Raw genomic sequence first — 225,304 nt, forward strand, 5'->3', positions numbered from 1 at the left:
GCGCCCCGCGGCTTCGTAGCTGGCCGCCCATGCGTGGTAACGCTCCCAGATCGCCAGCCGGCGGGCGGTGATCTGGTCGGCCTCCTCCATCTGGGCACAAAGGAACGCCGCGGTGATCTCGCCGGGAAGGAAGGAGGAGCCGACGTCCACCCAAGTGTACTTGTCCACCTGTCCGCGGAAGAAGCGACTGCGGTTGGTGCCCTTTTCCCGCAGGATCTCCGAACGCTCCGCGTAATGCTCGTCGCGGCACAGCAGCGCCCCGCCTTCGCCGGAAATGATGTTCTTCGTCTCGTGGAAGCTCAGCGCGCCGAGATCGCCGATGGTGCCGAGCGGGCGTCCCCTGTAGCTGGACATGATCGCCTGCGCTGCATCCTCGACTATGGCCAGTCCATGGCGGGCGGCAATGTCCAGCAGGGTATCCATCTCGCAGGCCACGCCGGCGTAATGGACCACGCAGATGGCGCGGGTGCGCGGGGTGATTGCCGCCTCCACCAGGCGCTCATCCAGGTTCAGAGTGTCCTCGCGCACATCCACGAACACCGGTACGGCTCCCCGCAACACGAAGGCGTTGGCAGTGGAGACGAACGTGTAGGAGGGCATGATGACTTCGTCGCCAGGCTGCAGGTCGAGCAGTAGCGCAGACATTTCCAGGGCAGCCGTACAGCTGTGGGTGAGCAGTGCGCGCCGGGCCCCGGTGCGCTGCTCCAGCCATGCATGGCTTCGCTTGGTGAACTGGCCGTCACCGGACAGATGGCCGTTGGCATGCGCCTGGGCGATCAGCCAGAGTTCGCGGCCCGTCATGAACGGTTTGTTGAAGGGAATCATGTCCAGGTCCTGTCATCCCTTGCTGAGGATGCTGAGTCCGACGACCACAACCACCAATCCGACGATCTTGGGGCGGGTGAGTGCTTCACCGAACAGGGGGATGGCGAGCAGGCCCACGAGCAGGAAGTTGATCGCCATGAACGGGTAGGCCTTGCTCAGCGGCAGGCGCGAGATGGCCATCATCCAGCAAAGCGAGGCAAGGAATGCCGCGACGAAGGCTGAAATGACCCAGGGGCGAAGCAGCAGGAGCAGGAGGGTGGGCCAGCTTTCCATGAAGCGGAACGGGGCCGCCGCCGGCGTGGTGACCTGCCACTTGAGGATCAGTTGGCCGTAGGTGGTGAACAGGATGGTGGCGGCCACCATCAACCATGGGAACAGGGAGGACATACGCTATCGACCGGGCTGGAAGTTCTTGGGCACGTTGACATGGTACGTGTCGTAGGCGCGGTCGATGGCCAGGCCGGCGCGGGCCCATGCCCGCTGCACGCGGTAGTTCCATACCTGGGTCGAGACTGAGAGCTCGGTCATCCCACTCCGCGCATAGTGCGCGAGCAGGAAGTCGAGCAGTTCCGAGTAGAGTCCGCGTCCCTGCCAGTCGGGATCAACGGCGTTGAGCACGATCTCGACGGTTGATCCTGTCGCGTCGATGCGGCAGGTTGCGAAGCCGCGCACCTCGTCGTTCTCGCAGCGCACCCAGGTTTCTTTTTGCGGAGCGGGGCTGGTGGCGTACGTGAGCGCCCACTCCACGTAGCCTTCCAGAATGGCGGCCGGCTGAAACCAGGGGTTCGCATGGTAGTGGTTGCGGTAGCCTGCGAAGCTCCTTCGCACGAGGTGCGCCAGCGCCTCCTCGTCACCGGGGCCGGATCGGCGGACTGCAGGCACGATGGTGCTTCCGACGCCGGCGCGGGCGGCGAGCGCGGCCTGGTAGTAGACCAGCGTATCGGCATGGAGCGGGACCAGTCCTGCCCCCGCAAGTGCCGCAAGCTGCCCGGTGTCCCCCGCCGCGCAGCGGAAGATGGCCACGTCTGGGCGCAGTGCCAGGATGTCGTCGAGGATGCTGTCTGGCGTTGCGTTCGGGCCGATGGTGCCGCGAGCGATGTCGAGTCCGAAACGTTTCGATTCGACCGGCGAAGGATGCAGGATGCGCGCGTTTCCCATGGGTCAGGAGGCCGCCAGGGTGTCTTCGGCGACGATGAAGTTGGGTCGGTGCTTGGCCTGCCCGTGCAGCTTGCCGACGTACAGTCCAACCACGCCTACGCTGGACACGATCGCCCCTCCCACCAGCCAGATCGACGCGATGATGCTGGTAAAGCCGGCCACGGCGATGTCGCCGATCGAATAGCGGTAGATGCTCAACGCCACGACGCACAGCGAAAGGAAGGCAAAGGCCAATCCGGTCTTGACCACCAGCCGTAGCGGCTTGTCGGAGAACGACAGCGCGATGTTCATCGCCAGCCGCACCAGCTGCCGCAGACTGTAGCCACTGCTTCCCTCGGTGCGCCTGGCATGCGTCACAGGAACCAGGGTGGTGCGAAAGCCTGTCCAACGCACCAGCAAGGGGAAGAAGCGGTCCGACTCCGGCATGGCGTTGACCGCATCGATCACCTTGCGTGAGTAGGCGCCGAAGTTCGCGGTGCTCGGGTCATGGGCGCTGTCGGTCAGCCAGCCGAGCAGCCGGTAGAATGTGCGCGATCCGGCCTTCTTGAATGCCGAGTCCTGGCGGTCGGCCCGGCTGGCCAGTGCGATATCGACGCCGTCACGCAGGGCCTCGAGCAGCTTGGGGATTTCTTCGGGAACGTCCTGCAGGTCGCAGTCCATGACCACGACCCGCCTTCCATTCGCGTGCGCCAGCCCCGCGCTGATGGCAGCGTGCTGGCCGAAGTTCCTCGACAGTCTCAGCCCCCGCACTGCTGGATACCGGTCGGCCAGTTCGAGGATGCGTCCCCACGCGCCATCAGGACTGCCGTCGTCTACCAGGATCACCTCGTGCGATGCGGCGATGGACGCGACAGCAGCCGCGACCCGTTCGACCAGATCCTCCAGACAGCCCTTGCATCCATAGACCGGCGAGATGATCGACAGGTCGGGCGTACTCGAGGTGTTCGGCATGTTCCTCCCTGGATGTGCTGATGCTGGGTCCGACGCTGGCGGGCTTGGGCGCACGCGGACTGGATGCACTCAGCCCAGCGCCGCTTCCAGCTCCGGCAGGATCTGGAACAGATCCCCCACGAGGCCGATGTCCGCGATCTCGAAGATCGGCGCGTCGCCGTCCTTGTTGATGGCGACGATCGTGCCGGCGTCCTTGATGCCGGTGAGGTGCTGGATGGCGCCGCTGATGCCGACGGCCACGTACAGCTCCGGGGCGATGATCTTGCCGGTCTGGCCGACCTGCAGTTCGTTCGGCACGTAGCCGGCGTCGACCGCCGCGCGCGAGGCGCCCACCGCCGCGCCCAGCCTGTCGGCCAGCGCGTAGATGACCTTGAAGTTCTCCTCGCTGCCGACGCCGCGGCCGCCGGAGACCACGCGCTTGGCGCTCTGCAGGTCCGGGCGGTCGGACTTGCCGGCGGCCAGGCCCTTGAAGCGGGTGTGCGCGGGCAGCGCGGCATCGACGCTGGTGGCTTCGACCGCGGCGCTGCCGCCCTGCGCGGCTTCCGGCCAGGAGGCGGTGCGCACAGTGGCGACCACGACCTGGTCGGCCGGTGCCTCGACGGTGATGATGGCGTTGCCGGCGTAGATCGGGCGCTTGAAGGTGTGGCTGCCTTCCACCGCCATCAGGTCGGAGACCTGGTTCACGCCCAGCAGCGCGGCGACGCAGGGCATCAGGTCCTTGCCGAAAGTGGTGGACGGGCCGAACACATGGCTGTAGCCCCGGGCCAGCGCGGCCACCTGCGGGGCCAGCACCTGCGCGATGGCATCGGCGTTGGCGGCGTTGGCGACGGTCAGCACCTTGCGCACACCCGCGATCTGCGCGGCCTGCGCGGCGACGCCGGCCGGGTCGGCGGCCAGCACCACGACGTCGATGGCGGCGGGCGAGAGCGCCTGCGCAGCGGACACGGTCTTGGCGGTGGCGGCGTTGAGCTTGCCGCCCAGGTGTTCGGCAACGATCAGGACGTTGGACATCACAGGAGCCCCTTCTGCTTGAGCGCGGCGACCAGTTCGGCCGCATCCTTCACCATCACCCCGCGGCTGCGCTTGGCCGGCGCGGCGTAGTGGGTGGTCTTGAACGAGTCGTTGGCATCGACGCCGAGGTCGGCGAAGGCGATGGTCTCCAGCGGCTTGCTCTTGGCCTTCATGATGTCGGGCAGCTTGATGAAGCGCGGCTCGTTGAGGCGCAGGTCGGTGGTGACCACCGCCGGCAGGTCGACTTCCAGCGTTTCCAGGCCGGCATCGACCTCGCGCACCACGGTGGCCTTGCCCGCTTCGACGTCGAGCTTGGATGCGAAGGTGGCCTGCGGACGGCCCCACAGCGTGGCCAGCATCTGCCCGGTCTGGCTGGCGTCGTCATCGATGGCCTGCTTGCCGAGGATGACCAGGTCCGGCTGCTCCTTCTCGACCAGCTTCAGCAGGGCGCGGGCGGCGGTCAGCGGCTGCACCGGCTGGTCTGCGACCACGTGGATGGCGCGGTTGGCGCCCATCGCAAGGCCGTTGCGCAGGTGCGGCTGGGCATCGGCGGGCGCGATGGTGGCGACCACCACTTCGGTGGCGATGCCCTTGTCGCGCAGGCGCAGGGCTTCTTCCAGCGCGATGTCGTCGAACGGGTTGGGCGACAGCTTGACGCCGTCGGTGACCACGCCGGAACCGTCCGGCTTGACCTGGATGCGGACGTTGTAGTCCACCACGCGCTTGTAGCCGACGAGGATCTTCATCGTGTGGATGTCCTTGCGGAATCGAGAAAGGGGCCTTTCGGGCCGACCGCCTATTTTAGCGGACGCCCGCCGGGGCTGCCTGCGCAGCCGGCGATTGCCCGAAAGTACGCTGGGTGTTCTCGCACGAATCGCTAGAATGGCTGCTCTACCCGCATTGGAGAACGGCCCGTGGCGTCCGCCAAGAGCAAGCTGTACGACAGTGCCGCCGCCGCCCTGGACGGGCTGGTGGCGGATGGCCAGACCCTCGCCGTCGGCGGCTTCGGTCTGTGCGGCATCCCCGAGGCGCTGATCGCGGCGCTGCGCGATTCCGGGGTGAAGAACCTGACCGCGATTTCCAACAACGCGGGCGTGGACGGGTTCGGCCTTGGCCAGCTGCTGGGCACGCGGCAGATCCGCAAGATGATTTCCTCCTACGTCGGCGAGAACAAGGAGTTCGAGCGCCAGTTCCTGGCCGGCGAGCTGGAGTTGGAATTCAACCCGCAGGGCACACTGGCCGAACGCCTGCGCGCGGGCGGTGCGGGGATCCCGGCGTTCTTCACCGCCACCGGCTACGGCACGGTGGTGGCCGAAGGCAAGGAAACCCGCGAATTCGACGGTCGCATGTACGTGATGGAAACCGCGCTGAAGGCGGACGTGTCGCTGGTCAAGGCATGGAAGGCCGACAAGGCCGGCAACCTGGTGTTCCGCAAGACCGCGCGCAACTTCAACCCGGCCTGCGCGATGGCCGGCAAGGTCTGCGTGGCCGAGGTGGAGGAGCTGGTGGAGATCGGCGATATCGACCCCGACCACGTGCACCTGCCCGGCATCTACGTGCAGCGCATCGTCGTCAACCCGACGCCGGAGAAGCGCATCGAGCAGCGCACCATTCGCCAGCCGGAGAACAACTGAGATGGCTTGGACCCGTGAACAGATGGCGCAGCGCGCCGCCCGCGAACTCACCGACGGCGCCTACGTCAACCTCGGCATCGGCCTGCCCACGCTGGTGGCCAACTACATCCCCGACGGGGTGAACGTGTGGCTGCAGAGCGAAAATGGCCTCCTCGGCATCGGTCCGTTCCCGACCGAAGCCGAGCTCGACGCCGACCTGATCAATGCCGGCAAGCAGACCGTCACCGCGGTGCCGGGCGCCAGCTTCTTCGGCAGCCATGATTCCTTCGCGATGATCCGCGGCGGCCACATCAACCTGGCGATCCTCGGCGCGATGGAAGTGACCGACAAGGGCGACCTGGCCAACTGGATGGTGCCCGGCAAGATGGTCAAGGGCATGGGCGGCGCGATGGACCTGGTGGCCGGCGTGCAGCGGGTGGTGGTGCTGATGGAGCACGTCACCAAGGCCGGCACGCCGAAGATCATCCCCGAGTGCACCCTGCCGCTGACCGGCGTGGGCGTGGTCAACCGCATCATCACCGAGCTGGGGGTATTCGACGTGACCCCGGAGGGGCTGAAGCTGGTCGAGCTGGCCGAGGGCGTGAGTCGCGAGGAAGCTGTCGAAAAGACGGGCGTGGCGCTGCACTGAGCCGCGCTTGGCGCCTAAGAAAAAGCCGCCCTTTGGGGCGGCTTTTTCATGGGGCTCACATGTTCTGGTAGTTCGGCCCGCCGCCGCCCTGCGGGGCGACCCAGACGATGTTCTGGGTCGGATCCTTGATGTCGCAGGTCTTGCAGTGCACGCAGTTGGCGGCGTTGATCTGCAGGCGCTCACTGCCGGCCTCGCCGACGAATTCGTACACGCCCGCCGGGCAGTAGCGCGCCTCGGGGCCGGCGAATTCATTGAGGTTCACGGTCACCGGGATGGCCGGGTTCTTCAGGGTCAGGTGCGCCGGCTGGTTCTCGTCGTGGTGGGTGCTGGACAGGAACACCGAGCTGAGGCGGTCGAAGGTCAGCACGCCATCGGGCTTCTGATAGTCGATCTTCGGCTGGCTCGCCGCCGGCTGCAGGCAGGCGTGGTCGGGCTGCTGGCGGTGGATAGTCCACGGCGGGTTGCGGATGCCCAGCTTCGGCAGCAGCCACTGCTCGATGCCCGTCATCAGGGTGGCGAAGCCGCGGCCCTTCTTGAACCACTGTTTGAAGTTCTTCGACTGCCGTAGTTCGGCGTGCAGCCAGCTGTTCTCGAAGGCGGCCGGGTAGGCGGTGAGCTCGTCGCGCTGACGGCCTTCAGCCAAGGCCGCGAGAGCGGCTTCGGCGGCGAGCATGCCGGTCTTGATCGCGGCGTGGCTGCCCTTGATGCGGCTGGCGTTGAGGAAGCCGGCCTCGCAGCCGACCAGTGCGCCGCCGGGGAAGATCGTCTTCGGCAGGCTGAGCAGGCCGCCGGCGGTCAGCGCACGCGCGCCGTAGCCGATGCGCTTGCCGCCTTCCAGGTGCTTGCGGATCGACGGGTGGGTCTTGAAGCGCTGGAATTCACCGAACGGGCTCAGCCACGGGTTCTTGTAGTCCAACCCGATCACGAAGCCGACCGCGATCCTGCCGTCCTCGGCGTGGTACAGGAACGAGCCGCCGTAGGTGTCGCTCGCCAGCGGCCAGCCGGCGGTGTGCACGACCAGGCCAGGCTGGTGCTTCGCCGGATCGGCCTGCCACAGTTCCTTGATGCCGATCGCGTAGCTCTGCGGGTCCTTGCCTTCGTCCAGTTTGTACTTCGCAATCAGCTGGCGGCCCAGCTGGCCACGCGCACCCTCGGCGAAGATGGTGTATTTCGCATGCAGCTCCATGCCCGGCTGGTACTGGTCGGTGGGCTGGCCGTCCTTGCCGATGCCCATGTCGCCGGTGGCCACGCCCCTGACCGCGCCGGCTTCGTCGTAGAGCACTTCGGCGGCTGCGAAGCCGGGGAAGATCTCCACGCCCAGCGCTTCGGCCTGCTGCGCCAGCCAGCGCGCCAGCGCGCCGAGGCTGACCACGTAGTTGCCGTGGTTGTGGAAGCACTCCGGCAACAGCCAGTGCGGGGTGGCGCGCGCGGAGGTTTCGTCGAGGAACAGGAACTCGTCGCGGGTCACCGCCTGCTTCAGCGGCGCACCGCGCTCCTTCCAGTCCGGGAACAGCTCGGTCAGCGCCTTGGGGTCGACGATGGCGCCGGACAGGATGTGCGCGCCCGGTTCAGAGCCCTTCTCGAGCACGCAGACCGAGACTTCGCTGCCGGCTGCGCTGGCCAGCTGCTTGAGCCGGATCGCGGTGGCCAGGCCGGCCGGGCCGGCGCCCACCACCACGATGTCGTATTCCATCGACTCGCGTTCGACGGCGTCCTGGGCGGCTGAATTCATGCGGCTCTCCTCTGGCAGACCGCCGATTGTCCGGGCTTTGTCTGGAGCCGGCAATCTAGCGGCGGGATGCCGCGGCGGTCAGCGCGCGGGTGCAGATGGATGCGGCTGGCCGGCGTGCGCCTGCCCGGCCTGCAGGCTCCAGCCGGCGACGTCGTGGCTCAGCCCGGCCAGTGCCTGTGAGAAGGCGTCGGCGACCTCCGCCACCGCCACCCCCGTCGCAGGCTGTGACTGGCGGAAGTTGCGGCTGCCCGCCACGCTCTGGTCGCGCAGGTGCAACAGGGTGGCGTTGACTTCGACCACTGCGGCGGGCAGCGCGCTGCCGGCGTACTCGGCGCGGAACGCGCGCACCTCCAGCAGCAGCCGGTAGTCGGCACTGAGGCCGCTGCCCTGGCGCGCCACCAGCGGCAGCTTGCCGCTGTCCTCCAGCGTACGCAGCACCGCGTCCTGCACCATCTCCGCGGGGGTGCGCGCCCACAGCGCGCCGCGGTAGACCTGCAGTTCGCCCGGTACCGGGCTGACCACGATCCGCGGGCCGTCTTCCATCTGCGCTTCGCCGGAGCGCGCCAGCGCCAGTGACCAGTCCACGGCAGGCCAGGACGGGTCGACGCGCCGCGCCGGCTCGGGGGCGTAGATGGTCGGGGTTTCGCGGGGGCCGCCGATCAGGCTGCTGCAGCCTGCCAGCAGCAGGCTGGTGGCGAGCAGGGCGGGGCGGAGGCATCGCTGCAGGCGGGTCATTTGGGGTCGAACTCCTTGGGGGCGTCGCGGCCCAGGATGTAGCGGGCGGGGTTGCCTTCCAATCGCCCGCTCAGCGCGCGCAGGTCGCGCATCAGCGCGCGCAGCTCCACCAGGGTGGGGCCCAGCTGGGCGAGGCCGTCGGTGGTGAAGCTCTGCAGGGCCGGCCGGTTCTCCGCGATCATGGCATTGGCGTTGCCGGCGGTCGCATCCAGCTTCGTCACCACCGCATCAAGCTTGTCCAGCAACGCCGGCAGGCGCTGCACCAGGTTGCGGTCCACGCCCTGGATCGCACCATCGGCATGGGCCAGGGCCGTCTTCATCGCCGCCGTGGCATCGCGTGCATTGACGATCAGCTCGCCGATCTCCTCGCGGCGGCCTGCGATGCTGCCGCTTGCCTGTTCGAGGTTTTCCAGCGTCTGCGAGATGCGGCGGATGTTGTCCTCGCTCAACACTTGGTCCAGCCGCGCCACCAGCCGGTTGGCGGTGTCGGCGATGTTCTGCAGCGCCGACGGCTCGGTGCGGATCACCGGCAGGTGTCCGTCCGACGAGGGTTGCAGGGCCGGCGCGTTGGGGCTGCCGCCGGTGAGCTGGATGAACGGCACGCCGGTGATGCCCTGCTGCGAGAGCTTGGCGCGGGTGTCGGTCTTGACCGGGGTGTTGGCCTTCAGCTTCAGGCGTGCGATGACCCGTCGCGCATCGTTGTCGTCCAGGTTCAGGCTTTCCACCGTGCCTACCGCCAGCCCGTTGTACTGCACGCTGCCGCCTTCGGTGAGGCCGGTCACGGGCTCGGTGAACACCACCATGTATTCGCGCCAGTTGCGCGCCGCCGAAAAGTTGCTGGCCCACAACGCGAACAGCAGCAGGAGCACCGTGGTCACCAGCGTGAAGGTGCCGATCAGCACGTAGTTGGCGCGCGTCTCCATCAGGTGAGCTCCATCAGTCGTTGCCTTCCACCGAAGCGCGCGCGGCACGCGCCCGGGGGCCGTTGAAGTAGGCCTGCACCCACGGATGGTCGAGCCGTTCCAGCTCGGCCACCGGCGCGGTCGCCAGGACCTTGCGGTCGGCCAGCACCGCCACCCGGTCACAGATAGCGTATAGCGTGTCGAGATCGTGCGTGATCAGGAACACGGTCAGGCCCAGCGCCCGCCGCAGGGTCAGGATGAGTTCGTCGAACGCCGCCGCGCCGATCGGGTCGAGGCCGGCGGTGGGTTCGTCGAGGAACAGCACCGGCGGGTCCAGCGCCAGCGCACGCGCCAGCGCCGCGCGCTTGCGCATGCCGCCGGACAGCTGCGATGGCAGCTTGTCTATGGCATCCGCCGGCAGCCCCGCCAGCTTGATCTTCAGCAGCGCAAGTTCATAGCGCAGCGATTCCGGCAGCTCCGGGTAGTACTCCTTCAGCGGCACCTGCACGTTCTCGCCGACGGTCAACGACGAGAACAGGGCGCCATCCTGGAACAGCACGCCGGTGCTGCGCTCGATATGCCGACGCACCATCGGATCGGTGGATGTCGCGTCCATGCCCAGCACCTCGATGCGCCCGGCGTCCGCCCTGCGCAACCCCAGCACCGAGCGCATCAGCACCGACTTGCCCGAGCCGGACCCGCCGACCACGCCGAGGATCTCGCCGCGCCGCAGGTCGAGGTCGACGCCGTCGTGCACGATCTGCTCGCCGAAGCGGTTGACCACCCCGCGCATGCGCACCACCGGTGCTTCCTCCCGGGGGCTGCCGTCGCTGGTGCGGGGTGCGGTGGCGTCGACCATGCTCAATAGTCCATCTGCATGAACCACAGCGCGGCAAAGGCGTCGATCACGATCACCATCGAGATCGCCTGCACCACGCTGGAGGTGGTGCGCTCGCCCAGCGACTGCGCGGTGCCCTTGACCTGCAGGCCCTCCAGGCAGCCGATCAGGCCGATCACCAGCGCGAACAGCGGCGCCTTGGTCATGCCGACCACGAAGTGCCGCAGCTGCATGGTTTCGTGCGCGCGCGCGAGGTAGGCGACGACGGGGATGTCGAGGTTGAACGCACCCACCGCCATGCCGCCCAGCATGCCGGCCAGCATCGCGATGAAGGTCAGCAGCGGCAGCATCGCCAGCAGCGCCAGCACGCGCGGGATCACCAGCAGGTCGACCGGGTCGAGGCCGAGCACGCGGATCGCGTCCACCTCCTCGCGGTTCACCATCATGCCGATCTGCGCGGTGAACGCGCTGGCGGTGCGGCCGGCCAGCAGGATCGCGGTGAGCAGCACCCCGAATTCACGCAGGAACGCGGCGTTGACCAGTTCGACCACGAAGATCGTCGCGCCGAAGTCGGCCAGCACCATCGCGCCGAGGAAGGCGATCACCGCGCCCACCATGAACGACAGCAACGCCACCAGCGGCACCGCGTCCAGGCCGATCTGTTCCATGTGGTGGACGGTGGCGGTCAACCGCAGCCGCGCCGGCTCCTTGAACAGGCGCAGCAGCTTGGCCTGCACCTCGCCGAAGAAGCCGATCAGGATGACCACCTCGTGGGCGTTTTCCACCACCGCATGGCCCAGCCGCTCCATCGCCGCCTTGACGCCGAGTTCGCGCTTGCGCGCGGGGCGGTCGTCGTGGACGTTCTCGATCGCATCCACCAGCGGCTGCTGGTCGGTGCGGAAGCGCAGCGTCGAATAGTCCAGCCCGCGGCGGTCGGCAAAGCGCAGCAGCTGCAGCACGCCGAGCGTGTCCAGCCGTTCGCAACCGCGCGCGTCCACGCCGACCACCTGTTCCGGTGCAGCCGCGAGCGCGGTCGCGATCGCGCCGGCATGGCGCAGCGTCCAGCGGCCGCGCAGGCGCAGGACGCCCGGATCTCCATCCTGGTCGATGCCGGCGGCAGGCGTGGCGCTGTCGGTTACCGGTTCCATGCCGGGCAAGCTTACGCAATGCCGTGTCGACGTGTGCATGCGCCATCGCCCATGCGATGCTTAGGGGCCTCCTCCGCCCGTCCGCCATGACCGAAGCGACCTACACCGAACGCATTGCCTTCGTGGTGGACCTGGCCCGGCACCTGCACGCCTATGGCACCACCTCGCAGCGCATGGAGGCGGCGATCGAGTCGGTGGCGCGCAAGCTGGCGCTGGAATGCCAGCCGTGGTGCAACCCGACCGGGATCATCCTGTCCTTCAGCGACCCGGCGCGGCCGGCCGGCGAGTCGGACACCACCCGCATCATCCGCCCGGGGCTCGGCGATACCAACCTGCGCAAGCTGTGCGAGGCCGACCGCATCGCCGAGGACGTGATCAACGGCCGCATGGGGATCGGCGCCGGCCGCGCGGCGCTGCGCGAGCTGGATCGTCCCGGTGGCTGGCGCGGCCAGGTGATGGTGGCGTTGGGCTTCGCGCTGGCCTCGGCCGCGGTGGCCGGGCTGCTGCGGCTGCCGTGGTTGGATATCGCCACGGCTGGCGTGATCGGGCTGCTGATTGGAGGTCTGGCGCTGGCGGCGCAGTCGCGGCCGCGCCTGCACGAGAGTTTCGAGGCGCTGGCCGGCCTGCTGGCGGGGACGGTGGCCATCCTGGTCAGCAGTTTCATTGGGCCGCTCAATCTAAATACCGTCATCATCGCGGCGGTCATCGTGCTCCTGCCCGGCATGATGCTGGCGCTGTCCACCAACGAACTGACCAGTCGGCACCTGGTCTCGGGTACCGCGCGCTTCGCCGGCGCGCTGATGATCATCGTCAGCTTGACCATTGGCATTGCGATCGCGTTTGGACTGGCCGGGGTGGCCGGGATCGAACCGCAGGTGCGGGCGTCGCGCCCGCAGTCGGAATGGGTGGTCTGGTCCGCGGTGGCGCTGGCCGCGTATGCATTCGCGGTTCTGTTCCAGGCCGGGCGCCGCGATTATCCGCTGGTGATGGGGTCGGTGATCGCGGGTTATCTGATCTCGCGCTTTTCCGGCGAGTGGCTGGGGCCGATTGCCGGGGTATTCCTGGCCGCGCTGGCGGCGACCGCCGCGGGCAACGCCTATGCGCGCTGGTTCAACCGGCCTGGTGCGTTGGTGCGCCTGCCCGGCATCATCATCCTGGTGCCCGGCAGCATTTCCTTGCGTGGGGTGATCTCACTGGTGCAGTCGCAGGATATCGGCGCGGGCGAGGCCGCGGCGATGGCCGCACTCAATACCCTGATGGCGCTGCTGGCGGGGCTGGTATTCGGCAACCTGCTGATGCCCACGCGGCGCAGCCTTTGAGCGCGAGCTGATCCACTGAATCCGGAAACAAAAACGCCGGCGGGTGCCGGCGTTTTCGATTCCACGGTGGCGCGCGCTTACTTGATCAGCAGATCTTCCAGCTTGCGGCCGTTGGCGATTTCCGCCGCCACCCAGCGCGGCTGGCGGCCGCGGCCGGTCCAGGTGTCCTTGTCATTGGCCGGGTTGCGGTACTTCGGCGCCACCTTGCCGGTGCTGCGGCCCTTGGTGGCCTTGCGGGCCTTCTTCGCCGCCGGCGCCGCGGCGGTGCTGCCACCGGTCTTGCCGTACAGCTCTTCGAACGTCCAGCCGGATGCCTTCAGCACCTTGGCGACCGCCGCCTTGGTCTGCGCCGCGGGCTTGCGCTTGGCCAGCACCTTGCGGCGGCTGTTGGCGCGCTTGATCAGCGCGGCCAGCTCCTGGGGGTTCAGGGTTTCGATATTCAGGCTCATGGGCTCTGTTCTTTTATTGAATGGAGGGAGTTATCCAATCCTTGGACACCCGGATAATAGCGCCGTGCGGATTTGCCGCCAATATTTCCGTGTAATCGCTGGGCGGCCGCGGTTATCCCCCTCAGGCGCCGCCAATCCGCGCCAGCAGTGCCGCCCTGTCCAGGTTTTCCGCCTCCGCCGCGCTGCGGGCGCGATATTCGAAGGTACCGGCTTCCAGGCCGCGACCGGACACCACCACCCGGTGCGGGATGCCGATCAGCTCGATATCCGCGAACATCGCGCCCGGGCGCAGGCCGCGGTCGTCCAGCACGGTATCGATGCCGGCGGCATTCAATTCCGCGTGCAGGGTCTCCGCGGCTTCGGCCACCGCCGGATCGTTCTTCGGATTGATCACGCAGACCGCCACCTGCCACGGCGCCATCGCCTGCGGCCAACGGATGCCGGCGTCGTCGTGGTTCTGCTCGATCGCCGCGGCGACAATGCGCGACACGCCGATGCCGTAGCAGCCCATCGCCGGGTTCACCGCCTTGCCGCTGGCATCCAGCACGGTGCATTTCATCGCTTCGGAATATTTGCGGCCGAGCGCGAACACATGCCCGACCTCGATGCCGCGGGCCATCCGCAGGGCGCCGCTGCCGTCCGGCGACGGGTCGCCCTCGACCACGTTGCGGATATCGGCGGTTTCGGGTTCCGGCAGGTCGCGGCCCCAGTTCACCCCGGCGATATGGAAGCCGGGCCTGTTGGCGCCGACCACGAAGTCCGCCAGCGCGGCCACGCTGCGGTCGGCGACCACGCGGATGGTTTTTTTCGCATGGAGCGGGCCGAGGAATCCGGGCTCGCTGCCCAGGTATTCCAGGATTTCCGCTTCGGTGGCCAGCCGGTAATCCGCCAGCCCCGGCAGTTTCGCCAGCTTGATCTCATTGACCACGTGGTCGCCGCGCACCAGCGCCAGCACGAACTGCGGTCCACCATCGCCATCGACGGCCATGATCGCCACCGATTTCACCGTGCGCGCCAGCGCGATCCCCATCAGTGCGGCGACCTCCTCGCAGGTTTTCTGGACCGGCGTTTCGATATCGCGCAGGGTTTCCGAGGCGGCCGGGCGCGGGCCGGGTGCAACCGCTTCGGCCAGTTCGACGTTGGCCGCGTAATCGGAGGTTTCCGAGAACGCCAGCGCGTCCTCGCCGGAATCGGCCAGCACGTGGAATTCGTGCGAGGCGCTGCCGCCGATCGCGCCGGTATCCGCCGCCACCGCGCGGAACTTCAGCCCCAACCGGGTGAAGATGCGCGTGTAGGTGTCGTACATGGTGCGGTACTGGGCGTGCAGCGATTCATCGTCGGCGTGGAAGGAATAGGCGTCCTTCATGATGAATTCGCGCGCGCGCATCACCCCGAAACGCGGGCGGATTTCGTCGCGGAACTTGCTGGTGATCTGGTAGAAGTTGACCGGCAGCTGCTTGTAGCTGGCGATTTCCTGGCGGAAGAAATCGGTCACCGCCTCTTCGGCGGTGGGGGTGAAGCAGTATTCCTGCTCCTTGCGGTCGCGGATCTTCAGCAGCTGCGGCCCGAATTTCGCCCAGCGTCCGGTTTCCTCCCACAGCTCGCGCGGCTGCACCGACGGCATCGCCATTTCGATCGCGCCGGCGCGATTCATCTCCTCGCGCACCACCGTTTCTACCTTGCGCAGCACCCGCAGCCCCAGCGGCGACCAGGTGTACAGGCCGGCGGCGAGCTTGCGGATCATGCCGGCCTTGAGCATCAGCTTGTGGCTGACGATCTCGGCGTCGGCGGGGGTTTCCTTTTCGGTGCGGAGGTGGAATTGCGACAGGCGCATGGCATTCGGGCGTGGGGAAAACCCGCATTCTGCCATGCGCCGCCGGCGTGCCCCGCGGCGCCGCGCCTATTTCGCGCCGTCCACCGCCATGCCGTCCTGCGGGGTGCGGCTGATCCTCTCGTAGCGGCGGCCCTTGGGCGGCTCCTCGGTGACCTGCAGGTTGCCGGCATCGTCGCGCCAGCGGTACAGCGCATTGGCGCGGTCGGCCTGGATGGCGGCAGCCTCCGCGGCGGCCTGACGCTCGCGCTCACGGCGCGGCATCTCGGTGGTGAACCACCACCATGCCGCGGCCGCCAGCGCGACCGCGGCCAGCAGCATGCCCAGCTGTCTCACGGCTTGGCCTGCATGCAGAACGCCTTGACCGCGGCCTGGTTCAGTTCCAGCTGGGCCTTGTGCTCGTCCGCGGTCATGTTGCGGTCCGGCTTGCCGTCGCCATTGGTGTCGATGCCGATCGGTCCGCCGGCCTGCAGGCGGGCGACGTTGCCACGGGCCTTGGTGCACTGCTCGCTTTCCGGCTGCTTGGCGGCGCCCTCCGCCGGCTTGCCGTCATTGACCTCGATTTCTCGGGTCTGGTGGATCTGCTTGGGGGCCACGTCAGTGTAATGGGTCACGCCATTGGCGTCCTTCCACTGGTAGACGCGCTGCTGCGCCATTGCCGGTGCCGCGGCCACGGTCAGCGCCAACGCGATGGCGAGGGGGCGGATGGGATTCATGCGGGCGCTCCGGGGGAATGTGCGCCGATTGCAGCACCGCGCCGCCGCCGCCGCAAGCCCGTAAACTGGCGGAATGGACGAATCCGGAACCCCCGCCCCGCGCCCGCGCGCCCGCGGCATCTATCTGCTCCCCAATCTGTTCACCACCGGCGGCCTTTTTGGTGGCTTCTTCGCCATCATCGCGGCTTCGCAGGGGCGATTCGAGGCGGCCTGCGTGGCCATCTTCGTGGCCGGGGTGCTGGACGGCCTGGACGGGCGGGTGGCGCGGCTGACCAATACCCAGAGCGAGTTCGGCGTGCAGTACGACTCGCTGGCCGACCTGATCAGCTTCGGCATGGCCCCGGCGATGCTGATGTACCACTGGGCGCTGGTGTCGATGAAGCTCGACAGCGTGACCCTGGGCAAGATCGGCTGGCTGGCGGCGTTCCTCTACGCGGCCTGCGCGGCGCTGCGCCTGGCCCGCTTCAACAGCCAGGTGGGCACCGTGGACAAGCGCTGGTTCATCGGCCTGGCCAGCCCGGCGGCAGCGGGACTGATGGCCAGCTTCGTCTGGGTCTGCCAGGAATTCGGCTGGTCCGGCGAGGAGCTGCGCTATGCCGCGCTGGCGCTGACCGTGGTGGCCGGCCTGTTGATGGTCAGCCGGATCCGCTACAGCAGCTTCAAGGGCAGCGGCAGCGGGCCGAAGGCCGACCGGGTGCCGTTCTTCGCGCTGGTGGTGGCGCTGGCCATCCTGATCGCGCTGTGGATCGCCCCGGCGGTGACGTTGCTGACCGCCAGCACGCTGTATGCGCTGTCCGGGCCGCTGATGTGGCTGCGCCGTCGCCACCCGGCGGGGCAGGACGCCTGAGCGTGAGCTGGGACGGGTTCCAGCGCGCGGTGCTGGCCGAGCTCGGCCATGTGCTGTATCGCCTGCCCGATGCGCCGGTCCCGGTCGCCGGGGCCGGCGATGCACCGGCGGTGGATGCGCCGATGCTGGCCCGGCTGGCGCGTGCGGCCGGCATGGCGCCCGACGCCCTGCTGGCCCGCACCGACATCGCCGCGCAGAGCGCGCGCCTGCGCGGCGATGCCGCCGCCAAGCGCGCGCTGTGGCCGCGCCTGCGCGCATTGCGGCGCGATCCCTCGGCGTGAACGCGATGCAGCAGGGCTACGCGACGGAAACGACGGCAAGCCTGCGGCCGATGCGCGAGGCCGACCTCGAGGCGGTGATGCTGATCGAGGAGCGCGCCTACCCCTATCCGTGGAGTCGCGGCATCTTCCGCGACTGCCTGCACGCCGGCTATTCGATGTGGCTGCTGGAGCGGCAGGGCGTGATCGTCGGCTACGGCGTGCTCAGCATCGCCGCTGGGGAGGCGCACGTGCTCAACCTGTGCACCGCGCCCGGCAACGAAGGCCAGGGCCTGGGCGCGCGGATGCTGCAGACGCTGCTGAAGATCGCCCGCGGCCACGGTGCGCAGCGGGTGTTCCTGGAAGTACGGCCGTCCAATCCGCGCGCGATCGCGCTGTACGAGCGCAGCGGCTTCAACGAGATCGGCCGGCGGCCGCGCTATTACCCGGCGCGCGACGGCCGCGAGGATGCCATCGTGATGGCGATGGAACTGCTCGACTGAGCGCCTCGCCAGCCGTCGCGGTAGCGTGCCCGGCGAACCAATAGAATGGCGGCATGGACATCTTCAAGAGCTTCACCCTCGAGGCCGCGCACCGGCTGCCCAATGTCCCGAACGGGCACAAGTGCGCGCGCCTGCACGGGCATTCGTTCCGGATCGAGTTGCATGTGTCCGGCGATCCCGACCCGCACATCGGCTGGGTGATGGATTTCGCCGACCTGAAGGCGGCATTCGCCCCGCTGTACGAACAGCTCGACCACCACTACCTCAACGACATCGAAGGCCTGGAGAACCCCACCAGCGAGCGCCTGGCGGAGTGGATCTGGGCGCGGATGAAGCCCCGGGTGCCGCTGCTGTCGGAAGTGGTGGTGCACGAGACCTGCACCTCCGGCTGCCGCTACCGGGGTTGAACGCCAGCGCCTCCTGCCGAATTGTCAATTGACAATCATTCGCAATTGATATTGAATCGCGTCATTGGTCCAACCGGTGGCGCGCGATGTACGTCTGTATCTGCAACGGGGTGACGGATCGGCAGATCCGCGAAGCAGCCGATGCCGGCTGCGACAGCGTGTCCGAAATGACCATGCGCACCGGTGCCGGCGCCAGTTGCGGCTCCTGCCTCGGCCTGGTGGCCGAGCTGATCGACGAAGCGCGCGCCCGTCGCGCGCTGCCGCTGCCGGTGCTGGCCCGCGCGGCCTGAGTGCCGCGGCGGCCGCTAGGCCGCATTGCAACCGCAACCGGTTTCCACGTTTTGCCGGGTCGCCACGGCAGGCGCTACATTGGCGCTTTCCACGCAGCAGGAGCGGCCATGAAGGGCGACGCCAAGGTCATCGGATTTCTGAACAAGGCGCTCTACAACGAGCTGACCGCGATCAACCAGTACTTCCTGCACGCCAAGATGCTGAAGAACTGGGGCCTGAAGGCGCTTGCCGAGCACGAACACCACGAATCCATCGACGAGATGAAGCATGCCGATGCGCTGTCCGAGCGCATCCTGTTCCTCGACGGCCTGCCGAACTTCCAGGCGCTGGGGAAGATCCGGATCGGCGAGACGCCGGTGGAGATCCTGCGCTGCGACCTCGCGCTGGAGCTGGAGGCCGTGCCGCTGCTGCGCGAGGCGATCGCCTATTGCGAAAGCGTTGCCGATTACGTCAGCCGCAAGCTGTTCGCCGACATCCTGGATTCCGAGGAAGAGCACATCGACTGGATCGAGACCCAGCTTTCGCTGGTCGAGCGCCTGGGCGAACAGAACTATCTGGCGCAGCAGCTCGACCGCAGCTGAGGCGCTGGCTGGCGCGTCGCGCCGGCATCAGCGCGGCAGCGTGGCCTGCAGCGCGGCGCGTACCTGCGCGAACTCGCCGACGATGCGCGCCACCGCGCTGCCGGGATTGGCCAGGGTACCGTCGCGGGCGCCGTGCTCGAGATCGCGCGCGGCCTCGGACAGGGTGGTGGCACCAACGTTGGCGCTGGAGGACTTCAGGGTGTGTGCAGCCACGCGCAGGGCGATCGGGTCGTTGCTGGCCACCGCCCGCTCCAGCTGGGCGATCAGGCGCGGCGCGTCCTCCAGGTAGACGGTGACAATGCGGTCCACCTCCGGGCCCAGCACCTCGCGCAGCTCGCCCAGCACGCCGCCATCCAGCACCGGCGGCGAACGCTCGGCCATCTGCGCCGCCGGCGGCAGGGTGTCCGGCACCGCAAGGTTGGAACTCTTCCAGCGGGTCACGCACTGCTCCAGCTCGGCGCGGGTGACCGGCTTGGCAAGATAGTCGTCCATGCCGGCGTCCAGGCACTTCTGGCGGTCGCCGGCCATCGCGTTGGCGGTCATCGCCACGATCGGCAGGCGCCGCTCGAGACCCCGTTCCTGCTCGATCTCGCGCCAGCGGCGGGTGGCGGCATAGCCGTCCAGCACCGGCATCTGGCAGTCCATCAGGACCAGGTCGTAATCGCCGTCGTCCAGCTTCTCCAGCGCGGCTTGGCCGTTGCCGGCGGCATCGCAGTCCACCCCCAGTACCTGCAGCAGCCGCTGCGCCACCATCAGGTTGACCGGGTTGTCCTCCACCAGCAGCACCCGGGTCTTGCGCTGCGGCATGGCGCGGGGCGCCCGCGGTGCCGGTTCCGGATGCGGATCATGGTGGGACCACGACACCCCCGAGGCGGACAGCGCCGCGCGCAGGTCGACGTCCTCGACGTTGCGCGGGATGATCGTGGCCGACATCGGCAGATCCAGCGAGGTGACCTCGTCGCCCCGCAGGTAGACCAGGCGGGCGTCGCCGAACTGGGAGCGGCGCTCCATGTTGCGGGCCAGCGACAGCGCGGTGCTGCGGATGCTGGACAGGTCGGCCAGCACCACCGAGTAGGACCAAGGTTCACCCTGGGCGCGCGCCTGGCGCAGGCGTTCCAGCGCATCGTGGGTGTTCTCCACCGTGGTGACGCGCAGGCCCCAGTTGGGCAGCAGCATGGTCAGGCGCATGCGCAGCCGCTGGTCGGTGGTGATCAGCAGGATCCGGCCGCCGTGCAGGTCCTCCTGCTGGGTGGGCATGTCGCCGGCCACCTTCAGCAGCGGAACCTCGAACCAGAAGGTCGAGCCCATGCCGGCCTGCGATTCCACCCCGATCCGCCCGCCCATCAGTGCGACGATCCGCTGCGAGATCACCAGCCCGAGGCCGGTGCCGCCATAGATGCGGGTGGTCGAGGCGTCGGCCTGGCTGAACGGCTGGAACAGCCGCTCGCGGGTGGCTGCATCGATGCCGATGCCGGTGTCCTGCACCTCGAAGCGCAGCTGGTGCTGGGCGGGGGTCTCGCCGGTCCGGCGCACATTGACGGTGACGCTGCCGCGCTCGGTGAACTTGATCGCGTTGCTGATCAGGTTGCTGAGGATCTGCCGCAGCCGTACCGGGTCGCCGCGCACCGGCAGGCGCACCGACGGGTCGATGAACAGGGTCAAGTGCAGGCCCTTGGCTTCGGCCGGGCGCTCCATCAGGGTGATGACGCTGTGCAGCAACTCGCGCAGGTTGAAGCCGGTGGTTTCCAGCTCCAGCCGGTCCGCTTCCAGCTTCGAGTAGTCGAGGATGTCGTCGACGATGCGCAGCAACTGCTGCGCCGAGGCGGTTGCGGTCTTCAGGATCTCCTGCTGGTCCAGCGCCAGCCGCGAACTGGAGAGCAGGTCCAGCATCGGGATGATGCCGTTGAGCGGCGTGCGGATCTCGTGGCTCATGGTGGCGAGGAACTCGCCCTTGGCCATCACTGCCGATTCCGCCGCCTGCTTGGCGCGGGTCAGTTCGGCTTCCAGCTGGGTATGGCGGTCGATCTCGCGCTGCAGGGCGTTGATCTCCTCGTCGCTGCGGCGGCCCTGCTGCGCCTGCTGCACCAGCTGCTGCTCGCGCCTGCGGACCGCGAAGGCCAAGGTGGTGGTGGCGAACAGTGCCAGCAGGGCCAGCACCAGCGCGATGATCTGCCAAGGGCCTTCCACCCCGAAGCGTTCGATGACCAGCGCCAGCGACGCGCCGCCGGCCGCGCCCAGGGCCAGCCAGCGGGCGGTCAGCAGGCTCAGGCCACGGACGTCGTCGCTGTTCACAAGGTCGCGCTCCTGAAGTCGAAGTCCAGCGCCTGCTCCGGGCGCTGCACCAGGTTGCCCTGGATGAAGTCGATGCCGCCCACCCATAGCGCGGCCGCCGCCTGCGGGTCTTCCACCGCCTGTCCGATCACCTGCAGGCCAAGCCTGTGCGCGCGCTCGATCACGTCGCGCATCTCGTCGTGCAGTTCGGGTGGCAGCGGCTGACGGGCGAAGTCGGCGGACAGGCGCAGGTAGCCCAGCGGCAATTCCTGCAGCAGCTGGTTAGCATCTTCGCCGCGGCGGAACTGGCTGAGGCAGAACTGCACGCCGGCCGGGACCAGCTGCTCGCAGAACTGGTGCAGCAGCACCACGTGCACCACGGCGTCGTCCAGGCGCAGGTCGATGACCAGCGACGACGGATCGACGTTGTGGCGCTCCAGCGCCTGCAGCAGCCAGCCGACATAGCTGTCCTGCGCCAGCGTGCTGGGTGACTGCGAGACGAACAGGCGCATCGGCCGGCTTTCCGCGCGCCGCTTCTGCAGCAGCGCCAGGGCGTGTTCCATCACCCAGCGGTCGACCTGCGGCATCAGTCCGGCGGACTGCGCGGCGGACAGGAATTCGCCTGCCCTGCGCACGTTGCCGTCGGGGCCGCGCATGCGCACCAGTACCTGGAACTGCGCGTCGTCGCCGCCGGCCACCGCCACCACGGGCTGGAATGCGAGGTAGAGAGTGTCGTCGCCGGAGACCAGTGCTGCGCGCAGCTCGTCGGCCACGTCGCTGGAGACCGCGGTATCCGGCGGCACGTAGGCGGCCAGGCCGATCGGCGAACCCTGGGCTTCGCGCGCCGCGTCCTCGCAGGCCGAGAGCACCGCGCCGGCATCGGTGAAACCGTGCTCGAAGGTGGTGTAGCCGATGGTGCAGCGCAGCCGGAGGGTGTCGCCGTCGGTCTGGAAGTCGTGGTAGCCCACGCCGTCGCGCAGGTTGCGCGCATAGGCGTCGAGCGCGCCGCGCTCGAGCCCGCGCACCACGACCAGGAAGGCGTTGTCGCTCAGGCGCGCGGTGATGTGGTCCTGGGCGAGGCTGCCGAGGTAGCGGCCAGCGTCATTGATGAGGTTCTCGAACGCCGCATAGCCGTAATGCTTGCGCAGCGCCGTAGCATTGCCCATCTCCACCAGCAGCGCGCCACCGGGGGTGCGCTGGGCCAGCTGGGCGGCCAGCGCCTTCATCAGGGCCGGGCGGGTATACAGGCCGGTGACCGGGTGGCGGTCGCTGTCCACCGTGGCCATGCGGCTGCTGGCCAGCGCGCGCGCGCGCTTGACTCGGCTCTGCACTGCCGCGATCAGGTGGCGCGGGCGCACCGGCTTGAGCAGGTAGTCATCGCCGCCGTGCTCCAGCACTTCGACCTGGCGCTCCGGATCCTGGTCGCCGGTCAGGAACACCACCGGGGTGTGCTCGAAGCGCGGGTGTTCGCGGATCTGCGCGGTCAGAGTGGTGCCACTGGAACCGGGGATGTGCAGGTCCATCAGCACCAGGTCGGGATCGAAGCGCTCCATCGCCTCCATCATCCGCTCGGGCATCGCCACGACTTCCGCCTGCATGCCGGCACCGCGCAGGATCGCCTCGGCGAAGATCGCCTGGCTGCGGTCGTCCTCGACGATCAGCACGCGGAACGGTGCCGCGTCCGCGCCGGCCTCGCCGTGCGCGGCGCTCATGCGGGGATCCCGGCGTCCGCGGAGCGGACCGGCAGGGGGGCGCGCGATCGGGGAAGGGCCGGCGCGGCGTCCGTGGCAAACAACTTCATGGATCTCCTCTTGAACATGCGTGGCAGCGTGAAACACGCCGCAGTGTGACATCTGACGTAAAACGGTACTACGGACGGCCGGAGCGCGGTGCGAACGTGGCATTGCGCAGCCGCGCCATCCCCCGCAGCACCTTCCGGCACAGCCACCAGACCAGCAGGGCCAGTCCGATGCTGAGGGTCACGGCCAGGCCCAGTGCCAGCCACGGATAGCTGAAGGCCAGCGCCAGCGCACCGATCACCAGCGCGTCTTCGGAGACCGATGCAATCCAGTTGCTGAAGGGCTCCGGCGAGCCGTTCAGCACGGCGCGCGTTCCCGCCTTCAGCACGTGGCTGGCCAGGGCGACGCCGGCGCCGGTGGCCAGCATCCCGGCGCCCAGCTCGCCATCCGGCGACAGGGTCGCCGCGGCCAGGAACGCGCCGGCGGGAATCCGCATCAGGGTCTGCAGCAGGTCCCAAGTGGAATCCACGCCGGGAATCTTGTCGGCCAGGAATTCGGCGACGGCCAGCGTGCCGGCGGTCCCCAGCACCCAGGGCGACTGCGTGACTTCCAGTGCCGGCGGCAGGTCCAGCCAGCCGAACAGGCCGGCAAGGCCGACCCCGAACACGGTCAGGTACGCGCGGATGCCGGCCAGCCAGGCCAGCAGTACCCCGATCGCGAATACGTGTGCCGTCTCCATGCTTGCGGATATCCGGGGCAGGCTTGCGATGGGGGCAGTCTATACGCGGCGCCGGCTTGACGCAGGCGCGGCGCGGATGCGATACCACGACGATGCCGACACCCGAGCCCCTGCAGCGCTTGCCCGGCGCCGGCCATCCGCGCGCGGCGCTGGCAGCACTGGTGGCAGTGGCGCTGTTGCTGGGGCTGTGGGGAACGTGGCGCGCGTTCGCGCCCAGCCCGGCCAACGCGGGTGAACAGCTGCGCCAGCAGGCGCGCCGCATCGAGGCGCTGGAGCAGCGCAACGCCACCCTGGCGCGTTCCGACCAGATCACCCGCCAGGCCAATGCCGACCTGCAGGCCACCTTGGCCGAGCGCGACGAGGAAATCGCCGGCCTGCGCGCCGACGTCGCCTTCTACGAACGCTTCGTGGGCGCGACCGGGCAGCGCCGTGGACTGTCGGTGCACGAGTTGAAGCTGGCGCCGCAGCGCGACCCGCAGCTATGGCATTTCGTCGCCACCCTGACCCAGAACCTCAACCGCGGCGCGGTCAGCAGCGGCCGGCTGCAACTGGCGCTGGAAGTGACCGATGGCGGCAGCATGCGGCGGCTGGACTGGAACGTGCTGCGCCAGCAGGCCGGCGCGCCCGGCATCGAGTATTCGTTCCGTTATTTCCAGCAGGTCGAGGGCGACATCGTGCTGCCGCGGGGGATCCGCCCGGTGCGGGTGGTGGTGCGGCTGCTGCCGGCCTCGGGCGCGGCGGTGGAGCAATCGTTCACTTGGAGCGCCGCCACCACGTCCGCCGGAGGTTGAATCGGCGGCCGGCGCCCCCCATGCTGGGCGCATGGAAATCGCCGTACTCGACCAGGCCGCGCCGCCCTCGCCCTCGGCGCCGCTGCGCTTCACTGCCGCCGCCGCCGCCAAGGTGCGCGAGCTGGTGGCGGAAGAGGGCAATGCCTCGCTCAGCCTGCGCGCCTACATCCAGGGCGGCGGCTGTTCCGGCTTCCAGTACGGCTTCGAGTTCGATGAGGGCCGCAACGAGGACGACATCGCCATCGTCACCGACGGCGCCACGCTGCTGGTCGATCCGCTCAGCCTGCAATACCTGGCGGGCGCCGAGGTGGACTACAGCGAATCGCTGGCCGGTGCCCAGTTCGTGATCCGCAATCCCAACGCCAAGACCACCTGCGGCTGCGGCAGCAGCTTCACCGTGTGAGCGCCGCGGGGATGCGGTCCGCATCGCCGTTCGCGTTCGTCGATGGCGCGCTGGACCGCGCCGACCATCTGCGTGACGACCCGGCCGCGCTCGCGGCCGCATGGCCACGGTGCGGGGTCATCGCGTTGGACGAGGCCGGCCTTGCGCTGGTCGATGCGGACGCGCGGCTGCTCCCGCTGGATGGCGCGGCGTTGCCGGATGGATTGGGCGACGCGGTATTCCTCGGGCTGCGCGAAGGGCGGGCCTGGTTTTCGTTGGCCGCTGCCGCGCATGGCATCGACGCACCCGCACGGATCGACCTGCGCCGCGCCGCCACCCAGTGGCCGGCGTGGCAGGCCACCCTGTTCGCGCAGGCGCGGGCGGTGCAGCACTGGCACCAGCGGCATCGCTTCTGCGCGGCCTGCGGCGGCGTGCTGCGCTTCCGTCGCGCGGGCTGGCTGGGCCACTGCGACGGCTGCGGCAGCGAACACTACCCGCGCACCGACCAGGCGGTGATCGCCGCCATCACCGATGGCGAGCGCCTGCTGCTGGGCCGCCAGGCCAGCTGGCCGGCGCGGCGCTGGTCGGTGGTGGCCGGTTTCGTCGAGCCCGGCGAAACGCTGGAGCAGACGGTGGCGCGCGAGGTGATGGAGGAAACCGGTGTGCGCGTGCAGGTCGACACCGCGCGCTATCTGGCTTCGCAGCCGTGGCCGTTCCCCGGCTCGCTGATGCTGGGTTTCATCGCCCGCGCCGAACCCGATACGCCGCGGGCCAGCGAGGAACTGGAAGACGCACGCTGGTTCAGCGCCGACGAGGTGCGTGCCGGGCTCGAGCGCGACTGGCGCGATGCCGACGGCGAAGGCGAGGGGATCGTGCTGTCCTCGCCGGTGTCCATTTCGCGCCATGTCATCCGCTGCTGGCTGGACGAGCACGACGCGGCGCACGCCCCGCGCTGACGCCGCCGCGGCATTCGTCCACCGCACGCCACCACACGCTCTACACTGCCGCCATGACCGCCACCCTGCTCGCCGTCGTCATCGCGCTTGCCGTCGGGCACCTGGCCCCGGCGCTTGCGGCCGGGCTGCGGCGGTTCGGCTGGTTCCGCAGCTGGCTGCAGTGGCTGAACGCGCAGTTCCCGGCCGGCAGCTTCTGGCGCGGCCCCTATGGGATCGCGCTGGCGCTGCTGGTGCCGTTGCTGCCGATGGCGCTGCTGCAGTTCGGATTGCATCACCCGTTGTGGGGCCTGCCGGGGCTGCTGCTGGGCATCGCGGTGCTGTTCTGGTGTTGGGGCCCGCGTGACCTGGACGTGGATGTGCAGGCAATCCTGGATGCCTCCGATCCGGCCGGCCGCCGTGCCGCGGCGACGCCGCTGTGGCCACCGGGCGTATCGCCGCGGCTGGATGGTGGCTCGCTGGTCGAGGCGGTGTTCACCAATGCGCTGCGGCGCTGGTTCGCGGTGCTGTTCTGGTTCTGCCTGCTGGGCCCGTTCGGCGCGCTGCTCTATCGGCTGAGCGCGCAGGCTGCGACCCAGGACGCCGACACGATGCCGGCCGGCACGCTGGACGGCGCGCGCCTTTGGCTGGCGCTGCTGGAATGGCCGGCGCTGCAGCTGATGACGCTGGCGCTGGCGCTGGTCGGAAACTTCGACAGCGTGGCTTCTGCCTGGCGCGAGCCGGGCGCGTTCGGCCTGCAGGGACGGCTGCTGGCCAGCGCGGCGCGTGCCAGCGTGCGCTGCGAGATCGCCGAGGAAGTCGCCGATTTCACCGACGCCGGCATTCCCGCCTCCACCGCGCTGGTGGAGGCCTTCGGCGAGCTGCCGGAACTGCGCGATGCGATGAGCCTGGTCTGGCGCGTGCTGGTGCTGTGGCTGGCGGTGCTGGCGCTGGTGGTGGTGGCGGGCTGGGCGGGGTAGCCCTTACGCCGCGTCGCCGCGCAGGGCGCGCACCTGCGCCTCCAGCAGCGCAGCGGTGGCGCTGCCGCCGTCAACCGGCGCGCCAGCCATCACCTCGACATGGGCACGCAGCCGCCGCGGGATGCGCATGCGATGCATGCTGCCGTCGCGCCGGCTCCACATGCTGCCCCACATGTTCTTCAGCGCCAGCGGCACCACCGGCACCACCTGCCCGCGCGCGGCGGCGCGTTCGAGGATCTTCTCCATGCCGGACTTGAACGGCGCGATGTTGCCGTCTTTCGTCAGTGCGCCTTCGGGGAAGATGCAGACCAGTTCGCCTTCAGCCAGCGCCGCGTCCACCGCGTCGAACGCGCGCTGCATCACCTCCGGGTTTTCGCGCGCGCCGGCGATCGGGATCGCCTTGGCGGTGCGGAAGATCCAGCGCATCACCGGGATGTTGAAGATCCGGTAATACATCACGAAGCGCGCCGGCCGCGGGATGCAGGCCGACAGGATCAGCGCGTCCATGTAGCTGACGTGGTTGCACACCAGCAGCGCCGCGCCCTCGTCCGGCACCTGCTTTTCGATGCCGTGCAGCTTCAGCCGGTACAGCGTGCGCACCATCACCCAGCTGAGGAAGCGCATGAAGAACTCGGGGACGATGCTGAAGATCCAGATCGCCACCAGCGTGTTGGCGATCGCCAGCGCCAGGAACACCTGCGGGATGTTCCAGCCGAGGTAGCGCTGCAGCGCCAGCCCGATCAGCGCGGCGGCGACGATGAACATCGCGTTCTGGATGTTCATGCCGGAGATCACCCGCGCCAGTTCGTTGCGCGGCGTGCGGCTCTGGATCAGCGCGAACAGCGGTACCACGAAGAAGCCGGTGAACAGGCCGATGCCGGTCAGGTCCAGCATGATCCGCCAGCTGCCCGGCGCGTCGATGAACTGCTTCAGCGACAGCCCGTGCGCCAGCGCCTGCCCGGGCCGGGCGAAGTACAGATCGAGCAGGAAGGCGCTGACGCCGAACGCGCCCAGCGGCACCAGGCCGATTTCCACGGTGCGCCCGGACAGCTTCTCGCACGACATCGAACCGATGCCCACGCCCACCGAGAACAGCGCCAGCGCGAAGATGTAGAGGTTCTGGGTGCCGCCGAGGTTGGCCTGCGCGTAGACCGGCAGCTGCGCGGTCAGCACGGTGCCGACGAACCAGAACCAGCTCACCCCCAGCACCGCGTTGCGCACCGCCAGCTGCCGGCGGGTCAGCCGCCAGATGCGCCAGGACTCGCGCAGGATGTTCCAGCTGATCTTCAGCGAGGGATCACCGGCATCGACCGCGGGAATCCGTCGCGCCACCAGGTTGCCGGCAATCGCCATCAGGATCACCGACACCGCCGCCACCTGCGGCCCGCGCTCGCCGGCCAGCTGGAAGATCAGCCCGCCGAAGATCATCCCGATCAGGATCGACAGCGAGGTGCCCATCTCTACCAGCCCGTTGCCGCCGGTGAGCTCCTCCGGCTTCAGCACCGAAGGCAGGATCGAATACTTCACCGGCCCGAACAGCGTGGACTGCACCCCGGTACCGAACAGCGCCACCAGCAGGATCGGCATGCTCTGCAGCAGGAAGCCCAGCGCCGCCAGCGACATCACCACGATCTCCATGGTGGTGGTGATGACGATCAGCTTCTGCTTCTCCAGCCGCTCCGCGATCTGCCCGGCGGTGGCTGAGAAAAGGAAATAGGGCAGGATGAAAATGGCCGGCGCCAGGTTCGCGTACAGCCCCATCTGGCTGCTTCCCACCGCCATGTAGGCCAGCAGGCCGATGATCGCCTGCCGGTACACGTTGTCGTTGAACGCGCCCAGCGACTGCACCACGAAATAGGGCAGGAAGCGGCGCTGCCGCAGCAGGTCGAATTGCGAATGGGCCATCGGCATCCCCCGGACGATGGCCGGAGGATAACGGAAGCCGGTGTCAGTACCCGCCGAAGCTGCCCGCCGCGCCGGGGAACACCACCGGGCTTTCGCTGCCGTCCTTCGCCACCGCCGCCACGCCGAAGAAGTAGTTGTCGATCACCACGTTCTGCAGGGTGGCGGTTTCGACATCGCCCACCCAGCGGCTGCGCGTCCACTGCGGCTCGGTGGTCAGCCGCCAGTAGACCCGATAGCCGGCCAGGTTGGCGGCCTGCGCCGGAGAAGGGCGCTTCCACTTCAGGGTCGTGTCGGCGCTGACCGCGCCTTCGATGCGTACCTCTGCCGGTGGCGGCGGCGCGGCGGCCATGCCGGCCAAGGCCACCACGTTCAATGCGGTGAGCTTGGCCGCATACGCGAAGTCCACGCCGTCGATGGTGTCGCCGTACACGCGGCGCTGCCCTTGCGGGTCGGTCTCGGTGCGCAGGTCCTGGTGCTGGCGGTCGTAGTGCTCGTGGGTTTCCATCACCCGCACCGCCGGATAGCCCAGGTCGTTGAACGGGCGGTGGTGGCCGCCGCGGCCGAAGCGGTCCAGCCGGTTGACCATCATCACTTCGAGATTGGGCACGTGCGCCGCCATCCGCGCGATGTAACGGGCCAGGTTGCGGCTGGGCGAATCCAGCTCGCCGCCGGTGAAGCGGCGCGCGCGCGCTTCCTCCGCGGTTTCGGTGACGCGCGTGCCTTCGGAGAACACCCGCGCGGTGACGTTGTCGTGGATGCCGTCGATGCCGCGGCTGTTGCCGATCATGTCGTTGTTCAGCACCGCCTCCACCCGCCAGTTCTGACGCTTGGCCTCTTCTGCAAGGAACTTGCCGCCGAACAGGCCCTGCTCCTCGCCGGCCAACGCCGCGTACACGATGGAACCGGCGAAGCGCTGCCTGCTGAGCACCCGCGCCGCTTCCAGCGTACCGGCCACGCCGCTGGCGTTGTCGTTGGCGCCGGGCGCATCGGAGGTGGCGTCCATCACGTCGCTGACCCGCGAATCGATGTCGCCACTCATGATCACGTAGCGGTCCGGATCCACGCTGCCGCGCTGGATCGCGATCACGCTGACCACTTCCACGGGGCCGGGAATGCGCGGCTCGCCCTGCACCGTGCCGCTGACGTAGCGCACTTCCAGGCAGCCGCCGCAGGCCTTGGAGATGCGGGTGAATTCATCGAACACCCAGCGCCGCGCCGCGCCGATCCCGCGCGTGGCCGACACCGTGTCCGACAGCGTGTGGCGCGTGCCGAAGCCCACCAGCGTGCGCACGTCGCGTTCGATGTTGGTGGCCGACGGCGCACGGCCCAGCGCGTCCAGCAGCGGCGGGTCGGCCGGCGGCGGCGCGGTCTGCGCGAACGCGCTGGCGGTGGTCAGGCAGAACAGCAGCGGGAGCAGCTTGCGCATGGCGGGCCTGCGGAATGGCGATGCCGAAGCGTAGCGGTTTGTGCGGCCGACGGCAGCGGGTGGCTTATGCTGCACGCAAGCAGAGAAGGTCAATGCCATTGCGTCTCGACGGGATCCATGCGCGCGGCACGAATGCCGGCATGCGCACAGTGCCACGACTCGCGCTACTCGGCGTGCTGCTCCTGGCAGGCTGCGCGGAGCGTCCTGCGTCTGCCGACGCGTCGCCGTCTCGGCCGCAGCAGGCCGGGCAACCACTGGATCCGTTGGCAACCGCTGCGCGCATGGCCACCATCCGCGGCGCGGCAGTCATGGGTGACCAGGATGCCGTCCGCCGGCAGATGGACGCGATGACCCACGACCTGCAGCGCGCGATGCGACTGCCTGATCCGGCCCGGCGCATTCCTGCCGAACCGGCGCGGCAACTGGCGGCGGCGGTGGCCGGCGTCAGCTCCGCGGCTTGGGTGGATCCCGTCAATCTGCTGGCGATGGTGGATGGTGCGCGATATCGCGACCACGCCACCATCGACCGCATCTGTCTGGCGCTGGAGCCGCTGGGCGACACGTTGTGGGTGACAGTTCACCTGCAGGACCGTCAGGCCGCCGGCGGCGAAGATCTGGACATCGTCAGCCGCAACTGTCAGTTGCCCCCGGGCCAGAGCGCGCTCGGGCAGCGGCAGCGGCACATGAACATGGTGGATCCGGCCGTGCGCACGGCGCACCTGGCCACGACGGCGAAGATGCGCGATGCGCAAGCGCGAAAGCAGGAAGATGACCGTGCCAACGAGGCAGCGCTGCGCAACATCCCGGAAATGTAGCCGGTGCCCTGCTTAGGACACCGCATCTGGGCGCGGCCGCAAGGCCGGCGTCCCGAGGGCGGTGCGTTCTTCGCATCTCCAGTCAGTTCATATCAAAGTTATGAGATTTTTGTAAACCCCATAACATTGCTATAGATTGTCTCGCATGAACCCCATCACCAATCCCTACGCGCCCGGTGCCGGGACGCCGCCGCCGGAGCTGGCGGGGCGGGACGAGTTGTTGCGGGCGGTGGATATCGCGGCCCAGCGCATCCGCGCCGGGCGCACCGCCAAGAGCGTGCTGATGATCGGCCTGCGTGGGGTGGGCAAGACGGTGTTGCTGGACCGGATGCGCGATGCCGCCGAGGCTGCGGGCATCCACACCCTGCGGATGGAGGCGCCGGAGGGGCGTTCGCTGCCGGCGATCCTCGCGCCGCAGCTGCGGCAGGCGCTGCTGCGGCTATCACGCTCGGAGCAGGCGCAGGCGTTGGGGCGGCGTGCGCTGCGGGCGCTGGCGGGGTTCGCCAAGTCGCTGAAGGTGAAGTACGCCGACATCGAGGTGGGCATCGACTTCGATCCCGAGCCGGGGCTGGCCGACAACGGCGACCTGGAGCACGACCTGCAGGCGCTGCTGGAAGTGGCCGGGCGTGCGGCGCAGGCCGGTGGCACCGCGCTGTTGCTGTTCATCGACGAGCTGCAGTACGTGGAGGAGGAGCAGCTGGCCTCGCTGATCACCGCGCTGCACCGCTGCGCGCAGCAGCAGGTACCGGTGATGCTGGTCGGCGCGGGGCTGCCGCAACTGCCGGGGCAGATGGGGCGGGCCAAGTCCTATGCCGAGCGGCTGTTCGATTTCCCCTTCATTGGGCCGCTGGATGCGCAGGCCGCGCACCGCGCGCTGGAGGTGCCCGCGGCGGAACAGGGGGTTGCCTTCGCCGACGGTGCCATCGCGCACATCGTCGACGCCACCGAGGGCTATCCCTACTTCCTGCAGGAATGGGGCAAGCATGCCTGGGACGTGGCGGCGGCTTCGCCGATCACCTTGGCCGACGTGCAGGCGGCATCCATCACCGCTACCGCGGCGCTGGACGAAAGTTTCTTCCGGGTGCGCTTCGACCGGCTCACTCCCAATGAGAAACGCTATCTGCGGGCAATGGCCGAGCTGGGGCCGGGCCCGCACCGTTCCGGCGACATCGCCGCGTTGCTGGCACGCAAGGTCACCTCGCTGGCGCCCACCCGCAACCAGCTCATTGCCAAGGGCATGATCTGGAGTCCCAGCCACGGCGACACCGCGTTCACCGTGCCGATGTTCGACCGCTTCATGCGCCGGATCATGCCGGCCGACGACTGGCGCGACGCCTGACCATGACGCCCGCGGCAACCGCCGCGGCGCGAACGCCCACCCTTCGGGAGACCTGCCATGAAAACCCGCACCCACGTGGCCCACGATGATGGCCAGCGCCGGCTGGCGGTGCTGATCGATGCCGACAATGCGCAGGCCTCGGTGATCGAGGGCCTGCTGGCGGAGGTGGCGAAGTACGGGCTGGCCAGCGTCAAACGCATCTACGGCGACTTCACCACCCAGCAGCAGGCGCAGTGGAAGAAGGTGCTGCTGAAGCATTCGATCAGCCCGGTGCAGCAGTTCGCCTACACCAGCGGCAAGAACGCCACCGACAGCGCGCTGATCATCGACGCGATGGACCTGATGTACACCGGCCGCTTCGACGGCATGTGCCTGGTCTCCAGCGACAGCGACTTCACCCGGCTGGCCCAGCGCCTGCGCGAGGAAGGGCTGACCGTCTACGGGTTTGGCGAGCACAAGACGCCGGACCCGTTCGTGCAGGCCTGCGACAAGTTCACCTACACCGAGGTGCTGCGCGCCGAAGCGCCGGAGCCGGCAGGGCCCGCTGCGCCGGTAAAGCCCGCGCGCAAGCAGCCGGCGAAGAAGCAGGCTGCGGTCAAGACGTCGGCACCCGCGCAGGAAACCGCGGTGCCCCCTGCGCCGCCGTCACCGCCGGCGAAAGCCGCGCCGCTGCCGCTGCCGCTGGGCCTGCTGCGGCAGGCGATCGAGGAAGCCTCCGACGAGGAGGGCTGGGCGCACCTCGGGGCGATGGGCGCCTACCTCAACAAGATCAAGCCGAACTTCGACCCGCGCCTGTACGGACAGAAGAAACTCAGTGACCTGCTGCGCAAGCAACCCAAGCACTTCAGCGTGGTGGAGCGGGAAACTCCTGCCGGGGTGAAGGCGCTGTTCGTGAAGGCGCTGGCGGGCTGAACGCCCGCCGCGCAGGCAAAAGAAACACCGGGAGGACGTGCCAGCCGAATGCGCGCCATCCCGGTGCCGGGGGAGAAAGGCACGCGCCGCCGCCGGCGGGGGAGCGGGGAGGTGGCGGCGACGCGCGAAGGCTTAGAAGCGCACCTGCAGGCGCAGGTTCACCGGGTACGAAGTGCGCTTGCCGGCGTCGTTGATCGAGCCCAGGCCGAGGCCTGCGAGCGCGCTGTCGTCGTCGGAAATGTCGCCGTGGTAGCGGGCGCCCACTTCCAGGCCCAGCGAAGCCTTCTCGGACATCGACCACAGCAGGCCGAGGTCGGCGCCGCCGCTCATCTGCCAGCCGCCGTCGAAGAACGGCACGTCGGTGAGGGTGATGGCGGCATCGGGAATGGTGAAGGTGGCGTTGATGCCATCGACCTTGGTGGTGCCGATGCGGCCGGCCACGTACGGACGCACCTTGCCGGTGCCGAAGAAGTGGCGGTAGCCGCCTTCCAGCGACATCGCCTTGTAACCCTCGAAGCGGCCATATACCGGCAGCGTGGTGTTGAGCGCCGGCACGAATGCGCCACCAACCTCGGTGCTGCCGGCGCTGGTGCGGGTGGAGAGCAGCTGGCCGAACACTTCGCCGCTGGCCATCGGCCACGCCATCTCCACGCCAAAGTTGGTGGCCTTGCCGTAGATCCTGTCGTAGGAACGCGCGCCGATGCGCAGCTCGGCGGACACGCCGGCCAGCGCGGGGTTCAGCGGGCCGAGGTCGGCGATCGGGGCGATGGCGCCCTTGTGCACGTCGCCGCTGACGGAGACGTCGCCGCCGCCGATCAGGGTGAAGCTGGGGCCGCTCTGGGCCAGGGCGGTGGCGGGCAGGCCGAGGGCGACAGCGAGGAGGGCAACAGACAGGCGGTTCATTCGGGGGACTCCTGTGGGTGAAAGGCCAGCGGGTGGCCAGTGCGACCCGATACGCGGCGTTGGCCGGTCTGGATGCAGCCGCGCGCGTTCGCCGACGGGTGGCTGCTGCAAGGCAGCGTTCCGCGGATGTGCTTGATGGGATGCGCACGTGGCGCGGATAGTGGGCGATTGCCTGCGGGAGATCCCCATGTCGCGACTGTTTGCGCCCATCTCGTTCGGTGCGCTCACCCTGGCCAACCGCATCGTGGTGGCGCCGATGTGCCAGTACGCCAGCACCGACGGCCTGGCCAACGACTGGCATGTGCAGCACTGGGGCACGCTGGCGCAGTCGGGTGCGGGTCTGCTGCTGACCGAAGCAACCGCGGTGGTGCCCGAGGGTCGCATCAGCTGGGCCGATCTCGGCCTCTATGACGACGCATGCGAAGCGGCGTTTGCGCAGGCGCTGGCGAGCGTGCGGCGCTGGTCGTCGATGCCGGTGGGCGTGCAGCTGGCGCATGCGGGGCGCAAGGCCTCCACCCATCGCCCGTGGGAGCAGGGCGGTACGGCCATCGCGCCAGGGACGGCGCACGGCTGGCAGACGGTTGCGCCTACCGCGCTGCCCTATGTGGAGACGGATCCATTGCCAGAGGCGCTGGACGCCGCCGGCATCGCCCGTGTGGTGCAGGCGTTCGCGCAGGCGGCGCGCCGCGCAACCCGGCTGGGGCTGGACGCCATCGAAATCCATGCCGCGCACGGCTACCTGCTGCACCAGTTCCTGTCGCCGCTCAGCAACCACCGCGACGATGCCTATGGCGGCCCGCTGGAACACCGCATGCGGCTGGTGCTGGAAGTGTTCGACGCGATCCGCGCCGAGGTGCCGGTGACGATGACGGTGGGCGTGCGCATCTCCGCCACCGACTGGGTGGACGGCGGCTGGGACCTGGCCCAGAGCACGGCGCTGGCGCGGGCGCTGGACGCGCGCGGCTGCGACTATCTGCACGTCTCCAGCGGCGGCCTGCATCCGGCCCAGCGCATCGCCGCCGGGCCGGGCTACCAGCTGCCGTTCGCGGAGGCGCTCCGTTGCGAGGTCGCCATGCCGGTGATCGGCGTGGGCCTGGTCACCACCGCGGAGCAGGCCGAGGCTGCGCTGGTGCAGGGCCGCGCCGACGCCATCGCCATCGGGCGGGCGCTACTCTACGACCCGCGCTGGCCGTGGCACGCGGCCGCCGCGCTGGGCGCGACCGTTGCCACTTCGCCGCGCTTCCTGCGCGCCGTGCCGCACGGCCTGCCGCCGCTGCTGGTGCCTGCCACCGGCACGGCCGACTGATTTCCCGGACCCGGAGGTCCCGCCATGCCCACGTCCCCGCTGATGCCCGCCGCGTTCCTTGGCCACGGCAGCCCCATGAACGCGCTGGAGCGAAACCGCTTCAGCGAGGCCTGGCGCACGTTCGGCGCGACGGTGCCGAAGCCGCGCGCAATCCTCGCCATCTCCGCGCACTGGCACGTGGATGCGCTGGCGGTGACCGCGATGCCGAATCCGCGCACCATCCATGACTTCTACGGCTTCCCGCAGGCGCTGTTCGACGTGCAGTACCCGGCGCCGGGGTTGCCGGCGCTGGCGGAGGAAATCGCCGACGTGGTGTCGCCGGACTATGTGGTTGGCGCCGACCGCGAAGCCTGGGGAATCGACCACGGCACCTGGTCGGTGCTGGTGCACGCCTTCCCCGACGCGGACGTGCCGGTGGTGCAGCTGTCCCTCGATGCGCGCAAGCCGCTGGACTGGCACCTGGCGCTGGGCGCCAAGCTGGCGGCGCTGCGCCGGCACGGCGTGCTGATCGTGGGCAGCGGCAACGTGGTGCACAACCTGCGCGCGATCGACTGGAAGCAGCCGGACGCCGGCTTCGACTGGGCGCAGCGCTTCGACACCGATGCCAGGCAGCTGATGGCCGAACGCCCGCACGACATCGCCACGCTGGCGTCGCATCCGGACTATCGGCTGGCGGTGCCCACCGACGAACATTTCCTGCCGCTGCTCTACCTCGCGGGCCTGTCCGCCGCGGCGGGCCGCCCCGCCGACGTGCTGGTGGACGGCTACAGCTACGGCTCGCTGTCGATGACCGCGTTCACCCTGGATGCGGACTGCCCGCAGGGGAGCGGCGACGCTGGTGGCGCGGCGCCGCTGGACACCAGCGTCGCGCCGGAAAACGCCAACGTCTGACGGGGCGGCTCAGCCCGCCGCCGCGCCGAGCGTCTCACGCACGGTGGCGTGGAACTGCCGGCGCATGCTCAGCCAGCCGGCCAGCATCGCCGCCGCGGTGCCGGCCAGCGCGCCGATCACCAGCGTGCTGGCGTTCCAGGTCGGCGGCAGGTCGAGCACGCGCTGCGCGAACAGGCTGCCGATGCTGGCCGCGGCTACCGCGGCGATGCCGCCGGAGATCGCGCCGATCGCGCCGAATTCCACCAGCTGCGCCAGCCGCAACTGCGCGCTGCTGGCGCCCAGCGTGCGCAGCACGCCCAGTTCGGTGATGCGCTCGCGGCGGGTGGCCGCCACCGCCGCCACGAACACCAGGCAGCCCGACAGGAACGCGAACCAGAACACCACCTGGATCACCAGCGCGGCCTGGTCGCCGATGCGCCGGATCTCGCCGGTGACGGCGTCGATGTCGATCACGTTGGCGTTCGGGATCTCGCGTGACAGCGCCGTTGCCAGCGTCGTGTCGCCAACGGGCACCCGCACCGAGGTGATCCAGGTGGCAGGCAGGTCGCGGGCCAGGTCCGGCGAGGCCAGCACGAAGAAGTTGGGGGTGAAGCTCTCCCAGCGCACGTCGCGCAGGCTGGTGATGCGGCCCTCGATGCGCTGGCCGGCGATGTCGAACGCCAGCGTATCGCCCAGCTGCCAGCGCAGCTGCTGGGCGAACTTGGTTTCCACCGAAAACTCGTTGCGCGCGCTGGCCGGGTTCCAGAACTTTCCGGCGTTGAGCTTGTTGCCGGTGGGCAACGCGTCGGCGGTGGACAGGTTGAATTCGCGGTCCATCAGCCGCTCGCCGCGGCCCTGAGGCGCAGGGCGGCCGCGCTCGCCGGCACTGGGCCCGACGTAGCGGGCGCGGATCATCGGCGACAGTCCCACCGAGGGATAGTCCAGCCGCGCGAGCACCGCGCTGAAGGTGGAGCGCTGGTCCGGCTGCACGTTGATGACGAAGCGGTTGGGCGCATCGCCGCGCACCGTGGCCTGCCACTGCTCCCACACGTCGGTGCGCACCAGCAGGAGCAGCAGCAGCGCCATCAGGCTGGTGCCCAGCGCCACCACCTGCGCGATGGTCAGCCGCCGCCGCCGCGAAAGATTGAGCAGGGCGTAGCGCACGATGCCGCTGCCGGCGCGCCCAGCGCGCGCCACCAGCGCCGCCAGTGCCCAGCCGGCGACGCCCAGCACGGCGGCGGTGACCAGCAGGCCGCCCAGCAGGATGGCGCCGGTGGTGGCGTTGCCGGCGGCCTGCCAGAACAGCGCCAGCAGGCCGCCCAGCGCCAGCGAGAACAGCAGCAGCGCCGGCGGCGAGGGCGTGCGCAGGTCGCTGCGCAGCACCGCCAGCGCGCTGACCCGGCGCAGCGCCAGCAGCGGCGGCAGGGCGAAGGTGGCGAGGATCCACAGCCCCACCAGCGCACCCTTGAGCAGCGGCCAGGCGGTGGCCGGCGGCAGCGCGGTGCCCAGCTCGCGCGCGATCCACACGCCCGCCAGCTGTTGCAGCACCGTCGCCGCCAGCAGCGCCAACGCGATCGCCACGCTGCCCAGGATCGCCAGCTGGCCGATGTACAGGCCGACGATGGCGCGCTGGCCGGCGCCGAGCGCGCGCAAGGTGGCGGCAATCGCGCGATGGCGCTCGGCGTGCTGGCGCGCGGCCATGCCGATCGCCACCGCCGCCAGCGCCGCGGTCAGCAACAGTGAGACCGACAGGAAGCGCTGCGCGCGCTCCAGCGCGTTGCGCAGCTGCGGGCTGAGGTCGTCGCCGGTTTCCACCCGCGCACCGGGGCTGCGGTCGGCCTCGCGCGCCTTCACCCACGACGCGATGGCCGCCGGCGGGCCGGCCACCGCCACCCGCCACGAGGCGCGGGCGCCGGGGCCGAGCAGGCCGCCGGCCTCCACCTCGGCCAGCGGCAGGATCGCGCGCGGGCCCAGCTCCACGCCGCCGATCGGACGATCCGGTTCTTCCATCACGATGCCGGCCAGCCGCAGCGGCCGGCCGCCGACTTCGACCGTCGCGCCCGGCCTGGCCTGCAGCCGCGATGCGCCGCTTTCGCTCAGCCACAGCGTGCCCGCCGCCGGTCGCGGCAGCCGCTGCAGACCGCGCTCGGTGCGCACGGTGTACGGGCCCAGCAGCGGCGCATCGCCGGCCAGCGCCTTCAGCGTGCCCAGCTGCGGCGCGCCGCCCTGCGGGCCGACCATGCTGGCCAGTTCCACGCTGCGATAGCTGCGCAGGCCGAGCCGGCGCGCATCGCGCAGTGCGGCGTCCACCGCGCGGTTGTCGCTGCTGAAGGCGGCATCGCCGCCGACCAGCCGGCGGCTCTGCGCGCCGAGCGCATCGGTGGTGCGCTGGGCGATGCTGCCCACGCCCGCCAGCGCCAGTACCGCCACGAACAGCGCCGCCAGCAGCACCCCGAATTCGCCGTTGCGCCAGCCCGACCAGGCCTGGCGCGCGGCCATCCGCGCCAGCCGGCTCACGGCAGCAGCCGCCCGGCGTCCAGCCGCAGCTGGCGGTCGCAGCGCGCGGCCAGGCGTTCATCGTGCGTCACCACCACCACCGTGGTGGCGCGGGCGTCGTCCATGCCGAACAGCAGGTCCTCGATCGCCAATCCCGTCTTGCGGTCCAGGTTGCCGGTGGGTTCGTCCGCGAACAGGATCCGCGGCCGGGTGGCGAAGGCGCGGGCGATAGCCACCCGCTGCTGTTCGCCCCCGGACAGCTGGCGCGGCAGGTGGTGCAGGCGCTGGCCCAGGCCCACCTTCTCCAGCAGCGCCCGCGCGGTCGCGCCGCCGCTCTCGCCGCGCAGTTCCAGCGGCAGCGCCACGTTGTCCAGCGCGCTCATCGCCGGCATCAGCTGGAAGTTCTGGAACACGAAGCCGACCGCGCGGGCGCGCAGCGCGGCGCGGGTGTCCTCGCTGGTGGCGTGGATGGGCGCACCGTCCAGCCACACCTCGCCGCGGCTGGGCAGGTCCAGCCCGGCCAGCAGCGACAGCAGGGTGGTCTTGCCGGAGCCGGACTCGCCGACGATGGCGACCCGCTCGCCGGCGCCGATGTCCAGGCTGATCGCGTCGAGGATGGTCAGCGCGCCATCCGGCAGCGCCACGGTCTTGCCGACGCCGCGCGCACGCAGGCTGCCCGGTGCGGGCGTGCTAGCGTTTGCGGCAACCGGAACAGGAGTGGGCGCGATGGTGTCGGCGGTGCGGACGTGGGTGCTGGGGGTATGCGTCATGCTGGCGATGCTAGCCGCATCCGCGGCCGAGGCGCGAGAGCGGAAAGTCCTGGTCATGGGCGACTCATTGTCGGCCGCCTACGGGTTGCGCCCGGAGCAGGGCTGGGTGGCGCTGGCCGATGCGAAATCGGCGCGCTACGCCTTCCACAACGCCAGCATCTCCGGCGAAACCAGCGCCGGCGGGCGCAGTCGCATCGACGCCGAGCTGGCCCGGGTACGCCCGGACATCGTGATCATCGAGCTGGGCGCCAACGACGGCCTGCGCGGGCTGCCGCTGGTGCAGATGGGTGCCAATCTCGGCTGGATGATCGGCCGCGCGCGCCGTGGCGGTGCGCAGGTGCTGCTGGTGGGCCTGCAGCTGCCGCCCAACTTCGGCCGCTATGCGGACGACTTCCAGCGCAGCTACCTGCTGATCAGCCAGCGCCTGGGCACCGGGCTGATCCCGCATTTCTTGGCCCCGCTGGGCACCGAGCGCAAATGGTTCCAGGCCGACAACCTGCACCCGGTGGCCGCCGCGCAGCCAATGTTGGCGGACCAGGTGCTGGCAGCACTGGATGCGCTGCCGGCGCGCTGAAATCTCAGCCCTGCTCGCGTGCGATCGCCCGCCAGCCGATGTCGCTGCGGTGGAACTCATGCGTCCACGAAATCGCCTCGACGCCGGCATAGGCAGTGCGCTGCGCCTCGGACACGCTGGCGCCCAGCGCGGTCACGCACAGCACGCGGCCGCCGGCGCTTACCACGTTGCCGGCGGCGTCCAGCGCGGTGCCGGCGTGGAAGACCTTGGCGCTGGCGGGCACTGCGTCGAGCCCCGAGATCACCTCGCCGCTGACCGGCGTGTCCGGGTACGGCTTCGAGGCCATCACCACGCCGAGTGACGGGCGCGGATCCCACCGCGCTTCGACGCCATCGAGTTTGCCGTCGATGGCGGCCTCCACCAGATCGACAAGATCCGACTGCAGGCGCAGCAGCACCGGCTGGGTTTCCGGATCGCCGAAGCGGACGTTGAATTCGATCACCTTGGGCGCGCCGCTGGGGTCGATCATCAGCCCGGCGTAGAGGAAGCCGGTGAACGGGATGCCATCCTTGATCATGCCCTGCACGGTGGGGTTCACCACTTCGCGCATCACCCGCGCATGCACCTCGGGCGTGACCACCGGCGCGGGCGAGTACGCGCCCATGCCGCCGGTGTTGGGGCCGGTGTCGCCGTCGCCCACGCGTTTGTGGTCCTGCGAGGTGGCCATCGGCAGCGCGGTATGGCCGTCCACCATCGAGATGAAGCTGGCCTCCTCGCCGTCGAGGAATTCCTCGATCACCACGCGCGCGCCGGCATCGCCGAACGCGTTGCCGCTGAGCATGTCGCGCACCGCCGCTTCGGCCTCGTCCAGCGTCATCGCCACGATCACGCCCTTGCCGGCGGCAAGGCCATCGGCCTTGATCACGATGGGCGCGCCCTTGCGGTGCACGTAGGCCAGCGCGGCCCCCACGTCGGAATGCACTTCGTAGAAGGCGGTGGGAATGGCGTGGCGGGCGAGGAAATCCTTGGCGAAGGCCTTGCTGCCCTCCAGCTGCGCGGCGGCGGCGGTGGGTCCGAAGATGCGCAGGCCGGCAGCGCGGAAGCGATCCACCACGCCCGCCACCAGCGGCACTTCCGGCCCGACCACGGTCAGCGCCACGGCTTCGTGCTGCGCCAGTGCCAGCAGGCCGTCGAGGTCGGTCACTTTGACCGCGACGTTGCGGCACTTCGCCTCGGTCGCGGTGCCGGCGTTGCCCGGCGCGACGATGACTTCGGTGACGCGCGTGGACTGCGCCAGCTTCCAAGCCAGCGCGTGCTCACGACCGCCGGAACCGATGACGAGGACCTTCATGCGTATTTACCTGTCAGATGTCGGAGGAACAGGGGCACCGGGTTTGCGCAGCAGACCTAGGCATTGATGCCTGCGCCGCAGGCATCAGTGCCGGAAATGACGCACGCCGGTGAACACCATGGCGATCCCGTGTTCGTCCGCTGCCGCGATCACTTCCGCGTCGCGCATCGAACCGCCCGGCTGGATCACCGCCTTGATGCCGGCTTCGGCGGCGGCGTCGATGCCGTCGCGGAACGGGAAGAAGGCATCCGACGCCATCACCGAGCCGGGCACGACCAGCCCCGCGTCGGTCGCCTTGATGCCGGCGATGCGCGCCGAATACACGCGACTCATCTGGCCGGCGCCGACGCCAATCGTGCGGCTGTCCTTCGCGTAGACGATCGCGTTGGACTTGACGAACTTCGCCACCTTCCACGCGAACAGCAGATCATTGAACTGCGCGTCGGTCGGCGGCAGCTGCGACACCACCTTCAGCTCGTCGCGGGTGACCACGCGGTCGTCGGCGGTCTGCATCAGCAGGCCGGAGTTGACCCGCTTGGTGTCGATGAAGTGCTTCGACGGCGCGGCCAGCGGAATGCGCAGTACGCGCACGTTGGCCTTTTTCTTCGCGTAAGACAGCGCCTCTTCGTCGTAGTCCGGGGCGATCAGCACCTCGACGAACTGGCGGTCGAGGATCGTGCGGCAGGTCGCGCCATCGAGCTTCGTGTTGAAGGCGAGGATGCCGCCGAAGGCGGAAGTCGGATCGGTGGCATAGGCCGCTTCGTACGCCTCAAAGCAACCACTGCCAATGGCCACGCCGCAGGGGTTGGCGTGCTTGACGATCACGCAGGCCGGCGCATCGAACTGGCGCACGCATTCCCACGCCGCGTCGCTGTCGGCGATGTTGTTGTAGCTGAGCTCCTTGCCCTGCAGCTGGGTGAAGGTGGCCAACGAGCCGGGTGCCGGCCACAGATCGCGGTAGAACGCGGCCTGCTGGTGCGGGTTCTCGCCGTAGCGCAGGTCCATCACCTTGACGAAGTTGCCGTTGGCCTGCGCCGGGAACTGCGCGGGCGCGCCGTCGTCGCCCAGCGACGACAGGTAGCTGCTGATGCAGGCGTCGTAGACGGCGACGTCGTTGAACGCCGCCACTGCCAGCTGCCAGCGGGTCTTCGCCGACAGTGCGCCGGCGTTGGCACCGAGTTCCTCGACCAGACCGGCGTACTGCGCCGGCGCGGTGGCTACGGCAACGCGGGCGAAGTTCTTGGCCGCGCTGCGCAGCATCGCCGGGCCGCCGATGTCGATGTTCTCGATGATGTCCTCGAAGCTGCTGCCCGGATTGGCCGACACCCGCGCGAACGGGTACAGGTTGAGCACCAGCAGGTCGATCGCGCCGATGCCGTGCTCGGCCATCACCGCATCATCGGTGCCGGCACGGCCCAGCAGGCCCCCGTGCACCTTCGGGTGCAGGGTCTTGACGCGGCCGTCCATCATTTCCGGAAAGCCGGTCACCTCGCTGACGTCCTTCACCGCCAGGCCGGCCTCGCGCAGCGCCCTGGCGGTGCCACCGGTGGACAGCAGTTCGACGCCGTGGGCGGAAAGCGCCGTGGCGAATTCGATCAGGCCGGTCTTGTCGGAAACGGAGAGCAGGGCGCGGCGGACGGTCACCGGCGCGCCGGAAAGGAAGTCGGCGGACATGCGTGGAAGGGGGCGGTGGGGAAGCGCGGATTATACGGCGCCGCCCCGTTCCGCCCGCAGCCCCGCTCAGCCCATGCCGTAGTCGCGCAGCTTCTTGCGCAGGGTGGCGCGATGGATGCCGAGCATCGTGGCGGCGCGGCTCTGGTTGCCTTCGCAGTGGCGCAGCACTTCGGCAAACAGCGGGATTTCCAGCTCGCGCAGGGCGATGCTGTACAGATCGTCGATGTCGCAGCCGTCCAGATCGCGCAGGTAGCGGCGCACGGAGTCGGCAACATGCTCTCGCAACGGCGCGCGCGGCGCGGCGTCCTGGCGGTGTTCGGAAAGCGTCAACGGAGGATCCCTCGGGCAGACCGCCGGCATCGAACGCGCGCGGGACGGCAAAGTGAGTCTAGCGCGGTGCTTGTGTGGGCGTCAGTGCCCGCGCCCATTCATCGCTGGCAAGTTTGACCGACTTCGCGCTTCGCTCATTCGAAGCGGAAGTCGAAGCCGACCACGCCTGCCGCCGGTTCTGCGATGTCGAAGGCGATCTGGCTGGCCTGCCCGGGCGCGATCCGCGCGCTGCGCGCATTGCCAGCGGGCAGGTAGTCGTGCGGCTGGAAGCGGCGCGTACCGAGGGTGCGGCCGTTGAGGTCGGACAGGGTCAGGCGCAGCGCCGGCCATGGCTGTGGCCAGTGCGCATCGTTGCGGAAACTGGCCTGCACGCGCAGCACGCCGGGACGATCCGGCGGTGCGATCACGTCGCGCGAGAGCAGGGTGAACGCGGCGGGCTCGCGCCAGGCCGGCAGGGTGCAGCCCAGCGCGCCGCAGGCCGCTTCCAGCAGCGGCCGCAGTTGCGCGCTGGCGGCTAGGCGGTCGCGCTGCAGCCAGCCGAGCTGCGCCAGCAGCACCAGCACCAGGACTGCTGCCGCCAGCCACTCGCCACGCTGGCGGTTGGCCGTGGCGGAACCGGCGAGGACGAAGCTGGGTGCGCGACTCATCCCTGCACCGGGCTGGCGTTGCGCACGCCGTCGATGCGCACCCAGTCTTCCTCACGCGACACCTGCAGGGCATCGAACCACGGCGCGAAGCGCAGCAGCAGCTCGCCCTCCTGCCCGGCGAGGATGCCGGACATGGCGATGCGGCCGCCGGTCGCGGTCCGCGCAGCCAGCGCCTCGGCCAGCGCGTCAAGCGCCGAGGCGAGAATGTTGGCCACCACCACCGGGTAGGTGGCGACGGGCTCGTCCTGCGGCAGGTGCACGTCGATGGTCACGCCGTTGCGCTGCGCGTTGTCGTGGGTGGCGGTGATCGCCTGCGGGTCGTTGTCCACCCCGACCGCGCGCGCGGCGCCCAGCTTCAGCGCGGCCAGCGCGAGGATGCCGCTGCCGCAGCCGAAGTCGAGCACCGCCTTGCCCTGCAGTTCGCCGCCGGCGGCCAGCCCGTCCAGCCAGCGCAGGCACAGCGCGGTGGTGGGATGGGTGCCGGAGCCGAACGCCAGGCCGGGATCGAGCCGCACGATGGCCGCGTCCGGCGCCTGCGCCTCTTCCGGCAGCGGATGATCCCAGGGCACGATCCAGCAGCGCGCGCCGAACCGCATCGGCTGGAACATGTCCAGCCAGGCGCGTTCCCAGTCCTGGTCCTCGACCTTGTCGAAGCGTGCGCGGGTCCAGTCCAGCCCCGGATCGAACGCGTCCAGCGCGGCCAGCAGCACCAGTGCATCGGTTTCATCCGGGAACAGCGCGGTCAGCGTCATCTCGTCCCACAGCGGAATCTCGCCGACGCCGGGCTCGAAGATCGCCTGTTCGTCGGCTGCATCCAGGTGCGCATCCTGCAGGGTGACCGCGAGTGCCCCCACGTCTTCCAGCGCGCGTTCCACGCGCGGCTGCCGGGCTTCGGTGCAGGGAAGGGTCAACTGCAGGTAGGGCATGGTGGGGACGGCGCGTGGCGGTCCCGCCATTCTCGCAGGTTCACTGCGGGCTGCGCGGGCGCTTCAGCCACCCAGCAGGCCCTTCAGCAGGCCCTTCATGTTGGGGCGCTTCTGCGGCGGCGTCTTGCCGCCGTCGCCTTCGTCCTGCTCCTGCGGCATGCCCATTTCGCCGAAGTCCAGGCCCAGCATCGCGGTGGCGGTGGACTTGGCGCGCAGCCGCACGCTCCATTCCGGGTTCCACGGCTGTTTCGGATCGGCCGGCTTGGGCGGGTAGGTGATCCAGTGCTCGGGCCCGTAGGCGGTCATCATCAGCATGGCCGGCACCATCCCGGCTTCGCCGCCGGCGGCACTGGCGAAGATGCCCTTGGGCACCACGCAGCTGGTGGCCGAGGCCGGCAGCAGGATCTTCTGCTTCAGCCATTTGTCGATGGCGCCGCCGGTCAGGTAGGCGTGCAGTTCGCTGCCAGCGCCGGCCACGTCGGCGCTGCTCCACACGGTCAGGGTGTAGGACCGTTCGCTGGCCATTTCCATGCGCATGCCGGTAATGAAGTAGGCGCGCGCGCGGGTCACCGACGGCCATGCCAGCGAGACCGCGTCGGCCGCGTCGCCCTGCGCGCGCAGCCCCAGTTTCGGCATGAAGTCGGCGGCTTCGTCCACGTTGAACGACATCGAAGCAGGGATGCCGCTGCCGGTGATCTGGTGGCCTCCGGCCAGCCTTGCGCCGGCCGGCACCTGCCGGCCATGCTGCCGATTCGGCCAGTAGACGAAGCCGGGCTTGAGGTCGATGTCGCGGTCCGGCACATACAGGCCCTTGGACAGGCTGCCGCTGGATTCCACGCTGATCCCGGCCATGCCCGCGGCGCCCTTCTTCGGATTGATCAGGCCGCCCTTGACCCGGATGCTGGCGAGCTTCGGCTGGCCGGGCCGCACCGCCGCGCCGCAGCCCCAGTACTCGCGGATCGTCAGCTCCACGTCGGGCACGGTGCCCGCCTCAAGCGTGGATTTGTCCTGCCGGACAGGCTCCGGCGGCAGCAGGGTGAGCGATCTGCCCAGGTTCAGCCCCGACGGCACCTGGTCCTGCGCCTCCACCCCGGGCTTCAGTGCGTTATGCAGCGCGATGTCCAGGTACTGGCCGGTCATGCCGGCCGCGCGGGTGGAAGGGTAGGTCGGCTTGAAGGCCTCGTTGCCGCCCATGCGCTTGGCCATGAAGCCGCCAAGGCCCCCCATCATCGCGCCCATGTCCGGCATGCCCGCCATGTTGTGGGTGGCGACGTCGATGTAGAGGTTGGTGGGGGGCGCCTTGCCCTGCTGGCTGGCGGCGGGCAGCGCCAGCAGCGTGGCGGCAAGGGTGATCAGCGGGGTGGCGCGGCGCATGACGGGCTCCGGAAGCGGCGGTGGCTTCCGGATACAGCGGAAAAAGCCGGCGCAAGCGGACATCGCCCGCACGCGCCGGCCCCGTGCCGGGCTGATCAGAGCAGCGAGAGTGCCTTTTCCTTGCGCTCGGCCAGCCGCTTTTCCAGGTAATGGATGTTCTGGCCGCCCTGCGAGAAACCGCCGTCGGCCAGGATCCGCTGCTGCAGCGGGATGTTGGTCTTGATCCCGTCCACCACCATTTCGCTCAGCGCCACCCGCATCCGCGCGATCGCCTGCGCGCGGTCGGCGCCGTGGACGATGAGCTTGCCGATCATCGAGTCGTAGTTCGGCGGGACGCGGTAGCCCTCGTAGATGTGCGAATCCACCCGCACGCCCGGGCCGCCCGGGGCGTGGAAGTGCTGGATCAGGCCGGGGCAGGGGAAGAACGTGTCCGGATCCTCGGCATTGATGCGGCATTCGATGGCGTGGCCGGTCAGCACCACGTCGGATTGCTTGATCGAGAGCCGGTGGCCGGCGGCGATCAGCAGCTGCTCACGCACCAGGTCGATGCCGGTCACCAGTTCGGTCACCGGATGCTCAACCTGCACGCGGGTGTTCATCTCGATGAAGTAGAAGCGGCCGTTCTCGAACAGGAACTCGAAGGTGCCGGCGCCGCGGTAGCCGATGCGCAGGCAGGCTTCCACGCAGACCTTGCCGATCTCCGCGCGCTGCTCCGGGGTGATGCCGGGCGCCGGCGCTTCCTCCACCACCTTCTGGTGGCGGCGCTGCATCGAGCAGTCGCGTTCGCCCAGGTGGATGGCGCTGCCCTGGCCATCGGCGAGCACCTGGATTTCCACGTGGCGCGGGTTCTCCAGGAACTTCTCCATGTAGACCATGTCGTTGCCGAACGCGGCCTTGGCTTCCTGCTTGGTGGTGGCGATGGCGTTGACCAGCGCGGCTTCGGTATGGACCACGCGCATCCCGCGACCGCCGCCGCCGCCGGCCGCCTTGACGATCACCGGATAGCCGATCTCCGCCGCGATCTTGACGTTGGTGGCCGGATCGTCGCCCAGCGGGCCGCCGCTGCCGGGCACGCAGGGCACGCCCGCGGCCTTCATCGCGCGGATCGCCTCCACCTTGTCGCCCATCAGGCGGATGGTGTCGGCCTTCGGACCGATGAAGATGAAGCCGGACTGCTCCACCCGCTCGGCGAAGTCGGCGTTCTCGGACAGGAAGCCGTAGCCGGGATGGATGGCCTGCGCGTCGGTGACCTCGGCCGCGGCGATGATCGCCGGCATGTTGAGATAGCTCTCCGCCGACGGCGCCGGGCCGATGCACACGGACTCATCCGCCATGGCCACGTGCTTGAGATTGCGGTCGACGGTGGAGTGCACCGCGACCGTGCGGATGCCCAGCGCGTGGCAGGCGCGCAGGATGCGCAGCGCGATTTCGCCGCGGTTGGCGATGACGACTTTTTCGAGCATGGTCGCTTATCCGATCACGAACAGCGGCTGGTCGAATTCCACCGGCTGGCCGCTCTCGCACTTGATCGCCAGCACGGTGCCGGAGACCTCGGCCTCGATCGGGTTGAACATTTTCATCGCCTCGATGATGCCGAGGGTGTCGCCGGCCTTGACCGCCTGGCCGATCGACACGAAGGCCGGCTTGTCCGGGGCCGGACTGGCGTAGAACGTGCCCACCATCGGCGCGCGCATCACGTGGCCGGCCGGCAGTTCCGGGTCGGCGGGCTTGGGGCTGCCGCCGGTGGCGGCCTGCACCGGCGAATGCATCGGCATCGCCGCCACGGGTGCGGCGACGTGCTGCACCATCGGCGCCGGGGCGGCCATCTGGGTGCCCTTCGGCACGCGCGCCAGGCGCACGGACTCCTCGCCTTCCTTGATCTCGATTTCGGCGAGGTTCGACTCTTCCAGCAGGTCGATGAGTTTCTTGATCTTGCGCAGATCCATGACGGGTCCTCTTGCTTGGGTCCGGCGGCGTTGATGGCGCCGCGCCGGGGATGGAATGGGGAAAGACGGTGTCGCCGGGCTCAGCGGGCCAGCCGCTGCAGCGCGGCGTCCAGGGCGTAGCGGTACGAGTCCGCGCCGAAGCCGCAGATCACGCCCACCGCCTTGTCGCTGAAATAGCTGTGCTGGCGGAACGGCTCGCGGGCGTGCGGGTTGGAGAGATGGATCTCGATGAAGGGGATGGCCACCGCGGCCAGCGCGTCGCGCAGCGCGACCGAGGTGTGGGTGAAGGCGGCGGGGTTGATCAGGATGAAGGCGGTGCCATCCAGGCGGGCGGCCTGCACCCGGTCCACCAGCGCATGCTCGGCATTGGACTGGAAGCTGTGCAGCACATGTCCGGCCGCCTGCGCGCGCGCCGCCAGGTCGGCATCGATGTCGGCCAGCGTGGTGTGACCGTACACCTCCGGCTCGCGGCTGCCGAGTAGGTTGAGGTTGGGGCCGTGCAGGAGCAGCAGGGTTGCCATCGATTGGGTCGGGTGCCCCGGAAAACAGGCGCGCAGTGTCCCGCGAAAGGTGGATGCTGTCCAGTTCGGCGAACTTTTGCCGGATAACGGGGTTTTAATCGGATGTTGGAGCGGCGGCTCTAAATGGTAGCGAGCCGCTTCGCCGCAAGCGCCGTGTTCTTGGCGGCGGACGACGGGCTCCGCGGACACATTGCCACGGAACCCGTAGTCAACGCGTGGATGCCGCGCCCGTCCACGCGGCGATGTCGGCGGCGTCCGTGAATGGCCCGATCCGGGTCTTCAACAGGCGCCCGTCGGCCAACACCAGCACCGAATAGGGCAGCACGCCAGCCGGATTGCCCAGTCGCACGCCGGCGTCGGCGGGGCCGGCGGCATCCACCAGCACCGGATAGGTGATGCCGTGCTGGCGCAGGAACGCCGCCACCGCGGCGGCATCGTCCAGGGCGATGCCGACCACCTGCACGCCGGTGGCGCCCTGCGCGTCGGCGAATGCCTGCAGGTCCGGCATTTCCTTCAGGCAAGGCGCGCACCACGTCGCCCACAGGTTGACCAGGGTGGTACGCCCGGCCCAAGCGGCGGGAATGGCGACCTGTTTGCCATCGGGATCCGGCAGGGTCATGGCCGGCACGATGCCGCCCTTTTCCGCGATGGTGACTCCCGCCGGCGCCGCCGGCGCACGTGCCTTCAGCGAGGCGTCGAGGACCTGTTGCCCGACCTCGGTGCCGGCCAGCCGGTAGGCGATGGTGGGTTCGAACAGCAGGCTGGCGCCGGCGCCTGCGATCGCCGCCAGCAGCGCCACCACCAGCACCGCGCGGTTGGACGGCATCAGCGCGCGGCCTCGCGCAGCGCGTCTTCCGCCATGCCGGGGGTCAGCAGGGTGGGCAGGATGCGGCCATCGCCCCCCCCGCGCGGATACACCACGTAGAGGGGCACGCCGACTGCGCGGTGGCGCTGCAGGTAGGCGGTGATGGCCGGGTCGACGTCGGTGTAGTCGCCGACCATGTAGACGGCGTTGGCGGCTTCGAGTGCGCCGCGGAAGCGTTCGCGGGCGAACACGGTCTTCTCGTTGGCCTTGCAGGTCACGCACCAGTCGGCGGTCATGTTGACGAACACCGGTCGGCCCTGCGCGCGCAGGTCGGCCAGCGCCTGTTCCGACCAGGCCACGCTGGCGATGCCGGCTGGCGCGGTGGCGGCGGTCGATTGCGGCCGCGGCAAGGCGTGCAGTTTCGCCAGCGGCCAGCCGACCGCCAGCAGCGCCAGCAAGGCCAGCGCCTGCCAGCCGCGCGGCCCGCCACTGCGCGCGCGCATCCATGCCCACGCGGCCAGCGCCAACAGGATGGCCGCGGCCAGCCACAGCCCGGTCGCGTCGGCCCCGCGCAGTTTGGCCAGCACCCACACCAGCCAAGCCGCGGTGGCGTACAGCGGGAAGGCCAACAGCTGCTTGAGGGTCTCCATCCACGCGCCCGGCTTCGGCAGCAGACGGGCGAAGGCCGGCACGAAGCCGATCAGCAGGAACGGCAGCGCCAGCCCCAGCCCCAGCATCAGGAACACCAGCAGCGCGCCGGCGGTCGGGCCGGTGAAGGCATAGGCCAGCGCCGCGCCCATGAACGGTGCGGTGCAGGGGGTGGCCAGCACGACCGCCAGCACGCCGGTGAAGAAGTCGGCGCGGATGCCGTCGCCCCGCAGTAGCGCCCCGGTGCGCTGGCCCAGCCCGACATTGGCCTGCCACAGCCCGGACAGCGACAGCCCCAGTGCGAACATCACCAGTGCCAGCCCGGCCAGCACCAGCGGCTGCTGCAGCTGGAAGCCCCAGCCCAGCGCCAGCCCGGCATGGCGCAGCGCCAGCACCAGCGCGCCCAGCGCCAGCATCGAGGCTAGCACGCCCGCGGTATAGGCCAGCGCGTGCCGGCGCGCCTCGCCGCGGCCGGCGCCGCTCTGCGCCAGCGACAGCGCCTTCAGCGACAGCACCGGCAGTACGCAGGGCATCAGGTTGAGGATCAGGCCGCCGCCCAGCGCCAGCAGCAGCGCCGCCAGCAGGCCGGGGGTCCGGCGCTGCGGCGGGGTTTCGCGCGCGGGCTGGGATGTGCCTCCGGCGGCGGTGGCACCGCTGGCGGCTTCCATGGCAGCCGTGGTGGCTGCGGCAGAATTTGCCGTGTCCGCAGCCGGAAGCGGCGTGTCGGCCGGCGTCGTTCCCTGCGCAGGCAACGGTGCGGCAGGGCCGCTGTTGCCGGACACAGTGTTATCGGGGACGGCTGCCGGCTTCCCCGCGGGCAGCGAGAACGCCAGCCGCCGGGTCATCGGCGGATAGCAGATGCCGTTGTCCTGGCAGCCCTGCAGGCCAAGCACCAGAGTGCCGCTGGCGGCGAGGGCGGTGGTGCGCGCCACCGGCAGGGCGATCTCGACCTGGTCGAAATACACCGCCACGTCGCCGAAGTGCTCGTCGCGGTAGGGCGTGGCCGCCGGCAGCTTCGCCGCCGCCGGCAGCTGCACCGACAGGCCGGCGGCGCCTTCCAGCTTTACCGACAGCTTGTCGCGGTACAGGTAGTAGCCCCGCGCGGGGGTCAGCCGCAGCAGCAGGGTGTTGCCGTCCAGCGCGATCAGGTCACTGCCGAAGGCCTGTGCAGCGGGCAGCGGCGCGGCGTCCCCCGCGGCGCCGCGGTTGCCGAGGCCGAACAACCCGCCGCCGGCCTTTCGGCCCGGCAGGAAGCCGCCATCCGCCTCGGCCTGCGGCAGCGTCACGCTCAGCGTGCGGGTCTGCGGCGGATAGCAGACGCCGGCATCGGCGCAGCCCTGGTACTTCACCGTCAGCGCCACGCCGGTGGCTGTCGCGGCCGGGACGCCGGTCACCACCCCCACCAGCTGCGTCCGGTAGGTCTCGACGTCGCCGAAGAACTCGTCGTGGTGCTTCCTGCCATCCGGCAGGGCCAAGCGCGGCTCCGCCAATCCGGCGCCCACCTTCACCGAGGTGCGATGCCGGTACAGGTAATAGCCGTCGGCGATCTTCCAGCGCACCTCGATGCGGTCGCGCGCGGTGGCTTGCGCCGACAGCACGAACACCTCATCCACCGGCGGCAGCTCGAAGTCGGCGGCGATGGCCGGGGAGGCGGCGAGCAGGCCCGCGAGCAGGGCCTGCGCGGCCAGCCAGCGGCGCAGGCGGAGGGTCAATCCGATCATCGGGTCATTCTACTGGACGGGTCGATTCGACCACCCATTGCAGGTACGCGGGCAGGCCGGCGACGGATTCGACCGCCAGCAACTCCGGCAGTTCATACGGATGCAGCTGCGGCAGCCGCGCCTGCAGCGCCGGGTAGCGTTGCCGGGTGGTCTTGACCAGCAGCAGTACTTCGGCGTCGCGCTGGACCTGCCCCTGCCAGCGGTACACCGACTGCAGGCCGGGCAGGAGGTTCACGCAGGCGGCCAGCCGTTCCTCCACCAGGGCCTCGGCGATGCGACCGGCGGTGGCGGGGTCGGGGCAAGTGCACAGGCAGAGCAGGACGTCCATGCCGACAGGGTAGCCCGCCGGGCGATCTGGCATGGCCCCCCTTGAAAGCCGCCCGCGGCGCCCCATCTCCCTGCCATCCCGGCCCCGGGATGTTTTTGTCCCTGGCGTTGGCAGTTGTCACGTCCGACTGCTAAAATTTCCGGGTTTTCCCCGTTCAATCAATCATTTGCAGAGGTTGCACATGTCCAGCATCAAGCCGCTGTACGACCGCGTGGTCATCAAGCGCATGGAAGAAGAGAAGCTGTCCGCGGGCGGCATCGTCATCCCCGACAGCGCCACCGAGAAGCCGATCAAGGGCGAAGTGATCGCCGTGGGCACCGGCAAGGTGCTGGACAACGGTCAGGTCCGCGCGCCGCAGGTGAAGGTGGGCGACAAGGTGCTGTTCGGCAAGTACAGCGGCACGGAAGTGAAGCTGGACGGTGCCGAGCTGCTGGTGGTCAAGGAAGACGATCTGTTCGCGATCCTCGGCTGATCGCGCGTCGCTTCCCACCCTCATCCCACTGAATACTTACTGAGGTAATCGCAATGGCTGCCAAGGATATCCGTTTCGGCGAAGACGCCCGCGTGCGCATGGTGCGCGGCGTGAACGTGCTCGCCAATGCCGTCAAGGCCACGCTGGGCCCGAAGGGCCGCAACGTCGTGCTGCAGAAGAGCTTCGGCGCGCCCACCATCACCAAGGACGGCGTCTCCGTCGCCAAGGAAATCGAACTGTCCGACGCGTTCGAGAACATGGGCGCGCAGATGGTCAAGGAAGTCGCGTCCAAGACCTCCGACAACGCCGGTGACGGCACCACCACCGCCACCGTGCTGGCGCAGGCGTTCATCCGCGAGGGCATGAAGGCGGTCGCCGCCGGCATGAACCCGATGGACCTGAAGCGCGGCATCGACAAGGCCGTGACCGCCGCCGTGGCCGAGCTGAAGACCATCAGCAAGCCGTCCTCGACCAACAAGGAAATCGCCCAGGTCGGCACGATCTCCGCGAACAGCGACGCCAACATCGGCGACCTGATCGCGCAGGCGATGGACAAGGTCGGCAAGGAAGGCGTGATCACCGTCGAAGACGGCTCGGGCCTGGAGAACGAGCTGGACGTGGTCGAGGGCATGCAGTTCGACCGCGGCTACCTGAGCCCGTACTTCGTCAACAACCAGCAGTCGATGCAGGCCGAGCTGGACGACCCGTTCATCCTGCTGCACGACAAGAAGATCGCCAACGTGCGCGACCTGCTGCCGGTGCTGGAAGGCGTGGCCAAGGCCGGCAAGCCGCTGCTGATCGTGGCGGAAGAGGTCGAAGGCGAGGCGCTGGCGACGCTGGTGGTCAATACCATCCGCGGCATCGTCAAGGTCTGCGCGGTCAAGGCGCCGGGCTTCGGTGACCGCCGCAAGGCGATGCTGGAAGACATGGCCATCCTGACCGGCGGCACCGTGATCTCCGAGGAAGTGGGCCTGTCGCTGGAGAAGGCCACGATCAAGGACCTCGGCCGCGCCAAGAAGGTGCAGGTCTCGAAGGAGAACACCACCATCATCGACGGCGCCGGCGAAGGCGCAGGCATCGAGGCGCGCATCAAGCAGATCAAGGCGCAGATCGAGGAGACCTCCTCGGACTACGATCGCGAGAAGCTGCAGGAGCGCGTGGCCAAGCTGGCCGGCGGCGTGGCCGTCATCAAGGTCGGTGCCGCCACCGAAGTCGAGATGAAGGAAAAGAAGGCGCGCGTCGAAGACGCCCTGCACGCCACCCGCGCTGCGGTCGAGGAAGGCATCGTCCCGGGCGGCGGCGTCGCCCTGATCCGTGCCAAGGCCGCGATCAAGGACCTGAAGGGTGCCAACGAAGACCAGAACCACGGCATCCAGATCGCCCTGCGCGCGATGGAAGCCCCGCTGCGCGAGATCGTCACCAATGCCGGCGACGAGCCGAGCGTGGTGCTTAACCGCGTCGCCGAAGGCAAGGGCGCGTTCGGCTACAACGCCGCCAACGGCGAGTTCGGCGACATGATCGAGTTCGGCATCCTGGACCCGACCAAGGTCACCCGCACCGCGCTGCAGAACGCGGCCTCCATCGCCGGCCTGATGATCACCACCGAAGCCATGGTGGCCGAGCTGCCGAAGAAGGACGAGCCGGCGATGCCGGGCGGCGGCATGGGCGGCATGGGCGGCATGGATTTCTGATCCGCGCTACCGCGACAACGTGACACCGGAAGGCCCGCTTCGGCGGGCCTTTCGTTTTTCTAGCACCCCGTGGATGATCGGGTTTCTTCCCGTCAGCGACGATGCGCATGCCAATCCAGCAACACGACGAGGTCCTCATCATCGGCGGCGGCCACAACGGGCTGGTCTGCGCCGCCTATCTCGCCGGCGCAGGCCTGAAGGTGCGGGTGCTGGAGCGCCGCCAGCTGGTTGGCGGCGCGGCGGTCACCGAGGAGTTCCATCCCGGTTTCCGCAACTCCGTGGCCAGCTACACGGTCAGCCTGCTGAACCCGGCGGTGATCCGCGACCTGCGGCTGGCCGAGCACGGGCTGCGCGTGGTCGAGCGGCCCTACGCCAACTTCCTGCCGCTGCCGGACGGGCGCAGCTTCCGCCTCGGCGGCGAGCACACGAACGCCGAGGTGGCGAAGTGGTCGGTGCGCGATGCGCAGCGGCTGCCCGAGTACTACGCGATGCTCGACCGCATCGTGGTGGTGTTGCGCGAGCTGATGCGGCGTACGCCGCCGAACGTGAGCGACCGCTTCGTGCTGGCCGACTGGCTGAACTCGATGGCGGTGGGCAGGCAGCTGAAATCGCTGGACATGCGCGGCCGCCGCGACCTGCTCGACCTGTTCACCAAGTCGGCCGGCGAGCTGCTGGACGACTGGTTCGAGGGCGAGCCGCTGAAGGCCGCGCTGGGCTGGGATTCGGTGGTCGGCAATTTCGCCAGTCCGTACACGCCGGGCAGCGCCTACGTGCTGCTGCATCACGTGTTCGGCGAGGTGAACGGCAAGGCGGGTGCTTGGGGCCACGCCATCGGCGGGATGGGCGCGATCACCCAGGCCATGCGCAGGGAGTGCGAGGCGCGCGGCGTGGCCATCGAAACCGATGCCGAGGTGGCGCAGCTGCTGGTGGAAGGTGGCAAGGCGGTCGGCGTCGCATTGGCGGACGGCCGTGAGCTGCGCGCCGCGACCATCGCCAGCAACCTCAATCCGAAGCTGCTGTACACCAAGCTGGTCGAACCCGGCCAGCTCGACGATGACACCGCCCAGCGCATCCGCCGCTACCGCTGCGGTTCCGGCACCTTCCGCATGAACGTGGCGCTGTCCGAGCTGCCGGACTTCACCGCGATGCCGGGCACCCGGCTGCAGCCGCACCACCAGAGCGGCATCCTGATCGGACCGTCGCTGCAGTATTTCGAGCAGGCGTATTTCGATGCCAAGTCGCGCGCTTACAACCCCGGCTGGGCGCGCAAGCCTGTCGTCGAGGTGGTGATTTCCTCGACCCTGGATGACACCCTGGCGCCGGCCGGCCAGCACGTGGCCAGCCTGTTCTGCCAGCAGGTGAACCCGGCCATCGCCGACGAGGACGGCGGCTGGGACGCGCACCGCGACACGGTGGCGAAGCTGATGATCGACACCGTCAACGACTACGCACCGAACTTCGCCCGCAGCGTGCTGGGCTATGAGGCGCTGAGCCCGCTCGACCTGGAGCGGCGCATCGGCCTGGTCGGCGGCGACATCTTCCACGGTGCGCTTGGCCTCGACCAGATGTTCAGCGCGCGCCCGCTGCTGGGACAGGGCAATTACCGCGGTGCGTTCGAAAATCTCTACCTGTGCGGCTCCGGCACCCATCCCGGTGGTGGCGTGACCGGCCTGCCGGGGCGCAACGCCGCGCGTGAAATCCTCAAGGATCTGGGCCGTTCGCCGCGTCCCGATTGATGGGATATTCGTGAACCGATGGGTCCTTTTTTGCAGTGCAGCGTGCAAACACCCTCACGAATCCTTCACGATCGGCCCGCGTCCCGACGTGGGGGAGGGAGCAGGCCCGCAGAGACTCCGGTCGAAGCGGGCTTTTTTATGCCTGCGGTCTGGCCCGGGAGCGGTTCGATCCGGGATCTGCCGGGACACCAGCCATGTTGCGTTGCTGTGGATTGCTGCTCTCGTTTGCACTGGCCGCCTGTTCGGGCGTGAGCCGGGACTTCACCCAGTCCTTCGTGGACGCCAACCGCGGGCTGGATGACGACGCCCGCGTCGCCGCGTATTCCCCCGAGATGAAGCTGCTGGCGGTGGGCCGCGAATCCGGCAGGTTGGAACTGTGGGACGTGCGCCGGCCGGATGCACGCATCGCCCGGCAGGCGCATGCGCTGCGCGTGCAGGGGATCGCGTTCGGCCCGCAGGACGGCATCGTCATCAGCAGTTCCGGGTTCGGGAACATCGACGCGGGTGAGATCGTCGAGCGCGAGAACGGGCCGAAAATCTGGAGCGCGCGCACCGGCGAGTTGCTGCATGCCTTCGGCGGCGCCGACTGGTTGCCGGGCGCGGTGTCCGCCACGCCGCTGCGCGGGCTGTACCTGCTGGCCAGCTACGACGAGCTGCGCATCTACGACCATGCACGACGCATGTTGGTGGGCACACCCCTTCGCCTGCAGCCGGACGGCGGGATCACCGCGCTCGACTGGGACCAGGCGTCCGGGTTGATAGCCGCCGGCACCGACAAGGGCCTGATCGCGCTGCTGCGGCTGCACCGGGAGCCGCAGGGCGGCGCCCGGCTGGAAATCGCCGGTACGCACGCGCCACACGGGCACGGTCCACGTCGCGGCGTGTTGGCGGTGAAGCTGCTCGATGACGGCCGCAAGCTGGTGAGCGTGCAGCATTCGCCGGCGCTTTCCGAGGCGATGGGCGACAACGTGCCGCCGCTGTACAGCGGTCACCAGCACGAAACCGTGCGTTGGGATGTCGCCACCTGGCGGCGCGAGCATGCGTATTCCAGTTCACTGCTCGGCGTGCACCAGGCAATACACACCCGCGGCGAGGACTGGCTGGTGCTGGCTGGCGTGGCCGGCGGCAGCGCTCGGATCGCCGGCAAGATCGAGCTGGTGGACCTGCGCAGCGGGGTGTCGTGGCTGTATCGCGCCAACACCACGCATCCCACCGCGGTACTGCTGCCACCTGCCCGCGAGGGGCTGGTGCTGCAGAGCGGCCGGGCCACGCGCATCCGCTACCTGGACCAGAAGGACGACGTGCCGTGGGTCCCGCCGCAGTAGCGGGTCGGCGTGCTCAGTCTGCCGGCACGGTGCGCGGCAGCGCCCACTCGCGCAGCGCCTGTACCTGTTCGGCCATCAGCACCGACAGCGGGCGGGTCTCGCGGATCGCCTGCATCAGCGCATGCGTGTCCAGCCCGGCCTGGGTGGCGTGTGCGGCATACAGCGCGCTAACGATGACCTGTTCGATTTCGGCGCCGGAATACCCCTCGGCCGCCGCGGCCAGCGCCGACAGGTCGATGTGTTCGCGGGCCAGCTGGCGCCGGTCCAGGTGCAGGGCGAAGATCTCCGCGCGGGTGGCGGCATCGGGCAGGTCGACGAAGAAGATCTCGTCGAAACGGCCCTTGCGCAGCAGTTCCGCCGGCAGCTGCTGCACCTGGTTGGCGGTGGCGACCAGGAACACGCGCGCCTTGCGCTCGGCCATCCAGGTCAGGAGGTAGCCCAGCACCCGCCGCGACAGCCCGCCATCGCCGTCGCCGCCGTCGGTCGCCAGGGCCTTCTCGATCTCGTCGATCCACAGCACGCAGGGCGCGAGCTGTTCGGTGGACGCGAGCGCGGTGCGCAGGTTCTTCTCGGTTTCGCCGTGGAACTTGTCGTACAGGGTGCCGAAGTCCAGCCGCACCAGCGGTACGCCGAAGCCGCCGGCCACCGCCTTGGCCAGCAGCGACTTGCCGCAGCCCTGCACGCCCAGCAGCAGCACGCCGCGCGGCGGCGGCAGCCCGGCCGGGGGCGGGTCCTGCACGAAGGCGGCGCGCCGTTGTTCCACCCAGCGCTTCAGGCGCGCTGCGCCGCCCACGTCGGAAAAACGCGCGGTGTCGTATTCGTAGTGCAGGTGGCCGCTCTTGTTGAGCAGCTCGAACTTCAGCCGCGCCAGCTCCGGCAGGTCGTCGGCGCCCAGCGCGCCGTCGCGCCAGATCAGGTGGCGGGCGATCCGGCGCGCGTCGGTCAGGGTCAGGCCGTGCAGGTTGCGCACGATCTGCCGGACCGCATCGGCATCGGCCTCCACCCGGCGTCCGCCGTTCTGCGCGGCGTAGTCGCGGGCTTCGTCCTTGACCAGCTTGAGCAGGGCGTTGGCGTCCGGCAGGCGCAGCGAGAACCTCGCGGCGAACGGTTCCAGCGCCTCCGGCAGCTCGATCCTGGTGCCCACCAGCACGATCACGTGCGGCTGGCTGCCGCGGCGCTGTATGAGGTCGCGCAGCGCGCGCTGGTAGCTGGCGTAGCCGAGGTAGGGGGTGGCGTCCATCAGCAGGTAGACGCCGCGCTGGCTGGCCTCGCGCATTGCGTTGAGGGTGGCGCTGAGATCGGGTGCCAAGCCGCTTTCGTCCTCGCCGTCCATGTCCACCCGGCGCAGGCCTTCGGTCACGCTCCAGCGATACAGCGCGCGCCAGACGTGCATCAGTGACTGCCGGAACAGTTCCATCACCCGCGCTTCGTCGGGTGTTTCGATCACCAGCAGGGGGGTCTCCGCGCGGATCAGCGCGGCCAGGTCCAGCAGTTCGCTCATGGGCGGGCACGATAGCGGTGCGTCGGCGATGCCACAATCGGCGCATGGACGATGTGTTTTCCGCCGAGATGCAGACCCTGTCCGCGCGTGCCCTGCAGCGCCTGCGCGCGGCCGGTTGCGCGATTACCGACGAAGCGGCGCTGGCGCGCCTGGCGGTGGCCAGCGACTTCGCCATCGATGCGCTCGTCCGCCAGCCGGAACTGCTGGACCGGCTGCAGACCGATGCGGCGGCCCCGCTGCCTGCGCCGATGCTGGAGGCGGGCAACCAGGGCGAATGGGCGCGCCTGCTGCGCCGCTACCGGCAGGCGGAATCGACCCGGCTGGTGTGGCGCGACGTGGTCGAGTGCGCCGATGTCGAGGCGGTCCTCGCCGGCAGCAGTGCGCTGGCGGAAACCTGCCTGCGGCTGGCGCTGGACGCGCTGGAGGCGGATTTCGCCCGGCGCTTCGGCAGCGTGCGCGATGCCGAAGGCGCACCGCAGCGGCTGGTGGTGTTCGGCCTTGGCAAGCTGGGCGGGCGCGAGCTGAACTTCAGTTCCGACATCGACCTGGTCTACGCCTACGAACACGAGGGCGAATCCGATGGCGCGCGCAGCCTGCATGCGCAGGACTACTTCGCGCGGCTGGGCCAGCAGCTGGCGAAACTGCTGGACGAGGTGACCGCGGATGGCTTCTGCCATCGCGTCGACCTGCGTCTGCGCCCGTTCGGCAACGCCGGGCGGGTGGCGCTGTCGTTCGCGGCGATGGAGCTGTATTTCCAGCGCGAGGGCCGCGACTGGGAGCGTTACGCCTGGCAGAAGGCGCGCTGCGTGGCCGGCGACATCGCCGCCGGCGAGCGCTTCCTCGATGCGCTGCGGCCGTTCGTCTATCGCCGCTATCTGGACTACGGTGCGCTGGACGGGCTGCGCGCGATGAAAGCGATGATCGCCGCGGAAGTGGCGCGCAAGGACATGGCCGGCGACATCAAGCGCGGGCCGGGCGGCATCCGCGAGATCGAGTTCCTGGCGCAGGCGCTGCAGCTGATCCGCGGTGGCCGCGAGCCGGCGCTGCGCCGCCGACACCTGCTGGCGACGCTGCAGGCGCTGGCGCAGGCGGGGCACATGGAAACCGACGCGGCATCGGCACTGGCGGTGGCATACCGTTTCCTGCGCCGGCTCGAGAACCGCCTGCAGATGCTGGCCGATGCGCAGACCTATGCGCTGCCCGAGGACGGGCTGGCGCGCGCGCGCCTCGCCGCCGGGCTGGGTTATGCGGACTGGCAGGCGCTGGATGTCGCGCTGGCGGCGCAGCGGGCGAAGGTGGCGGAGGAGTTCGGCGCGTTGCTGGCGCCGCGCCGTCGCCGCATCTCCGGTGGCGACGAACTCGCCAGTTACTGGCGGGCGCTGCCCGAGCACGGCGAAGCCGCGCAGCTGGAGGCGGTCGGCTTCGAGCATGCCGCCGAGCTGCACGCCAGCCTCTGCGATTTCGCCCGCACGCCAGGCGTGCGCGACCTCTCCGACGCCGCGCGCGCGCGCCTGGATCGGGTGCTGCCGGCGCTGCTGCAGCACGCCGCCGCTTCCGATACGCCCGATGCGGTGTTGCGCCGGGTGCTGCCGCTGCTGCACACCATCCTGCGCCGTGCCAGCTACCTGGCGCTGCTGGACGAGCAGCCGGCGGCACTGGCGCGGCTGGCCAGCGCGCTGGCGCGCAGCGCCCTGCTGGGTGAGCGCCTGGCCGCCTATCCGCTGCTGCTGGACGAACTGCTGGACGTGCGCGTGGGTGGCGAACTGCCGGATCGCGCGACCATGCAGGCCCAGTGCGCGGCGGCGCTGCGCGACAACGACATGGAGGCGTCGCTGGATGCGCTCAACGAAGTGCGGCAGGCGCTGAGCTTCCGCTTCGCGCTGGCGCTGCTGGATGGCCGCATCGATGCGCAGAATTGCGCCCGCCACCTGGCGTGGCTGGCCGATGCGGTGGTCGCCTGCGTGCTGCAGCTGGCCGACGACGAACTGCGCGGCGCGCACGGCCGCGTCGACGGCGGCCGCTTCGCCGTGCTCGGCTACGGCACGCTGGGCGGCGAAGAGCTGGGTTTCGGCTCCGACCTCGATCTGGTGTTCCTGTTCGATGCGCCCGCGGACGCCACGTCCAACAGCGCGCGGCCGCTGGATGCGCCGCGCTGGTACGCGCGGCTGGGGCAGAAGATCGTCTCGCTGCTGGGCGTGCGCACCGGCGCCGGCCGGTTGTTCGACGTCGACGTGCGGCTGCGTCCCGACGGTGCCAAGGGGTTGCTGGTATCGAGCTTGGCCAGTTTCACCGACTACCAGCGCAACCGCGCGTGGACATGGGAACATCAGGCGCTGGTGCGCGCCCGTGCGATCGCCGGCGACGCCGCGCTGGCGGGGGCCTTCGACGCCCTGCGCGCGCAGGTGCTGGCGCAGCCGCGCGATGGCGGCAAGCTGGCCGAGGATGTTTCCGCGATGCGCCGCAAGATGCGCGCCGAACTGGACCGCAGTGATGCTGTCATGCTCGATCTCAAGCAGGGCGACGGCGCGCTGGTCGATCTGGAGTTCCTGCTGCAGTTCCTGGTGCTGCGCGATGCGGGTGCGAGCCCCGGATTGCTGGCGCCGCGGGCCACCAGCGCCCTGCTGGAAGCCGCGCTGCAGGGGGGCAGTCTGGACGCGGCTACCCACGCCGCGCTGCGCGAGGCGCATGCCGCGCTGCTGGACACCGGCCTGCGCTGCACCCTCGACCGCCGTCCCCGCCGCGCGGCGCGCGACGAACGCATCGAGCGCGCCTGCGCTGCGATCGTGGCGGCGGTGCAGGCGCAGGGGCTGGCGTTCGACGCGGCGTAAACCGAATCCATCCCCCAGATTCGTGGGAGCGCACTGAAAGGGCATGACCGCTCTCGCGGGATCGGAATCGTGCAAGGCGCGTCGCGCCCCTGCGGTGCGCCTACATGCCCAGACGCTGGCGGATCTCCCGCGCGACGCGCGCGGTTTCCCGCAGCGGCTCGGCGGCGAACGGTGCCAGCGCATCGTCCAGCGCGCGCGCGCGCGCGCTTCCGATGAGTGCATCGAGGAAGGCCCGCGGGCGCCCCTGCAAAGCCTGCGGCGACCACACGTACAGCGGCGCGCGGGTGGCCGCGGCTTCGCTGAGCATGTTCACCGAGTCCGGCGTGCAGACGATGCGGTCGGCGCAGGCCAGCAGCCCGGCGTAGGGATTGGCGCCGTCGCCGGTGTCGCGCCAGCGCAGGCCGGGCAGGTGCGGATCCACGCCCGCCAGCGCGTGGCGCCAGGCCACGGGCGTGCGCCGCGAGGCGACAGCGCTGAAGCTGCCGCCTTCGGCCCGTGCCTGCGCGGCCAGCCGCTGCAGCAGCGCCGCGAAGTCGGCATCGTCCAGCGGCGCGTGGCGGGTCGGGCCGCCCACCAGCAGCACGCTGTGCGGGGTGGGCAGGGTGGCCAGCGACGGGAATGCGGCGATCGCGCACAGCAGGTAGTCGTCGTCGACCGGGTGCAGGCTGCCGAGCGTGGCGATGACATTGGCCCCTTGGAGGCCGTCGTGCGCGGGGGCCACCACGATGTCCCAGTGCCGGCTGGCGATGCGCGGATCGAGGATCTGCACCGCCTTCGCGCCGCGTGCGCGCAGCAGGCGGGTGGCCAACGCCGCCTGCCGGCCGCAGCCGATGGCAACGGTGGGCGGCGCACTGCAGGCCGTCCGGAACACCGGGCCGAGCGCGGCTTCCGCACCGGGCAGCCGTCGCGGGGCCAGCCAGCGCCACGGCGCGCGCGGTTGCAGCGTGACCTCACTCGGGCGGCTGTCCAGCGCATGAGCCAGCGCCAAGGCCTGGCGCGCGTTGCCGGCGCGGCCGTCGTGGATCGCCAGGGTTGCCGATGGGAGAGGCGCGGCGGAGCGTCGTTGCATGGTTGGCATCTATTCGTTCCGAATATGCTGCATTACATGCGCCCGTGGAACCATACACTGTGCGCCATCGCCCTCACGATACAGAGATTGCCATGTCCCAGCCGCTTCCCGGTGCCGCGCTCGACCAGCTGTTCCGCACCGCCCGCACCTACAACGCCTTCACCGGCGAGGTCTCGGACGAGACCCTGCACCAGCTCTATGAACTGCTGAAGTTCGGCCCCACCGAGGCCAACACCACGCCGGCGCGGATCGTGTTCGTGAAGTCGGCCGAGGCCAAGGCCAAGCTGGGCCCGGCGCTGTCCGAAGGCAATTTCAAGAAGACCATGGAGGCGCCGGTGGTGGCCATCGTCGGCTACGACATGCGCTTCTTCGACAAGCTGCCGGTGCTGTTCCCGCACACCGATGCCAAGCCGTGGTTCGAGCACCGCGACGAAGCCGACCTGGCGTGGGTGGCGATGCGCAGCAGCGCGCTGCAGACCGCCTACCTGATCCTGGCGGCGCGCTCGCTGGGCCTGGACTGCGGCCCGATGACCGGCTTCGACAATGCCAAGGTCGACGAAGCCTTCTTCGCCGGCACGCCGATCCGCTCCAACATCCTGGTCAACCTCGGCCACGGCGACCCCGCCAGCATCTTCCCGCGTTCCCCGCGCCTGGGCTTCGACGAAGCCTGCCGCATCGCCTGATCCGTCATCCGTCTCTTCTTCCCGCCCATTCCGGAGTCATCGCATGAACACCACCATCCGCAACCTGTTGTTGCCGCTCGCCATCGCCGCCGCCGTCGCTGCCTGCAGCAAGCCGGCCGAGCCCGCCGCCACCGCCGCAGCGCCGGCCGATGCCGCGGTCGCGGCGCCCGCCGAAGCCGCAACCGTCGCCGAGGCGATCACCGCGGTGTCCGGCACCTACCAGCTCGACCCCACCCACACCGACGTGCTGGCGCAGTGGACCCATTTCGGCTTCTCCCAGCCGAGCGCGCATTTCGGCATCAGCGACGGCACCCTGGTCTATGACGCCGCCGACGTGACCAAGTCCAGCGTCCAGGTCACCATGCCGATCACCGGCATCGACAGCTTCGTCGACAAGCTGGACGAGCACCTGGCCAGCGGCGACTTCTTCGACGCCGGCAAGTTCCCGAATGCAACCTTCAAGAGCACCAGCGTGGCGGCCGCCGGCACCAACAAGCTGACCGTCACCGGCGACCTGACCATCAAGGACATCACCAAGTCGGTGACCCTGGACGTGACCCTCAACGGCGCCGGTGAACACCCGATGCTGAAGAAGCAGGCGATCGGCTTCTCCGCCACCGCCACCATCAAGCGCACCGACTTCGGCGTGGGCGCCTACGCGCCGAACGTCAGCGACGACGTGCAGCTGCGCATCACCACCGAAGGCACGCTGGCCGACGCGCCGGCCGCCGACGCCGCGCCGGCGCAGGGCTGATGCCATGATCGTCGAACGCCCTGCCGGCGCCCGCGGCGAAGTGGACATGGGGTGGCTGCACAGCCACCACACGTTCTCGTTCGGGCATTACTACGACCCGGCGTGGATGGGCTTCGGCGTCCTGCGCGTGATCAACGACGACACCGTCGCCGCCGGCGGCGGGTTCGCCCCGCATCGCCACGCCAACATGGAAATCATCAGCGTGGTCCTGGACGGCGCGCTGGCGCACAAGGACAGCGCCGGCAACGCCGGCGTGATCCGCGCTGGCGACGTGCAGTGGATGAGCGCCGGCCACGGCATCGAGCACAGCGAATACAACGGCTCGGATGCCGCGCCGGTGCACTTCCTGCAGATCTGGATCCAGCCGGCGCGGCTCAACCACGCGCCGGCCTACGACCAGAAGCACTTCGCGCCGGACGCGCGGCGCGGACGCTGGGTGTTGCTGGCCTCGCCGGATGGCGCCGACGGCAGCATCGGCATTCGCCAGGACGCCAGCCTGCGCGCCACCCGCCTGCTGCCGGGCGACGCGCTGGAAGCGGCGCTGGATCCGGCGCGCCGCTACTGGCTGCATGTGGCCATCGGCGAGGTTGCGGTGGGCGAGCGCGTGCTCGCCGCCGGCGATGCGCTGGGACTGTCCGAAGAGGGTGGTGCGCTGGCACTGCGCGGTCTTGCTGAAACCAGCGACGTGCTGCTGTTCGATCTCCCCGCATGACCGTGCCCGCCATCCCCGCGACAGCGGGGATGGCGGATGCGCGCTAAACTGGCCGGGTTCCCGCAACCCGTTGCATTCGCCATGGCACAGCCCGCTTCGCCCGCCCCCGCGTCCGCCCGCGCCCAGCAGACCTACGAGGTGCATCGCGCCGAGTTGCCGCTGAGCTGCCCGCTGCCGTCGATGGCGGTGTGGAACGAGCATCCGCGGGTGTACCTGTCGATTGTCGAGGATGGCGGGCGCAGCCAGTGCCCGTACTGCGGCAGCGTCTACGTCCTCGTCGACTGAGCCCGCGGCGCCCGCGATGCGCCGCCTGACCGTGGTGCAGCTGCTGCCGGCGCTGGAAGCCGGCGGCGTCGAACGTTCCACCCTGGAAATCGCCGATGCGCTGGTGCGCGCTGGGCATCGCGCCGTGGTCGTGTCCGCCGGCGGCCGGCTGCTGCCGCAGCTGCAGGCGCTGGGCGCCGAGCACGTGCTGCTGCCGATCGGGCGCAAATCGCCGCTGGTCCTCCGTCATCTGCCGGCGTTGCGGCGGGTGCTGCGTGGTGCCGACATCGTGCATGCGCGCTCGCGGTTGCCGGCCTGGCTGGGCTGGATGGCGCTGCGTGGAATCCATGCCGGTCGGCCGCATTTCGTCACCACCGCACACGGACTCAATTCGCCGTCGCGCTACAGCGCGATCATGACCCGCGGCGAGCGCGTGGTCTGCGTGTCGCGCACGGTGCGGGACTACCTGCTGCGCCATTACCCCAAGGTCGATCCGGCGCGGCTGGTGGTGGTTCCGCGCGGCATCGACCCGGCCGCGTTCCCGCCCGCGCCGCTACCGGACCGCGCCGCGCGTGCGCAGGTCGCGGCGCTGCATCCGCAGCTTGGGGGGGATGGGCCGATGCTGCTGCTGCCGGGCCGCGGTACGCGCCTGAAGGGCCATGCCGACGCTATCGGCCTGCTGGCGGCGCTGCGCGCAGAAGGCGCGGATGCACGGCTGTGGATGCCCGGCGCGCTCCAGGCCGGCCGCGAGGACTACGTCACGGAACTGTCGGGGCTGGCGCGCGCCGCTGGCGTGGAGGCGATGCTGGCGATGACCGCGCCGACCGCGGCCATCGCGCAGGCCTACGCGGCCTGCGACCTGGTGCTGCAGCTGTCGCGCAAACCGGAGGCGTTCGGGCGCACGGTGGTCGAAGCGCTGGCGGTGGGCCGGCCGGTGTTGGGCTGGGCGCATGGTGGCGTTGGTGAGCTGCTGGCCGAACTGCAGCCGGCGGGCGCGGTCGCGCCCTTCGACGCCGGCCAGCTTGCCGCGCGCGCGTGCGCGCTGCTGGCTGCACCACCATCGCCGCCAGCGGCGATGCCCTATACCCTGCAGGCGATGCAGGAGGCGACCTTGACGCTGTACCGGACGATGGTGGACGCATGAACGCACAGACGATGCAGCCCGGCGGCCTGGCCGAATGGCGCTGGGCGCCTGCCTGGGTCCTGACCTTCGTGGCCCTGTGGCCGGCGCGCGGGATTGCCGAGGCGGTGCTGGTGCTGGGCGCGCTGGCCGGCCTGGTGCGGCTGGTCGGCAGCCGCTTCCGCGGCGGCGGTGCGCTGCTTAGCGGGCCGGCGTGGGCGCTGACGTCGGTGCTGTTCGCCGCCTATTGGCTGCCCGAACTCATCGCCGCGATCGACGCACGCGATCGCCTACACGCCTTCAGCGAGGTGCTGACCGACCTGCGTTACCTGCCGTTCCTGTGGGTCGCCGCGGCGGCCGTCGCCAGCGAGGCAGGCCGCCGCCGCACCTTCGGTGGCCTGGCGGTCATCGCGCTGGCATGGACGCTGGACGCGCTGGTCGAGGCGGGCACCGGCACCAGCCCGCTGTTCTGGCTGCTGGACCAGGCCAAGCATGCGGTCAGTGGCCACGGCATGTGCACCGCCGGCGAAGCGGAGGCGGCGGACCGCCTGGCGGGCGTGCTGGGGCCCTGCAACCTCAAGCTGGGCATCGTGCTGGCCAGCCTGTCGCCGTTCGCGCTGGCGGCAGCGCGGCAGCGGCTGGGCCAGCTGGGCTGGCTGGCCGCGGCGTCGGCGATCGGGCTGGTGGTGATCCTGGCAGGCTCGCGGGCCTCATGGCTGACCTACGGGCTGGTGCTGCTGTGGACCGGCTGGCGCGCGCTCGGCTGGCGCAAGCTGATGGCGGTGTTCGTGGCCGGTGCGCTGATGCTGGTGGCGGCCAATGCGCTGTCGCCGCAGGTGCGCGAGCGTGTGCAGCGCACCACGCTGGCGCTGACCGCGCAGCCGGATGGCGTGGACGCTGCGCTGTCCGGGCGCGGCCGGATCTGGTCGGCGGCACTGTGCATGGTGCGCGAGCATCCGCTCAATGGCGTCGGTCCGCGCGCCTTCCGCGATGAGTTCCCCGCCTGCGACCCGCAACCGGGCAAACCGGCGGCCTGGGGCACCGGCGCCGCCTTCCATGCTCACCAGATCGTGCTGGAAGTGCTCAGCGAAACCGGCATCATCGGCCTGTTGTTGTGGCTGGCCGGCGCCGCGCTGGGCTGGCGCGCCTGGTGCTATGCCGATGCCGGTGCGCGCGAACGCGCGCGTCCGGCGATGCTGGCGCTGGCGGTCAGCGTGTTTCCGCTCAATACCCATCTGGCCGCGTATTCGACCTTCTGGGGCAGCGTGCTGCTGCTGCTGGCGGCCCTGTACGCCGGCAGCCTGTGGGGCCGCGAGGCGCCGGCGGTGCCGCCTCAGTCGTAGCGCGAGCGCCCGTCCGGCTGGCGCTTGAAGCGCCGGTGCAGCCACAGGTACTGGCTGGGCGCCTGCCGCACCATCGCCTCGATCGCCGCATTGACCGCGGCGGTGTCGGCCACCGCATCGTCGGTGGGGAACGGCGACAGCGGCTGGCCCACCTGCAGCACGTAGTCCGCGCCCTCGCGGCGGTGGAAGAACGGCACCACCGCGCAGCCGGTCATGCGTGCGAACTGGTGGGTGGCGGTGATGGTGGCGGCGGGAATGCCGAAGAACGGCGCGAACACGGTGTCCTTGCCGCGCATGTCCTGGTCGGGCGCGTACCAGAGCACGCCGCCGCGCTTGAGGTGGCGGATGGCCGCGCGGGTATCGCCGTTGCCGAACATCGCGCTGGCATAGCGCAGGCGGCCGCGCAGCACCGCCCATTCCATCACCGGACTGCGGTGCTTGCGGTACATGCCGGCCAGCGGCACGTGGTCGCACAGCAGGCGGCCGCACAATTCCAGGGTCATGAAGTGCCCGGACACCAGCAGCACGCCGCGGCCTTCGGCCTGCAGGCGCTGGAGGATCTCCAAGCCCTCGATGCGGGCGCTGGCGCGCATCGGCGCGACCTCGCCCCACCAGGCGCGGGCGAATTCGAACAGGCCGATGCCGACGTCGCGGAAGTTGGCGCGCAGCAGCGCTTCGCGCGCGGGGCCATCCAGTTCCGGCAGGCATAGCGCGAGGTTGGTGCGCGCGGCCTCGCGCCGGTCCGGCAGCAGGCGCAGTGCCAGCCAGCCGACCGCGGCGCCCATGGCGCGCTGCAGTCCCCAGGGCAGGCGCGCCAGCGCCATGCACAGGCCAACGCCCAGCCAGACCGGCCAGTGGCGCGGGGCGAACGACGGGCGGTCGGGTGGAGTCGAAGTCATGCGGGGATTCTAGTGCGTGATGCGTTGCCGCGGCCTGCGCGCATGGCCGCGGATGCGGCGGCTTCGCTATCCTGTACGGCATGCAGGCCGATCTCACCGAACGCGTGCTGCGCGGCCTGTATTCGGCCGCGCTGTACCTGCTTGTGCCGATCACGCTGTACCACCTGGTCTGGCGCGGCTTCCGCCAACGTGCCTACCTGCAGCGCTGGGACGAGCGCTACGCCAGTTATCCCGAAACAGTGCCCGCGGCGCCGCTGTGGCTGCACGCGGTGTCGGTGGGCGAGGTCAACGCCGCGGCGCCGCTGGTGAACCGGCTGCGCGCGCTGCGCCCCGACCTGCAGCTGGTGGTCACCACCATCACCCCCACCGGCTCCGAACGGGTGCGCGCGCTGTGGGGCGATGCGGTCACCCACGTGTACCTGCCGTATGACCTGCCCGGCGCGGTGGGGCGCTTCCTCGACCGCTTCCAGCCGGTGATGGCGCTGATCGTGGAAACCGAACTGTGGCCGAACCTGTTGTTCGGCTGCCGCGACCGCGGTATTCCCACCTACATCCTCAACGCGCGGTTGTCGGCGCGCTCGCTGCGCGGCTACCGCGTGCTCGGGCCGCTGATCCGGCGCGCGCTGGGCAGCGTGCACCGGGTGGCCGCGCAGTCCGAGGATGATGCGCGCCGGTTCCTCGAGCTGGGCGCGCTGCCCGAGCGCATGCAGGTCACCGGTAACCTGAAGTTCGACATGGCGGCGGTGGACAGCGGTGCCTTCGTCGATGAATTCCAGGCAGCGCTGGGTGTGGCGCGGCCAGTATGGATCGCCGCCAGCACCCACGAGGACGAGGAGGCCCCGGTGCTCAGCGCCCATCGTGCGCTGCGCGGGAGCCATCCCGACGCGCTGCTGCTGTGGGCACCGCGACATCCGGAACGCTTCCGCGCCGCAGTGCAGGGCGCGCGTGATGCCGGCTTCGCGGTGGCTTCGCGCAGCGAGGAGGGCTGGCCGGGGGCGGAAACCGGGGTGTTCGTGATCGACACCCTCGGGGAACTGCTGCGCTTCTATGCCTGCGCCCAGGTGGCCTTCGTCGGCGGCAGCCTGCAGGCGATCGGCGGGCACAACCTGCTGGAGCCTGCGGCCACCGGCACCGCCATCCTCACCGGCCCGCACCTGCACAATTTCGCCGACATCGCGCGGCGCCTGCGCGAGGCGGGCGCGATGCGGATCGTCGCCGATGCGCCGGCGCTGGCCGCTTCGCTGCGCACGCTGTTCGACGATGCCGGCGCACGCCGGCAGCTGGCCGCCAACGCGGCGCGGCTGCTGGAAGACGGGCGCGGCGCGCTGGCGCGCACGCTGGCGATGATCGAGCCAGCGTTGCCGGCGGCCGGCCCCGCAAACGGAAAGAGCGGGGCAAGCCCCGCTCTCTGATCCGCCGCCGTTGTGTCAGGCCGGACTCAGCGCGCCGCCAGGGTCTGGTCGAGGGCCTTGTCGGTGGTCAGCAGGCGGTTGATGTCCTCGACGTCGGAGACGTCCAGCGTGCCGGCCGACTGTTCCAGCAGCAGCCGGCTCTGCAGGAAGTTGTACTTGGCCTGGGCATAGGCCTGCTGCGCGGAGAACAGGGTGCGCTGGTTGTTCAGCACGTCCAGCACGGTGCGCGTGCCGACTTCCAGGCCGACCTGCGAGGCGTCGTAGGCGCTCTGCGCGGACACCAGCGCCAGCCGGCGCGCTTCCACTTCGCTGATGCCCGCCACCACCGCCTGGTAGGCGCCGCGGGTGCTGCGCTCGATCGCGCGGCGGCTCTGCTCCACCGCGTCGGCGGCGCCGTCGCGCTGGGCCAGCGCGGTGCGCACGCCGGACTGGGTGGCGCCGCCGGCGAAGATCGGGATGTTCAGGGTCACGCCGACGCTGGTATTGGCCTTGTTCTCACCAATGAAGGCCGGGTTGTCGTACAGGCCGGGGATCGCCTTGCCATAGGTCGCCTGCAGGCCGAGCGTGGGGTAGTGGCCGGCGCGCGCGGTCTTGACGCCGGCCTGGGCCACTTCCAGGTTGGCTTCCTGCGCCTTCAGCGAGGGGTTGTTGGACAACGCGTCGCCGACGAAAGCCTCGACGCCCTTCTCCGCGGGCAGCGCCGGCTTGAAGTCATCCGGCAGGCCCTTGAGGTTGGCGACCGGGGCGCCAGTGATTTCCACCAGCGCCTGGTAGGCATCGCGCACCGCGTTGCGGGCGAGGATGGTGCTGGCGCGCGCGCCGTCGTACTGGGCGCGGGCTTCGTGCACGTCGGTGATCGGCGCCAGGCCCACTTCCAGGCGCTTGCTGGCGAAATCGAACTGTTTCTTCAGCGCGGCTTCCGCGGCTTCCGCGGCGGCCAGCGTTTCCAGCTGGACCAGCACGTTGAAGTAGGCGGCGGAGGTGCGGGTGATCAGGTTCTGGCCCGCGGCTTCCAGGTTGTAGCCGCCGGCGCGGTCCTGCGCCTTGGCGCCCTGCAGGGCGGTGTAGTTGCCGAAGTTGAACAGCGACTGGTTGAGGCTGAGGCCCCAGCTGCCATTGCTGGAATCGCCGTTGCCGCGATCGACCCGGTTGCTGCTCACGGAGCCGCCGATGCCCGGCAGCAGGTTGGCGCGGGCCTGCACCGGCCGCTCGGCGGCGACGGCGCGGGTGGATTCCGCGGCGGCGTACTGGGGGTCGCTGCTGCGCGCGTTCTGGTAGCTCTGCAGCAGGTCGTCTGCCTGCGCCGCAGCCGGCAGCAGGACGAGGGCAAGGGCGAGGGCGAGCGGGCGACGCGACATGGAGGGATCCTTGGCGGATTACAGGGTGAACGCAGGCACCGGTTCGGCGCCTGCAAGGTAGGGGAGGTCGGTTTCAAACAACGATTCGACGCGGCTGCCGTTGACCGTGCGGTGCACCAGCGCCGCATCCATCGCCGGCGAGCGGCCGTGCACCACGAACATGCGGCCGCCCGGGTTGAGCCATTCGACGAAACGCGCCGGGATGCTGGCCACCGCTGCGCCGACGCAGATCACGTCGAAGCTGCGGCCCGGGTTCCAGTCGAAGGCGTCGGCGGCGCGCACCGTGGCGTTGCCGAAGCCCTGCGCCGCCAGCCGCGCCTGCGCGGCCTCGGCGAGGTCTGGATGGCGCTCGATGGCGACCACTTCGCGCGCCAGCCGGGCCAGGCAGGCGGTCAGGTAGCCGCTGCCGGCGCCGATCTCCAGCACGCTCTCGGTCGCGGTGGGCAGCAGTGCCTGCAGGATCCGGCCTTCCAGCACCGGCTTCAGCATGGTTTCACCGTGGCCAACAGGAAGAGCGGTGTCGGCATACGCCAGCCCGCGCAGCGATTCGGCGACGAAGGCCTCGCGCGGCATCCGCGCCAGCGTGTCGAGCACGCGGACATCCAGCACGTCCCAGGGACGGATCTGCTGTTCCACCATGTTTTCACGGGCGCGGGCGAAGTCGATGCTCATGCGGGGATAAATCCGTTGCGGGGAACCGGGCATTGTAGTACCGCCAGCCCCGGTCTGGCGGGCAGTCTGGCCGTACCGGTACACCAGCACGCAGTGCCGGAAGTCACCGCCACCAAGGGCAGGGCGGGGCTTCGTTCAGCCTGCCGGTCAGCGTTTCGCATAGGCGCGCAGGAACAGCTCCACCACGCCGGCGACGTGCTCCTGCGGGGTGTCGTGGCGGCCGCTGCAGCAGTAGCCGAACACCGCCTGCGCGTGTGGCTCGCCCTTGAGCAGGGTGAAGAACTGGCTGGCGGCGCGGGCGGGATCCTCGATCTCCAGCTCGCCTGCGGCGATGCGCCGCTCCAGCAGCGCGGTGAAGCTGTTCTGCACGCGTTGCGGTCCGGCTTCCCAGAACACCGCCGGCATGTGGCTGCCGGTGATCTGCGGCGAGCACAGGATGCGATGCCCGGCGATCGCCTCGGGGGTCATGATCATCGCGAAGAACGCCTCGCCGATATCGATCAGGCGCTCGCGCAGCGGCACCCCGGGGTGCGGTTCGAACAGCCGGGTGGGCATTCCCTGTTCGCAGTGCGCGCGCACCGCCTCCGCGAACAGCCGGTCCTTGTCGCCGAAATGGCTGTAGACGGTGAGCTTGGATACTCCGGCCTCGGCCGCGATCTGGTCCATGCTGACGCCGTCGAACCCCTGCAGCACGAACAGGCGCTTGGCGGCGTCCAGGATCGCCGCGCGCTTGGCCAGATCTTTCGGTCGGCCGGGACCAGCGGGCTTGCACTGGGGGGTGTTGCGGATCATGCCGTGGATAGTGGACTGCGGAGTTTGGCAACTATACCATACCCGCCAGTTCAATATAGAGCGCAAGCCGACGGAGCGGGCATGGAGCTGGACAGGAAGAGGCTGCGCGGCAGGTGGACGCTGCGTTCGCTGGCCACGGGCGCGCTGGTGGCGCTCACCTTGGGCGCCTGCGGGCGCGACCCGCAACCCGCCGAGGCGGTGCGCACGGTGCTGGTGGTGCAGCCGGGCGCCGTAGCCGGGATGTCCGCGGAGGCGTTTGCCGGCGAAGTGCACGCACGCCAGGAAAGTGCGCTGGCGTTCCGCGTCGGCGGCAATCTTGTGCGGCGCCTGGTCGATGCCGGCGAGGAAGTGAAACAGGGTCAGTTGCTGGCAGAACTGGATCCCGGTGATGCGCGGCTGCAGGCCAGCGCGGCGCAGGCCGACATGGCGCGGCTGGGCGGGGACCTGGAGCGTTACCGCAAGCTGGTGTCGCAGAAGCTGATCAGCCAGTCGGCCTTCGATGCGCAGCAGGCGGCCTACCGCGCGGCCCGCGCCAAGTACGAGTTGATGCGCAACCAGGACGACTACACCCGCCTGCGGGCGCCGCGCGACGGCGTTATCGCCAGTCGCCAGGCGGAGGCGGGGCAGGTGGTGGCCGCCGGGCAGCCGATCTTCCTGCTGGCCGCCGACGGCGGCCGCGAGGTCGCCATCGGCCTGCCGGAAGCGAGCATCCGCGACTTCCACACCGGCCAGCCGGCGGTGGTGGAGCTGTGGAGTGCGCCCGGCAGGCGCCTGCCCGGGCATATCCGCGAGATCGCCGCGGCGGCCGATCCGCAGACCCGCACCTACGCCGCGCGCGTCGCCCTGGACGGGGCGATGGCGGCCGACGCCGGGCTCGGCCAGAGCGCGCGGGTGTTCATCAACGGTGCCGCGGGAAGCGGGCTGCGCCTGCCGCTGGCGGCGGTGCAGCGCGGCGACGGCGGCGCCACCGCGGTGTGGGTGGTGCAGGACGGCAAGGCCCGTCAGCGCGCGGTGCGGCTGGGAGGCTACGGCGAGGACAGCGTGCCGGTGCTGGAGGGCGTCGGCCTGGGTGACTGGGTGGTGGCCGCAGGCGGCCACCTGCTGCGCGAGGGCGAGTCGGTGAAACCGGTCGACCGGCGCAATCGCCCGGTCGCGGCCGGGACGCGCTGAGCCATGGGCGGCTTCAACCTGTCGGCATGGGCGCTGCGAAACCGCGCGCTGGTGCTGTTCCTGATGATCGTGCTGGCGCTGGTCGGCGCCTGGTCGTACCGCCAGCTGGGCCAGTCGGAAGATCCGCCCTTCACCTTCAAGGCGATGGTGGTGCGCACGGTGTGGCCGGGCGCGACCGCCGAACAGGTGGCCAAGCAGGTCACCGAGCGCGTCGAGAAAGCGGTGATGGGCACCGGCAAGTACGAGTTCGTGCGTTCGTACTCGCGGCCGGGCGAATCCCAGGTCATCGTGATGGCGCGCGACTCGATGAAGTCGAAGGACGTGCCCGAGCTCTGGTACCAGGTGCGCAAGAAGGTCGGTGATATACGCGCGACGTTGCCGGCCGAGGCGATCGGCCCGTTCTTCAACGACGAGTTCGGCGACACCTTCGGCAACATCTACGCGCTGACCGCGCCGGGCTTCGACTACGCGCTGATGAAGGACTACGCCGACCGCATCCAGCTGGAGCTGCAGCGGGTGCCGGACGTCGGCAAGGTCGAGCTGATCGGGCTGCAGGACGAGAAGATCTGGATCGAACTGTCGAACACCAAGCTGGCCACCCTGGGCATCCCGCTGGCGGCTGTGAAGCAGGCGCTGGACGAGCAGAACGCGATGGCCCAGGCCGGTTTCTTCGAGACCGGCAGCGACCGCATCCGCCTGCGCGTGGACGGGCAGTTCGACTCGGTCGAACAGATCCGCGCGTTCCCGATCCGCGCCGGCGACCGCACCCTGCGGCTGGGCGACATCGCCAGCGTCAAGCGCGGCTTCGCCGATCCGGCGGCGCCGAAGATGCGCTTCATGGGGCAGGACGCGCTGGGCATCGCGGTGGCGATGCGCGACGGTGGCGACATCATCCGCCTGGGGAAGACGCTGGAGGCCGAGTTCCAGCGCCTGCAGAAGACCCTGCCGGTGGGCATGCGGCTGGGCAAGGTGTCCGACCAGCCGCAGAGCGTGCACGAGGCGATCGGCGAGTTCGTGCGCGTGCTGGCCGAGGCGGTCGCCATCGTGCTCCTGGTCAGCTTCTTCTCGCTGGGTCTGCGCACCGGCATGGTGGTGGCGGTCAGCATCCCGCTGGTGCTGGCGATGACCTTCGCCGCCATGCACGTGTTCGGCATCGGCCTGCACAAGATCTCGCTGGGCGCGCTGGTGCTGGCGCTGGGCCTGCTGGTGGACGACGCGATCATCGCGGTGGAGATGATGGCGATCAAGATGGAGCAGGGCTACTCGCGGCTGAAGGCGGCGAGCTTCGCGTGGGAATCAACCGCGTTCCCGATGCTGACCGGCACGCTGGTGACCGCGGCCGGCTTCCTGCCGATCGCCACCGCGGCGTCGAGCACCGGTGAATACACCCGCTCGCTGTTCCAGGTGGTGGCGATCGCGCTGTGCGTGTCGTGGGTCGCGGCGGTGCTGTTCATTCCGTGGCTGGGCGACAAGATGCTGCCGGACCTGCACGATGCGCACCTGCGTCCGACCTTGATGCAGCGCCTGCGCCAGCGTTTCCGGGGCGCGCGATTCGAACCCGCCGCTGCCGCACACACGCACGATCCTTACGACAGCGCTTTCTACCGTCGCCTGCGTGGCTGGCTGGAATTCTGCCTGCGCCGGCGGTGGCTGGTGATCGGCGCCACCGCGGCGGCGTTCGTGGTCTCGCTCGCGCTGTTCCGCTTTGTCCCGCAGCAGTTCTTCCCGGACTCGGTGCGTCCGGAGCTGATGGTGGATCTGGAGCTTGCCGAAGGCAGCTCGCTGCGGTCCACCGATGCGCAGGCGCGCAAACTCGAGGCGCTGCTGAAGTCGCGCGAAGGCATCGAGAACTACGTCGCCTATGTCGGTACCGGTTCGCCGCGCTTCTACCTGCCGCTGGACCAGCAGCTGCCGGCTGCCAACTTCAGCCAGTTCGTGGTGCTGGCGAGGGATCTGGAAGCGCGCGAAGCGACCCGCAGCTGGCTGATCGCCGAGGTCGCGCCGCAGTTCCCCGAGCTGCAACTGCGCGTCACCCGGCTGGAGAACGGCCCGCCGGTGGGCTACCCGGTGCAGTTCCGCGTCTCCGGCGAGGACATCGGCCAGGTGCAGGCGATCGCGCGCAAGGTGGCCGACAGGGTGCGTGCCGATCCTGACGTGGCCAACGTCAATCTCGACTGGGGCGAACCCAGCAAGGTGGTGCGGCTGCGCATCGACCAGGACCGCGCCCGCGCGCTGGGCGTGAGCAGCGCGCAGCTAGCGCATTTCCTGTCCGGTTCGCTGTCGGGGCTGTCGGTCAGCACCTACCGCGAGGACAACGAGCTGATCGAAATCCTGTTGCGCGGCACTGGCGAAGAACGCACGCGCCCCGACCTGCTGGGCAGCCTGGCCGTGCCCACGCCCGGCGGCAGCGTGCCGCTGGCGCAGATCGCCACGCTGGAGTACGGCTTCGAGGACGGCATCATCTGGCATCGCAACCGGCTGCCGACGGTGACCGTGCGCGCCGACATCCGCACCGACGCGCTGACCCCGCCCACGGTAGTGGCGCGGATCCTGCCGACGCTCGCCGATGTCCGTGCGTCGTTGCCGGAAGGCTACCTGCTGGAAACCGGCGGCACGGTGGAGGATTCCGCGCGCGGGCAGAACTCGATCAAGGCCGGTCTGCCGCTGTTCCTGCTGGTGGTCACCGCGCTGCTGATGCTGCAGCTGCGCAGCTTCCCGCGCACCGCGCTGGTGCTGCTGACCGCGCCGCTGGGGCTGATCGGGGTGGTGCTGGCGCTGCTGCTGTTCCGGGTGCCGTTCGGATTCGTGGCGATGCTGGGCACGATTGCGCTGGCCGGCATGATCATGCGCAACTCGGTCATCCTGGTGGACCAGATCCAGCAGGACATCGATGCCGGCCACGACCGCTGGCACGCGATCATCGACGCCACCGTGCGCCGCTTCCGCCCGATCGTGCTGACCGCGCTGGCGGCGATCCTGGCGATGATCCCGCTTTCGCGCAGCGCCTTCTACGGTTCGATGGCGGTGGCGATCATGGGTGGGTTGACGGTGGCGACCCTGCTCACCCTGTTCTTCCTGCCGGCGCTGTACGCGGCCTGGTTCAAGGTGCGCCGGGACGAAGCACGGGCCTGACGCCAGTCAACGTGGTGGCCGCGATGCTAGATTGACAACGGGCAGGCGCAGGCCTGCCCGTTGCCGCAACAGGGGGACGCTTGTCGATCGGAAATGCCGGAAGCAGCGGCAGGAACACGCCGCGCGCGTGGATGCAGCGGCTGTTGCTGGCGCTGCTGTGGCTGCTGGTGCTGCCGGCGGCCTGGGCGGCGCCGGGCACGCGTCACTACACGGTCAGCGGCTGGACCATGGAAGACGGCCTGCCGCACCCGCTCGTGCACGTGGTGGCGCAGGACCGCGAAGGTTTCCTGTGGGCCGGTACCTGGGAGGGTGCGGTGCGCTTCAACGGCCGCAACTTCAGCCTGTTCGACCGCCAGAACGTCCGTGGCATGGAGCTGGCAGGCGTCTACAGCATCCTGCCCGAGGCCGACGGCGGGGTGCTGTTCGGCACCGCCCGCAATGGCATCGTCCGCTATTACCAGGGTGCCTGGCAGCGCGTGGGTGGCGAGGCGACGCGCACGCTGGCGGTATCTGTGTTGCGGCGTGGCAGCGACGGCGCGCTGTGGTTCGCCTCCGGTCGGCGCCTGATGAGACTGGACGGGCTCGGCCTGCACGACGCCGGCAGTCTGGCGGGGCTGCCGGCTGGCGAGGTGCTGGCGCTGGTGGAGGACCAGAACGGCGCGCTGCTGGTGGCCGGCGAAGCCGGGCTGTACCGCATCGCGCACGGCCGCGCACAGCGCTGGGGCGCGGACTGGGTGGCGCCCGGTGCGGCAACCGCACTCCTCGCCGATGGCCGTGGCGGCTGGCTGGCCGCGCATGATGGCGGCGTGCGCTGGCGGCATGCCGATGGCCGGGTCGAACGCATCGATGTGGGCCGCCGGGTCAGCGCGATGGTGCTGGACGAACGCGGGGTGCTGTGGATGAACCTGTCCGACGGCCAGCTGCTGCGCCGCGACGCCGACGGCAGCCAGTGGCCGATGGGGATTCCCGGCACGGTCAACAAGGCATTGCTGCTGGACCGTGAAGGCCTGGTCTGGGTGGGCAGCAGTGATGGCCTGTACCGGGTCGCCGATGGCCAGGCCAGCGGACTGACCCGGCGGGACGGGTTGGGCAGCGACTACGTCCGCACCGTGCTGCAGGACGACGCAGGCGCCTACTGGATCGGCCATGCCGACGGCCTGTCGCGCTTCTCGCAAGGGCGGATGCAGACCATCCGGCTGGGCGAGGGTGCCGGGGCGCATGACACCTCGGTGCTGTCGCTCGCCCGGCACCAGGGCCTGCTGTGGGTGGGTACCTACGATCTGGGCGTGCTCCAGCTGGACCTGCAGGGGCGGGTGCTGCAGCGCCTGCGTCTGGGCAGCGGCACCCAGCCGGTGGTCCGCGCACTGCTGCCGGAGCCCGACGGCAGCCTCTGGATCGGCGGCAACCACGGGCTGGTCCACTGGCGCGACGGCCGGGCGCATCCCTATCTGGGGGGCGCGGGCCAGCCGGACCTCGTCGTGCAGGCGCTGTACCGTGACCCCGACGGCCCGCTCTGGATCGGTACCAACAACGGCATGGCCATGCTCGATGCAGGCGGCCGGCTGCATCGCTGGGAGCCCGACCGTGACGTGCCCGCGCAGTATTTCTTCGACTTCCTGCGCGATGCCGGCGGCGATCTGTGGATCGCCAGCGACCGCGGTCTGCTGCGCATGCGCAACGGCCGCTTCACGGTCTACGACCACCAGCGGGGACTACCCCGCGACAAACTTTTCCGGATCATCGACGACGGCACCGGCAGCCTGTGGCTGTCCAGCAACATGGGCCTCTTCCGGGTGGCACGGCGCGAACTGGACGAGATCGACGCCGGCACCCGCCTGCAGCTGGCCGTGCACGTCCTCGACCGCAGTGACGGCATGCCCAGCAACCAGGGCAACGGCGCCAGCCAGCCTGCCGGCTGGTTGACGCGGGAAGGCCTGCTGCTGTTCCCGACCTCGGGGGGTCTGGCGGTGATCGAACCCGGTGCGGTGGCGGGCGGCCGCGCCGGCGCGCCGCCGGTGGCGTTCGAGCGGGTGACCGTGGATGGGCAGGCGCAGCCGATGCGGCCGCTGCTCACCCTTCGCCCGGGGGTCAACCGGCTGGCGGTCGGCTACGCGGGGATGAGCTTCCGCGCGCTGGACAAGCTGCGCTACCGCTATCGCCTGCATGGCTACGACCAGGACTGGGTGGGCGCCACGGCCGGCGACGAGGCGGTCTACACGCGGCTTCCGCCGGGCGACTACCAGCTGGAAGTACAGGCGATGGCGATGCCGGTGGACTGGTCGCGCAGTGATCGCATCGGCAGCGCGCACATGCGGATCGAGGTCGTGCCCGCGCTGTGGCAGCGGCCGTGGGTGCGCATGCTGCTGGCGCTGGGCGTGGCGGTGGTGGTGGCGCTGCTGGGCTGGTGGCGCACCGCCAGCCTGCGGCGCCGCCAGCGCCGGCTCAACCGGATCATCGCTGAGCGCACCGAGGAGCTCAGCGAGAAGAACCGCCAGCTGGAGGTTGCCGGTTATCGGCTGCAGCATCTGGCCACCCACGACGGGCTGACCGGGTTGCCCAATCGCCGCGCCGGCGACGCCCAGCTGGTCGGCACGGTGGCGCAGGCACGGGCAGAAGCCAGGCCGCTCAGCGTTGCCCTGATCGACATCGACCACTTCAAGCAGATCAACGATCGGCATGGCCACGCGGCGGGCGATGCCGTGCTGCAGGCGGTGGGGGCCGCCCTGGCGGAATTCGTGGCGGAGTGGGGCCTGTTCGCCGCGCGTTTCGGCGGCGAAGAATTCCTGGTGTGCATGGAGGAACTGCCGCTGGCGGAGGGCGCAACGCGGATGCGCGAACTGCTGGAGCGTATCCGGGCGCTGCCGGTGACCACCGAGGAGGGCGCGGAGCTGCACTGCACGTTCAGCGCCGGCGTGGCCGAACTGGTGCCCGGACAGACCCCGCATGCGCTGTTGGCGCTGGCCGATGACCGCCTGCTGCAGGCCAAGCAGCAGGGTCGCAACCGCATCGTCGCCGGCTAGGCGTTCGCCGCCCGGTCGCGGCCGCCATCCAGCAGGGCGATGAAGGCCTGCGTAGCGCGCGATGGCGTGCGCCCGGCATGGGTCACGCAGCCCAGCTGGCGCGACAGCTTCAGGCCGCTGACCGGCAGGACGCGCAGGCTGCGGTCCAGCATGGTCCGCGGCAGCACGCCCCAGGCCAACCCCACCGAGGCGAGCATCTTCAGTGTCTCCATGTAGTTGCTGGTCATCCGCAGCCGCAGCGGCAGGCCGCGGCGGCCGAAGGCGTCTGCGACGATGCGATGGGTGAAGGTGTGCGTTTCCGGCAGCACCGCCGGATGCGCTGACAGTTCAGCGAGCGTGGGGCGGGCGCGGCGCGCCAGCGGGTGGTTGGGCGCGGCGACGAAACACAGCGGATCCTCCCACAGCGGTGCAGCCCGCAGCGGCGACGTGGCGGGCCCGAGGGTGGTGAGGGCCACGTCGATCCGGCCCAGCAGCACCTCGTTCCAGGCCTGCTCGGAATCGAGGAAGCGGATATCCAGATCCACCTGCGGATACCTGGCCACGAACCGGCGCAGCAGCGGCGGCAGGCGGTGCAGGCCGATGTGGTGGCTGGTGGCCAAGCGCAGGGCGCCGCCCACGCCCTCGCCCACCTCGCGCAGCGCGCGGCGCGCTTCACCGGCTTCGTCCAGCAGCCGCTGCGCGCGCGGCAACAGCGTTCGGCCGGCCTCGGTCAGCACCACCTGCCGGCCCAACCGGTCGAACAGGCGCGTTTCCAGCGTGGCTTCCAGCTGGGCGATGCGCTTGCTGACCGCGGGCTGGGTCAGGTGCAGCCGCTCCGCTGCGAGGGAAAAGCCCCCGTGTTCGGCCACCGCGACGAAAGCGGCAAGCCCGGGCAGGTCCATATGCATTCCTTGATGGAATCGAATGGATGAAAAATATCCATTTGAGTCATCCAATGGAAGCCGGCAGTCTGGGCCGTGCGCCGCACCGGAGACCGGACCATGCCCGGCAAGACCCTCTACGACAAACTGTGGGAGATGCACGAGGTCAGCCGTCGCGACGACGGTTCCTCGCTGCTTTACATCGACCGCCACATCCTCCACGAGGTGACCTCGCCGCAGGCGTTCGAGGGCCTGCGGCTGGCGGGTCGCAAGCCGTGGCGGGCGGACGCCAACCTCGCCACGCCCGACCACAACGTGCCGACCACGCGGACCGAGCGCGCCGGCGGGCTGGCCGCGATCGCCGACGAGACCTCGCGCATCCAGGTGCGCACGCTGGACGAGAACTGCGCGGACTTCGGCATCCTCGAGTTCCCGATGGACGACCCGCGCCAGGGCATCGTCCACGTGGTCGGTCCGGAGCAGGGCGCCACGCTGCCGGGCATGACCGTGGTCTGCGGCGATTCGCACACCTCCACGCACGGCGCGTTCGGCGCGCTGGCGCATGGCATCGGCACCTCGGAGGTCGAGCACGTGCTGGCCACGCAATGCCTGGTCGCGCAGAAGATGAAGAACATGCGCGTGCGCGTCGAAGGCGAACTGCCGCCGGGCGTGACCGCCAAGGACATCGTGCTGGCCGTCATCGGCCGCATCGGCACCGCCGGCGGCACCGGCCATGCGCTGGAATTCTCCGGCAGCGCGATCCGCGCGCTGTCGATGGAAGGCCGCATGACCGTCTGCAACATGGCGATCGAGGCGGGCGCGCGGGTCGGCATGGTGGCTGTGGACGACACCACCATCGACTACGTGCGCGGCCGTCCGTTCGCGCCGGCTGGCGAGCAGTGGGATGCGGCGGTGGCGCTGTGGCGCACGCTGGTCTCCGACGCCGATGCGCATTTCGACGTCGACATCGAACTGCGCGCGGAAGACATCCGCCCGCAGGTGAGCTGGGGCACTTCGCCGGAAATGGTACTGGCGGTGGACGGCAACGTGCCCGATCCCGCGCGCGAGGCCGACCCGGTGAAAAAGGATTCCATTACGCGCGCCCTCAAGTACATGGGCCTGCGCGCCAACCAGCCGATCACCGACATCCGGCTGGATCGCGTCTTCATCGGCTCCTGCACCAATGCGCGCATCGAGGACCTGCGCGCGGCGGCGGCGGTGGCGAAGGGCCGCAAGGTGGCGGCGACGGTGAAGCAGGCGCTGGTGGTGTCGGGCTCCGGGCTGGTCAAGGCGCAGGCCGAGCGCGAAGGGCTGGATCGCATCTTCCTCGACGCCGGCTTCGAGTGGCGCGAGCCCGGCTGTTCGATGTGCCTGGCCATGAATCCGGATCGGCTGGAAAGCGGCGAACACTGCGCGTCCACCTCCAACCGCAATTTCGAGGGCCGGCAGGGCGCCGGCGGCCGCACCCATCTGGTCAGCCCGGCGATGGCCGCCGCCGCCGCGATTGCCGGCCACTTCATCGACGTGCGGGAGCTGCAATGAATCCCTTCACCAAGCACACGGGCGTGGCGGTGCCGCTGGATCGCGCCAACGTCGACACGGACCAGATCATCCCCAAGCAGTTCCTGAAGTCGATCCGCCGCAGCGGCTTCGGCCCCAACCTGTTCGACGAGTGGCGCTACCTCGACGTCGGCCAGCCGGGACAGGACTGTTCGACGCGGCCGCTGAATCCGGACTTCGTGTTCAACCAGCCGCGCTATGCGGGCGCCAGCGTGCTGCTGGCGCGCGCCAACTTCGGCTGCGGCTCCAGCCGCGAGCACGCACCGTGGGCGCTGGCCGAATACGGCATCCGCGCGATCATCGCGCCGAGCTTCGCCGACATCTTCTTCAACAACAGCTTCAAGAACGGGCTGCTGCCGATCGTGCTGCAGGACGAGGAAGTGGATGCGCTGTTCGCGCAGTGCGACGCCGCGGAAGGCTATGCGTTGGCCATCGACCTGCAGGCGCAGACGGTGACGCGGCCCGATGGGACGCGGCACCACTTCGCCGTCGACGCCTTCCGCAAGCACTGCCTGCTGCACGGGCTGGACGACATCGGCCTGACCCTGCAGCACGCCGACGCCATCCGCGCCTTCGAGGCGCGCCATCGCGCGGCGCAGCCGTGGGTGTTCGCGCGCGGCTGAGCGCGGTCACTCGGGCGCATCCGCGTGCGGATTGGGGTGCGGCGAATGGGGTCGGAGCGGACCTTTCGCTTCGCTGAAAAGACACCCGACCCCATCTTCAAGCAGGTTCGCCTCAGTCGCGCAGCTCCATCACATGGCAGGGCAGCTCCAGCTGTTCCAGCACCGCGGCGGTAACGGCGCGCGTGCCGACCGCGCGGCTGCGGTCGCTGGCCAGGTCGGCGGTGAATACGCCCGCTTCCAGCGCGCGTGAAACCGCCAGCTCCACGCACTGCGCCTCGCCCTCCAGCCCCAGCGCATGGCGCAGCAGCATCGCCGCGCTGAGGATAGCGGCGTAGGGATTGGCAACGCCCTTGCCGGCGATGTCCGGCGCACTGCCGTGGATCGGCTCGTATAGCCCAATTTGACGGCTCGGCTGCGCCGATTCATCGGGCCCGCTGCTGCCTTCGCCCAGGGAAGCCGACGGCAGCAGGCCCAGCGAGCCGGCCAGCATCGAGGCTTCGTCGGTGAGGATGTCGCCGAACATGTTCTCGGTCACGATCACGTCGAATGATCGCGGCCGCGCCAGCAGGTGCATTGCCATGGAATCCACCAGCTGGTGTTCCAGCTGCACGTCCGGGAACTCCTCGCGCACGACGCGCGTCGCCACCTCGCGCCACAGCCGCGAGGTTTCCAGCACGTTGGCCTTGTCCACTGAAGTCAGCCTGCCGCTGCGCGCGCGCGCCAGCCGGGCGGCGTGGCGCACCACGCGCTCGATCTCGGCGACGCTGTAGCGGCACAGGTCGGATGCGTCGCTGTCACTGCGGACCTTGTCGCCGAAATAGATGCCGCCGGTCAGCTCGCGCACCACGATCAGGTCCACGCCCTGCAGTAGGTGGGGCTTGATCGGCGAGGCGCCCAGCGTGGCCGCGTGCGGCTTGACCGGGCGCAGGTTGGCGTACAGGCCCAGCGCCTTGCGGATCGCCAGCAACCCCTGTTCCGGGCGCACCTTGGCGCTGGGGTCGGACCACTTCGGTCCGCCGACCGCGCCCAGCAGGATGGCGTCGGCGGATCGGGCCGCCGCCAGCGTGGCATCCGGCAGCGCGCTGCCGCTGGCGTCGATGGCGGCGCCGCCAATCAGGTGTTCGCTGAAGTCGAAGTCGTGGCCATAGCGCGCGGCCACCGCGCGCAGGACGGCAACGGCGGCGGCGGTGACTTCGGGGCCGATGCCGTCACCCGGCAGTACGACGATGTTGGCGTGCATGTGTGCGGTTCCTTGGAGGGAGTAGGGTCAGGCGGGGATCGCCACGGGTTGCGTGGCCTGCGTGCGCAGCACGCGGTTGGCGACGTCCAGCCAGGCGATCGCGCTGGCTTCCAGCACGTCGCGGCTGGTGCCCTGGCCGGTGAGCGTCTCGCCGTCGATGCGCGTGCTCAGGTTGGCTTCGCCGCGGGCGTCGCGGCCGATGCCCATGCTGTGCACTTCGTAGCTCTCCAGTGCGAAGTCGACGCCCGTGGCCTGCGCCAGCGCGGCGAACAATGCTGCGATGGGGCCGTCGCCCCGTGCGTCCTGGCGCACCTGGTGACCTTCGGGATCCGACAGCTCCACCCGTGCGCGGGTGTGCTGGCCCTCGTCGGTCAGGTGCATGGCGGCCACCCGCCATCCGGGTCCGAAGCGTTCGCCTTCGACCAGCCGCAGCAGGTCGGCATCACCGATCACGTGCTGGGTCTGGGTCAGCGCCTTGGCGTCGGCGATCACCCGGTCCAGCTGCACATCGTCCAGAACATGGCCCAGCGCGCGCAGGCGGTCGGCCACCGCTGCGCGCCCGCTGTGGCGGCCCAGCACCAGCTGTGAATCCGGCCAGCCCACGTCCTGCGGACGCATGATCTCGTAGGTATCGCGGTTCTTCAGCATGCCGTGCTGGTGGATGCCGGACTCGTGCGCGAACGCGTTCAGGCCGACGACGGCCTTGTTGCGCTGGACCTGGATGCCGGTGATCCGCGACAGCAGGCGCGAGGTGTCCAGCAGCTTGGGAGTGTCGATGCGGGTGTCCACGCCGTACCAGCCGCCGCGCACCTTCATCGCCATCACCAGTTCTTCCAGCGCGGCGTTGCCGGCACGCTCGCCGATGCCGTTGATGGTGCATTCCACCTGCCGCGCGCCGCCCTCGATGGCGGCCAGCGAGTTGGCCACGGCCAGGCCCAGGTCGTTGTGGCAGTGTGCGCTGAACACGACGCCGTTGGCGCCCTTCACGTTGGTGCGCAGGAAACGGAACAGCTCGCGGATTTCCTCCGGCGTGGCGTAACCCACGGTGTCCGGCACGTTGACGGTGCGCGCGCCGGCGGCGATCGCCGCTTCGAACACCTCGACCAGGAAGTCGCGCTCGGTGCGGAAGGCGTCCTCCGCGGAAAACTCCACGTCATCGACGTGCCGGAGCGCCAGCTCGACGCCCATCACCGCGCGTTCGATCACCTGCTGCTTCGACATCGACAGCTTGTGTTCGCGGTGCAGCGGGCTGGTGGAAATGAACACGTGGATGCGCGGTGCGGCGGCGGCATCCAGCGCGCGTGCGCAGGCTTCGATGTCGCCGGCGTGGCAGCGTGCCAGCCCGGCGATGGCGGCGCCGCGCACATTGCGTGCGATGGCCTGCACGGCGCCGAAGTCGGCCGGCGAGCTGTTGGGGAAGCCGGCCTCGATCACGTCCACGCCGAGATCGGCCAGCGCGTGCGCAAAGGCGATCTTCTGCGGGCTGCTCATGGTGAAACCCGGTGACTGTTCGCCGTCGCGCAGGGTGGTGTCGAAGATGACGACACGATCGGGCGATGCGTGTTCCGGGGCGTTGGCGCTTGCGTTCATGCGTAGCTGGTCTCGGGTGCGGGTGTTGTGCGCGCGGCGCGCGGCACGGGAATGGCGACGGACGGGAGCGGGCCGGCAGCACGCGCGGGCGTGGAGGCTGCCGGCGGCGTAAGTCGCTCCTGCCTGCGTTGCCGCGGTTTGCGCGGCGGGCGCGGTCGCACGTCCTGCAGCAGCCCCGCCAGCACCGATGCATCGAGATTGCCGCCGGAGACCACCGCGCACTTGCGCCTGGCCGCGACGCGCTTGCCCGCGGCCAGCGCCAGCGCGCCCGCGCCCTCGGCGATCAGGTGTTCCTCCAGCGCCAGGCGCACCAGCGTCTCGCGCAGCTCGGCCTCGCGCACGATGACCACGTCGTCCAGCAGCTCCGCCAGCACGCGGCGGGTCAGCGCACCCGGGATCTTCACCTTCACGCCGTCGGCCAACGTGGCCACCGGCTCGATGATCCGGTTGTCGCCGCGCAGCGCGCGCGCCATCGCATCGACGCCTTCCACCTGCGCGCCGATCACCCGCACGCCCTGAGTTTTCAGCGCCAGCGCAACGCCAGCTGCCAGCCCGCCGCCTCCGATCGGCACGATCACCACGTCCGGCGACAGCGCGCTGGCGATTTCCAGGCCCACGGTGCCCTGCCCGGCGATCACGTCGGGGTCGTCGAAGGCGGACAGCAGCCGGTAGCCATGCTGCGCGGCCAGCTCGGCGGCGAAGGCCCTGGCTTCGTCGTAACTGTCGCCGTGCAGGCGCACCGTGGCGCCCCAGTGGGCGACGCCGGCGATCTTGGTGGCCGGCGCGGATTTGGGCATCACCGTGATCGCCTGCATGCCCAGACGGTAGGCGGCCCAGGCCAGGCCCTGCGCGTGGTTGCCGGCGGAGGCGGCGATGGTGGGCCTAATGTCTCCGCGCTCGCGCGCCGCCAGCAGCGCGTTCATGGCGCCGCGGACCTTGTACGAGCCGGTGCGCTGCAGGTTTTCCAGCTTCAGCCAGCAGCCGGAGCGCTCGGCGTAGTGCAGCGGCGTCGGCCCGAGGTATCGGCGCAGCCGCGCCTGCGCGGCCAGCACGTCGCTGGCGGTGGGTGCGCGAGGCGTGGCCGCATCCGTGTTCATGCTTCGCGTACGTCCACCGCCAGGCAGTCGTACAGCCCGGCCAGCTGGTGCCGCAGGCTTTCCGGTTCGCGGCTGCCTTCCACGGTCATGCGCAGGTGCCAGCGGTCGCCGTCGTCCTGGGTTTCGCCATCGACGCTGACGGGCTGGAAGCCTCGTCGCTCGGTGGTGCCCAGCACGCGCGCCAGCGCGCCCTCGGCGCGGCGCAGGGTGAGATCAAGCTGGTAGCGCATGGGGCGTCTCCGTGGCGGTTCGGGTGGGCGCGACGAACGCGTCGTCGACGGCGGGATCGAGCATCTGCGCGTTGTTGCGGTTGGGTGGCACCAGCGGCCAGACGTTGGCGGCGGTGTCGATGGCCACGTGCAGCAAGGCCGGGCCTTCGGCATCCAGCAGCGCCTGCAGCGCGGCATCGACGCCATCGGCGCGGTCCACGTGCAGGGCAGTGATGCCGAAGGCGGCGGCGACCGCGGCGAAGTCCGGGTTGTCGGACAGGTCGATCTCGGAATAGCGCCGGTCGAAGAACAGCTCCTGCCACTGCCGGACCATGCCCAGCGCCTGGTTGTCCAGCAGCACGATCTTCACCGGCGAGCGGTAGCGCTTCAGCGTCGCCAGTTCCTGGATGTTCATCATGATCGAGCCGTCGCCGCTCACGCAGACCACGCGCGCATCGGGATTGGCCTCCTGCGCCCCCAGCGCCGCCGGCAGGCCGAAGCCCATCGCGCCGAGGCCGCCGGAGGTCAGGTGCTTGCGCGGATGGTCCAGGCGCCAGTGCTGCGCCACCCACATCTGGTGCTGGCCGACGTCGCAGGCCACGGTGGCATCCGGCGCCAGCTCCGACAGCCGCTTCAGCAGCGCGGGCGCGTACACGCCGCTGCCCGGCGCGTCATAGCGCGGAGCGAACTGCTGCGCGCGTTGCTTGCACTGCGCGCGCCAGGCCTTGCGCGCGGCGCCGTGGCGGCCGTGCAGGTGGGCCGCGCAGGGGAGGGTCAGCTTGGTCAGCGTGGTGACGATGTCGCCGCGCACGCCAGCATCGGCGTGGCGCAGCTTGTCTATCTCGCAGGCGTCGATGTCCATGTGCACCACGCGTGCATGCGGCGCGAATTCGGCCAGCTTGCCGGTGGCGCGATCGTCGAAGCGCGCGCCCACCACCACCAGCAGGTCGGCTTCCTGCACCGCCAGGTTGGCGGCGCGGCTGCCGTGCATGCCCAGCATGCCGAGGTTGAGCGGGTGCTGGGTCGGCAGTGCGCCGAGGCCCTTCAGGGTCAGCACGGCCGGGATCTGGGTCGCATCGACGAAGGTGCGGAACGCCTGCACGGCATCGCCCAGCACGATCCCGCCGCCGCCGTACAGTACCGGCCGCTGCGCCTGCGCGATCAGCGCCAGCGCTTCGTGCAGGGAGGCGTCCTTGGGCGCTTCCGGTACGTCGGTACCCGACGACACATGCGGCGGCAGGTGCGCGGCATCGGCGACCTGCACGTCCTTCGGCAGGTCGATCAGCACCGGGCCGGGGCGACCGCTGCGCGCCAGCCGGAACGCTTCGCCCACCATCGCCGGCAGGTCCTCGACGCAGCGGGCGATGAAGCTGTGCTTCACCATCGGCATCGTCATCCCGAACACGTCCAGCTCCTGGAACGCGTCCGTGCCCATCAGGTGGGTGGGCACCTGGCCAGTGATGACCACCATCGGCACCGAATCCAGCATCGCATCCGCGATCCCGGTGACCAGGTTGGAGGCGCCGGGGCCGGAGGTGGCCACGCATACGCCGACGCGCCCGCTGGCCCGCGCATACCCGTTCGCCGCGAACGCCGCACCCTGCTCGTGGCGGGGCAGCACGTGGCGCAGCTGCGGGGTGTCGTGCAGGGCATCGTAGAACGGCATGATCGCGCCGCCCGGATAGCCGAACAGCGTGTCCACGCCTTCGGCCACCAGCGCCTGCGCCAGCCAGCGGGCGCCGTTCATCACGCGGCCTCGGCTTGCTTGGCGGGCGCCTGCGGCGCGTTGGCCAGCCACGGCATGTTGGCCCGCAGCTTCCTGCCGGTGGCCTCGATCGGATGCTCCAGGTCGGCCTGCTTCAGCGCCTTGTAGTTGGCATTGCCGGCGGCGTATTCGGCGATCCACTGGCGGGCGAAGGTGCCGTCCTGGATTTCCGCCAGCACCTTCTTCATCTGCGCGCGGGTATTGGCGTCCACCACGTAGTCGCCGCGGGTCAGCGCGCCGTACTGCGCGGTCTCGCTGATGAACTCGTGCATGCGGGTGATGCCGCCTTCGTAGAACAGGTCGACGATCAGCTTCAGTTCGTGCAGGCATTCGTAGTAGGCGACCTCGGGCTGGTAGCCGGCTTCGACCAGCGTTTCCCAACCCGCCTGCACCAGCCGCGTGGCGCCGCCGCACAGCACGGCCTGCTCGCCGAACAGATCGGTTTCGGTTTCCTCCTTGAAGGTGGTCTTGATGGCGTTCTGGCGCGCGCCGCCGATGCCGGCGCAGTAGGTCATCGCCAGTTGCTCGGCCTGGCCGCTGCGGTCCTGGTGGACCGCATACACGGACGGCACGCCGCGGCCGATCTCGTATTCGCGGCGCACCAGCGCGCCCGGACCCTTGGGTGCGACCAGCACCACGTCGAGGTCGTCGCGCGGGGTGATCTGGCCGTAGTGGACGTTGAAGCCGTGCGCGAACAGCAGGCATGCGCCCTGGTCCATGTTCGGCTCGATCACTTCGCCGTACAGCTGCGGCTGCACCATGTCAGGGGTGAGCACGGCGACGATCTGCGCGCCCTTCACCGCCTCGGCGGGAGTCTTGACGATGAAGCCGTCGGCCTTCGCCTTGAATTCGGTCGGGCCGCCGGGGCGCAGGCCGATGGTCACGTCGAAGCCGGAGTCGCGCAGGTTGAGCGCATGCGCGCGGCCCTGGCTGCCGTAGCCGATGATGGCGATGCGGGGTTTGCTGCTGGTCATTGCGAAGGTTCCTGTTGGGAGGTTTTTTCGGGGGCCAAAACGAAAAACCCCGCACCTTGCGGTGCGGGGTTTTGCGATTCGGGCGTTGATTTGTTGCTTTTCTTACACGCCGGATCGTCCCGCACCTGTGGGCGAGGTAATAAGTACGAGGACGAGGATGGACGCCGCCTGCGAGGCGGTCGTCGGAGTCGGCAGTGGCATGTGGCGCTGCAACATGGCTTCAGGTAAACATGATTCCGCAACGCCTGTCAACTGTCCCGCACATGCCGTTTTCGCATGAGGGAAAGTTGCAAACGAAACCGCGCAAATGCAGCAGGATCAAGGCCTGCAGCGATGCCCGCACCCCGCCACGGATCCCCACGATGCCCGACTACCGCTCCAGGACTTCCACCCACGGCCGCAACATGGCCGGTGCCCGCGCGCTGTGGCGCGCCACTGGCATGACCGATGCCGACTTCCACAAGCCGATCGTTGCCATCGCCAATTCCTTCACCCAGTTCGTGCCCGGCCACGTGCACCTGAAGGATCTCGGTCAACTGGTCGCGCGCGAAGTCGAGCTCGCAGGCGGCGTCGCCAAGGAGTTCAACACGATCGCCGTGGACGACGGCATCGCGATGGGGCACGACGGCATGCTGTATTCGCTGCCGTCGCGCGAGGTCATCGCCGATTCGGTGGAATACATGGTCAACGCGCACTGCGCCGACGCGCTGGTGTGCATCAGCAACTGCGACAAGATCACCCCCGGCATGCTGATGGCGGCGCTGCGCCTGAACATCCCCACGGTGTTCGTGTCCGGCGGGCCGATGGAGGCGGGCAAGACGAAGCTGGCGGAGCACAAGCTCGACCTGGTCGATGCGATGGTGATGGCGGCGGACCCCGGCGTCAGCGACGAGCAGGTGGCGGCGGTGGAGCGCAGCGCCTGCCCGACCTGCGGTTCGTGCAGCGGCATGTTCACCGCCAATTCGATGAACTGCCTGACCGAGGCGCTGGGCCTGTCGCTGCCGGGCAACGGCACCGTGCTGGCGACGCACGCCGACCGTGAAGCGCTGTTCAAGCGCGCTGGCCGTCTCATTGTCGAGTTGTGCCACCGCTGGTACGGCGGCGAGGACGCCAGCGCGCTGCCGCGCGGCATCGCCACCTTCGAGGCGTTCGAGAACGCGATGGCGCTGGACATCGCGATGGGCGGCTCCACCAACACCATCCTGCACCTGCTCGCAGCGGCGCAGGAAGCCGAAGTGCCTTTCGATCTGCGCGACATCGACCGGCTGTCGCGGCGCATCCCGCAGCTGTGCAAGGTGGCGCCGAACTCACCGAAGTACCACGTCGAGGACGTGCATCGCGCTGGCGGGATCATGGCGATCCTTGGTGAACTCGCACGCGGCGGACTGCTGCACACGGGCGTGCTGACCGTGCATGCGACATCGCTGGGCGAGGCGATCGCGCAGTGGGACATCGCCACGGTCGATGACGAAGATGTGCGCACGTTCTACCGCGCCGGTCCGGCAGGCATCCCCACCCAGGTCGCCTTCAGCCAGTCCACCCGCTGGCCGACACTGGACCTGGATCGCGCCGACGGCTGCATCCGCGATGTGGCGCATGCGTATTCGCAGGAAGGTGGCCTCGCCGTGCTGTACGGCAACATCGCGGTCGATGGCTGCGTGGTGAAGACCGCCGGCGTGGACGAGTCCATCCACGTGTTCGAAGGCCGCGCGCGCGTCTACGAGAGTCAGGACGCGGCCGTGGCCGGCATTCTCGGCGACGAGGTGCAGGCCGGCGACGTGGTGGTGATCCGCTACGAAGGCCCGAAGGGCGGGCCGGGAATGCAGGAGATGCTGTATCCGACCAGCTATCTCAAATCGAAAGGCCTCGGAAAAGCCTGCGCGCTGCTCACCGACGGGCGTTTCTCCGGTGGCACCTCGGGCCTCTCGATCGGCCACGTCTCGCCGGAAGCGGCGGCGGGTGGGGCGATCGCGCTGGTGCAGGATGGCGATCGCATCCGCATCGATATTCCCGCCCGCGGCATCGAACTGCTTGTTCCGGACGAGGAGCTCGGCGCCCGCCGCGCCTTGCAGGCCGCGCGGGGCTGGAAGCCTTCGTTGCCGCGTGCGCGCAAGGTCAGCGTGGCGCTGAAGGCCTATGCCCTGCTCGCCACCAGTGCCGACAAGGGCGCGGTGCGCGACAGGACGCTGCTGGACGGCGCCTGACGCCTGCGGTCAGAGCACCTTCGGCGGCTGCCCGCCGACGATCACCACGTCGGCCGGGCGGCGCGCGAACAGGCCCACCGCGACCACGCCGGGGATCTGGTTGAGCTCGCGCTCCATCGCCACCGGATCAGTGATGGCCAGGTTGTGCACGTCGAGGATGACGTTGCCGTTGTCGGTGGTGACGCCGTCGCGCCAGACCGGCTGGCCGCCGGTCATCCGCACGATCTCGCGCGCCACCAGGCTGCGCGCCATCGGGATCACTTCCACCGGCAGCGGGAACCGGCCCAGCACGTCCACCTGCTTGCTCGGGTCGACGATGCAGACGAACTTCGCGCTGGCTTCGGCGATGATCTTCTCGCGGGTAAGCGCGGCGCCGCCGCCCTTGATCAGGTGCTTGCGCGGGTCGCATTCGTCGGCGCCGTCGACATACAGCGACAGGGGCCCGGCGGCGTTGAGGTCGATCACCTCGATGCCGTGCGACTTCAACCGCGCGGTGCTCTGTTCGGAGCTGGACACCGTGCCCTTGATGCGGTCCTTCCACGCCGCCAGCGCGTCGATGAAGTAGGCGACGGTGGAGCCGGTGCCGACGCCGACGATCATGCCGTCCTCGACGTATTCGATGGCTTTTTCGGCGGCGAGTTTCTTGGCTTCGGACATGGCGGTTCCTGCAGGATGAGGGCGGCGGCGGGCGCGTGCGATGGCGCTATTCGAGGGAAAGCAGCAGCTTCCACTGCGCGGCGGTCACCGGAAACACCGACAGCCGGCTGCCCTTGGCGGTCAGCGCGAAGCCTTCGCCCAGTACGTCGGCGTGCTGCTTGATTTCTTCCAGCGGGATCAGCCGCTTGAGCTTGCGCTCGAAGGCGACGTCGACCAGGAACCAGCGCGGCGTTTCCGGGGAGGCCTTGGGGTCGTGGTAGTGCGACTTCGGATCGAACTGGGTGCTGTCCGGATAGGCGGCGCTGGCGACGGTGGCGAGGCCGGCGATGCCTGGGACCTTGCAGTTGCTGTGGTAGATCATCACGCCGTCGCCCACGCGCATGCCGTCGCGCATGAAGTTGCGCGCCTGGTAGTTGCGCACGCCGTTCCACGGCTCGGTGCCGACCCGCGCGAGGTCGTCGATGGAGAACGCATCGGGCTCCGACTTCATCATCCAATAGCGCTTGCGCGTGCTCATGCGGCGGCTCCTATCCGGCAGGGTGGGCGAGCAAGGTGTCGTCTTCGCAGCAGACCGCATCCAGGCGCACGTCCCAGGCCTCGCGCGGCAGCGCGTCCACGCGCTGCGCCGCGAACGCCGCGCCAACCAGCCAAGGCGGAGCAGGGCGGTCGTGGCGGAAGGCGAGGCTGCGGTCGTACCAGCCGCCGCCCATGCCCAGCCGGTGGCAGTCGGCATCGAAGCCGACCAGCGGCATGACCAGCACCGCCATGTCCTCCGCGCGCAGCGCGCCGGCAGCGGTCACGTCCGGTTCGGGGATGCCGTAGCGGTTGGTGACCAGCGGGTCGCCCGCGCGCCAGGGCGCGAAGCGCAGCGTGCCGTCCTCGTGCAGCAGGGGGAGGCAGTAGACGAGTGGGGCGGGCAGGCGCAGCTGCACGGCGTGCAGGCCGATCTCGCCATCCATCGCCCAGTAGCCGGCGACGTAGCCGGAGGTGGGCAGGAAGGGAAGCGCCAGCACCCGTCCGGCCAGTGCCTCGGCGGCGGCGATGCGCTGCTGCGGGGGAAGGCTGCGCCGGCGCTCTCGCAGTGTCTTGCGCAGCATGGCACGGTCGATGGGCGGGCTCACGCGGGGACGGCCGGCTGCGGAAGGGAGACGTGGGGAAAATGTCTCCGCTGTGGCGATGCATGCGAAACGACCTTGAACCCGGGGTTCAAGTGGGAACGCTCGGCGGCCATCGGGCTTTCCGCTCGGGGCGGACTTGCACTCCCGGTTACCGTTGCGTCCCCGTGGTCGTCATTAAGGGACAAGGCGAATGTTGCGCACGCCGTCGCTCACAGCAGAGGACGTAGCCAGTATAGCGTTTCGACCGCGCCGGTGAGTTGCCACGCGCCTGCGTGCGGCGACTGGTTCAGCTTTGCGCCAGCAGCGCGTCCAGCCGCCGGTTGGCCTCGTCGATCAGGCGCAGCGCATCACCGTCGGCCGTGGCGGCCGGCGTCTTCGCGGTGTGCTGCTGCAGCTCGTGGGCGAGGTTCAGCGCAGTCAGCACCGCCAGGCGGTCGGGGCCGACCATCCTGTTGCCGCCCCGCAGTTCGCGCATGCGTGCGTCCAGCATCCGGGCCGCCGAGGCCAGCCCGGCGCGCTCCTCGTCGCTGACGCCCACGGTGTATTCACGGTCGAGGATGCGGACGGTGACCGGCTCGCTCATGTGTGCTGCTCCAGCGACTTCAGCCGCCCGATCATTGCTTCCACCCGGCTGCGCGCCTGCTCCTGCTTGGTCAGCAGCTGGGCGCGTTCCGCCGACATCTGCTCGACCTGCTGGCGCAGGCTGCGGTTTTCCTCCTGCAGGCGCTGCATGCGCGCGCCGAGCAGGTCGATCCGCGCCAGCAGTTTGTGCAGTTCGCCTTGCGGGTCGCGTCCGTCCATCCGCGCACCTTAGGCAGGCGTCGTGCCGGGGTCAAGCCGCACGCCTGCGCGCGCCTGTGCGCGCAACAGGAAGTCCAGGCAGGCGTCCTGCGCCAGCGGTCGCGAGATCCAGTACCCCTGCGCGATGTCGCACGCGCTCTGTTCCAGGAACGCGAGCTGGCCCGCGGTTTCCACGCCTTCCGCCACCACCTGCAGGCCCAGCGTGCGGGCCATCGCGATGATGGTGGCGGTGATGGTGGCATCCTCGTGGTCGTCGGGCGTGGCCAGGCCGTCGATGAAGGCCTTGTCGATCTTCAGGGTGTTGATCGGCAGGCGATGCAGGTAGGCCAGCGATGAATAGCCGGTGCCGAAGTCATCCACGGCGATGGACACGCCGAGGCGTCGGAAGGCGTGCAGGCGCTCGCTGGCGACCTCGGCATTGCCCATCAGAACGCTTTCGGTGAGTTCCAGTTCCAGCGCGGATGCAGCCAGGCCACTGTCGTGCAGCGCGGCTTCGACCGCGCGCACCAGGCCGCTGCGCAGCAGCTGCAGCGCGGACACGTTGACCGATACCTTCAGTCGATTGTCCACACCGGCGCGATGCCATGCCGCCAGCGTGCTGCATGCCTCGCGGAGCACCCACTCGCCGATCTGCACGATGGTGCCGCTCTCCTCCGCCAGCGGAATGAACTCGTCGGGCGCGACACTGCCGTATTCGGGACTGTCCCAGCGCAGCAGCGCCTCGACTGCGCCGAAGCGGCCTTCGGTCAGCACCAGTTCCGGCTGGTAGACCAGCGACAATTCGCCGCGTTCGATCGCCCTGCGCAGCGCGCCGATCAGGTTGGCGCGGCGGCGAATGTCCCCGTCCATCGCGTCGGCATAGCGCAGGAACGCCCGCTTGCCGGTGCCTTTCGCCTTGTACATGGCGGTGTCGGCGTGCTTCAGCAGGTCGGTGGGGACCTGCGCATGGTCGGGGAACAGGCTGATCCCGATCGACGGCGAGATGGTGAATTCGTAGCGGTCGTCGAGCCGCAGCGGCGTGTCGAACGCGGTGATGATGCGCTGCGCGCAGTGGTCGGCCTCGGAAGGGTGGGCCAGGCCTTCCAGCACGACGGCGAATTCGTCGCCGCTGATGCGGGCGACGGTGCGCTCCGCGCCCGCCACTTCCTGCAGCCGCTGGGCGGCAGCGCGCAGCACGCGGTCGCCGGTGGCATGGCCCAGCGAATCGTTGACGTCCTTGAAGTTGTCCAAATCGAGGAACAGCAGTGCCAGCCGGTTGCCTTGCCGGCGTGCCTGCACGATGGCGCGCGACAGGCGTTCGGCCAGCAGGGTGCGGTTCGGCAGGTTGGTCAGCGGATCGTAGTTGGCGAGGTAACGCAACTCGTGCTCGATGCGGCGCCGTTCGGTGATGTCGCTTGCCACCAGCACGAACAGCTGCCGCTGGGTGGTGGGTTCGCGCAGCGGACTGCACTGCATCGCGCACAGGAAATCGCTGCCGTCTTTTCGGCGCTGCCACATCTCGCCACTCCAGCCGTCCTGGGCGTGGATGGCACGTCGAGCGTCCTGGTAGAACGCCGGTTCGTGGCGATCGCCGTCCAGCAGGCTGGTGTCGCGGCCCAGGACCTCTGCTTCCGAATAGCCGGTCATGCGGCTGAACGCGGGATTGACCGCCACGAAGCGGAAATCGGCGTCCAGCACCGCCACCGACTCGGCCATGCTGCGCATCACCTCCGCGGCGACCTGGCGCTGGTTCTCCATTTCGCGCAGCGAATCGATGTTGCGCGCGGTGCCGGCGATCCGCGAGACCCGGCCGTCGGGGCCGTGGCCGACGGCGCGGCCGCGTACCCGCATCCACTGCCACTCTCCGTCCTCACCCCGCATCCGGTGTTCCGACAGGAACACTGGCACTTCCCCCCGCAGGTAGGCCCGCAGCTGGCGCAGCACGCCCCGGCGATCGGCGTCGTGGAACCTGGGGTTGCGTTCGATGCTGGCCTGCATGGCCAGCCGGTGGTCGCCTTCCGGGGCCACCCGGGTGACCTCCAGTTCGCGGCTGCGCAGGTCGTATTGCCAGAACACTTCGTTGGAGGCCCACAGCGACAGCCGCCACTGCTGCGCACGTTCGTCCTGTTCGCGCTGGTGGGCGCGCTGTTCGCGTTCGCGGCGCCGGTGGCTGGCCAGCGCCAGCCACGCCAGCAACAGGACCAGCAGCGACAGCAGCAGGGCCAGCGACGTCCCCGCCGACAAACCACCCTCCATCGCGAAGGCAGGCAGGGGCAGCAGCAGCGCGCCGCAGGCAAGGCCCAGTTTTGCCGGAACGACGCGATCCCCCATCGGCGAAGTGTAGGCATGCGCGCGTGGCGGCAACAAGCGGCGCACGATTGCTAAACTCCCGGCATCCCCCGCATTTTGAGAATCCCGCGTGAGCGAAACCGAGTTGCCGGTGTGGACCGAGGTGGCAGCCGCGGCCGACCGCCTGGCCCTGGCCAGCAGTCCCGCGGAGTTGCATGGCGCCCTGTGCGGCTGGCTGGCGGCCGGGGGCGCGGATGCGGCGGGCTGGCCCGCGCTGGTGATGGCTGACCCGGGCCTGCCGGCGCCGCAGCCGGGTGATGCGCTGGACCGCCTGCGCGGCGCCAGTGCCGCACAGCTGGGGGATCCGGAATTCGGTTTCCAGCTGCTGCTGCCCGAGGGCGGGAAGCCCATCGACCGCGCCGGGGCGTTGTTCGCCTGGTGTCGCGCCTTCCTCGGCGGGTTCGGGCTGGCCCTGGACGGCAAGCCGATGTCGGAAGAGGGGCAGGAAGCACTGCGCGACCTCGCCAATCTCGGCGCTGCCCAGATCGACGAGGCCGACGACGGCAGCGACGAGGAAGCCCTGGCCGAGATCGAGGAATACCTGCGGATGGCGGTGCTGCTGCTGCATGCCGACTGCGCGCTGGGGATGCAGCACCGCCAGCGCCTGCACTGACGGCCATGCAGCCGCTCACCGCCCACTGGCGCAAGGCGCTGGCGCGCCGCCGCCGGCAGCTGATGCAGGCGGCGGGCGACGGCGCGATCCTGGTGCTGCCGGCCGCGCCGGAGCGCATCCGCAGCCGCGACACCCATTTCCCCTATCGGCAGGATTCCGATTTCTGGTACCTGACCGGCTGTGACGAGCCCGACGCGGTACTGGTGCTGGTGCCGGGCCGCAAGCACGGCGAGGCGATCCTGTTCTGCCGCGAGCGCGATCCCGAGCGCGAGGGGTGGGATGGCCCGCGGCTGGGCCCGGAAGGCGCAGTGGAACTGCTGGGCCTGGACGACGCGTATCCGGTGTCGGACATCGACGACATCCTGCCCGGCCTGCTGGAAGGCCGCCGCCGCGTGCACTACCACCTGGGCCGCGATGCCGACTTCGACCTCAAGCTGATCGGTTGGATCAACCGCGTGCGCGCGCAGGCCCGGCAGGGCGCGCAGCCGCCGCAGGAATTCCTCGAGCTCGGCCACCTGCTGGACGAGATGCGGCTGTTCAAGTCCGCTGACGAAATCGGGCTGATGCAGAAGGCCGCCGATATCAGCGTGGAGGCGCACCGCGCGGCGATGCGCGCCGTCCGCGCCGGCATCCACGAATACGAGTTGCAGGCCGAACTGGAATACGTGTTCCGCCGGCATGGCGCGCAGCCGGCTTACGCCAGCATCGTGGGCGCAGGGGTCAACGCCTGCGTGCTGCACTACCGCGCCAACAGCGCCAAGGTCCGCGCCGGCGAGCTGGTGCTGGTGGATGCCGGCGCGGAACATCGCGGCTATGCCGCCGACATCACCCGCACCTTCCCGGTGGACGGGCGCTTCAACCGCCAGCAGCGTGCGTTGCATGACCTGGTTTGCCGCGCGCAGGCCGCGGCGCTGGTGCAGGCGCGCCCCGGCGTGCCCTACGAGGCCGGCCATGACGCTGCGGTGGCAACGCTGGCAGAAGGCCTGCTGTCGCTGGGCCTGCTGCACGGCCGGCTGGAAACGGTGCTGGCCAATGGCGACTACAAGCGCTTCTACCGCCACAAGACCGGGCACTGGCTGGGACTGGACGTGCACGATGTCGGCGAATACCGCCTGGATGGCGCATCGCGGCTGCTGGAGCCGGGCATGGTGTTCACTATCGAGCCGGGACTGTACATCCCGCAGGACGATGCGACCGTGGCGCCGAAGTGGCGCGGCATCGGCATCCGCATCGAGGACGACGTGCTGATCACCGGCGATGGCCATCGCGTGCTCACCGGCGCGCTGGAACGCAGCGCCGACGAGGTGGAAGCGTTGATGTCGATGTAAAGCCGGCGCTGCCGGGCCGGCGGGGGCGGACTCCGCCCGGTTTCGCATCCAGCTGCGATCCGCGGTCGCGCGCGTTCCGTGCGCACTCGATTGCGTGCCCGCCAGGCCGGCGGCGCAATGGGTTCCTCCGATGGAACGTCAGCCTTCGGCGAACGCCTCACGGGTGAGATTCAGCGGCTCGCCCCCGGTGCAGACCACGTCGTCCTCGATGCGGATGCCGCCGAAGGGCTTGAACATCTCCACCCGTTCCCAGTCCACCGCATCGCCCAGGCCCTTCTGCTTCAGTTCGTCCAGCAGCATGTCGATGAAATAGATGCCCGGCTCGATGGTCACCACCATGCCGGGTTCCAGCGTGCGGGTGAGGCGCAGGTAGGGGTGGCCATCCGGCTTGGCGATGGTGCCGCCGGCGTCGGACGCCGCGAACCCTGCCACGTCGTGTACCTGCAGGCCGATGCCATGGCCGATGCCGTGCGGGAAGAACGCGCTGCTGACGCCGCTGGCAAGCGCGTCTTCGGGCGTGGTCCGGAGCACGCCGAACTCGCGCAGCACGCCGGCCAGCCGCAGGTGGGCATCAAGGTGGATGCGGGCGTAGTGGGTGCCGGCGCGCACCTGGTCGCACAGCGCCAGCTGCGCGGCATCGACGGCGCGGATCATCGCCGCGAACTCATCGTCGGCCGCGGAGTAGGTGCGGGTGATGTCGCTGGCATATCCGCCGAAGCTGGCGCCGGCGTCGATCAGGAAGCTGCGCACCGGCTTCGGCGGCAGCCGGTCGCGGCTGGTGTAGTGCAGCACCGCGCCGTGTTGGTTCAGCGCGACGATATTGCCGTAGGGCAGGTCGTTGGCGTCCTGCCCGGCGGCCTGGCAATAGGCCAGGTGGATGCCGAACTCGCTGCTGCCGGCGCGGAAGGCGCGTTCGGCGGCGCGGTGCGCGCGCACGCCGATGCGGCTGGCCCGGCGCATCATCTCGATTTCGTACGGCGTCTTGAACGCGCGGTGGTATTCGAGGTACTGCACCACCGGCTCCGGGTTGTTCGGCACGTAGCCGCCCAGCGCGCTCTGCGGCTCGCCGACGATGGCACAGCGGAACGCCGGCGGCAGCAGGCGCATCGCTTCGTCCGCGGTCCGGATCACCTCGATGTCGAAATGCTCCACCCAGTAGTCGCTGGGCATCTCCGGCACCACGTGCCAGTAATCATGCGGCTGCAGGAAGATCAGTTTCGGCCGCTGTCCCGGCGTGATCACCAGCCAGCTGCCCGGTGCCTGCGTCAGCGGCAGCCAGGCCTTGAACTGGGGGTTCACCGCATAGGGGTAGTCGCGGTCGTCGAAGGCCTGGTAGTGCAGCGTGCCGCTGGGGATGAGCAGATGGTCGAAGCCGCCCCGGCGCAGCGCCTCGGTGGCGCGTGCCTGCAGGGTGGCGAGGTGCTGCGGATACAGGGACGAAAGGAGTGCGTTCGACATGGCGGATGCGCGGCGGTGGGGGAGGCCCGATTGTCGCGCATCCGCGGCAGGGGTGCAGGTCAGTCGTCCGCCTGTGCCGCCCATGCGCGCAACCGGACCGTGGCGTCCGGCGAGAGCCCCAGGAAGCGCAGCCCGATCCACGACTGCCCGGGTGCGCCGGCCTTGTCCTGCCAGAGCACGTGCGCACCGACTTCCAGCGGTTGCGCCGCACCGATCCCGTCCGGCAGATGGAAGCGGAACTGGAACAGCGCATCGTCCGGCAGGCTGCGGTTGGCCATCATCAGCATGCCGCCGGCCGAGAGATTGCCCAGGTAGCCCACCGGTTCCTCGAGGATGACATCGACCACCTCGACCCGGCCGGGCACCGCGCGGCGCGGCTGGCGACGGCGGGGATCATGGCTCATGGCCGGGCTCCTTTGCGGTGTTGGCCTGTTCCGGCGCGATCCGCTGCAGGCTGCTGATGGTGGCGTCCCAGGCTGCGGTGGCCGGTGCGGCATGCCGCTCCAGCAGGCGCAGGCGGCCGGCCGCCAGCTTGCGGGCGAGGGTGTCGAGGTTGTCGTTGCCTGCACGCAGGCCGCGCCGGTTGACCAGCAAGGCCTGGTCGGTGTGCTCGCTGATCCAGGCCAGCCGGCGCCGCTGCGGACCGTCCTGGCCGTCGTCGTCGATTTCCACCCACAACGGCAGCGGCAGCGAGCGCAGCTGCTCGTAGGCGGCCTGCTCCTCCGCGGTCCGTGGCGGCAAGGATGGGGTGCTGTCCACGCCGGCGGTGCTGTCCTCGCCCAGCCGCCCGCGTGCGCGGAGCTGCAACAGCAGCTCGGTGCGCGAGGCCTGGTCGTCGTCATCGCCCTGGCCGTGGGCCAGCTGCGCGGCGATCGCGGCGGCGTCCTCGGCGTGGTAGCCGACCTGCTCCAGGGCGGCGCGGATCTGTTCCAGCAGTGCCGGATCACCGGGTTGGGCGGGCGTTTTGGCGCCGGCGTCGACGATCCCGGCGGTGACGTCGAGCAGCTGCCGCCAGGCATCCGACTGTTCGCCGCTGCGCAGGTGGGTCAGCGACAGCACGTCGGTCCAGGTCTGCTCCAGCAGTGTGGCGTGGAAGCGTGGCAAGTTGCGGCCTTCGAGCAGGCGGTGGATTTCCTGGTCGGCGCGTTGCCGCGCCAGTTCCAGCTTCTCGCGCCCGCGCGCGGCCTCTACCTGCCGGCGCTCCGCCATCTCCGCCTTGCGGTCCAGCGCCTGCAGCCCTGATTGCAGGGTGCGGTTGGCCTCGGCGAAGGACTCGGTGGTGCCGCTGGCGTCCTGCTGCACGTGCGAGGCGGCACGTTGCAGCAGGCCCAGCCACTGCGCGTCGAGGTCGTCCTCGGCCAGCCACTGCGCGCCGGACAGCGAGATGGCGTCGACCAGCTGGCGGGCAGGGTGGGCGGCGTCGGTGAAGAATCCCTGGTCGCGCAGCGCCAGCTGGGTCAGCGGCAGCCGCAGCCGCTCCAGCATCGCTTCGCCGGGGCTGGTCCTGCGCAGTTCGCGCTGCAGCTGGGTCATGAACAGGCCCAGCAGGTCGAAGGCGTCGCTGTCGACGTCGGAGAGGGCGACGCCGTGGCCATGCGCCTGGCGCGACTGCGCCAGCAGGATGCGCCGGTAGTCGGCCAGCGTGTCCGCCTTGTCCGTGCTGGCGCGCATCCGCTGCAGCGTGGCGAGGACTTCGTCGTGCGGCACGGCGTCGAGGGTGCGTTCGTCGCGCTTGCCGGGGCGCAGCTTGCTGAGCAGGCTGCGCCGCTGCTGGAGCAACGCCTGCAGGGCGGAGAAACCTGCGTCCATCGCCGTCGGCGCTGCGTCGGCGGGTGCGGTCCAGCCGGGCGGACCGCCGCCAGGCGGCGCATGCGCCGCCTCGGCGGCGGCTGCATCGAATGCCGGTGAGGTGGAGGCGCGTACCCGCATCGGCACGAAACTGAGGTGCGGCAGGATGCCGTCTTCGACCAAGCGGTTGTTGCAGCTGTCCAGAATTGCCGGGTAGAGGTCCGTGAGGGCTCTTTCAAACTGCTGGAACAGCTGCATCCGCGCGTAGCGGGAGAGCTTGAGCCGGTCGGCGGACTCGGCGGTCGCGGCGCACAGGGCGCGCGGCGCCAGCGGCAGGGTGTCGGCATCGAACGCGGGGGCGCCGGCCAGCACGCCAAAGCGCTGGCCAAGCAGCTGCAGACCCAGACTGTTGCGCGCCTCGATGCGGCTGGCGATGGTGTCGAGCACGAATTCGTCGCTGACCCCGTCCTCCTCCAGCAGGCTCAGGGTCAGGACCTGGGGCGCATCGGTTTCCTGCTCCTCGTGGCGGCGCGCGCTTTGCAGGCCGGCCAGCGAGGCTTCGACATGGTCGAGGAATCCGCGGACGAAGACCGCCGCGCCGCCCCCGAGACTGCGCATGGAGGAAATCCGGGCCTGCTCCAGCACGGGGTCGCTGCCCGCCGCGGTGCGGGCGAGCGCGAGTTCGGTTTCATGCAGAATGCGCGGCAGCAGCTGTTCCATCGTGGGCCGCAGGTCGGCCAGCAGATGTTCCAGCGCCTGGCGCACGCGCCTGGGGAGGCGGGCGGTCGCCAGCGAGGGTGACGCGTTGCTTGTGGGTGCGGTCGAGGACACGGCGCGTCGGCGCCCCCCTTGGCGCTTTGGCAATCCGGCCATGTTATGCGGCAAGCGTCACAGTCTCAATCACGCTGTCCAAGCGCGTGCGGCTGTCCGTGCAGGTTTTTCCCGGCTCAGTCGAGGAACAGCCCGATCACGTCATTGGCGAAGCGGCGACCCAACTCGGTCGGGCGCAGCCAGGCCGGGTCCGGCTCCAGCCAGCCGCGGATGCGCGCCAAGGCCACCCGGTCCGCGATGGCGGCGGCCGGCAGCCCCGTGCGCGCTTCGAACATCGCCATCGGTACGCCTTCGTTGAGTCGCAGGGCGTTGAGCATGAAGTCGAACGGCAGCCGCTGCGCGGTCAGGTATTCGTCGCCACCGATTGCCGCGGCAGTGCCGGCCTTGGCCAGGTAGTCGGTGGGATGCTTGAGTTTCCAGCGCCGCAGCACCTGCTGGGTGGCGCCGAGGGTCAGCTTGCCGTGGGCTCCGGCGCCGATGCCGAGGTAGTCACCGAAGCGCCAGTAGTTGAGGTTGTGCCGGCACTGGCGGCCGTCGCGTGCGTAGGCGCTGATCTCGTACTGGGCGAAACCGGCGTCGGCCAGCCGCGCCTGGCAGGCCTCCTGCATGTCCCAGGCGGAATCCTCGTCGGGGATGCCGGCCGGCACCCGCGCGGCGAACACGGTGTTCGGCTCCAGCGTGAGCTGGTAGTGGCTGATGTGCGTCGGCGCCAGCGCGACCGCGCGCTCGACGTCGTCCAGCGCCATCGCCAGCGTCTGCTGCGGCAGCGCGTACATCAGGTCGAGGTTGAGGTTGTCGAAGCCTGCATCCTGCGCCGACTTCACCGCGCGCTCGGCGTCGCCGCTGCTGTGGATGCGGCCGAGCCGCTGCAGGCAGCCGTCGTCGAAGCTCTGCACGCCGAAGCTCAGGCGATTGACCCCGGCGGCGCGGTATCCGGGGAACGGGCCATGCTCCACCGTGCCGGGGTTGGTCTCGAGGGTGATCTCCACGTCGGGGGCAAAGCGCAGCCGCGCGCTGGCCTGCTGCAGGAAGCGGTCGATCGCCTCCGGCGGGAACAGCGAGGGCGTGCCACCACCGAAGAACACGCTGTGGACGATGCGGCCCCAGGCCAGCGGCAGGTCGAAGTCGAGGTCGGCCAGCAGCGCGTCGATGTAGGCATCCAGCGGCAGCGCGCCCTTCGCCGCATGCGAATTGAAGTCGCAGTACGGGCATTTGCGCACGCACCACGGCAGGTGCACATACAGCGAGAGGGGCGGCGGAGTGAGCATGTTGGGCATATTGTAGGAGCGCACCGCAGGGGCGCGATGCGCTTTGCATGATCCTGCAAAAGCATCCGCGCCCCTGCGTTGCGCTCTACGCAAGCAGCGTCCGTAGCCTTGCCAGCGCGACGCCGCGATGGCTGTCGCGGTTCTTCACGTCGGTCGGCAGCTCCGCCGCGCTGCAGCCGTGCGCCGGCGAAAAGAACACCGGGTCGTAGCCGAAGCCGCCGCTGCCGCAGCGCGCGTGCAGGATGCGGCCTTCCCACCTGCCTTCGGCGACCAGCGGCATCGGGTCGTCTGCGTGCTGCACCAGTGCGAGCACGCAGACGAAGCGCGCGCTGCGATCCGCGTCGGCAACGCCGTCGAGTTCACGCAGCAGCCTGTCGATGTTCGCCTCGCTGTCGCCGTGGCAACCGGCATAGCGGGCGGAATACAGGCCGGGAGCGCCATGCAGCGCATCGACGCACAGTCCGGAATCGTCGCCCAGCGCCGCAAGGCCGGTGGCGCGGGCAGCATGGCGGGCCTTGAGGATGGCGTTCTCGATGAAGGACAGGCCGGTTTCCTCGGCATCGCCCACGCCGAATTCGGACTGTGCATGCAGGTCGAAGCCCCCGCCGAGCAGCGCGCGCAGCTCGGCCAGCTTGCCGGTGTTGCCGCTGGCGAGAACGAGCTTCATCGGGTGGCCTGGCTCACGCCAGCCCCAGCGCCGCCCGCTGCGCGGCGAACAGTTCGGCGCAGCCCTTCTCGGCCAATGCCAGCAGCGCGTCCAGCTCGTCGCGACGGAACGCATGGCCTTCGGCGGTGCCCTGCAGCTCGATGAAGCCGCCGCCGTCGTTCATCACCACGTTCATGTCGGTGTCGCAGCCGCTGTCCTCGGTGTAGTCGAGGTCCAGCACCGGCACGCCCTGGTAGATGCCGGCCGACACTGCCGCCACTGCACCCACCAGCGGCGTGCGGCCGCTGGCCGGCAGCTTGATGTCGCGTCGGTCGATCAGGCCCTGCACCGCATCCGCCAGTGCCACGTACGCGCCGGTGATGGCGGCGGTACGGGTGCCACCGTCGGCCTGCAGCACGTCGCAGTCGAGGGTGATGGTGCGCTCGCCCAGCAGCGCGCGGTCCACGCAGGCGCGCAGGCTGCGGCCGATCAGGCGCTGGATCTCCAGCGTGCGCCCGCCCTGCTTGCCGCGGGCGGCCTCGCGGTCGCTGCGGGTGTGGGTGGCGCGCGGCAGCATGCCGTATTCGGCGGTGACCCAGCCTTCGCCCTTGCCGCGCAGGAACGCCGGCACCTTGTTCTCCACGCTCGCGGTGCACAGCACGCGGGTGTCGCCGAAGCTCACCAGCACCGAGCCTTCGGCATGGCGGGTGAAGCCGCGCTGGATGGAAACGACGCGCAGCTGGTCCGCGCTGCGGCCGCTGGGACGGGCAAAGGCCATGGTGAAAACCGGAAATCGATGGGGCGCTAGATTACCATTCGCACTTTGCAGGCCTTGGATTCCGCATGATCCGTAGCATGACCGCCTTCGCCGCCGGCGAGCGTAGCACCGAATGGGGCGTGCTTTCCGGCGAACTGCGCGCGGTGAACCACCGTTTCCTGGAACTGGGCCTGCGCCTGCCCGACGAGCTGCGGGCGTTCGAGGCCGTGCTGCGTGAGCGCGTGTCCGCGCGCGTGTCGCGCGGCAAGCTCGATCTGGTGCTGCGCCTGCGCACGACCGTCGCCGGTGATGCGCTGCAGGTGGACGAGGCGCTGGTGGGCAGGCTTGCGGCGCTGGCGCAGCGGCTGGACGCCGGCTTCCCCAACCTGCAGGTGCAGTTCACCGAGCTGCTGCAGTTCCCCGGCGTGCTGCAATCGCGCGGACTCGACGCCGACGCGCTGCAGCGCGAGGCGCTGGCGGTGCTGGACGCGGTGCTGGACGACTTCGTCGCCGCGCGCGAGCGCGAGGGCGGCAAGATGGCGCAGGTGATCGGCGAGCGCGCCGAGGCCATCGCCGGGATCGCCGCCGAGGTGCGCACGCTGGTGCCGCAGATCCGTGCCGGCCAGCGCGCCAAGCTGGAGGCGCGGCTGGCCGATCTGTCGCAGCCGGCGGACCCCGGGCGGCTGGAGCAGGAGCTGGTGATCTGGCTGCAGAAGCTCGACGTGGACGAGGAGCTTGATCGCCTCGACAGCCACCTGGTCGAGCTGCGCCGCATCCTCAAGGGCGGCAAGGAGCCGGTGGGCCGACGCCTCGATTTCCTGCTGCAGGAATTCAACCGCGAGGCGAACACGCTGGGCAGCAAGTCGGTCGATGCGCGCACCAGCAACGCCGCGGTCGAGCTGAAGGTGCTGATCGACCAGATCCGCGAGCAGATCCAGAACATCGAGTAACGGCCCATGCGCGGAACCCTCTACATCGTCGCTGCGCCCTCGGGCGCCGGCAAATCCAGCATCGTCAATGCGGTGCTGCAGCGGGATGCCAACATCCGTCTGTCGATTTCGTTCACCTCGCGGGCGCCGCGTCCCGGCGAGCGCCACGCCGAGCACTACAACTTCGTCACCGCCGCGGAGTTCGAGGCGATGGTCGAGGCCGGCGACTTCTTCGAATACGCGCGCGTCCATGGCGACTGGAAGGGCACCGCCCGGCAGTCGGTGGAGCCGCAGCTGGCGGCCGGCCACGACGTGCTGCTGGAAATCGACTGGCAGGGCGCCCGCCAGGTCCGTGCCAAGGTGCCGGATGCGGTCAGCGTGTTCATCCTGCCGCCGTCGCGCGCCGCGCTGGAAGAACGCATGCGCAAGCGCGGCCAGGACAGCGAGGAAGTAATCGGCCGCCGGCTGGCCGCCGCCCGCGAGGAAATGAGCCATTACGGCGAGTTCGACTACGTGATCGTCAACGAGGTCTTCGACCTCGCGGTGGCCGAGATGTGCAGCATCTTCACCGCCAGCCGGCTGCGCAAGGACGCCCAGGTGGCGCGGCACGCCCGGCTGATCACCTCTCTGCTGGTGGATCCGTAGAGCCCTTCGCGATCCGATCCTTGCGCCTGCGGACGGTCGGAAATGGCCCTATGTGATTGATTTTCAAGACCGTGGCTTGCGGTCCTGGGTCCGTCCGTCTACACTCCCCGGTTCTTTCGATCCCTTGCGCGGCCCATCGCCGCAGGACAGACATGGCCCGTATTACCGTCGAAGACTGCCTGCAGGTGGTCGATAACCGCTTCGAACTCGTGATGATGGCCTCCAAGCGCGCGCGCCAGCTGGCTGGCGGCGTGGAGTCCAAGCTGGACAACAGCGAAGCCAACGACAAGCCCACCGTGCTGGCGCTGCGCGAGATCGCCGCCCGTGCCATCGATACCGACTTCATCGATGCGGTGGAAAAGGCCGAGCGCGAGCGCAAGGAGCGCGAGGCGCTGGAGTGGGCCGCCGCCGAAGTGGTGGCCGGCGACGACGACATGAAGGGCGACGACTGAGCGCAGTCCGCGCCTTCGCCCACGGAAGCGGCCCTGCGGGGCCGCTTCTGCGTTGTGGAGAACCGTTTGCGGGCATGGCGCGGCAAGGTTAGGCTCGACCCATGACACCCGGCGATCCCGCGCTTGCCCTGCACGACCCCGCGCCCGACGCGGCGGCGGTGCCGGACTACGTGCAGGCGCTGGAGCGCGCCGCCTATTACCTCGACGACGCGCAGCGCGCACAGCTGCGCCGCGCCTGGGCGATCGGTGCGGCCGCCCACGCCGGGCAGACCCGCAAGTCGGGCGAGCCCTACATCACCCATCCGGTGGCGGTGTCGCAGGTGCTGGCCGAGCTGGGGCTGGACCTGGAGACGCTGGTCGCGGCGATCCTGCACGACACCATCGAAGACACCCCGCTGACCCGGGCCGACGTCGCCGCGCAGTTCGGCGAGACCGTGGCCGAGCTGGTCGATGGCGTCACCAAGCTGGAGAAGGTGCGCTTCGCCGACAAGCAGGAAGCGGCGGCGGAAAGCTTCCGCAAGATGCTGCTGGCGATGTCGCGCGACCTGCGCGTGATCATGATCAAGCTGGCCGACCGCCTGCACAACATGCGCACGCTGGGAGCGAAGTCCCCGGACGCGCGTCGCCGCATCGCGGTGGAGACGCTGGAGATCTACGCGCCGATCGCGCAGCGCCTGGGCATGAACCTGGTCAAGGCGGAACTGCAGGACCTCGGTTTCAAGGCGCTGCATCCGTGGCGGCACGCGGTGATCGCCAAGCGCATCCGCAGCCAGCCGCTGGTGCGGCGCGAGGCGCTGGTGCAGATCGAGGCGCGGCTGGCGCAGCGGTTGGCGCTGGAAAAACTCGAGCACCGCCTGGTGGGCAGGGTGAAGACGCCGTGGAGCGTCTATACCAAGATGCGCGCGCAGAGCCGCAGCTTCGCCCAGGTGATGGACGTGTTCGGTTTCCGGGTGGTGGTGGACACGGTGGCTGACTGCTACCACGCGCTCGGCGTGGTGCATGCGGTGTACAAGCCGCTGGACGGCCGCTTCCGCGACTTCATCGCCATCCCCAAGGCGAACGGCTACCAGTCGCTGCACACGGTGCTGTTCGGGCCGTACGGCTCGCCCATCGAGGTGCAGATCCGCACCCGCGAGATGGACCTGATCGCCGAGCGCGGCGTGGCCGCGCACTGGGCCTACAAGATCGGCGTCGACGGTGGCGGCAACAGCGCGCAGAGCCGGGCGGCCGCGTGGATCGCCAACCTGGTGGAGACCCAGCGCGGCACCGGTTCGTCGCTGGAATTCCTGGAGAACGTCAAGGTCGACCTGTTCCCCGACGAGGTCTACCTGTTCACGCCGAAGGGCGACATCCTCTCGCTGCCGCGCAATTCCACCGCGCTCGACTTCGCCTACGCTGTGCATACCGATGTGGGCAACCATGCGGTGACCGCGCGCGTGGACCGCCGGCTGGCACCGCTGCGTACCAAGCTGGTCAGTGGGCAGTCGGTGGAGATCATCACCGCGAAGTCGGCGGTGCCGACCACCCAGTGGCTGGAGTTCGTGGCCACCAGCAAGGCGCGCACCGCGATCCGCCAGCAGCTCAAGCAGCTGGAGCACGAGGACGCGGTGCAGCTGGGCCATTACATGCTGGACCGCGCGTTGGGCGCGCAGGGCACCGCGCTGGACCGCATCCCGATGCCGCGGCTGGAGGCCTACCTGGCCGACAACCGCTACACGCGGCTGGAGGCGATGCTGGCCGATATCGCGTTGGGCAACCGCATGCCCTCGCAGGTGGCGCTGGCACTGGCGCAGCAGCAGAGCGCCGCGGCCCAGCCGGGCGCCGCCGCGCCGCAGGAGCGCATCCTCATCACCGGCGGCGAGCGCGGGGTGATCAGCTTTGCGCAGTGCTGCCTGCCGATCCCGCGCGACGAGATCATGGGCTACCACAGCGCCGGCAAGGGCATCGTGGTGCACCGGATGGAGTGCCCGAACCTCGCCGAGCTGCGCAAGTCGCCGGAGCGCTGGGTGGCGATCGGCTGGGACCGCGAGGTGTCCGGCGATTTCAGCTCGGCGATCCGCATCGAGGTGGAGAACCGCCCGGGCGTGCTGGCGCAGGTGGCGGCGGCGATCGCCAATGCCGACTCCAACATCGACCGGGTGGAGTACCTGGAGCGCGACAGCAACATCGCCGTGCTGCGTTTCGGCATCGACGTCACCGACGGACGCCACCTGGCCGAAGTCATCCGCGGCGTGCGCCGGCTGCAGGTGGTGCAGGACGTGCAGCGCTGCTGAAGCGGCGCCGCGTGGAGCCGGGGTGGGCTGCGCTGCGCAGCGCCCTACAATGACGGGACCCACCCATTCCACGGAGTCCCCATGTCCCGCACCCCGATCCATTCCGACGCCGCACCCGCAGCCATCGGCCCGTACTCGCAGGCGATCCGCGCCGGCAACACCGTCTACCTGTCGGGGCAGACGCCGCTGGTGCCGGCCACCGGGCAGATGGCCGAAGGCGACATCGAGGCGCAGGCGCGGCAGGCATTCGACAACCTGAAGGCGGTCTGCGAAGCGGCCGGCGGCTCGTTCGACAACATCGTGCGGCTGGGCCTGTACCTGACCGACCTGGGCGATTTCGCCCGCGTCAACGCGGTGATGGCGGAATATTTCAGCCAGCCCTATCCGGCGCGTTCCACCATCCAGGCGTCCGCGCTGCCGCGCGGCGCCGCGTTCGAAGTCGATGGCGTGATGGTGATCTGAAGCCGGCAGCGTTCCGGCCGACACCATGCCCGCCGCAGCATCGCCCGCGCTTGCCGACACCCCTCTTTCCGTCCTGACCGGCGTCGGCCCGGCGCTGCGGGAGAAGCTGGCTGCGCGCGGGCTTTCCACCCTGCAGGACCTGTGGCTGCACCTGCCGCGCAGCTACGAGGACCGCACCGCTGTCACCCCCATCAGGCTGCTGCAGCCGGGCGTGGCGGCGCAGGTGGAGGGACGGGTGGAAGCGGTCGAGCGCGGGTTCCGCTACCGCCCGATGCTGCGGGTGGCCCTGTCCGACGAAGGCCGCGGCACGCTGGTGCTGCGGTTCTTCCATTTCCGCGCGGCGCAGGTGGCGCAGTTTGCGGTGGGCGCGCGCGTGCGCGCCTACGGCACCCCGCGGCCCGGCCAGTTCGGGCTGGAGATCGTGCATCCCAGCTATCAGGTGCTGGGTGGCGAAGTGGCGCTGGGCGAAACGCTGGATCCGGTCTATCCGGCCATCGAGGGCATCGGCCCGGCCAGCGTGCGCAAGCTGGTGCTGCAGGCCCTGCAGCGACTTCCGGACGAGTCCGCGCTGGAACTGCTGCCGCCAGCACTGCGGCGCGCGCTGCACCTGCCGTCGCTGCGCGAGGCCATCCTCACCCTGCACATGCCCCCGCGCGATGCCGACGTCGCCGCGCTGCAAAGCGGCCTGCATCCGGCCCAGCGGCGGCTGGCGCTGGAGGAACTGCTGGCCCACCAGCTGGGCCTGCGCCGGCAGCGGCTGGCGCTGCAGGCCGAGGGCACGCGCGCGCTGCGCGGCGATGAAAAACTGGTGGCTGAATTGAAGAAGTCGCTGCCGTTCGCGCTCACGTCGGCACAGGCGCGGGTCTATGCGCAGCTGCGCGAGGACCTGCGCCAGCCGCGCCCGATGCTGCGGCTGGTGCAGGGCGACGTGGCTTTGGGAGTGTTAGCCTGTCGCTCTGTTCACAGTAAGGGTCGGCGATGGCGCGGCCGAAGAAATTGCTGTCCTCGGGGGCAAACCCGGAGTCGACCCTCACCCTTAACGCTCAAGGTAGCACTTCCTCGTCCGACCATCCGCTCCTCCTCGAGCTAGCCGCTGCATTCTTACTGGCGCTCCACGACAGCTTGGCTGTCGGATGGCAGGGCGGCCGCTCCCGGAGAGCGACGACATTTACAACGCCGGCGGGGCAGTTTGACGTGCGGCTGTTCAACGGACGGGTCGGCGACTGGCGAGCGCCCCGACGCGTGAGTTTCCAGCAAGTCCTCTTGGAGCGATGGGGCGCGCTCGCGGATCTATTTAATGCGCTTCTTGCCGGCGACCCCACCGACCTACGCCTGTTCTCCGATCACGTCTCGGCATTTCTCGGCGACCAGTACGACGTTCGACGGACCAACACGGTCGTCGCCCGCGTCGAAGCAAAGCTGGTTGTGCTCGGCATTCGTACCGACCCTGAGAAGGACGCCCACAGGCACGCCGACGCGATCCGCACGTGGGTGCAGATGAACGGTCTTCCCAAGGCAGTGGTCGACCTGGCCCACGGCAGGCCGCGTGTCGACGTCCCTGCTCTCGTGCAGCACGCGGGCGAGTACGACGCGCACCTGGGCGCTGTTCTTGCTCCGCTGTTGCAGGAGACGCTCGATGAAGTGGCGGTGCGCTCGCCTTGGTCCGAAAGCGCGAAGCGCTTTGTGCCGACGACCCACCGACCACACGGCCGCGAAACATTCCCGGGCGTTCTGTTCGACTTCCAACGCTTCGGAGTCGAGCGGGGCGGTCTACTCGACGCCGTCATAGACCAGATCCAGCTGCCGGGCGACCACCTAACGACGGGGGCGCTACGGAACTGGATCTTGTGGCTCACGTGCGAGAACAGGGACGACTCCCAGCGAGCGCAGGCGGTCGAGATACTCTCGAAAGTATCCGGACATACACCCGCGGAGGCGCGCACGCTCAGTGAGCTGCTTGCCGGTGTTACCGCGCTCCGCGCGATGACCGACAAGACTCGCTACGGGTACATCACGAGCTTTCGCCACCTACTGACCCGCACGTATCTCGCCATCGGCGCAGAGGCTCCCCGCTTCCCGCGTGGCGCCATGAAAGCGCTCGTGACGACAACGCGTGGGATGCTCAGCGACGCGCCTGATCCAGGCGCAATCAACCCCGAATTCCGCTCGACGATCGTGAACGTCGCCCAGGGGCCGCCGCAGCGGGCTCGGCAAAGTGCGATCGGTCACGTGGAAGACCGACTTCTGCGCGTGAAGGCAGCTTGCGACCAGGACATCGAAGGATTCCTGAAGTGGAGGGCGTGGACTGAAGCCGCCGAAGCGCTTCCCCTCGACGAACAAGCGCTGGGTTACGTCGACCGCCTCATCGCCCATGGCGCACGCGAAGATTCGAGCCTCCAGCGCTGGCTGGTCATGGCGGACCTTCAAACCATCGTTGCAGTAGGTCTGGCAGCCATGAGGAAGAATGGCTACCACACGCGAGAAGGTTACGGCGTGCGGGTCGCGACCAACCGCTCCATCAATCTCGGACTCGCGGCAGAACGGTTACAGATGGCGTTCCCTGAGCTGGAGCGGTGGTCCAGCAAAAGATCGGGTCAGGGCAGGTTCTCAACCTTCCGCAACCTGCTCAGCCACTGGTATGTCCCACGATGGGTGCAGTTTGCTATCGAGCTGCGGATTCAAGCGGAAACTGCATTCAACCGTCATACCGTCAGGAGCCTGACCGCGTCTGGCATAAGTATCAGCAACGCCACGATCGAGCTGCAGGCGCTGAAGGGTAAGACGGAAGAGCTTCAAACAGCCGAGATCGATGGCTCGGACCGAACGCTCCGTGCTGCACTCGAGCTGATGAGGGGACACAGCAAGAATGTCGTCGAGCACTGGCAGGCCGATGAAAAGCGTGTCTTCGTTGCGCTGGTGAGCAGCAACGACACGGTTTCGTTCGGTCTTTGGCCATGCCACCACATACATGAGCGCTTCATCGAGTTCCACAAGCTCTTCAAGTTCACCCGAGAGCAGTTGCGAAACCAGAATGCAGGGCTCGCTTATCTCAAGCGCCAAGATGTCCATGAGGTCCAGGGTCGACTTGGCCATGCGAGCCTCAAGACCACCTCGGGCTACGTTCGTCAGCACATAATCTCGGTCCTGAATCGCGCGAACATCGCTGAGTTCGTGCGTCGATTGGGCGCGAGCATCGTCTGGGCCATCGAGGGTTCTGAGGCTGTGGGAAGTCGCGGCATGCTGGAGGCCGATGTAAGCGCACGGCTTCTCTTCCCGCTAGGTGTTCAAAAGCAGGTCACTGCAGCGCCCGAGTGTGATGCGTGGATTGCGGATCCTGAGTGGAAACTGCAAATCGACGAGGTTCGCATACGTCATCTCGTTGCCCAGCGCGCCTATTACGCGCGGAACTGGCAGAAGCTCAGGGCGTCTTCGCCGGAGGCGTACGAAAAGGTGCATCGGCCGCGTATCGAGTTCGTCGCGGCTCTCTGGGAGATCGTGGCCGATTCGGAGTTTGCCCAACTGCTTCAGGAGCCAGCATGAACCCCGCAGTCGCACTGAGCGAAGCGCACGCAGTCAACGCCTCCCAGGTCGAGGCTCCGGCCGGGCACTGGCCTGAACATCAGATCTCCCACCCTGCCATTCTCAGTCGCTGGGAAGATCCGTTCCTCCTGATCAGAGCGGAGTCAGGAGTCGTCCGTCGCTTTGACCTGGCAGAGGTTCCGTTGCCTCGGAATTGCGACGTGGGCGGTCCAATTACAAAGCCATGCAAGCTTGGCGACTTTCCGCACTGGATGGACGTCTGTAAAGCCTACGCTGCGCTGGCCCTTCACGACACGTCGGCCTACACAGCCGTTGATATCGTCAGCAACGCATTGGGCAATGTTTATCGATTCTTTGCCTGGTGCATCAGGCGCCGGGTGCTGCATCTGAACGTTCTGACGGAGAGCGATCTCAAGGCGTTTGCACAGGAGCTCCAGCCCAATGGCTGGTTCAGTGCCCTTCCGATCGAGCCGTGGATTCGGGCTGCACTCGACGAAGCGAAGGCTGATGAGTATCTACGCTCGCGCCTTATCTCGCATAGGCGCAATAACTCCTTTGTCAGCTTCAACACGGAGGGGCTGTCGCGCGAGATCGGTTGTGTCGTCACACAACCTGAGTACCCCTCCTGGATGGGGGAGCACCTACAGGAACTCTCGCCTGATGCCTCGATTCGGTTTCAGGTGCAGCGGGCAAGGAAGGATCGTGCATGGTCCGCGTCCTCTTTCAAGAACTGCTTTGTAGCCGTTCGCCGCCTGAGTCGCATCGCCGCGCCGTTGGATCGCCTTACTTTCGACCCGTTTCCCAACACGCGGGCAGCCGCCATCGCGTCGGGCGGCCGTCCGGACGGGCGGACGCCCAACTTACCCATCGAGGAGGCAGGTCGACTGCTGGGCACCTCCCTGAGTTGGATCTACGAGAAGTCGCCGGGGGTCGAGGAACTTCTCCGTATCTGGACGGATGCGAAAGCCTCGGCCGAGGCCGCAGGCCTGAATGGCAAGTCCATTCCGGCGGCATGCCTGCGCGTCGTCAACAAGGCCTATCCCGAGATTGCCGCCCGATTCGACTTGCCACGCGGGAAGATCGGCCTCGCGAGCATCTCGGCAGACGGGCTATCGATCGCTGACTTTCTACAACGCATTCAGACATCGGCCGTCGTACTGATCGGCATCAACCAGGCTCGTCGAAAGAACGAGGTCACCGGAGAGGACGACCGCCCTTGGGGCGTCTACGCAGGCTGCGTGTCCAGGTCCGACCCGTTCGTCGAAGCCTACGAGATCGACATGTACATCGAGAAGACGTGGCGGGACTGGCGAAAGATGCCAGCGAACCGTATTACGGCTGATGTAGTGAGCGTACTCGAGCGGCTACGGGTGGCGATGCCCGGTCCTGCCATGCGGGTAAGCGACGACGTCAGTGAGAGGCGAAGGAACAAGCTCTTCGTTTTTCCCACGCAGGCGCATGACCGAAACGCTGAGCTGGCGGAATACCGGTTTAGCAAACACAGCGACACACTCTTTAAAGAGGCAAAGGTCGATCCAAAGTGGCGGCGCACGCATCAGTTCAGACGGCTTTTCGCATTGTTGTATATGTACCGACACGATCACCCGTCGCTGCAGGCGCTGTCAGAGATGCTCTGCCATCTGGACATCGAGTGCACTCGGACATACGTCACGGACGCCAGTATGGTCGCCGAGGCCGAGCGAATCGCAGTGCTGTATCGCTGTCAAGACGAGGCCCCGCTCGAGGAGCTGGCCGAAGCGCGGCGGGAGTATGCAGAAGAGCAGATCCGGGCCATGCTCACCTCGGCCGAAGCAGGCGGAACGTTGACGCGTCGTGTGCGCAGGTGGGTCAAAGCCCTGGTGTCGAAAGTGGAATTCGACGCGGATGACCTTGAACGTGCGCTAGCGGCGGTCCGGACGAAGATGGACAAGCGCGGCTACAGTCCGGAGTCATATCCGCACGGCATCTGCTGGGCAAGCCATCGCCACGCGTCGCGCGCGAGCTGCGGCCGTGGCGGGGATCTGGCCCGGGAGCACGCGGGCATCGACGTTTGCTCGAAGTGCCCATTTCATAGTACGTCGGTCGCATTCCTTGAGAACGTTGAGCGAGATCTTAGGCAGCTGCGTGAAGCCGAGGACGTGGCTGCATGTTCGGCGGAGGCGGCGACCGTCAGGCAGGAGATCGTGGCCTTGGAAGGACTTCTGGCCATGGAGCGCCGCTTGATGGAGCGCGAGTGGCGGCAAGACCCCGATAGAGCCGTTTTGGAGGAGCCCGCGTGACGACGACTCCGAACCACGTTTCCAACGCCAACAAGGTCGCAGCGAAGGCCGCGATCGTTGCAAAACGCGAGCAGTTGGAGCACTGGTCGCGGACGGGGCTGCCATTCAAAGGGGGCGCGACGCCTACCGTTGGTGAGCCCTACGAATTCGATTGGTATCCCCAGAGCCTGCGGGACTTCTGCCGGTGGGATGGTTCACAGAACAGCCCCGAGATCGGGCCGTTTCGAGCCACGGCGTTTCAAACGCTCTGCTCGTATCCCGAGGAGAAGGCGACGGTAACGTCCCTGCTGGCGGCGCTCGAGAAACTGCGGTCGGCAACGATCAAGCGTCTTGATCCTAAAGCCGCGCTACGGGATGCAGAGGGACAGGTGCTGATCGAGCGGCAGTTACGCGCGGGGGCATTACTCGGGTATCGCGCGGCCCGCCAGCAGGTGCGTGTCCTGGCCGCGTCCTTGGCCGATGAGCAGCGCGCGCATCGGGAATCCATAGCGCACCTGTCGGAGCAGCTAGAGAAGGCCCATCGGGACGTGGCGGCGTTGTCGGCGGAAGTCGCTGCGCTGACGGCGACCATTCGCAAAGTGAAGCCCATCCGGGCAGTCGGTTGAAAGGACGTCGCAATTGACCTGGATGCTCGACCAGTCCGATACCCCTGTGGGGGGCCATGATCCGAGGGATCTTGCTGCTCGACTGAGCGCGGGCGTGGATCGGAGCCGGGCCCTGAAGCGCTTGGGCGCCGTCGGAGTGTCAGAGCTTTGGCAGGCAGCCCTCTATCTTCCGACCCGTTTTCTCGATGCACGTCAGCCCATAGAACGGTTTTTCGGACTGGGTCCTTCCACGGGCGATGTCGTCTGTGTCGGCCGTTACGCGGGCGACTTCCGTACCCGGTGGACCCCCCGCCGCGGCCGCGCGACGGCGCCGCAGGCCCAGGGCTCACTGGTCGATGGCGTCGGGATGAAAGTGCGCTTCTCCGTGTTCGGCGACGCGCGGAGCCTGCAAAAGGCGCTGGAAGAGGCAGGCGTCGAGCCGGTGGCCTTCGCAGGCACGCTCACCGCCGTGGGCGACCTTCTTTTTTTGAACAATCCGGTCTTGCTGGACGCTAGCGCACTCGGCCACGTGCTTCCCGTATACCCAGGCAAGACGCGCGTGCTGTCGGTCGCCATGGCCCGAAAGCTGGTGACTGCGCTGCTCCCTGACGCGATTCCTGCCGCGGCGGCACATCTGCGGGCGTCCGTGAGCGGTGTCATTGACCCCTTAGACCTCCGGCGCCTCCTCCGTCGCCCGCGCGGAACCTTGGAAGACCTGTTGTGGGAAGCGCACCTGCCGGCGGCGCCCGAGATCGGGGAGGCGGCGCAGCAGAGCCTGGAAAGGCTCTCGGCGATCCTCACGATCGGCGAGCTGCGTGAGCTCCAGGGTGAACACCCACCCGCTCGCCAAGCGTTTGATATCGGGGGATGGCAGGATCTGTTGGGCCGGGTGCCGTTCCGACTCACCGACGAGCAACGCGCAGCCGCAGCCCAGCTCGTGGACCGTTTCCGAGGGCCGACGACGTCGGCGACCTTGATCAATGCCGACGTCGGCATGGGCAAGTCGATCGTGTACCAGCTGGCGTCCGCGGCTGCAGTACGCGCGGGCGCCCGGGCCGCTGTGATGCTTCCCAACGAGCGTCTAGCGTCGCAAGCGCATCAAGAGATCGTGCGCCTGTTTCCGGAGCTCGGTGCCGTATTAGTGACAGGCAAGAGCAGGAAAAACGCCAAGTCGAGCAACTGGCTTGTAGGAACGACGGCCATGTTGTTCCGGGACGTGGGGCCACTGGACATCTGCGTCGTCGACGAACAGCACCGGTTCTCCGTGGACCAGCGCAGGGCACTCGCGGCAAACGGCACGCACGTGGTCGAGATCAGCGCGACTCCGATCCCGCGAACACAAGCGCTCTTGCTATACGGAAAGCTGGATGTCATTCGGCTGACGCATCGTCACAGTCCACAAGACATCCACACGCGCGTGGTCGAGCGCGGCGGTACTGACCAGATGATCGACGAGATTCGGAGCGTCATCGCTCGCGGATCCCGGGTGCTGATCGTATGTCCGCGTCGCGAGGAGAGCGAGGAGGATGACGGCGAGGCGCTTCCGTCGGTCGCGCGTGTCGCTGGAAAATGGGAGCGTCTCTTTCCCGGGATCGTCCGGTCGCTGCACGGCGAATCCGAGCCGGAGACGGTGCAGGTCGCCTTCGACGATATCGCGAGCGGTGCGGCTCAGATCCTCGTCGCGACGACAGTGGTCGAGGTCGGGCTGAACATCCCGGATCTGCGTGCAGTGATCATCGTGCATGCCGAGCGGTTCGGCATTTCCCAGCTCCATCAGCTGCGAGGGCGCCTGGCCCGTGAAGGCGGGCATGGCGTCTGCTATCTCTACCTTCCTCGACGCGCGGGCATGGATGCCATGGCCCGACTGAACGCCGTGGCGGCAACGAACGACGGCTTCGAGCTCGCGGAGTTTGATATGCGTGCTCGGGGCATCGGGGATGTCTCGCAGGCAGGCCAAAGGCAGCACGGGGGCACCGGGAGCATTTTGTTGACCCGGCCGGTCCCGATGGACGTCTTCGTCGAGGTACTCGCCGAGGTCAGCCGTTGAGCACGGCCCTCGCGCTCGTTGAGTGGACCGATGACGGGCGCGGTGGGGTGCCCGTGTTCTACGACCGCCGCCGGCGGCTGGTGGATGCGCTCCACGACTTCGTCGAGTCCATCGCGGCAGCCAAGCGTGACGTCGCCTCTCCGACCGGGTATCGCTCGGCTGTCGATCCGGTCACATACGCGCTTCTGGGCTGGCTTCGCTTCCTGGACGCCAAAGGGCTCGACCTGTGGGCGGCCACCGACGCTCTTCTGGTCGAGCACCGGGACAACGAAGTAAAGGCCGTCATGCAGTCTCCGCGCGCGAAGCAGGAGAAGCGCCTGGCCATGCGGACCGTCAATGATCGTTTGCGCTGGATCTATCGCTTCTATGCATGGTGTCGACGGGATGCGCTGCTGGGCGTGGCCGTTTTGGGCCTGAAGGGGCCGGTCACCTCGACCCTCTGCGAGCCCGCGGCGCGCACGAGTCAAGGAAAGCCCAAGCGCGATCCCGCAACCGACTATCCGAAGTGTTTCAAGCGAGTATCAGGCCGGGGAAGTGGTAAGCAACATTTTGCTACCAGCGAGGAGAAGCGAAGGCTCATCGAGGCGCTGACGACCAGTGACGACGCATTCGTGCGCGAGAGGAACCGACTGTGGATCGAGCTGACTGACCGCGTCGGTTGGCGCGCTGTAACGCTCACAGGCTTGGAGGTAGACGACTTTTCGCCGGATCGATCGACCGAGCTGGACGATGGCAGTCGCCTGGTATCGCCCAAAGTACAAAAGTTCGGCTACGGCGACAGCTTCGAGGTTCCCGCGACGCTTTTCGCACGCGTGACGCGGTTTATTGCCGCGCGCGAGGCTCGTATGAAGCAGAACGGGTGGTCGGAAGCGGTATCGCAGCGAAGGCTCTTCACCAGTGCCACATCAGGGCGGCCGTTGGGCGACCAGACCATCGTGCAGGCGTTCGGCAAGGCGTATCGCGCGATTGGTGTACCTGCGCGTCAGGGGGCCGGCCACCACAGTCTGCGGCGAAAATTCGGCGATGGGGCGGCCGTGCAGGAGCTCCAGTCCCGCAAGGAGCTCGGCCTCTCGACAGCTGCGGAAGACGTGATGCACGCGACCGCGCGGAAGCTCGGACAGCGCAGCATTGCGTCGCAGACGCCTTACCAGCGCGCCGTTCGGTCAGGCACGCGCGAGTCGACGGTTGCGAAGCTCAGCCAGACGGTCGAGGAGCAGAATTCCGTCATTGCCGATCAAGACGAGGAAATTCGCCGCTTGCGGCTTGAGGTGGAGCGAGCAAAGGCTGGGCTCCAGACTTAGGGGGTCGGCGAGACGCCTCGCGACCGGTCTCGGGGATCAGTCAGCGCCGGCGCTACTCAGCAGGCGTCATCGGTGTGAACGCGCGAGCGATCAGAAGACTTTCGGGCTCGTACGGAAGCGTCCAGAAGGCTGCTCCCAGCCGTGTCAGCTTGGACGCGAACAAACGGCTGGCAGCACTTTCAGGGGTCGGCTGAAACGGTACGAAGGCGCAGTTCGACCAGTCGCCGTTGGCGAGGCGCTGGGCGCGCTTGCGCAACTCCGTGTAGATCCCTTCGCGAATCACGCCCGTCTCCGTGCTGCGAAGTTGCTGCGCCAAGGACGCGCCGTAGCGGGTGGCGGCCCAGCAGCAGTAGCGCCACTGTGCGATGGGAAGAACCTGCCGGCTATCCCGGACGACAAATGCCAGGTCGGATGCCCACGAGGTCTCGAAATGATGGCGGGCCAGTTGGGATTCGAAGAACCGCTCGGCTTCGGAGGCAGCGAGTTCGTGCCATAGGCGGATGCGCGACGCGAGTCCGTAATTGTCGTGGGGGACCTCTTCGAGAAAGTCCTCAAGCGCTTGCAAAAGGCCAGGCCGCAGGTAGTCCTTCCAGGCATACCGCCACTGGATCTGCTCGATCGGCGTCTCTTCCGCGGTCGGGTCCAGCTCCCATCGGGCGTCTGGCCACGGCGCTTCGATGATCCCCTGCTCGCGTAGGGCATGGAGCATTGCAAGGGAGTGGCGACGGGTGGGCGCTACCGGGATGCGCTTGTGCTGGGCCATCAGCAGCGCAGCAAGCGCCAGGCAACCTTGGATCCCCAAGTCGTCCAGGGTAGGCGCTGGTACGGGGGCCATGAACGGGCCTCCGCCCTCGCTGGTAAGCATCCTAAGTTTACCATAGTATCGCTGGCGGCCGGTCTTTCTCACCCTATTGGCATGGCCAAGTTGAGCAAGACTGTCAAAAGGGTGCAGCCATCGACCACGTTCTCGAAACGCCTCAGGCAGGCACGGGAGCGCGCGGGGCTGACACAAACCGAGCTCGGCCTTCGGGTCGGGATGGACCCGTCAGCCGCCAGTCCGCGAATGAACCAGTACGAGAAGGGCATCCACGAGCCCCCGCACGCGATGGTCAAGCGTCTCGCGGAGGAGCTTGGCGTGCCGGCAGCCTTCTTGTTCGTAGACGACGATCGGCTCGCGGATCTGCTGCTCTTATGGACCGAGCTCGGGGACGAGGGTCACGAGAAGCTTCTGCGGTACGCCAAGCGGCAGGTAAAGGCGCAGGAGTAGGCGTGTGCCACTGCATGAGGTGAGTCGACCGGGCGCTGGCAGGACGACGTCAATGCTGGGTCACGATCCGGGCTTGACCCTGTAGTAGCTCCAGACTCTAGTATCGGTCGCCTGTCCCCGGGAGCTTCAGCATGGCCGAGACATACGACGTCATCATCATTGGCGGTGGACCAGGCGGCTATCCGGCCGCGATTCGTGGCGCGCAGCTGGGTCTCAAAGTCGCTTGCATCGAACGTCGCCGGCGCCTGGGTGGGACATGCCTCAACATTGGCTGCATTCCGTCCAAGGCCCTGCTCGAGTCATCCGAGCGCTTCCACGCGGCCTCGAGCGAATTCGCGGTGCACGGGGTCGAGTTCGATGGGTTGCGGGTCAACCTGCCCCGGTTGCTGGCTCACAAGGATGATGTCGTCGCCGGCCTGGGCAACGGCATCGACTTCCTCTTCAAGAAGCACGGCGTAACGCGCCTGCAGGGTAGCGGCCGGATCGCAGCGCCAGGGCGCGTCGAAGTCACGGACGATGCCGGGCACACTCAAGAGTTTTCAGGCCGCTGGATCATCATCGCGACCGGATCGGACAGCACGCCGCTGCGCGGCGTCGAGGTCGATGAGGATCGGATCGTATCGTCGACAGGCGCGCTTTCGTTCCCGGAGGTGCCCGCGCACCTCGTGGTCATCGGTGCGGGCTACGTCGGCCTCGAACTCGGCTCGGTGTGGCGTCGACTGGGTGCCCGAGTCACCGTGGTCGAATACCTTGACCGCATCACACCAGGAATGGACGTCGAAGCAGCGACGGTGCTGCACAAGGCGCTGAAGTCGCAGGGCTTCGAGTTCCGCCTCTCCCAGAAAGTCGTCGGCGCGGCAGTGAACGGTGACGGTGTTGAGCTCTTGATCGAACCGGCCAACGGCGGTGCTCAGGATCGGATCCACGCTGATCGGGTGCTGGTCTCCATCGGGCGTCGGCCCTTCACCGAGGGACTAAACCTGGAACAGCTCGGCGTGGAGCGCGACGCGAAGGGCTTCATCAAGGTCGACGACCACTGGCGCACGAATGTCGAAGGGATCTACGCGATCGGCGATGTCATCGGTGGCGCGATGCTCGCGCACAAGGCGAGCGAAGAGGGTGTTGCGTTGATCGAGCAGCTGGCGGGACTGCCGGGGCATGTGAACTACGGGACGATCCCGGCCGTGATCTACACGGCACCCGAGGTGGGCTCGGTCGGTCAGACGGAGGAGCAGCTCAAGGCTGCAGGCATCCCATACAAGGTGGGGCGATTCCCCTTCAGCGCCAGCGCGCGTGCACGTGCCAAGGCGCAGACCGATGGGCTCGCCAAGGTGCTGGCGCACGCGGAGACGGACCGCATTCTTGGCGTACACATCGTGGGCCCGGAGGCGGGCTCGCTCATCCATGAGGCCGTCGTCGCGATGGAGTTCAGCGGATCGGCGGACGACGTGGCGCGCAGCTGCCACGCCCATCCCACGCTCCCGGAGGCCCTGAAGGAAGCTGCGATGGCGGTGAACGGCTGGGCCCTGCACATCTAACGCGAGGGTTCGCTCCTTCCTTGCCGCGTGTCTGATCGCCGCAGAAGGTCCGCGGCAGGATGGTCTACGCCCCAGTTACGGGCGCAGGGGCGCCAGTACCGCGCGGAGCCGGCGCGGGAATATCGAAGACGAGCACGGTCATGATCAGTTCGCGATTGCTATCGGCCGGGTGGTGCATCACGAACCGGTACCCGGACTCGTGGGTCCAGGCAGGCGTCCGCTTGTAGTTCGCGTGGGCCTCGGTGGTCTTCTTGACCTCCTCCAGCACTTTCGTCGTATCCCTGTTTCGATTGAAGACGACGATTGCGGCCTTGGTATCACGCCAGGCGGAGTAGCCGAGCAGCTGGTCGATCGTCGCGGCGTAGCCTTTGGCGCCTTTCCAGAACTTGCACTCGGCAATGAAGATGTTCCTGTCCTGCTCCCGGATCAGGATGTCGGTCTTGCCCTGGTTGTTGAACGTCTCTCCCGTCGCGGAACCCTGGTAGTGGCCGTTCAGCTGTACGAGGTAGTGGTCGCGAAGGGACTCCTCGTCCATCCGCGCGAAGGTCGCGGGGCTGCGCTCCATGACGGTCGTCATGTTCTGGATCACGTCGAGGATGTGGTCGTAATGCTCCATCGCCAGGACAGGCTCCGGCTTGAATGGCGCAGTCGAGGCCGCCGGCAGTGTAGGCACTGCCTTCCTGCGCACGGCAGGAACGACATAGGTCTCCGGTGCGCCTGCGCGCTCACGCAACGGGATGCCGAGTCCAGCGACCAAGCCCTGCTGGTGGAGGACTTGCTCGCGTCGTCGCCGGATCGCTTGGTCGGCAATCGCACCCAGAGAGCCGTTATAGGCCTCCAGGTCATTCCTGATCCATGCGAGGTGTCGCTCCACTTCGTCGATCTCGCGATCGATCAAAGCACGGACCGCCTCGGGCCCTCCCTGCTGGCCAGGCGTAAACGCCAAGGTCAGCGTCTGCGCTCCGGCGACCCCTCGAGGCGGCGACATCGTGAAGGTGCTCGCCCGCGACATGAAGAGGTCCCGGTCGCCAACGAACGGAATGTGCACGTAAAGCCGCTGGACCGTTGCAGTGAACCGGTGACCGTAGTCCTCCCTCGTCTCGGTTTCCTCTTTCGACTCGACGCTCCATTGGTCCCGGTAAAGCGCAGGAGGCTCCATGTGGTACTTCTCGACGAAGAAGCGGGCAAGGTCGTCAGGTGATGTGTTCAAAAGCCGGTTGGGGTCGAGGGCGCGCACTTCGCTATCGATCGCATGGCGGCGTGCATCAAGCGATGCGCGAAGGTCGAGATTGCTGAAAAGCAGATTGCTGCGGTCTGACAGGCCCATTCATGGCTTCCTTCTCGGTCGACCCCAAGGTCACTCAACGTGACGAGCCCATCGGACATCACTTCCGCGGCTGCGTCTCGAGCTGCCTGCATTGTTGCACCGGAGCGAGCCGTGCCCCAGCGACGGGTCTAGGCTGCAGGCAGGCGTCGCAGATTTTGGGACGGCTGCAAGGAGGATGCGATAAGGAATCAACTCAGGGGTGTAGGTATGGACAGAAGTGCGTGGATGTTGGTGAGAGCGTGTCTACCCGGTGCAGTGCTGTTTGCCGGAGCGCTCGTGTCGGCCGCACTACTCGCCGGCTTGAATCGAGGGCCATTGGCTGCAGGCTTGTTCGACATGCTCCGGTGGGTGCCGATCGCAATGGCCGGAGTGGGCTTTCTGCTCATAGGCGCCGCAAGTTATCGGCTATGGCGCTGGGAGCGCGGGATGGGCCCGTCGTGCGTAACGTGCGGTGGCCCGTTGGGACACGAGCGCGAGGGGCGCGCCAATCGCGGCGGCGCATTTCGGCGGTGCTATGCCTGCGGCAAAGCCGTGAACCACCGGTACTACGCCCATCAGTAGCGGAAACCGTTGGAGATCGGGTATCGCCGTTCGCGCCCAAATGCGCGTCGACTGACCTTGGGTCCAGGGGCTGCCTGCTGCCGCTTCCACTCCGCGATGCGAACCAGTCGCAGGATGTTGTCGACCAGCTGCTCGCCGAAGCCGGCAGCGACGATCTCGGCGCGCGACTGTTCCTGATCGATGTGCCTGAAGAGCAGTGCGTCAAGGACATCGTAGGGCGGTAATGAGTCCTGGTCCTTCTGATCGGGCCGCAGCTCCGCGGAGGGAGCGCGCTGGATGACGCCCTGGGGGATCGCGAGGGATCCTTGGGTGTTTCGCCAGTGCGCGAGGCGGTAGACCTCGGTCTTGTAGACGTCCTTGAGCGGTGCATAGCCGCCGACCATGTCGCCGTAGATCGTGGCGTATCCGACCGCGTACTCGCTCTTGTTGCCTGTCGTCAGCACCAATCCGCCGAGCTTGTTGGACAGCGCCATCAGCATTGCTCCGCGGATGCGCGCCTGCAGGTTCTCCTCAGTGGTATCGATAGCCGCGCCTTTGAACACCGGCGCGAGCGTATCCAGATATGTCTGGAAAGGCGTCTCGATCGGCAGCGTCAGCATCGGCACGCCCAGCGCTTCGCATTGCGCGGAGGCCAGATCGTTCGAGAGCTCCGCCGTGTAGCGTGAGGGCATGCGCACCGCGGTGACGTTGCTGCCGCCCAGTGCGTCGGCGGCGATCGCGAGCATCAGTGACGAGTCGATCCCACCTGAGAGGCCCAGGATCACCTTGTCGAACCCATTCTTCTTGCAGTAGTCGCGAGTGCCGATGACCAGCGCCTGGTACATCAGGCCGTCCTCGCTTTCATCCGCGCTGCGCGGCCAGGCGATCGGCGTGAAGGTCTGCAGCTCCGGGTCGAAGTCCGTGATCAGCAGGTGTTCCTCAAACGCAATGGCAGCCGGGGCGACCGCACCGCGGGCGTCTGCCAGCAGCGACGCCCCATCGAAAACCGTGGAGTCCTGCCCGCCCACGACATTGACGTAGGCGATGGCAGTCCCGTTGTCCCGCGCACGCTCGGCAAGGAGCGCATCGCGCTCGGCATGCTTGTGGCGTTCGAAAGGCGAGGCGTTCGGCACGAGCACCAGGCGCGCACCCGCCGCGGCGGTCTCGGCCATCGGCTCCAGGCCCCACAGGTCCTGGCAGATCAACAGGCCAACTGGAACCGGGCCGACCTGGAAGACGCAAACGCCCCCGTCCGGATCGGTCTCGAAGTAACGGCGTTCGTCGAAAACAGCGTGATTGGGCAGGTCCCGCTTGCGATAGATCGTTTCGATGCGCCCTTCGCGAATGACGCTTGCAGCGTTGTAGACCACGCTGCCCGCGGCTTCGGGCCAGCCGACGACCGCGACGATACCCTGCGTCGAATGCGCAATCGCCCGCACGGCCGAGTCGCACTCCGCGAGGAACTGGGGGCGAAACAGCAGGTCCTCCGGCGAATAGCCGCTGACGCAGAGTTCGGGGAAAACGATCAGGTCAGCCCCGTGCGCGTCGCGCGCCTGCTCGATGAGCGTCTGGATCCGCCTGACGTTGCCGGCGATATCTCCGACCGGGAAGTCGTACTGGGCCAGGGCGATGCGCATCACGCCGCCTCGCCCGGGGCAGGAGAGTGCTTGAGGGCGTCGAGGATGGCGCACTGGGCCCGAACGCCGCCACCGCAGCTGCGGATGGTGCGCTCCAGCTCGCGCGCCACGCGCTGCAGGTCGCGAATGCGTTCCTGGACGTCGATCAGGTGCTGCTGCGCGAGGCGGGTGACGTCCTCGCACGCCAGATCGCCGTTCTGGTCCAGCCGCATCAGGCTTCGGATCTCGTCCAGGCTGAAGCCCAGATCCCGACCCCGGGTAATGAAGCGCAGACGTTCCACGTCCTGCTCCGAATACGACCGGTACCCGCTGCCCGTCCGGGTTGGCGACGGCATGAGGCCGATCCGCTCGTAGTACCGGATCGTTTCCAGGTGGCAGCCGCTTGCCTGGGAGGCTTCGCTGATCTTCACGCTCGGATCCCTTGACTCTGTAGTCGCTACGGACTCTACGATGCCAGCTCCGTCGAAGCGTGAAAAGTCGATGTTCCCGATTGCCCAGCGCTGCGTACTGTCCGTCCTCCTTGCCGTGGTGGGGCTGGCGTCCGCTTGTTCGGTACGCGCGGCCGACCCGGCGGCCGAGGCGCGGCAGGCATGGCAGCTGCTCGACTACATCGCGGTCGACTACCCCGCGGCGATCCAGAACGGTGAGGTGGTCGACGCGGGCGAATACGCGGAGATGCAGGAGTTCACCGCATCCGTCAGCGCGAAGCTGGCCGCATTACCGTCGGGCGCGGGGCACGCGGCGCGCCTTGCGAAGGCCAAGCAACTGCAAGGGCTGGTGGCCGAGCGCGCTGACGCAGAGCAGATCGCCCGCAGCGCAGGGGCCTTGGCGTCCGAGCTCCTGACCGTCTACAAGATCGAGGCCGCGCCCGCCGCGGTCCCGGATCTGGCGCGGGGCGCGGCCCTGTACGCCCAGCAGTGCACCGCGTGCCATGGCGCGACCGGCCGAGGCGGTGGTCCCGCTGCCGCCGGCATGGATCCGCCCCCGATCGCCTTCACCGACGCCGACCGTGCAAAGCACCGCAGCCCGCTGTCGCTCTACCAGGTCATTTCGCAAGGACTGCCGGGCACCGCGATGATGAGCTACGCCCATCTGTCAAACGATGATCGATGGGCCTTGGCCTATTACACCGGCGGACTGGCGTACGACGCGGCGGCCCGGGAACAGGGTGCGGCGGTCTGGGCAGACAACGAGCAGGTGCGTCGCGTATTTCCCGACCTGGCTGCGTTATCGGGCGCTACCGAAGCCGACATCTCGAAAACGCTGGGAGCGGACAGGGCGCGCGCGATCACCGCCTATCTGCGTGGTGAGCCGAGTGCCGTGGCCGCCTCCTCGCCAGTCAACAGCAATGCATCTCTAGCGCTGGCCCGTCAGCGCCTGCAGCAGAGCGTTGCCGCCTACCGGTCGGGTGACCGGGGGCAGGCGTCGGCACTGGCTTTGTCCGCGTATCTCGACGGTATCGAGCCTGTCGAGCCGCAGCTCGGATCGCGGAACCGCAAGCTTCTCCGACAGATCGAGTCCGCCATGGCGACCCTTCGCGCCAGGATCGGCGAGGGCGCACCGACCTCCGCCGTCGAAGCTCAGGCCGCAGCGGTCGGACAGCTGCTGGACCGCAGCGAGTCGGCGCTTGCCGACCGGAGCAATAGCACCACCACAGCGTTCCTGGGCAGCTTCACCATCCTCTTGCGCGAAGGGGTCGAAGCCCTGCTGATCGTCATCGGCATGATCGCCTTCCTGCGCAAGGCCGAGCGCAGGGATGTGCTGCCGTACGTGCATGCCGGATGGATCGGTGCGCTGTTGGCGGGCGGCGTAACGTGGGCCATCGCGACGTATGCAGTGAGCATTAGTGGCGCGGAGCGGGAGGTCACCGAAGGGCTGTCGGCACTGTTCGCGGCGATCGTCCTGCTCAGCGTCGGCATCTGGATGCACCAGAAGAGCACGGCCGGCCGCTGGCAGCAGTACCTGCAGGAAAAGATGTCCGCGGCGCTCACGCGTCGTTCCGCGACCTTCCTGTTCGTGCTGTCGTTCGTCGCGGTGTACCGAGAGGTCTTCGAGACCATCCTGTTCTACGCCGCGATGTGGAACGAACAGGACAGCTCCGCGATCCTCGCCGGGCTGGGCTTGGGCCTGGTCGTCCTGGCCGTCATCGCATTCGCGCTGCTGCGACTGGGAACGCGATTGCCGATCGGCCAGTTCTTCCGCTTCAGCTCGATCCTGATCGCCGTCCTTGCCGTGGTGCTTGTGGGCAAGGGGGTGGCGGCGCTGCAGGAAGCCGGCTGGATCAGCCAGGCCTTGGCTGCCGTGCCACAGATCGAGTGGCTGGGCCTTTACCCGACGTGGCAGTCGATCCTCGCCCAGCTCGCCGTCGCGGCGATCGCCATCTTCGGTTTCGTCGCCAATGCGCGTGGCGCAAAGGCCATGCCTTCCGCGCACGAGCCTCCGAGAGGTAATGCATGATTGCGGTACTTCGCCCCTGGGTATGGATGCCTAGCGGCAATACCGGTGGTGCACGAGTCGGTGCGCTGCGCTCGATGCCAGTTGCCGATGAAATCCGTCCCTTTCTGGAACCCCACCGATGAGTGACTGCGGCTGCCACCACGAAGCGAAAAATGCTCAGGAACGCAAGATCCTGATGATTGCGCTTGCCCTCAACGCTACGATGGCCGTCGTCGGCGGTATTGCAGGCTGGATTGGCCAGTCCACAGGCCTGCTCGCCGATGCGCTCGACATGCTTTCGGACGCCACGGCCTATGCGATCGGCTTGGTCGCCATTGGCCGCACCGCGAGCTTCAAGGCCAATGCGGCCACGCTCAGCGGCATCGCCCTGCTGCTGCTCGGCCTGGGCGTCCTGTTCGAGGTGGGACGTCGCGTGGTCTACGGCGCCGAGCCGGCCAGCGGGTGGATGATCGGCACGGCCGCCGTGTCGCTCATCGTGAACATGTCGGTCCTTCGGATGCTCGCTCCGCTCAAGTCCGGCGAGGTGCATCTCCGGGCCACATGGATATTCACGCGCGCGGACATCGTCGCAAACGTGGGTGTGATCGTGGCGGGCATGCTCGTGTTTTGGCTGCGTTCACCTATTCCTGACTACGTCATCGGCACCCTGATCGGGCTCTACGTCGTCAAGGAAGCCGTGTCGATCCTGGTGGAAGCGCGCCGCGCGCGTCGCGGCGGCCCGACGCCCAACGGGTCGAGCTAGGTGCTTGGTAGAGCCTGCCATCGCCGAGCGGTTGCTCCAGACCCGGCGGTCGGCACCCACCCTTTTGAAATAGTGTACAGCTTGATGATCGCCTAACTTATCCACCGTGCTGAGCTGGAATGGCCCCCGCTGGAGAAACACGCTGCGCGTGCTCGCGTTGGCGCTGCTCGTGCTCAGCATGGTGGCCCGGCCTGTGCTAGCTGCGATCGGAGAGGCGCACGAACTGGCGCATGATCCTAGCGGTCGGCATGTTCATGTCGCCGAAGCGGGCGGGACGGCCGCGGACGCGGCACCGGAAGAACGCTCAGTCGGGCACGCCCTGCTCCATTTCGCGCACTGTTGCGCCCAGCTGTCGGTGGCCATGGCGGATGGGCTGTTCATCCCCGCCGTAATGCCGCGCAGTTCGCTCGCGGTGCGCCCCGAGGTGGCGCCACCCGGTTCGGGCGCCCGCGTCTCGCCGTTCCGACCTCCCATCGCGGGCTGACGAACGCGCCGATTAATGCGGCGCAGCGCTGTTCGTCTCATCTTCCCTGGAGTTTTCCCATGCGATCGCGATTCGCGGCTACGGCCGCGTGCGTCGCAGCGATGCTGTTCACCCATTCTGCATCCGCTGCCGACCGTTTGACCCTTGACGACGCGTTTGCGCGCGTCGGGCAGGCACACCCTGATTTGCGACTGGCCGGCGGCCAGCGCAACGTATTGAATGCGGAACTCGACCGGGCGAGCTTCAGGCCGCCGCTCGTGGTCGGCGCATCGGCCGAGAACGTGCTCGGGACCGGCGAGGCGAGCGGCCTGTCGGGCGCGGAGCTGACCCTCACTCTCGCATCCGTCCTTGAACGCGGCGGCAAGCTCGACGCCCGCCGCGCGCTGGTGCAGTCGCGGATCGACTCGCTGGCGATCCAGCGGGAGGCCAAGCGGCTCGACCTCCTGGCGGAAGTGGCGAGGCGCTACCTCGCCGTCGTTTCGGCGCAAAAGCAGCGCGAAATCGCCGACCTTGACATCGCGCAGCGCCGCCGAACCGTCGCAGGTGCCCGGGAGCGGCTGAATGCCGGCGCCTCACCCGAATCGGTCGTACTTACCGCCGAGGCCATGCTCGCCCGCGCCGAGCTGGAACGGGCCCGCGCCGTGCAGCGCGAGGCCGGCGCGCGGCAGCATCTGGCCGCCCTGTGGGGCGAGCGCGACCCGAATTTTCAAGTGGTCGCGACCAATCCCATGGCGCTGCCGAAGGTGTCGGGCTTCGACGAGTTGACGACATGGCTCGCCCGCACGCCCGAGATCGCCCAATTCGCCGGCGAACAGCGCATCCGCGAAGCGCGGCTGCAGCTGGCTCGCACGCAGGCGACCCCGGACATTGACTGGCAGGTCGGCGTGCGCCGGCTCCAGGCGACGGACGACTTCGGCTTCGTGGCCAGCGCCTCCATGCCTCTGGGGGCACGCACCCGCGCGCAGCCCGAAATCCGGGTGGCGGAGGCCGAGCTCGCGCTGCTCGAGATCGAGCGCGAGAGCCGCAACATCTCACTGTATTCGACGCTCGCCGACGCGCATGCGCGCTACCTGTCCGCGCAGCTCGAGGTGCGCCGGCTGGCCAGCGACGTCATCCCCAAGCTCGGTCGCGCCGAGGCGGCTGCCGAGCGGGCATACCGCGCGGGCGCCATCAGCTATCTCGAATGGGCGCAGTTGCAGTCCGAACGCACCAATGCCCGCAAGCAACAACTCGAAGCCGCGCTGGAAGCCCAGCGCGCCCTGATCGAAATCCAGCGCCTGACCGGCCAGCCCTTCGTGGCGGCCCCCGCAGAGCGCGTATCCGGAGAGACCCCATGAGGCGCCCCGTTCTGATCCTGTCCGCACTGGCCTATGCCCTGCTTCTGGCCGGCTGCGGCGACAAGTCGACCCCCGCGGAAAACAGGGGAGGCGCAGAGGCCAGCGAGCATGCCGAGGGCGAGGAGCATGCGGAGGGCGAGGCCGGCCACGCGGAGGGCGAGGGCGAGGAAGGCGGCGGCCACGCGGATGAAGTGCCGTCGACCACCATGCCCGCGCAGCGCGCCGCCGCCAATGGCGTCCGGTCCGAGCGGGTCGGGCAGGGGACGATCGCCGACCAGCACGAGGTGCAGGGCCTGCTGACGCCGGTCGAGGGCAGCATCGCGAAGGTGCAGGCCCGTTTCCCGGGGCCGATCCGAGCGCTGCGCGCGAACGTCGGCGATACGGTGCGTGCCGGGCAGCCGCTGGCCACGATCGAGAGCAACCTGAGCCTGACCACCTACACGGTGAGCGCGCCGATCTCGGGCGTCGTCCTCGCGCGCGACGCATCGGTGGGCGCTGTCGCCACCGAAGGCTTCGCCCTGTATGAGATCGCCAATCTCGGCGACCTGTGGGTCGACCTGCATGTCTTCGGCCGGGATGCGCAACACATCGGCCCCGGCAACGCCGTCGTCATCACGCGCATGAGCGATGGCGAGACCGCCGAGACCCGCATCGAACGCATCCTGCCCAGCACGGCCACCGCCAGCCAGAGCACGGTCGCCCGGGCACGGATCAGGAATTCGGACGGCATGTGGCGCCCGGGTTCGGCGGTACGTGCTCGCATCACGGTGGACGAACAGGCCACGGCCATGACGATCCCGCTGGCGGCCGTGCAGAAGGCCGGCGAGGAAGACGTGGTCTATGTCGTGGCGGGCGAGAAATACACGCAGCGGGTCGTGCGGCTGGGCAAACGCGACGCACGCCGCGTCGAGGTGCTTTCGGGCCTCAAGCCGGGCGAGGTCGTCGTGACCGAGCAGAGCTTCCTCATCAAGGCGGACATCGAGAAGTCGACCGCCGAACATGACCACTGAGGCGGCCGCGACCATGCTCGAGAAAATCATTCGATTCGCGATCGCGCATCGGTGGCTGATGCTGGTTCTCACCCTGGCGCTCGTGGGCGTCGGCGTGTGGAGCTTCACCAAGCTGCCGATCGATGCGACCCCCGACATCACCAACGTCCAGGTCCAAATCAACACGGAGGCACCGGGCTATTCGCCGCTCGAGGCCGAGCAGCGCGTCACCTTCCCGATCGAGACGGCGGTCGCCGGGCTCCCGGGCCTGGACTACACCCGCTCGATTTCGCGCTACGGGCTCTCGCAGGTGACCGTCGTGTTCAAGGATGGGACCGACATCTTCTTCGCGCGCCAGCAGGTGTCCGAGCGCCTGCAGCAGGCCCGGTCGCAACTGCCGCCCGGGCTGGAACCGATGATGGGCCCGATTGCCACCGGCATGGGCGAGATCTTCATGTACACGGTGAAAGCCGAGCCCGGCGCCCGCAAGAAGGATGGCTCACCCTATACGGCGACTGATCTTCGCACCCTGCAGGACTGGGTGATCCGCCCGCAGCTTCGCAACGTGCCGGGCGTGACCGAGGTCAACACCATCGGCGGCTACGAGCGGCAGATCCACATCACGCCGGATCCTGCCGTGCTGGTGTCGCTGGACTTCACGCTCGAGGACATCGTCACCGCGTTGGCCGCCAACAACCAGAACGTCGGCGCCGGGTACATCGAACGCAACGGTCAGCAGTTGCTCGTCCGTGTCCCTGGCCAAGTCGATGACCTCGAGGCGATCCGCAACATCGTGCTGGACCGGCGCGAGGGCGTACCGATCCGCGTGCGCGACGTCGCGGCCGTCGGCGAAGGCAAGGAGCTGCGCACCGGTGCGGCGACCGAGAACGGCGAGGAGGTCGTCGTCGGCACCGTAGTGATGCTCGTGGGGGCCAACAGCCGGGACGTCTCGCAGGCCGCGGGCGCGAAGCTCGCGGCTGCCAATGCCAGCCTCCCCAAGGGGGTGCGCGCCGAGCCCGTGTACGACCGGACCTCGCTCGTCGATCGCACGATCAAGACCGTCGCCAAGAACCTGGTCGAGGGCGCGCTGCTGGTGATCGTGGTGCTGTTCCTGCTGCTCGGCAACATCCGGGCTGCGCTCATCACCGCGGCGGTCATTCCTCTGGCGATGCTGTTCACCCTGACCGGTATGGTGCGTGGCGGAGTATCGGGCAACCTCATGAGCCTGGGCGCGCTCGACTTCGGCCTGATCGTCGACGGCGCGGTCATCATCATCGAGAACTGCCTCAAGCGCTTCGGCGAACTCCAGCAGCGCCTGGGCCGGACCATGACCGACGAGGAGCGCTTCGATGCGACGGCATCGGCCACCGCCGAGGTGATCCGCCCCAGCCTGTTCGGCGTGGGCATCATCACGGCCGTGTATTTCCCGATCTTCGCCCTCTCCGGAATCGAGGGGAAGATGTTCCATCCCATGGCCATCACGGTCGTCCTTGCACTGACCGGCGCGATCCTCCTCTCCCTCACCTTCGTGCCGGCGGCGATCGCGCTGTTCCTGGGCGGCCGCGTGGCGGAACACGAGAACAAGGTGATGGCCTGGTTCTCGCGGCGCTACGCGCCGCTGCTGTCCTGGACCCTGCGGCACCGGTGGCCGGTGATCGGCTCGGCGCTCGGGCTGGTCGTCCTGACCGGCCTGCTCACCACGCGCCTGGGCTCGGAGTTCATTCCCAATCTGGACGAGGGGGACCTGACGGTCCAGGCGCTGCGCATTCCGGGCACGAGCCTGACGCAGTCGCTCGAGATGCAGGAAAAGCTGGAGAAGGCCTTGGCGAAGGTGCCGGAGGTCAAGCGTGTATTCGGCAAGATCGGCACGGCCGAAGTGGCCAGCGACCCGATGCCTCCCTCGATCGCCGATACCTTCGTGATGCTCAAGGATCGCGACGACTGGCCTGATCCGGGCAAGCCCAAGGACCAGCTTGTCGCCGAGATCCAGGAGCTGCTGGAGACCATACCGGGCAACAACTACGAGGTGACGCAACCCATCCAGATGCGCACGAACGAGCTCATCTCGGGCGTTCGCGCGGACGTCGCAATCAAGATCTACGGCGACAACCTCGACCAGCTCGTGCGCACGGCCGCGCAGGTGCAACAGGTGATGAGCCAGGTCGAGGGGGCGTCCGACGTCAAGACGGAGCAGGTGACCGGGCTGCCGCTGCTCACGGTCGAGCCGGACCGGCAGGCGCTGGCCAACTACGGCCTCAACCCGTCCGACGTGCAGGACACCGTCGCCACCGCGATCGGCGGCGAGGAGGCGGGCCAGCTGTTCGAGGGCGACCGCCGGTTCGACCTGGTGGTTCGTCTGCCGGAGGAGATGCGCCAGGATCCGGCCGCCCTGGGCGATCTGCCCATCGCGCTCGGGGGTGGCGGCAGTCAGGCCGACGAATCGGGACGAGAGGCCACATGGCGCGGCGGCGAAGCGCGCACCGTCCCGTTGCGCGAGGTCGCGCGCGTGGAGTCGCAGCTCGGGCCGAACCAGATCAATCGCGAGAACGGCAAGCGGCGGATCGTGGTGACCGCGAACGTGCGGGGCCGCGACCTGGGTAGCTTCGTCCAGGACCTGCAATCGGCGGTCAACGCCAAGGTCCGACTGCCGGAAGGCTACTGGATCGACTACGGCGGCACGTTCGAACAGCTGGTCTCCGCAAGCCGCCGTCTGGCGGTCGTCGTGCCCGTTACGCTGGTCGTGATCTTCGGCCTGCTGTTCATGGCCTTCGGTTCGGCGAAGGATGCGTCGATCGTGTTCAGCGGCGTACCACTGGCCCTGACCGGCGGCGTGATCGCGCTCTGGCTACGCGGCATTCCGCTGTCGATCTCTGCCGGCGTCGGCTTCATCGCGCTTTCGGGTGTCGCGGTGCTCAACGGCTTGGTGATGATCGCCTTCATCAAGAACCTCCGCGAACAGGGCATTGCGCTCGACAAAGCCGTCTTCGAGGGCGCCCTCGGACGCCTGCGCCCGGTGCTCATGACTGCACTGGTCGCCTCGCTCGGGTTCGTGCCCATGGCCTTGAACGTGGGCGCGGGGTCCGAGGTCCAGCGGCCACTCGCGACCGTGGTCATCGGCGGAATCGTGTCGTCGACCCTGCTGACGCTGCTCGTGCTGCCCGTGCTGTACCGGTGGCTCCACAAGGACAGCGACGAGCCGCTGGAGCCGCCGCACCCCGAGTTGACCCATCGTGCCGCCTGACGCCCCCCTCGCGACGAAGCGGCGTTTCCGGCCGGGGCCCCGCGGGGTTCCGGTGGGTGGGGTGATTGCAGCGGCCGCGGTCGTTTTCACCGCCACGTCGATGCCGCTCGTCTGGCCCGCGATATCGGTGCAGGAGGCCTTCGATCAAGGCATCGGGGTCGGCACGTTCGCCGCGCCGACACTGGCCGGCTTTGCGTTCAACACGATCCTGCTGGCGATCGTCGCCGGCCGTCTTTCTCCACGGCACACCGAGGTGCGGGAAGCGGCATTCCGTCGCGCGTTCGGCGTCCTCAGTCTGGTCCGAATGCGCGCGGAAACGCGTCAGGCCTCGTTAGCCCTGGCCGATGGATGCGCTCGTCTGGTGCCGAGATCTTCGAATTGCACCGGTGGCGACCGTGTCAGGCGCGCGGCGATCCACCCGCCCGTTTGCGGGTCTCCAGTTGTGCGCGGTCGTTTCGCGTTTCCCTTTCGACCCACCGGCCACCGCGTCGAGAACCGAGGACATCGCCCATGACCGACCCGCTTCGCATCGACATTCCCCTCGTCCTCCCCGAGGTGACCGACGCAGCCGATCGCTGTGTCGGCCGGCTGCTCGCCGACCTGCAGGCGCGAGAGGGCGTTTCTAAGGCGCACGTCGTTGCGGCGACCGAGTTCACGCCCCCGCAGCTGTGCGTGCATTACGACCCGGCGGTGCTGACGCTGCCGCGGATCCGTCAGCTGGTGAGCGCGGCGGGTGCACAGGTGGCGGCGCAGTTCGGGCATGCGACCTGGCAGGTTGGCATGCCGCACGCCCGACGGGCGCGCACCCTCACCGAGCACCTGCGGTCGATCCCGGGGGTGTTGGATGGTGCGGTCGGCGCGAGCGGCGTGGCGCGCGTGGAATTCGATCGAACCGTCAGTTCGGAGCAGGCCATTCGCGGTGAGCTCGAGCGCTTGGCGGGTGACAGTGCTACGACGGGTGCGATGGCAGCGAGTCGGGGTGCCGCGGCCGCCGCGCCCGCGCACGGCACGCACGGCACGCCGAACGGGCACTCCGATCATCCGGCGCACGATGAACGCGACGCGCACGACACGACCAATACGCACGACAAGGGCGACGCGCACGGCCATTCCAACGGCGACGGCGGCTTCTGGTCGGGAACGGAGTTGCGCTTTGCGCTAGCGTGCGGCGCGCTGCTCCTGATCGGCTTCCTGCTCGAGCGTTTCGCGGCGGTGCCGTCGTGGGTCCCGCTCGCCGCCTACGTCGGTGCCTATGCGTTCGGCGGCTGGTTCACGGCGCGCGAGGCGATCGACAACCTGCGCATGAAGCGGTTCGAGATCGACACGCTCATGCTCGTGGCGGCAGCGGGCGCAGCCGCGCTCGGCGAGTGGGCGGAGGGCGCCCTCCTGCTGTTTCTCTTCAGCTTCGGGCATGCCCTCGAGCATTACGCCATGGGGCGCGCGAAGCGGGCGATCGAGGCGCTGGCCGAACTCGCGCCGCGGACCGCGACCGTGCGGCGTGGCGGGGCCCTGGTCGACATCCCCGTGGAGGAGCTCGCGCTCGGCGACGTCGTGGTCGTCAAGCCCAATTCGCGCCTGGCGGCCGACGGCTTCGTCGTCGCCGGCGACAGCAGCATCGACCAGGCGCCGGTGACCGGCGAGAGCATCCCCGTCGACAAGCGCGCGGTGACCAACCCGGCGGCGGCCCGCGCGAATCCGGACGGCATCGACGCCGTGCACCGTGTCTTCGCCGGCACGATCAACGGAAGTGGCGTCATCGACATCGAGGTCACCCGCAAATCGAGCGACAGCGTGCTCTCGAAGGTGGTCCGCATGGTCAGCGAGGCGGAGACGGAGAAGTCGCCGACGCAACGCTTCACGGACCGCTTCGAGCGGATCTTCGTGCCAGCGGTGCTCGTGCTGGCGGTGCTGCTGTTGTTCGCCTGGGTGATGGTGGACGAGCCGTTCCGGGATAGCTTCTATCGCGCGATGGCCGTGCTGGTGGCGGCCAGCCCGTGCGCGCTGGCGATCGCGACGCCGAGCGCCGTGCTGTCCGGCATCGCTCGCGCGGCACGCGGCGGCGTGCTGGTGAAGGGCGGGGGACCGTTGGAGAACCTCGGCTCGCTGTCGGCCATCGCCTTCGACAAGACCGGCACGCTGACCGAGGGCAAGCCCCGGATCACCGATGTGGTCCCGGTTCGCGGCGTGGACCCCGCCGAGCTCCTCCGCGTGGCGGTAGCGGTCGAGAGCCTCAGCGATCACCCGCTGGCTCGCGCGATCGCGACCGACGGGCGCGCGCGCCTCGGCGGCGCCGACGTGCCCCCGGCCACCGACCTCGAAAACCTCATTGGCCGCGGCGTCAAAGCGCAACTCGCGGGCGAAACGGTCTACATCGGCAAGGCCGAGATGTTCGGCACGGATGGGATCGCGCCGCTGTCGGACGAGATGGCCGCCGCGATTGCCGCGCTTCGGGAGCAGGGGCGCACCAGCATGGTCGTGCGTCGCGGCCGCGACGACCTCGGCGCGATCGGCCTCATGGATACGCCCCGCGAAGCAGCCAGGGCGGCGCTCGCTCGGCTCAAGGCGATGGGCATCCGGCGGATGATCATGATCTCCGGCGACCATCAGAAGGTGGCCGAGGCCATCGCCCGGGAGGTCGGGCTGGATGAGGCCTGGGGCGATCTGATGCCACAGGACAAGGTCGAGGCGATCAAGAAGCTGAGGGCCGAACAGAAGGTGGCTATGGTCGGCGACGGCGTCAACGATGCGCCCGCCATGGCTAGCGCGACCGTGGGCGTGGTGATGGGCGCCGCCGGGTCCGACGTGGCGATGGAGACCGCCGACGTCGCACTGATGGCCGATGACCTGTCGAACCTGCCGTTCGCGGTCGGGCTCAGCCGGAAGACCCGCGCGATCATCCTGCAGAACGTGTACGTGAGCCTCGGCATCGTCGCCGTTCTCGTTCCCGCCACGATCTTCGGATTGGGCATCGGGCCCGCGGTAGCGGTGCACGAGGGCTCCACGCTGCTGGTCGTGTTCAATGCGCTGCGGTTGCTTGCCTATCGGGAGGCCGCTCGATGAGCCGGCGAGGCGGATACGTGCCGCACTCGGCCCTTCGAATGGCGTCGGGCCGGCGAGCCTGCCCGCACGGCTGCCCGATGAACCGGGCGGTGCCATGAACATGCCCACCGACCTCACGGCCGTAACCTCCCCCTGAAGGTGGACACCTGAGAAGTAGAGCTTTCTGGCATCTTTCCGTCAGGAGGTTCCATGAAGAAGTCGAAGTTCAGCGAGACCCAGATCGTCGCCATCCTCAAGCAGGGCGACATCGGCGTTCCGATCAAGGATCTGTGTCGACAGGCCGGGATCAGCACCGCCACCTACTACCAATGGAAGTCGAAGTACGGCGGCATGGAGGCGTCGGACCTGAGGCGGGTCAAGGATCTGGAAGCCGAGAACGCCAAGCTCAAGCGGATGTACGCAGAGCAGGCACTGGACATTGCCGCGATGAAGGAGTTGATCGCAAAAAAACTGTAGGGCCGGCGCAGAAGCGCGAGGCGGTGCGGTTCCTGGTGGAGACGCAGGGCCGCCCGCTCCGCCGGTCCTGCGACTGTGTCGGCCTGTCGCGCTCGGCCTGGTATGCGCCGCCGTTGGACTGGACGGTGCGGGATGCCGAACTGATTGCCGCACTGGCGAAGCTGGTGGAGGAACGCCCCAGTCGTGGGTTCGGGAAGTGCTGCCAGCGCTTGGCGAAGAGCCATCCGCACTGGAACGACAAGCGGATCTACCGGGTGTACTGCGCCATGAAGCTCAACTTGCGCCGTGCCGCCAGCCGTCGCCTGCCCAAGCGCGAGTGCGTACCGCTGTACGTGCCCGAGCACCCCGACATCGTGTGGTCCGCCGACTTCATGCTCGATGCGCTGGCCTGTGGCCGCAGCTTCCGCACCTTCAACATCATCGACGACTTCAATCGGGAGATCGTGCATATCGAAGTCGACACCTCGATCACTTCGCAGCGGTTGGTGCGGATCTTCGAGCAGATCCGCCAGGAACGGCCGCTCCCGCAGGTGCTGCGTACCGACAACGGACCGGAGTTCCTGGGGGAAGCCTTCACCGCATGGGCCAAGGCCAACGGCATGGCGATCCAGTACATCCAGCCCGGCAAACCCAACCAGAACGCCTACATCGAGCGCTTCAACCGCACCTACCGCGAGGATGTGCTCGACCGCTACCTGTTCGCCCGACTGGACGATGTCCGCGAAGCCACGTGGCGCTTCCTCATCGACTACAACGAGCACCGGGAGCACGACGCACTCAACGGCATGACGCCCATCGAGTACCGCAACCAACCCGCCAGACGTTCTACTTTTGAAATGTCCGCTTGACGGGGGAGGTTACGACTACTACTGGCCGTCGTTCAACCTGGGCGACGTGGCCATCGTGGTCGGCGCGGTGGGGCTCGTCCTTTCAGAGGGCGTGTCCGCGCGACGCAGGCGGTCACCCGGCGCGCGGCGCGCGGGTCGGTGACGATGCGAGCGAGCGCGGTGGTGCGCGAGGGCGACGCGTGAGCAGCCCCGCGCGCCGACGCATCGCGACCGCATGGCGGCACGGCGGCGCCAGAAGCGGCAGGTACGCGCAGACGCCGCGCCGCGCTGGGGTACGCCATCGCTCACGAGCCATCTAAGCGCTTGATACAGAACGATAAAACAGCGTTTGTGCACTGTTTTTACACGTATCTCGGCTGACCCCCGGCCGTAGGACTTGTCCTATTGACGCTCCCGTCCAGAGACCACGCTGCTCGTTCAAAAAAATCGGGTATCCGGATTTTAGTGTGGGAAGACCGCACTAGCCCTTCTTGTCTGACAGCTCTCGTTCGGTAGGTTTCTGGTATCGCAAGGCTTACGCGCTTTTAGCCTTCAGTGTGGGCTTTGTCTGGCGCATGTCGGTGCAAGGAAACAATCAGTGGCAGGTCACCTTGCCCCCGGCTCGAACTGGGGTTTGAGGCGCAGTGGAACGGAAAACCGGGTTAAGCCACGCGCCTAGCTCCCGTGCAGAGAATCGATCAGCGGGCACGACACAGTGCCTCGCTGCGCATGGCACTCGTTGACCAACCGTGACAGCACCGCTTCGATTCGCGTCAGGTCCGCCATCTTGGTGCGCACGTCGGTGAGCTGGAGCGCAGCCAGCTCGGCGGCTTCGCTGCAGTGAGTGCCGTCCTCAAGCTGTAGGAGTTGGCCGACTTCGTCCAGGTTGAACCCCAGCCGCTGGGCGGATTTCACGAAACGCACCCGCGCCACGTCCGCCGATCCGTAGCGGCGAATACTGCCGACGGGCCGACCTGGTTCTGGCAATAACCCCTTGCGCTGATAGAACCGGATGGTCTCCACGTTGACCCCAGCGGCCTTGGCGAAAGCCCCGATGGTCAGTGTTTGCGGATCGTTCACCATCGCGCTTGACTCCGTACTTGACTACGGAAGTAACCTTAGCGCATCACGCAACGTCTCGGAAGGAGATCCCTCACATGGCAGACCCCAGCAACGGCCGCGGTGCACTGGCCGCCGGTGGCCTCGCCGCCATCCTCGCCTCGACCTGCTGCCTCGGTCCGCTGGTGCTGATCACGCTGGGTTTCTCCGGCGCCTGGATCGGCAACTTGACCGCGCTGGAACCGTACCGGCCGATCTTCATTGGCGTGGCGCTCGTGGCGCTGTTCTTCGCGTGGCGTCGCATCTTCCGGCCGGCTCGCGCCTGCGCGCCGGACGACGCATGCGCCGTGCCCCAGGTGCGGACGGCCTACAAGGTGATCTTCTGGATCGTCACCGCCCTGGTGCTGATCGCGCTCGTGTTCCCCTACCTCATGCCCCTGTTCTACTGAAAGGAGATTGCCATGAAGAAACTCGTCGCATTGCTCGCTCTGACCGTTGCCCTCAGCGCTCCCGCCTGGGCCGCCACCAAAACCGTCACGCTGTCGGTGCCGAGCATGACCTGCGCCACCTGTCCGATCACGGTCAAGAAGGCGCTGACCAAGGTCGAAGGCGTCATCGAGGCCAAGGTGACCTGGGAGCCCAAGGAGGCGGTGGTAACCTACGACGATGCCAAGACCACTCCGGCCGCGTTGACCAAAGCCACCGAGAACGCCGGCTACCCGTCTACCGTCAAGAAGTGAGCACACGCTCATGACCGAGGCGATCACGCTGCACATCGATGGCATGACCTGCGGGTCGTGCGCCGAGCACGTCAAGCAGACCTTGGAAAAGGTGCCCGGCGTGCGTTCGGCCTCAGTGTCCTACCCACAGCGCCGGGCCGAGATTGAGGCCAGCGTAGGTACCGCCGCGGACGTGACCTCGCTGGTCGCGGCGGTATCCGCACTCGGTTACCGAGCGCAGCTTGCCGATGCGCCGGGGCAACCCAGCGACCTGCTGAACAATGCACAAGAGCGGCTGGGCGGCGAACCAAAGCGCGAGGACGATGAGGCTGCACTGCACGTGGCCGTGATCGGCAGCGGCGGCGCGGCGATGGCGGCGGCGTTGAAGGCCGTCGAGCAAGGGGCGCGTGTGACGCTGATCGAGCGCAGCACTCTCGGCGGCACCTGCGTCAACGTCGGATGTGTGCCGTCCAAGATCATGATCCGCGCTGCCCACATTGCGCATCTGCGTCGCGAGAGTCCGTTCGATGACGGCATTGCCGCCGCCTCGCCGAAGATTCTGCGTAAGCGCTTGCTGGCTCAGCAGCAGGGGCGCGTCGATGAACTGCGCCACGCCAAGTACGAAGGCATCCTGACGAGCACCCCGACCATCACCGTGCTGCGCGGCGATGCCCGATTCAAGGATGCGCACACGCTGACCGTGGCAACCGCTGACGACGGGATGCGCGAGGTGAGTTTCGACCGCTGCCTCATCGCCACCGGGGCCAGTCCGGCGATTCCACCGATCCCGGGCTTGAAAGACACGCCCTTCTGGACGTCGACCGAAGCGCTGGCCAGCGACACGATCCCCGATCGGCTGGCCGTGATCGGCTCGTCGGTGGTGGCCGTCGAACTCGCGCAGGCCTTTGCCCGGCTGGGCAGCAAGGTGACCATGCTGGCGCGCAGCACACTGTTCTTTCGCGAAGACCCCGCCATTGGCGAGGCCATCACGGCCGTGTTCCGCGCCGAAGGCATCGAAGTGCTGGACCACACCCAGGCCAGCCAGGTCGCCTATGAGGATGGGGAATTCGTGCTCACCACCGAACGCGGCGAACTGCATGCCGACCGGCTGTTGTTCGCCACCGGCCGCACCCCAAACACCCGCACGCTCAACCTCGACGCGGCCGGTGTGGTGGTCAATGCGCAAGGCGCCATCACCATCGACCACGCGATGCGCACTACCGTGCCGCACATCTATGCCGCCGGCGACTGCACTGACCAGCCGCAGTTCGTCTACGTCGCGGCGGCGGCCGGCACCCGCGCTGCAATCAACATGACGGGTGGCAACGCGACGCTGGATCTGACGGCGATGCCGGCGGTGGTGTTCACCGACCCGCAGGTCGCCACCGTGGGCTACAGCGAAGCCGAAGCGCACCACGACGGTATCGAGACCGACAGCCGCACGCTGACGCTCGACAACGTGCCCCGGGCGCTGGTCAACTTCGACACGCGCGGTTTCATCAAGCTGGTTTCGGAGGCCGGTTCGGGACGACTGATCGGCGTGCAAGCGGTAGCCCCGGAAGCAGGCGAGCTGATCCAAACCGCAGTACTGGCGATTCGCAACCGCATGACGGTGCGAGAGTTGGCCGACCAGTTATTCCCCTACCTGACGATGGTCGAGGGGCTGAAACTCGCGGCACAAACCTTCACCAAGGACGTAAAGCAACTGTCCTGTTGCGCGGGGTAGTGGCTGGGCCTCTTACCTATGCTTCATCGGCTGAATCACAAATTCAGGCTGAAGCGCCGCCTCTTGCACAATGGGCTGAGGACTATTCGAAATACCCCTCTTCGAGTAGCCGCGCCAGCGTCGGGAGATAGGGGCCGTACTCGACCACGCGCGTGATCTTCTTCTTGCGCGTTGCCGCCGTGGTCATCCGCTGGAACACGAAGTCCGTGGTCATTGGGTCGTCGTCATCGACCAACACGGTTTCGATAACCGAGCCATCCTTGCGCGCCTTCTTGTCGTAGAGCATGCGCGCCCGAAGCACCTCGAAGCTGTAACCCCTGCCCATGCGGTTCATGTCTTTGGCCACTCGGTTGACTGATTCAGTATAGGCATTGGTAATCGGCTGCTCGAAGTAGGCGAAGATTTCGTCGTGCCAGTTGTGCACGGCGGTGGTCAGGTCCTTGAACGTGGCCGCCAATTCGGTCGGAATATTGGCCTGCCACTTCGCGCAGGCGGCTTCTGCTGCTGGGCGGGTCTTCTGATCCCAGATCGACAGAAATCCTTCCTTGAGCGCGTGGGCTTCGCTTAGGAGCGGGAACTGTTGGAACCATTCCCGCATCCGGTCCATATCTCTCCCTGTCAGGTCGTGCTGCCGCTTGAGCAGCAGGAACCGCTCGTCCTTGAGTTTGAGGCGCTGCCGGGTGGACAAATCCTTGCGAATGCGCTTGCGCAGCTTCTCCAGCGCGTCGTTCGCCATGCGCTGGATATGGAATCGATCGACCACGATCCGGGCCTGTGGCAGCGTGGCGCGCACCACCTGCCGATAAACGTGGTACATGTCCATCGCCACCCACTCGACCGAGTCCTTGTCCCGCAGGTCGCGGAAATAGGGCATCAACTCGGCTTTGGCCCGGCTGGGGCGGATATCGAACACGGTCTTGCGCTCGACGTTGGTGATCATGGCCCGGTACTGGCCGATGATCTTGAGCTCGTCGATACCCAGCACCCGCGGCGTCCGGAACTGGGTCTTGGCCTCGACCTCCTCGATGAAATCGTCGAAGACGTGGCGGACCGTCTTTTCGTCCACGGCTACTTCCCGGGCAAGGGCCGCAAAGGTCTTGGAGAAGGACTGGTCGCGGATATAACGCACCAGACGCGCCGTGGCTTGGCGTTTTCCATCAAGGTCCGCCACAGGCTCAAACAAGGTCTTGGTGCAGCTTGTACAGCGATAGCGACGGCGCTGGATGAAGATCACGACGGGTTTGCCGTGCGTCGGTGTGTCCTGAAACGACTGTTCCTGTGAGCCGTGACCGACGTCCCCCCGCCTTCAGTAGCAAGGCGGTTTAGAGTCCGGGATCAATCGTAGCGGATGCCAGCTGGCTGGCGTAGTCGCTCGGGGTCAGTCCGCCGAGCACCTTCTTGGGTCGCTCCTCGTTGTACTCGCGGCGCCAGGTTTCGATGACGGTTCGGGCATGCAGCAGGCTGGTGAACCAGTGTTCGTTGAGGCACTCGTCGCGCAGGCGGCCGTTGAGGCTCTCGACATAGGCGTTCTGGTTGGGCTTGCCCGGCTCGATCAGGCGCATGGCAACACCGCGGGCATGCGCCCATTCGAGCATCGCCTTGCCGCAGAACTCCTTGCCGTTGTCGGTGCGGATGACCCGCGGCAGGCCACGTTGCACCGCCAAGCGGTCCAGGATGCGAGCGACGCCATGTCCGGAAATGGCCCGCTCGACCTCGATCGCCACTAGCTCGTGCGTCGCGTCATCCACGATCACGAGCGCCTTGAGTACCCGGCCATCCGCGGTCCGGTCGAACACGAAGTCCATCGACCAGACCTCGTTGGCACGGCTCGGACGCAGCAGCGGCTGCCGGTCGGCGACCGGCACCTTCTTCCGCTTCCGGCGCCGCACCTGCAGCTTCGCTTCCTGGTACAGCCGCTCCACGCGCTTGTAGTTCACGAGAACTCCCGCCTGCCTGAGCTTGAGGTAGATCATCCCGACGCCGTAGCGCTTGTATCGCTGGGCCAGTGCGAGGATCTGCTCGCGGAGATCGACGTTGCGATCGGGCGCCGGCTGGTAGCGATACGCGCTGGCACTCATGCGCAGCACCGCCAAGGCTCGCCGCTCGCTCAGCCCCCTGGTCATCATGTAGCGCACCTGCCCGCGTCGAGCCGGCGCGCTCACCACTTTTTTCGCAGGACGTCCTTGATGACCTCGTTCTCGAGCACCTGCTCTGCCAGGAGCTTCTTCAGCCGCCCGTTCTCGGTCTCCAGCTCCTTCAAGCGCTTTGCATCGGGCACGCTCATGCCCCCGAACTTGCTCCGCCACAGGTAGTACGACGCCTCGCTGAAGCCGTGCTTGCGGCACAGCTCCTTGACCGGCAGCCCGGCCTCGGCCTCACGCAGGAAGCCGATGATCTGCTCTTCGGAAAAGCGCTTCTTCACGTCCAATCTCCTTACTCTGGGGAATTGGACTCCAGATCGCCGCGCTACTCAAAACCGGGGGGACGTCGCCGGCGGACAATCGAAAGGCGTGCGACGAAATACACACCGAAAGCGAGCAATCGGGAAACAGCTAGGGAAAAAGAGGGTCTGCACAGGGTTCAGTCTCTCTTCCTCTACCTTAAACAAAAAGGGCGTAGAAGGGCTTGCTAACATAGGCAGCGGCAAGACCGTGGTCGCGGCGATGGCGGCGCTGCTCGCCGTCGCCGACGGGCGGCAGGCAGCACTGATGGCGCCGACCGAACTGCTGGCCGAGCAGCACCTCAACAACCTGCGCGCCTGGCTGGAGCCGCTGGGCCTGCGCGTGTGCTGGCTGGCCGGCAAGGTCACCGGCAAAGCGCGGACGCAGGCGCTGCAGGACGTTGCCTCGGGCGCGGCGCAGGTCGTGGTCGGCACCCATGCGCTGATGCAGGAAGGCGTGGACTTCCACGACCTTGCACTGGCCATCGTCGACGAGCAGCACCGTTTCGGCGTGCACCAGCGGCTGGCCCTGCGCGACAAGGGCAAGGGCAGCGTGCCGCACCAGCTGGTGATGACCGCGACGCCCATCCCGCGCACGCTGGCGATGAGCGCCTACGCCGACCTCGATGTGTCGGCCATCGATGAGCTGCCGCCCGGCCGGACCCCGGTGACCACCATCGCGCTGGCCGCGGAACGTCGCCCGGAACTGGTCGAGCGCATCCGCGTGGCCTGTGCGGAGGGTCGGCAGGCCTATTGGGTGTGCACGATCATCGACGAGTCCGAGGAAGTGGTGGCGCAGGCCGCGCAATCCACCTTCGAGGCGCTGCAGGCGGCGCTGCCCGGCGTGCGCGTGGCGCTGGTGCACGGGCGCATGAAGGCGGCGGAGAAGCAGGCCACCATGCGCGCGTTCAAGCAGGGCGAAGTGGGCCTGCTGGTGGCGACCACCGTGATTGAAGTGGGCGTGGACGTGCCCAACGCCTCGCTGATGGTGATCGAGAATGCCGAACGGCTGGGCCTGGCCCAGCTGCACCAGCTGCGCGGACGGGTCGGGCGCGGCAGTGCCGCGTCGAGCTGCGTGCTGCTGTACCAGTCGCCGCTGTCGGCGATGGCGCGCGAGCGGCTGGATACGCTGCGCCAGACCAATGACGGCTTCGCCATCGCAGAGAAGGACCTGCAGCTACGCGGTCCCGGCGAGCTGCTGGGCACCCGCCAGACCGGGCTCGCCGCGTTCCGCATGGCCGACCTCACGCGCGATGCAGACCTGCTTCCGAAGGTGCATGCACTCGCGGACCGTCTGCTGGCGGAAGCGCCGCAGCTGGCGGACCGCATCGTCGATCGCTGGATCGGTGGCGCCGCGCGCTTTGCCGCGGCCTAGCGGCAGCGGCGGCTGTCAGACCTCGCAGGCGGGGTCGGCGCCGCAATAGATGCCGTGCAGGGTCTCGATCACGCGCAGTGCCGGGCCATCCGCCAGCGCGTACAGGATCGTCTGCCCTTCACGCCGCGTGTTCACCAGCCCGTCGTTGCGCAGTACTGCCAGGTGCTGCGACAGCGCCGACTGGCTGAGGTCCACCTTGGCATTGAGTTCGCCCACCGAGCGCTCGCCACCAAACAGCAGGCACAGCAGCATCAACCGCTTGTCGTTGGCCAGCGCGCGCAGCAGTCGCGCGGCATCGCCGGCATGGGCGCGCATGGCTTCCGGGTCCATGCTGGCAGCCGCGGACGGAGGTGTGGGGGGGAGGTTGGACATGTAGCGGGGAAATGGGGGCTGTGGCTTGAATTTATATCAGTTGACACTAATATAAGCAACAGCTAATTTAGCTCTGCCGATTCGGCAGACCGGGGGTGGAAGATGGCCAGGATTGTGGTGATGGGCGCCGGGCTTGGTGGCATGAGCGCGGCCTACGAACTTCGCGAAACGCTGGGCAAGGGGCACGAGATCGTGCTGGTGGGCAACGGCGACAGCTTCGGCTTCACGCCGTCCAACCCCTGGCTGGCGGTGGGCTGGCGCAAGCGCGACGAGATCAGCCTGGACGTGGCCGAACACGTCGGTCGCCACGGCATCCACTTCGACGGCAGTGGCGTGGCGCAGATCGATGCCGCCGGCGATGCCGTGATCACCGGCAAGGGCGAGCGCATCGGCTACGACTATCTGCTGGTCTGCACCGGCCCGAAGCTGGCCTTCGAGGAAGTGCCCGGCACCGGCCCGGACGCCGGCTTCACCCAGTCGGTCTGCACCACCCCCCACGCCGCGCATGCGTGGGAGGCTTACCAGGCATTCCTGCAGAACCCCGGCCCGGTCGTGATCGGCGCGGTGCAGGGCGCCAGCTGCTTCGGCCCGGCCTACGAGTTCGCGATGATCGTCGATGCCGACCTGCGCAAGCGCAAGCTGCGCGACAAGGTGCCGATGACCTTCGTGAGCAGCGAGCCGTACATCGGCCACATGGGCCTGGGCGGCGTGGGCGATTCCAAGGGCCTGATGGAATCGGAGATGCGCCAGCGCCACATCAAGTGGGTGGTGAACAGCAAGGTGGCCGAGGTGCGCGACGGCGAGATGACCGTGGTGCCGCATGACGAAAAAGGCCAGCCGCTGGAGCCGCAGGTGCTGCCGTTCGCGTTCTCCATGCTGCTGCCGGCGTTCAAGGGCGTCGAGGCGGTGGCCGCGGTGGAGGGCCTGTGCAATCCGCGCGGCTTCGTAATCGTGGACAAGCACCAGCGCAGCCCGAAGTTCCCGAAAATCTTCTCGGCCGGCGTGTGCGTGGCGATCCCGCCGGTGGAAGCGACCCCGATTCCCACCGGCGCGCCCAAGACCGGCTTCATGATCGAGTCGATGGTCACCACCATCGTGCGCAACATCCAGGCCGAACTGAAGGGCGAGACGGCGGACTTCGAAGGCACCTGGAACGCGGTCTGCCTGGCCGACATGGGCGATACCGGCGCGGCCTTCGTGGCGCTGCCGCAGATCCCGCCGCGCAATGTCACCTGGACCAAGATCGGCAAGTGGGTGCACCTGGCCAAGATCGGCTTCGAGAAGTACTTCCTCTACAAGATGCGCCACGGCACCAGCGAACCGATCTACGAGAAATACATCCTCGGCCTGCTCGGCATCGAGCGGCTGAAGGACGTCAAGCGTTCCAACTGAATCCAGACCCCCAAGGAGAAATGACATGACCCTCGATCGAGCCGTACAGGTATTCGCCGGCGTGATGGTGCTGATCAGCGTGCTGCTGACCCAGTTCGTCCACCCCAACTTCTTCTGGCTGACCGTGTTCATCGGCGCCAACCTGTTCCAGTCCGCGTTCACCGGCTTCTGTCCCGCCGCGATGGTGATGAAGAAGCTCGGTATCGGCCGCGGCGACGGCGCGTCCTGCAGCCGTTGCTGACGCCGTTGCCTCGGAGGAGAAGATGATGCGCAAGCTGCGGCCCCTGTTGTTGCTCACTCTTCTGGCCCTGGCGGCCTGCGGCGGCAATGCTCCCGTCGCCACGCCGGCCCTGCCCAAGGACCTGCCCACGTTCACCGTGGCCGAAGGTAGCGCCTTGCCCGGCCAGGGCTGGGATGGCGTGGTCGAGGCGGTGCGCCGCGCCGATCTCGCCGCGCAGACGACGGGCCGGGTGTCGGCCATTGCGGTGGACGTGAATGATCGCGTCCGTGCCGGCGAGGTGCTGCTGCGCATCACCGCGGTGGAACAGGACGCCGCCGCCAACGCCGCGCGCGCTCAGCTGCGCGCCGCGGAGGCATCCGCGGCCGAAGCGGAGCAGAACTACCGGCGCTTTGCCGCGTTGGCCGAGGCGCAGTACGTGTCGAAGGCGCAGATCGACCAGGCGCGGGCGGCGCGCGACTCCGCGGTGGCGGCACGCAACGCCGCCGCGGCGATGCTGGCGCAGGCCGCGCAGCAGTCGCAGTACACGGTGGTGCGTGCACCGTTCGATGGCGTGGTGGCGAGGCGTGACGTCGAGCCCGGCGAGACCGTCGCCCCCGGCATGCCGCTGCTGGCGGTGTACGCGCCGGACGTGTTGCGCGTGGAAGTCGCCATCCCCCAGACCCGCGCCGAGGCGATCCGCAGGGATCCGCGCGCGCAGGTGCTGCTGGGCGATGGCCGCAGGTTCGCGCCTTCGGAGGTGGTCGTGTTCCCGGCGGCCGATCCGGCCAGCCACAGCGTCAACGTGCGCGTTAACCTGCCGGCGCTGGAGCCGCAGCCGGCACCGGGCACCACCGCCAAGGTGGTGTTCAGCGCCGATGCGCAGGGCAAGGCCGGCACGCCGGCGGCAGGCGTGCGTATTCCCGCCGCCAGCATCGCCCAGCGCGGCGAACTGGCGGGCGTGTACGTGGTGCAGGACGGCCGCCTGCTGCTGCGCCAGCTGCGGCTGGGCGCGCGCAGCGGCGATACGGTGGAGGTGATCGCCGGGTTGAAGGCGGGCGAGGTGGTGGCCAGCGATCCGGTGGCTGCGACCCAAGCGATTGCTGCGCAGCGCAAGGCGGCGGAGGCGAACCGTGACTGACGGGCAGCGCCTGGGCATTTCCGGTCGGCTGGCAGCGGCGTTCCAACGCAATCCGCTGACCCCCATCCTGGCGATCATGGGCCTGCTGCTGGGCTTGCTGGCGGTGGCGATCACGCCGCGCGAGGAAGAGCCGCAGATCGACGTGACGATGGCCAACGTCATCGTCCCGTTCGATGGCGCCGGCGCGCGCGACGTCGAGCAATGGGTGGCCACGCCGCTGGAACAGAAGCTTTCGGAGATCGAGGGCGTCAAGCACGTGTATTCGATCAGCCGTCCCGGCATGGCGGTGCTGACGGTCGAATTCGAAGTCGGCGTGCAGCGCCAGCCGGCGCTGGTGCGCCTGTACAACCAGGTGTTCTCGAACGCCGATTTCCTGCCGCAGCGCGCCGGCGTCGGCCAGCCCATCGTCAAGCCCAAGGGCATCGACGACGTGCCGGTTATGGCGCTGACCCTGTGGAGCGATGATCCGCATATGGACGCCACCGCGCTGGGCGAAGTGGCGCATACGCTGGAAGCCGACCTCAAGCGCATCCCCGGCACCCGTGATGTCTATACGATCGGTGCGCCCGACCGCAGCGTGCTGGTAACGCTGGACGCGGCCAGGCTGGCCGCCTACGGGATGGGTGCGAACGATCTGGCGCAGGCGCTGCAAGCCGCCAACGTGGTGCACCAGGCTGGCGAGCGCGTGGACGCCGCCCAAGGCGCGGTGCCGGTGACGGCGGGGAGCTACCTGGCCAGCGCCGAGGACGTGGCCGGGCTGGTGGTCGGCAGCCAAGGCGGCAAGCCGCTGCTGCTGTCCGACGTTGCCACCATCGAGGCGCGCGGCGATCTCGCTCGCCAATACGTCTGGCACGGCGCACCCGCGGGGCGCGCCGGGCCGAAGGCCGGCAGCGCGCCGGCGGTCACCATTGCCATCGCCAAGAAGCCGGGCAGCAATGCCAGCGACATCACCACGGCGATTGCCCAGCGCATCGAACAGCTCAAGGGTGAGCTGATCCCGCAGGGCGTGCAGGCCAGCGTGACCCGCGACTACGGCGCCAGCGCCAGCGACAAGGCGCAGAAGCTGATCCAGAAACTGGTGTTCGCCACCGGCAGCGTGGTGCTGCTGGTGCTGTTCGCGCTCGGTTGGCGCGAAGCCATCGTGGTCGGCGCGGCGGTGGTGCTGACCCTGGCGGTCACGCTGTTCGCCTCGAAGGTGATGGGCTTCACCCTCAACCGTGTTTCGCTGTTCGCGCTGATCTTCTCGATCGGCATCCTGGTCGACGACGCCATCGTGGTGGTGGAGAACATCCACCGGCACATGGCGCGCGGCGGCAAGACCCTGTTCGAGGCGATCCCGCCGGCGGTGGACGAAGTGGGCGGGCCGACCATCCTGGCCACCTTCACCGTGATCGCCGCGCTGATGCCGATGGCGTTCGTGTCCGGGCTGATGGGGCCGTACATGCGGCCGATCCCGATCAACGCCTCGGTGGGCATGCTGCTGTCGCTGGCCATCGCGCTGGTCGTGACGCCGTGGCTGTCGCTGAAGCTGCTGTCCCGTCACGGGCATGCGGCCGAAGGCGACCGTGCGCACGAGGGTGCTTCCGACAAGAGCGGGCAGGCCAGCTGGTTGCATCGGCTGTTCGAGCGGGTGATGTCGCCATTCCTGCGCGGCGACGCCGCGGCGCGCAAGCGCGGCCTGCTGTTCGCCGGCATGGTGGGGCTGGTGCTGCTGTCCGCGTCACTTGCGGTGTTCAAGCTGGTGGTGCTGAAGATGCTGCCGCTGGACAACAAGTCCGAGGTGCAGGTGGTGGTGGACATGCCGGAGGGCAGCACGCTGGAGCAGACCAACGCGCTGCTGGCCGAGCTGGCGGCGAAGCTGGACACCGTGCCGGAGGTGCTGGACTACCAGGCCTACGCCGGCACCGCGGCGCCGATCAATTTCAACGGCTTGGTGCGGCAGTACTTCCTGCGCAGCGGCAGCAATGTCGGCGACCTGCAGGTCAACCTGGTGGACAAGCACGCACGCGACCGCCAGAGCCACGAGATCGCGCTGACGATGCGGCCGATGCTGGCCAAGGTCGGGGCGAAATACGGCGCCTCGGTGAAGGTGGTGGAAGTGCCGCCGGGCCCGCCGGTGCTCTCGCCGCTGGTGGCCGAGGTGTACGGGCCGGACTATGCCGGCCAGCGCAAGGTCGCGCTGGCGCTGGCGAAGGAGCGCTTCGCGGCCACCGACGGCATCGTCGACGTCGACACCAGCGTGGAGGCGGCCTCCCCGCGCGAGCGGATCGTGGTGGACCGCGAGCGCGCTGCGCGCCTCGGCGTGCCGCAGTCGGCCATCGCCGACGCCATCGCCATGGGCGTGTCCGGGCTGGACGCCACCTATGTGCACGACGGCGCCTCGAAGTATCCGCGCCCGGTGCGGCTGCGCCTGTCGGCGCAGGACCAGGCGTCGCTGGCCTCGCTGTTGGCGCTGAAGGTGCGCGGCGGCCAAGGCCAGCTGGTGCCGCTGTCCGAGCTGGTGCGCGTGGAGAAAGCGACGTGGGACGGCGCCATCCACCACAAGGACGGCCTGCCGGTGGTCTACGTGACCGCGGACGAGGCCGGCGAACTGGACAGTCCGTTGTACGGCATGTTCGGCATCGTCGGTCAGCTGGGCGACCACAAGGTCGCGGGGCAGCAGCTTGCGCAGACCTTCATCACCCAGCCGGCGGACACCAGCGGCTACGCGGTGAAGTGGGACGGAGAGTGGCAGATCACCTTTGAAACCTTCCGCGACATGGGCATCGCCTACGCCGCCGGCATGGTGCTGATCTACCTGCTGGTGGTGGCGCAGTTCCGCAGCTACCTGGTGCCGCTGGTGATCATGGCGCCGATCCCGCTGACCGTGATCGGGGTGATGCCCGGCCACGCCCTGCTGGGCAAGCAGTTCACCGCTACCAGCATGATCGGCATGATCGCGCTGGCTGGCATCATCGTCCGCAATTCCATCCTGCTGGTGGACTTCATCAACCAGGAAACCGAGCGTGGCGTGCCGCTGGTGGACGCGGTGATCGATGCCTGCGCGGTGCGCGCCAAGCCCATCGTGCTGACCGGCGTGGCGGCGATGCTGGGCGCGTTCTTCATCCTGGACGATCCGATCTTCAACGGCCTGGCGATTTCGCTGATCTTCGGCATCCTGGTCAGCACCGTCCTCACGCTGGTGGTGATCCCGTTGCTGTACTACGTGCTGAAGCGCAGGACGGCCGACGCCGGCCATGCCTGAGCAAATGAATGGAGCAACACGATGAGTGAAGACGACGGCATCCGGCTGCTGCTGGAACAGGAAGGACCCTACGCGTTCCGGATCAGTTTCGAGGGCGCCGGGCTGGACGCACTGCACACCGATGAAAGCGCGCCACTGGGCGCGGGCGCGGGTCCGAACCCCTCACACCTGCTGCTGGCGGGAGTGGCCAACTGCCTATCGGCCAGCCTGCTGTTCGCGCTGCGCAAGTTCAAGAACACGCCCGGCCCGATCCGCACCGAAATCGTGGCGCACAAGGCGCGCAACGAGGCCGGCCGCTGGCGCATCCCGCGCGCCGAGGTGGCAATCCGGCTGTCCGATGCCGCCGCCGGGCTGGAACGCTTCGACCGCGTGCTGGCGCAGTTCGAGGAGTTCTGCATCGTCACCCAGAGCGTGCGCGAAGGCATGCAGGTGAACGTGCGCATCATCGATGCCGATGGCGCCGAGTATGTGCCCGGGGGCGCGGGGGAGGCCGCATGAGCGCGCCGTCCACCATCGTCGCCTGTCCGTCCTGCAACGGCCTGAACCGCGTGCCCGATGCGCGGCTGGCGGAAGCGCCGAAATGCGGGAAGTGCGGCGCGGCGCTGTTCGCGGCGCATCCGCTGGCGCTGGACGTTGCCGGCTTCCATGCCCACGTCGAGCGCGCCGAGCTGCCGGTACTGGTCGACTTCTGGGCGCCGTGGTGCGGCCCGTGCCGGATGATGGCGCCGCAGTTCGAGGCCGCCGCCATGCAATTGGAACCGGCGCTGCGGCTGGCCAAGGTGGATACCGAGGCGCAGCCCGCGCTGGGCAGCCGCTTCGGCATCCGCAGCATTCCCACCCTGGTGCTGTTCCGCCAGGGCCGCGAGCTGGCGCGCCAGGCCGGTGCGATGGGCGCGGCTGATATCGTGCGCTGGACGCGCCAGTACCTTTGATTGCAGGAGTGTTTCCGTGAGCCAGTCCTATCCCGAGCTGATCGACGACCTCAATGCCGCCATCGGCAAGCTGCGCGAGGGTGCCCCGGATCCGATGCGGGGCTTCTCCGCATTGGCCCGCGAAGCGCTCAAGCCCGGCGCGCTGGACGTGAAGACCAAGGAGCTGATCGCGATCGGGATTGCCATCGCCACGCGTTGCGACGGCTGCATCGGCTTCCACGCCAAGGCCGCGATCAAGGCCGGCGCGACCCGCGAAGAAATCCTCGAAACCCTGTCGATGGCGATCTACATGGGCGCCGGCCCGTCGATGATCTACGCGGCGGAAGCGCTGCGCGCCTTCGACGAACTTGCCCCTTCGCAGGAGGCGCAGGCATGAGCATGCTGCGGCGAATCGTGTGGCCTGCACTGCTGCTGGCGGTTGCGCTGGCGACCGGCTGCGCGCATGCGCCGCCAGCGGCGACCTCGGTGGCGCTGCTGCAGCCGCTGCCGGGGCTGTACACCGCGGGCCAGCCGGCAGCCAGCGACTGGGCGGCAATCAAGGCGCGCGGCGTGCGTACCGTGGTCAACCTGCGCGCACCGGGCGAGCTCAAGGACCGCGACGAGGCTGCCGAAGTCCGCGCGGCCGGCCTGCGCTATGTCGAAATCCCGGTCAGCGGCGCCGAAGGCATCAATCCGGCCAATGCGCGCGCCCTGCATGCGGCGCTCGCGCCGGCCCACGGTGGCGGCGGGGTGCTGGTGCATTGCGCCAGCGGCAACCGCGCCGGTGCGCTGCTGGCGCTGGAACAGCGCGATTTCGACGGTGTAGCTGCGGAACGCGCGCTGGAGATCGGCAAGTCTGGCGGCGTCACCGGGCTGGAAGGCAAGCTCCGGCAGGCGCTGGGGATCGCGGAGTAATGGGCGCACGCATCACCGTCGTCGGCGCTGGCTTCGCCGGCCTGACCGCCCTGCGGACGCTGCGCAGGCACGCACCCGATGCTTCGCTGACGCTGGTTGCGCCGCGTGCCGAGCTGCATTACCTGCCGGGCACGATCTGGATCCCGTCGGGCCTGCGCAGCCGTGCCGACCTGGTGGTTCCACTGGACGACTTCCTGCGCCGTGAACGCATCAGCTTCCATCGTGCGCGCGCCACCGGGCTGTCGGCGGACGCGCGCGTGCTGCACACCGAAGCCGGCGACGTCGCCAACGACGGCCTCGTCATCGCCAGCGGCGCGCGCTTCCTGCGCAAGCTGCCCGGCATCGAACACGCCATCATTCCCTGCGAGGGCGTGGACGCAGGCGAGGCGATCCGCGACCGGCTGATCGCCCTCGACGGCGGCACCCTCTGCTTCGGCTTCGGCAGCAACCCGAACGAACCCGTCGCCATGCGCGGCGGCCCGATGTTCGAGTTCACGTTCGGCATCGAGACCCTGCTGCGCAAGCAGCGCCGGCGCGACCGTTTCCGGCTGGTGTTCTTCAGCCCGTCGGAAAAGCCGGGCCAGCGGCTGGGCGACAAGGCCGTCGGCTTGATCCTGGGCGAGATGCGCAAGCGCGGCATCGACACCGTGCTGGGCGAGAAGCCGCAGCGCTTCGAGGTCGACGCGGTGCAGCTGGAGCGCACCCGCATCGACAGCGCCATGACCCTGTTCATGCCGGGGCTGACCGGGCAGGCGTGGCTGGACGACACCGCCCTGCCACGATCCCCCGGCGGTTTCGTGCAGGGCGACGCGCAGTGCCGCGTACCGGGTTTCGCCTGCACTTTCGTGGCTGGCGACGGCGGCAGTTTCCCGGGGCCGGACTGGCTGCCCAAGCAGGCGCACCAGGCCGACCTGCAGGCGGAGGTGGCCGCTCGCAACCTGCTGCGTGCCCTGCGCGGCGAGCCGGCGGAGGAAGCCTTCACCGCCGAACTGGTATGCATCGTCGATACGCTGGATCGCGGTCTGCTGGTGACCCGCAAGGCCGGCGGCGGCCGCGCGCTGCCGCCGCTGCGCATGATGCACTGGGCCAAGTCCGCGTTCGAGAAGCGCTACCTGCGGCGCTATCGCTGACCGATCGCCGCTTGCGGTCATAATGCGGTGATGAGCCATGACCGCATTCCCCTGCTGATTGATACCGACCCCGGCGTGGACGACGCGCTGGCCCTGCTGATGGCCTTCGACGACGTGCAGTCCGAAAGCGGGCGCCATCAGGTGGTCGGCCTGACCATCGCCGCCGGCAACGTCGGCCTGGCCCATACCGTCGCCAACGCGCTGAAGCTGTGCGAGGTCTGCGGCGTGGACGTGCCCGTGTTTGCCGGCACCGATGCGCCGCTGGTGTTCCCGGCCCGCGACGCCGCCTATGTGCATGGCCGGGACGGCTTCGGTGATACCGGCTACGCGCCGGCCGCCCGTGCTGCCGAAGCCGAGCACGCCGCGCTGGCCATCCTGCGGCTCTCGCATGCACACGCCGGCAAGCTGCTGCTGGTGGCGCTGGGTCCGCTGACCAACTTGGCGCTGGCGTTGAAGCTGGATCCCAGCCTGCCGTCCCGGGTGGCGCGCTGCGTGGTGATGGGCGCCGCGGTGACCGCGCACGGCAACATCACGCCGGCCGCCGAATTCAACATCGCGTTCGATCCGGAAGCGGCGCATATCGTGTTTTCGGCCTTCCCGAGGGTCGAGCTGGCCGACTGGGAAGCGGTGCTGGCGCACGGCTTCCGCCACGACGACGCCGAGCGCTGGTTGGCGGCGGACTCGCCGCGGGCGCGCTTCTATGCCGGCATTTCCGCCCACACCCGCGCCTGGGCCAGGGCCGGGCGCGGCGAGCGCTGGCATGCCGCCGATGCGCTGGCGATGGCACTGGCGCTGCAGCCGGAGGGCGCGCAGGAATTGCTGGAGCGCCCGCTGGCGGTGGAGACCGCCGGCCAGCATGCGCGCGGTGCCACCATCGTGGACTGGAACCGGCAGACCGGCGCGGCCGACAACGTGGCCATCCTCATGCGCTACGACCAGGGGCGGTTCGAGGCGATGATCGAGCGCGCGCTGGCCGCTTCCTGAGCCACGCCGGGGTGCCGGATCCGGGCCGGTTGCACGGGGAGGGCGGGCGTCGCTATAATGCGCGGCTCTTTCTCCCGTTCCACTTCCCAGAGTTTCCATCATGAAAGCCGGCATCCATCCCGAATACCGCGACGTCGTCTTCCAGGACGTGACCTCGGACTTCAAGATCCTGACCCGCTCGACCCTCTCCAGCAAGGAGACGGTGAAGTGGGAAGACGGCAACGAGTATCCGCTGATCAAGGTGGAAGTCTCGTCGTCCTCGCACCCCTTCTACACCGGCCAGAACAAGGTGATCGACACCAGCGGCCGCGTCGACCGGTTCCGCAAGCGCTACCAGAAGTAAGCGCCCGCGCGAGTGCGTGCATCAGCGGCCGCCCCCAGGGCGGCCGTTTCGTTTTTGTTGATCCCGGTCAGGCGGCTGCGACTTTCGTCCGGGGTGCCGGCCTGGCCGCATATGCGATAATTCCGCTTTCCCATGCGCTGGCGCATGGCCCCGAGCGGCCGCGTGCCGGGCACCCCCAACGGAGTTGCGTCGTGTCCGAACTTGACCAGATCACCCTGACCGCAGGCGACAAATCGGTCGCCATGCCCGTGCTGAAGCCGACCCTGGGCCAGCCTTGCGTGGACATCGCGAAGCTGCCCAAGGAAACCGGCTGCTTCACATACGATCCGGGCTTCGGCGCCACCGCCAGCTGCAAGTCGGCCATCACCTACATCGACGGCGACGCCGGCGTGCTGCTGTACCGCGGCTACCCGATCGAGCAGCTGGCCGAGCACTCCACCTTCACCGAGGTGGCGTACCTGCTGATGCATGGCGAGCTGCCGAACGCGCAGCAGCTGGATGCCTTCGAGCACGAGGTCACCCACCACACGATGATGCACGAGGCGTTCCGTACGTTCCTGTACGGCTTCCGCCACGATGCGCATCCGATGGCGATGCTGACCGGCATGCTGGGCTCGCTGGCCAGCTTCTACCACAACGACCTCGACCTCGAGGACCCGGAGCAGCGTCGCCTGGCCGCGATCCGCCTGATCGCCAAGGTGCCGACCATCGCCGCGGCCTGCTACCGCTATTCGATCGGCTGGCCGATCCGCTACCCGCGCAACAACCTCGACTTCACCACCCGCTTCCTGCACATGATGAAGGAAGTGCCGAGCGAGCCGCTGGAGCTGAACCCGGTGGCCGCCAAGGCGATGGACCTGCTGTTCATCCTGCACGCCGACCACGAGCAGAACGCGTCGACTTCGACCGTCCGCCTGGTGGGTTCCACCGGTGCCAACCCGTACGTCAGCGTCGCCGCCGGCGTGGCCGCGCTGTGGGGTCCGGCGCACGGCGGCGCCAACGAGGCCGTGCTGAAGATGCTGGCCGAGATCGGCAAGCCGGAGAACGTGAAGTCCGCGGTCGACAAGGCCAAGGACAAGGAATCCGGCTTCCGCCTGATGGGCTTCGGCCACCGCGTCTACAAGAACTACGACCCGCGCGCGGCGCTGGTGCGCAAGATGACCCACGACGTGCTGGGTGCGCTCAACGTCAACGACCCGTTGCTGGAAGTGGCGGTGCGGCTGGAAGAGGCGGCGCTGAAGGACGACTACTTCGTGCAGCGCAAGCTCTACCCGAACGTCGACTTCTACAGCGGCATCATCTACAAGGCGCTGGGCATCCCGGTGGAGATGTTCACGGTGATGTTCGCTATCGCCCGCACCGCCGGCTGGGTCAGCCACTGGCTGGAGCAGCAGGAGGATCCGGAGAACCGCATCGGCCGTCCGCGCCAGATCTATACCGGTTCGGTCCAGCGCGACTACGTGGACATGGGCAAGCGCTGAGCCAGCGCCGCATGTCACGACGGAAGACGCCCCGCGAGGGGCGTTTTCTTTTGCACGGGGTTGCCGGGATCGGGCGGGCGGAAGCCGTGGTTACCGACCGGGGGGTCGGCCCTCGTGCCCGCGGATTTCCTCCTCGGCCAGCAGCGTGCGCAGCTGCGCCGCCGAGGCGCGCCGCATCGGCCGCTCGTCGACGCCAGACAGCGGCGCCTGCCGCAGGCCGTCCAGTGGCAACACGGTGGCCTCGAACGCCAGCTCCTCCGCGTTGAACAGCCAGCCCGGTGCGTCCAGCTCGCGTTCCCGGTCGAGCCGCAGGCGCCGGCTGCGCGGCTGCGCGGGGATGCCGTGCTCGACGAGCCAGCGCGGCACCGCGTCGGGGTCGTCGCTGTGCAGGTGCAGGTCGACCGGGGAACGTGCGTCGGCAGTACCTTCCAGTACCGGCCCGACCAGGCGCGGCTGGAAGCCGGCGAAGAACTCCAGTGCGCGCAGCGCGGCCTCGCGGCGACGGTGCACTTCCGCCGGCTGCCGGTCGCCCAGAAACAGGCGCTGGTACTGGCGCAGCGCCTCCTCGATCTCGTGGTTGCGCGGCAGCGAGGCATCGTCAAGGATCCCCAGCCGCTGCGCGGCCTTGCGCTTGGCCATCTGGAAATCGCGGATCCCGCCTTCGGCCATCAACCGGGCTGCTTCATGGGCCAGGCGCTGGCGGCGCTCGCGGGTGCGGCTCTGCGCGTGCAGGTGCGCATGGACGTGCTGGCGGCTGTCCGGCATCGCGGATCCTCACGGCGACCTGACCCGACTCTACCGGAGCCGGCGGTGCCCCGCGCGTGACGAAGGTTGGCCGCCTCAGAAGATGTCGAAGGACTCTTCGGCGGGCTGCTCCTCGAGCTCCGGCTCGGCCAGCGATTCCTCTTCCATCCGCTGCAGGTCTTCGGCCTTGACCCATTCCACGATGCCGCCGTCGCCGCCGGGCAGCAGCCGGCCACCGGGGCTGACGCTGACCTTGACCATGCCGGCGGGCGGATCGGGCAGCCGCTCGGGCTGGTCCTTCAGGGCCGCCTGCATGTAGTTGATCCAGATCGGCAGCGCGGCCTTGCCACCGTATTCGCGGTAGCCCAGCGAGCGGAAGTCGTCGCGACCCACCCAGACGGTGGTGACGAAGGGGCCGCCGAAGCCGGAGAACCAGGCATCGCGATGGTCGTTGGTGGACCCGGTCTTGCCGCCCACGTCCTCGCGGTTCAGCACCCGCGCGGCGGTGGCGGTGCCGCGCTTGACCACGTCGCGCATCATCGATTGCAGCTGCCAGGCCACGCGCGGATCGATCGCGCGCGGGGCAACCAGGATGTCAGGATCGACCGGCTGCGGCGCGGCGGAAGGCTGCGTCGCTGGCTTGCTGGTGGTTGCCGCAGGAGCGGCGGCGCCGGCCGGGCCCAGGTCGAAGCCGTCCACCCGTGCGCTGGCTGGTGCGGCAACGGCCTGGCCGGGCGCGGTCGCGACCGCGCACGACGGGCAGGCGACCGGCGCGGCCTCCTTGAAGATCTCCTTGCCGTCGCGGTCACGCACGCTGTCGATCACCCAGGGAGTGACCAGGAAGCCGCCGTTGGCGAACGCGCCGTAGCCGCGCGCCACCGACAGTGGCGTCAGCGAGGCGGTGCCCAGCGACATCGACAGGTTGGGCGGCAGGCTGGCTTCATCGAAGCCGAAGTGGCTGATGTAGCGGCGCGCGTACTCCACGCCGATCGTGTCCAGCAGCCGCACCGACACCAGGTTGCGCGACTGCACCAACGCCTCGCGGACCCGCATCGGGCCGGCGAAGTTGCCGCTGTCGTTCTGCGGCCGCCATTCCTTGCCGCGGCGGTCCTTGAACACCACTGGCGCGTCCAGCACGATCGAGGCCGGGTTGAAACCGCGCTCGAACGCCGCTGCGTAGAGGAACGGCTTGAAGCTGGAGCCGGGCTGGCGGCGTGCCTGGGTGGCGCGGTTGAACTTGTTGCCGGCGAAGCTGTAACCGCCCACCAAGGCGCGCAGGGCGCCGTTGTCGGCGTCCAGCGACACCAGCGCCACCTGTGCCCGCGGGATCTGGTCGATTTCCCAGCGCGGCGGCGCCTCGGGCTTGTCGGCGGGGGCGGGCAGCCGGCGCACGCGCACCACGTCGCCGCGCTTGGCCAGCGCCGCGGCCGGCTTGCCGGTCCAGGAGATGGCGCTGCCGGCGAGTGTCAGTTCGCTGCCGTCGCGCAGTACCACGGACAGGTGGCCACCGGCGGTGTCGACCACCACCGCGGGCAATAGCTCGTTCTGGGCCGGGATCGCACGCAGCAGGCGGCCGATTGCGGCCGCGTCCGCGCCGTCCGGGATCTGCACGGTCTGTTCCGGCTTGCGCCAGCCATGGCGATGGTCGTAAACGCGCAGTCCATCCACCACCGCGCGGTCGGCGGCGGCCTGCAGCACCGGGTCGATGGTGGTGGTGACGTGGTAACCCTTGTTCAGCACGTCGCCGCCGAAACGCTCCACCATCTGCTGGCGCACCATCTCGGCGACATAGGGCGCGTACACCTCGATCTCGCGCTCATGCGGCTTGGCGTGCATGGGCGCCCGGCGCGCGGCGTCGGCGTCGGCGCGACTGACGAAGCCCAGCTCGGCCATGCGCGGGAGAATGTAATTGTCGCGGCGGATGCGGGCGCGCTCGGGGTTGCTGATCGGGTTGCCGCTGGACGGGAACTTGGGGATGCCGGCCAGGGTGGCGGCCTCGTCCAGGCTGAGCTGGTCCAGGGTCTTGCCGTAGTAGAACTCGGCGGCCGCCGCCACGCCGTAGGCGCGGTTGCCGAAGAAGCTCTTGTTGAGGTACAGCTCGAAGATCTCGTCCTTGTCCAGCTCCCGCTCCATCTTCATCGCCAGCAGCATCTCGGCGAACTTGCGGCGGAAGCTGTATTCGGAGCTCAGGAAGAACTGCTTGGCCACCTGCTGGGTGATGGTGGAACCGCCGGCCACCCGCTCCTGGCCGCCGGTCTTGGCCAGCAGCCAGAGCGCGCGCAGCACGCCCTTCACGTCGATGCCGTGGTGGTCGTAGAAATTGGCGTCCTCGGCGGCCAGGAAGGCCTGCTTGACCCGCGGCGGGACCTTCCCGATCTCCACCGGGTAGCGCCGCATTTCACCGAACAGCCCGATCAGGCGGCCGTCGCGGGCATAGACGTACATCGGCTCCTGCAGCTCGATCGAGCGCAGGCTCTGCACGTCCGGCAGCCGTGCGCTGACCGCGTAGACCATGATGCCGAGCGCCACGCCGCCGGCCAGGCAGGCGGCGGCCGCGCCGAGCAGGATCCAGCGCAACAGGCGGGGGATGCGGGGCATGGGCGCAGATTCCGATTGCAGCAAACGGGGCTGCGGAGTATAGAGTAGGCGCCGGCAACGACCGGCCCACGGGGGTGGCCGGTTTCCCTTCGCGCATGCGTAAATGGAGACCGGACAGGGCGAAATGGGGCGTGCGCGGCCGGTGCGTCGGTGGAAACCGGTTGCCTTGTCGTGAAAAGTCCGTTATTCATGTAGCACAGCACCTGTTGCGCGTAAGCGCCTGTGGCAAGGGGAGATACCGTGGGTCTGGGGACGAAAGCGCAACCGCCGTTGATCGGCGTGGACATCAGTTCGACCGCGGTCAAGCTGTTGCAGCTTGCGCGCACCGGCGACCGTTACCGCGTGGAGCACTACGCGGTGGAGCCGCTGCCGCCGAATGCCGTGGTCGAGAAGAATCTGGTCGAGGTCGAGGCCGTGGGCGAGGCGATCCGCCGCGCCGTGGCGCGCTCGGGCACCCGGGTCAAGAACGCCGCCGCTGCGGTGTCCGGCTCCTCGGTGATCACCAAAGTGATCCCGATGCCCGCTGCGCTCAGCGAGGACGAGCTGGAATCGCAGATCGAGCTCGAAGCGGTCAACTACATCCCGTACCCGGTCGAGGAAGTGAATCTCGATTTCGAGGTGCTGGGGCCGATGCCCGGCAATGCCGAGATGGTGCAGGTGCTGTTGGCGGCCTCGCGCTCCGAGAACGTCGAGATCCGCGCCTCGGCGCTGGAACTGGGCGGTTTGGCCGCCAAGGTCATCGACGTCGAGGCCTTCTGCATCGAGAACGCCTTCGCGCTGATGGCACCTACGCTGAACGTGCCGCGTGATGGGCTGGTGGCGCTGGTCGACGTCGGTGCCACCATGACCACGCTCAACGTCCTGCGCGGTGGCCGCAGCATCTACACCCGCGAGAACGTGTTCGGCGGCAAGCAGCTGACCGATGAGGTCATGCGCCGCTACAGCCTGAGCTACGAGGAAGCTGGCCTGGCCAAGCGCCAGGGCGGGCTGCCGGAAAGCTACGAGATCGAGGTGCTCGATCCGTTCAAGGAAGCCATGGTCCAGCAGGTCAGCCGCCTGCTGCAGTTCTTCTACGCCGGCAGCGAGTTCAACCGCGTCGACCAGGTGGTGCTGGCGGGTGGCTGCGCCTCCATCCCCGGCATCGCCGCGATGGTGGAAGAGCAGCTCGGCATCCCGAGCGTGATGGCCAACCCCCTGGCGCAGATGACGCTGGGCCCGCGCGTGCAGGCGCATGCCCTGGCGCAGGACGCACCGGCGTTGATGATCGCCTGCGGCCTGGCACTGAGGAGTTTCGACTGATGGCACGGATCAACCTCCTCCCGTGGCGCGAGGAGCGCCGCAAGGCCCGGCAGAAGGAGTTCGCCGGCATGCTCGGGCTGGCGGTCCTCGCCGGCATCCTGCTGTCGTTCCTGATCGTCAGCTTCTATAGCGGCCGCATCTCCAGCCAGACCGCCCGCAACGAATACCTGCGCGGGGAGATCAGCAAGGTCGATGGCCAGATCAAGGAGATCGAGGCGCTCGACAAGAAGCAGGCGAAGCTGCTGGCACGCAAGGAAGTGATCGAGCAACTGCAGGCCAACCGGGCGCAGATGGTGCACCTGTTCGATTCGCTGGTCCGCACCATCCCCGACGGGGTGGCGCTGACCGCGATCAAGCAGGAAGGTGACATCCTCACCCTGAGCGGTCGTTCGCAGTCGAATGCGCGGGTTTCCACGTACATGCGCAACCTCGAGAGCTCGGGCTGGATGACCAACCCCGACCTCAACGTGATCGAGGCCAAGGAAGGCAATGCCGGCCTGCCCTACGAGTTCAACCTCAAGGTCAAGCTCGCCAACCCGAACGCGGCCAAGGACAGCGAGACCGCGCCGGTCGTGCCGGCGGCGTCTGCGCCTGCTGCTGGAGGAGCCGCGTCGTGAACAACAAGAAGAAGGTCAATCTTCGCGAACTGGAACTCAACAACATCGGCAACTGGCCGCGCGAAGCGCAGCTCGGTTTCTGCGGCCTGATCGTGCTACTGCTGGTGGTGTTGGCGTGGTTCCTGGTGGTCAGTGGCAAGCGTGACGAGCTCAAGGGCCTCGAGGCCCAGGAAACCGAGCTGCGTACCGAGTTCGAAACCAAGCAGGGGCGCGCCGCCAACCTGGAGCCGCTCAAGCAGCAGCTGGCGCAGATGGAGCAGCAGTTGCAGCAGATGCTGCGGCAGCTGCCCAGCAAGACCGAAATGCCCGACCTGATCGTGGACATCTCGCAGACCGCACTGGCCACCGGCATCCAGAATGACCTGTTCCAGCCTGGTCCGGAGGCGAAGCAGGAGTTCTACGCCGAGAAGCCGATCATGCTGCGGATGGTGGGCAGCTACCACCAGTTCGGCGCCTTTGTCAGCGGCGTGGCGTCGCTGCCGCGCGTGGTCATCATGACCATGCACGACATCTCGCTGCAGCCCAAGAAGACCAAGGACAACCCGAACGCCCGCATCAGTGCCAACAGCGCCCTGGAGCTGGCCGGTACGGTCAAGACCTACCGCTACCTGGACGAGGACGAAGCGGCGCAATCCGAGCCGGCCGCTGACGCCGCCAAGAAGGAGGGCAAGTGACCATGCGCCTGACATCGCTTCGTCGCGTCTCCCGCCTTGCATTGGTGTTGTTGCTGTGCGGACTGCTGGCCGCATGTGGCAGTGGCCGCGGCGACCTGGAGAAATGGGTGGCCGAGGTGAAGGCCAAGCCGGCCCCGGCGTTGCCGCCGCTGCCGGTCATGCAGCAGTTCGAGACCTTTGAATACACCGCGCAGAACATGCGCGATCCGTTCGACCAGGCCTTCAGCGGAGACGGTGCCGGTAGCGGCCCGCGGCCGGATCCGGGCCGGCGCAAGCAGACGCTGGAAATGTTCGCCCTCGACAGCCTGAAGATGGTGGGCTCGCTGGGAGGCGGCAAGAACCTGGTGGCGCTGGTGATGGCCCCGGACAAGGTGACCTACCGGGTAAGCCCGGGGGCCTACCTGGGGCAAAGCGACGGCCGGGTGACCGGCGTCTACGAAGACCGGATCGAACTGGTCGAACTGGTTCCGGATGGCGCAGGCGGCTGGCTGGAACGTCCCGCCAAGCTGGCGCTCGAAGACAATTGATTTGGGGAATAGACCGATGACCGTCACCAACGCCAAGCAAACGCAGATCGTCCGGCGTCCCTTGCCCCTCCGGGCACTTGCGGCCGGCCTCGCGGCAGGCCTTTACGCAGCCGGCGCGGCCGCTTCGCCCGCCAGCCCCGTGCTGGTGGGGATGGGCCAGTCCGCGACCGGCGCCATGGCGGATCCCGCCAAGCGCACCGCGGAAGCAGTCACTGTCTCCGCGATCGATTTCAAGCGCGGCGACGGGGGAGCAGGCAAGCTGATCCTGCGCTTCTCCGGCGACGGCGCTGCGCCCGACCTGCGCAACATGGGCTCCAGCGTGGTCGTCGATATCGGCAATGCGCAGCTGCCGGCGGCACTGCAGCGCCCGATCAACGTGACCGATTTCGCCACCCCGGTGCAGCGGATCGATGCGCGTGCGACCAGCAATGGCGCCCAGCTGGTGCTGGGGACCACGGGCACGTTCGAGTCCATGGCCTACCAGCGCGGAAATGAATACATCGTGGAAATCCTGCCGCGTGCGGCCGCACCTGCGGTGGCGAAGGCGGAGAGCCGGATGCCCGCCGTCGGAGCCACCGCCAGCGGCGCTGCCGGCAGCGCCAGTGCAGTGCGCTATGGCGGCAAGCCGGTCACGTTCAACTTCCAGGACGTGCCGGTGCGCACCGTCCTGCAGTTGATCGCCGACGAGTCCAACCTCAACATCGTCGCCGCAGACACCGTGCAGGGCAACGTCACCCTGCGCCTGGTCAACGTGCCCTGGGACCAGGCGCTGGACCTGGTGCTGCAGGCCAAGTCGCTGGACAAGCGCCGCAGCGGCAACGTGGTGTGGGTGGCCCCGCAGAAGGAAATCGCAGATTTCGAGCAGGCCAAGGAAGACGCCCGCATCAACCTGGAGGAACGCGCCGAGAAGGTGACCGAGTACATCCCGGTCAACTACGCCAATGCCGAGGACATCGCCCGCCTGCTGACCGAAGAAAGCAAGGGCAACCAGCAGGGTGGTGGTTCGCAGGGTGGCCAAAGCGCCCAGGACCGTGGCTTCCTGTCCGGCCGTGGCAGCATCAGCTTCGACAAGCGCACCAATACCCTGCTGGTGATCGACATCCCGCAGCGGGTGGCCAACATCAAGGACCTGGTCCAGCAGCTCGACAAGCCGGTCGACCAGGTGGTGATCGAGGCCCGCATCGTGATCGCCAACGAGAACGTGGCGCGCGAGCTTGGGGCCAAGTTCGGCATCAGCGGGAACAAAGACAATGTGTCGTATGGCGGCGATCTGAGCGACACATTGACTAATCGCCAATCCGTGACCAGCACGGACAATGCCAACAACAAGCTCTACACGGACGCATTGAGGAGCTATCTGACCGGCGGTAGCGGTCGATCGCCCGCCGATCCCGATGCCCCGCAGGCGCCCGGCTCCGGTCGATGGAGTACCAATACGCCGACTTACGGCGTCAACACCATCACTCGCAGCCTGATGAGCAACCTGCCGGCCGCCATGACCGGGATGAACGCCGGTTCGCTGGCGCTGTCGATCCTCAATGCGGGCTATCTGCTCGACATCGAGCTGTCGGCGATCCAGACCCAGGGTCGTGGCGAAGTGATTTCCAACCCGCGCATCGTCACCAGCAACCAGAAGGAAGCGGTGATCCGGCAGGGCAAGGAGATCGGCTACCTCACCGTGACCGGCGCCGGCGGCCAGCTCACCCCGACCGTCGCGTTCAAGGAAGCGCTTCTGGAGCTGAAGGTCACGCCGACCATCACCAACGACGGCCGCGTGTTCCTCAACCTGGCGGTGAAGAAGGACGAGCTGGACGGCTTCGTGGACATGGGCACCTTCGGCGAGGTGCCGCAGATCGCCAAGCGCGAAGTCAATACCGCGGTGCTGGTCGAGGACGGCCAGACGGTGGTGATCGGCGGCGTCTACGAGTTCAGCGATACCTCCGAGATTTCAAAGGTGCCGTTCCTGGGTGACATTCCGCTGCTCGGCAACCTGTTCCGCAACAAGAACCGGAGCAAGAGCAAGGCCGAGCTGCTGGTGTTCGTGACGCCGAAGGTCATGCGCGTCGCCCAGCACTGACGGGCGCCGACGGTAGTCATTGGAACGGGAGCCGAAAGGCTCCCGTTCCGTTTCCGGTGCCGGCAGTTTCGAGTGGCGCCCGTACGCCGGTTCGCCAGCACGCGCCGCGCATGCGAACCTTTGCCGTTGCGACAGGTCGAAGCTGCCTGCGATCGAGGGAAAGACATGGACAACGCCACACCCGAAGGCTCACGCCTGCACGCCGTCTTCCGCGGCCTGCGAGACGCGCTTGCGGAGGAAATCGTCGGCCAATCCGCGCTGATCGAACGCCTGCTCATCGCCCTGCTGGCGGATGGCCACCTGCTGGTGGAGGGCGCGCCGGGGCTGGCCAAGACCACCGCGATCCGCGCGCTGGCATCGCGGCTGGAGGCGGACTTCGCGCGCGTGCAGTTCACTCCCGACCTGTTGCCGGCCGACCTGACCGGCACCGAGGTGTGGCGGCCGCAGGATGGACGTTTCGAATTCCAGCCCGGGCCGATCTTCCATTCCATCCTGCTGGCCGACGAGATCAACCGCGCGCCGGCCAAGGTGCAGTCGGCGCTGCTGGAGGCGATGGGCGAGCGGCAGGTGACGGTGGGCCGGGCGACCTATCCGCTGCCATCGCTGTTCCTGGTGATGGCCACGCAGAACCCGATCGAGCAGGAGGGCACGTTCCCGTTGCCGGAAGCGCAGCTGGACCGGTTCCTGATGCATGTGCGGATCGGCTATCCGCAGGCCGATGCCGAAACCGAGATCCTGCGGCTGGCGCGGGACCGCGCCCGCGATGCGCTGCGTCCTGCCACCGCGCCGGCATCGCGCATCGCGCAGGCCGACGTGTTTGCCGCCCGTCGCGCCGTGCTCGACCTGCACATGGCGCCGCCGCTGGAGCGCTATCTGGTCGAGCTGGTATTGGCATCGCGCGACCCCGCCCGCTACGACGCCGCGCTGGGCAGGCGCATTGCTTGGGGCGCAAGTCCGCGCGGGTCGATCGCGCTGGAGCGCTGCGCGCGGGCCCGGGCGTGGCTGGACGGACGCGACTACGTCACCCCCGATGACGTGCGTGCGGTCGCACCCGACGTGCTGCGCCACCGCGTGCTGCCCAGCTTCGAGGCCACCGCCGAGGGCTGGGATGGCGAGCGGCTGGTGGGCGAGCTGCTGCGGCTGGTGCCGCTGCCGTAAGCGGGCCCGGAATCGGCACCTGCATGGCCCAGACACCGCTATCCGGAGAACAACCGACCATCGGGTCATCGGTGGGCGACGGCGTGGTGCCCAGCCTCGCCGAGCTGGTGGCGCTGCGCGCGCTGGCGCAGGGCCGGCGGCCTCCCCGGCGCGGCCAGCACGGCATACAGGGGCACGCGCTGTCCAACCTGCGCGGGCGTGGGATGGAATACGCGGAGTCGCGTGAATACGCGGCCGGCGACGACGCCCGCCACATCGACTGGCGGCTGACCGCGCGCAGCGGCAAGGCCCATACCAAGCTGTTCCAGGCCGAACGCGAGCGGCTCACGCTGGTGGTGGCGGATACCGCGCCGGCGTTGTACTTCGGCACGCGGGTGCGCTTCAAGTCGGTGCAGGCGGCACGCGTCGGTGCGCTTGCCGCATGGCTGGCCGCGCGCGATGGCGACCGCATCGCCGCGTTGCGCGGCGCATCGCAGGAAGCGCCGGTGGCGCCGGCTTCCGGCCAGCGCGGCGCACTGCGCGTGCTGGATGCGCTGGTGCGCTGGTATGCGCGGCCGCCGGAGGACGATGCCGGGCTGGCGAAAGCGCTCGAGCACGCGCGTCGCCTGCTGCGGCCGGGTTCGCGGGTGATCATGCTGGCCGACCCGGCCAGCGTGCTGGCGGTGCCTACTCCGCTGTGGGCGGGCGTCGGCCAGCATCACGACGCCGTGGTGCTGTTGCTCACCGACCCGCTGGAACGGCGTCCGCCGGTGGCGCGCCTGCCGTTTTCGCTGGGCGGCGAACGCCTGGAGCTGGCGTTGGATGCGGCCGCGGTCCGGCAGCGCTGGCAACAGGCCTTCGACGCGCCGATGCAGGCCGCGCAGGCGCTGCTGCAACGCCAGCGCATCCGCGCCCAGCCGCTGTCCAGCGATGATCCCGCCGATGCGTGGCTGGCGCTGCTGGATGGCCCGGCGAGGAGGACGGGGTGAAGCTGCAATCCGCGCCGACGCTGCAGCTGAAGGACGTGCATCCGGGCATCGCGCCGGACTGGTGGCCGCCTGCGCCTGGCTGGTGGCTGTTGCTCGGCATCGTGCTGTTGCTCGCGCTCTGGCTGGGGCGTTGGTGGCTGCGCCGGCAGCGTCATCGCCGTGAACTCGCCCGCTATTTCGATGAGGCGGTGGCGCGGGCGGCATCGCCGCCGGCGCAGGTCGCGGCGATGTCCGAGTTGCTGCGACGCGCAGCGAGGCGCATCGATCCACAGGCGGATCGCCTGCAGGGCGATGCGTGGCTGGCCTTTCTCGACGCCGGGCTGAAGCCGCCTGCATTCCTGCATGGGCCGGGCGCGCTGCTGGTGGATGGCGCGTTCCGGCCCGCCGTCGATCCGGCTGCGGTGGAAGCGCTGCGCGTGGTCGCACGTCGGCGTTACCTGCGGTGGATGCATCGCGCATGACGGCGCTGCGCGAACTGGTGGGGATCGACGGCTTCGCCTGGCCGTGGCTGCTGCTGGCAGTGGTAGTGCCGTGGCTGCTGCAGCTGCTGCCGCCATTGCGCACCGGTGACGGCGAGGCCGCGCTGCGGGTGCCGTGGCGGCGCCTGCGTGAAGTGGCCGAAGGCGGCGATGGCCGGCCGCAGGCGCGCGGGTTCCCGTGGCTGCGGTGGCTGGCCTGGTGCCTGCTGTGCGTGGCAGCCGCGCGCCCGCAGCAGCTGGGCCCGCCGGTGGCGCCGCCGCAGGCCGGCCGCGAACTGATGCTGGCGGTGGACCTGTCGGCCAGCATGGGCGAGGAGGACATGGAGCTGGGTGGCCGCATCGTCGATCGCCTCACCGCCGCGAAGGCGGTACTGGCCGATTTCCTTGATCGCCGCGCCGGCGACCGCGTCGGCCTGATCGTGTTCGGCGACCTAGCCTATGCGCTGACCCCGCTGACGCCGGACCGCGAGAGCGTGCGCCAGCAGCTCGATGGCACCGTGGTCGGCTTGGCCGGTCGGGCCACCGCATTGGGCGATGCGATCGCACTGGCCACCAAGCGTTTGCGGCAGCGCGATGCGGACGCGTCGACGCGCGATCGCGTGCTGATCCTGTTGACCGACGGGGTCAATACCGCCGGCTTGCTGGAACCCGAGCGCGCCGCGCAGATCGCCCGCGACGCCGATGTGCGCATCCATGCCATCGCGTTCGGCGGCGCCGGCGCCGCGGTGTCAGTGTTCGGCTTCCAGCTGCCGCTGGGCGGTGGCGATGAAGTCGACGAAGCCGGTCTGGCAAAGATCGCCCAACTGACCGGCGGCCGCTTCTTTCGCGCCCGCGCGGTGGACGAGCTGGCCGGCATCTATGCCGAGATCGACCGGCTGGAGCCGGTACAGCGGGCCGGTCAGGTAGTGCGACCGCGCATCGAACGCTATCCGCTGCCGCTGGGGTTGGCGTTGGGCCTTGGCGCGCTGGTGCTGCTGGCGCGGAGGCGCGCTGCATGAGCGGGATCTGGACTGCGTTGGCGCAACTGCATTTCCTGCGGCCGTGGTGGCTGCTGGCGCTGCTGCTGGTGCCGCTGCTGGCCTGGCGGCTGCGCGCCCGGGCGCGCCAACGCTCCGGATGGCGTCAGGCGGTGGATGCGCACCTGCTGCCTCACCTGCTGGAACCGGGTGCACCTGCGACGGGCCGCGCGTGGGCGCGGCGGTTGGCCGTGCTGGGGCTGGTGCTGGCACTGCTGGCGTTGGCCGGGCCCAGCTTCCGCAAGCAGGCGCAGCCGCTGTGGCAAAGCCGGCAGCCGCTGGTGGTGGCGCTGGATCTTTCCCGCGCCGCGCTTGCCCGCGACCTGCCGCCGACCCGCCTGGCGCAGGCGCGCGCCAAGCTGGCCAGCCTGCTGCGCGAGCGCGCTGGCGGGCAGGTCGCGCTGGTGGTGTTCGCCGACGACGCCTATACCGTCGCGCCACTCACCGATGATGCCGGCAACGTTGCCCTGTTCCTCGACGCGCTGGCGCCGGACGTGATGCCGGCCGACGGTCAGCGCATCGATCGCGCCATCGCCTGGTCGCAGCGCCTGCTGCAGCAGGCCGGCTTCCCGCGTGGCGACATCCTGCTGCTGACCGATCACGCGGATGCTGCCACCATCGCGGCGGCGGCCAAGGCCGCTGCAGCCGGCTATCGGGTGTCGGCGCTTGGACTGGGCACGGCGCAGGGCGGCGTGTTCGAGACCCCGGGCGGGCTGGCGCAGGCGCGGCTGGATGCGCCGTCGCTGCGCGCGCTGGCGACCAGCGGTGGTGGCGGCTACCGCGCGCTGGCGGCGGACGATTCGGACCTGCGCGCGCTGGGCGTGCTGGAGCCGCGGCAGGCGGATGGCGCCGCGGCGCGCGGCGCCGCTGTGGCGCAATGGCAGGACGATGGCGCATGGCTGCTGCCGTTGGCGCTGATCTGCTTCCTGCCGCTGTTCCGCCGCGGCAGCGTGCTGGTACTGCTGCTGGCCGGTGCACTGTGGCTGCAACCACCGCCGGCACGCGCGCAGGACGCGGATGTCCGCACCGGCACGCTCTGGCAGCGCGCCGACCAGCTTGCGCACGCACGGCTGCAGGCGGGGATCGCCGCCTACAAGGCCAAGGATTACCCGCGCGCCATCGAGGAATTTTCCGGCCTCACCGGCGCCGATGCCCAGTACAACCTCGGCAACGCGCTGGCCCAGGCCGGGCGCTACGACGAAGCGCTGGCGGCCTACGGGCGCGCGCTGCGTGAGCGGCCGGACATGGCCGATGCCAGTTACAACCGCGCGCAGGTGGAAGCAGCGCGCCGGCAGCAGCAACAGCAGCAACAGCAACAGCAGCAACAGCAACAGCAACAGCAACAGCAACAGCAACAGCAAGGTCAAAAGCAGCAGCAAAACGGACAGCAAAGCGCGGAGCAGCCCGCATCGCCCGACGGCCGGCAGGATCAGCAGCCCGGGCAGCAGGGCGCGCAGCAGTCGCCGGGTGGGCAGCCCCGGGCGCCCGACGCGCAGGCGGATGGACGCGAACAGGCGCAGGCCGACGCGGCGCAGCGCCAGCGCATGCAGGAGGCGCTGCGCAAGCAGCAGGGCCAGCGCGGCAAACCGCAGGGAGAAGCGTCGGGGCCGGCGCGGGAAACGCCGGCACAGCGCGAGCGCCGGTTGGCCAACGAGGCGTGGCTGCAGCGTGTGCCGGATGATCCCGGCGCGCTGCTGCGCGCCCGTTTCCAGCTGGAAGCGCGGCGCCGGCGCGAAGGTGGCGGGCCATGATCCGGCTGATCGCCCGCGCGCTGCCGTTCCTGCTGGCACTGGTTGCGCTGCCGGCGTCCGCGCAGACGCGGGCGTGGCTGGATCGCGCTGAAATCACCTATGGCGAAACCGTGGCGCTGAACATCAGCACCGACCAGCCGGTGGCGGAGATCGACTACGCCCCGCTGCGGGCGCAGTTCGACATCGGCGGGCAGAGCGTGCGTCGCAGCTATGCGCTGGTGAACGGGCAGGCGCGGCGCACGTCGGTGTTCTCGGTCGGCCTGCGTCCGCGCGCGCCTGGCCTGGCCAGCGTGCCGGTACTGCGGGTCGGCAACGCCAGCACCGCGCCGTTGCGGCTGGTGGTGCTGGAGCCTGCGGTGCAGCAGGCCAGCGCGGATGCCGACGTGTTCGTGGAAACCAGCGTCGATGCGCTGCAGCCCTATGTGCAGCAGGCGGTGGGCGTGACCGTGCGGCTGAACTACGCGGTTCCGCTGCTGTCCGGCCAGCTGGAGCTGGATCCGCCGGCGCGCGCCAGCCTGCAGCGGGTGGGCGAGGACATCACCTACGAGCGGTTGCTGGGCGGGCGCCGCTACAGCGTGGTGGAGCGGCGCTTCCTGCTGATTCCCGAACGCAGCGGTCCGCTGTTACTGGCCGGCGCGCGTCTGAACGGCATCACCGGCGGCGGCTTCAGTGGCCCGATGTTCGATGACGACCGCCGGCCGCTGTCGGCGGCGGCACCGGACACCCGGCTGCAGGTGCGGCCGATCCCCGACAATGCGCCGCAGCCGTGGCTGCCGCTGCGCCAGCTGGCGCTGCGCTACCTGCAGGCGCCGACGCAGGCGTTCGCCGGGCAGGCGGCAGCGATCGAACTGGAGCTGGTGGCCGATGGCGCCACCGCGGCGCAGGTGCCGGTGTTGGAGCTTGGTGCCGTAGCGGATGCGCAGGTGTTCGCGGACCCGCCGCGGGTGGAGGAGCAGTTCGTCGACGGCCGTCCGCGCACCACCGTGCGGCGGCGGTTTTCGCTGGTGCCGTCAAAGCCGGGCCTGTTGCCGCTGCCGGGGCCACGGATCCGCTGGTGGGATGCCGGGAGCGGCAGCGCGCGCATCGCCACGCTGCCGCCGCTGCAGCTGCAGGTGGCAGCTGGGGCGCACGCCGCCGGCGCGGAAGCGCCGCCCACGCGTGCCGAGGAGGGGGCGACCGTGGAGGCGCCGAAGGATGCGACATCGCGTCCGGCAGGCGCGTCGCCACATTCGCTGGATTGGAAGCGGGCTCTGGCCTGGTTGCTGCCGCTGCTGTTGCTGCTGGGGGCGCTTGCGGCGCTTGCGGTGAATGCCGCCCGGCGTCGGCGTGCGCGCATCCCTGCAGGCACTTCGCCTCCATCCCGTGGCCCAGCCGTCGCGCCGCCGCCGTCACTCGATGCCGCGCTGCGCTCGGGCGACTTCGGCGACATCCGCCGCGCACTGGCGGCGCAGGCCGGGTTGCAGCGGGACGATTTCGACACGCTGCTGGCGCGGCTGGACGATGGGACCCAGGTGGAAGCGTTGCGGCGGATGCAGGCAGCGCGCTGGGGCGGCGGCGACCTGCACGCCGCACTGCAGGCTTTGCGCGCCGCGTTTGCGGGCGGCGCACACTGGCGGCCGACGAAGCAGGGCGCGCAATCCCTGCTCCCGCCGCTGTATCCGGACTGAGCCGGCGCGTTTGCTAAGCTCGCCCCCTCGATGGGGGACCACACGATGGCGAAAGCGGCGACCGGCAAACTGCAGCTGCACTGGAAGATGCTGATCGGCTTCATCGCCGGCCTGTCGCTGGGGCTGGTGGCGCACTACGCTTCCGGGGCGGATGCGGGCTGGGTGCAGTGGTTGACCGCCAACATCACCCAGCCGGCAGGCACGCTGTTCCTGCGGCTGATCTTCATGCTGATCATCCCGCTGCTGTTCTCGGCGCTGATCATGGGCGTTGCCGAAATGGGCGACGTGCGCTCACTGGGGCGGGTGGGTTGGAAGACGCTGGGCTACACCGTGATCGCGTCCGGCCTGGCGGTGGTGCTGGGGCTGGTGCTGGTCAATTGGCTGCAGCCGGGCGCCGGCATCGACCGCGCGGCGGCGGACGCGATGCTGGCGCAGGGCGCCGACCGCGCGCAGGCCATCGTCGGCGGCGTGGGCACGCAGGCGAAGGGCGTGGACCTGCTGCTGGGCATCGTCCCGGACAACGTGGTCAAGGCCGCTGCGGAAAACACGATCCTCGCGGTGATGTTCTTCGCGCTGATGCTGGGCATCGGCCTGGTGCTGACCCGCAGCAAGGCCACCGAGGTGCTGCTGCAGGGCATCCAGGGCCTGTTCGAAGTGTCGATGACCCTGATCGGACTGGTCATCCGGCTGGCGCCGTACGCGGTGTTCTGCTTCATGTTCAACCTGGCCGCGCTGTTCGGCTGGGACCTGCTGCGCTCGCTCGGCGCCTATGTCGGCGTGGTGGTGCTGGCGCTGGCGCTGCACATGTTGGTGGTGTATTCGCTGATGCTGAAGTTCCTCGGCGGCTGGTCGCCGTTGAAGTTCTTCCGCGGCTCGCAGGAAGCGATGGTGATGGCGTTCTCCACCGCCTCCAGCAATGCCACCCTGCCGGTGGCGCTGCAGGTGGCGGAAGAGAAGCTGCGCCTGCCGCGCAAGGTGTCGCGCTTCGTCCTGACCGTGGGCGCCACCGCCAACCAGAACGGCACCGCGCTGTTCGAAGGCGTGACGGTGCTGTTCCTGGCGCAGTTCTTCGGCGTCGACCTCAGCCTGCAGCAGCAGGTGACGGTGATGTTCGTCTGCATCCTCGGCGGTATCGGCACCGCCGGCGTGCCGGCCGGCTCGCTGCCGGTGGTGGCGCTGATCTGCGGGATGGTGGGCGTGCCGCCGGAAGGCATCGGCCTGATCCTCGGCGTGGATCGCTTCCTCGACATGTGTCGCACCACCCTGAACGTCACCGGCGACCTGATGCTGGCGGCGGTGGTGTCGAAGGGCGAGGCCGAGGAAATCCCCGCCAATCCGATGGATTGAGCCCGGCGCGGGCGCGATTTCCGTTTCCGGGCGGCGGGATGGGACAATAGGCGTTCCCTCCGCTTCGCCCCACGCCATGACTGCGCCCAGCCGCCGCGACCTCGCCAACGCCATTCGTTTCCTCGCCATCGACGCGGTGCAGGCCGCCAACTCCGGCCACCCGGGCATGCCGATGGGCATGGCCGACATCGCCGAAGTGGTCTGGAACGACTACCTGAAGTGCAACCCGGCCAACCCGGGCTGGGCCGACCGCGACCGCTTCGTGCTGTCCAACGGCCACGGTTCGATGCTGCAGTACGCGCTGCTGCACCTGGCTGGCTATGACCTGCCGATCGACGAGCTGAAGCGCTTCCGCCAGCTGGGCAGCCGCACCCCGGGCCACCCGGAGAACCACGTCACTCCCGGTGTCGAGACCACCACCGGCCCGCTGGGCCAGGGCCTGGCCAACGCGGTCGGCTTCGCGCTGGCGGAGAAGCTGCTGGCGCAGCGCTTCAACCGCGACGGCCACGCCATCGTCGACCACCGCACCTGGGTGTTCCTGGGCGACGGCTGCCTGATGGAAGGCATCAGCCACGAGGCCGCCTCGCTGGCCGGCACCTGGGGCCTGGGCAAGCTGGTCGCGTTCTGGGACGACAACCAAATCAGTATCGACGGCAATACCGACGGCTGGTTCACCGACGACACGCCGAAGCGTTTCGAGGCCTATGGCTGGAACGTGATCCGCGGCGTCGACGGGCATGACGCGGTGGAGATCAAGACCGCGATCGAGACCGCGCTGAAGTCGTCGGACAAGCCGACCCTGATCTGCTGCCGCACCACGATTGGTTTTGGCTCGCCCGCGAAGGCAGGCAAGGAATCCAGCCACGGCGCACCGCTGGGCAAGGACGAAGTGCAGGCCACCCGCGAAGCGCTGGGCTGGCCGCATGCGCCGTTCGAGATTCCGCAGGACATCTACGCCGGCTGGCGCGGTCGCGACCGCGCCGCCACTGAAGCCGATTGGAACACCCGTTTCGCCGCCTACAAGGCCGCGCATCCGGAAGCCGCCGCCGAGTTCGAGCGCCGCCTGTCCGGTGCGCTGCCGGCCGGTTTCGAGGCCGCGGCCGATGCCTTCATTGCACGGCTGCAGCAGGACGGCCCGGTGATCGCCAGCCGCAAGGCCTCGCAGAACGCCATCGAAGCGTTCGCGCCGCTGCTGCCGGAGCTGGTGGGCGGCTCGGCCGACCTCGCCCATTCCAACCTGACCCTGTGGAAGGGCAGCAAGTCGGTGGCCGGCAACGACCCGGACGCCAACTACGTGTACTACGGCGTGCGCGAGTTCGGCATGACCGCCATCGGCAACGGCCTGGCCCTGCACGGCGGCTTCATTCCCTACGACGCCACCTTCCTGGTGTTCAGCGACTACGCCCGCAACGCGGTGCGCATGAGTGCGCTGATGGACGTGCGCGCGATCCACGTCTACACCCACGACTCCATCGGCCTGGGCGAGGACGGCCCCACCCACCAGCCGGTGGAACACATGGCCTCGCTGCGCCAGATCCCCAACAACGACGTCTGGCGTCCCTGCGACGCGGTGGAATCGGCGGTGGCTTGGAAGGCGGCCATCGCCCGCGCCAATGGGCCGTCCTGCCTGGTGTTCAGCCGCCAGAACCTGCCGCACCAGGCGCGCACTGACGCGCAGCTGGCCGACATCGCCCGCGGCGGCTACGTGCTGAAGGACAGCGTGGGCGCGCCGGAGCTCATCCTGATCGCCACCGGCAGCGAGGTCGGGCTGGCCATGCAGGCGGCGGAGAAGCTGGGCGACAAGGTGCGCGTGGTGTCAATGCCGTCCACCGACGTGTTCGAGCGCCAGGATGCGGCCTATCGCGAGGCGGTGCTGCCGAAGGCCTGTCGCAAGCGGGTGGCGGTGGAGGCCGGCGTGACCGGTTTCTGGCGCCAGTACGTGGGCCTGGACGGCGCGGTGGTGGGCATCGACAGCTTCGGCGCCAGCGCCCCGGCCGATGCGCTGTTCCCGCACTTCGGGATTACCGTCGAACGTTTGATCGAAGTCAGCAACGCGCTCTGAAATCGCGCGTAGCCTTGCCCTTGCGATGATCCTGCGTTCCCGCCATTTCCGGCACTGGATGGCCCGCCTTGCACTGGCGGCCATCCTGCTGGTGTCGCTGATGCCGACCGTCAGCCGTTGGCTGGAAAGCAACGCGCAGCGGCTGCCGGACATGGTGCTGGCGATGTGCACCAGTGACGGCATGGCGTTTACGAAGACGAGCCTGCTGGCCGACAGCGGCGGCACGCCGGCGCCGATGCCGGCCGGCGGCATGCCCGACGAATACTGCGGTTACTGCCCGCTGCTGTCCGCGCTGGCGCCGGTGTTGCTGGCGCTGGCGTTGTTCCTGCCGCCGCTGCGCCGTCGCCTGCTGCCGGCGTCGACATTGCCCACCCCGCATGCGCCACCGCTGCTGCGCGGCCTGGGCGCGCGAGGGCCACCGATCCTGCTCTGAACCACAAGCGTTCCACCTGGCGGAATCCCGCCTCCCCACTTGTGCTTTGGAGCCAACATGAATCCCCTTCGTTCCGCGACGGCCGCGCCGTCGCGCCGCGTGCTTGCCTGCGCGCTTGCCGCCGTGCTGTTCCCCGTCTCCGCCCTCGCCGCCGATGGCGAGGAAGCGGCAAAAACCCTCGACCGCGTGGTGGTCATCGGCATGCAGACCCAGCCGCTGACCTTCGAAACCGATCCCAAGCTGCCGCGCCAGCCGGTGCCGGCCAGCGACGGCGCCGATTACCTCAAGACCATTCCCGGCTTCACCGCGCTGCGCAACGGCGGTACCAACGGCGACCCGGTGCTGCGCGGCATGTTCGGTTCGCGCCTGAACCTGCTGACCAATGCCGGCAGCATGCATGGCGCCTGTCCTTCGCGGATGGACAATGCGATGTCCTACGTCGCCCCCGAAACCTTCGATTCCCTGGTGGTGGTGAAAGGCCCGCAGACCGTGCAATGGGGGCCGGTGGGCTCGGCCGGCACGGTCCGCTTCGAGCGCGACACGCCGCGCTTCGAGCAGCGCGAGCTGCGCGCGCAGGGCAGCCTGCTCGGCGGCAGCTTCGGCCGCAACGACCAGGTGCTGGAGCTGCTGGCCGGCGCCCCGCGCGGCTACGTGCGGCTGGATGCCAACCGTTCGGAAGCGCGCGACTACGACGACGGCGATGGTGCGCGGGTGCTGTCGGCCTGGCACAAATGGAATGCCGATTTGGCGCTGGGCTGGACGCCCGATGCCGACACCCTGCTGGAGCTCTCCGTCGGCGCCGGTGACGCGTGGGCGCGCTATGCCGGCCGCGGCATGGACGGCTCGCAGTTCCGCCGCGACAGCCTCGGCCTGCGCTTCGAAAAGGCCTTCGCCGGCACGCTGCGCAAGGTGGAGGCCAATGCCTACCGCAACGCCGCCGATCACGTGATGGACAACTACAGCCTGCGCACGCCCAACCCGGGGGGAAGCATGCCGATGCCGATGGGTTCCAACGTCGAGCGCACCACCAGCGGTGGGCGGGTCGCGCTGGAATGGGGCTGGCAGGCGTTCTCGCTGGTCGCCGGCCTTGATGCCCAGCGCAGCGACCACCGCCGCCGCAATGCCATGGGCCGCGATGCCTGGCGCGCGCAGCCGTGGACCAACGATGCCGGCTTCCGCCAGCAGGGGCTGTTCGCGGAAGGCACATGGGCGCTGGCCGACGCGCGGCGGGTGGTGGCGGGTGCGCGCGTGGATCACGCCGAAGCGACCGACAGCCGTGCCACCGTCGGCACCCCGGCCATGGCCAATCCCAGCTTCGGCCAGACCCGCAGCGAAACCCTGCCGGCAGGCTTCCTCCGCTTTGAACGCGACATCGTCGGCAGCGGCTTCGGCTGGTTCGCGGGCGTGGGCCATACCCAGCGCATGCCCGACTACTGGGAGCTGTTCTCGCCCACCCGCGGGCCGATGGGCAGCGTCAACGCCTTCGTCGGCGTGCAGCCGGAAAAGACCACCCAGCTCGATGCCGGCCTGCAGTGGCGCGGCGCGCGCGGCGGCGCGTGGGTGTCCGGGTACCTCGGGCGGGTCGATGACTTCATCCTGTTCCGCTACATGAGCGGCGGCATGATGGGCAGCACCTCGATGGCGACCAATGTCGATGCGCGCATTCACGGTGCGGAAGCCGGCGGCGAGTTCCGCCCCGGCAAGGACTGGACGCTGGGCGGCAGCGTGGCCTGGGCCTGGGGCGAAAACGCCGATGCCCGCACCGCGCTGCCGCAGATGACGCCGCTGGAGGGCCGCTTCACTGCCGCCTGGGACAACGGCCGCTGGAACGCCGGCGTGCTGCTGCGGGCGGTGGCCGCGCAGACCCGCGTGGCGGCAAGCCAGGGCAATGTCACCGGCCGCGACCTCGGCTCCAGCAAGGGCTTCGCAACGCTGGCGCTCAATGGTGGCTATCGTGTCAGCGAGCGGGTGCAGGTGTCCGCGGGCGTCGACAACCTGTTCGATCGCCGCTACAGCGAGCACCTGAACCTGGCCGGCAACGCCGACTTCGGCTACCCGGCGATGCCGGTGCGGATCAACGAGCCGGGGCGCAATCTTTGGCTGAAACTCAACTTCTCGCTGTGATCCGTGTGCCGCGCGTGGCCGGTCAATCCCGCTATGCGCGGCATCGGGCGAAACCGATATCGAGGTGCAAGCAATGAAGCAATGGACGGGTTGGATCGTGGCGCTCTGCCTGCTGGCGAGCGGCGCCGTGGCCGGTAACGGAAAGGTGCGTGTGCGCGAAGCGTGGACGCGCGCGGTGCCGGCGGTGGCACCGGTGGCGGGCGGATTCCTGACCGTGGTCAACGACGGCGATGTCGATGACCGTCTGCTGCGGGTGGAAAGCGATATCGCGCAGCGGGTGGAACTCCACCAGATGCGCAACGACGGCGGCGTGATGCGGATGCGGGCGCTGCCCGAGGGCGTGGTCGTGCCGGCGTACGGCAGGCTAGAGCTCAAGCCCGGTGGCTACCACCTCATGCTCATCAAGCCGCGGCGCGCGCTGGTGGAAGGCGGCCACTTCGACGCCACGCTGGTGTTCCAGCGGGCCGGGCGGGTGCCGGCCAGGTTCGAGGTGCGCGCGATGGGCGCGGGCGGGAGCTGACCCGCGGCAGGCGTCCCATTCGGGCGCCTTTCCGGCCGCAGGCCCTGTCCGCTCGCGGTCACGGGGGCGGTGCCGGCAGACTGGGTGCGCGTGTTTTTCGCACCCGCTTGACACGAAAATTTACATCTGTAATCTGAAATAAAGATTACGGGTGTAAACAATGCAGATCAGCGAAGCCGAGTCGGTGGTGATGGACATCCTGTGGGCACGCAGCCCGCTGGGTGCGGACGAGGTGGCCGCGGCGCTGGCCGACCGCCGCGACTGGCAGGACGCCACCATCAAGACCCTGCTCAACCGCCTGCTCAACAAGGGCGCGATCCGGGCCGAGAAAGACGGCCGCCGCTACCTGTACTCGCCGAAGATCCGTCGGGAAGACTGGGTGACGGCGGAAAGCCGCGGCCTGCTGGAGCGGCTGTTCGATGGCCGGGTGGCGCCGCTGGTCGCGCACTTTTCCGCGCATCGGAAGCTGAGCAAGAAGGACGTGGCCGAGCTGCGCAAGCTGCTGGAGGAGATCGACGATGGCGAGCAATGAACTGCTGCAGGGTTTGATCGAGGCGACCTTGGCCGGCAGCGCCGCCGCGGTGCTGGTGCTGGCGCTGCGCCGGCCGATGCGTGCCGCGTTCGGGGCACAGGTCGCCTACGCACTGTGGCTGCTGCCGGCGCTGGCGATGCTGGCAACGCTGCTGCCCGCCGCAACGGTGGTGGCGGCGCGTCTGCCGGTGGCGCCGGCACTGGTGCTCCCGGCAGGCGCCGCAATGGCGGCTGCGCCCGTGCCGCACGACATCGACATCGCAGCGGGGTTGCTGGTGCTGTGGGTGGTCGGTGCGCTGGTCGGCGCAGGCTGGCTGTGGCGTGCACAGGTGGCCTTCCGCCGCGGGCTCGGCGCGCTGCTGCCGCATGGCGATGCGCTGCGCGCGCAGGCCGCGAGCGCGGGCCTGCCGGCCACGCTGGGCCTGTGGCGCCCGCGGATCGTGCTGCCGGCCGATTTCGAGGAACGCTTCGATCCGGCACAACGTGCGCTGGTGCTGGCCCACGAGCGCCGCCACGTCGCCCGCCTTGATCCCTGGGCCAACGCTGCCGCCGCGCTGCTGCGCTGCCTGTTCTGGTTCAACCCGCTGTTCCACCTGGCCGCCGCGCGCATGCGCCACGACCAGGAACTGGCCTGCGATGCCGACGTGCTCGCGGCCAATCCCCGGCAGCGTCGCCGCTACGGCGACGCCCTGCTCAACGTCCAGCTCGCGCTGCAGAGCGCCCCACTGGGCTGCCACTTCGGCTTCGGCCACCCGCTCAAGGAGAGGATCATGCTGCTGAATCGAGAACGGCCCACGTCGCGGATGCGACGTGCAGGGGTGGCGCTGCTGGCATTGGCAGCGGGGGCAACCGCATGGAGCGCATGGGCCACGCAACCGCCGCGGACGCAGGTAGCGGCGGCAGCCGGAGACTTCACCGTCGAGGTCGAATACAGCCGCGATGCGGGCACGCCTGTCCGGTCGGTGCTGGCCAAGCGGTTCGGTGAATCGTTCGCCCTGCCGGGCGGCGCGGGTGGCAACGACAAGGCGATCACCGCCCGCGTGCAGCCGGTTCGCCTGCAGGGCGGACTGGGCTACGACATCGCGATGCAGATCGAACAGGGGGGTAAGCCGGTCGCGGCACCGCGGATGGTGGTGCGCGATGGCCAGCCGGCCAGCATGCGTCAGGGGCAGGAGGTGGGCGGGCGTTTCCGCGGCATGGACTTGCGCATGCGGGTTGCTGCGCGTGATCCGCAGTCTGCGCTGCAGGGCGCACGGACATTGCCGCCGCCACCGCCGCCCGCCGCGCCGGCCGCGCCGGCCGCGCCTCCCGCACCTCCGGCCCCGCCGCGGATGGCCGTGCCGCCGCCGCCCGCCGCACCAGCGCCACCCCCGCTGCCTAAGCCGGCGATTGCAGCCCTGCAATCCGGCAGCGTGGATCAGGCGTCGCGGGCGCTGCATCCGCCGCGCTATCCGGCACAGGCACTGCAGGAGGGCAAGACCGGCGTGACCGTGCTGGTGGTGGACATCGACGCCCGCGGAGCTGTCACCGCTACGAAGGTCGAACGGTCGTCCGGCGATGCGCGGCTTGATGTTGCCGCGCAGGAGGCTGCGGCGAAGTGGCGGTTCAATCCGGCCAAGAAGAGGGGCCAGCCGATAGTCAGCAAGGTGCGGGTGCCGGTAGAGTTCGCGCTCGACGCACCGGCGCAGCAGGCGGGTTGAGATGCCTGCCGGGATCCAGGTGGTGGGACGCGTGGCCGTCGTGGGGTTGCTGAGCACGCTCGCCGGCTGCGCCTCGCAACCACCCGCGCCGCAGCCGCGCGAAGGCTATGCCGCCGACGGCGCGGTCAGCGCGGAAATCGTGGAGACCGACAACGCGGACGCGCGCTACCAGCCGGTAGCCGGCAGCAACTACCTAGATCCGTTGCCGTTGCGCGATAACGCCAAGCCGGAATATCCGCCGGCGTTGCTCGGCCAGCGTCTGCCGCCAGTGACGGTGGTGGTGCGGCTGATCGTGGACGGCGCCGGCAAGGTGGCCGATGCGCGGGTCATCGAAAACGCCGGCGGTGCGCCGGCGTTCGGGGAGGCTGTGCTGGTGGCGGTGCGCGGCTGGTCGTTCCATCCGCTGAAGCGCGTCACCGGCAGGGTAGTGGAACCCCTGCCGTTCACCCAGGATTACCGCTTCGTGTTCCGCCAGATCAACGGTCGTGCGGTGGTCGAACTGGGCGGCTGACGCCGTGTGGTCAGGGCGAGGGCGCCTGTGCGCCCAGCGCCTGGTTCAGCAGTTGCGCCAGCCGCTTGCCGGCCAGTTGCACCCGCGCTTCGGCCAGCGGGCGGAACCTGTCCAGGTAGATGTGATCCATCTTGTGCTGGTCCTCGCCAGGATACAGGCCGTGCGCGTCGATCAGCCGGCAGGAAGCGCCTGCCCACTCCTGCAGCACGCCGGCGCCGGGAAGCGGCGCCGCGGGCGGGTTGGCCTTGCTGTCCAGCGCGTCGGCGTAGTCGCGCAGCGCAAGGCCGCGGCTGGCCAGGATGTAGTAGTCCCACACCGAGTGCAGATTGGTGCCCATCACGCCGTCGACGTAGCTCTTGCGCGCGTATGCCTCGGGCTCGAGCGGCGTGCGCAGGCTGACCTGGAAGCGGTTGCCGCCGCTGTCGGGGCGGTTGCCGGCGTGCATCGGCTGGTGTTCGTCGCCGACCAGGTGGACCACGAACTTCAGCGCATCGCGGCGGGCGTCGAGCGGCTGCTTGCGGTCGGCGAGGATGGCCAGCTGCCGGTCCAGCGCGCCGACGACGCAGTCGCCATCCGGGCAGTCACGGGTCAGGTCGAAATCGCAGCCCCCGCCCTTGGCGTTGATGTAGTGCCAGCGCGACGTCGCCTTGAAGCGTTCGGGGTCGGTATTGCGCAGCTCGTCGGCCCAGGAAGCGATGCCGGCGAGGGTGGGCGCCGGCTCACCGGCCAGCAGGCGGGCGACTTCGGCCTGCGCCTTCGGGTCGAGGTGGCGCTGTGCCAGCTCGCCGACCAGGGCGTGGCCCAGCGGCGCCCAGGCGAGCGCGGTGGAAGTGGTGCCCAGGCAGAGCAGGGCGGCGGCAAGCAGGGGACGGAAACGGAGTCGAATGGCCATGCCGGGGAGGATACCCCGGCATGGTTTCCACCGGATGACCGGATCAGAATGAGAACACGTAGGCGACGCCGTACACCGACGGATCGATGTTGACGGTATTGCGCGTGCCCAGCTTCGCGCCGTTCAGCTTGACCTTGGTGTCGATGTCGATGGTGCGGTAGTCCACGCGCAGCGCGCCCTTCTCGCTGATCCTGAAGTCGACGCCGATGTGGCCGGCCAGGCCCCACGAGTCGGACAGGTCCAGGTTGGTGCCAGCGATCGGCCCTTCGGTCTTGGTGCTGAAGAAGGTGGTGTAGTTCACCCCGATGCCCACGAAGGGACGCACCTTGCCCTGGCCGAAGTGGTACTGCAGCGACACGGTGGGGGGCAGGTGCTTGGTGGAACCGACTTTGCCCACGCCCACCACGTCGATGTCGTGCTGGAACGGCAGCGCGGCCAGCACCTCCACGCCCAGGTTGTCCTTCAGGAAATACTCGGCGGTGACGGTCGGGCGGGCGTTGTTGCCCACGTCCATCTTGAGGTTGCCGAGCGGGGTGGCGGTCAGGGTGCCGTTATTGGATTTGGGGGCGACGTTGTGGGCGCCGATGCCGACCGTCCAGGTGCCGGCGGACTGTGCGAAAGCGGGGGTGGCGGCCAAGGCCAGGGCGCTGGCAAGGACAAGGCGGGACAGCTGCATGGAGGAATTTCCTGTGTGGGAGAGGGGGTGTTTCAGCTGAAACAGATGATCCGCCCGTGCATCCGCGCCGGTATTGATCGGGATCAAATCGGCCGCGGCGGGTGCGTCGGGGCGATCCGGTAGAATGTGGGTTTGCCCATCCGTCAGGAGTCTCGTTCCATGGCCATCAAGGTCGGCATCAACGGTTTCGGTCGCATCGGGCGCTGCGTGTTCCGCGCGGCGGTGCAGAACTTCGGCGACGACATCGAGATCGTCGGCATCAACGACCTGCTGGAGCCGGATTACCTGGCTTACATGCTCCGCTACGACTCCGTGCACGGCCGCTTCGACGGCGACGTGAAGGTCGAGAACGGCCAGCTGGTGGTGAACGGCAGGACCATCCGCCTGACCGCCGAGCGCGATCCGGCCAACCTGAAGTGGGACGCTGTCGGCGCTGACGTGGTGCTGGAATCCACCGGCCTGTTCCTCACCGACGAAACCGCGCGCAAGCACATCGCCGCCGGTGCGAAGAAGGTGCTGATGTCGGCGCCGTCGAAGGACGCCACCCCGATGTTCGTGTACGGCGTGAATCACGCCAAGTACGCCGGCGAGGAAGTGATCTCCAACGCCTCCTGCACCACCAACTGCCTGGCGCCGGTGGCGAAGGTGCTGCACGACAAGTGGGGCATCAAGCGCGGCCTGATGACCACCGTGCACGCCGCCACCGCCACCCAGAAGACCGTCGATGGCCCGTCCAACAAGGACTGGCGCGGCGGCCGCGGCATCCTCGAGAACATCATTCCCTCCAGCACCGGCGCGGCCAAGGCGGTCGGCGTGGTGATCCCGGAACTCAACAAGAAGCTCACCGGCATGAGCTTCCGCGTGCCCACCAGCGACGTGTCCGTGGTCGACCTGACCGTGGAGCTGGAGAAGCCCGCCACCTACGCCGAGATCTGCGCGGAAATGAAGGCGCAGAGCATCGGTGCGCTCAAGGGCATCCTCGGCTACACCGAGGACAAGGTGGTCGCCACCGACTTCCGCGGCGACGCGCGCACCAGCATCTTCGACGCCGATGCCGGCATCGCGCTGGACGACACCTTCGTCAAGCTGGTCAGCTGGTACGACAACGAATGGGGCTACTCGAACAAGTGCCTCGAGATGGTCAAGGTGATGGCCGGCAAGTAAGCCGCCACCGCCCGCCTACGCCGGAAAGCCCCGCCCTGTGCGGGGCTTTTTCTTTCTTACTCGCCGGTCGCGGAGCGGATCAGCAGCTTGAGCTTGTCCGGTATGCCGTCCCACTTGTTGGCGTCAGGCAGGGCCGGCTTCTTCACCGCGAGCACCGGCCACTGCGTGGCCAGTTCGGCGTTGATGGCGAGGAAGGGTTCCTGCCCCGCCGGCACATCGTCCTCCGCATAGATCGCGCCGACCGGGCATTCGTCCACGCACAGGGTGCAGTCGATGCAGCTTTCCGGGTCGATGACGAGGAAATTCGGGCCCTCGTGGAAACAGTCGACCGGGCACACCTCGACGCAATCGGTGTGCTTGCAGTTGATGCAGTTCTCGGTGACGACGTGGGTCATGGGCGCGACGCGGGTCTTCCAGTGTGGTGCGCGCATGGCGGAACGGGCCATGACCCAGGTCAAGACGCGGTGACCAGCCGGCGCGATAATCGAAGGCCCGCCCAGGAGCTCCAACCGCCATGCCGCAACCGGCCGCAGCGCCCGCCCCGGAACAGGCAATCCCCGGTTTCGAGCAGATCGAGGCGCTGGTGGACCGCTTCTACGATCGCATCCAGATCCATCCGGAACTGGGCCCGGTGTTCAATGCCGCGGTCCAGGACTGGCCGGAACACAAGCGCCTGCTGACTTCGTTCTGGACCTCGGTGATCCTGCGCGCGGGCACCTATCGCGGCAATCCGATGGCCGCCCACCACGGCCAGCCCATCACCACCGCCCACTTCGTGCAGTGGCTGGCGCTGTGGCGCGAAACCGCCGACGAGCTGCTAGCGCCTGCGCAGGCCGAGCTGGTGCACGAGTACGCCAGCCGCATCGGGCGCAGCCTCCGCTATGGTCTGGGATTGCCGGAGCCCGGTGATGCGCGGATTCCGCTGGGGCCGCGCACGCCGTTGCTGCGCGGTGGCTGAGTGCGGCCGTTCGGAAGGTCAGGCGTAGAACATCAGCTTCGCCAGCCCCACGATCCCCACCATCAGGGTCAGCACCACGCGGTGGGTATGCCGGAACCGGCAGGGGTCCATTCGGCCCGTGAGGCCGGCGCGCACGGCGCCGATGAAGACGGCCAGCACGCCGAAGGCCAGCACCACCTTCAGCAGCAGCAACCAGCCCCAGCCGAACTGCGGACGGATGCAGGTGAAACCGTTGCAGCGGATGTCGAAGAGGGCAAAGCCGCTGACGAACAGCAGAACGACGAAGATCGGCATGAGGCGGCGCGCGCGCGCCATCACCGCCTGTTCGATCCGCGCCATCACTGCGTGGTCGAAGTTGCGATGGAGCGACTCCAGCACCAGCACCTCGAAGCATACGGCGCCCACGAACACGATCGCGCAGGACAGGTGCAGCAGCAGGATCAGCGGATACCACGATGCCATGGCGCGAACTTACGCCGTGCACGCCGGACAGTCCGTGATCCGGGTCAAGACGACGACGCGCCGGCTGCGGATGCTGTGGTAGAAACCGGAGGATGAGCGAGACCCCGCCGCCCCCGGCCTGGAGCCTGCGCAAGCGTCTGGCCAGAGGACTGGTGCTGACCGCGATGCTGCCGATGGTGCTGTTCGCAGCAATCCTGCTGGTGAGCGAGTGGCAGCGCAACCGCGACGAGCTGATGCGGCGGCTGGATGCGAACGCGACCCTCAATGCCGCGGTGGTCGACGACTTCCTCGACAGTCAGCTGGCCGGCGTGCGCCTGCTGGCCAACCAGATGGGCGACGATCCCGGCCTGGGGGGCGAGGCGCTGGAGCGGCTGCTGCACACCTACCCCTCGATGCTGCGCGCCCATCTGGTGGATGCCCGCGGGGACGTTGTGGCCGTCCGCGATGCGCGCGGCCGCGTATTGCCGCAGCTGGCCGGGTTGGTGGCTGGGGAAGCCTGGTTCCAGTCCATGCGCAACGGATCGGACGCTGCCGTCTCCGGTGTCTATCGGCGCAGCGCCTACGGCACGGAGGAGGTGGTCGGCGTCGCCGCGCCGCTCCTGCGTGACGGTCGCTTTGCCGGTGCCCTGCAGGCGGAGATTCCGGTGCAGACCTTCACCCGCCTGACGGCGGAAAGCCTGGGCCGCCGTGGATTGGCGATGCTCCTGCTGGATGCCGACAACCGGGTTGTGCATGCGGGCCCGGAGCTGCGTTGGATCCCCCTGGCCGAGGCGGGGGCCGATGGCCTGGCGCTGCAACGCAATGCCATCACGCCGGGACGCGGAGCGCGGATCCTGCGCATGGATGGTTTGCTGCGCGACGGCGGCACCGCTTATGTCGAGGCGGTGGCCATGCGCAATGGCTGGACCCTGGTCCTGGTGGCCTCGCGCAGCCACCTGCTGGTGCCGCTGCTGCCGCGCCTGCTGTTGCTTGCGGCGCTGCTGGCGGTGAGTGTTGCAGGCGTGGCCTGGGCGCTGTGGTTGCAGCGCCGCCTGCTGGGCCGGAGCATCGGCTACCTGCTGGGCAGTCTGCGCGGGTATGCGCTGGGCGGCAGGATGGTGTCGGCCCGGAACGACGCCATCCCGGAAGAGCTGCGGCCGCTGGCCGACGGCATCGGCGAGCTGGGCGCGCGCATGAACGCGGCGTTCGACGATCTGCAGACGGCGTTGGAGGAGCGCGAGCACGAGATCGCCGCGCGCACCGCTTCGCTGCGCGAAGCGGTCTCCGAGCTCGACCGCCTCAGCCGCACCGACGCGATGACCGGCTGCCTCAACTACCGCGGTTTCACCGAGACCGGCGAGCTGCTGTTCCGCGAGGCGCGTGCGAGCGGCCGTTCGCTGTCCGTGCTCGCGCTCGATATCGACCATTTCAAGCGCTACAACGACCTCTACGGCCATGCCGAGGGAGACGGTGCGTTGCGCCGCTTTGCCGGCGCGGTGCGCAGCGCGCTGCTGCATGCCGATGACGTGCTGGCGCGTCCGGGTGGCGAGGAGTTCACCGTGTTCCTGCCGGCCACCGACCACGCGCAGGCGCTGCAGGTGGGCGCGCGCGTCTGCCAGCGGGTGCGTGATGCCGACATCGCGCACCTGGGTTCGCCCAAGGGGCGGCTGACCGCCAGCGTCGGAGTGGCGACGCTGCAGCCGGGCGATGCCGACCTGGAAGACATGCTGCGTCGCGCCGACGCTGCGCTGTACCGGGTCAAGGCGGCCGGGCGCGACGGCGTGAGTGCCTGAGCGCACGCCCCGCTGACGCGGTGCGTGTGGCGGGCTGCCGTCGCCGGTATCCTGCCGGCGGGGCCAGCGGCATTGGCAAGGGATGGGGACAGGCATGGAAGGTCTGATCGGGTTGCTCGTGCTCGCGATCCTGGCGGTGCCGGTGTTGTTGGTCGTGGCGCTGGTCTCGGTGTCCGGGCTCAAGCGCCGCGTCGCCGACCTGGAAGCGGAAGTGGCGCAGCTGCACCGGCGGGCAACGGCACCGCCGGTGCAGGCCGCCGCTGCAGACCCCACCCTCGGCGACTGGATGCAGTCAACCGCATCGCCGCCGAAGTCGCCCTATGCACGGCAGGCACACCCGACAACGCCTGCCGCGGCCGCGCCTGCGCCCCCGGTCGCCGATGCGCCGCCGCCGCCGCCGGCTGATGCCGCGGCAACGGCCCGCTCCCCGGAAGCCACTGCGCCATCCGCTCCGGCCTCGCCAAGCCCTGCGCCGCCTGCGCGCGCTGTCCCGCCGGCTGCGCCGGCGCGACCGGACATCGTCACCGTCGGCCTGCGTGCGGTGAAGCGCTGGTTCAGCGTCGGCAACGTGCCGGTGAAGATCGGCATGCTGGTGCTGCTGGCCGGCGTGGCGGCATTGCTGAAGTACGCCACCGACCAGGGCTGGATGGTGATGCCGCCGGAATTCAAACTCGCCGCCGTCGCGGCGGCGGCGCTGGGGGCGCTGGTGTTCGCCTGGCGCAAGCGAGAGAGCAATCGTGCGTTCGCGCTCAGCCTGCAGGGGGGCGCCATCGGGGTGTTGCTGCTGGTGGTATTCGCCGCGTTCAAGGGCTTCGGCCTGCTGCCTGCGGGGGCGGCGTTCGCGTTGAGCGTGATCCTGGTGGCCGGCGCAGGTGCGCTGGCGGTGCTGCAGGATGCCAGGGCGCTGGCGGTGTTCGCGCTGCTGGCCGGATTCCTGGCGCCGATCTGGTTGTCCACCGGCGGCGGCAACCACGTGGCGTTGTTCTCCTACTACGCGATCGTCAACGCGGCGATCGTCGGGATCGCCTGGTATCGCGCCTGGCGGGTGCTCAACCTGCTCGGCTTCGCCTTCACCTTCGGCATCGGCACGGTCTGGGGCGTGCTGGACTATGCGCCGCACAAGTACGCCAGCACCCAGCCGTTCCTGCTGCTGTTCTTCCTGTTCTACCTGGCGATCCCGCTGCTGTTCGCACGGCGCCGTCCGCCCGGCCGCCGCGACCTGATCGATGGCTGCCTGCTGTTCGGCGTGCCGCTGGTGGCGTTCTCGCTGCAGGCAGGGCTGATGGCGGGCAGGCCGATGGCGCTGGCGTTCTGCGCGCTGGGCCTGGGCGCGCTGTACATAGCACTGGCGTGGGGGCTGCGGCAGCGCCGCGGCGTCGACCTGCTGCTGCAGGCCTACGCGATGCTGGCGGTCGGTTTCGCCACGCTGGCGGTGCCGCTGGCGCTGTCGGCGCAGGCCACCGCCAGCGTGTTCGCGCTGGAAGGCGCCGCACTGGCGTGGCTGGGGCTGCGCCAGCAACGTCGGCTGCCGCAGTTCGCCGGTGCCGGGTTGCAGCTGGCGGCTGCGGCCGCCTTCGCCATCGCCCGCGCCAACGGCGTGGACGCCGGCACGATGGTGTTCAACGGCAACTTCATGAGCGCGTTGCTGATCGCGCTCGCTGGATTTGCCAGTGCCCGAGCCTACCGCGATGCGGGCCACGACACCCCGGCGCTGGCGTACTACGGCTGGGGACTGGCTTGGTGGCTGCTCAACGGCATCCATGAAATCGATGCTTACCTGCTGCCTCGCATCGCGCCCGATGCGCTGCTGGCGTTCGCTGCGCTGACCGGCTGGCTGGCGGCGGAAGTGCATCGCCGCCGCCCGGCGGGTGCGCTGGCCGTCACCACGCTGGGCGCCCTCGTCGCGGCGGCGCCGCTGGCGCTGTGGCAAAGCGAGGCGCATGCGCAGCCGTTCGCAGGCCACGGCCTGTGGGCATGGCTGGCGTTCGCGTTGCTGGGCGTGCGCAGCCTGTTGTGCCTGCGCGACAGCGGTCATCGCGCCGCGGCGGCCGCGCAGTTCACCTGGTGGCTGGTGTGGGCCCTGACAGGCAGCCTGCTGCTGGATTGGCTGGGCGGGCGGATCGCGGGCCTGGCCGATGGTTGGCGGCAGGCGCTGGTGGCCTTGCCGTGGCTGGCGCTGGCGACACTGGCGCTGTATCGCTGGCGCTGGCTGTCGATGCCGCTGGGCGAGCGCTTCGACGGCTGGCGCGAGCGCCTGCTGGCGGTGGTCTTCGCGGTGCTGGGCCTGTGGTGGGTCGCCGCCCTGTTCCGGGCCGGTGGCGCCGCGCCGTTGCCGTGGGTGCCGCTGCTCAACCCGCTGGAGCTGGTGCAGCTGGCCGCGCTGGTGCTGGCGCTGCGCTGGCAGCTGGCGGATGCGCGCCGCCTGCCGCCGCCGTTGGGCATCCTGTTCGCGCTGCTGGGGTTTGCCTGGCTGACCGCGCTGGTGCTGCGCGCCGTGCATCACTGGGGCGGCGAACCGTGGTCGGACGTGCTGCTCTCCACCAGCCTGGCGCAGACCAGCCTGACCGTGGCCTGGAGCGTGCTGGGCATGCTCGGCTGGGTGGCGGGATCGAAGCGCGGCCAGCGCACGCTGTGGCTGGCCGGCGCGGTGCTGATGGGCGTGGTGCTGCTGAAGCTGGTGCTGGTGGACCGCCAGCATCTGGGCAATCTGCTCGGCATCGGCTCGTTCATCGCCTACGGCCTGCTGTGCACGGTGGTGGGGTATTTCGCGCCGGCGCCGCCGAGGCGCGCCGACGATGAGGCGACGGAGGTGTCCGCATGAAGAACATCCGCATGGCGCGCTGGGTGTGGTTGCTGGCCCTGCCGCTGGCCGCACTCGCGGCGACCGCCGACGACTACGCCGGTCGCTGGCCACTGACGCTGGAGCGCGCCGACGGCGGCGCCTACCGGGTGGTGCTGGACCGCGATGTGTACCGCCAGCTGCAATCGCCTGCGCTGCGTGACCTGGTGGTAGTCAACGCCGGCGGCGCGCCGGTGGCGACCGCCGTGTTCCCGCCGGACGCGCCGCTGGCGCAGGCAGGCGGGAACGTCACGCTGCCGTGGTTCCCGCTGCCGGTCGATGCCGGCGCGACCGGGCTCGACATCGCCGCGATCAGCGAGGTCGCCAGCGACGGCAGCCTGCGCCGGGTCGAGCTGCGTGGCGCGAACGCCGATGCGGTTGGCGACAGCGGCTTCGTCATCGACGCCAGCCGCCTGCGTGAACCGGTGGTCGCGCTGCGCTTCGCCTGGTCGGATGCGCAGGCGTTCGATCGCGGCTACCGCGTCAGTGCTTCCGACGACCTGCGGCGGTGGCGGGAGATCGAACCGGATGGCCGGCTGGTGCAGCTGCGCAACGGAGACCGCCGTGTGGTCGAAGACCGCATCGTCCTGCCGGGTGTGCGCGCGAAGTACCTGCGCCTGTTGCCGAACACGCGCCAGCAGGGGCCTCTGGTTTTGACCGGCGTGCGCGCGGAACTGCCGGGGCAGGTCGCCGCCCCGGCACTGCAATGGGAAGAGCTGCAGGGACGCCGGGTCGAGGGTCGCGACGGCGTGCACTTCGAATATGCGCTGGCGGGGCGTTTCCCGATCGAGGCCGCCGACGTTGTGGCGCCCGGCAACAGCACCCGCGGCTGGCTGCTGGAAAGCCGCGATGGCGACGATGCCGCGTGGCAGACGGTGGCCCCGCCGTGGGTGGCCTACCGGGTGGACAGCAGCGAGGGTTCCAGCCGCTCGCCGCCGCAGCCGTTGGATCGGCTGGTGCGCGACCACCAGTGGCGGCTGCAGGCACGCAGCGACGGCGCCCGGGAAGCGCCGGTACTGCGGTTGGGCTACCGCCCGGAAGTCGTGTTGTTCCTTGCCGAAGGCCAGTCCCCCTTCGCGCTGCTGGCCGGGAGCGCGCGTGCCCAGCGCCCGGCCACGCCGCTGCCGCAGTTGATCGACACCCTGCGCGCGGCACGCGGCAAGGACTGGCAACCGGCGGCGGCAGCCCTGGGCCAGCGCGAGGAGCTGGCCGGTGCCGCCGCGTTGCAGCCGGGAACCCCCATCGACTGGCGGCGCTGGTTGTTGTGGGGCCTGCTGCTTGGGGGCGCGCTGCTGGTGGCCGGGTTTGCCGCCAGCCTGCTGCGGAAGCGGCCTCCTGCCGGGTGATGCCACGCGCGCCGGCGCCGGACGCCGGTTTGCCGCGCCCGCGCGGGGGTCGGACAATAGGCGGAACTCTCCACGGGAACACCGCACCATGTCCATCGTCCGCATGACCGACCTCGACCTTGCCGGCAAGCGCGTGCTGATCCGGCAGGACCTCAACGTGCCGATCGACGAGGCCGGCCACATCACCTCCGAGCAGCGCATCCTGGCCTCCCTGCCGACCCTGAAGCTGGCGCTGGAGAAGGGCGCCGCGGTGATGGTGACCTCGCACCTGGGCCGCCCGAAGGAAGGCGCATGGAGCGCCGCCGATTCGCTGGCGCCGGTGGCTGCTCGGCTGTCGCAGCTGCTGGGCGTGGACGTGCCGCTGGTCAAGGACTGGGTGGATGGCGTGGACGTGGCGCCCGGCCGGCTGGTGCTGCTTGAAAACTGCCGCATGAACATCGGCGAGAAGGCCGACGACGAAGCGCTGTCGAAGAAGTACGCCGCGCTCTGCGACGTGTTCGTGATGGATGCGTTCGGTACCGCGCATCGCGCGCAGGCCTCCACCCACGGCGCGATCCGTTTCGCCCCGGTGGCCTGCGGCGGCCCGCTGCTGATGGCCGAGCTCGATGCGCTGGACAAGGCGCTGGCCAGCCCCGCGCGGCCGCTGCTGGCCATCGTCGCCGGCAGCAAGGTCAGCACCAAGCTCGAACTGCTGGGCAGTCTGGTCGGCAAGGTCGACCAGCTGATCGTCGGCGGCGGGATTGCGAATACCTTCATCGCCGCGCTGGGCCACGGCGTCGGCAAGTCGCTGGTGGAGCCGGACCTGCTGGATACCGCCAAGAAGATCATCGCCGACGCGCATGCACGCGGCGCCGACATCCCGCTGCCGGTGGACGTGGTGGTGGCGCCGGCCTTCGCCGCCGACGCGCCGGCCACGGTCAAGCCGGTGGACGCGGTGGGTGCGGACGACATGATCCTAGACATCGGCCCGGCCACCGCGGCCCGCTATGCCGAGGTCATCGGTAACGCCGGCACCGTGGTCTGGAACGGCCCGGTCGGCGTGTTCGAGTTCGACGCGTTCGCGGCCGGCACCGAGGCGGTGGCGCGCGCGATCGCGGCGTCGCAGGCGTTTTCCATCGCCGGTGGCGGCGACACCCTCGCGGCCGTGGACAAGTTCGGCATCGCCGATCAGGTGTCCTATATCTCCACCGGCGGCGGCGCCTTCCTCGAGTTCCTCGAAGGCAAGACCCTGCCGGCGGTGGCGGCGCTGGAGGCGCGCGCCGGCTGATGCTGTTCTTCGACCTCGACGGCACGCTGGTCGACTCCTCCCTTGGCATCACCCGCTGCGTGGCGCATGCGCTGGCCGCGATGGGTCATCCCGGGCTGCCCGATGCGCAGTTGCGCGGATGGATCGGGCCGGCCCTGCGGACCAGCTTCGGCCAGTTGTTCGACGATCCCGCCGACGTGGAGCGCGCGGTGACGCTGTACCGCGAGCGCTACGACGGGCCGGGCATCACCGAGTGCACCGTCTATGCCGGGATCGCCGATGCCGTCGAGGCATTGCACGCCGCCGGTCGCCGGCTGGCCATCGTCACCGCCAAGAACGAGCCGCATGCGCGGCGCGTGCTGGCGGCGCTGCCGTTCGGCCACTGTTTCGAGGATGTGATCGGCGCGACCGCGGATGGACGCCTGGCCCACAAGCCGGAACTGATCGGCGAGGCGCTCCGGCGCTTCGGCGTCGCGCCCGCCGTGTGCGCCATGATCGGCGATCGCCACCTGGACATCGAGGGTGCACGCCACCATGGCATGCGCGGGATCGGCGTGCTGTGGGGCTTCGGCGACGCGGAGGAGCTGGCACAGGCGGACGCGCTCGCGCGCACGCCGGATGCGCTGCGCGCGCTGCTGGCCTGACCGGCCGGCGCGCCCGCCGCTGGCATCGTTTGCAGCATCCAGTGGACCATTGCCGGGCGTCGCGCTGTGGTAGCGTTGAAAGTCATCCATTGACAGCGATGTCATCGACTTCATGACCGCCGCAGCTACGCAGGAACAACGCCGCCACACCCGCATCGTCGCCACCCTCGGCCCCGCCACCGATCCGCCCGGCGTGCTGGAAGCGATCCTGCGTGCCGGCGTGGATGTGGTCCGGCTGAACTTCTCGCATGGCGACCCGTCGGCGCAGGTGGAGCGCTGCGAGGCGGTGCGCGCGATGGCGGCAAGCATCGGCCGCGAGGTCGGCATCCTGGCCGACCTGCCGGGGCCGAAGATCCGCGTGGAGACCTTCGCCGAGGGCAAGGTGGCGCTGAAGGCGGGGCACCGTTTCGACCTGGTGGCCAGCCTCGATGCGCCGCCCGGCGATGCCAGCCAGGTTGGCGTCAGCTACCTGGAGTTGCCCGGCGACGTGGCACCCGGCGACGTGCTGTTGCTGGACGACGGCATCGTGCAACTGCAGGTGGCCGCGGTGGAAGGCGAGCGCATCGTCACCACGGTGCTCAATGACTGCGTGCTGTCCAACCGCAAGGGCCTGAACAAGCAGGGCGGCGGGCTATCGCTGGGCGCCATCACCGAGCGCGACCGCGAGCTGATCGCCATCGCCGCCGGCATGCAGGTCGACTTCATCGCGGTCTCGTTCTGCCGCGACGCCGACGACATGCACGAAGCGCGCAGGGTGGCGCGCGCGCATGGCAGCCGGGCCGCGCTGGTGGCCAAGATCGAGCGCACCGAGGCGATCGAGAACCTGGCCGAGATCGTCGACGCCAGCGACGTGGTGATGGTGGCGCGCGGCGACCTCGGGGTGGAGATCGGCGACGCCGAACTGCCCGGCCTGCAGAAGAAGATCATCCGCGAGGCGGTGGCGCGCGAGAAAGTGGTGATCACCGCCACGCAGATGCTGCAGTCGATGGTCGACAGTCCGATGCCCACCCGCGCCGAGGTGCTGGACGTCGCCAACGCGGTCATCGACGGCACCGACGCGGTGATGCTGTCGCAGGAGTCCGCCGCCGGCAACTGGCCGGTGCGCGCGGTGGAGACGATGGCGCGGATCTGCCTCGGCGCCGAGCGCCAGTTCGCGGTCGATACCGATTTCGAGAAGGCGCGGCGCGGGCTGGAGCGCGCCGATCAGGCCATCGCCATGGCCACCATGTTCCTGTCCGAGCACATCGGCGTGCGCGCGGTGGTGGCGATGACCGAGTCCGGCGGCACCGCACGCTACCTGTCGCGGTTCCGCTCCTCGGTGCCGATCTACGCGTTCTCGCACCACGCCAATGCACGCCGGCGGATGGCGCTGATGCGCGACGTGTTCCCGATGGACTACGACAGCCGCGGCCAGACCCCGCGCGAAGCCGCCCGTGGCAGCATCCGCCTGTTGGTCGAGGCCGGCCTGCTCGGTCCGGGCGACCGGGTGATCTTCACCAGCGGCGAGCACATGGAAACCAAGGGCGCCACCAACACCCTGCGCCTGCTGGAAATCGGCACCGACGGGCGCGCCACCGGGCTTGGGGAATTGTGAATGCGCGATCCGTTTGCAGGGCATCAATCGCATTGCTATAAGGGGACTTCTTAATCACTTCGCGAGCTGGGATATGGATTTGGAGCGCACGATTGTTGGTTCCGTCCTGTTTCTCGCCTGCCTCTCGGCTTCTGCGCAGGCCCCTTCGAAAATTGCAATTGCTAACGAAGGGGGCATCCGCGATCGATGGATGCTGGCGTCGGACGCCAGCCTGCCAGTTCCGGCCTACCCGAAGGCTTACGAATCAAGTGGCGCGGAGGTCTGCGTTGCAATTGGCTATGTGCTTAACGCCGACGGCACTACATCCGATTTTTCCCTCCTGAAATCGTGGAGCGCCCAAGAGCCGAAATTAAACAGGGACGAGTACTGGACGACTTTTGCAGCCGACGCTTCCGCTGCTTTGGCTCGATGGAAATTTGTGCCGCGCCCGAACGTAGCAGAGCCCAAACCCGTCTATACGGTGGCTACCTTCCTGTTCGGCGCGATCAATTCGCCAGAATTGCGTCGCAAATGCGCGATTCCCAGTCTCTCGACGCGCTTGGTAGAGCTGCGTTACGACGCCAAAGCTGGGCGGAGAATGGCGTTCGATGGAGTTTTTGATCGCCTCGACCTTGATCCGGGGATGGTGACGCGGGTGGACCAGCAGCGTCGCAATGACGCGATTGCCGAACGGCAGGCGATCCAGCGCCCGAGGCCCAAGCGCTGAGATTGCGCCGACAGCCGGTTGACTCGGGCGGCCGGCTATAATGCGCGGATTCCTTCCGCCAGCCGAGCCGCACGCCATGAGCATCGAACAACTCGCCGAAACCGCCCGCGCCATGGTGGCCCCGGGCAAGGGCATCATCGCGATCGATGAATCCTCCGCCACCTGCAAGAAGCGCTTCGACGGCGTCGGCATCGAGTGCACCGAGGAAAACCGCCGCGCCTACCGCGAGCTGCTGCTGACCGCGCCGAACGCCAACCAGTACCTGTCCGGCGCGATCCTGTTCGACGAGACCCTTCGCCAGTCCACCAGGGACGGCGTGCCGTTCGCCAAGTACATGATGGACAACGGCATGATCCCGGGCATCAAGGTGGACAAGGGCACCGTGCCGCTGGCCGGCTTCCCCGGCGAGCTGGTGACCGAGGGCCTGGATGGCCTGCGCGACCGCCTCAAGGAGTACTACAAGCTCGGTGCTCGTTTCGCCAAGTGGCGCGCGGTGATCACCATCGGCGACGACATTCCGTCCGGCACCTGCATCGAGGCCAACAGCCACGCGCTGGCGCGCTATGCCGCATTGTGCCAGGAGCAGGGGCTGGTGCCGATGGTCGAGCCGGAAGTGCTGATGGATGGCGACCATGACATCGGCACCTGCTACGAGGTCACCGAAGTGGTGCTGCGTTCGCTGTTCGACGCGCTGTACAACCAGAGCGTGATGCTGGAAGGCACCATCCTGAAGGCCTCGATGGTCGTGCCGGGCAAGGGCTGCGCCGAGCAGGCCAGCGTCGAGGAAGTAGCCGAGTCCACCCTGATGTGCCTGAAGTCGGCGGTGCCGGCGATCCTGCCGGGCATCGTGTTCCTGTCCGGCGGCCAAAGCGACGAGGATGCCACCGCGCACCTCGACGCGATGAACCGGATGGGCCCGAACCCGTGGCCGCTGTCGTTCTCATACGGCCGCGCCATGCAGCAGGCCGCGCTGAAGCTGTGGGCGGCCGACATGGCCGGCAACTACGCCAAGGCCCAGCAGACCGTGTTCGAGCGGGCCAAGGCCAATGGCCTGGCTGCACTGGGGCAGTGGGAAGGCTGATCGCGCCCGGCCGTTGCCCCGGGCAACGGTCGTAGTCCAGCCAAATGGAAACGCCGGCCCCGCGCCGGCGTTTTCCATTCTGTCTTCCCGCCCGCGTTGCGTCGTATGCTGCCGGCATCAACGCGGGGGCAACGATGGCGAACGAGGATCTCGCGAAAGAGGTCATGCAGGCACTGGCGCGCGGCGATCGCGCGGGCGCGGCGGGCCTGCTGCGCGCGGCGGGGATGCCGGCGATGCGGCAGGCGCTGGACCAGTTCAGGGCGCAGGCCGAGAACGAACATCGCGCGCTCAAAGCATTGGGCAGTTCCACCCGCGAGACCGCCGCCAAGATCGAAACCCAGGGCGCCCGGGTGCAGGCACAGACCCAGGCTGCGCTGCAGGCGCTGCGAACGCACAAGCGTCCGCCCACCGTGGAAATGGGGGAGACGCCCGGCAGCCTGCGCTGGGTGATGATCGTGCTGGGACTGCTGGCGCTGGCCGCGTGGCTCGCCTTCGGCGGCGTCTGAGCGCGGTCGGTAACGCACCAGCGCGGGTCCGGTTGACAGCGGCAGGCCAAGCCGATGGCACAGGAGTGTTGTCATCGGCAAAGGCTAGAATCGCGAGCCCCCCGCCCGAGCCGCGCCATGCCTTTGATCCGCCGCCATTTCCTGCCGTTCGTCGCCGCTGCCGCACTGGTGGTTTCCGCCTGTGGCAAACAGGAAAAGCCCGGCGCCGGTGGTCCCGGGGGCGGCCGCGGCAACCAGCCGGTGCCGGTGGAAGTGGCGGTTGTACGCGAACAGGACTGGAACGACGCCCTGCGCGCGCTGGGCACGGTGAAGGCGCACGAGGCCGTCACGGTGACCGCCAAGGTCAGCGAGACCGTCCAGCAGGTGCATTTCGAAAGCGGCCAGGAAGTCGCGCGTGGCGCGGCGCTGGTCACCCTGAGCGGCCAGCAGCAGCAGGCGCTGCTGGCCTCGGCGGAAGCACATGTGCGCGAGGCCGAGCAGCAGTTCCAGCGCCAGCAGCAACTGGTCGGCCAGCAGCTGGTGGCGCGCTCGGCGTTCGACACCGCCCGCACCGCCCGTGATGCCGCCCGCGCGCAGGCCGCGCAGATTCGCGCCAACCTGTCCGATCGGGTGATCCGCGCGCCGTTCGCCGGCGTGCTGGGCATCCGCCAGGTCAGCCCCGGCGCGCTGGTCACGCCGGGCACGGTGATCGCCACGCTCGATGCCATCGACCGGGTGTACGTGGACTTCCCCGTGCCGGAAACGGAGCTGGCCGGGGTTGCGCCCGGGCAGGCGTTGAGCGGTCATGCCGGCGCCTACCCCGGCCGCAGCTTCGACGGCAGCGTCAGCACCGTCTCCGCGCGGCTGGACGCCGGTACCCGCGCCGCCACCGTGCGCGGCGATTTCCCCAACCCCGAGCGCCTGCTCAAGCCGGGCATGCTGATCGACGTGGCGCTGGTGCGCGGCACCCGCCCGGCCATCGTGGTGCCGGAGTTGGCGGTGCAGCAGATCGGCAGCGAAACCTTCGTCTGGCGGGTCAAGGACGACGGCACGGTGGAGAAGGCCGACGTGGTGGTGGGCGGCCGCACTCCCGGCAAGGTGATGCTGAAGGACGGCATCCGTGCCGGCGAGCGGATCGTGGTCGAGGGCACCGGCAAGCTGCAGCCGGGCGCGAAAGTGGCGCCAGGCGGCGCTGCGCCCGCGGCCGACGGCGCGAAGAAGTAAGCCATGAAGCTGTCCGATCTTTCGATCAAGCGGCCGGTGCTGGCCGTGGTGATGAGCCTGCTGCTGATCGTGCTGGGCACGATGTCGTTCCTGCGCCTGACCCTGCGCGAGCTGCCGGCGATCGACCCGCCCATCGTCTCGGTGCAGGTGAACTATCCCGGGGCCTCGGCGGGCGTGGTCGAGACCCGCATCACCAAGCCGCTGGAGGACGCGCTGGCCGGCATCGAGGGCATCAACACCATCGATTCCAACAGCCAGAACGGCAGTTCGCGGATCAGCATCGAGTTCTACGCCAGCCGTGACATCGAGGCCGCCGCCAACGACGTGCGCAACGCGGTCAGCCGCGTCGCCGACCGCATGCCGGAAGAGGCCGATGCGCCGGAGATTAGCAAGGTCGAGGCCGATTCCGACGCCATCCTGTGGCTCAACCTGCGGTCCACCACGATGGACCAGATGCAGATGTCGGACTACGCCCAGCGCTACCTGGTCGACCGCTTCTCCAGCCTGCAGGGCGTGGCCCGCGTGTTCCTCGGCGGCAGCCAGCGCTATGCGATGCGGATCTGGCTGGACGGCAATGCGCTGGCCGCGCGCGGTCTGACCCCCGCCGACGTGGAAAGCGCGCTGCGGGCCGAGAACGTCGAACTGGGCGCGGGCCGGCTGGAATCCAGCCAGCGCGACTTCATCCTGCGCGTGGCGCGCGACTACACCACCCCGGAGGCGTTCGCGCAGATGCCGCTGGGCAAGGGCAGCGACGGCTACGTGGTGAAGCTGGGCGACGTGGCACGGGTGGCGCTGGAATCCACCGAGCGGCGCGCCTACTACCACAGCAACGGCGAGCCGGCGATGGGCATCGGCATCGTCAAGACCTCCACCGCCAACAGCCTGGAAGTGGCGGAGGCGGCCAAGGCGCAGGCCGAGCGCATCCGCCCGACCCTCCCCAAGGGCACCGACATCTACGTGGCCTACGACAGCACCACCTTCATCTCCGCGGCGGTGGAGCGGGTGTACGAGACGCTGGTGGAGGCCGTGGTGCTGGTGCTGATCGTGATCTGGCTGTTCCTCGGCAGCGCACGCGCGGCGCTGATCCCGGCGGTGACGGTGCCGGTGTGCGTGATCGCCTCGTTCATCGCGCTGTACGCGTTCGGCTTCTCGATCAACCTGCTGACCCTGCTGGCGCTGGTGCTGTGCATCGGCTTGGTGGTCGACGATGCGATCGTGGTGGTGGAGAACATCCAGCGCCGCGTCGACCTGGGCGAGCCAGCGTTGGTGGCCGCGCGCCGCGGCACCAAACAGGTGGCGTTCGCGGTGCTGGCCACCACCGCGGTGCTGGTGGCGGTGTTCCTGCCGGTCGGTTTCCTGCAGGGCAATACCGGCCGGTTGTTCCGCGAGCTGTCGGTGGCGCTGGCGGCGGCGGTCGCCATCTCCGCCTTCGTCGCGCTGACCCTCACCCCGATGATGGCCAGCAAGCTGCTGCGCCCGCACACCGGCGCGCACGCGGTGCATGGCAACCGCGCCAGTGAATGGCTCAATGCGCGCTTCCAGCGCCTGGCCGGCGGCTACCGGCGGGTGCTGGACCGGCACATCCATCGGGTCTGGCTGTTCGGCGGGTTGATGGCGGCGGCGGTGGTGGCGCTGGTGCTGCTGTTCAAGCTGCTGCCCAGCGAACTGGCGCCGACCGAGGACCGCGGCTCGTTCCAGCTGATGATGGAAGGCCCGGAAGGCGCGGGCTTCGACTACACCGTGGCGCAGATGAAGAAGGTCGAGGCGATCCTGGCGAAGGAAACCGGTCCCGACCAGCCGATCCTGCGCGCCAACCCGCGCGTGCCGGGCAGCTTCGGCGCCAGCGAGGAAATGCACACCGGGCGCGCGATGATCTTCCTGCAGCCCTGGGATGCGCGCGAGAAGAGCACGGTGGAGCTGGCCGGCGAACTGGAGAAGAAGTTCTCCGGCCTGACCGGGGTGCGCGTGCGCACGATGGCCGGTGGTGGCCTGGTGCGCACCCGTGGCCAGCCGTTCCAGCTGGTGCTGGGCGGGCCGGACTACAAGGAACTCGCGCAGTGGCGCGACATCATGCTGGCGAAGATGGCGGACAACCCCGGCTTTGTCGGCCCGGATTCGGACTACAAGGAAACCCGTCCGCAGATGCGGGTGGTGATCGACCGCGCGCGCGCCGCCGACCTCGGCGTATCTGCCACCGACATCGGCCGCGCGCTGGAGACGATGATGGGAGGCCGCCGCGTCACCACCTTCGTCGACAACGGCGAGGAATACGACGTCAAGCTGCAGGCCAACCGCGACGGCCGCGATTCGGTGGCGGCGCTGGATGCGCTGCAGGTGCGCGGGCGCGGCGGCATGCTGGTGCCGCTGTCCAACCTGGTCACGCTGCGTGAAGTGGCCGAGCCGGGCACGCTCAACCGCTTCAACCGCCTGCGTTCGATCACCCTGAGCGCGCGCCTGGCACCCGGCTATCCCCTCGGTGACGCGGTGACCTGGGCGCAGGACACCGCGCGTGCGTCGCTGCCCGACTACGCGCAGATCAGCTGGAAGGGCGAGTCGCGCGAGCTGCAGCAGTCCGGCGGCGAGGTGCTGGTGACCTTCGCGCTGGCGCTGCTGATCGTGTACCTGGCGTTGGCCGCGCAGTTCGAGAGCTTCCTGCACCCGCTGGTGATCATGCTCACGGTGCCGCTGGGCGTGCTCGGCGCGCTGCTGGGCCTGTGGATCACCGGTGGCACGGTCAACCTGTTCTCGCAGATCGGCATCGTGATGCTGGTCGGCCTGGCGGCGAAGAACGGCATCCTGATCGTGGAGTTCGCCAACCAGCTGCGCGACGAGGGGCGTGCCATCCATGACGCCATCGTCGAGGCCGCCGCGGTGCGCCTGCGTCCGATCCTGATGACGTCCATCGCCACCGTGATGGGTGCGGTGCCGCTGGTGATCTTCGGCGGTCCGGGCTCGGCCAGCCGCGCCACCATCGGCGTGGTGGTGATCTTCGGCGTGGCCTTCTCCACGCTGCTGTCGCTGTTCGTGGTGCCGGCGTTCTACGCGGTGCTGGCGAAATACACGCATTCGCCGGAAGAGCTGGCGCAGCGACTGGAGCAACTGGAAGCGGAAACCCCGCAGGTGGGCGGCCATGCATGATCGCGACGGTGGTTCCCCGTGGAAGCCGCGCGGTCCGCGCCCGCCGCGCGACGGCGCGCCCCGCCGTGGATCGGTGCCGAGTGAAAGTTCGCGCCGCGAACCGGCGCGTAACGAGGCTTCGGAATCCGAGCCGGCCGACAACGCGCATCCCGCGCGCGAACGCCGCGACGCCGAGCTGCGCCTGTACGGCCTGAACGCGGTGCGGGCCATGTTCGCGAGGCGGCCGCAGGCGCTGCGCAAGCTCTACCTGGCCGAAGCGCGCATCCCGCAGCTGCAGCCGCTGCTGAAATGGTGCGTGGCGCACCGCGTGGGCTACCGGGTGGTGGATGATGCCGACCTGCAGAAGCTCGCGGCCAGCGCCCACCACGAAGGCGTGGTGGCCGAAGTGCTGCGCGAGGAACCGCTGCCGCTATCGAGCTGGCTGCGGGATCTCCCGGCTGGTCCGCAGTGCGCGCTGTGGCTGGATGGCGTAGGCAATCCGCACAACCTGGGCGCGATCCTGCGCAGCGCCGCGCACTTCGGCGTGGCGGCGATCCTGCTGCCCAAGCACTCGACGCTGGCGCTGTCCGGCGCCGCCGTGCGGGTCGCGGAGGGCGGCGCGGAAGCGGTGCCGCTGGTGCGGCTGGGCCGCGAGGACAACAGCATCGCGCAGCTGCGCAGCGCCGGTTTCGGGCTGGCCGCCACCGTGGTGCGCGGCGGCAGCGACCTGTTCCAGGCCAGCCTGCCGTCCCGGCTGGTGTACGTGCTGGGTGCGGAAGGCGAGGGCATGTCGCCGGCATTGGCCGCCGCCTGTGACCTGCGCCTGTCGATCCCCGGCAGCGGCGCGGTGGAAAGCCTCAACGTGGCTGCGGCGACCGCGGTGCTGCTGGCGGCGTGGGCGCGCGGCGGCTGAGTCGCCCGGGTTCCTTATAGGAGCGCACGGAACGGGCGCGAAGGCTTTCGCAGGATCATGCAAAGAGCCTGGCGCCCCTGCGGTGCGGTCCTACAGTGTCCCTGCAATTCGTGCTTCCCGCAGTGCGTGCGCTTACCTGTCGCTCGCGCCCTGTTCCTCGATGGCGCTGAAATTGGAGCGGGCGCCGCTGGAATCATTCGCCACGCCGGTGGCGAAATAGGCGACGCCGGTGCCGGCTGCGCGGTCGATCCACAGTCCCGACAACAGGCCGTAGGCATTGCCGCTGTGGCCGATGCGCGGGCGGCCGTCGCCGAACAGGTCGTCGCGGCAGCGCTTGCCATCGCCCTGCGCCAGCTGTTGCGTGGCCAGGCCATACGCGCAGAAGAAGCCGCCGCGGTTGGGTTCGTCCTCCTCGCCGATCACGCCATTGCTGCCGTCATAGCGCCACACCGGCGTGTCCAGCAGCGCCACCGAGGCTGGCCCCAGCAGGCGCACGCCGTCCAGCTCGCCATCATTGAGCAGCATCCGGCCGATCCGGGCCAGTCCGCGTGCGGAGATGCGCAGCCCGCCCTGGGGCGAGAACAGCGTGCCGTTCCGGCCGGGTTGCCACCGCGACAGATCGCAGCTGCCATCGGTCGCCGCGATCACCAGGCAGGCCGGGCGCCGGCCGTGCAGGTCATCCTTCTGCGGCTGGCGCTTGTCGTCGTACAGCACCACTGCGCGGGCCATCGCGGCTTCGCTGCTGCCGGACCAGTTGAAGCCCGCGTCGATCCCCAGCGGGAAAAGCACCAGCCGTCGCATCAGCCGGTCGAAGCGCTCGCCAGTGACGCGTTCCATTGCCTGCGCGACCAGCGGGAAGTTGAGATTGGTGTAGCGGAAGAACGTGCCCGGTGCGTGCTGCGTATCCCAAGCCTGCGGGTTGCCGGTAATGATGCCGATGTCCTGGCCCAGCGGCACGTTCCAGTAGCCGGCGGCGTCGGTCAGGCTGGAGGTGTGCGAAAGCAGCATGCGCAGGGTGATCGGCACGTCCGGGAAGGCCGGGTTGCGCAGCGGGAAACCCAGCGCGGTGGAAACATCCGCATCCAGGTCCAGCTTGCCGGCCTCGACCAGCCGCAGCACGCCGATGGTGGTCACCAGCTTGCTCACCGAGGCGACCCGCGCCGGGTCGTCGGCGGTGAGGGCGCGGCCCGCGGCCACGTCGGCCAGGCCCTCGGCCCGGACTGCGGTTTCACCCGCGCGGTCGAAGGCGACGCGGACCCGCCCCACCGGTTCGCTGGCGCCGGCGCAGGAGGCGGCAAGCAGCAGGGAAAGCGCGGCCAGTCGGCGGATCGGGGGCATGCGGGCTCCGGAAGGTGCCGGCGGGCTGCCGGCGCGCCCTGCAGGTTAGCTGAACCAATCCCATCCGGGCGGGGAGGCATGACTTCCTGCCCATGTGTAATGATGGTTTGGTGTATTACATTACCAGCACACCAGTTCAGGAGGCCGTCATGTTCACCACCACCCGCATCCCCCGCAGTCCCGCTTTCGTCGAGCGCCGCAAGGCTGAACGCAGCGCCAACGATGGCGAGTTCCAGCCGCGCAACCGCGGCGAACGCGAGTTCGGCATCGGCTACGGCCGCAGCAGCGGCTATGTCCGCAACCGCAGCTACGTGGCCAGCCAGCCCACCCTGTTCCGCTGCCGCTGAACCGGCGCGTTCTTCGCGTATCGTCCACTGCCATCGCTACCGCTGGATCCCTGCCGATGAAGCATCCGATCGCCGCTGCCCTGCTGGTCCTCCTTGCCCTGCCGCTGGCCGGCCAGGCAGGGAACTGCAAGCTGGACATCCAACCCGTCACTAGCGGCTTTTTCCTCAATCCCACCCTGGACAAGCTGACGGTGCGGTCGATGCGGTCGGTCAAGCCGGGCGTCGACTGCAAGTTGCAGCAGGGCGACGAAATCGTGCAGATCAACGCCCAGGCGGTGCCGGGACGCAAGGCCCGCGAGGTCCAGGCCTTCTGGAAGGATCTGAAGCAGGATCAGCCGCTGACGTTCAAGGTGCTGCGCCACGGCAAGCCGCTGACGCTGGTACTGGAAGATTGAACAGCGCGCCGTGCCCGCCGCCGCCTCAGGCGGAAGCGGTGGACACGTCGCGCATCCGCTCCGCGGCCACCATCAGCTGCGGGAAGAACGTCTCGAACGTCGCCCGCGCCTCCTCCTCGTCGGCGTGCAATATCTCCAGGCAGGCCAGCAGCCGGTCGCCGTTGCGCGAGAGCCGGGTGGAGATTCCCCGCACCGCGGCATCCACGCTTGCGCGCCGCGCGTAGGATCCCAGCCAGTCGTGCGCGGCCATGCGCGGCGCGATGGCTGCCAGCCGCGCCGGCAAACGGTCCCGGCGCTCCTCCAGGATGCGATAGATGCGCGCCGTGAACGCAGCCAGCGGCGCGGCGTTCCAGCGATCCCAGCCCTGTGCCAGGCAGTGGTCGAAATACACGTCCAGCACGATGCCGGCGTAACGGCGCAGCGGCCCGAAGCGGGCGCGCATGGCGGTGACCGCAGCGTGGTCGTCGGTGTAGCGGTCGATGCGGCGGTGGCGCACGATTTCGCTTCGCACCGGTTCGGGCCAGTCCGCAAGCCCGCTTTGGCCGAACACGAAGTCCCCGAGCAGGGCGCCCAGGATGGCGTCGTCCGAATGCCGCGCCAGCCAGGCGTGGGCGAGATAGTTCATGCGCCGATGGTAATGGCGCGAAGGGTAATGGTCGGGTGGAGCGCCTCAGTGGGTGCCGGTGGCGCGCGGGTGGCAATCTGCGCCGGGCAGCGCATCGTCCAGACGCACGCAGGGGCGGAACCCCACCATCCCGGTCAGCTGGCGGCTGTCGCCGCTGGCGACGCTGAAGCGCTGCAGCGGCGCCAGCTGGCAGGCCGCTTTACCGTCGCAGGCGTCCGGGTACAGGGTGTAATGACAGGCGCCGCTGCTGCTGCGGACGCATTCGAACCGCGCCACGCCGTCCTGCACGCTGGCCTTGCTGTGCAGCGCCATGCGGCCTTCGTCCACCCGGCTGGTCCAGGTGGTGCCGCCCGGCGAGCAGCCGGCCAAGGCCAGCAGGAACTGCAGCAGCGCAACGAGTTTGGTCAAGCCGAGGTTGAACATGGTGGGCCTCACATGTGCTTGAACAGGGCCATGAACGGCTGGCTGACCACCAGCGTCTCCGGGCGGTGCCGCAGCCGCACCGTGCCGCGCCCGCTGTCGTCGCGGACGATCCCGGCGATGGCCTTCAGGTTGACGATGGTCCCGCGGTGGATCTGCTTGAACGTGTTGCCGTCGAGCCGTGGCAGCAGTTCGCGCAGCGAGCTGCGCAGCAGCGCCTCGCCCTCGGCGGTGACCACGGTGGTGTATTTCTGGTCGGCGCGGAAATACAGAACGTCGTCCACCAGCACCAGCCGGGTCTCGCGCCCAGCGCTGGCGGTCAGCCAGGTCAGCGGCTCCACCGCGCCGGCGGCTTTCGGCAATGCGCCCAACTTGTCCAGCAGCGCCGCCAGCGCAGCGGCATCCGGCTGCGCCTCGCGCGCCTGTAGACGTTCCAGGGTGGCGGCCAGGCGCTCGGGCTTGACCGGCTTGAGCAGGTAGTCGACGGCGCCCTGCTCGAAGGCGTCGATGGCGTACTGGTCGTAAGCGGTGACGAACACGATGTGGGTGCGCGGGCTGGCCTCGGTGGCGATGCGTGCCACCTCGAGGCCGGTCAGGCCGGGCATGCGGATATCGAGGAAGGCGACGTCGGGCTGGTGCTCGGCCAGCGCCTCCACCGCGCTGGCGCCGTCCTCGCATTCGGCCAACACCTGCAGGCCGGGCCAGGCGCGCTGGAGTTCGGCCACCAGCGCCTGCCGCAGCAGGGCTTCGTCCTCCGCGACGACGCAGGTCCACGTGCGGACGGGTGCAGTCTCAGTCATGGCGGGCTCCGTTGGACGGCACCGTGATGGTGGCGGCGACGCCGCTGGGGAAGTTGGCGATGACCGACAGGTTGGCCTCGCCGGCGTAGCGCAGGCGCAACCGCTCGCGCACGTTCTTCAGGCCGATGCCGGTGCCGCTGGTCTGGGTGTTGAAGCCCTCGCCGTCGTCGGCCACGGTCACCGCGATCTTGCCGTCGTCGTCGCGGCGGGCGCGGATCCACACGGTGCCGCCGCCGGTGCGCGGCTCCAGGCCGTGCTTGATCGCGTTCTCCACCAGCGTCTGCAGCATCATCGCCGGCAGCGGAGTGGCGCGCAGCGCCTGCGGCACGTCCACCTGCATGCCGAGGCGGTCGCCCATGCGGATCTTCAGGATCTCCAGGTAGGCCAGCGCGCGTTCCAGCTCCATGCCCAGCGTGGACATGTCGTCCTCGGCGTTGGGCAGCGAGCGGCGCAGGTACTGGATCAGGTGGCCCAGCATCGCCTCGGCGCGGGCCGGGTCGCTGCGGGTGAGCAGCTGCGCGCTGGCCAGCGTGTTGTAGAGGAAGTGCGGCTCGACCTGCGCGTGCAGCAGGTGCAGTTTGGCCTCGGTGAGTTCTTTCTCGGTGGCGGTCTGCGCGGCGCTGGCCTGCTCGCTGCGGCGGCGGTCGCCGATGCGGCGGGTGATGGCGCGTGCCACGGCCTCGGCGTTCTCGAAGTTGGTGCCGTCGTCGACCAGGAACCAGTCGCTCCAGGCCGGGCTTTCCGGCTCGCAGATCAGGGTGACCCGGCCGCTGTCGCCGGCCGGTGTGACCGTGGCCTGCAGCTGGTTGTGATCGGGCGCGAACCACAGCAGCGGGTTCCAGCGCCGCAGCGGCGGCTCGCCGTACAGGTGCGGCCGGGCGATCTTGGCGCGCACCTGCAGGCTGTCGCGCGCAGCCTGCACGCCCTCGGCGCCGGGCAGCCCGCGGATCGCGGCTTCGACGACGTCGAAGGCTTCGCCGGCTTCCAGCGGGATCTCGATGACGCGCTTCTGGCGGTTGTCCAGCGTCTCGTCGTCCACCCGCCCGGCGACCAGGCGGACGCGGTGGAGGTGCGAGAACGCGCCGGCGATCACCAGCCCGATGGTGCCGAACGAGAACAGGATCGCGGGGGCCTCGAACTGGCCGATCAGGGGCAGGCTGGAATACAGCGCCACCACCAGCATGATCGCCAGCCCCCAGGCGCAGCCGATGCGGATGATGAAGAACAGGCGCTTGAACATGGATGGTGGCGCGTGCGGGAAGTTGCCGCGAGGATAGCCGCGTGCCGCGGCGATGGAAGAAGGCCTGCGACGAAGCCGCCCTGGCGGCGACGAAGCCGGCGCGGTCCGCCGCGAGCGCCGCGGTCAGTTGCGCGTGCGTACCCGCAGGTAGCGGGCGAAGCGGGGCGTACCCTTCGCGGTCAGGCCGTTGTAGCGATAGGTGACCAAGGTGCCGGGACGCGGCGGCTGCCGGCGCTCGGCGTCGGACAGGCCGCTTCCCAGCGCGAAGCGGCGCCCATGTGCGTCTTCCACCAGCAGCGCGCCGACCTGCCCGGCGTATTTGCCCTGGCCGGGACGATAGCCGATGACCCTCGCCTCGGCATCCGCGGCGGGCTTGTATTTCAGCAGGCTGTCGCTGCGTCCGCCCACGTAGCGGGCGTCCGCGCGTTGCAACATCAACCCTTCGCCGCCGGCGGCCATCACCGTGCGCAGCCTGGCGTCGAGCGCCGCACGGCCGGCCACGCGTGCCTGCGCGATGGCCTGCAGCCGCGGCGCGTTCACCTGCCCCACCAGTGACCGCAGTCGTTGCGCCCGCTGCGCGAACGGGCCGGGGTCGCCGGGCAGGTCGAAAGCCATGAAGCGCACCTGCCGCCAGCCTGACTCGTCCGGTCGCAGTGCGCGTACCAGATCGCTGACCTGCTGGAACCGCCCGCGCGCGATCCACAACTCGCCCTCGATGGCCTGCGCCGGCCAGCCGGCGGTGAACCAGCCGGGTGCGTCGATGCGGTCGCCATTGCGGGTCAGCAGTTGGTGACCGTCCCAGCGGGCACGCACCCCATCGAGTTTCTCGCTGACCAGCCAGGCGCCGACGTCGCCGATATCGTGGAAGCGGGTTGCCAGCATCGGTGCCGGCAGGTCCGGCGCCGCCCACGTGGGTGCCGGCGACAGCAGGGCGGCGGACAGCAGCAGGGCGAGCAGGGCGGTGCGCGGTTCCATGGCGGCACTCGGTGCGGGAGTGTGGCCAGCATCGGCGGCGCAGCATGCCTGCGCCGTCGGCGCGCGTCGCGGATCGTGGTCAGGGATTGCCGCGGCTCAGGCGGCGCCGACGTGCTCGCGCACCGCCTGCATGTCGCGCACGGGGCGGACCTCGATGCTGCCGAAGCGCGCCCACGGGAACTGGCGGGCGATCTCCATGGCCTCGTCCATCGAACCGGCTTCGATCAGGTTGAAGCCGGCCAGGAATTCGCGGGTCTCGGCGAACGGGCCATCGGTGATCCGCGCCAGGCCGTCGCGCACGCGCAGGGTGCGCGCGGTGTCCGGTTCCAGCAGCTGCTGCGAGCCATGCAGATGGCCGGCGTCGCGCAGGGCATCGGCCTTCTCGAAGCAGCCGCGCATCAGCCGGTCGTACTCGTCCTGCGGCAGTTCGGCCAGCAACGCCGGATCGATGTGGATCAGGGTCAGGTACTGCATCGGGCGATCCGCGACGGGAGAGCGGACGATGATGCCGGGCCCGGTGTCGGCGCACAAACTGAATGCGGCGGCGATTTTTTTTTCACGCAGCGTGTCGATTCCATTTCCTGCCATCCGTCGTGTTGCATGCAAGCGGGAAATTCCACCCGTGCGGAGACCGACATGAAGGTGATGGTGATGGTGAAGGCCACGGCCGATTCCGAAGCGGGCGCGATGCCGGACACGGAACTGCTGGAGGCGATGGGCAGGTTCAACGAAGAGCTGGTGAACGCCGGCGTGATGCTGGCTGGCGAAGGCCTGCATCCCAGTTCGCGGGGCGTGCGCGTTGCTTTCGATGGTCCGCAGCGGCGGGTGATCGACGGGCCCTTCGCCGAGACCCGCGAGCTGGTGGCCGGTTTCTGGCTGTGGCAGGTGCGTTCGCTGGACGAGGCGATCGAATGGGCCAAGCGCTGCCCCAACCCGATGCCCGGCCCGTCCGAACTGGAGATCCGCCCGATCTTCGAGGCCGAGGACTTCGGCGCTGAATTCACCCCCGAGCTGCGTGCGCAGGAAGACCGCCTGCGCGAGCGTCTCGGGCACTGATGGCAACCGATCGATCCACAGGAGGGCAGCACATGAAAATCGTCACCAGCCTCAGCTTCCAGGGCCAGTGCCGCGAGGCGTTCGAGTTCTACGCAGACGTGCTGGGTGGCAGGATCACCGCCGCCGTGCCGTATGCCGATGCGCCGCCTGGCATGCCGATCACCGACGAGAAGTACAAAGTCTGGCTGATGCACTGCTGGCTGGAAGTCGGCGACCAGGCGTTGATGGGCGCCGACATGGATACCGCCTGGGCGCCCAACGTGGACAAGCCCAGGAACGGCTTCGACGTCACCCTGCACACCGAAGATGCGAAGGAGGCCCGGCGCTGGTTCGAGCGCCTGTCGGCGGGCGGCCGCACGGTGATGGCGTTCGGCGAGACGTTCTGGTCGCCCGGCTTCGGTTCGCTCATCGACAGGTTCGGCGTGCCCTGGATGATCAATGTCGTCCCCGCCGCCGACTGGAAGCCCGCGCAGGGCTGACCGCACCTCCCGCCACCAACAGGAAAGGACCACCATGCCGCGCAATCTCTATGTCACCCTGCCGGTGAAGGACCTGGACCGCAGCGTCGATTTCTTCGAGGCGCTCGGGTTCTCGTTCAACCCCGACTTCACCAGCGAAAACGGCGCCGCGCTGGTCATCAACGACAACACCAGCGTGATGCTGGTGGCCGAGTCGTTCTTTTCCACCCTGTCCAAGGTGCCGATCACCGACCCGCGCAAGGCCACCGAGGCGCTGTTCTCGCTGTCGCTGGACAGCCGGGAGCAGGTCGACGCGCTGGTGCGCAAGGCGATCGCCGCCGGCGCCACGGAAGGCCACGAGCCGGAGGACCTCGGCTTCATGTACTCATGGGCCTTCGTCGACCTCGACGGCCACCAGTGGGGCGTGTTCCATATGGACATGTCGCAGATGCCGGCCCAGTGAGCGGGTGCTTGCATGGCGGGGGCTGGCGATGGTGTCATCGGCGGGATGAAAGCCGATGACCTCCATCGCCGCCTCGATGCCCTGTGGCGGATGGAATCGCCAAAGCTGCTGGCGCGGCTGGCACGCATCACCGGCAACATCGACACTGCCGAGGAACTGGCGCAGGACGTACTCCTCGCCGCGCTGGAGCGCTGGCCGCGCGAGGGCGTGCCGGACAACCCGGCCGCCTGGCTGATGACCGCGGCCAGGCACCGCGGCATCGACCACGTCCGCCAGCGCCAGCTGCACGCGCGCAAGCAGGATGAATTCGGCATCGAACTGACGCTGCACGGAGCCGACATGCAGGGCGACGACGCCCAGCGCTTCGCGGACGACGATATCGGCGACGACCTGCTGCGGCTGGTCTTCGCCAGCTGCCACCCGGTCCTGCCGATGGATTCGCGGGTGGCGCTGACCCTTCGCCTGCTGGGCGGCCTGTCGACGCCGGAGATCGCGCGCGCCTTCCTGCAGCAGGAAGCGACGGTGGCGCAGCGCATCGTCCGTGCCAAGCGCGCGCTGGCCTCGGCGCAGGTGCCGTTCGAGGTGCCGCGCAGGACGGAGTTGCCGGAACGGCTGGAGGCGGTGCTGGAAGTCCTGTACCTGGTCTTCAACGAGGGCTACGCCGCGACCAGCGGCGAGGACTGGATGCGGCCGGCCCTGTGCGAGGAGGCGCTGCGGCTGGGGCGGGTGCTGGCCGGCCTGCTGCCGCGCGAACCCGAGGTGTTCGGCCTGCTCGCACTGATGGAGCTGCAGGCCTCGCGCATTTCCGCGCGGACGCGGGTCGACGGCTCGCCGGTGCTGCTGGCCGAACAGCATCGTGCGCGCTGGGACCGGCTGCAGATCCAGCGCGGGCTGCAGGCATTGGCGCATGCGCGCCAATTGGGTGGCGACGACGGCCGCTACGTACTGCAGGCGGCGCTGGCGGCCTGCCATGCACGGGCACCGCGCTTCGAGGACACCGACTGGGCCGGGATCGCGGCGCTGTATGCACGGCTGATGCATGTCGCGCCTTCGCCGGTGATCGAGCTCAACCGCGCGGTGGCGGTGGGCAGGGCGCAGGGCGCCGCGGCGGCGCTGCCGATCGTGGATGCACTGGCTGCCGACGCCAAGTTGAGCGGCTACGCACCTTTGCCGGCGGTGCGCGGCGACCTGCTGGAGCAGCTGGGCAGGCGGGACGAGGCACGTGACGAATTCGCCCGCGCAGCGGCGCTGACCGGGAATGCGCGCGAGCGCGAGGCCCTGCTGGCGCGCGCGGCCGCCTGCGCTTCCGCCTGAAACGACGAAGCCGCCCGCAGGCGGCTTCGTGTGTACCGGCTGACGTCGGTCAGCGGTTGGCGACCGGGTCGCGGAGTTCGCGGCGCAGCCAGCTGTCGATCATGCGCTTTTCGTAGCGAAGCGGGTCGGTGTCGTTGAACGGCGCGGCGTTCACCAGGAACGCGGGGTCGGTGATCTTGCGCTCGCCTTCCGCTACCAGCTGGCCGTTGGCGTCGAAGCGCTTGTACTGCACGGTCATGCGCGGCGGATAGATGTCGCGGATGATCCGCACGTCCTGCTGGTTCAGGCTGCGCCATGGCTCGTAGTCACCGGCGCGGTCCACGTCGACGATGGTGAGCTGCAGGCGTTCGCCGGCCGGCAGCTGCGCTTCGGCGCGCTTGCGCATGTGCTTGGCCAGGTCGGTCAGCCAGCTGCCGCGCTGGCTGTCGTAGCGGTTGAGGCTGCGGCGCAGCTCGGTGAACGTGGCGGGGTCGGCCCAGCTCACGGCGACCGGGCCGGCGTCCGGAAGGGCGCGCGGCGCGTCGGAAGCGAGCATGTTCTCGCCGGTGGACGCGCAGCCGGCCAGGGCGAGGGTCAGGGCGAGGGCGGTGAGTCTGGCGTGCATGGACGTTCTCCGCTTGGGTCTGCCAGCAGTGTGCGCCCGGTGCCGTGCGCGCGGGAGGCCGGCCGGGCGGTTCAGTCAGCCGGCGTTCCGGCTTCCCCGGCGGTATCCAGGAACCACGCCTCCACGCTGCCCTTGACCTTCATGGTCATCGGCATGCCGCGGCGATCGAGCGCGCGTCCCGCCTGCACCCGCACCCAGCCCTCGCTGATGCAGTATTCCTCGACGTTGTTGCGCTCCACGCCATTGAAGCGGATGCCAATGCCGCGCTCCAGCAGCTCGGCCCGGTAGAACGGGCTGCGCGGATCGTTGGAAAGGCGGTCGGGCGGGGTGTCGAGTGCGTTGTCGGTCATGGCGTGCGGTCGGCCTTGAGGGGCCGACAGCATACCGGAGCGCGCTCAGCGCAGCCTGCGCGATACCGCGAAGAAGGCGAGGTTGCCCAGCCCCAGCGCGCCCACCAGCACCGCGATCACGCCGGGGGTGATGTCCTCCCAGCCGCGTGCTTCGACGATGCCGAAGCCGAGGGCCAGCGCCACCAGGGTGATGCCCCAGCGCAGCGAGGACAGCCGGCGCGCGGTCTCGTCGCCTTCCAGGATGCTGCGCACCAGCGAGGGGTCGCCGTTGCTGGCGACCAGCTGCTTGCGCACGCGGGCATCGACCACCGCCTTGATGGAATAGGCGATGCAGACGAACAGGGAAATCGGGATCAGCAATTCGAAGTTCATGGAGGTGTCCTTGGTGGAAGGTGCGTGATGCACCGCTCGGGCAAAGGGATACGGCGGGGCCATCGGCGGTTGCAGTCGTTTCGTCGCAAAAGACTTGCAACCGGTGCGCCCCTGCCCGTATCCCATGTGGGATGGATGCCGATCGCGCCCTTGTCGAAGCCGTGCTCGAAAACCGCCCCGGCGCGTTCGAGCAGCTCGTGCGCGACTACCAGGGCCTGTGCTGGCACGTGATCCAGCGCATGGTGCGGCACCCGGAGGACACCCGCGAGCTGTGCCAGGACGCGTTCCTGCGCGTGCACCGCTACCTGCACCAGTACCGTTTCGACAGCCCGCTGAAATCGTGGATCGGGCAGGTGGCCTATTCGGTGGCGAAGCGGCACCTGGAGCGCAAGCGCATCCCGCTGGCGGAGCCGGCGGGCGACGAGGACGGTGTGTCGCTGCTCGACAACGTGGGCGACGGCTTCGACCTCGCCGCCGCGCATGCCGGCGCCGAGGCCGAGCGCGAACTGCACGCCGCCATCGAGCGCCTACCGCCATTGCAGCGCATGATCCTGACCCTGTACCACCTGGAAGAGCTGCCGATCGGCGAGATCGCCGCCATCACCGGCTTGGCCGACGGCACGATCAAGAGCCACCTGTTCCGCAGCCGCAACAGATTGCGCGAGCTGCTTGCCCCGCGCATTGGAGTCGCCGCATGAGCATCCAAGACCACGATCGCGAACACGACGAGCACGCCGCCGGCATCGATGCCCGCCGCTGGCAGGCACAGGAGCGTGCCCGCCGTGGCGAACCCGACGCCGACGCTGGCGACCTGCGCATCGCCCGCGCCTTGCGTGGCGCTCCGCCGGTGGCGCTGCCGCCTGACTTTGCCGCGCAGGTGGCGGCCCTGGCGCGCGCCCGTCGCGAGGCCTCCACGCTGCTGGAGCAGCGCCTGCTGCGCGGGCTGGGCGTCGTGTTTGCCCTGTCGGCGGCGGGCGTGGTGGCTTGGTACGGCCGAGGTTGGGCCGCGGATCTGGCGCTGGTGCTGCCCGGCGGCCGCGATGCGCTGGGCTGGTGCGCAGCGGCGGCGCTGTGCCTGCTGGCCAACTGGGGGATGGGTGGGCTGCGACGGCGGGCATCGGCGGCCGGATGATCCCGTTGCGCCGACCGTTGCCGGATCGCGTTTGCCTTTGATCGCGCCTGCCACGCAGGCGCCGGCACGCAGCCATCACGTTGATCGTCCGGTCGGGTCCGGGACGCCTGCGAGGTAGACTTTGCGCATGTCATCCAGCCAGCGCGACAACCCCCTCGAAGCCCTGCTGCACCCTTTTGCCGATGGCCTGCTGCAATGGCCGGAAGCCGGCAGCGTGCTGTTCCTGCGTGCCCGCGGAGGCGCGGCGCTGCACGCGGCGCGCCTGCCCGGGCTGGCCGCGACGCAGCCTTTCCGGCCGGAGGCCGCGCGCCTGCAGCGCCTCGGCATCGACCTGCTGGACGAGGACGCCTTGCCGGAGGCGACATACCCGCTGGTGCTGGTGCTGCCGCCACGCCAGCGCGAAGAAGCACGCACGCTGCTGGCGAAGGCCTGCGCGGCGGTCGCACCGGGCGGCAGGGTGGTGGCGTCGGTGGCCAACGACGAGGGCGCGAAATCGCGCGAGGCTGATCTGAAACAGCTGGCCCGCGGCAGCGTCAGCTCGCTCAGCAAATACCATTGCCGCACGTTTTGGACCCAGCCGGACACGGCCTGCGACAAGACGCTGCTGTCGCAGTGGCGGCAGCTGGATGCCCCGCGCCGGGTCTCCGCGCAGGATGTGCCCGGCGCAGGCTTCCTGAGCCGGCCCGGCGTATTCGCGTGGGACCGCGTGGACGCCGCTTCTGCGATGCTGGCCGCCGTGCTGCCGGATGACCTGCGAGGCCGCGTGGCCGACTTCGGTGCCGGCTGGGGCTATCTGTCGATGCAGGTGCTGACGCGCTGCCCGCGCATCGCCTCGCTCGACCTGTTCGAGGCCGACGCGCGCGCGCTGGCGCTGGCGCGGCGCAACTTGGCCGATGCCCCGGCCTCCGGACCGGATGTTCCGGTGGCATTCCACTGGCACGATGTCGAAGCGGGCGTGCCCGGCCGTTTCGACGCCATCGTCTGCAATCCGCCGTTCCACGCACTGGGGCGCGGCGACCGGCCCGACATCGGCCGCGCCTTCATTGCCGCGGCCGCGGCTGCGCTGGCGCCGGGCGGCAGCCTATGGCTGGTGGCCAACCGCCATCTTCCCTACGAGGACGCGCTGGGCACGGGCTTCGCACAGGTGCGCAGCGTTGCCCAGAACGGCGGCTTCAAGATCGTGCATGCGGTGAAGGCATGAAGCTGGTCAAGCACATCGCCAACCTCGGTTACGGCAGTCGCAAGGCCGTGCAGTGGATGTTCCGCGAGGGCCGCATCACCAACGCCGCCGGCGAGGTGCTGTATGCGGACGATCCGCTGGACCACGACGACGTGCGCGTCGACGGCGAGCCACTGGATCCGCCGCCCGGCCTGCTGCTGATCCTGCACAAGCCTGTGGATTTCACCTGCTCGACCAAGGACCGGGGGCGGGTGGTGTACGACCTGCTGCCACCGCGCTACCGCTTGCGCAGTCCGGCGCTGTCCACGGTGGGCCGGCTCGATCGCGACACCTCCGGCCTGCTGCTGCTGACCGATGATGGTCAGCTGCTGCACCGGATCATCGCGCCAAAGTCGAAGCTGCCGAAGGTGTACCTGGCGACGCTGGCGGAGGATCTGCGCGGCGACGAGGCGGCGGTCTTCGCCAGCGGAACGCTGATGCTGGAAGGCGAGCAGACCCCGCTGCTGCCGGCTGAACTGGAAGTGCTGGGGCCGCGCAGCGCCCGGCTCACCCTGCACGAGGGCCGCTACCACCAGGTGCGGCGGATGTTCGCTGCGGTCGGCAACCATGTCGCCGTGCTGCATCGCGAACGCGTCGGCGGGCTGGCGCTGGACGAGCTGCCGGTGGGCGAATGGCGGATGCTGGGTGAGGGTGACCGCGCACAGCTGTTCGCGATCTGATCCGCGGCTTCGCCGTCAGTGGGGTGCTTTGTCTGAGAGCAGCGCGCGGAACCCCTCGAACCCCAGCTCCCGCGCCGTCGCGATGTTGCGGTCGATGATCGCATCCGGCTCCGGATAGGCCGCCACCGCGCGGTCGATACTGGCTTCGCGCAGCAGGTGCAGGATCGGCCACGGGGCGCGATTGGTGAGGTTGGCCGGATCATCCGGCGTGCTGTCGGCGAACTGGTAGTCGGGGTGGAAACTGGCTACCTGCAGCACGCCGTCCAGGTCCATTGCCTCGACCAGTCCATCGGCATCGCCGAGGAAATCGTTGTAGTCGAGAAAATCGGCCAGCGCCTGCGGATGCACCAGCAGGGTGGTATCGACGACCTCGGCGGGGGTGTCGCGCAGCAACGCCAGCTCCTCGCCCAGCTGTTCCAGCAGGGCGCGCTCGGTGCTGGCGTCGCTGACCACGATCCGCACCTGCTGCTTCGCATACACCGCCTTCGCGAACGGGCAGAGGTTCAACCCGATCACCGCGCGCTCCAGCCAGCGGCGTACGCCGGCTTCGATGGCTTCGGCGTCGAATGCGGCGTCCTGGCTCATGGCGTCGCTCAAGCGGGTCAGTCGCGGAAATTGTCGAACTGCAGCGGCAGCTCGAATTCCTGCCCGCGCAGCAGCGCCATCGCCGCCTGCAGGTCGTCGCGCTTCTTGCCGGTGACGCGCAGCTTGTCGCCGTTGATCTGCGAATCGACCTTCAGCTTGGCGTCCTTGAGCGCACCCTGGATCTTCTTGGCCAGCTCGCGCTCGATGCCCTGCTTCACGGTCACCTTCTGGCGCGCGCCGGCCAGGTTGGTCTCGATGTCGCCAAACTCGAGACAGCGCACGTCGATCTTCCGCGCGGTGAGTCGCGCGCGCAGGATGTCGGTCATCTGCTGCAGCTGGAAATCGCTGGGCGCGGACTGGCTGATGACGTTGTCGTCGAGCGCGAACTTGGCGTCCACGCCCTTGAAGTCGAAGCGCGTGGTCAGCTCGCGGCTGGCCTGGTCCACCGCGTTGGTGAGTTCGTGGGTGTCAACGATGGAGACGATGTCGAAGGAAGGCATGGCATTCGGCACGGTGACGGGGCGGGCAGGTTACCGCATGCTGGGCGGATGCCGATGTCCCCCACGATGCCTGACCCGCACCCACGCCGCGCCATCTGGCTGATGCTGGCCTCGGTGGCGCTGTTCTCGCTGATGGATGCGGGGCTGAAAACGCTGGCTGCGCACTACCCGCCGTTCCAGGTGGCGGCACTGCGTGGCCTGTCCTCGCTGCCGCTGGTGCTGGCTTGGGCGCTGGCCACCGCCGGCCCGCGCGCGCTGCTGCGGGTGCGCTGGCCGCTGCATCTGCTGCGCGGCCTGCTGGGCATCGCGATGATGGCCAGCTTCGTCTACGCGCTGAAGACGCTGCCGCTGTCCACCGCATATTCGATCTTCTTCGTCGCCCCGCTGCTGATCACTGCGCTGTCGGTGCCGTTCCTGCGCGAGCGGGTGGGGCCACGGCGCTGGATCGCCATCGCCATCGGCCTGCTCGGCGTGCTGGTGGTGCTGCGGCCGACCGGGCAGGGCATGCTTACCTTGGCCGGTGGCGCGGTGCTGCTGGCCGCCTTCGGCTATGCGGTGTCGGCGATCACCGTGCGGGTGCTGGCGCGTACCGACAGCACCCAGGCGATCACCTTCTGGCTGCTGGCGTTGATGGCGCTGGGCGCGGGCGCGCTGGCGGCGCCGGGCTGGGTTGCGCTGCGCGGCGAACACCTGTGGATCGTCGCCGCGATCGGCGTGGCCGGCGCGCTGGGCCAGTACGCGATCACCGAGGCGTTCCGGGTGGGCGAAGCGTCGTTGATCGCGCCGCTGGAATACACCGCGCTGGTCTGGGGCGTGGGCCTGGACCTGCTGCTCTGGGGTGTGCTGCCGGACGCCGTCACCTGGGCCGGTGCGGGCATCATCATCGCCAGCGGGCTGTACCTGTTGCGCCGCGAGCGGGTGCACGTGGAGGCCGAGCACCCCTGATTTCGCCGGGGGTGAAACTGGCGGTTTTCGCGGATGCAGTGACGCTTTTGGTGTGAATACTGGGCACGCCAATAAATTGCCCGGGTAAAACGTGGAAATTGCTGCGCTGCGATTTGTGGCCGGCCCCGCGATATGTTCCCATGGCGCTTTCCCCACAAGCGGAGTTCCGGCCATGGCCGAGCTGAAGGAAGCGCGCGTCCCCGACATCGGCGGACACGGTGATGTGCCGGTGATCGAGCTGCTGGTAAAGCCCGGCGACACCGTGGCCAAGGACCAGGGCCTGGTCACGCTGGAATCCGACAAGGCGACCATGGAAGTGCCGTCGCCGTTCGCCGGCGTGGTCAAGGAGGTCAGGGTGAAGCTGGGCGACACCGTGTCCGAGGGCGCGGTGGTGGCGGTCATCGAAGCTGCCGATGCCGCGCCAGCTGTCGCCGCCCCGGCTGCGCAGGCTCCCGCGCCAGCGCCAGCGCCAGCGGCTGAAGCGCCGAAGCCTGCACCTGCACCTGCACCTGCACCTGCACCTGCACAGGTGGTGGTCGAAAGTGGCGCCCCGGTGCCGGCATTGGCGCCGGTGGCCGAACCCGGCCAGCCCGGCATCCCGCCGATGCGCTTCGAGGCCGACGCGGTGCTGCCGGCCAAGGTGCCCTACGCCAGCCCGGCGGTGCGACTGTTCGCGCGCGAGCTGGGCGTGGACCTCGGGCAGGTCAGCGGCAGCGAACGCGGCGGCCGCATCTCCAGGGAAGACGTGCAGAAGTTCGTGAAGGCAGCGCTGGCCGGCGGCATCGCGGCGCCGGTGGCAGCTTCCGGCGCTGGCGGCGGGCTCAGCCTCATCCCGTGGCCGAAGGTCGATTTCGCCAGGTTCGGCGCCATCGAAACCAAACCGTTGTCGCGCATCCAGAAGATTTCCGGCGCCAACCTCGCGCGCAACTGGGCGATGATCCCGCACGTCACCCAGCACGACGATGCCGACATCACCGAGCTAGAGGCGCTGCGCGTCGCCCTCAACGAGGAGAACGCCAAGGCCATCGCCGCCGGCAAGACCGGCAAGCTGACCATGCTCGCCTTCCTGATCAAGGCCTGCGTGGCGGCGCTGCAGAAATTCCCCACCTTCAACGCCTCGCTGGACGGCGACAACCTCGTCCTCAAGCAGTACTTCCACATCGGTTTCGCCGCCGATACCCCGAACGGGCTGGTGGTGCCGGTGCTGCGTGACGCCGACCAGAAGGGCGTCGCTCAAATCGCGAAGGAAATGGGCGAACTGGCGGCGCTGGCGCGCGACGGCAAGCTCAAGCCCGAGCAGATGCAGGGCGGCTGCTTCACCATCAGCTCGCTGGGCGGCATCGGCGGCACCGCGTTCACGCCGATCATCAATGCGCCGGAAGTGGCCATCCTCGGCGTGTCCAAGTCGGAAATGAAGCCCGTCTGGAATGGCGAGAAGTTCAAGCCGCGGCTGATGCTGCCGCTGTCGCTGAGCTACGACCACCGGGTGATCGACGGCGCTGCCGCCGCCCGCTTCACCACCTACCTGGGACAGCTGCTGGCCGACCTGCGTCGGGCCATGCTCTGAGGAGACGGACATGGCGGATATCGAATCGAAGGTGCCCGACATCGGCGGCCACGGCGACGTGCCGGTGATCGAGCTGCTGGTGGCGGTGGGCGACACGGTCACGAAAGATCAGGGCCTGGTCACGCTGGAGTCCGACAAGGCGACCATGGAAGTGCCGGCGGTTGCCGCCGGCGTGGTCAAGGCGCTGAAGGTGAAGCTGGGCGATACCGTGTCGGAAGGCAGCGTGATTGCGGTCATCGAGGGCGCGGCGGGCGAAAGCGCGCCGAAACCGCCCGCGCCCGCGCCAGCGAAGGCCGAGGCGCCGGCACCGGCGCCGGCGCCGGCGCCAGTTGCGAAGGCGGAGCCGGCAACGCCTGCACCGCAAGCCGCCACATCGTCCGGCCGCAAGGCCGACATCGAGTGCGCGATGGTGGTGATCGGCGCCGGCCCGGGCGGCTACACCGCCGCGTTCCGCAGCGCCGATCTCGGCCTCGACACCGTGCTGGTCGAGCGCTACGCCAGCCTCGGCGGCGTCTGCCTCAACGTCGGCTGCATTCCGTCGAAGGCGCTGCTGCACGCCGCCGAGGTGATCGACCAGGCCGCGCACGCCAACGACTACGGCGTCGATTTCGGCAAGCCGAAGATCAGCATCGACAAGCTGCGCGAATACAAGGACAAGGTCGTCGGCCAGCTCACCAAGGGCCTGGCCGGCATGGCCAAGCAGCGCAAGGTGCGAACGGTGCAGGGCGTGGCGAAGTTCGTCTCGGCGAACGAGCTGGAGATCGCCGCGGCGGACGGCACCACCCAGCTGCTGCGCTTCGGCCACTGCATCATCGCCGCGGGTTCGCAGCCGGTGAAGCTGCCGTCGTTCCCGTGGAATGACGCGCGGATCATGGATTCCACCGATGCGCTCAACCTCGCGGAGGTGCCGAAGAAGCTGCTGGTCGTCGGTGGCGGCATCATCGGGCTGGAAATGGCCACCGTCTATCGCGCGCTGGGTGCGGACGTGACCGTGGTCGAGTTCATGCCGCAGCTGATCCCCGGCGCGGACGCGGACCTGGTCAAGCCGCTGGCCGACCGCCTCAAGAAGCAGGGTGTTGCCATCCACCTCAAGACCAAGGTGGTCGAGGCGAAAGCGCAGAAGAACGGCATCGCCTGCACGTTCGAGGGCGAGTCCATCCCCGAAGCCAAGCTGTTCGACCGCGTGCTGGTGGCGGTGGGGCGCAGCGCCAACGGTGCGAAGCTGGATGCAGACAAGGCTGGCGTGCGCGTCGGCGAGCGCGGGTTGATCCCGGTCGATGCGCAGATGCGCACCAACGTGCCGCACATCTTCGCCATCGGTGACCTGGTGGGCCAGCCGATGCTGGCGCACAAGGCCACGCACGAAGGCAAGCTGGCTGCGGAAGTGGCCGCCGGCGAAAAGAAGGAATGGGTGGCGCGGGTGATCCCGTCGGTGGCCTACACCGATCCGGAAATCGCGTGGGTCGGCGTGACCGAAGCCGAGGCGAAGACCAAGGGGCTGAAGGTCGGTGTCGGCAAGTTCCCGTGGGCGGCCTCGGGTCGTGCCATCGGCCTGTCGCGCACGGAGGGCTTCACCAAGCTGGTGTTCGACGAGGCCACCCACCGCGTGATCGGTGGCGGGATAGTGGGGGTGCACGCGGGCGAGCTGATCTCGGAGATCGCGCTGGCCATCGAGATGGGCTGCGAGGTGCACGACATCGGGCACACCATCCACCCGCACCCCACGCTGGGCGAGTCGGTGGGTATGGCGGCGGAGGTCTACGACGGCAGCATCACCGACCTGTACATCCAGAAGAAGAAGTAGGCGGCTGCATTCGTCCTGCAGCGACAGTGGCGCGGGCGCAGGTCCGCGCCGCCGTCGCTTCAGGCGGTGAAGGCGTCATGGGGTGGCAGGCCATCGTGGGCGCGACGCGCCTCGATCCGCTTCCACACCTTCTCGTGGAAGTGGAACACCACGGTATTGCAGGCCGGTTCCACCAGGGCCAGCGCGCCGCCGACCAGCCAGCTGCCGGTCATGAGCCAGCCCACCGAGAACGCCACCAGGAAATGCAGGGACGCAAAGCTCAAGGTCTTGCGCATGGCGGAGCCTTGTAATTGAGAGTCATTCGCATTATCGCATGAGCAGTGCAGTTGCTCCAGCGGGAATTCATGATCGCTGCAATCGCCTCCGCACATGCCCGGTGCGGCAGAAAAAGGAAGCCCCGGCCGGGGATGGGCCGGGGCTTCGGGCGCCCGCACGGGATCTGACGAGGAATTTGCGGACGCTGCAGGTTGTGACCGGGCCCACGCTTGGAAGTTCCAGCGGATCAGCAAGGCTTTTGGCGGTTGCCGCTGAAAAAGAG

The 225,304-nt window shown here is 69.0% G+C and carries 206 protein-coding genes, 1 other RNA gene and 4 pseudogenes (1 of these 211 only partly in view); 123 read left to right on the plus strand and 88 right to left on the minus strand.

Annotated features, from left to right (window positions below):
- The 6 genes from rffA to ICG51_RS08790 all read right to left on the minus strand — a co-directional run.
- Positions 1-825 carry the 5' portion of a dTDP-4-amino-4,6-dideoxygalactose transaminase gene (gene rffA, locus ICG51_RS08765; protein WP_190280008.1) on the minus strand. The gene continues 309 nt to the left of window position 1, outside the view, so the window shows 825 of its 1,134 coding nt (coding positions 1-825); it begins with the start codon at positions 823-825; its stop codon lies beyond the left edge, outside the window.
- 12 nt (positions 826-837) lie between these two features.
- A complete protein-coding gene (locus tag ICG51_RS08770) occupies positions 838-1,212 on the minus strand; it encodes an EamA family transporter (protein WP_190280009.1) in 375 nt (124 codons plus the stop codon).
- 3 nt (positions 1,213-1,215) lie between these two features.
- A complete protein-coding gene (locus ICG51_RS08775) occupies positions 1,216-1,983 on the minus strand; it encodes a GNAT family N-acetyltransferase (protein ID WP_190280010.1) in 768 nt (255 codons plus the stop codon).
- A 3-nt stretch (positions 1,984-1,986) separates the two neighbouring features.
- Complete coding sequence (locus ICG51_RS08780) at positions 1,987-2,934, minus strand: glycosyltransferase family 2 protein (RefSeq protein WP_190280011.1); 948 nt, start codon at positions 2,932-2,934, stop codon at positions 1,987-1,989.
- Positions 2,935-3,003: 69 nt separating this feature from the next.
- Positions 3,004-3,945 (minus strand): electron transfer flavoprotein subunit alpha/FixB family protein, encoded by a 942-nt coding sequence (locus ICG51_RS08785; RefSeq protein ID WP_190280012.1) that lies wholly within the window; start codon positions 3,943-3,945, stop codon positions 3,004-3,006.
- A complete protein-coding gene (locus ICG51_RS08790; RefSeq protein WP_190280013.1) occupies positions 3,945-4,691 on the minus strand; it encodes an electron transfer flavoprotein subunit beta/FixA family protein in 747 nt (248 codons plus the stop codon). Before ICG51_RS08790 ends, ICG51_RS08785 begins: the two co-directional genes overlap by 1 nt.
- A gap of 168 nt (positions 4,692-4,859) precedes the next feature.
- On the opposite strand from ICG51_RS08790, the gene ICG51_RS08795 reads away from it, so the two are divergent.
- Entirely contained in the window at positions 4,860-5,579 is a 720-nt protein-coding gene (locus tag ICG51_RS08795) for a CoA transferase subunit A (protein ID WP_190280014.1), read from the plus strand.
- Between the two features lies 1 nt (position 5,580).
- Positions 5,581-6,207 carry a CoA transferase subunit B gene (locus ICG51_RS08800; protein ID WP_190280015.1) on the plus strand — a complete coding sequence of 209 codons (627 nt, stop codon included), beginning with the start codon at positions 5,581-5,583 and terminating at the stop codon, positions 6,205-6,207.
- Positions 6,208-6,262: 55 nt separating this feature from the next.
- Here ICG51_RS08800 and ICG51_RS08805 read toward each other — a convergent pair whose 3' ends face one another.
- The 5 genes from ICG51_RS08805 to ICG51_RS08825 all read right to left on the minus strand — a co-directional run bounded on the left by ICG51_RS08805 (position 6,263) and on the right by ICG51_RS08825 (position 11,562).
- The gene (locus tag ICG51_RS08805; RefSeq protein WP_190280016.1) at positions 6,263-7,939 is read right to left on the minus strand and encodes an electron transfer flavoprotein-ubiquinone oxidoreductase; all 1,677 of its coding nucleotides are present in this window, start codon (positions 7,937-7,939) and stop codon (positions 6,263-6,265) included.
- Between the two features lie 78 nt (positions 7,940-8,017).
- Entirely contained in the window at positions 8,018-8,674 is a 657-nt protein-coding gene (locus ICG51_RS08810) for an ABC-type transport auxiliary lipoprotein family protein (protein ID WP_190280017.1), read from the minus strand.
- On the minus strand, positions 8,671-9,597 hold the full coding sequence (locus tag ICG51_RS08815) for an MlaD family protein (RefSeq protein WP_190280018.1): 927 nt from the start codon (positions 9,595-9,597) through the stop codon (positions 8,671-8,673). Before ICG51_RS08815 ends, ICG51_RS08810 begins: the two co-directional genes overlap by 4 nt.
- 13 nt (positions 9,598-9,610) lie before the next feature.
- A complete protein-coding gene (locus ICG51_RS08820; protein ID WP_190280019.1) occupies positions 9,611-10,435 on the minus strand; it encodes an ATP-binding cassette domain-containing protein in 825 nt (274 codons plus the stop codon).
- A gap of 2 nt (positions 10,436-10,437) precedes the next feature.
- Positions 10,438-11,562, minus strand: a complete 1,125-nt coding sequence (locus ICG51_RS08825; protein WP_223809411.1) for an ABC transporter permease — start codon at positions 11,560-11,562, stop codon at positions 10,438-10,440.
- 56 nt (positions 11,563-11,618) lie between these two features.
- On the opposite strand from ICG51_RS08825, the gene ICG51_RS08830 reads away from it, so the two are divergent.
- Positions 11,619-12,881 (plus strand): threonine/serine exporter family protein, encoded by a 1,263-nt coding sequence (locus tag ICG51_RS08830; protein WP_190280021.1) that lies wholly within the window; start codon positions 11,619-11,621, stop codon positions 12,879-12,881.
- A 77-nt stretch (positions 12,882-12,958) separates the two neighbouring features.
- Here ICG51_RS08830 and ICG51_RS08835 read toward each other — a convergent pair whose 3' ends face one another.
- The 4 genes from ICG51_RS08835 to ICG51_RS08850 all read right to left on the minus strand — a co-directional run bounded on the left by ICG51_RS08835 (position 12,959) and on the right by ICG51_RS08850 (position 15,877).
- Positions 12,959-13,330 (minus strand): H-NS histone family protein, encoded by a 372-nt coding sequence (locus ICG51_RS08835; RefSeq protein WP_190280022.1) that lies wholly within the window; start codon positions 13,328-13,330, stop codon positions 12,959-12,961.
- A gap of 121 nt (positions 13,331-13,451) precedes the next feature.
- Positions 13,452-15,164 (minus strand): proline--tRNA ligase, encoded by a 1,713-nt coding sequence (locus tag ICG51_RS08840; RefSeq protein WP_190280023.1) that lies wholly within the window; start codon positions 15,162-15,164, stop codon positions 13,452-13,454.
- A 66-nt stretch (positions 15,165-15,230) separates the two neighbouring features.
- Entirely contained in the window at positions 15,231-15,497 is a 267-nt protein-coding gene (locus ICG51_RS08845; protein ID WP_190280024.1) for a DUF4124 domain-containing protein, read from the minus strand.
- Positions 15,494-15,877, minus strand: coding sequence for a DUF4124 domain-containing protein (locus ICG51_RS08850; protein ID WP_190280025.1), 384 nt, complete (start codon positions 15,875-15,877; stop codon positions 15,494-15,496). Before ICG51_RS08850 ends, ICG51_RS08845 begins: the two co-directional genes overlap by 4 nt.
- A 73-nt stretch (positions 15,878-15,950) precedes the next feature.
- Between ICG51_RS08850 and pssA the strand changes: the two genes are divergently transcribed.
- The 6 genes from pssA (at position 15,951) to bfr (ending at position 18,763) form a co-directional block, all read left to right on the plus strand.
- Positions 15,951-16,724 carry a CDP-diacylglycerol--serine O-phosphatidyltransferase gene (gene pssA, locus ICG51_RS08855; protein WP_190280026.1) on the plus strand — a complete coding sequence of 258 codons (774 nt, stop codon included), beginning with the start codon at positions 15,951-15,953 and terminating at the stop codon, positions 16,722-16,724.
- Between the two features lie 2 nt (positions 16,725-16,726).
- Positions 16,727-17,005: a hypothetical protein gene (locus tag ICG51_RS08860; RefSeq protein ID WP_190280027.1), complete on the plus strand. Its 279-nt coding sequence runs from the start codon at positions 16,727-16,729 to the stop codon at positions 17,003-17,005.
- Between the two features lie 5 nt (positions 17,006-17,010).
- Positions 17,011-17,484 (plus strand): ribosomal protein S18-alanine N-acetyltransferase, encoded by a 474-nt coding sequence (gene rimI / locus ICG51_RS08865; RefSeq protein WP_190282427.1) that lies wholly within the window; start codon positions 17,011-17,013, stop codon positions 17,482-17,484.
- A 53-nt stretch (positions 17,485-17,537) separates the two neighbouring features.
- Entirely contained in the window at positions 17,538-17,891 is a 354-nt protein-coding gene (queD, locus tag ICG51_RS08870; RefSeq protein WP_190280028.1) for a 6-carboxytetrahydropterin synthase QueD, read from the plus strand.
- 86 nt (positions 17,892-17,977) lie between these two features.
- On the plus strand, positions 17,978-18,181 hold the full coding sequence (locus tag ICG51_RS08875) for a (2Fe-2S)-binding protein (RefSeq protein WP_190280029.1): 204 nt from the start codon (positions 17,978-17,980) through the stop codon (positions 18,179-18,181).
- A 108-nt stretch (positions 18,182-18,289) separates the two neighbouring features.
- On the plus strand, positions 18,290-18,763 hold the full coding sequence (gene bfr / locus ICG51_RS08880) for a bacterioferritin (RefSeq protein WP_190280030.1): 474 nt from the start codon (positions 18,290-18,292) through the stop codon (positions 18,761-18,763).
- A gap of 27 nt (positions 18,764-18,790) precedes the next feature.
- Here bfr and ICG51_RS08885 read toward each other — a convergent pair whose 3' ends face one another.
- The 3 genes from ICG51_RS08885 to ICG51_RS08895 all read right to left on the minus strand — a co-directional run bounded on the left by ICG51_RS08885 (position 18,791) and on the right by ICG51_RS08895 (position 23,512).
- Complete coding sequence (locus ICG51_RS08885; protein ID WP_190282428.1) at positions 18,791-21,007, minus strand: ATP-binding protein; 2,217 nt, start codon at positions 21,005-21,007, stop codon at positions 18,791-18,793.
- Positions 21,008-21,051: 44 nt separating this feature from the next.
- Positions 21,052-22,746 (minus strand): EAL domain-containing response regulator, encoded by a 1,695-nt coding sequence (locus ICG51_RS08890; RefSeq protein ID WP_190280031.1) that lies wholly within the window; start codon positions 22,744-22,746, stop codon positions 21,052-21,054.
- Between the two features lie 157 nt (positions 22,747-22,903).
- Positions 22,904-23,512: a DUF4126 domain-containing protein gene (locus tag ICG51_RS08895; protein ID WP_190280032.1), complete on the minus strand. Its 609-nt coding sequence runs from the start codon at positions 23,510-23,512 to the stop codon at positions 22,904-22,906.
- A gap of 92 nt (positions 23,513-23,604) precedes the next feature.
- Here ICG51_RS08895 and ICG51_RS08900 point away from each other — a divergent pair, with 92 nt between their 5' ends.
- The 4 genes from ICG51_RS08900 to ICG51_RS08915 are packed head-to-tail and all read left to right on the plus strand — an operon-like array spanning position 23,605 to position 26,597.
- A complete protein-coding gene (locus tag ICG51_RS08900; protein WP_223809412.1) occupies positions 23,605-24,303 on the plus strand; it encodes a DUF6776 family protein in 699 nt (232 codons plus the stop codon).
- Positions 24,304-24,334: 31 nt separating this feature from the next.
- Positions 24,335-24,706 carry an iron-sulfur cluster insertion protein ErpA gene (gene erpA, locus ICG51_RS08905; protein WP_190280033.1) on the plus strand — a complete coding sequence of 124 codons (372 nt, stop codon included), beginning with the start codon at positions 24,335-24,337 and terminating at the stop codon, positions 24,704-24,706.
- An 11-nt stretch (positions 24,707-24,717) separates the two neighbouring features.
- Positions 24,718-25,641: an NAD(+) diphosphatase gene (gene nudC, locus ICG51_RS08910; protein WP_190280034.1), complete on the plus strand. Its 924-nt coding sequence runs from the start codon at positions 24,718-24,720 to the stop codon at positions 25,639-25,641.
- Positions 25,642-25,694: 53 nt separating this feature from the next.
- Positions 25,695-26,597, plus strand: coding sequence for a hypothetical protein (locus ICG51_RS08915; protein WP_190280035.1), 903 nt, complete (start codon positions 25,695-25,697; stop codon positions 26,595-26,597).
- 3 nt (positions 26,598-26,600) lie between these two features.
- On the opposite strand, the gene ICG51_RS08920 is transcribed toward ICG51_RS08915, so the two are convergent.
- Together ICG51_RS08920 and ICG51_RS08925 are read right to left on the minus strand one after the other, a co-directional pair.
- On the minus strand, positions 26,601-28,502 hold the full coding sequence (locus tag ICG51_RS08920; protein ID WP_223809413.1) for an MFS transporter: 1,902 nt from the start codon (positions 28,500-28,502) through the stop codon (positions 26,601-26,603).
- A gap of 43 nt (positions 28,503-28,545) precedes the next feature.
- Positions 28,546-29,928, minus strand: coding sequence for a M28 family metallopeptidase (locus tag ICG51_RS08925; RefSeq protein WP_190280037.1), 1,383 nt, complete (start codon positions 29,926-29,928; stop codon positions 28,546-28,548).
- A 281-nt stretch (positions 29,929-30,209) separates the two neighbouring features.
- On the opposite strand from ICG51_RS08925, the gene ICG51_RS08930 reads away from it, so the two are divergent.
- The 3 genes from ICG51_RS08930 (at position 30,210) to ICG51_RS08940 (ending at position 32,994) form a co-directional block, all read left to right on the plus strand.
- Positions 30,210-30,743 carry a hypothetical protein gene (locus ICG51_RS08930; RefSeq protein ID WP_190280038.1) on the plus strand — a complete coding sequence of 178 codons (534 nt, stop codon included), beginning with the start codon at positions 30,210-30,212 and terminating at the stop codon, positions 30,741-30,743.
- Positions 30,744-30,888: 145 nt separating this feature from the next.
- A complete protein-coding gene (locus ICG51_RS08935) occupies positions 30,889-32,082 on the plus strand; it encodes an ATP-binding protein (RefSeq protein WP_190280039.1) in 1,194 nt (397 codons plus the stop codon).
- 57 nt (positions 32,083-32,139) lie between these two features.
- The gene (locus tag ICG51_RS08940) at positions 32,140-32,994 is read left to right on the plus strand and encodes an NYN domain-containing protein (RefSeq protein ID WP_190280040.1); all 855 of its coding nucleotides are present in this window, start codon (positions 32,140-32,142) and stop codon (positions 32,992-32,994) included.
- 132 nt (positions 32,995-33,126) lie between these two features.
- Here the strand turns inward: ICG51_RS08940 and ICG51_RS08945 are convergent, their stop codons facing one another.
- Complete coding sequence (locus ICG51_RS08945) at positions 33,127-33,897, minus strand: hypothetical protein (RefSeq protein ID WP_190280041.1); 771 nt, start codon at positions 33,895-33,897, stop codon at positions 33,127-33,129.
- 187 nt (positions 33,898-34,084) lie between these two features.
- On the opposite strand from ICG51_RS08945, the gene ICG51_RS08950 reads away from it, so the two are divergent.
- Together ICG51_RS08950 and ygiD are read left to right on the plus strand one after the other, a co-directional pair.
- Positions 34,085-35,203, plus strand: a complete 1,119-nt coding sequence (locus ICG51_RS08950) for an NADH:flavin oxidoreductase/NADH oxidase (protein WP_190280042.1) — start codon at positions 34,085-34,087, stop codon at positions 35,201-35,203.
- A 24-nt stretch (positions 35,204-35,227) separates the two neighbouring features.
- Entirely contained in the window at positions 35,228-36,094 is an 867-nt protein-coding gene (gene ygiD, locus ICG51_RS08955) for a 4,5-DOPA dioxygenase extradiol (RefSeq protein ID WP_223809414.1), read from the plus strand.
- A gap of 9 nt (positions 36,095-36,103) precedes the next feature.
- Here ygiD and ICG51_RS08960 read toward each other — a convergent pair whose 3' ends face one another.
- The gene (locus ICG51_RS08960; protein ID WP_190280043.1) at positions 36,104-38,590 is read right to left on the minus strand and encodes an FtsX-like permease family protein; all 2,487 of its coding nucleotides are present in this window, start codon (positions 38,588-38,590) and stop codon (positions 36,104-36,106) included.
- Positions 38,587-39,339 carry an ATP-binding cassette domain-containing protein gene (locus ICG51_RS08965; protein ID WP_190280044.1) on the minus strand — a complete coding sequence of 251 codons (753 nt, stop codon included), beginning with the start codon at positions 39,337-39,339 and terminating at the stop codon, positions 38,587-38,589. The genes ICG51_RS08960 and ICG51_RS08965 overlap by 4 nt, the downstream gene beginning before the upstream one ends.
- Positions 39,340-39,394: 55 nt before the next feature.
- Between ICG51_RS08965 and ICG51_RS08970 the strand changes: the two genes are divergently transcribed.
- On the plus strand, positions 39,395-39,913 hold the full coding sequence (locus ICG51_RS08970; protein ID WP_223809415.1) for an arylesterase: 519 nt from the start codon (positions 39,395-39,397) through the stop codon (positions 39,911-39,913).
- Between the two features lie 4 nt (positions 39,914-39,917).
- Here ICG51_RS08970 and purD read toward each other — a convergent pair whose 3' ends face one another.
- The 12 genes from purD to cutA form a co-directional block, all read right to left on the minus strand.
- Positions 39,918-41,204, minus strand: coding sequence for a phosphoribosylamine--glycine ligase (gene purD, locus ICG51_RS08975; protein WP_190280046.1), 1,287 nt, complete (start codon positions 41,202-41,204; stop codon positions 39,918-39,920).
- A gap of 84 nt (positions 41,205-41,288) precedes the next feature.
- The gene (purH, locus tag ICG51_RS08980; RefSeq protein ID WP_190280047.1) at positions 41,289-42,878 is read right to left on the minus strand and encodes a bifunctional phosphoribosylaminoimidazolecarboxamide formyltransferase/IMP cyclohydrolase; all 1,590 of its coding nucleotides are present in this window, start codon (positions 42,876-42,878) and stop codon (positions 41,289-41,291) included.
- Between the two features lie 66 nt (positions 42,879-42,944).
- Complete coding sequence (fis, locus tag ICG51_RS08985) at positions 42,945-43,208, minus strand: DNA-binding transcriptional regulator Fis (protein WP_223809416.1); 264 nt, start codon at positions 43,206-43,208, stop codon at positions 42,945-42,947.
- A 134-nt stretch (positions 43,209-43,342) separates the two neighbouring features.
- On the minus strand, positions 43,343-43,855 hold the full coding sequence (locus ICG51_RS08990) for a DUF3426 domain-containing protein (RefSeq protein ID WP_190280049.1): 513 nt from the start codon (positions 43,853-43,855) through the stop codon (positions 43,343-43,345).
- Positions 43,852-44,781: a 50S ribosomal protein L11 methyltransferase gene (gene prmA, locus ICG51_RS08995; protein ID WP_190280050.1), complete on the minus strand. Its 930-nt coding sequence runs from the start codon at positions 44,779-44,781 to the stop codon at positions 43,852-43,854. The genes ICG51_RS08990 and prmA overlap by 4 nt, the downstream gene beginning before the upstream one ends.
- 63 nt (positions 44,782-44,844) lie before the next feature.
- The gene (locus ICG51_RS09000; protein WP_190280051.1) at positions 44,845-46,155 is read right to left on the minus strand and encodes a hypothetical protein; all 1,311 of its coding nucleotides are present in this window, start codon (positions 46,153-46,155) and stop codon (positions 44,845-44,847) included.
- 95 nt (positions 46,156-46,250) lie between these two features.
- Entirely contained in the window at positions 46,251-47,618 is a 1,368-nt protein-coding gene (gene accC, locus ICG51_RS09005) for an acetyl-CoA carboxylase biotin carboxylase subunit (protein WP_190280052.1), read from the minus strand.
- 6 nt (positions 47,619-47,624) lie between these two features.
- Complete coding sequence (gene accB / locus ICG51_RS09010; RefSeq protein WP_190280053.1) at positions 47,625-48,101, minus strand: acetyl-CoA carboxylase biotin carboxyl carrier protein; 477 nt, start codon at positions 48,099-48,101, stop codon at positions 47,625-47,627.
- 80 nt (positions 48,102-48,181) lie between these two features.
- A complete protein-coding gene (aroQ, locus tag ICG51_RS09015) occupies positions 48,182-48,622 on the minus strand; it encodes a type II 3-dehydroquinate dehydratase (RefSeq protein WP_190280054.1) in 441 nt (146 codons plus the stop codon).
- 208 nt (positions 48,623-48,830) lie between these two features.
- Positions 48,831-49,448: a TlpA disulfide reductase family protein gene (locus tag ICG51_RS09020; RefSeq protein WP_223809417.1), complete on the minus strand. Its 618-nt coding sequence runs from the start codon at positions 49,446-49,448 to the stop codon at positions 48,831-48,833.
- Complete coding sequence (locus tag ICG51_RS09025; protein WP_190280055.1) at positions 49,448-51,796, minus strand: protein-disulfide reductase DsbD; 2,349 nt, start codon at positions 51,794-51,796, stop codon at positions 49,448-49,450. Before ICG51_RS09025 ends, ICG51_RS09020 begins: the two co-directional genes overlap by 1 nt.
- 4 nt (positions 51,797-51,800) lie before the next feature.
- Entirely contained in the window at positions 51,801-52,157 is a 357-nt protein-coding gene (cutA, locus tag ICG51_RS09030) for a divalent-cation tolerance protein CutA (RefSeq protein ID WP_223809418.1), read from the minus strand.
- A gap of 148 nt (positions 52,158-52,305) precedes the next feature.
- Here cutA and groES point away from each other — a divergent pair, with 148 nt between their 5' ends.
- From groES to ICG51_RS09050, 4 genes are all read left to right on the plus strand, one after another.
- Complete coding sequence (gene groES / locus ICG51_RS09035; RefSeq protein ID WP_190280056.1) at positions 52,306-52,596, plus strand: co-chaperone GroES; 291 nt, start codon at positions 52,306-52,308, stop codon at positions 52,594-52,596.
- Positions 52,597-52,649: 53 nt separating this feature from the next.
- Complete coding sequence (groL, locus tag ICG51_RS09040) at positions 52,650-54,287, plus strand: chaperonin GroEL (RefSeq protein WP_190280057.1); 1,638 nt, start codon at positions 52,650-52,652, stop codon at positions 54,285-54,287.
- A 107-nt stretch (positions 54,288-54,394) separates the two neighbouring features.
- Entirely contained in the window at positions 54,395-56,023 is a 1,629-nt protein-coding gene (locus ICG51_RS09045) for an NAD(P)/FAD-dependent oxidoreductase (RefSeq protein ID WP_190280058.1), read from the plus strand.
- A 248-nt stretch (positions 56,024-56,271) separates the two neighbouring features.
- Positions 56,272-57,348 (plus strand): hypothetical protein, encoded by a 1,077-nt coding sequence (locus ICG51_RS09050; RefSeq protein WP_190280059.1) that lies wholly within the window; start codon positions 56,272-56,274, stop codon positions 57,346-57,348.
- 13 nt (positions 57,349-57,361) lie between these two features.
- Here the strand turns inward: ICG51_RS09050 and ICG51_RS09055 are convergent, their stop codons facing one another.
- Positions 57,362-58,849 carry an AAA family ATPase gene (locus ICG51_RS09055; RefSeq protein WP_190280060.1) on the minus strand — a complete coding sequence of 496 codons (1,488 nt, stop codon included), beginning with the start codon at positions 58,847-58,849 and terminating at the stop codon, positions 57,362-57,364.
- A 44-nt stretch (positions 58,850-58,893) separates the two neighbouring features.
- On the opposite strand from ICG51_RS09055, the gene glnE reads away from it, so the two are divergent.
- The gene (glnE, locus tag ICG51_RS09060) at positions 58,894-61,677 is read left to right on the plus strand and encodes a bifunctional [glutamate--ammonia ligase]-adenylyl-L-tyrosine phosphorylase/[glutamate--ammonia-ligase] adenylyltransferase (protein WP_190280061.1); all 2,784 of its coding nucleotides are present in this window, start codon (positions 58,894-58,896) and stop codon (positions 61,675-61,677) included.
- 100 nt (positions 61,678-61,777) lie between these two features.
- Here the strand turns inward: glnE and ICG51_RS09065 are convergent, their stop codons facing one another.
- Entirely contained in the window at positions 61,778-62,746 is a 969-nt protein-coding gene (locus ICG51_RS09065) for a mitochondrial fission ELM1 family protein (RefSeq protein ID WP_190280062.1), read from the minus strand.
- 92 nt (positions 62,747-62,838) lie between these two features.
- Here ICG51_RS09065 and ICG51_RS09070 point away from each other — a divergent pair, with 92 nt between their 5' ends.
- From ICG51_RS09070 to ICG51_RS09095, 6 genes are all read left to right on the plus strand, one after another.
- The gene (locus ICG51_RS09070) at positions 62,839-63,429 is read left to right on the plus strand and encodes a malonic semialdehyde reductase (RefSeq protein ID WP_190280063.1); all 591 of its coding nucleotides are present in this window, start codon (positions 62,839-62,841) and stop codon (positions 63,427-63,429) included.
- Positions 63,430-63,472: 43 nt separating this feature from the next.
- Entirely contained in the window at positions 63,473-64,183 is a 711-nt protein-coding gene (locus tag ICG51_RS09075; protein ID WP_190280064.1) for a YceI family protein, read from the plus strand.
- 4 nt (positions 64,184-64,187) lie between these two features.
- Positions 64,188-64,895 (plus strand): pirin family protein, encoded by a 708-nt coding sequence (locus ICG51_RS09080; protein WP_190280065.1) that lies wholly within the window; start codon positions 64,188-64,190, stop codon positions 64,893-64,895.
- A gap of 81 nt (positions 64,896-64,976) precedes the next feature.
- Positions 64,977-65,180: a zinc-finger domain-containing protein gene (locus ICG51_RS09085; protein ID WP_190280066.1), complete on the plus strand. Its 204-nt coding sequence runs from the start codon at positions 64,977-64,979 to the stop codon at positions 65,178-65,180.
- A 16-nt stretch (positions 65,181-65,196) separates the two neighbouring features.
- A complete protein-coding gene (locus tag ICG51_RS09090; RefSeq protein ID WP_190280067.1) occupies positions 65,197-66,303 on the plus strand; it encodes a glycosyltransferase in 1,107 nt (368 codons plus the stop codon).
- The gene (locus ICG51_RS09095) at positions 66,300-67,622 is read left to right on the plus strand and encodes an O-antigen ligase family protein (protein WP_190280068.1); all 1,323 of its coding nucleotides are present in this window, start codon (positions 66,300-66,302) and stop codon (positions 67,620-67,622) included. Before ICG51_RS09090 ends, ICG51_RS09095 begins: the two co-directional genes overlap by 4 nt.
- Here ICG51_RS09095 and lpxL read toward each other — a convergent pair.
- Positions 67,613-68,521 carry an LpxL/LpxP family Kdo(2)-lipid IV(A) lauroyl/palmitoleoyl acyltransferase gene (gene lpxL, locus ICG51_RS09100; RefSeq protein WP_190280069.1) on the minus strand — a complete coding sequence of 303 codons (909 nt, stop codon included), beginning with the start codon at positions 68,519-68,521 and terminating at the stop codon, positions 67,613-67,615. The two genes, ICG51_RS09095 and lpxL, sit on opposite strands and share 10 nt — an antisense overlap.
- An 80-nt stretch (positions 68,522-68,601) precedes the next feature.
- On the opposite strand from lpxL, the gene waaA reads away from it, so the two are divergent.
- Complete coding sequence (gene waaA / locus ICG51_RS09105) at positions 68,602-69,933, plus strand: lipid IV(A) 3-deoxy-D-manno-octulosonic acid transferase (RefSeq protein ID WP_190280070.1); 1,332 nt, start codon at positions 68,602-68,604, stop codon at positions 69,931-69,933.
- A 26-nt stretch (positions 69,934-69,959) separates the two neighbouring features.
- Here the strand turns inward: waaA and ICG51_RS09110 are convergent, their stop codons facing one another.
- The 3 genes from ICG51_RS09110 to ICG51_RS09120 all read right to left on the minus strand — a co-directional run bounded on the left by ICG51_RS09110 (position 69,960) and on the right by ICG51_RS09120 (position 72,755).
- Entirely contained in the window at positions 69,960-71,291 is a 1,332-nt protein-coding gene (locus tag ICG51_RS09110; RefSeq protein WP_190280071.1) for a TolC family outer membrane protein, read from the minus strand.
- Between the two features lie 18 nt (positions 71,292-71,309).
- Positions 71,310-71,963 carry a protein-L-isoaspartate O-methyltransferase gene (locus ICG51_RS09115; protein WP_190280072.1) on the minus strand — a complete coding sequence of 218 codons (654 nt, stop codon included), beginning with the start codon at positions 71,961-71,963 and terminating at the stop codon, positions 71,310-71,312.
- Between the two features lie 147 nt (positions 71,964-72,110).
- Positions 72,111-72,755 (minus strand): TetR/AcrR family transcriptional regulator, encoded by a 645-nt coding sequence (locus tag ICG51_RS09120; RefSeq protein ID WP_190280073.1) that lies wholly within the window; start codon positions 72,753-72,755, stop codon positions 72,111-72,113.
- A gap of 81 nt (positions 72,756-72,836) precedes the next feature.
- On the opposite strand from ICG51_RS09120, the gene ICG51_RS09125 reads away from it, so the two are divergent.
- The 3 genes from ICG51_RS09125 (at position 72,837) to ICG51_RS09135 (ending at position 80,077) form a co-directional block, all read left to right on the plus strand.
- A complete protein-coding gene (locus tag ICG51_RS09125) occupies positions 72,837-73,925 on the plus strand; it encodes an efflux RND transporter periplasmic adaptor subunit (RefSeq protein ID WP_190280074.1) in 1,089 nt (362 codons plus the stop codon).
- A gap of 3 nt (positions 73,926-73,928) precedes the next feature.
- Positions 73,929-77,057: an efflux RND transporter permease subunit gene (locus ICG51_RS09130; RefSeq protein WP_190280075.1), complete on the plus strand. Its 3,129-nt coding sequence runs from the start codon at positions 73,929-73,931 to the stop codon at positions 77,055-77,057.
- Positions 77,058-77,137: 80 nt separating this feature from the next.
- The gene (locus tag ICG51_RS09135) at positions 77,138-80,077 is read left to right on the plus strand and encodes a ligand-binding sensor domain-containing diguanylate cyclase (RefSeq protein WP_223809419.1); all 2,940 of its coding nucleotides are present in this window, start codon (positions 77,138-77,140) and stop codon (positions 80,075-80,077) included.
- Here ICG51_RS09135 and ICG51_RS09140 read toward each other — a convergent pair.
- The gene (locus ICG51_RS09140) at positions 80,074-80,958 is read right to left on the minus strand and encodes a LysR family transcriptional regulator (RefSeq protein WP_190280076.1); all 885 of its coding nucleotides are present in this window, start codon (positions 80,956-80,958) and stop codon (positions 80,074-80,076) included. The genes ICG51_RS09135 and ICG51_RS09140 overlap by 4 nt on opposite strands.
- Positions 80,959-81,057: 99 nt before the next feature.
- On the opposite strand from ICG51_RS09140, the gene leuC reads away from it, so the two are divergent.
- Positions 81,058-82,479: a 3-isopropylmalate dehydratase large subunit gene (gene leuC, locus ICG51_RS09145; protein WP_190280077.1), complete on the plus strand. Its 1,422-nt coding sequence runs from the start codon at positions 81,058-81,060 to the stop codon at positions 82,477-82,479.
- Complete coding sequence (gene leuD, locus ICG51_RS09150; protein WP_190280078.1) at positions 82,476-83,120, plus strand: 3-isopropylmalate dehydratase small subunit; 645 nt, start codon at positions 82,476-82,478, stop codon at positions 83,118-83,120. The genes leuC and leuD overlap by 4 nt, the downstream gene beginning before the upstream one ends.
- 112 nt (positions 83,121-83,232) lie before the next feature.
- Here leuD and leuB read toward each other — a convergent pair whose 3' ends face one another.
- The 6 genes from leuB to ilvC are packed head-to-tail and all read right to left on the minus strand — an operon-like array spanning position 83,233 to position 89,995.
- Positions 83,233-84,360: a 3-isopropylmalate dehydrogenase gene (gene leuB, locus ICG51_RS09155; protein WP_190280079.1), complete on the minus strand. Its 1,128-nt coding sequence runs from the start codon at positions 84,358-84,360 to the stop codon at positions 83,233-83,235.
- A gap of 27 nt (positions 84,361-84,387) precedes the next feature.
- Entirely contained in the window at positions 84,388-85,950 is a 1,563-nt protein-coding gene (locus ICG51_RS09160; RefSeq protein ID WP_190280080.1) for a 2-isopropylmalate synthase, read from the minus strand.
- Entirely contained in the window at positions 85,947-87,047 is a 1,101-nt protein-coding gene (locus ICG51_RS09165; protein ID WP_190280081.1) for a threonine dehydratase, read from the minus strand. Before ICG51_RS09165 ends, ICG51_RS09160 begins: the two co-directional genes overlap by 4 nt.
- Complete coding sequence (locus ICG51_RS09170) at positions 87,044-87,277, minus strand: ACT domain-containing protein (RefSeq protein WP_190280082.1); 234 nt, start codon at positions 87,275-87,277, stop codon at positions 87,044-87,046. Before ICG51_RS09170 ends, ICG51_RS09165 begins: the two co-directional genes overlap by 4 nt.
- Positions 87,261-89,003, minus strand: coding sequence for an acetolactate synthase 2 catalytic subunit (gene ilvG / locus ICG51_RS09175; protein WP_190280083.1), 1,743 nt, complete (start codon positions 89,001-89,003; stop codon positions 87,261-87,263). The genes ICG51_RS09170 and ilvG overlap by 17 nt, the downstream gene beginning before the upstream one ends.
- Positions 89,003-89,995, minus strand: a complete 993-nt coding sequence (ilvC, locus tag ICG51_RS09180; RefSeq protein ID WP_190280084.1) for a ketol-acid reductoisomerase — start codon at positions 89,993-89,995, stop codon at positions 89,003-89,005. Before ilvC ends, ilvG begins: the two co-directional genes overlap by 1 nt.
- A 362-nt stretch (positions 89,996-90,357) precedes the next feature.
- Here ilvC and ilvD point away from each other — a divergent pair, with 362 nt between their 5' ends.
- Entirely contained in the window at positions 90,358-92,199 is a 1,842-nt protein-coding gene (gene ilvD / locus ICG51_RS09185) for a dihydroxy-acid dehydratase (protein WP_190280085.1), read from the plus strand.
- 9 nt (positions 92,200-92,208) lie between these two features.
- Here ilvD and rpiA read toward each other — a convergent pair whose 3' ends face one another.
- The 7 genes from rpiA to ICG51_RS09220 form a co-directional block, all read right to left on the minus strand.
- Positions 92,209-92,856, minus strand: a complete 648-nt coding sequence (gene rpiA, locus ICG51_RS09190; protein ID WP_190280086.1) for a ribose-5-phosphate isomerase RpiA — start codon at positions 92,854-92,856, stop codon at positions 92,209-92,211.
- 46 nt (positions 92,857-92,902) lie between these two features.
- Positions 92,903-93,373, minus strand: coding sequence for an EVE domain-containing protein (locus ICG51_RS09195; RefSeq protein ID WP_190280087.1), 471 nt, complete (start codon positions 93,371-93,373; stop codon positions 92,903-92,905).
- Between the two features lie 10 nt (positions 93,374-93,383).
- On the minus strand, positions 93,384-93,953 hold the full coding sequence (locus ICG51_RS09200; RefSeq protein WP_190280088.1) for a 5-formyltetrahydrofolate cyclo-ligase: 570 nt from the start codon (positions 93,951-93,953) through the stop codon (positions 93,384-93,386).
- Positions 93,954-94,015: 62 nt separating this feature from the next.
- Positions 94,016-94,198: non-coding RNA, 6S RNA (gene ssrS, locus ICG51_RS09205), on the minus strand.
- A 62-nt stretch (positions 94,199-94,260) separates the two neighbouring features.
- On the minus strand, positions 94,261-94,557 hold the full coding sequence (locus tag ICG51_RS09210; protein ID WP_190280089.1) for a cell division protein ZapA: 297 nt from the start codon (positions 94,555-94,557) through the stop codon (positions 94,261-94,263).
- On the minus strand, positions 94,554-94,775 hold the full coding sequence (locus ICG51_RS09215; protein ID WP_190280090.1) for a TIGR02449 family protein: 222 nt from the start codon (positions 94,773-94,775) through the stop codon (positions 94,554-94,556). The genes ICG51_RS09210 and ICG51_RS09215 overlap by 4 nt, the downstream gene beginning before the upstream one ends.
- A gap of 9 nt (positions 94,776-94,784) precedes the next feature.
- Complete coding sequence (locus ICG51_RS09220) at positions 94,785-97,085, minus strand: EAL domain-containing protein (protein WP_223809420.1); 2,301 nt, start codon at positions 97,083-97,085, stop codon at positions 94,785-94,787.
- Between the two features lie 88 nt (positions 97,086-97,173).
- Between ICG51_RS09220 and ICG51_RS09225 the strand changes: the two genes are divergently transcribed.
- Positions 97,174-97,716: a UPF0149 family protein gene (locus tag ICG51_RS09225; RefSeq protein WP_223809421.1), complete on the plus strand. Its 543-nt coding sequence runs from the start codon at positions 97,174-97,176 to the stop codon at positions 97,714-97,716.
- A gap of 5 nt (positions 97,717-97,721) precedes the next feature.
- Positions 97,722-99,044, plus strand: a complete 1,323-nt coding sequence (locus ICG51_RS09230) for an aminopeptidase P N-terminal domain-containing protein (protein WP_190280091.1) — start codon at positions 97,722-97,724, stop codon at positions 99,042-99,044.
- Positions 99,045-99,182: 138 nt separating this feature from the next.
- Here the strand turns inward: ICG51_RS09230 and pepQ are convergent, their stop codons facing one another.
- The 6 genes from pepQ to rph all read right to left on the minus strand — a co-directional run bounded on the left by pepQ (position 99,183) and on the right by rph (position 105,813).
- A complete protein-coding gene (gene pepQ / locus ICG51_RS09235) occupies positions 99,183-100,502 on the minus strand; it encodes a Xaa-Pro dipeptidase (RefSeq protein ID WP_190280092.1) in 1,320 nt (439 codons plus the stop codon).
- Between the two features lie 59 nt (positions 100,503-100,561).
- A complete protein-coding gene (locus ICG51_RS09240) occupies positions 100,562-100,906 on the minus strand; it encodes a PilZ domain-containing protein (protein ID WP_190280093.1) in 345 nt (114 codons plus the stop codon).
- On the minus strand, positions 100,896-103,121 hold the full coding sequence (locus ICG51_RS09245; protein WP_190280094.1) for a DUF1631 family protein: 2,226 nt from the start codon (positions 103,119-103,121) through the stop codon (positions 100,896-100,898). Before ICG51_RS09245 ends, ICG51_RS09240 begins: the two co-directional genes overlap by 11 nt.
- 116 nt (positions 103,122-103,237) lie before the next feature.
- Positions 103,238-104,398 (minus strand): radical SAM family heme chaperone HemW, encoded by a 1,161-nt coding sequence (gene hemW, locus ICG51_RS09250; protein ID WP_190280095.1) that lies wholly within the window; start codon positions 104,396-104,398, stop codon positions 103,238-103,240.
- Positions 104,399-104,474: 76 nt separating this feature from the next.
- Positions 104,475-105,056 carry an RdgB/HAM1 family non-canonical purine NTP pyrophosphatase gene (gene rdgB, locus ICG51_RS09255; RefSeq protein WP_190280096.1) on the minus strand — a complete coding sequence of 194 codons (582 nt, stop codon included), beginning with the start codon at positions 105,054-105,056 and terminating at the stop codon, positions 104,475-104,477.
- Between the two features lie 13 nt (positions 105,057-105,069).
- A complete protein-coding gene (rph, locus tag ICG51_RS09260; protein WP_190280097.1) occupies positions 105,070-105,813 on the minus strand; it encodes a ribonuclease PH in 744 nt (247 codons plus the stop codon).
- A 65-nt stretch (positions 105,814-105,878) separates the two neighbouring features.
- On the opposite strand from rph, the gene ICG51_RS09265 reads away from it, so the two are divergent.
- From ICG51_RS09265 to ICG51_RS09315, 11 genes and pseudogenes are all read left to right on the plus strand, one after another.
- Positions 105,879-106,742: a YicC/YloC family endoribonuclease gene (locus tag ICG51_RS09265; RefSeq protein ID WP_190280098.1), complete on the plus strand. Its 864-nt coding sequence runs from the start codon at positions 105,879-105,881 to the stop codon at positions 106,740-106,742.
- A gap of 6 nt (positions 106,743-106,748) precedes the next feature.
- Positions 106,749-107,366: a guanylate kinase gene (gene gmk / locus ICG51_RS09270; RefSeq protein ID WP_190280099.1), complete on the plus strand. Its 618-nt coding sequence runs from the start codon at positions 106,749-106,751 to the stop codon at positions 107,364-107,366.
- A gap of 152 nt (positions 107,367-107,518) precedes the next feature.
- Entirely contained in the window at positions 107,519-107,818 is a 300-nt protein-coding gene (gene rpoZ, locus ICG51_RS09275) for a DNA-directed RNA polymerase subunit omega (RefSeq protein WP_028839808.1), read from the plus strand.
- Between the two features lie 101 nt (positions 107,819-107,919).
- Positions 107,920-110,091, plus strand: a complete 2,172-nt coding sequence (locus ICG51_RS09280) for a bifunctional (p)ppGpp synthetase/guanosine-3',5'-bis(diphosphate) 3'-pyrophosphohydrolase (RefSeq protein WP_190280100.1) — start codon at positions 107,920-107,922, stop codon at positions 110,089-110,091.
- Between the two features lie 81 nt (positions 110,092-110,172).
- Positions 110,173-110,553, plus strand: coding sequence for a RidA family protein (locus tag ICG51_RS09285; RefSeq protein ID WP_028839810.1), 381 nt, complete (start codon positions 110,173-110,175; stop codon positions 110,551-110,553).
- A 25-nt stretch (positions 110,554-110,578) separates the two neighbouring features.
- Positions 110,579-111,484: pseudogene (locus tag ICG51_RS09290) on the plus strand (OB-fold nucleic acid binding domain-containing protein); the annotation flags it as partial.
- 263 nt (positions 111,485-111,747) lie between these two features.
- Positions 111,748-114,093 (plus strand): hypothetical protein, encoded by a 2,346-nt coding sequence (locus ICG51_RS09295; RefSeq protein WP_190280102.1) that lies wholly within the window; start codon positions 111,748-111,750, stop codon positions 114,091-114,093.
- On the plus strand, positions 114,090-116,372 hold the full coding sequence (locus ICG51_RS09300; RefSeq protein WP_190280103.1) for a hypothetical protein: 2,283 nt from the start codon (positions 114,090-114,092) through the stop codon (positions 116,370-116,372). Before ICG51_RS09295 ends, ICG51_RS09300 begins: the two co-directional genes overlap by 4 nt.
- A complete protein-coding gene (locus ICG51_RS09305) occupies positions 116,369-116,977 on the plus strand; it encodes a hypothetical protein (protein ID WP_190280104.1) in 609 nt (202 codons plus the stop codon). The genes ICG51_RS09300 and ICG51_RS09305 overlap by 4 nt, the downstream gene beginning before the upstream one ends.
- Positions 116,978-116,999: 22 nt before the next feature.
- Positions 117,000-119,003: a helicase-related protein gene (locus ICG51_RS09310; protein ID WP_223809581.1), complete on the plus strand. Its 2,004-nt coding sequence runs from the start codon at positions 117,000-117,002 to the stop codon at positions 119,001-119,003.
- On the plus strand, positions 119,000-120,304 hold the full coding sequence (locus tag ICG51_RS09315) for a site-specific integrase (protein WP_190280106.1): 1,305 nt from the start codon (positions 119,000-119,002) through the stop codon (positions 120,302-120,304). The genes ICG51_RS09310 and ICG51_RS09315 overlap by 4 nt, the downstream gene beginning before the upstream one ends.
- 52 nt (positions 120,305-120,356) lie before the next feature.
- Here the strand turns inward: ICG51_RS09315 and ICG51_RS09320 are convergent, their stop codons facing one another.
- Positions 120,357-121,067, minus strand: a complete 711-nt coding sequence (locus ICG51_RS09320; protein ID WP_190280107.1) for a hypothetical protein — start codon at positions 121,065-121,067, stop codon at positions 120,357-120,359.
- Between the two features lie 153 nt (positions 121,068-121,220).
- On the opposite strand from ICG51_RS09320, the gene ICG51_RS09325 reads away from it, so the two are divergent.
- Positions 121,221-121,571 carry a helix-turn-helix transcriptional regulator gene (locus ICG51_RS09325; RefSeq protein ID WP_123770482.1) on the plus strand — a complete coding sequence of 117 codons (351 nt, stop codon included), beginning with the start codon at positions 121,221-121,223 and terminating at the stop codon, positions 121,569-121,571.
- A 131-nt stretch (positions 121,572-121,702) separates the two neighbouring features.
- Positions 121,703-123,109, plus strand: coding sequence for a dihydrolipoyl dehydrogenase (gene lpdA / locus ICG51_RS09330; protein ID WP_190280108.1), 1,407 nt, complete (start codon positions 121,703-121,705; stop codon positions 123,107-123,109).
- Between the two features lie 64 nt (positions 123,110-123,173).
- On the opposite strand, the gene ICG51_RS09335 is transcribed toward lpdA (ICG51_RS09330), so the two are convergent.
- The 3 genes from ICG51_RS09335 to ICG51_RS09345 form a co-directional block, all read right to left on the minus strand.
- Positions 123,174-124,436, minus strand: a complete 1,263-nt coding sequence (locus tag ICG51_RS09335) for a hypothetical protein (protein WP_190280109.1) — start codon at positions 124,434-124,436, stop codon at positions 123,174-123,176.
- Positions 124,437-124,990: 554 nt separating this feature from the next.
- Positions 124,991-126,613, minus strand: coding sequence for an NAD+ synthase (locus ICG51_RS09340; RefSeq protein WP_190280110.1), 1,623 nt, complete (start codon positions 126,611-126,613; stop codon positions 124,991-124,993).
- Positions 126,613-127,023: a helix-turn-helix domain-containing protein gene (locus ICG51_RS09345; protein WP_190280111.1), complete on the minus strand. Its 411-nt coding sequence runs from the start codon at positions 127,021-127,023 to the stop codon at positions 126,613-126,615. Before ICG51_RS09345 ends, ICG51_RS09340 begins: the two co-directional genes overlap by 1 nt.
- 70 nt (positions 127,024-127,093) lie before the next feature.
- Between ICG51_RS09345 and ICG51_RS09350 the strand changes: the two genes are divergently transcribed.
- The 9 genes from ICG51_RS09350 (at position 127,094) to ICG51_RS09395 (ending at position 140,227) form a co-directional block, all read left to right on the plus strand.
- The gene (locus ICG51_RS09350; RefSeq protein ID WP_190280112.1) at positions 127,094-129,070 is read left to right on the plus strand and encodes a cytochrome c/FTR1 family iron permease; all 1,977 of its coding nucleotides are present in this window, start codon (positions 127,094-127,096) and stop codon (positions 129,068-129,070) included.
- A gap of 118 nt (positions 129,071-129,188) precedes the next feature.
- Complete coding sequence (locus ICG51_RS09360) at positions 129,189-129,812, plus strand: cation transporter (protein WP_190280114.1); 624 nt, start codon at positions 129,189-129,191, stop codon at positions 129,810-129,812.
- Between the two features lie 106 nt (positions 129,813-129,918).
- Positions 129,919-130,296, plus strand: coding sequence for a hypothetical protein (locus tag ICG51_RS09365; RefSeq protein ID WP_183948935.1), 378 nt, complete (start codon positions 129,919-129,921; stop codon positions 130,294-130,296).
- 101 nt (positions 130,297-130,397) lie between these two features.
- Positions 130,398-131,633, plus strand: a complete 1,236-nt coding sequence (locus ICG51_RS09370) for a TolC family protein (protein WP_223809422.1) — start codon at positions 130,398-130,400, stop codon at positions 131,631-131,633.
- Positions 131,630-132,643: an efflux RND transporter periplasmic adaptor subunit gene (locus tag ICG51_RS09375; RefSeq protein WP_190280116.1), complete on the plus strand. Its 1,014-nt coding sequence runs from the start codon at positions 131,630-131,632 to the stop codon at positions 132,641-132,643. Before ICG51_RS09370 ends, ICG51_RS09375 begins: the two co-directional genes overlap by 4 nt.
- A 13-nt stretch (positions 132,644-132,656) precedes the next feature.
- Positions 132,657-135,863, plus strand: a complete 3,207-nt coding sequence (locus ICG51_RS09380) for a CusA/CzcA family heavy metal efflux RND transporter (RefSeq protein WP_190280117.1) — start codon at positions 132,657-132,659, stop codon at positions 135,861-135,863.
- Positions 135,864-135,924: 61 nt separating this feature from the next.
- Positions 135,925-136,377 carry a hypothetical protein gene (locus tag ICG51_RS09385; RefSeq protein ID WP_190280118.1) on the plus strand — a complete coding sequence of 151 codons (453 nt, stop codon included), beginning with the start codon at positions 135,925-135,927 and terminating at the stop codon, positions 136,375-136,377.
- Positions 136,374-138,923: a heavy metal translocating P-type ATPase gene (locus tag ICG51_RS09390; protein WP_190280119.1), complete on the plus strand. Its 2,550-nt coding sequence runs from the start codon at positions 136,374-136,376 to the stop codon at positions 138,921-138,923. Before ICG51_RS09385 ends, ICG51_RS09390 begins: the two co-directional genes overlap by 4 nt.
- Positions 138,924-139,112: 189 nt before the next feature.
- Positions 139,113-140,227 (plus strand): IS3 family transposase gene (locus tag ICG51_RS09395; protein WP_190280120.1). Its coding sequence is split into 2 segments (ribosomal slippage): positions 139,113-139,365 and positions 139,365-140,227, totalling 1,116 coding nucleotides; the frame shifts between segments, so codons are not numbered across the junction.
- Between the two features lie 654 nt (positions 140,228-140,881).
- Here ICG51_RS09395 and merR read toward each other — a convergent pair.
- Positions 140,882-141,289, minus strand: a complete 408-nt coding sequence (gene merR / locus ICG51_RS09400) for an Hg(II)-responsive transcriptional regulator (RefSeq protein WP_012480188.1) — start codon at positions 141,287-141,289, stop codon at positions 140,882-140,884.
- A 74-nt stretch (positions 141,290-141,363) separates the two neighbouring features.
- On the opposite strand from merR, the gene merT reads away from it, so the two are divergent.
- Genes merT through merA form a run of 3 tightly spaced genes read left to right on the plus strand, consistent with a single transcriptional unit; the run spans position 141,364 to position 143,710 of the window.
- Complete coding sequence (gene merT, locus ICG51_RS09405) at positions 141,364-141,714, plus strand: mercuric ion transporter MerT (protein WP_019183730.1); 351 nt, start codon at positions 141,364-141,366, stop codon at positions 141,712-141,714.
- Between the two features lie 12 nt (positions 141,715-141,726).
- Positions 141,727-142,005, plus strand: a complete 279-nt coding sequence (gene merP, locus ICG51_RS09410; protein WP_012480190.1) for a mercury resistance system periplasmic binding protein MerP — start codon at positions 141,727-141,729, stop codon at positions 142,003-142,005.
- 10 nt (positions 142,006-142,015) lie between these two features.
- A complete protein-coding gene (gene merA / locus ICG51_RS09415) occupies positions 142,016-143,710 on the plus strand; it encodes a mercury(II) reductase (RefSeq protein ID WP_012480191.1) in 1,695 nt (564 codons plus the stop codon).
- Between the two features lie 82 nt (positions 143,711-143,792).
- Here the strand turns inward: merA and ICG51_RS09420 are convergent.
- Positions 143,793-145,001: pseudogene (locus ICG51_RS09420) on the minus strand (ISL3-like element ISStma11 family transposase); the annotation flags it as partial.
- A 31-nt stretch (positions 145,002-145,032) separates the two neighbouring features.
- Positions 145,033-146,132, minus strand: a protein-coding gene (locus tag ICG51_RS09425) for an IS3 family transposase (RefSeq protein WP_152907487.1) whose coding sequence is annotated in 2 segments (ribosomal slippage) — positions 145,033-145,874 and positions 145,874-146,132 — 1,101 coding nt in all. Because the reading frame shifts where the segments join, the coding sequence is not laid out codon by codon here.
- A gap of 109 nt (positions 146,133-146,241) precedes the next feature.
- Between ICG51_RS09425 and ICG51_RS09430 the strand changes: the two are divergent.
- Positions 146,242-147,525 (plus strand): annotated as a pseudogene (locus ICG51_RS09430) (ATP-dependent DNA helicase RecG); the annotation flags it as partial.
- A gap of 15 nt (positions 147,526-147,540) precedes the next feature.
- On the opposite strand, the gene ICG51_RS09435 reads toward ICG51_RS09430, so the two are convergent.
- Positions 147,541-147,855, minus strand: coding sequence for a metalloregulator ArsR/SmtB family transcription factor (locus tag ICG51_RS09435; protein ID WP_223809423.1), 315 nt, complete (start codon positions 147,853-147,855; stop codon positions 147,541-147,543).
- A gap of 144 nt (positions 147,856-147,999) precedes the next feature.
- Between ICG51_RS09435 and ICG51_RS09440 the strand changes: the two genes are divergently transcribed.
- The 12 genes from ICG51_RS09440 to ICG51_RS09495 all read left to right on the plus strand — a co-directional run bounded on the left by ICG51_RS09440 (position 148,000) and on the right by ICG51_RS09495 (position 159,655).
- Positions 148,000-149,289, plus strand: a complete 1,290-nt coding sequence (locus ICG51_RS09440; protein ID WP_190280121.1) for an FAD/NAD(P)-binding oxidoreductase — start codon at positions 148,000-148,002, stop codon at positions 149,287-149,289.
- A 25-nt stretch (positions 149,290-149,314) separates the two neighbouring features.
- Complete coding sequence (locus ICG51_RS09445) at positions 149,315-149,530, plus strand: DUF2892 domain-containing protein (protein ID WP_190280122.1); 216 nt, start codon at positions 149,315-149,317, stop codon at positions 149,528-149,530.
- A 22-nt stretch (positions 149,531-149,552) separates the two neighbouring features.
- Positions 149,553-150,647 carry an efflux RND transporter periplasmic adaptor subunit gene (locus ICG51_RS09450; RefSeq protein ID WP_190280123.1) on the plus strand — a complete coding sequence of 365 codons (1,095 nt, stop codon included), beginning with the start codon at positions 149,553-149,555 and terminating at the stop codon, positions 150,645-150,647.
- The gene (locus ICG51_RS09455) at positions 150,640-153,891 is read left to right on the plus strand and encodes an efflux RND transporter permease subunit (protein ID WP_190280124.1); all 3,252 of its coding nucleotides are present in this window, start codon (positions 150,640-150,642) and stop codon (positions 153,889-153,891) included. The genes ICG51_RS09450 and ICG51_RS09455 overlap by 8 nt, the downstream gene beginning before the upstream one ends.
- A gap of 21 nt (positions 153,892-153,912) precedes the next feature.
- On the plus strand, positions 153,913-154,389 hold the full coding sequence (locus ICG51_RS09460) for an OsmC family protein (RefSeq protein ID WP_190280125.1): 477 nt from the start codon (positions 153,913-153,915) through the stop codon (positions 154,387-154,389).
- On the plus strand, positions 154,386-154,823 hold the full coding sequence (gene trxC, locus ICG51_RS09465; protein ID WP_190280126.1) for a thioredoxin TrxC: 438 nt from the start codon (positions 154,386-154,388) through the stop codon (positions 154,821-154,823). The genes ICG51_RS09460 and trxC overlap by 4 nt, the downstream gene beginning before the upstream one ends.
- 16 nt (positions 154,824-154,839) lie before the next feature.
- Entirely contained in the window at positions 154,840-155,199 is a 360-nt protein-coding gene (locus tag ICG51_RS09470) for a carboxymuconolactone decarboxylase family protein (protein ID WP_190280127.1), read from the plus strand.
- Entirely contained in the window at positions 155,196-155,717 is a 522-nt protein-coding gene (locus tag ICG51_RS09475; protein WP_190280128.1) for a sulfur transferase domain-containing protein, read from the plus strand. The genes ICG51_RS09470 and ICG51_RS09475 overlap by 4 nt, the downstream gene beginning before the upstream one ends.
- Positions 155,717-156,847 carry an FAD-dependent oxidoreductase gene (locus ICG51_RS09480; RefSeq protein ID WP_190280129.1) on the plus strand — a complete coding sequence of 377 codons (1,131 nt, stop codon included), beginning with the start codon at positions 155,717-155,719 and terminating at the stop codon, positions 156,845-156,847. The genes ICG51_RS09475 and ICG51_RS09480 overlap by 1 nt, the downstream gene beginning before the upstream one ends.
- Positions 156,848-156,877: 30 nt before the next feature.
- Positions 156,878-157,831 (plus strand): nucleoside hydrolase, encoded by a 954-nt coding sequence (locus ICG51_RS09485; protein ID WP_190280130.1) that lies wholly within the window; start codon positions 156,878-156,880, stop codon positions 157,829-157,831.
- A gap of 100 nt (positions 157,832-157,931) precedes the next feature.
- A complete protein-coding gene (locus ICG51_RS09490) occupies positions 157,932-158,174 on the plus strand; it encodes a type B 50S ribosomal protein L31 (protein ID WP_190280131.1) in 243 nt (80 codons plus the stop codon).
- 191 nt (positions 158,175-158,365) lie between these two features.
- On the plus strand, positions 158,366-159,655 hold the full coding sequence (locus ICG51_RS09495; RefSeq protein WP_190280132.1) for a citrate synthase: 1,290 nt from the start codon (positions 158,366-158,368) through the stop codon (positions 159,653-159,655).
- 90 nt (positions 159,656-159,745) lie between these two features.
- Here ICG51_RS09495 and ICG51_RS09500 read toward each other — a convergent pair whose 3' ends face one another.
- Positions 159,746-160,420: a hypothetical protein gene (locus tag ICG51_RS09500; RefSeq protein WP_190280133.1), complete on the minus strand. Its 675-nt coding sequence runs from the start codon at positions 160,418-160,420 to the stop codon at positions 159,746-159,748.
- Between the two features lie 75 nt (positions 160,421-160,495).
- Positions 160,496-162,997 (minus strand): penicillin-binding protein 1A, encoded by a 2,502-nt coding sequence (locus tag ICG51_RS09505; protein ID WP_190280134.1) that lies wholly within the window; start codon positions 162,995-162,997, stop codon positions 160,496-160,498.
- A gap of 240 nt (positions 162,998-163,237) precedes the next feature.
- Here ICG51_RS09505 and ICG51_RS09510 point away from each other — a divergent pair, with 240 nt between their 5' ends.
- The 19 genes from ICG51_RS09510 (at position 163,238) to ICG51_RS09600 (ending at position 184,458) form a co-directional block, all read left to right on the plus strand.
- Complete coding sequence (locus ICG51_RS09510) at positions 163,238-164,296, plus strand: pilus assembly protein PilM (protein ID WP_190280135.1); 1,059 nt, start codon at positions 163,238-163,240, stop codon at positions 164,294-164,296.
- The gene (locus tag ICG51_RS09515) at positions 164,296-164,913 is read left to right on the plus strand and encodes a PilN domain-containing protein (RefSeq protein WP_190280136.1); all 618 of its coding nucleotides are present in this window, start codon (positions 164,296-164,298) and stop codon (positions 164,911-164,913) included. Before ICG51_RS09510 ends, ICG51_RS09515 begins: the two co-directional genes overlap by 1 nt.
- Positions 164,910-165,587: a type 4a pilus biogenesis protein PilO gene (gene pilO, locus ICG51_RS09520; RefSeq protein WP_190280137.1), complete on the plus strand. Its 678-nt coding sequence runs from the start codon at positions 164,910-164,912 to the stop codon at positions 165,585-165,587. The genes ICG51_RS09515 and pilO overlap by 4 nt, the downstream gene beginning before the upstream one ends.
- Positions 165,584-166,114, plus strand: a complete 531-nt coding sequence (locus ICG51_RS09525; RefSeq protein ID WP_190280138.1) for a pilus assembly protein PilP — start codon at positions 165,584-165,586, stop codon at positions 166,112-166,114. Before pilO ends, ICG51_RS09525 begins: the two co-directional genes overlap by 4 nt.
- Positions 166,115-166,265: 151 nt before the next feature.
- Positions 166,266-168,191: a type IV pilus secretin PilQ family protein gene (locus ICG51_RS09530; protein ID WP_223809424.1), complete on the plus strand. Its 1,926-nt coding sequence runs from the start codon at positions 166,266-166,268 to the stop codon at positions 168,189-168,191.
- A 165-nt stretch (positions 168,192-168,356) separates the two neighbouring features.
- Positions 168,357-169,349: a MoxR family ATPase gene (locus ICG51_RS09535; protein WP_190280140.1), complete on the plus strand. Its 993-nt coding sequence runs from the start codon at positions 168,357-168,359 to the stop codon at positions 169,347-169,349.
- Between the two features lie 23 nt (positions 169,350-169,372).
- Entirely contained in the window at positions 169,373-170,317 is a 945-nt protein-coding gene (locus tag ICG51_RS09540) for a DUF58 domain-containing protein (protein ID WP_190280141.1), read from the plus strand.
- A gap of 2 nt (positions 170,318-170,319) precedes the next feature.
- Positions 170,320-170,778, plus strand: coding sequence for a DUF4381 domain-containing protein (locus ICG51_RS09545; RefSeq protein ID WP_190282437.1), 459 nt, complete (start codon positions 170,320-170,322; stop codon positions 170,776-170,778).
- Complete coding sequence (locus ICG51_RS09550; RefSeq protein ID WP_190280142.1) at positions 170,775-171,794, plus strand: VWA domain-containing protein; 1,020 nt, start codon at positions 170,775-170,777, stop codon at positions 171,792-171,794. Before ICG51_RS09545 ends, ICG51_RS09550 begins: the two co-directional genes overlap by 4 nt.
- Positions 171,791-173,563: a VWA domain-containing protein gene (locus ICG51_RS09555; RefSeq protein WP_190280143.1), complete on the plus strand. Its 1,773-nt coding sequence runs from the start codon at positions 171,791-171,793 to the stop codon at positions 173,561-173,563. Before ICG51_RS09550 ends, ICG51_RS09555 begins: the two co-directional genes overlap by 4 nt.
- Complete coding sequence (locus ICG51_RS09560) at positions 173,560-175,230, plus strand: BatD family protein (RefSeq protein ID WP_190280144.1); 1,671 nt, start codon at positions 173,560-173,562, stop codon at positions 175,228-175,230. Before ICG51_RS09555 ends, ICG51_RS09560 begins: the two co-directional genes overlap by 4 nt.
- A gap of 45 nt (positions 175,231-175,275) precedes the next feature.
- Positions 175,276-176,577 carry a dicarboxylate/amino acid:cation symporter gene (locus tag ICG51_RS09565; protein WP_223809425.1) on the plus strand — a complete coding sequence of 434 codons (1,302 nt, stop codon included), beginning with the start codon at positions 175,276-175,278 and terminating at the stop codon, positions 176,575-176,577.
- A gap of 76 nt (positions 176,578-176,653) precedes the next feature.
- On the plus strand, positions 176,654-178,639 hold the full coding sequence (gene tkt / locus ICG51_RS09570; RefSeq protein ID WP_190280146.1) for a transketolase: 1,986 nt from the start codon (positions 176,654-176,656) through the stop codon (positions 178,637-178,639).
- A gap of 25 nt (positions 178,640-178,664) precedes the next feature.
- Entirely contained in the window at positions 178,665-179,072 is a 408-nt protein-coding gene (locus ICG51_RS09575; protein WP_190280147.1) for a DUF2946 family protein, read from the plus strand.
- Between the two features lie 57 nt (positions 179,073-179,129).
- On the plus strand, positions 179,130-181,196 hold the full coding sequence (locus ICG51_RS09580) for a TonB-dependent copper receptor (RefSeq protein ID WP_190280148.1): 2,067 nt from the start codon (positions 179,130-179,132) through the stop codon (positions 181,194-181,196).
- A 73-nt stretch (positions 181,197-181,269) separates the two neighbouring features.
- On the plus strand, positions 181,270-181,716 hold the full coding sequence (locus ICG51_RS09585; protein WP_190280149.1) for a copper chaperone PCu(A)C: 447 nt from the start codon (positions 181,270-181,272) through the stop codon (positions 181,714-181,716).
- Positions 181,717-181,876: 160 nt separating this feature from the next.
- On the plus strand, positions 181,877-182,248 hold the full coding sequence (locus ICG51_RS09590) for a BlaI/MecI/CopY family transcriptional regulator (protein WP_190280150.1): 372 nt from the start codon (positions 181,877-181,879) through the stop codon (positions 182,246-182,248).
- Positions 182,235-183,947 (plus strand): TonB family protein, encoded by a 1,713-nt coding sequence (locus ICG51_RS09595; protein ID WP_190280151.1) that lies wholly within the window; start codon positions 182,235-182,237, stop codon positions 183,945-183,947. Before ICG51_RS09590 ends, ICG51_RS09595 begins: the two co-directional genes overlap by 14 nt.
- A 1-nt stretch (position 183,948) precedes the next feature.
- The gene (locus ICG51_RS09600; protein ID WP_190280152.1) at positions 183,949-184,458 is read left to right on the plus strand and encodes an energy transducer TonB; all 510 of its coding nucleotides are present in this window, start codon (positions 183,949-183,951) and stop codon (positions 184,456-184,458) included.
- Between the two features lie 10 nt (positions 184,459-184,468).
- Here the strand turns inward: ICG51_RS09600 and ICG51_RS09605 are convergent, their stop codons facing one another.
- Together ICG51_RS09605 and ICG51_RS09610 are read right to left on the minus strand one after the other, a co-directional pair.
- Positions 184,469-185,350 carry a S1/P1 nuclease gene (locus ICG51_RS09605; protein ID WP_190280153.1) on the minus strand — a complete coding sequence of 294 codons (882 nt, stop codon included), beginning with the start codon at positions 185,348-185,350 and terminating at the stop codon, positions 184,469-184,471.
- Between the two features lie 43 nt (positions 185,351-185,393).
- Positions 185,394-186,026 (minus strand): OmpW family outer membrane protein, encoded by a 633-nt coding sequence (locus ICG51_RS09610; protein ID WP_190280154.1) that lies wholly within the window; start codon positions 186,024-186,026, stop codon positions 185,394-185,396.
- 159 nt (positions 186,027-186,185) lie between these two features.
- On the opposite strand from ICG51_RS09610, the gene gap reads away from it, so the two are divergent.
- Positions 186,186-187,190: a type I glyceraldehyde-3-phosphate dehydrogenase gene (gene gap, locus ICG51_RS09615; protein WP_190280155.1), complete on the plus strand. Its 1,005-nt coding sequence runs from the start codon at positions 186,186-186,188 to the stop codon at positions 187,188-187,190.
- Positions 187,191-187,246: 56 nt separating this feature from the next.
- On the opposite strand, the gene fdxA is transcribed toward gap, so the two are convergent.
- The gene (gene fdxA / locus ICG51_RS09620; protein WP_190282438.1) at positions 187,247-187,585 is read right to left on the minus strand and encodes a ferredoxin FdxA; all 339 of its coding nucleotides are present in this window, start codon (positions 187,583-187,585) and stop codon (positions 187,247-187,249) included.
- A gap of 119 nt (positions 187,586-187,704) precedes the next feature.
- Here fdxA and ICG51_RS09625 point away from each other — a divergent pair, with 119 nt between their 5' ends.
- Complete coding sequence (locus ICG51_RS09625; RefSeq protein WP_190280156.1) at positions 187,705-188,148, plus strand: group III truncated hemoglobin; 444 nt, start codon at positions 187,705-187,707, stop codon at positions 188,146-188,148.
- An 18-nt stretch (positions 188,149-188,166) separates the two neighbouring features.
- On the opposite strand, the gene ICG51_RS09630 is transcribed toward ICG51_RS09625, so the two are convergent.
- Entirely contained in the window at positions 188,167-188,610 is a 444-nt protein-coding gene (locus ICG51_RS09630) for a hypothetical protein (RefSeq protein WP_190280157.1), read from the minus strand.
- 92 nt (positions 188,611-188,702) lie between these two features.
- On the opposite strand from ICG51_RS09630, the gene ICG51_RS09635 reads away from it, so the two are divergent.
- From ICG51_RS09635 to ICG51_RS09690, 12 genes are all read left to right on the plus strand, one after another.
- A complete protein-coding gene (locus ICG51_RS09635) occupies positions 188,703-190,382 on the plus strand; it encodes a sensor domain-containing diguanylate cyclase (RefSeq protein ID WP_190280158.1) in 1,680 nt (559 codons plus the stop codon).
- A 94-nt stretch (positions 190,383-190,476) separates the two neighbouring features.
- Positions 190,477-193,203 carry a DUF2339 domain-containing protein gene (locus ICG51_RS09640; RefSeq protein ID WP_190280159.1) on the plus strand — a complete coding sequence of 909 codons (2,727 nt, stop codon included), beginning with the start codon at positions 190,477-190,479 and terminating at the stop codon, positions 193,201-193,203.
- On the plus strand, positions 193,200-194,567 hold the full coding sequence (locus tag ICG51_RS09645) for a DUF3999 domain-containing protein (RefSeq protein ID WP_190280160.1): 1,368 nt from the start codon (positions 193,200-193,202) through the stop codon (positions 194,565-194,567). Before ICG51_RS09640 ends, ICG51_RS09645 begins: the two co-directional genes overlap by 4 nt.
- An 88-nt stretch (positions 194,568-194,655) precedes the next feature.
- Complete coding sequence (locus tag ICG51_RS09650) at positions 194,656-195,834, plus strand: phosphoglycerate kinase (protein WP_190280161.1); 1,179 nt, start codon at positions 194,656-194,658, stop codon at positions 195,832-195,834.
- On the plus strand, positions 195,834-196,457 hold the full coding sequence (locus ICG51_RS09655; protein ID WP_190280162.1) for an HAD hydrolase-like protein: 624 nt from the start codon (positions 195,834-195,836) through the stop codon (positions 196,455-196,457). The genes ICG51_RS09650 and ICG51_RS09655 overlap by 1 nt, the downstream gene beginning before the upstream one ends.
- Before the next feature lie 112 nt (positions 196,458-196,569).
- On the plus strand, positions 196,570-198,051 hold the full coding sequence (gene pyk, locus ICG51_RS09660) for a pyruvate kinase (RefSeq protein WP_190280163.1): 1,482 nt from the start codon (positions 196,570-196,572) through the stop codon (positions 198,049-198,051).
- A 73-nt stretch (positions 198,052-198,124) separates the two neighbouring features.
- Entirely contained in the window at positions 198,125-198,757 is a 633-nt protein-coding gene (locus ICG51_RS09665) for a hypothetical protein (protein ID WP_190280164.1), read from the plus strand.
- Between the two features lie 76 nt (positions 198,758-198,833).
- Positions 198,834-199,838 carry a class I fructose-bisphosphate aldolase gene (locus ICG51_RS09670; RefSeq protein ID WP_190280165.1) on the plus strand — a complete coding sequence of 335 codons (1,005 nt, stop codon included), beginning with the start codon at positions 198,834-198,836 and terminating at the stop codon, positions 199,836-199,838.
- A 134-nt stretch (positions 199,839-199,972) separates the two neighbouring features.
- Positions 199,973-200,344, plus strand: a complete 372-nt coding sequence (locus ICG51_RS09675) for a hypothetical protein (protein ID WP_190280166.1) — start codon at positions 199,973-199,975, stop codon at positions 200,342-200,344.
- A gap of 117 nt (positions 200,345-200,461) precedes the next feature.
- Entirely contained in the window at positions 200,462-201,547 is a 1,086-nt protein-coding gene (locus ICG51_RS09680) for an efflux RND transporter periplasmic adaptor subunit (RefSeq protein WP_190280167.1), read from the plus strand.
- Between the two features lie 3 nt (positions 201,548-201,550).
- Positions 201,551-204,685, plus strand: a complete 3,135-nt coding sequence (locus tag ICG51_RS09685) for an efflux RND transporter permease subunit (protein ID WP_190280168.1) — start codon at positions 201,551-201,553, stop codon at positions 204,683-204,685.
- Positions 204,678-205,577, plus strand: coding sequence for a TrmH family RNA methyltransferase (locus tag ICG51_RS09690; protein ID WP_190280169.1), 900 nt, complete (start codon positions 204,678-204,680; stop codon positions 205,575-205,577). The genes ICG51_RS09685 and ICG51_RS09690 overlap by 8 nt, the downstream gene beginning before the upstream one ends.
- 132 nt (positions 205,578-205,709) lie before the next feature.
- Here the strand turns inward: ICG51_RS09690 and ICG51_RS09695 are convergent, their stop codons facing one another.
- Positions 205,710-206,915: a serine hydrolase domain-containing protein gene (locus ICG51_RS09695; protein WP_190280170.1), complete on the minus strand. Its 1,206-nt coding sequence runs from the start codon at positions 206,913-206,915 to the stop codon at positions 205,710-205,712.
- Between the two features lie 149 nt (positions 206,916-207,064).
- Here ICG51_RS09695 and ICG51_RS09700 point away from each other — a divergent pair, with 149 nt between their 5' ends.
- Both ICG51_RS09700 and ICG51_RS09705 read left to right on the plus strand, forming a co-directional pair.
- The gene (locus ICG51_RS09700) at positions 207,065-207,262 is read left to right on the plus strand and encodes a hypothetical protein (RefSeq protein ID WP_190280171.1); all 198 of its coding nucleotides are present in this window, start codon (positions 207,065-207,067) and stop codon (positions 207,260-207,262) included.
- Between the two features lie 56 nt (positions 207,263-207,318).
- On the plus strand, positions 207,319-207,657 hold the full coding sequence (locus ICG51_RS09705) for a hypothetical protein (protein WP_190280172.1): 339 nt from the start codon (positions 207,319-207,321) through the stop codon (positions 207,655-207,657).
- Positions 207,658-207,682: 25 nt separating this feature from the next.
- Here the strand turns inward: ICG51_RS09705 and ICG51_RS09710 are convergent, their stop codons facing one another.
- From ICG51_RS09710 to ICG51_RS09735, 6 genes are all read right to left on the minus strand, one after another.
- Positions 207,683-208,282, minus strand: a complete 600-nt coding sequence (locus tag ICG51_RS09710; protein ID WP_190280173.1) for an ACP phosphodiesterase — start codon at positions 208,280-208,282, stop codon at positions 207,683-207,685.
- Positions 208,283-208,327: 45 nt separating this feature from the next.
- The gene (locus ICG51_RS09715) at positions 208,328-208,705 is read right to left on the minus strand and encodes a hypothetical protein (protein ID WP_190280174.1); all 378 of its coding nucleotides are present in this window, start codon (positions 208,703-208,705) and stop codon (positions 208,328-208,330) included.
- Between the two features lie 8 nt (positions 208,706-208,713).
- Entirely contained in the window at positions 208,714-209,502 is a 789-nt protein-coding gene (locus tag ICG51_RS09720; RefSeq protein WP_190280175.1) for a LytTR family DNA-binding domain-containing protein, read from the minus strand.
- Positions 209,495-210,742, minus strand: coding sequence for a histidine kinase (locus ICG51_RS09725; protein WP_190280176.1), 1,248 nt, complete (start codon positions 210,740-210,742; stop codon positions 209,495-209,497). Before ICG51_RS09725 ends, ICG51_RS09720 begins: the two co-directional genes overlap by 8 nt.
- Before the next feature lie 123 nt (positions 210,743-210,865).
- The gene (locus ICG51_RS09730) at positions 210,866-211,717 is read right to left on the minus strand and encodes a DNA ligase (RefSeq protein ID WP_190280177.1); all 852 of its coding nucleotides are present in this window, start codon (positions 211,715-211,717) and stop codon (positions 210,866-210,868) included.
- A 96-nt stretch (positions 211,718-211,813) separates the two neighbouring features.
- Positions 211,814-212,191, minus strand: a complete 378-nt coding sequence (locus ICG51_RS09735; protein ID WP_190280178.1) for a YciI family protein — start codon at positions 212,189-212,191, stop codon at positions 211,814-211,816.
- A gap of 162 nt (positions 212,192-212,353) precedes the next feature.
- Between ICG51_RS09735 and ICG51_RS09740 the strand changes: the two genes are divergently transcribed.
- From ICG51_RS09740 to ICG51_RS09755, 4 genes are read left to right on the plus strand one after another with little or no spacing between them, the layout of a single operon-like run.
- On the plus strand, positions 212,354-212,773 hold the full coding sequence (locus tag ICG51_RS09740) for a YciI family protein (RefSeq protein ID WP_190280179.1): 420 nt from the start codon (positions 212,354-212,356) through the stop codon (positions 212,771-212,773).
- Between the two features lie 32 nt (positions 212,774-212,805).
- Entirely contained in the window at positions 212,806-213,252 is a 447-nt protein-coding gene (locus ICG51_RS09745; protein ID WP_190280180.1) for a VOC family protein, read from the plus strand.
- Between the two features lie 34 nt (positions 213,253-213,286).
- Positions 213,287-213,694 (plus strand): VOC family protein, encoded by a 408-nt coding sequence (locus tag ICG51_RS09750; protein ID WP_190280181.1) that lies wholly within the window; start codon positions 213,287-213,289, stop codon positions 213,692-213,694.
- Between the two features lie 45 nt (positions 213,695-213,739).
- Positions 213,740-215,008 carry an RNA polymerase sigma factor gene (locus ICG51_RS09755; RefSeq protein WP_190280182.1) on the plus strand — a complete coding sequence of 423 codons (1,269 nt, stop codon included), beginning with the start codon at positions 213,740-213,742 and terminating at the stop codon, positions 215,006-215,008.
- 49 nt (positions 215,009-215,057) lie between these two features.
- Here the strand turns inward: ICG51_RS09755 and ICG51_RS09760 are convergent, their stop codons facing one another.
- The 3 genes from ICG51_RS09760 to ICG51_RS09770 all read right to left on the minus strand — a co-directional run bounded on the left by ICG51_RS09760 (position 215,058) and on the right by ICG51_RS09770 (position 216,334).
- Positions 215,058-215,612, minus strand: coding sequence for a DUF3016 domain-containing protein (locus ICG51_RS09760; protein ID WP_190280183.1), 555 nt, complete (start codon positions 215,610-215,612; stop codon positions 215,058-215,060).
- Between the two features lie 71 nt (positions 215,613-215,683).
- Entirely contained in the window at positions 215,684-215,962 is a 279-nt protein-coding gene (locus ICG51_RS09765; protein WP_190280184.1) for a DUF3297 family protein, read from the minus strand.
- A gap of 45 nt (positions 215,963-216,007) precedes the next feature.
- A complete protein-coding gene (locus tag ICG51_RS09770; protein WP_190280185.1) occupies positions 216,008-216,334 on the minus strand; it encodes a hypothetical protein in 327 nt (108 codons plus the stop codon).
- Positions 216,335-216,465: 131 nt separating this feature from the next.
- On the opposite strand from ICG51_RS09770, the gene ICG51_RS09775 reads away from it, so the two are divergent.
- The 4 genes from ICG51_RS09775 (at position 216,466) to ICG51_RS09790 (ending at position 219,365) form a co-directional block, all read left to right on the plus strand.
- Positions 216,466-217,032 carry a sigma-70 family RNA polymerase sigma factor gene (locus ICG51_RS09775; RefSeq protein ID WP_190280186.1) on the plus strand — a complete coding sequence of 189 codons (567 nt, stop codon included), beginning with the start codon at positions 216,466-216,468 and terminating at the stop codon, positions 217,030-217,032.
- The gene (locus ICG51_RS09780; RefSeq protein WP_190280187.1) at positions 217,029-217,466 is read left to right on the plus strand and encodes a hypothetical protein; all 438 of its coding nucleotides are present in this window, start codon (positions 217,029-217,031) and stop codon (positions 217,464-217,466) included. The genes ICG51_RS09775 and ICG51_RS09780 overlap by 4 nt, the downstream gene beginning before the upstream one ends.
- Positions 217,467-217,593: 127 nt before the next feature.
- A complete protein-coding gene (locus ICG51_RS09785) occupies positions 217,594-218,667 on the plus strand; it encodes a methyltransferase (protein WP_190280188.1) in 1,074 nt (357 codons plus the stop codon).
- Positions 218,664-219,365 (plus strand): 16S rRNA pseudouridine(516) synthase, encoded by a 702-nt coding sequence (locus tag ICG51_RS09790; protein ID WP_190280189.1) that lies wholly within the window; start codon positions 218,664-218,666, stop codon positions 219,363-219,365. Before ICG51_RS09785 ends, ICG51_RS09790 begins: the two co-directional genes overlap by 4 nt.
- Before the next feature lie 15 nt (positions 219,366-219,380).
- On the opposite strand, the pseudogene ICG51_RS09795 reads toward ICG51_RS09790, so the two are convergent.
- Together ICG51_RS09795 and ICG51_RS09800 are read right to left on the minus strand one after the other, a co-directional pair.
- Positions 219,381-219,931: pseudogene (locus ICG51_RS09795) on the minus strand (DUF1415 domain-containing protein); the annotation flags it as partial.
- A 36-nt stretch (positions 219,932-219,967) separates the two neighbouring features.
- A complete protein-coding gene (locus ICG51_RS09800; RefSeq protein ID WP_190280191.1) occupies positions 219,968-220,450 on the minus strand; it encodes a YajQ family cyclic di-GMP-binding protein in 483 nt (160 codons plus the stop codon).
- 66 nt (positions 220,451-220,516) lie between these two features.
- Between ICG51_RS09800 and ICG51_RS09805 the strand changes: the two genes are divergently transcribed.
- From ICG51_RS09805 to lpdA (ICG51_RS09815), 3 genes are all read left to right on the plus strand, one after another.
- Positions 220,517-221,395: a DMT family transporter gene (locus ICG51_RS09805; RefSeq protein WP_223809426.1), complete on the plus strand. Its 879-nt coding sequence runs from the start codon at positions 220,517-220,519 to the stop codon at positions 221,393-221,395.
- Positions 221,396-221,567: 172 nt separating this feature from the next.
- The gene (aceF, locus tag ICG51_RS09810) at positions 221,568-222,962 is read left to right on the plus strand and encodes a dihydrolipoyllysine-residue acetyltransferase (protein ID WP_190280192.1); all 1,395 of its coding nucleotides are present in this window, start codon (positions 221,568-221,570) and stop codon (positions 222,960-222,962) included.
- A gap of 10 nt (positions 222,963-222,972) precedes the next feature.
- Positions 222,973-224,766, plus strand: a complete 1,794-nt coding sequence (gene lpdA, locus ICG51_RS09815) for a dihydrolipoyl dehydrogenase (RefSeq protein ID WP_190280193.1) — start codon at positions 222,973-222,975, stop codon at positions 224,764-224,766.
- Positions 224,767-224,825: 59 nt separating this feature from the next.
- Here lpdA (ICG51_RS09815) and ICG51_RS09820 read toward each other — a convergent pair whose 3' ends face one another.
- Complete coding sequence (locus tag ICG51_RS09820; RefSeq protein ID WP_190280194.1) at positions 224,826-225,041, minus strand: DUF2061 domain-containing protein; 216 nt, start codon at positions 225,039-225,041, stop codon at positions 224,826-224,828.
- Positions 225,042-225,304 lie beyond the last annotated feature (263 nt).

Origin of the sequence: Thermomonas sp. XSG (assembly GCF_014678725.1) — a bacterium.
GTDB lineage: Bacteria > Pseudomonadota > Gammaproteobacteria > Xanthomonadales > Xanthomonadaceae > Thermomonas.

Excerpts from the sequence above, each read along its gene's own strand:
- ICG51_RS08770 (WP_190280009.1), bottom strand. The coding sequence starts at position 1,212 with ATGTCCTCCCTGTTCCCATGGTTGATGGTGGCCGCCACCATCCTGTTC.
- ICG51_RS08775 (WP_190280010.1), bottom strand. The coding sequence starts at position 1,983 with ATGGGAAACGCGCGCATCCTGCATCCTTCGCCGGTCGAATCGAAACGT.
- ICG51_RS08780 (WP_190280011.1), bottom strand. The coding sequence starts at position 2,934 with ATGCCGAACACCTCGAGTACGCCCGACCTGTCGATCATCTCGCCGGTC.
- ICG51_RS08785 (WP_190280012.1), bottom strand. The coding sequence starts at position 3,945 with ATGTCCAACGTCCTGATCGTTGCCGAACACCTGGGCGGCAAGCTCAAC.
- ICG51_RS08790 (WP_190280013.1), bottom strand. The coding sequence starts at position 4,691 with ATGAAGATCCTCGTCGGCTACAAGCGCGTGGTGGACTACAACGTCCGC.
- ICG51_RS08800 (WP_190280015.1), top strand. The coding sequence starts at position 5,581 with ATGGCTTGGACCCGTGAACAGATGGCGCAGCGCGCCGCCCGCGAACTC.
- ICG51_RS08805 (WP_190280016.1), bottom strand. The coding sequence starts at position 7,939 with ATGAATTCAGCCGCCCAGGACGCCGTCGAACGCGAGTCGATGGAATAC.
- ICG51_RS08810 (WP_190280017.1), bottom strand. The coding sequence starts at position 8,674 with ATGACCCGCCTGCAGCGATGCCTCCGCCCCGCCCTGCTCGCCACCAGC.
- ICG51_RS08815 (WP_190280018.1), bottom strand. The coding sequence starts at position 9,597 with ATGGAGACGCGCGCCAACTACGTGCTGATCGGCACCTTCACGCTGGTG.
- ICG51_RS08820 (WP_190280019.1), bottom strand. The coding sequence starts at position 10,435 with ATGGTCGACGCCACCGCACCCCGCACCAGCGACGGCAGCCCCCGGGAG.
- ICG51_RS08825 (WP_223809411.1), bottom strand. The coding sequence starts at position 11,562 with ATGGAACCGGTAACCGACAGCGCCACGCCTGCCGCCGGCATCGACCAG.
- ICG51_RS08830 (WP_190280021.1), top strand. The coding sequence starts at position 11,619 with ATGCTTAGGGGCCTCCTCCGCCCGTCCGCCATGACCGAAGCGACCTAC.
- ICG51_RS08835 (WP_190280022.1), bottom strand. The coding sequence starts at position 13,330 with ATGAGCCTGAATATCGAAACCCTGAACCCCCAGGAGCTGGCCGCGCTG.
- ICG51_RS08840 (WP_190280023.1), bottom strand. The coding sequence starts at position 15,164 with ATGCGCCTGTCGCAATTCCACCTCCGCACCGAAAAGGAAACCCCCGCC.
- ICG51_RS08850 (WP_190280025.1), bottom strand. The coding sequence starts at position 15,877 with ATGAATCCCATCCGCCCCCTCGCCATCGCGTTGGCGCTGACCGTGGCC.
- pssA (WP_190280026.1), top strand. The coding sequence starts at position 15,951 with ATGGACGAATCCGGAACCCCCGCCCCGCGCCCGCGCGCCCGCGGCATC.
- rimI (WP_190282427.1), top strand. The coding sequence starts at position 17,011 with ATGCAGCAGGGCTACGCGACGGAAACGACGGCAAGCCTGCGGCCGATG.
- queD (WP_190280028.1), top strand. The coding sequence starts at position 17,538 with ATGGACATCTTCAAGAGCTTCACCCTCGAGGCCGCGCACCGGCTGCCC.
- ICG51_RS08875 (WP_190280029.1), top strand. The coding sequence starts at position 17,978 with ATGTACGTCTGTATCTGCAACGGGGTGACGGATCGGCAGATCCGCGAA.
- bfr (WP_190280030.1), top strand. The coding sequence starts at position 18,290 with ATGAAGGGCGACGCCAAGGTCATCGGATTTCTGAACAAGGCGCTCTAC.
- ICG51_RS08890 (WP_190280031.1), bottom strand. The coding sequence starts at position 22,746 with ATGAGCGCCGCGCACGGCGAGGCCGGCGCGGACGCGGCACCGTTCCGC.
- ICG51_RS08895 (WP_190280032.1), bottom strand. The coding sequence starts at position 23,512 with ATGGAGACGGCACACGTATTCGCGATCGGGGTACTGCTGGCCTGGCTG.
- ICG51_RS08900 (WP_223809412.1), top strand. The coding sequence starts at position 23,605 with ATGCCGACACCCGAGCCCCTGCAGCGCTTGCCCGGCGCCGGCCATCCG.
- erpA (WP_190280033.1), top strand. The coding sequence starts at position 24,335 with ATGGAAATCGCCGTACTCGACCAGGCCGCGCCGCCCTCGCCCTCGGCG.
- nudC (WP_190280034.1), top strand. The coding sequence starts at position 24,718 with ATGCGGTCCGCATCGCCGTTCGCGTTCGTCGATGGCGCGCTGGACCGC.
- ICG51_RS08915 (WP_190280035.1), top strand. The coding sequence starts at position 25,695 with ATGACCGCCACCCTGCTCGCCGTCGTCATCGCGCTTGCCGTCGGGCAC.
- ICG51_RS08920 (WP_223809413.1), bottom strand. The coding sequence starts at position 28,502 with ATGGCCCATTCGCAATTCGACCTGCTGCGGCAGCGCCGCTTCCTGCCC.
- ICG51_RS08925 (WP_190280037.1), bottom strand. The coding sequence starts at position 29,928 with ATGCGCAAGCTGCTCCCGCTGCTGTTCTGCCTGACCACCGCCAGCGCG.
- ICG51_RS08930 (WP_190280038.1), top strand. The coding sequence starts at position 30,210 with ATGGCCACCATCCGCGGCGCGGCAGTCATGGGTGACCAGGATGCCGTC.
- ICG51_RS08935 (WP_190280039.1), top strand. The coding sequence starts at position 30,889 with ATGAACCCCATCACCAATCCCTACGCGCCCGGTGCCGGGACGCCGCCG.
- ICG51_RS08940 (WP_190280040.1), top strand. The coding sequence starts at position 32,140 with ATGAAAACCCGCACCCACGTGGCCCACGATGATGGCCAGCGCCGGCTG.
- ICG51_RS08945 (WP_190280041.1), bottom strand. The coding sequence starts at position 33,897 with ATGAACCGCCTGTCTGTTGCCCTCCTCGCTGTCGCCCTCGGCCTGCCC.
- ICG51_RS08950 (WP_190280042.1), top strand. The coding sequence starts at position 34,085 with ATGTCGCGACTGTTTGCGCCCATCTCGTTCGGTGCGCTCACCCTGGCC.
- ygiD (WP_223809414.1), top strand. The coding sequence starts at position 35,228 with ATGCCCACGTCCCCGCTGATGCCCGCCGCGTTCCTTGGCCACGGCAGC.
- ICG51_RS08965 (WP_190280044.1), bottom strand. The coding sequence starts at position 39,339 with ATGACGCATACCCCCAGCACCCACGTCCGCACCGCCGACACCATCGCG.
- ICG51_RS08970 (WP_223809415.1), top strand. The coding sequence starts at position 39,395 with ATGGGCGACTCATTGTCGGCCGCCTACGGGTTGCGCCCGGAGCAGGGC.
- purD (WP_190280046.1), bottom strand. The coding sequence starts at position 41,204 with ATGAAGGTCCTCGTCATCGGTTCCGGCGGTCGTGAGCACGCGCTGGCT.
- purH (WP_190280047.1), bottom strand. The coding sequence starts at position 42,878 with ATGTCCGCCGACTTCCTTTCCGGCGCGCCGGTGACCGTCCGCCGCGCC.
- ICG51_RS08990 (WP_190280049.1), bottom strand. The coding sequence starts at position 43,855 with ATGAGTCGCGCACCCAGCTTCGTCCTCGCCGGTTCCGCCACGGCCAAC.
- prmA (WP_190280050.1), bottom strand. The coding sequence starts at position 44,781 with ATGCCCTACCTGCAGTTGACCCTTCCCTGCACCGAAGCCCGGCAGCCG.
- ICG51_RS09000 (WP_190280051.1), bottom strand. The coding sequence starts at position 46,155 with ATGCGCCGCGCCACCCCGCTGATCACCCTTGCCGCCACGCTGCTGGCG.
- accC (WP_190280052.1), bottom strand. The coding sequence starts at position 47,618 with ATGCTCGAAAAAGTCGTCATCGCCAACCGCGGCGAAATCGCGCTGCGC.
- accB (WP_190280053.1), bottom strand. The coding sequence starts at position 48,101 with ATGGATCTGCGCAAGATCAAGAAACTCATCGACCTGCTGGAAGAGTCG.
- aroQ (WP_190280054.1), bottom strand. The coding sequence starts at position 48,622 with ATGGCAACCCTGCTGCTCCTGCACGGCCCCAACCTCAACCTACTCGGC.
- ICG51_RS09020 (WP_223809417.1), bottom strand. The coding sequence starts at position 49,448 with ATGCCGTCCAACCGCGCGGTGCTGGTGGTGGCGCTGCTGGCGGCGATC.
- ICG51_RS09025 (WP_190280055.1), bottom strand. The coding sequence starts at position 51,796 with ATGATCGGATTGACCCTCCGCCTGCGCCGCTGGCTGGCCGCGCAGGCC.
- cutA (WP_223809418.1), bottom strand. The coding sequence starts at position 52,157 with ATGCCAGATCGCCCGGCGGGCTACCCTGTCGGCATGGACGTCCTGCTC.
- groES (WP_190280056.1), top strand. The coding sequence starts at position 52,306 with ATGTCCAGCATCAAGCCGCTGTACGACCGCGTGGTCATCAAGCGCATG.
- groL (WP_190280057.1), top strand. The coding sequence starts at position 52,650 with ATGGCTGCCAAGGATATCCGTTTCGGCGAAGACGCCCGCGTGCGCATG.
- ICG51_RS09045 (WP_190280058.1), top strand. The coding sequence starts at position 54,395 with ATGCCAATCCAGCAACACGACGAGGTCCTCATCATCGGCGGCGGCCAC.
- ICG51_RS09055 (WP_190280060.1), bottom strand. The coding sequence starts at position 58,849 with ATGAGCGAACTGCTGGACCTGGCCGCGCTGATCCGCGCGGAGACCCCC.
- glnE (WP_190280061.1), top strand. The coding sequence starts at position 58,894 with ATGGACGATGTGTTTTCCGCCGAGATGCAGACCCTGTCCGCGCGTGCC.
- ICG51_RS09065 (WP_190280062.1), bottom strand. The coding sequence starts at position 62,746 with ATGCAACGACGCTCCGCCGCGCCTCTCCCATCGGCAACCCTGGCGATC.
- ICG51_RS09070 (WP_190280063.1), top strand. The coding sequence starts at position 62,839 with ATGTCCCAGCCGCTTCCCGGTGCCGCGCTCGACCAGCTGTTCCGCACC.
- ICG51_RS09075 (WP_190280064.1), top strand. The coding sequence starts at position 63,473 with ATGAACACCACCATCCGCAACCTGTTGTTGCCGCTCGCCATCGCCGCC.
- ICG51_RS09080 (WP_190280065.1), top strand. The coding sequence starts at position 64,188 with ATGATCGTCGAACGCCCTGCCGGCGCCCGCGGCGAAGTGGACATGGGG.
- ICG51_RS09085 (WP_190280066.1), top strand. The coding sequence starts at position 64,977 with ATGGCACAGCCCGCTTCGCCCGCCCCCGCGTCCGCCCGCGCCCAGCAG.
- ICG51_RS09090 (WP_190280067.1), top strand. The coding sequence starts at position 65,197 with ATGCGCCGCCTGACCGTGGTGCAGCTGCTGCCGGCGCTGGAAGCCGGC.
- ICG51_RS09095 (WP_190280068.1), top strand. The coding sequence starts at position 66,300 with ATGAACGCACAGACGATGCAGCCCGGCGGCCTGGCCGAATGGCGCTGG.
- lpxL (WP_190280069.1), bottom strand. The coding sequence starts at position 68,521 with ATGACTTCGACTCCACCCGACCGCCCGTCGTTCGCCCCGCGCCACTGG.
- waaA (WP_190280070.1), top strand. The coding sequence starts at position 68,602 with ATGCAGGCCGATCTCACCGAACGCGTGCTGCGCGGCCTGTATTCGGCC.
- ICG51_RS09110 (WP_190280071.1), bottom strand. The coding sequence starts at position 71,291 with ATGTCGCGTCGCCCGCTCGCCCTCGCCCTTGCCCTCGTCCTGCTGCCG.
- ICG51_RS09115 (WP_190280072.1), bottom strand. The coding sequence starts at position 71,963 with ATGAGCATCGACTTCGCCCGCGCCCGTGAAAACATGGTGGAACAGCAG.
- ICG51_RS09120 (WP_190280073.1), bottom strand. The coding sequence starts at position 72,755 with ATGATCCGCAACACCCCCCAGTGCAAGCCCGCTGGTCCCGGCCGACCG.
- ICG51_RS09125 (WP_190280074.1), top strand. The coding sequence starts at position 72,837 with ATGGAGCTGGACAGGAAGAGGCTGCGCGGCAGGTGGACGCTGCGTTCG.
- ICG51_RS09130 (WP_190280075.1), top strand. The coding sequence starts at position 73,929 with ATGGGCGGCTTCAACCTGTCGGCATGGGCGCTGCGAAACCGCGCGCTG.
- ICG51_RS09140 (WP_190280076.1), bottom strand. The coding sequence starts at position 80,958 with ATGGACCTGCCCGGGCTTGCCGCTTTCGTCGCGGTGGCCGAACACGGG.
- leuC (WP_190280077.1), top strand. The coding sequence starts at position 81,058 with ATGCCCGGCAAGACCCTCTACGACAAACTGTGGGAGATGCACGAGGTC.
- leuD (WP_190280078.1), top strand. The coding sequence starts at position 82,476 with ATGAATCCCTTCACCAAGCACACGGGCGTGGCGGTGCCGCTGGATCGC.
- leuB (WP_190280079.1), bottom strand. The coding sequence starts at position 84,360 with ATGCACGCCAACATCGTCGTACTGCCGGGTGACGGCATCGGCCCCGAA.
- ICG51_RS09160 (WP_190280080.1), bottom strand. The coding sequence starts at position 85,950 with ATGAACGCAAGCGCCAACGCCCCGGAACACGCATCGCCCGATCGTGTC.
- ICG51_RS09165 (WP_190280081.1), bottom strand. The coding sequence starts at position 87,047 with ATGAACACGGATGCGGCCACGCCTCGCGCACCCACCGCCAGCGACGTG.
- ICG51_RS09170 (WP_190280082.1), bottom strand. The coding sequence starts at position 87,277 with ATGCGCTACCAGCTTGATCTCACCCTGCGCCGCGCCGAGGGCGCGCTG.
- ilvG (WP_190280083.1), bottom strand. The coding sequence starts at position 89,003 with ATGAACGGCGCCCGCTGGCTGGCGCAGGCGCTGGTGGCCGAAGGCGTG.
- ilvC (WP_190280084.1), bottom strand. The coding sequence starts at position 89,995 with ATGACCAGCAGCAAACCCCGCATCGCCATCATCGGCTACGGCAGCCAG.
- ilvD (WP_190280085.1), top strand. The coding sequence starts at position 90,358 with ATGCCCGACTACCGCTCCAGGACTTCCACCCACGGCCGCAACATGGCC.
- rpiA (WP_190280086.1), bottom strand. The coding sequence starts at position 92,856 with ATGTCCGAAGCCAAGAAACTCGCCGCCGAAAAAGCCATCGAATACGTC.
- ICG51_RS09195 (WP_190280087.1), bottom strand. The coding sequence starts at position 93,373 with ATGAGCACGCGCAAGCGCTATTGGATGATGAAGTCGGAGCCCGATGCG.
- ICG51_RS09200 (WP_190280088.1), bottom strand. The coding sequence starts at position 93,953 with ATGCTGCGCAAGACACTGCGAGAGCGCCGGCGCAGCCTTCCCCCGCAG.
- ICG51_RS09210 (WP_190280089.1), bottom strand. The coding sequence starts at position 94,557 with ATGAGCGAGCCGGTCACCGTCCGCATCCTCGACCGTGAATACACCGTG.
- ICG51_RS09215 (WP_190280090.1), bottom strand. The coding sequence starts at position 94,775 with ATGGACGGACGCGACCCGCAAGGCGAACTGCACAAACTGCTGGCGCGG.
- ICG51_RS09220 (WP_223809420.1), bottom strand. The coding sequence starts at position 97,085 with ATGGGGGATCGCGTCGTTCCGGCAAAACTGGGCCTTGCCTGCGGCGCG.
- ICG51_RS09230 (WP_190280091.1), top strand. The coding sequence starts at position 97,722 with ATGCAGCCGCTCACCGCCCACTGGCGCAAGGCGCTGGCGCGCCGCCGC.
- pepQ (WP_190280092.1), bottom strand. The coding sequence starts at position 100,502 with ATGTCGAACGCACTCCTTTCGTCCCTGTATCCGCAGCACCTCGCCACC.
- ICG51_RS09240 (WP_190280093.1), bottom strand. The coding sequence starts at position 100,906 with ATGAGCCATGATCCCCGCCGTCGCCAGCCGCGCCGCGCGGTGCCCGGC.
- hemW (WP_190280095.1), bottom strand. The coding sequence starts at position 104,398 with ATGCCCAACATGCTCACTCCGCCGCCCCTCTCGCTGTATGTGCACCTG.
- rdgB (WP_190280096.1), bottom strand. The coding sequence starts at position 105,056 with ATGAAGCTCGTTCTCGCCAGCGGCAACACCGGCAAGCTGGCCGAGCTG.
- rph (WP_190280097.1), bottom strand. The coding sequence starts at position 105,813 with ATGGCCTTTGCCCGTCCCAGCGGCCGCAGCGCGGACCAGCTGCGCGTC.
- ICG51_RS09265 (WP_190280098.1), top strand. The coding sequence starts at position 105,879 with ATGATCCGTAGCATGACCGCCTTCGCCGCCGGCGAGCGTAGCACCGAA.
- gmk (WP_190280099.1), top strand. The coding sequence starts at position 106,749 with ATGCGCGGAACCCTCTACATCGTCGCTGCGCCCTCGGGCGCCGGCAAA.
- rpoZ (WP_028839808.1), top strand. The coding sequence starts at position 107,519 with ATGGCCCGTATTACCGTCGAAGACTGCCTGCAGGTGGTCGATAACCGC.
- ICG51_RS09280 (WP_190280100.1), top strand. The coding sequence starts at position 107,920 with ATGACACCCGGCGATCCCGCGCTTGCCCTGCACGACCCCGCGCCCGAC.
- ICG51_RS09285 (WP_028839810.1), top strand. The coding sequence starts at position 110,173 with ATGTCCCGCACCCCGATCCATTCCGACGCCGCACCCGCAGCCATCGGC.
- ICG51_RS09300 (WP_190280103.1), top strand. The coding sequence starts at position 114,090 with ATGAACCCCGCAGTCGCACTGAGCGAAGCGCACGCAGTCAACGCCTCC.
- ICG51_RS09310 (WP_223809581.1), top strand. The coding sequence starts at position 117,000 with ATGCTCGACCAGTCCGATACCCCTGTGGGGGGCCATGATCCGAGGGAT.
- ICG51_RS09320 (WP_190280107.1), bottom strand. The coding sequence starts at position 121,067 with ATGGCCCAGCACAAGCGCATCCCGGTAGCGCCCACCCGTCGCCACTCC.
- ICG51_RS09325 (WP_123770482.1), top strand. The coding sequence starts at position 121,221 with ATGGCCAAGTTGAGCAAGACTGTCAAAAGGGTGCAGCCATCGACCACG.
- lpdA (WP_190280108.1), top strand. The coding sequence starts at position 121,703 with ATGGCCGAGACATACGACGTCATCATCATTGGCGGTGGACCAGGCGGC.
- ICG51_RS09335 (WP_190280109.1), bottom strand. The coding sequence starts at position 124,436 with ATGGGCCTGTCAGACCGCAGCAATCTGCTTTTCAGCAATCTCGACCTT.
- ICG51_RS09340 (WP_190280110.1), bottom strand. The coding sequence starts at position 126,613 with ATGCGCATCGCCCTGGCCCAGTACGACTTCCCGGTCGGAGATATCGCC.
- ICG51_RS09350 (WP_190280112.1), top strand. The coding sequence starts at position 127,094 with ATGTTCCCGATTGCCCAGCGCTGCGTACTGTCCGTCCTCCTTGCCGTG.
- ICG51_RS09360 (WP_190280114.1), top strand. The coding sequence starts at position 129,189 with ATGAGTGACTGCGGCTGCCACCACGAAGCGAAAAATGCTCAGGAACGC.
- ICG51_RS09370 (WP_223809422.1), top strand. The coding sequence starts at position 130,398 with ATGCTGTTCACCCATTCTGCATCCGCTGCCGACCGTTTGACCCTTGAC.
- ICG51_RS09375 (WP_190280116.1), top strand. The coding sequence starts at position 131,630 with ATGAGGCGCCCCGTTCTGATCCTGTCCGCACTGGCCTATGCCCTGCTT.
- ICG51_RS09380 (WP_190280117.1), top strand. The coding sequence starts at position 132,657 with ATGCTCGAGAAAATCATTCGATTCGCGATCGCGCATCGGTGGCTGATG.
- ICG51_RS09390 (WP_190280119.1), top strand. The coding sequence starts at position 136,374 with ATGACCGACCCGCTTCGCATCGACATTCCCCTCGTCCTCCCCGAGGTG.
- merR (WP_012480188.1), bottom strand. The coding sequence starts at position 141,289 with ATGGTGAACGATCCGCAAACACTGACCATCGGGGCTTTCGCCAAGGCC.
- merT (WP_019183730.1), top strand. The coding sequence starts at position 141,364 with ATGGCAGACCCCAGCAACGGCCGCGGTGCACTGGCCGCCGGTGGCCTC.
- merP (WP_012480190.1), top strand. The coding sequence starts at position 141,727 with ATGAAGAAACTCGTCGCATTGCTCGCTCTGACCGTTGCCCTCAGCGCT.
- merA (WP_012480191.1), top strand. The coding sequence starts at position 142,016 with ATGACCGAGGCGATCACGCTGCACATCGATGGCATGACCTGCGGGTCG.
- ICG51_RS09435 (WP_223809423.1), bottom strand. The coding sequence starts at position 147,855 with ATGGACCCGGAAGCCATGCGCGCCCATGCCGGCGATGCCGCGCGACTG.
- ICG51_RS09440 (WP_190280121.1), top strand. The coding sequence starts at position 148,000 with ATGGCCAGGATTGTGGTGATGGGCGCCGGGCTTGGTGGCATGAGCGCG.
- ICG51_RS09445 (WP_190280122.1), top strand. The coding sequence starts at position 149,315 with ATGACCCTCGATCGAGCCGTACAGGTATTCGCCGGCGTGATGGTGCTG.
- ICG51_RS09450 (WP_190280123.1), top strand. The coding sequence starts at position 149,553 with ATGATGCGCAAGCTGCGGCCCCTGTTGTTGCTCACTCTTCTGGCCCTG.
- ICG51_RS09460 (WP_190280125.1), top strand. The coding sequence starts at position 153,913 with ATGAGTGAAGACGACGGCATCCGGCTGCTGCTGGAACAGGAAGGACCC.
- trxC (WP_190280126.1), top strand. The coding sequence starts at position 154,386 with ATGAGCGCGCCGTCCACCATCGTCGCCTGTCCGTCCTGCAACGGCCTG.
- ICG51_RS09475 (WP_190280128.1), top strand. The coding sequence starts at position 155,196 with ATGAGCATGCTGCGGCGAATCGTGTGGCCTGCACTGCTGCTGGCGGTT.
- ICG51_RS09480 (WP_190280129.1), top strand. The coding sequence starts at position 155,717 with ATGGGCGCACGCATCACCGTCGTCGGCGCTGGCTTCGCCGGCCTGACC.
- ICG51_RS09485 (WP_190280130.1), top strand. The coding sequence starts at position 156,878 with ATGAGCCATGACCGCATTCCCCTGCTGATTGATACCGACCCCGGCGTG.
- ICG51_RS09490 (WP_190280131.1), top strand. The coding sequence starts at position 157,932 with ATGAAAGCCGGCATCCATCCCGAATACCGCGACGTCGTCTTCCAGGAC.
- ICG51_RS09500 (WP_190280133.1), bottom strand. The coding sequence starts at position 160,420 with ATGCCGGACAGCCGCCAGCACGTCCATGCGCACCTGCACGCGCAGAGC.
- ICG51_RS09505 (WP_190280134.1), bottom strand. The coding sequence starts at position 162,997 with ATGCCCCGCATCCCCCGCCTGTTGCGCTGGATCCTGCTCGGCGCGGCC.
- ICG51_RS09515 (WP_190280136.1), top strand. The coding sequence starts at position 164,296 with ATGGCACGGATCAACCTCCTCCCGTGGCGCGAGGAGCGCCGCAAGGCC.
- ICG51_RS09530 (WP_223809424.1), top strand. The coding sequence starts at position 166,266 with ATGGGCCAGTCCGCGACCGGCGCCATGGCGGATCCCGCCAAGCGCACC.
- ICG51_RS09535 (WP_190280140.1), top strand. The coding sequence starts at position 168,357 with ATGGACAACGCCACACCCGAAGGCTCACGCCTGCACGCCGTCTTCCGC.
- ICG51_RS09540 (WP_190280141.1), top strand. The coding sequence starts at position 169,373 with ATGGCCCAGACACCGCTATCCGGAGAACAACCGACCATCGGGTCATCG.
- ICG51_RS09550 (WP_190280142.1), top strand. The coding sequence starts at position 170,775 with ATGACGGCGCTGCGCGAACTGGTGGGGATCGACGGCTTCGCCTGGCCG.
- ICG51_RS09555 (WP_190280143.1), top strand. The coding sequence starts at position 171,791 with ATGAGCGGGATCTGGACTGCGTTGGCGCAACTGCATTTCCTGCGGCCG.
- ICG51_RS09560 (WP_190280144.1), top strand. The coding sequence starts at position 173,560 with ATGATCCGGCTGATCGCCCGCGCGCTGCCGTTCCTGCTGGCACTGGTT.
- ICG51_RS09565 (WP_223809425.1), top strand. The coding sequence starts at position 175,276 with ATGGCGAAAGCGGCGACCGGCAAACTGCAGCTGCACTGGAAGATGCTG.
- tkt (WP_190280146.1), top strand. The coding sequence starts at position 176,654 with ATGACTGCGCCCAGCCGCCGCGACCTCGCCAACGCCATTCGTTTCCTC.
- ICG51_RS09575 (WP_190280147.1), top strand. The coding sequence starts at position 178,665 with ATGATCCTGCGTTCCCGCCATTTCCGGCACTGGATGGCCCGCCTTGCA.
- ICG51_RS09580 (WP_190280148.1), top strand. The coding sequence starts at position 179,130 with ATGAATCCCCTTCGTTCCGCGACGGCCGCGCCGTCGCGCCGCGTGCTT.
- ICG51_RS09585 (WP_190280149.1), top strand. The coding sequence starts at position 181,270 with ATGAAGCAATGGACGGGTTGGATCGTGGCGCTCTGCCTGCTGGCGAGC.
- ICG51_RS09590 (WP_190280150.1), top strand. The coding sequence starts at position 181,877 with ATGCAGATCAGCGAAGCCGAGTCGGTGGTGATGGACATCCTGTGGGCA.
- ICG51_RS09595 (WP_190280151.1), top strand. The coding sequence starts at position 182,235 with ATGGCGAGCAATGAACTGCTGCAGGGTTTGATCGAGGCGACCTTGGCC.
- ICG51_RS09600 (WP_190280152.1), top strand. The coding sequence starts at position 183,949 with ATGCCTGCCGGGATCCAGGTGGTGGGACGCGTGGCCGTCGTGGGGTTG.
- ICG51_RS09605 (WP_190280153.1), bottom strand. The coding sequence starts at position 185,350 with ATGGCCATTCGACTCCGTTTCCGTCCCCTGCTTGCCGCCGCCCTGCTC.
- ICG51_RS09610 (WP_190280154.1), bottom strand. The coding sequence starts at position 186,026 with ATGCAGCTGTCCCGCCTTGTCCTTGCCAGCGCCCTGGCCTTGGCCGCC.
- gap (WP_190280155.1), top strand. The coding sequence starts at position 186,186 with ATGGCCATCAAGGTCGGCATCAACGGTTTCGGTCGCATCGGGCGCTGC.
- fdxA (WP_190282438.1), bottom strand. The coding sequence starts at position 187,585 with ATGACCCACGTCGTCACCGAGAACTGCATCAACTGCAAGCACACCGAT.
- ICG51_RS09625 (WP_190280156.1), top strand. The coding sequence starts at position 187,705 with ATGCCGCAACCGGCCGCAGCGCCCGCCCCGGAACAGGCAATCCCCGGT.
- ICG51_RS09630 (WP_190280157.1), bottom strand. The coding sequence starts at position 188,610 with ATGGCATCGTGGTATCCGCTGATCCTGCTGCTGCACCTGTCCTGCGCG.
- ICG51_RS09635 (WP_190280158.1), top strand. The coding sequence starts at position 188,703 with ATGAGCGAGACCCCGCCGCCCCCGGCCTGGAGCCTGCGCAAGCGTCTG.
- ICG51_RS09640 (WP_190280159.1), top strand. The coding sequence starts at position 190,477 with ATGGAAGGTCTGATCGGGTTGCTCGTGCTCGCGATCCTGGCGGTGCCG.
- ICG51_RS09645 (WP_190280160.1), top strand. The coding sequence starts at position 193,200 with ATGAAGAACATCCGCATGGCGCGCTGGGTGTGGTTGCTGGCCCTGCCG.
- ICG51_RS09650 (WP_190280161.1), top strand. The coding sequence starts at position 194,656 with ATGTCCATCGTCCGCATGACCGACCTCGACCTTGCCGGCAAGCGCGTG.
- ICG51_RS09655 (WP_190280162.1), top strand. The coding sequence starts at position 195,834 with ATGCTGTTCTTCGACCTCGACGGCACGCTGGTCGACTCCTCCCTTGGC.
- pyk (WP_190280163.1), top strand. The coding sequence starts at position 196,570 with ATGACCGCCGCAGCTACGCAGGAACAACGCCGCCACACCCGCATCGTC.
- ICG51_RS09665 (WP_190280164.1), top strand. The coding sequence starts at position 198,125 with ATGGATTTGGAGCGCACGATTGTTGGTTCCGTCCTGTTTCTCGCCTGC.
- ICG51_RS09670 (WP_190280165.1), top strand. The coding sequence starts at position 198,834 with ATGAGCATCGAACAACTCGCCGAAACCGCCCGCGCCATGGTGGCCCCG.
- ICG51_RS09675 (WP_190280166.1), top strand. The coding sequence starts at position 199,973 with ATGGCGAACGAGGATCTCGCGAAAGAGGTCATGCAGGCACTGGCGCGC.
- ICG51_RS09680 (WP_190280167.1), top strand. The coding sequence starts at position 200,462 with ATGCCTTTGATCCGCCGCCATTTCCTGCCGTTCGTCGCCGCTGCCGCA.
- ICG51_RS09685 (WP_190280168.1), top strand. The coding sequence starts at position 201,551 with ATGAAGCTGTCCGATCTTTCGATCAAGCGGCCGGTGCTGGCCGTGGTG.
- ICG51_RS09690 (WP_190280169.1), top strand. The coding sequence starts at position 204,678 with ATGCATGATCGCGACGGTGGTTCCCCGTGGAAGCCGCGCGGTCCGCGC.
- ICG51_RS09695 (WP_190280170.1), bottom strand. The coding sequence starts at position 206,915 with ATGCCCCCGATCCGCCGACTGGCCGCGCTTTCCCTGCTGCTTGCCGCC.
- ICG51_RS09700 (WP_190280171.1), top strand. The coding sequence starts at position 207,065 with ATGTTCACCACCACCCGCATCCCCCGCAGTCCCGCTTTCGTCGAGCGC.
- ICG51_RS09705 (WP_190280172.1), top strand. The coding sequence starts at position 207,319 with ATGAAGCATCCGATCGCCGCTGCCCTGCTGGTCCTCCTTGCCCTGCCG.
- ICG51_RS09710 (WP_190280173.1), bottom strand. The coding sequence starts at position 208,282 with ATGAACTATCTCGCCCACGCCTGGCTGGCGCGGCATTCGGACGACGCC.
- ICG51_RS09715 (WP_190280174.1), bottom strand. The coding sequence starts at position 208,705 with ATGTTCAACCTCGGCTTGACCAAACTCGTTGCGCTGCTGCAGTTCCTG.
- ICG51_RS09720 (WP_190280175.1), bottom strand. The coding sequence starts at position 209,502 with ATGACTGAGACTGCACCCGTCCGCACGTGGACCTGCGTCGTCGCGGAG.
- ICG51_RS09725 (WP_190280176.1), bottom strand. The coding sequence starts at position 210,742 with ATGTTCAAGCGCCTGTTCTTCATCATCCGCATCGGCTGCGCCTGGGGG.
- ICG51_RS09730 (WP_190280177.1), bottom strand. The coding sequence starts at position 211,717 with ATGGAACCGCGCACCGCCCTGCTCGCCCTGCTGCTGTCCGCCGCCCTG.
- ICG51_RS09735 (WP_190280178.1), bottom strand. The coding sequence starts at position 212,191 with ATGCAGTACCTGACCCTGATCCACATCGATCCGGCGTTGCTGGCCGAA.
- ICG51_RS09740 (WP_190280179.1), top strand. The coding sequence starts at position 212,354 with ATGAAGGTGATGGTGATGGTGAAGGCCACGGCCGATTCCGAAGCGGGC.
- ICG51_RS09745 (WP_190280180.1), top strand. The coding sequence starts at position 212,806 with ATGAAAATCGTCACCAGCCTCAGCTTCCAGGGCCAGTGCCGCGAGGCG.
- ICG51_RS09750 (WP_190280181.1), top strand. The coding sequence starts at position 213,287 with ATGCCGCGCAATCTCTATGTCACCCTGCCGGTGAAGGACCTGGACCGC.
- ICG51_RS09755 (WP_190280182.1), top strand. The coding sequence starts at position 213,740 with ATGAAAGCCGATGACCTCCATCGCCGCCTCGATGCCCTGTGGCGGATG.
- ICG51_RS09760 (WP_190280183.1), bottom strand. The coding sequence starts at position 215,612 with ATGCACGCCAGACTCACCGCCCTCGCCCTGACCCTCGCCCTGGCCGGC.
- ICG51_RS09765 (WP_190280184.1), bottom strand. The coding sequence starts at position 215,962 with ATGACCGACAACGCACTCGACACCCCGCCCGACCGCCTTTCCAACGAT.
- ICG51_RS09770 (WP_190280185.1), bottom strand. The coding sequence starts at position 216,334 with ATGAACTTCGAATTGCTGATCCCGATTTCCCTGTTCGTCTGCATCGCC.
- ICG51_RS09775 (WP_190280186.1), top strand. The coding sequence starts at position 216,466 with ATGGATGCCGATCGCGCCCTTGTCGAAGCCGTGCTCGAAAACCGCCCC.
- ICG51_RS09780 (WP_190280187.1), top strand. The coding sequence starts at position 217,029 with ATGAGCATCCAAGACCACGATCGCGAACACGACGAGCACGCCGCCGGC.
- ICG51_RS09785 (WP_190280188.1), top strand. The coding sequence starts at position 217,594 with ATGTCATCCAGCCAGCGCGACAACCCCCTCGAAGCCCTGCTGCACCCT.
- ICG51_RS09790 (WP_190280189.1), top strand. The coding sequence starts at position 218,664 with ATGAAGCTGGTCAAGCACATCGCCAACCTCGGTTACGGCAGTCGCAAG.
- ICG51_RS09800 (WP_190280191.1), bottom strand. The coding sequence starts at position 220,450 with ATGCCTTCCTTCGACATCGTCTCCATCGTTGACACCCACGAACTCACC.
- ICG51_RS09805 (WP_223809426.1), top strand. The coding sequence starts at position 220,517 with ATGCCTGACCCGCACCCACGCCGCGCCATCTGGCTGATGCTGGCCTCG.
- aceF (WP_190280192.1), top strand. The coding sequence starts at position 221,568 with ATGGCCGAGCTGAAGGAAGCGCGCGTCCCCGACATCGGCGGACACGGT.
- lpdA (WP_190280193.1), top strand. The coding sequence starts at position 222,973 with ATGGCGGATATCGAATCGAAGGTGCCCGACATCGGCGGCCACGGCGAC.
- ICG51_RS09820 (WP_190280194.1), bottom strand. The coding sequence starts at position 225,041 with ATGCGCAAGACCTTGAGCTTTGCGTCCCTGCATTTCCTGGTGGCGTTC.